Origin of the sequence: Flavobacterium yafengii (assembly GCF_030010375.1) — a bacterium.
Taxonomy (GTDB): domain Bacteria; phylum Bacteroidota; class Bacteroidia; order Flavobacteriales; family Flavobacteriaceae; genus Flavobacterium; species Flavobacterium yafengii.
Genome location: NZ_JASCRY010000002.1, coordinates 346,029 through 576,714, shown reverse-complemented (window position 1 = coordinate 576,714; position 230,686 = coordinate 346,029). Strand labels below are relative to the sequence as shown.

Below are 230,686 nucleotides of genomic sequence, written 5' to 3'. Positions count from 1 at the left end.
ACATCAAAGATTTGAGAAAACTGGATGCTGATTTTGCCGCAATAAACTGGTTTAAGGCCGCCTTATTTTTTAATATTATTTCCTCTTTTGGGACTTTTTACTTGGCTTATATGATGGCCAGTAAAAATGTCATACAGGATTTATATTTAGCATCTATTTATTATTTTCTTCATTTTCAATATAACGGTTGGTTTTTCTTTGGTTGCATCGGTTTGTTTTTTGGTTTTTTAAACCTCAAAAAATCAGAACATTCCTTTTACGACAATTCCTTTAAGCTGTTTGCTATTTCTTGTATTCCTGCCTATTTTTTATCCACACTTTGGTTGGATTTACCGATTTGGCTTTACGCTATCACCGTTTTTGCTGCAATAATTCAGGTTTTTGCCTGGTTTAAACTTCTTGTCATTTTAGTGCAAACGAAAAAAGAGTATTTGAAAAACTTTGCGCTTTTATTACGCTACATCTTACTCTTTTCCTGTTTGGCATTAAGCATAAAATTCATCTTGCAATTGGGTTCAACAATCCCATCTTTAAGCCAGCTTGCCTTTGGTTTCAGACCAATTGTAATAGCCTATTTACACTTGGTTTTATTGGCGGTAATTTCGTTGTTTCTGTTGTTTTACATTTATGCCAATCATTTAATTTTCATTACTAAAAAGATAAAAATTGGCTTAGTTCTATTTTCCATTGGCGTTCTATTAAACGAGTTGGTTCTCGCTATTCAAGGTGTTGCATCGTTCACTTATACTATTATTCCGTATGTAAATGAACTTCTTTTTGCAGTTGCAATAATTTTACTTTTAGGAATAGGATTTATTACTTATTTTTCAATCAAAAAAGTTAAAAATAACCCGCCTTTATGATTGAACTCATAGAATAAATAATTGATAATTAAGTACTTTGCCATATAAAACCAAAGTAACCTTAATTATGAAAAAATCAATTCAATTAGTAGCAGTCGTTTGTTTCTTTACCATTTTTGGTTGCAAACAAAATAGTGAAGCTTCCCCTCCAACAACAACAGAAACCACAGCAACCCAAGGTACCGGACAGTCTGCCGTGGTTGATGATACTTCCAGTCCAAATATCGTTCAGACAGCCTCAGGAAGTAAAGATCACTCTACTCTTGTAACAGCAGTAAAAGCAGCAGGATTAGTGGATGTATTGAGCAATGCTGGGCCATTTACAGTTTTTGCACCAACAAACGCTGCTTTTGATAAACTTCCAAAGGGAACTCTTGAAGGATTATTAGAACCCGGGAAAAAAGATGATTTAAAAAATATATTAGAATACCACACTTACGTTGGAAATCTAAAGACCGAATACATGCAAGACGGGCAGGAATATGAACAAGTGAATGCCGGAAAAATAAAAATCACAAAAAAAGGAGACAAAGTATTTGTAAATGGTTCCGAAATTGTCGCTTCAATACCAACATCAAACGGAATTATACATGTAATAAATGATGTATTGCTTCCAAAATAATTATTAATTCATTTTACCAGATTGAAAAAAGCGTAAACTAAAATAGTTTACGCTTTTTTATGCTTTTTCAACCTATTGTTTTATACATCATGGCCATTGCAATATTCACCGCTCTTTGTTTAATTTCTTCTGCTTTTTCTCCCGTAAATAACTCATCAACAGTTGCATTGAACAAGGCATTCCAATGTTGAAAATGAGCTTTGGTCATTGTACTTTTTTGATGTAATTCCTTGTGTTTTGCCATCGGATTTCCGACAAAATTACCTGTAGAAAACATAATATTTTCCCAGAAATCATACATTTTAGGTAAGTGATCTTCCCAATTTACCTTGGCTACATCCGTAAAAAAATAACCGATTTTAGCATCCGTTTTTATTTTATCGTAAAAAGTGTTTACCAGTTTCTCAATGTCATTTCTGTTTTTTATATCTGTTTTCATCTCTAGATTTTTTAGCCTTTAAACAATAAACACAAGCTGTCTTCCATCGCTTCTACTGAATGCAAAACTGCTACCGGAATATCTTGTTCGTCATAAAGAAAAAGTTCTTCTCGTTGGTTTTCCTCTTTGTAAATCACATTCCCTTTTATCACTAATAATTTGGCAGGAACATCCGTTTTATGCTCCTTGAGAATCATTCCTTTTTTGAAAGCAATCACCATTACTTTACTGCAAGAAGTATTTTGAACCAATTGCGCCACCGGATTAGCAGCATTTTCTAGTTTTTGAAGTATATCTTTAAACATTATAAATCTTTGTTTTTAAATTTGATTAATGAAATGAAAAATGGGATAATAATCCACAAACACAACAACGAAAAAGAAAGCAGTAATCCCAAAGAAGTCCCGAAAAAATCTTTGAAAATTGCTCCGGTGTATCCCATCATTGCCGAAACATCCAGATGCAACAGGATTTGAATTCTGGCTAAATCTATTGGGCTAAGTGCCGTAACGCCTATCATTGCTTTCTCGATTGCATAATCTGAAAATTGAAACAGCAAATACAAAATTATTCCATCAAAAAGCAGTGCAAAATATAACCAACCCATGATGGCAATACCTATTCCTTTTGCTTTATCTCTGGTCAGTATCGAACTTAAAAATGCCAAAGCCACGAAGACCAAGGTAATCAGACAACCTATGACGAGCATCATAATGCCTACACTATCCGGCGCATTGATTAAAAGTGGAATTCCGGCACCAATAAAAAAGGCTAAAACCATTGCTAACGAAAGTCCGAGAAACAAACTCAACCAAATTTTCTTGCGCTTAATCGGTTGGCTTAATAAAAGCTCAATAAACTCCGTACTGTTGTACAAATAAATCGTGGCAAAAAGAATGGAAACCAACGGAACCGTGAATAAAATTATATTCAAAATAGTAAGCAATCCTTTGGCAGAATTATCTTCCAGCCCAAATGAACTCCAGGAAAGAATAGCTAAAATAAGGGTGTACGCCAGTATAATCTTGTTCTTCAGAATGTCTAGAAAAATGATTTTAATGATTCTGTTCATTGCTTTTGTTTTTTAAGATTTTAGCAATTGCTTTGGATATTTTTTGCTCGTTTGTTGATTCCAATAAATCCGCGATACTTTGATGAAAATGCACTGTCCCGTCTTGCATGTAAATAATTTGCGTAATCAAATCATCTAATTCGCTTAAAAGATGGGAAGTAATCAAGATTAGTTTTCCCTTTTCTTTTTCTTTTATAATTTTTTCTTTCAATATTTCGGAAGCCAATGGATCTAATCCCGCTGTAGGTTCGTCTAAAATCAACACCTCAGGATTAAACAAAAAAGCCAACGTAGCACTTACTTTTTGCGTTGTTCCACCCGAAAGTGTCCGCATTTGTTTGTCGACTATTTTTTCGAGTTGAAATGCATGGACTAAATCCTCATCTAAAACCTGATCCGAATTTCGAATTTTCTTTATCATTTCGATGATTTTCCCAACTGTCATATAATCCGGATAACGTCCTATTTGCGGCATGTAGCCTATTTGTTCCCGATATTTAAATTCCTTTAAAATTGATTTTTCATTGAATAAAATATCGCCTTTTGAAGGAATGACCATTCCCAAAATACTTTTTATCAAAGTCGTTTTTCCACAGCCATTCGGACCAATTAAAGCAATACATTCTCCTTTTTTAAAAGAAAGATTGACATCATTTAAAACCTCTAATTTTCCGAATTTTTTATATATATTTTTTATTTCAATCATAATGGTAATGAATGCATTAATGGCGAATTGTCAATGAAATTATCCGGGGTTATACTGGGCAGCACTTTTTCGGATTTATCCAAAAGTGTGATCATAAAACTCCGGAACAACAACATCGCCGAGGGATTATTTTCAACTAAAACCGCAAATAAACTCAACGGATGATACGGCACATCGCCAACTCCATTTTTGTCTAAATCATATCCTTCGTATTTATCCCAATAATTGGTATCGAACTTGTTTAAAACTAAACTTCCGTTAGTTCCCATATCAAAAGTATTCCCAATAAAATTATTATTTACGATTTCATTGTCTACGCAACTGGCCTGGATTTTCATCGCCCATCCATTGGCTTCAAATACATTTTTTTCAACCCGAATCCGATTGGTTCCTTCCATGTGAATTCCAGAAGTATTTTTAGAAAATTTATTTCCAATAATATGGCTATCCGTAATTTCCTTAAGGAATAATCCATAAGCGCCATCGCCCCAATTTTCTTCAAAATAGTTATTGAACATCTTGACATTTTTGGTAAACATTACCGCAACACCGGCACCATTATTCTTGAAAATATTGGTAATATACGCGTCGTCATTAGAGAACATAAAATGCAAGCCATACCGAATATTGTTAGTTGAAATATTTCTCCAGATAACGGAATTGGTTACGAATTCAAAATAAATCCCATCCCGATGACCGGAAATAGTATTAGCAATAATTTGGAGATTCTCACTTTTCCAACAATGAATTCCGTTGCCTATTTGCTGTTCTTCTTTACCGTACGCTACAATGGTATTGTTTTTTATCAGGCAGTTTTTACCATTTTGGATATAAATTCCAAAGAAATTATCGTCTAGAATATTGTTCTGAATAACAACATGGCTTTTATTGTACACTTTAATCGCACAGGGATCTTCAAGTGAAGCATACCCTGATTTTATCACTTTAAAACCTTGCACAACCACACTATCCGCTTTAATGGAAAGTACTTCGTACTTTTTTTGCCCATCTAAAACCGGATATCCTTTACCCAGAAAAACAATTCTTTTATCAATAACAATATTGCCTTCTCGATACACGCCTTTATGAACTAAAACCGTGTCACCTATTTTAGCCAAACTAATGGCTTTTTTTATTGATTTTACAGGTTTATTAGCACCAACTTCAATCACATGAGCATGAAGGAATGAAGAAAAAAACAGAAATATGTAGAGGATTTTTTTCATTATTTTTAAAATTAAACCATCTGAATTTAATTAAGAGAACACACTGTTCTTAATTTTTTACTGATTCAAAAAACGACTGGTTTATTTTGTAATTACAGCTTCCCAAGCAACTGGTTTTGCTTTTAATTTTATTCCAAATTCCTTTGCATCATTTTCAGAAGAAAAAGCTATAATTCCGCCTCTCATAGGACTTTGAATAATTCCTCCAGAAAGTAAAAAAGCAGTTTTGGCGGGAATCAAAACATTGTCTTGCGTATAATCATTCACATAATAAGTTGCCATTTTTGTGTTGGAATTTTCTTTTCCATAATGTATCATACACATGATATCGTCAAACTTGTAGACTCTGCCTTTTTCAGTAATCACTTCTGCCGCATATTTCCCATCTGCGATAGTCATTTTACAGAAATCGCACGTATCAACGTTCAATTTAATGGGAACCACTTCCGTTTTGGCACAGGAAAAAAAAGAAAAAGATAAAAAGACAAATAAAACTGCTGTTGGATTTGATTTTTTGAATTTCTGCAACAGATTAGTCTCTTTGATAACTAATAAAAACAATAAAAATCCCGAAGCAATTAACATCCATCCTCCAATATCCGGAATAGAATATGCTCCAAAATTCAGGAGTTGTTTGTATCCTATTAATGGCGGCTGATAAGACATTCCCGGCACTCTGATTGCCGCATTTGGGTCCAGATTATGTCCGTATTCATAGTTCCATCGGTAAAAATCGACTCCTGCTAATATTCCAAAAAGAATAAATAAAATGAATAAAGCATATAGTCCTTTTTTCTTGGCAATTACCGCAACTGCTAAAGCACATAATGCAAAAAAACCAATGATATAAGGCAATACGGCAAACTCTATAAAATCTTCTTTATGCAAGGTTTTCATGCCAATGTAATGGTTTAGTCCATTAATAATCTCGACATCACCTCCTATTTTATTAGCATGCAACTGCAATACTAATCCTTCTGGATATTGTGGTGCGGACAATTCAATTCTCCACATTGGAACAAAAACAGATGACACTAATAGCACCATCACCAACAAAAGCATAACTTTTGAAAGTGTTGAAATTTTTGAATTATTCATGATTTTTTTATTAAAAAAGGGAACAAACTAGATAATTTGTTCCCTCTTGAATTTCAAGTGATTCTTATTTAGCCGGCATATTTGTTCCTAAGCTAAACGTTAGGGGAACACTACTTCCCGCTGGAGAAACTCTTAGATATCCTGACATTTCCTGATGCAGCGCACTACAAAAATCAGTACAATAGAAAGGAAATATTCCTACTTTTTTTGGTATCCATTTCAAAGTGGCTGTTTCACCCGGCATGATTAACAACTCGGCATTATCAGCCCCTTTTATAGCAAATCCATGGGGTACATCCCAATCTTGTTCTAAATTAGTGACATGGAAATACACCTCATCACCTACTTTGGCCCCTTCGATATTATCAGAGGCAAAGTGAGAACGGATGGAAGTCATGTACACATCTATTCTATTCCCTTTTCTAACTACTTTTGCTTCTTTTTCTCCTTTGGCAACATAAGGGTGTTTATTTTCTTCGATTTTATAAAATTTCAACTGACCATTGTTTCTGATTAAATCAGCTGGAGCAGATTGTGCATAATGCGGTTCTCCAATAGTTGGATAATCCAACAAAAGCTTCATTTTATCGCCACTAATATCAAACAATTGTGCACTTTGAGCTAATTCCGGGCCAGTAGGCAGGTATCTGTCTTTAGTGATTTTATTGTAAACTACCATGTATTTGCCAAATGGTTTTTTACTGTCTCCACCAGGAATAGAAAGATGTCCTGGAGAATAATAGGTAGGTGCTCTATCTAATACTTTCAATGTTTTAATGTCCCATTTCACGACTTCTGAAGAAACAAAGAAAGTAGTATACGCATTCCCTTTTCCGTCAAACTCAGTATGTAATGGTCCTAATCCCGGTTTTTTTACTTCACCGTGTAAAGCTGCCTCATATTTGATAACCGGAATACCTTCATATTCGCCATCAAATTGTTTTTTTGCAATCGCATTTTTCATTTTGTCAAAACTAAAGACTGGAATTAAAGCCGCTAATTTTCCACTACCTACAATGTATTCTCCTGTAGGATCAACATCACAGCCGTGAGGTGATTTTGGGCAAGGAATCATGTAGCAAATATCTTTTAACACTTTAGAATCCAAAACTAATACTTCAGTTCTCATTTCAGATTTTGCCGTATGCGTTTTTTCGTCCCAAGTATTGTGTACATATTTAGCTTTCACTTTTTTCCCTTTTCCGGCTTTAATGTATTCTTCAGCTTTTTTCCAGTTCACTGCCATAATATAATCTTTGTCATTCTGTGAAGCATTCACTTCCAGCAAAGTATTGGCTTGCTCTGTATTGTAACAAGAGAAGAAAAACCAACCGTGTGATTTGCCTTTACCAGCATGACTTAAGTCGAAATTTACTCCTGGTGCTTCAATTTGGAAAGCAATATCCATCTGACCTTCCTTCCCAACTTTTACAAAACTCAAATAACCTTTAAAATTTTGTTTGTAAGTATTAATAGGTACATCACCGTTAGCATTATCAGTAGGAACGCTAAATCGGGTTCCAGCTACCACATATTCTGTGTTTTCAGTAATGAATGGAGAAGAGTGATTTCCTGCACTATTTGGCAATTCAATTATTTCAACTGTTTTGAACGTTTTTAAATCCACACGGGCAATTCTGGGCGTGTTATTGGCATTGGCAAAAATCCAACGACCATCAACCTCACCATTGGTTTGAGACAATTCTAAATGGTGCTGATCGTCCCAAGGTACATATCCATGAGAGGTATTCAACATTGGTTTCGTTTCTTCGCTGTATCCGTAACCACTTTGCGGATCTTGAGAAAATATTGGGACTACTCGCAATAATCTTGCACTTGGTAAACCATATACACTCATTTGTCCGCTAAAACCTCCTGAAACGAAATTATAGAATTCGTCGTATTTTCCAGGAGCAACATAGACTTTTTGAGCTGCGTCACCACTTACGGCATCTGCTGTATCCTTAGGTCTGCAAGAACCAAAAAATATACTTATCAAGACTATGGTGAGACTTGTTTTTATAAAAATATTGTTCATCTTATTTTAAATTAAATTATTTTACTCCGTCGTTTTTACGCATGTATTCCAATAAATTTCTTGCATCGGTATCTGTCAATGATTGATTTGGCATACGAACTAAACAAAGTTCCAGTTGTGCTTGAAGTTTTGGGTCTTTATCAATCATTGGGTCCGGATTAGTAATGAAGTTCATAATCCATTCAGGTTTTTGTCTTTGAGTAACCCCTTTCCAACCTGGACCTACTAATTTTTCATCGGTCAATTTATGACAGGAAGAACATTTAACAGATTGGATTTTTTCTCCTTCGGCAGCCATTGCCTCATCCAATTTATCGCCTAAATCTACTGATGTGTGTTTTCCAATACCTCTGTTTGGGTCATACGCAACTGCATCGGTTGGGTTTGTCGCGGATTCCTCAGAAGGTGCAGCAGTATCTTTTGAAAAATCATCGTTGGTTTTGGTTTTATCACCACATGAAGTTAACATTACGAATGCAACTACAAAAAAAGTTAATTTGTACATATAAATTGTTTTAGAATTGTTTAACAAAAATGCGATTAGATCAGCGCATTAATTATGACTTGAATCATACTTAAATATCTTTTTTTTTATTTTAAAAATAAAAAGTAGCTTTTGTTAACAGTTAAACCTTAGTCAACTATCCACATCTTATAACCATGATTTAAAAACAATAAAAACGAAAAAAATATTACTAGGAACATTACTAATGTTTTGTTTAACACGTTTTAGTCAAGAATACAAAATCGAATAAAAATCGATAACAGGCGTATTTGATGTTGATGGAAAATCTAAGGCCGAATATTTTAAGCTATTAATAAATAGATTTCGATAAATTATAATTCGGCTAAAAATGTTATTCAATTAAATGGATGCAGAAGCTGGAAATATAATCATTAAAAGAATTAATGTTAAATAAAATAAATTTAGAATTATTTATAAGATCACTGATTCCGCAGGGCTTAATGATGATTTTTATAATTGTATCAAATTGAATGGAGAAAATGAAGCTAATATAATTGCTTATAATGATATGGTGGAAATTAATCTTAAAGAGGTCTAATTGGCAAAGAAAAAAGAGAATTTTATAAATTAAAAAGTATAGAAATGTTTGAAAAGATAAGAAGTAGTTTAGAAAATTCAATCAAAGCAACAATGCTATCAATTGAAAAATTAATTAAAACTACTACTTTTGAGGGTTGGTAAAAAAAATAACTATTCCAAATAATCAAAAGCAGCCTAAGCTGGAAAAACCGGTCAAATTGACCACCACTTTCCAGTGTAATAAGTGGTTCCTCTACGACGAATATCTTCAAATTCCAGTGATATTGACCACCCTATTCCACCAAACCTACCAAATATAAATGATTTTAACACGATTATTTATACGTAGATATACCTGATTATTTAAATCTACCAATCCTATTTTCCAGCAACTTTAAATACTTTTCTTTCATGGTATCTGATAAAAAAGAAATTTCTACAAGTTCAATCCATCTGGATAGACTTTTATTCATATCAGATAAAATAGTGTCGATAGTTTTATCATTAAGTCCTAAGCGGTCTTTTGCGTAATAATCAATTAATTCCGTTGACTCGAAATTATTTTTTTTCCCCTTAAGAGAAAGGGCTAACTCTTCTTGTGGATTTTTAATAGAAATGGAAGAATTTAAAAAGTCGTAAACTGGAGTCAAGGTTGTTTTTCCAGCTTTCGTAATTACTGAAAAAAATTTTAAATGCATATCTTCATTACCCGTTATAAAACAGAATAAAACTCGTTTAAAGAAATCAGCTTTCTCTATAGCAGGAAAAGTACAGTACTGGTCAATTACTTTCACTAACTTTTCCATAGTATAATCATACTTGGTATCTCTTGAACTTCCTGTTAATTGTGCAAAATCTTCTGTAGCATATTTTTTTCCTTTACTGTATCTGTCAAATCGTTTTATAAAATAAGAAAGACTGCCGTCTTTTGAATAAATCAATCCATGAAGAGGCACATCAAGCCCATATACTTTTGCCATTTTCATGGTTACATCTTCATTTTCGGGTAGCTCAGGAAAAATATCATTTTGAGGTTTTATAATATAATTGCCAAACTGATCAACAATTTTAAACTGTTGATTTGCTACTGAAATAACAGCACTTAATTTAGGTTGTACCCCTTGAATATACAATTTTTTGGCACGATTAGCCGCCTCTTGTCTTTGTTCAGCGGCTGTAAATGGTAAATCATGTAATGCAGTAAGTTTAGGAGCAATCATTCGAAGTCCTTTTTCACTGTATTTTTCAGTGCCACATAATTCGTACGTTATTGGACATCTATTCATCTTTCCATTCTTTTACCGTTACCGCTCCTACTAAATCATTTCCTGTCGCAATAAGTTGTGAGAAATAATCATTTTTGTCAATTTTACCGATTTTTAAAAGCCCTTCAAGCATGATGCCTTCTGGCAATAATCCTTCAAAAAAAGATGGGAATTTGACAAATAAATATGTTTTATTAGTCAATGGCATAGTCAATGATACCGGTTCTCCTTCATAATTGTCATCATAGGTAAATTCATACCCTCCACTAGTATTCTCACTCAATACTCCTGCTCTTTTATCGTGAACAAATATTATTGCTTTTTTCATAATTATTTATTGATTGGGCTTTTAAACTGGATTTCAATATTTAATACTTTTAGAACAGCTAAAAGATTATTCCAGCTAACCGTTTCTTTATTTTTTTCAATATCAAAAACTGTAGTCTTCCCTACACCTGCTAGATTAGCCAATTCTAATTGTGTTAATCCTGCTTGCTTACGATGCTCTTTTATGAAGAGACCCAAATCAAAATCATTCATTATTTACCGTTTTAGCAGTAAAAATAACCAAATACGCTTTACAATACAAGTGTTTTAAAATAAAAACATTGTTTTTACCGCTATAACGGTAATTAATACGCAAGTTATAGTCAATTGGTTTAAATAAGAGGAATAAAAGGTTGTTTTACTGTTATACCGGTAATTTTAAAAAATTCACTTTCTGTTGCTAGCACCTCTGAATGCTATAAAATTGAATGCTTCGAATAATCTATCGTAATTTCTACCTACACAAAGTGTTCGACCGTTAATTAGAATTCGACTGTCGAACTGTAACATTTCCTTTATGTACACCTTTTTACCTTTAAAAAACTTAGAATTATTAAAAAACGTTAAAGTACTTAGTTAAATTTTTTAACCTTAAAAAATTATCATCAAAAAACAACTATTTAAAATATTAAAAATCAATACATTAAGTCATAATTTTAAGCTATCAAAAAAAGTTAAGATCGGTATAAGGTGTTCGATTGTAGTCCCGGCGACTCCACTAATTCATTTTCAATTGAAACCAAAAGCCTGTAAATATTAGGATTTACAGGCTTTTCCGTTTTTATTAATTTCAAAAAACATCATTAAATCATAATCGTAAGGATGCTTATTCGGTTACCCAAGAAAAAGTAATTTTTAGGTACCCGAATTTCAAACAAGACCTTGTTTAACAAGTAGTTTGAATAATGAACATCTTGACAATAGAAAATTTATAATCTAATTTAATAATCTTCAAAAGTCACCACATTATGAAAAACAAAATTTCAATACTTTTTCATACAAAAAATGCAAAAGCTTCAAAAATGGTTTGCTAGTAGACATAAATAATTTCAATCAAATAAACTTTTTTTGATTCCCATTTCTAATCCTCGTAATTCAGCAAGACCACGCAAACGACCGATTGCAGAATATCCGGGATTTGTTTTTTTATTTAAATCATCCAACATCTGATGTCCATGATCAGGGCGCATTGGGATTATATTTTTCGTTTCTTTTTCTATGTTGAGTATTGCTTTTACAACAGCATACATATCTACATTACCTTCCAAATGATTTGCTTCATAAAAACTTCCATCACTTTCTCTTTGGGTACTTCTCAAATGAATAAAATTCATTTTATCACCATGACGGTCAATCATACCTGCAAGATCATTATCAGGTCTTACTCCATAAGAACCAGTGCACATCGTAAAACCATTTGAAGGAGAATCCACAACGGCTAACATTGCTGTCAAATCGGCTTCAGTACTTACTACTCTTGGTAAACCAAGGATTGGAAATGGAGGATCATCCGGATGAATTGCCATTTTTACATGAACACTTTCAGCAACCGGAATGATTTCTTTCAGGAAATAATAAAGATTCGCTTTTAGTGTAGCACCGTCAATGTTTTTATAACCGTCTAAAACCGTTAGGAATTCTTTGACACTATACGCTTCTTCGGCACCGGGTAAGCCTGCAAGAATATTTTGCTGTAGTTTCACTTTATCGGCTTCGCTGAGTGCTTTAAAACAAGCAGTTGCAGCAGCAATTCGTTCTACTGAATAATCTTTCTCTGCCTCGGGTCTTTTAAGAATAAATAAATCAAAAGCTGTAAATTGATTAATGTCAAATCGCAATGCTTTTGACCCGTCAGGCATTTCATACGCTAAATCAGTTCTAGACCAATCCAAAACGGGCATGAAATTATAACATATTGTATGTATTCCGCAAGCAGCAAGGTTTTTGATGCTTTGCTTGTAGTTTTCAATATATTGAAGGTAATTTCCTGTTTGTTTTTTAATGTCTTCGTGTACCGGAATGCTCTCCACAACAGACCATTGAAGGCCAGTTAATGTAGAGTCAACATCAGAATTTTTAAAAGTGATTGTATCTTTTCTTTTTAAAATTTCCTCGATTTCCCATACTTCCCCATTAGGAATATGATGTAATGCCGTCACTATACCAGTAGCTCCAGCTTGTGCTATATCAGATAATTTAACTGAATCATTAGGACCGAACCATCTCCATGTTTGTTCCATTTGCTTGTGTTTTATTTATATTTTTTTTACTTTTTATATACTTGAAACTCCAAATCCACCGTCAACATTTACAATAATTCCGGTAATGAATTTTGAAGCATCACTGCACAACCAAATTAGAGTTCCACCCAAATCTTCTGGATTACCAAATCTTCGCATTGGCGTTTGCTCGATGATTTTTTTTCCTCTGGCTGTCAAACCTCCGTCAGGTTCCAACAATAAAGCTCTATTTTGCTCTCCAATAAAAAATCCTGGCGCTATCGCATTTACTCGTATTCCTTCGCCAAATTTAGTAGCCATTTCAACAGCCATCCATTTGGTAAAATTATCGATTGCCGCTTTTGAAGCAGAATAACCAACTACGCGTGTCAATGGACGTTGCGCTGTTGCAGAAGAAATATTAATGATTACCCCTTGTTTCTGGTTAGCAAAAATTTCTGAAAAAACTTGTGTTGGCAATATAGTACCAATAATATTTAAGTCTAATACTTTTTCTAAATCTACAGTGGGCATATTAAAAATAGTATTATCCGGAGCAATAGTTGCCCCTGGGACATTTCCTCCGGCTGCATTGATTAAGATATCAAGGCGCCCGTATTTTTCTAATATTAAATCTTTTACTTTTTCAAGTGATGGTTTATCAAGTACATTGGCAGCTACAGCAAAAGCTTCTCCACCATTTGCCTTAATTTTATTAACTACGATATCAGCTTTGGCTAAAGTTGATCCCATTATCACTGCTGTTGCTCCCGCTTTCGCCAAAACTTCACCCATTTGACCTCCTAAAACCCCAGATCCTCCAGTGACTAAAGCTACTTTTCCTTTTAAATTGAATAAATTATCCATGTATATAGTATTATTTTTATTGATCGAGTTTATAAAAAGTGTTGGCATTGCCATACCAAATCAGTTCTTGCTCTTGAATTGGTAACTGCGAAATATATTCCTCCAGCGTTTTTACAACCTGATTATAATTTGCGGCAAGATTGCAAACAGGCCAATCAGAACCAAACATTAGGTTTTCTTTCGAAAAATTTTCAAAAATCACATCGAGATATGGTTTTAGATCATCCGCTGTCCATAAATTCCAGTCCGCCTCAGTTATCATTCCTGAAATTTTACACATCACATTTTCTGCTTTTGCTAATTCCTGGATATTCTCTTTCCATAATTGAATTGCTCCCGATTTTATATCAGGTTTTGCAATATGGTCCAGTACAAAAGCTTGACCAGGAAAACGATTGACCAGATTTATTGCTGCAGGCAACTGGCGATGAAAAACGAGAATATCATAGGTGTAATCAAACGGTTTCAATTCACTTATACCGTTGCGAAAATCATTTCTTAGCATAAAATCATCAGATTCTCCCTGTACTACGTGTCTAAATCCTTTCAGCTTTTTTTGAGTTGAAAAAGTAGCCAGTCGCTCAGCGATATTTTCATCTAATAAGTCTACCCATCCCACGACACCTTTGATGAAATCATTTTTTGCCGCTAAGTCAAGCAGAAAATTAGTTTCTTCCTCCGATTGGCTTGCCTGTACAGCAACACAGCCGGAAAATTTATTTTCGTTCAGTAACGGCAGAAGATCTTTTGGCAAAAAATCTTTTTGAATTTTCTGCATAGAGGCATCAATCCAGCTATCCCGAATAGGATCAAACTTCCAAAAATGCTGATGGGCGTCAATACGTTTATGCATAAAGCTTTTTCTAATTTACATCATTAATTAATGATCTGTCCAAATGTACATATCCTCCGTCTACAAAAACGAATTGTCCGGTAGTGTGGGAAGAACGATCAGAGATAATAAACAACGCAGTGTCTGCTATTTCTTCAGGGCTTGTCATCCTTGCTTCAAACGGGATACTTTTATTTATTTTTGCCAATACCATTTCGCCGTCCGGTAATGTTTTTAACCAATCGTCATAAGCAGGAGTAAAACTTTCTGCAATGATAATAGCATTGGAACGGATATCATATTGAATTAAGTCAACCGCCCATTCTCTGGTAAGACCCAATACGCCACCTTTTGCGGCAGCATATCCTGAAGTTCCTCCCTGTCCTGTCAAGGCAACTTTAGAACCAATATTAAGGATATTACCTTTTGATTCTTTTAGATAAGGAAGTGCATATTTGGTCAGTAAAAAGTAGCTTACCAGATTCAGTTTTAAAGAATCCATGAACTCCTCATAACTGGCATCTAAACCTGCACCATCATTTACTCCAACGTTATTGATAACAGCATCTATTCGTCCGTATTTTTCAACGATTTTTTGTACAGCAGCTTCCATTTGCTCCGGATTAGTTACATCCGTTTGCACAAATATGGAATCCAAACCTCTTTTTTGAAGTTCTTCGGCATAACCAAAACCTCTATCATTACGGTCTACAAGTACAGGAATTGCACCTTCGTCAGCCAGTCTTTTTATGATGGTCTCACCAATGCTTCCTTCTTTTCCTGCTGATCCTGAAACGACTATTATTTTACCTTTTAATCTTAAATCCATACTATTTTAGTTTTTAAGTTTAATCCAGTTCTATCAACGCTTTGATGACGTTATTTTTTGGATTAATCCACTTTTCAAATTCAGTTATCATTTCAGTAAAAGGAGCCCTGTGGGTAATGTATTTCTTTGGGTCTATTTTACCGTTTTTAAGGCATTCCATCACATAGAGAAAATCATCTTTTGTTGCATTTCTACTACTCATTAAAGTAGATTCCCGTTTGTGAAAATCAGGATGGCTAAAACTAAGTTCCCCTTTTTGAAGACCCACCAGAACAAATCGTCCACCATGGGCGATGTAATTAAAAGCACTGTTCATAACATTACGGTTACCGGTTGCATCTATGACAACTGTAGGCATGTCGCCGTTTGTGATTTCCATAAGTCTTGCCGTGACATCTTCATTTGCAGGATTTATCGTGGCATCAACATGGAGTTCTTCTTTACAAAAACGCAGCCTGTATTCGTTGATATCCATCGCGATTACTTTTGCACCAGCTATTTTAGCAAATTGTATCAGGCCAATTCCTATAGGACCAGCTCCCATAACAAGTACCGTGTCATTTGAATTTACCACAGCTCTTCTTACTCCATGTGCAGCTATGGCAAGTGGTTCAACAAGTGCCAGTTGGTCGTAATCCAGTCCGCCACCCTGCAGTAGATATTGTTCTGGGATGGTAATATATTCTGCCATTCCTCCGTCGATATGAACTCCAAAAACTTTAATCTTTGCACAGCAGTTCGTAAGTCCATTTCTGCAAGCCACACATTCACCACAATGAAAATAAGGTATAAAAGTTACCTTATCACCCGGTTTATAACCTTCAGCTTCGCCTTCAATATATTCAGCAGCGAGTTCATGTCCTAAAATACGTGGATATTCAAAATAGGGCTGTGTTCCACCAAAAGCATGGATATCTGTACCACAAACACCTATTTTTCTAATCTTTAATAATACTTCACCATCCTTGCGCACCGGCATGGGTTTATCTTTTAATTCAAACTGATGGGGTTTTTCGCATACAATGTATTTCATCTCTTAATTTTTTTATAATTATTTGCTGTACGCTACCGCCACTTGTTTGCTTGTTCCCAATCCTTCTATTCCTAATTCAACCACATCTCCCGCTCTAAGATAAATAGGTTGCGGTTTGATTCCTAAACCAACACCTGGAGGCGTTCCTGTACTGATAACATCACCCGGAAGCAATGTCATGAACTGGCTGAGATAATGAACCAAGAAAGGAATTTTGAAAACTAAATTCGATGTATTACTATTTTGGAATGTTTTTCCGTTTACTGTCAACCACATCGACAAATTATTTACATCTGCAATTTCATCTTTTGTTGCCATGATGGGTCCAAGTGGAGCGAATGTATCACATCCTTTTCCTTTTGCCCATTGTCCGCCACGTTCCAATTGAAACGCTCTTTCGCTGTAATCATTATGCAAACAATACCCTGCTACATAATCCATAGCATCTGCTTCTTCAACATAGCTGGCTTTTTTTCCTACAATAAATACCAATTCAATTTCCCAATCGGTTTTATTACTGTTCTTTGGAATTATTAAATCGTCATTCGGTCCACACAAAGCGGTAGTCGATTTAAAAAAGATAATCGGTTCTTCCGGTATTGGCGCACCAGTTTCTTTACAATGGTCTACATAGTTTAATCCGATACATATTATTTTAGATGGTCTTGCCACCGGTGAACCCAAACGTACAGAAGCGTCAACGTCAGGCAGGACAGGATTATTTTCTAAAGCTGCTTTTAATGTCTCTAGTCCATTTTCTTCAAAAAATGCTTCATTATAATCCGCAACAATTGCCGATACATCAAATCTTTTTTCTCCGATTAAAATACCTGGTTTTTCTTTACCGGCTTCTCCAAAACGTATTAGTTTCATTTTATTTATTTTTTTAGTATAATTGTTTTTATAGTATGAATAAGGTGACCTTAGTTATTTAATTTAATAAATCCTCCGTCAATAGGATAGTCACAACCGGTAATAAAACCAGCTTCATCGCTGCACAAGAATAACGCCAAAGCCGCCACTTCGTCCGGTTTCCCCATGCGACCAATAGGTTGTGATTTAGATAGTTTATCAAACATTTCAGCTTCCTTTCCCGGATAATTCTTAGAAATGAATCCATCCACAAACGGTGTATGCACTCTGGCAGGAGAAATGGAATTACAACGGATATTTTCGGCCATATAATCTTTGGCAACCGATAAAGTCATAGCCATTACAGCTCCTTTGGCCGTGGAATAAGCAAATCGATCCGGAATACCTACCCAAGCCGCAATGGAAGCCATGTTTACAATAACGCTACCTTCGGAATTGCGCAGTTGTGGGATTGCTGCATGCAAACAATTGTAAACCCCTTTTACATTCACATTCATAATGCGATCAAAGTCGGCTTCTGGCGTGGTTTCCACGTTACCCACATGTGCTATTCCTGCATTGTTGACAAGAATGTTGATGTTACCAATTTTTTCAAATGTTGCCAATACTTCTTGCTGATTGGCCACATTACAGGCATGAGAAAACACTTTTCCTCCATTTTCCTTTATTTCCTCAACCGCCGCTTTGGCACTTTCTTCGGTTAATTCTACAATATGCACTTCGGCACCTTGCTTTGCGAATAAAGCAGCAATTGCTTTCCCTATTCCGCTACCTCCACCAGTAACCACCGCTTTTTTATTTTGTAATGAAAACATAATTTTTATATTTAATTTAGATGATAATTAAAAACCGATAATTGCTCCAAATAATTTTCATTAAGCATAATACAACTTAATGGGTAAAATTATTTATTAAAACAAACCATTGAAATTCCTTTTCATATTGATTTCCTATATCAAAAACCATATTTCACTTCCTTTATTTGAATCTCGCAAGTTTAACAAACTTTCACAACCTCCATATTGAGTAATTGACCCAGCTTTTCAATTTTTGAACTAATATGACCCACACCTACCGCACAATGATGTGCAGGACCATGACTATTCTAATCGTTCACAAATTTTCGTGCACCGATTGAAAATTTATACCGACTGTTGGTATTCCCTATTTGTAAAATCGGACCAGCTACAGATTCTGACTCAGCAACCAGCAAGAGTAATTTGCCATTGTTGGATTCTACTACAGAAAGCAACGTAACCGGACCATTCCTAACCTACATTTCAACAGACAAACCACTACCGACTTTCCCATGATAAACACCTAGAGGACGAACTTTCGTTTTACCTTCGGCGGTTGTAATATGACCCGGGCCATCATGTCCCATCAATACCACATCGGCTGCAAAATCCAGAGCGTAATATTCAGTAAATGAACCTCCTGCACCAAAACTATCCAATATCTTCATTGCTTGGGCACTTTTTATTTCATTGCTGTTTTTATAATCAAATTTCATTTAAAAATTACCCTTTTTAAAAAAAAAGGACTAACAAAGGTCTTTAATTTTGATTTGCACTTAACACAAAAAAGGACAAAGCATTCGCTTTATCCTCTTGAAACTTATTTACTTTTCCTATTACAAATCCGTAATTGGAGCATATTTAGGCACTAGTGATTTCATCACAACCCAACCTGTTAAGTAACAAACCGCACAAATGGAGAAAATAATAAAGTATCCAGCTTCAATACCTTGAAAGCCCATAAAATCCATATTAGTTTCTTGGGTATAATCAAATAAAAGTCCCGAACCTTTATTGATCATGGTAGAGCCAATACCTCCAGCTAAACCACCAATACCTGTAATGGTAGCAATTGCCTTTTTCGGGAACATATCTCCAACTGTTGTAAAGATATTTGCTGACCAAGATTGGTGAGCTGCACCTGAAATACCAATTATAATTACTGGTAACCAATAGCTAATATGTCCCAAAGGCTGTGCAATTAAGGCCAATAATGGAAAGAATGCAAAAATTAACATAGCTCGCATTCTACCTTCATAAGGATTCATTCCTTTTTTTTCAACAAAATAAGTTGGTAACCAACCTCCAATAATAGAAAGCAAGGTAATCATGTATAGAACAAATAATGGTAAAGCGGCTTCAGTAGAATCCATTCCGTAAACAGAGCTTAAATAAGCTGGAGTCCAAAATAAGAAGAACCACCACACACCATCTGTCATAAACTTACCAAAAGCGAAAGCCCAAGTTTGCTTATACTTAAAACAATCCATAAGAGATACTTTGGTACTAGTTTCGGGCACGTAACCTTCTAGTTTACTATCGGCAATATCATCTTGCTGGATATATTCCAATTCAGCCGCACTAACTTTTATATGGTTATCAGGCTTATCATACATAAAAACCCAAAATCCCATCCAAACAAAACCTAAGGCTCCAATAATAATAAACGCCATTTCCCAACCAAAAGATTTTGCAATAAATGGAATAGATATTGGAGCAGCTAATGCTCCAACGGTGGCACCTGCATTAAAGATACTGGTAGAGAATGCTCTGTCTTTTTTAGGAAAATATTCAGCTGTTGTTTTAATAGCGGCAGGGAAATTTCCAGCCTCACCTACTGCCAAAACAAAACGAGCAAATATAAATAAGGTAACACTCACATTAATTACCATCCCTGTATCATTAACATTCCGAATTGCTTCTTTTGCTCCTTCAAAACCAACAAACCATTCACCAGTTATTATTCCTGCTGTTGCAATACCACAAAATGCATGTAAACAAGCCCCTATAGACCATATTCCAATAGCCCAAAGAAATCCTTTTTTAGTATCCAACCAATCCACAAATCTTCCTGCAAATAATAAAGATATTGCATAAAAAATAGAAAATAATGCCGTAATATTTCCATAATCATTATTGGTCCAGTGGAACTCAGGGGCAATAAAATCGCTCCATGTCAAAGAAAGCACTTGCCTGTCCAAGTAGTTGATGGTAGTCGCAAAAAAGAGCAAACCACAAATTGACCAGCGGTAGTTACCAATAGCTTTATTCTTTTCGTTCATAGTTTCAATTATTTATAGAAAGTTAAATATTAAATTAGTTTTGACTACACCTTGATTCACTAAAAAAATTGCAATAAAATCCAACTTCATATTAAAATAAAACACTGTCCTTAAAATTAATCTATTAGAGTGCTTTTACAAGAAATTCTAAATTGAGCTAATATGTAATGTAATCGATTGCACAAATATACTTTATAATATATATATTCCAAACTTTTCAAATATTATTTTAAATTTCCAAGATAAATAAACAGATAATATAAAAAAAGTATTATTAAATTAAACATTTTATAAAATAAATGTTAAAGATAAAATGTACAAAAAATTAGCTAATTTAAATAAAAAAGGCCTTAGTAAAAATTATACATTCCATAAAAACAGACGAGTAAAGCGGTTTATTTTTACAGTAAAAACAGTAATTTACTTTTTTTAGAAGTAAAAAACAATACATTTTCTTTTTCGGCATCCTATTCTATAGAGCCTTTCGAGGCATTGGAAGGGGTAAAAACAAAACAAAACGATCAACTCCTTCATGTTAAAGTGTATTATTTACATTTGTAAATATTGCACAATCCAATCTTATTTTTACATTTGTAATTGTCATTTTGACTTTTTTACATACAAAGTGACACCATAAATACTAATTACAAGAAATAAAATGAAGAGATTAAAAGGAATAACTTGGAATCACACCAGAGGCTTGCTACCAATGGTAGCAACATCTCAGCGTTTTACCGAACTAAATCCAGAAATTGAGATTAGCTGGGAAAAAAGAAGTTTACAAGAATTCGCCGATGCCTCCATAGAAGATTTAGCCAAGAGATTTGACCTATTGGTTATTGATCATCCATGGACGGGTTTTGGAGCACAAACTAATGCGATCCTCCCTCTATCAGATCATCTTTCTCCAGACTATATAAAAGATCAAGAAATAAATACTGTTGGCCGTTCTTACGGAAGTTATGTTTTTGGTGGCAAACTATGGGCCTTACCAATCGATGCGGCTACTCCGGTGGCAGCGGCTCGATTAGACATTTTAGAAAAAAAAGCGTTAAAAGTCCCTCAAACTTATGAGGATTTATTGGCTCTGGCCAAAAAAGGATTGGTCGGTTTTGCCGGAATTCCTGTTGATATTTTGATGAGTTTCTATATGTACTGCTGCAGTTTGGGTGAAGCTCCATTTCAATCGGAAGAAAAAGTAATCTCTTTGGAAACTGGTAAAAAAGCTTTGCAACTGTTCAGAGAATTAACACAACTAATAGATCCAGCTAATTTTAACCGAAATCCAATTCAGATTTATGAAGCAATGGTAAATTCTGATCAAATCGCCTACTGCCCTTTCGCTTACGGATATTCCAATTATTCCCGAACAGGATATAGCAAAAATTTGCTTCATTTTTATGATTTGGTGCGTTTGAACAACCAACCAATGATTAGCTCATTAGGAGGAACGGGTTTAGCAGTTTCCTCATTTAGTCAACATATTCCTGAGGCCATCAAATATGCTGAATTTACAGCTTCATCCCAAGTTCAACAAAACATTTTTGCCGATAATGGAGGACAACCGGGGCACCTGCAAGCATGGAAAAGCGATCGAATCAACCAGTTGACACATGATTATTTTAAAAATACTTTACCAACCTTAGAAAGAGCTTTCTTGCGTCCAAGATATTCCGGACACATGTATTTTCAAGACCATGCCGGTGACGTGGTGCGTGATTATTTGATGAATGGCGGTAACGAAAATTTGGTTTTGGAAGAAATGAACACACTTTACACGAAGTCTTTAAACTTAAAAACCGCATGAAACCATTAGATGGATTAGTCGTATTAGAATTTTGTCAGTTTTTGGCTGGACCTTCTGCCGGATTAAAATTAGCCGATTTAGGTGCCAGAGTCATCAAAATTGAACGTCCTATAAAAGGAGAAGCTTGCAGACAACTGAGCATCAAAGATCTTTTTGTTGATGAAAGTAGTTTATTGTTTCATACCATCAACCGAAATAAAGAATCATTTGCGGCCGACCTTAAAAACCCCGAGGATCTAATTTTAGTAAAAAAGCTCATTGCCAAAGCGGATATTATGACCCATAATTTCAGACCTGGTGTAATGGAAAAAATCGGTCTAACCTTTGCAGATGCATTAGCTATTAATTCAAGAATAATTTACGGAACCATTACAGGTTACGGCGATAAAGGACCATGGGCTAAAAAACCAGGACAGGACTTGCTATTACAATCCCTCTCTGGATTAAGCTGGTTAAGCGGCAGAAAGAGCCAAGGACCAGTTCCTTTTGGTTTGGCAGTAGCCGATCTAATGTGCGGGAATCATTTTGTTCAGGGAATTTTAGCAGCATTACTCAAAAGAGCAAAGACAGGAAAAGGAGTTTTGATAGAAGTGAGTTTGTTGGAATCTGTTTTGGATGTTCAGTTCGAAGCGATAACTTCTTATTTAAATGACGGTGGGCAACAACCTGAAAGAGGTGATGTAAAAGGAAGTGCACACGCCTTTTTGAGCGCTCCTTATGGTATTTATCAAACTCAAGATGGTTACATTTCGTTGGCCATGGGCGATTTACTTTTAATTGGAAATGTTTTAGCAATCGATTTCAAAAAATACGCTGATAAACAGCAATGGTTTTCTAAAAGAGATGAAATACGAAATATATTAAGCGACAAACTGCTTAAACAAACTGCTGATTATTGGCTGTATTTACTGCAAAAAGAAGGGATTTGGTGTGGAAAAATTCTCAATTACGAAGAACTAAACAATCAAGCTTTTGTCAATGAATTACAATTAAAACAAACCGTAAAAAATTCGGCTGGAGAAACTTTGGTTACCACCAGAAGCCCTATCCAATTGGATGGCGAAATTCTGGCAAGCACAAAAGCGGCTCCAAAAGTTGGAGAAGACAATGCAACAATACACAAACAATTTTTAAACGAATAAATGAAACCATTAGAAGACTATTTAATAGTAGATTTTAGCCAATTCCTTTCAGGTCCATCGGCCAGTTTACGATTGGCTGATTTAGGCGCTCGTGTTATAAAAATTGAAAAACCCGGCACTGGAGACATCTGTCGAACTCTTTATACTTCTGATTTGATAATGAACGGAGAATCTTCCGTTTTTCATACCATTAATAGAAACAAAGAATCATTTGCCATTGATTTTAAACAACCATCAGAACTCGAAAAATTAAAAAAATTAGTAGCGAAAGCCGATGTAGTAATGCATAATTTTAGACCTGGCGTGATGGAACGCGTGGGTTTGAGTTATGATGAAGTAAAAAAAATCAATCCTAATATCATCTATGCCGAAATCTCCGGCTACGATACTAAATCCGAGTTAAAAAATTTTCCGGGACAGGATTTATTATTACAATCACTAACCGCTTTAACGTGGCTGAGCGGCAATCAAGACGATGGTCCCGTACCAATGGGATTATCAATTGTGGACATGCTGGCTGGGGCTCATTTGGCACAAGGAATTCTAGCGGCTTTATACAGAAAAGCAACTCATACTATTGGAGCAATGGTTCAAGTAAGTATGTTGGAATCGGCCTTTGATTTTCAGTTTGAAACCATTACCACTTTTTTTAATGACGGTGGCCAATTACCCGTTCGAACAAAAAGCAACAATGCTCATGCTTATTTGGGAGCACCGTACGGTATTTACAAAACTCAAAATGGCTATTTAGCTTTGGCTATGGGATCCATTCCTGTTTTGGCTTCGCTTTTAAAATGTGATGCATTATTGCAATTTCCCGAGAATAAATTTACTCTAAGAGACGAAATAAAAAATATTCTAGCCACTCATTTACAAACAGAAAACACTCAGTTTTGGCTAGACATTCTAGAACCGGCTGATATTTGGTGCGCCAAAGTGCTGAACTATCAGGAACTTTTTGCAGAAGATGGATTTAAAGTTTTAGAGTTTACACAGCAAGTTCAAATGCTGGATGGCTATTCGTATAAAACAACCCGATGTCCGATCAAAATTGACGGTGAGTATTTTATTTCAAGCAAAGGCTCTCCAAAACTTGGCGAAGACAACGAGCGAATTATTAAAGAATTTATTGATTGCTAATGGAAAAATTAAGAATCGCTGTCAGAAAATTTGATCCTTTTGAAAGTACACTACAAAAGCTATGGGATTTTTTTTGCATAAAAAACAATATCACTATTGAAGCCGAAATGGTTCCTTTGGAATTGCATGATCTTTACGAAGAAACCATCACAAAAAAGGGTTTACAAAACGGAAATTGGGATATTGCCCATCTCAATACTGATTGGATTTTTGATGCGGCCAATCAACAAGCGGTTCTGGATTTAAATCCATTGATTGCCGAAAATGCCCCTCAAAATTATCCTGATGGTTGGCATCAATCTTTATTGCGTTTACAACAAATCAATAAAGGCACTTACGGGCTTCCTTTTCATGATGGCCCAGAATGCTTGATTTTTAGAAAAGATTTGTTTGAGAATCCTATTGAACAACAAAAATTCAAAAGTAAATTTGGCTATGAATTGCATCCTCCAAAAACATGGGAGGAATTCACCCAAATAGCTGAGTTTTTTAACAGACCCGAAAAAAATCTTTACGGATGTGTTTTTGCCAATTATCCCGACGGGCACAATATGGTTTTTATTTTTTGTTTACTGATTTGGACCAGAGGAGGTTCCTTATTGAATTCCCGAAATAAAATTGACATAAACCGTCCCGAAGCCGTTGCGGCATTGGATTATTATAGAACTATTGCCAATAATCCGAAAGCGGTTCATCCACAATCAAAAGATTTTGGTTCTGTAGAAGCAGGAATGGCTTTCGCCAAAGGAGAAGTTGCAATGTCCATCAACTGGTTTGGCTTTGCATCCATGTGTGAAGTAATCGAAGAGTCGAAAGTGAAAGGCAAGGTAGATATTACAGAACTTCCGCACGACAAAAACCACGAAACCGCTTCTTTGAATGTGTATTGGTTGTACACCATTGGCACCGGAAGCAAACATCAAAAGCTGGCGTACGATTTTCTGCGATTTGCCACCACAGCAGAAAGCGATAAATTATTGACTAATGAAGGAGGAATTGGCTGTCGAAAATCGACTTGGAATGATCCCGAAATCAATAAAACCATTCCTTTTTATCACAAATTAGAAATGTTACACGAAACTGCTTTGACACTGCCTCAAACCCCGGTTTGGCCAAAAGTTGCCGAGTTAATAGACAAAATGATATTGAAAGCATTAGAAAGCAACATTCCATCCGAAAAACTAGTAAAAGAAACACAAATTACTATTCAAAACATTATATAAAAATGAATATACCTTATAAACCCTTATTGCCTAACACAGAGCAACCCATTATCATTATTGGCGCAAGTGGCATCGTAAAAGACGCTCATTTACCCGCTTATGAAATGGCTGGTTTCAACGTTTTTGGCATTACCAACAGAACGATTTCCAAAGCACATGATTTGGCGAAGCAATTCAAGATAGCGCATGTTTTTGAAAACGTGGCCGATGCGGTGCAACATGCTCCATCAAATGCCGTTTATGACATTACTGTCCTACCCGATCAATATATCGAAATTTTGGAACAATTGCCTGATGGCGCTGCCGTGCTTATTCAAAAACCAATGGGGAATGATTTGGCGCAAGCCCGAGAAATTGTAGCGGTTTGCGAACGAAAAAAATTAGTGGCAGCCATCAATTTTCAGTTGCGCTTCGCCTCTTTTGTAAGCGCTGCACGATATATAATTAACGAAGGAATTATTGGCGATTTGTATGATTTAGAATTTAAAGTTACTGTGAATACTCCTTGGGAATTGTTCCCGCTTATTAAGGAACATCCAAGATTGGAAATCCTTTTTCACAGTGTACATTACATCGATTGCATTCGTTCCTTTTTGGGAAATCCAAAAGGCGTGATGGCCAAAACTGCCAAACATCCATTGAAGAAATTATCTTCTTGCCGATCTACCATTATTTTGGATTATGGCGAAGAGATGCATGTGATAATCAATACAAATCACGATCATCATTTTGGACCAAAACATGAAGAAAGCTATATCAAATGGGAAGGAACCAAAGGAGCTATCAAAGCCAAAATGGGCTTGCTGATGAATTATCCTGATGGAATGCCCGATGAATTTGAAATTGCGTTAGCTAATGAAAAAGACGGCACTTACGAGTGGAAAAAAATCGAACTCGAAGGCTCTTGGTTTCCAGAAGCATTTATTGGAACAATGTCAAATTTGATGCGCTTCAAAGAAGGTTCAGATCAAAAATTATTAGCAAGTGTACAAGATGTTCTCGATACCATGAAAGTAGTTGAAGCCTGTTACATCAGTAACAAAAATGGAGGTGTTGCCTTGGATCAATTATAAAAAATAAAAATATATGTATTTCAAATCCACATTTTTTGAAGATTATCACATCAACGACAAACGAGTAACCTTAGGCAGAACCATTACCGAGACTGATTTTGTGGTTCACGCAGGACACACAGGCGATTTTTTTCCACATCATATGGATGAAGAATGGTGCAAAAAACAACCTTTTGGACAACGTATTGCCCATGGCACCATGATTTTTAGTATTGGCATTGGCTTAACCGCATCCGAAATAAATCCAGAAGCTTTTTCTAAAGGATACGACCGTATGCGATTTGTAAAACCGGTACATATTGGCGACACCATTCATTCTGAAATTACAATTTCCGAAAAAGGAGATGCAAAAAGACCCGAAATGGGCACCGTAACAGAACACGTAGAGATTATTAATCAAAGAGGAGAAGTCGTATTAGTCTGTGATCATTTATTATTAGCAAAAAAGAAATAATTTTAAACATCTAAATACAACCATGCAAGTAACAAACCAAATTGGCGATCAACATGAAGTGCCAGCAGAAAAGGGAGCGGGAGCTAAATACCTTTTACCTTTTATCCTAATTACCAGCTTATTTTTCCTTTGGGGAATGGCACACAATCTGGATTCTATCTTAATTCCACACCTAAAAAAAGCATGTGAATTAAACAACCGTCAATCAACATTGATTGATACCTCAGTATTTTTTGCTTATTTCATTATGGCCATTCCTGCAGGAATGTTGATTAAAAGATTTGGCTACAAAAACAGCATCATTATAGGATTATTAGTTTTTGCAACAGGAGCCTTTCTTTTTGTACCAGCCGCAAATACCAGAACCTATGAACTTTTCTTATTTGCTTTATTTGTAATAGGATGTGGTTTAACAATTTTAGAAACAAGCGCCAATCCATATGCCGCGATTTTAGGTCCACCGGAATCTTCCTCTAAAAGATTAAATCTTGCCGCATCTTTTAATGGACTGGCAGCAATGGTTGCTCCTATTGTAGGTTCCCTATTTATACTGTCCGGAAAAACCAATACACCGGAACAAATGGCCGCAATGTCTGACACAGTAAGGGCTGCCTATTTACTAGAAGAGGCCTCTGCCGTGAAATTACCGTATATTATTTTAGGAAGCATCTTAGTTTTGGTTGCCATATTATTTTACTTCATGCATTTGCCTTCGATGAAACCGCAACATACTGAGGTAGAAATCAAACCTGGTTTTTTCTCTGTTTTAAAATTTTCACATTTAAGCTGGGCGGTAGTTGCACAATTCTTTTATGTAGGAGCTCAGGTTTGCATCACGAGTTTTTTTATAAGAATAGCACAACAAGGCGCTGGTTTAGACGAAAGAACGGCTGCATACTATCTTGGTATTTATGGCTTTCTGTTTATGGCAGGCCGATTTATCGGAACATTCTTTTTAAGATTCGTCAAAGACTCTGTTTTACTTTCTATCTATTGTGTAATAAGCGTTTTCCTTTGTTTAGTTGCAATTTACGGAACAGGAATTTATGTTATTTATGCCCTTGGTGGAATTGGATTTTTCATGTCAATCATGTTTCCCACTATTTTCTCTTTGGGTCTGGTAGGACTAAAATCGAATACAGAAACAGGTTCGTCTTGGTTGGTAATGTCAATTGTTGGTGGTGCCATACTTCCTTACGGAATGGGAACTTTAATCGACATGAAACACGATGATATTCAAGCCGGATACATCATTCCTTTAGTTTGTTTTGTAATCATCCTTTATTTTGGAATATTTGGACATAAAGTAAAACAACCCGTTTAAAATCAATTGATTGAATCACAGACGACGCTTTAAATCATAAAAGTTATTTATCAAATAGTCAAACAGAAAATAAACTAGAAATTAAAAAATAATATAATGAATTATAAAAATTTAATTGGACAGTTACCAAAAATAGGAATCAGACCCGTAATCGATGGAAGATTGGATGGCGTTAGAGAATCGCTTGAAGAATCTACCATGAATATGGCAAGAATCGCCGCTGATTTCTTGGAAAAAAATCTAAGACATGCCGATGGCAGTAAAGTGGAATGTGTTATTTCGGATTCTTGTATTGGAGGCGTTGCCGAAGCCGCTGCTTCCGCCGACAAGTTTTCAAGAGAAGGTGTTGGCTTGAGTTTAACCGTAACGCCATGTTGGTGTTATGGCAGCGAAACCATCGATATGGATCCAATGATTCCAAAAGCAATTTGGGGTTTCAACGGAACCGAACGCCCGGGAGCTGTATATTTGGCCGCAGCCTTGGCAGGTCATAACCAAAAAGGACTTCCCGCATTTGGTATTTATGGCCGAGATGTTCAAGACAGCGATGACACTAGCATTCCTGCCGATGTGCAAGAAAAATTATTACTTTTCGGGAAAGCTGGTTTGGCAGTAGCCACGATGAAAGGTAAATCATACTTATCAATGGGAGCCGTTTCTATGGGAATCGCGGGTTCTATCATTGACCCTAATTTCTTCGAAAGCTACTTGGGAATGCGTTGCGAAAACATCGACATGACCGAATTCTCTCGAAGAATCGAACATGAAATCTACGACAAGGAAGAATACAAAAAAGCTTTTGCTTGGACAAAAGCAAAATGCAAAGAAGGAAAAGATTACAATCCTGAGAACCGACAAAAATCAAGAGCCGAATTAGATAAGGATTGGGAATTTGTCGTAAAAATGGCATTAATCGGCCGTGATTTGATGATTGGAAATCCAAAACTAAAAGCCTTAGGATATGGTGAAGAAGCGTTGGGAAGAAACGCTATTTCGGGCGGTTTCCAAGGACAGAGACAATGGACAGACCACCTTCCAAATGGTGATTTCATGGAAGCCATTCTAACCTCATCATTTGACTGGAACGGCATCAGACAACCTTTTATGTTGGCTACGGAAAACGACAGCTTAAACGGAATTTCAATGCTATTCGGACATTTATTGACTGGCGCAGCTCAAATATTTAGCGATGTGAGAACCTATTGGAGTCCTGAAGCCGTGAAAAGAGTAACGGGTTACGAACTTAAAGGCGACGCTGCCAACGGTTTTATACACCTTATTAATTCTGGAGCCTCAGCATTGGACGGAACAGGTGAACAAACCATCAACGGAAAACCAGCGATGAAACCTTGGTGGAACATTACCGAAAGTGAAGCGGATAAATGTTTAGAAAACACAACTTGGGGACCAGGAATGCTGGAATATTTTAGAGGTGGTGGCTATTCTTCCACTTTTAAAACCAAAGGAGAAATGCCAGTAACCATGTGCCGAATCAATATCGTCAAAGGCATTGGACCCGTATTGCAAATTGCAGAAGGAAAAACCATTGAACTTCCCGAAGACGTGCACAACACCATCAACGAAAGAACCAATCCAACCTGGCCAACCACTTGGTTTGTTCCAAACTTAACTGGCAAAGGGCCGTTCAAGGATGTCTATAGCGTGATGTCCAATTGGGGAGCCAATCACGGCGCTTTCACTTACGGACATATTGGAGCCGATTTAATTACTTTGGCAGCCATGCTCCGAATCCCGGTAAACATGCACAATGTTCCCGAAGAAAAGATTTTCAGACCAAGTGCCTGGGCATCTTTTGGTATGGATCCAGAATCTTCCGATTATAGAGCCTGCAGCACTTACAAGGCATTGTATGAATAAAAACAGTTGATTTTTATATTTTTGGCGTTACCACAAGGGTCGGGCTGTACGTTGCAATCTCCCGAAAAAAATCGGGAGGATTTCCACTGCCATCCCTAACGCGAAACCCCAGTATAATTGACCAATAAAAGAACAAATAGGCTAGTTTAAAATACAGAACTAGCCTTTAGATTAAAAAAAACATTAAAACCAATTATAACACTAATGAAAAACAAAATCATTATAACAGCATTACTGTTTGCATCATTCCTTACTAACACCGCTTTCGGGCAGGAACAATCAGACACAAAACAAAACCAGAAAAAGGAATTGACCCAAGAAGAAAAACTAGCCAATTCTAATCTAGAGCAAGAAAAGAAAGCCACCGAATGGGTTGCTTCCTTAAATTTGAACGATACCGCAAAGGAACAGCGACTCCAGGCAGTAATAACTACACATTTGAAAACGGTTCGCGACTGGAATAACGAACATTCCGGCACTCTTGTGCCTACAGGAATTAATCCTGCCACGGGACAGAAACTCAGCGACCTCGACCGACAGATTATTGCCCAGTCATCTATGCCTATAACGGTTCATGATAATCTGATGACAGGTCTTCGTAAAGATCTCACCGAGGGACAGGTAGAAATTATCTTGGATAAATATACTATTGGAAAAGTCCAATTTACAATGGCGGGTTATAAATCTATCGTTCCGGACATGACCGCTTTGGAAGAAGAAACCATTCTCAAGTTTATGAAACAGGCACGTGAGCAAGCTGTCGATTATAAGAGCATGAAACAAATTTCGGCCATCTTCGAAATTTATAAAACCAAATCGGAGCAGTATCTAAACAACAATGGCCGTAACTGGAAGCAAATGTATAAAGCTTTCACTGATGCCATAAAAGCAAAAAAAGCTGCTGAAAAAGCAAGCAAATAAATTAATAAATAGGAATATAAATTAACAGCCTACTTCGCGGCAAAACGATTGACAATATTGATAAAACAAAATAATTAAATCTAGATTAATTGTAAAGAAAGTATGGTTGCAAAATTGAGTGAAAAGAAATCGTATCCTTGGATAGTTGTTGGGTTATTGTGGTTTGTGGCATTATTGAATTATCTGGATCGGCAAATGCTTTCTACTATGAAACCGGCAATGATGCTTGATATTCCAGAGTTGGCCAAGGCCGAAAACTTTGGCCGACTAATGGCTATTTTCCTTTGGATTTATGCATTGATGAGCCCAATTTCAGGAATCATTGCTGACAGGATGAACCGAAAAAATATGATTGTTTGCAGTCTTTTTGTTTGGTCGGGTGTTACAATGGCGATGGGTTATGCAACTACTTTCAACCAAATATATGTATTACGTGCCGTTATGGGTGTTAGCGAGGCTTTCTATATTCCTGCCGCTTTATCATTGATAGCCGACTACCACCAAGGTAACACACGTTCTTTTGCCATAGCCATTCATACTACTGGAATATACTTGGGGCAAGCGCTGGGTGGATTTGGCGCTACTGTTTCTGAACATTTTTCTTGGCATTTTACCTTTCACTCCGTCGGGCTGATTGGTGTTATTTACAGCATTGTGTTGATTTTTTTCATAAAAGAAAAGAAAGCGTATGTTTTTGATACCTCCCAAAAATTATCGATGGGAACAGAATTTAGGCAAATGTTCAAAGGACTGGGCATCTTGTTCGGAAATATATCTTTTTGGGTATTGCTCTTTTATTTCTCGGCTCCGAGTCTGCCTGGATGGGCGGCCAAAAACTGGTTGCCAACATTGTTTTCAGAAACACTACATCTGGATATGTCACTTGCAGGCCCTATGGCTACCGTTACCATCGCAATGTCATCGTTTGTGGGAGTTTTGATTGGCGGTTATATTTCTGACAAATGGGTGATGAAAAACCTTAAAGGACGTATCTATACCTCCGTAATTGGTTTAACTCTTACGATTCCGGCACTCTTTTTACTGGGTAATGGCACAAGTCTCGAAGCCATTTTGACTGGAGGAATGCTCTTTGGTCTTGGATTTGGCGTCTTTGACACTAACAATATGCCTATTCTTTGCCAGTTTGTATCACCCCGTTATCGTGCTACCGGATATGGAATCATGAACTTAGTCGGTATTTCTGCAGGAGCGGTTATTACTGAATTTTTAGGAAAAGCTGCTGACAGTGGAGGAATGGGACATATATTTGTATTGCTGACAATCGTAGTCATTATTGCCATTATTTTGCAGCTTGTTACCTTGCATCCGAAAACAGTAAATATGACAGAAGAGATTGCCAAATCTGAATAAACATTTATAAGTGCCTTTTTAAACCATTTAAGGGATAAAGTTCCTATAAGCTAAAACTTAAATGACCTTATATCCCTTAAATGGTTAATTTTTATATTCTTTTTAGGAATTCGAATTACAAAATTTTTGCAATCTCTGCTTCGATTTCCTTAATATTTGAAATTACCTTCGTCATTTCTTTTTCGTCAAAAGTGGTAAAAGGCGGCGCTATATTTCCATTAATGATTCCCAATGCTGACAAAGCACCTTTCAGTCCTTTCAAATAACTGGAGCCATAAGATCCTACGGTGTAAATTTTAGTGCTAATTTCCATCACTAGATTTTGTAATTCCTCCATTCGGGCAAAATCTTTGGCTACTGCTGCATTGTATAATGCCACATATAGCTTTGGAAAAAGATTCGCACCACCGTTAACCCCTCCATTGCCTCCCATCAATACCGTTTCGGCAGTAATTTCTTCTGGACCTACCAATAGGCTGAAATTTGTTTTTAGTAAATAACAAAGCGATTGAAAATAAACCGCATTGGCAGAACTGTCTTTTAATCCAATGATGTTCGGATGTTCAGACAAACGAACTACCGTTTTTGCATCAATATTAATCTTCGTATGAGAAGGCATATTATACAAGAAAAGCGGCAAGGTAAGCTGGTCAGCAAGACTCCAATAATACTTGTATAACTCTTCCTGCCCTAATCCATAATAATAAGGTGGCGCAGCAACAACAGCCGCAGCTCCTGCTCTCTCAGCTATTAAAGCCAAATGAATACTTTCCTCAATTGAAGTATCTGTAATACCCACAAATACCGGAACTCTTCCTTTTACAGCTTTGCAGCTTTCAATAATGAGTTGTTCTCTTGTTTTATAGCTTAAACTCGTTGATTCACCAGTTGTTCCCAGAATAAATATTCCGTGAACACCTCCAGAAATCAAATGTTCTACAAGATGCTGAACTCCTTTGACATCCAATGTAAGATTGTCTGATAATAAAGGAGTTACCATTGGCGGAATAATTCCACTAAAAGCTTGTTTATTTGTTTGTGTTGTCATTATGCTAAAATTTTATTTATAACTATTTTTTAATTTGCTTAACTTTCTAAAGTATTTTATTTTGTTTCAAACGTTGTGACGAATGAAAGGAATCTGATTTCTAATTTGCTTCAGCACTATATACCACAGCAACAGCTTCCTCCTTATCTCCTTTTTTACGCCAATAATTGGCCAGTAACGAACCTGAGACATTCATCCAGGGACTAAATACCGCAGAAGCTAATCCCAATGTTGCCAATTTTCCCATGGAACCCGCCAATCCTGATGCCATTCCACCATTTTGCAAACCCACTTCAAAAGCTATGGTCTGACTGCTCTTTTTGTCCAAACCGCTAGCTCTGCTCAGCCAATAACCAAAAAAGTAACCCGCTCCGTTGTGTAACACAGAAGCCAAGAAAAGCAAAAACCCAATCTGGATTAAATTATCTCTTCCGGCAGCAGTCGTCACCAATGTAAAATAGATGATTCCAAACATCGAAAAATAAGGCATAATGGCATCTATTTTTGGATATACTTTATATAATAAATGGTATAATGAACCCACAATGAAAGCGCCACACAAGAAATTCACGATTTCTAATATATGTGCAGCTGTACTGTCTTCGGCAAGTCCAAAAGAATTTCCAAAGAGAAAAACGGTACCCAACCAAAGCGTTGACAGGATTGTCAAAACATATATTCTTCTTTTTGCTACAGTTCCGTAAGTTTTTAAAACATCGTGAACCATCGCTGCCGCCAAAGGAACAAGGACAATTTTGATGATTTCCATCATCATATTGAAAAAATGCACTTCTACCAAAGTACCAGCAAATATTTTCATTAAAAACGGAGTCATAATAGGCGCCGCCAAAGTAGACATTGCCGTTACGGTAACGGACAAAACCAGATTTCCTTTGGCAATATAAGTCATCACGTTCGAAGCCAATCCACTACTGCAAGAGCCAATCAGGATAATTCCTGCCGCGATTTCAGGTTCAAAACCAAAAGTCTTGGCAATCAAAAAACCCATAATCGGCATAATGGTAAAATGCCCCAACAAACCAATCAACACGCCTTTTCCAGATTTTCGGATTCCCGTAAAATCCTCTATACTCATTTGGGTTCCCATTCCGAACATTACCATTTGAATAATGATTAGTATGAGCCATTTATTCCGCATATCGAAACTGCCAACGTGCAGAAAAAATTCAGGATATAGCAATCCGGCGCAAACCGCAGTGATAATCCAAAACGTGTATTGATACCCGCTTAATACTTTCAGATGTCCCACTCCAATGGCAATACTTGAAAAACCAAAGATTAACCCCAACTTCCAAATTATGTCCATTTGTTGCAACCAGCCCAAACCGGCAACAATGAAAAATATTGGGGCAGCCCAAAGAAAATATTTACGCATATAAACAATTATTAAAACATGTTATTTAAATATTTGAACATATAAGGCATCTAAGTTTCATATAAGTTTGGCTTAAATGACCTTATTTGCCTTATATGGTGAAAAAAAATCTGCTTTTTGATTTTTAGAAATAAAGCTCAGCCAATTTTTTCATTGCAATTGCCGGACTTGCCAAAATCGGCACTAATTTTTCTTCAGCACTTAGACTATCTACAACGCGAGCCATTGAAGCTTGTGCCAACACAATTACATCCACTTCTTTCATTAATCCTTTTAAAGCTTCGGCTACCATTTCATCATGCTTTGCTGTGTCTCCACTCATTAAAGCTTCAAAAGCACCTTCGCATAATTTGGAAGAAATTGTTACATTTTTGCCTGCCAATTCCGCTCTTCTCCTAACTAAATCACTGGTTGGTTCCAATGTTGTAGGCAAAGTGGCAATGACCCCAATTTTGTTGCTGATTTGCACCGCTTCATCCGCCATCGCCTGATCCACCCGAATTACGGGAACCCCGCTTAATGTAGCAGCCGTTTCTATAGCAGCCCCAATAGAGGAACAGGTTACCAAAATCACATCGGCCCCTGCAGCTTCTGCAGCCTGAATGTGACTTACTACTCTCGCAGCCGTATTGGGCATTAATTTCCCTTTTTTAATTACGTCTTTAATCAAACTGTCATCAACTATATTGAACGTTTCTACATCTTTTAAAAATTCATTGCTTAATTGTTGGAACAACGGAACCAATGTTGCCGATGTATGTACAAAACCTAATGTTTTTGCTTTCATATGTATGTATTATTTGTTATTTATTGGTCATATGTAATTCGCATATTTTAATTGGTGTTGCGACCAATTTATAATTATGCTCATTTCATAATTTTTCTCCTTTTAAAACTTTTATAAAATAATCGGCGGTACCAACCTGGCCACCTTTAAAATTCATTTCTATTCCATTTACCCATTCATTGTCCGAAATAGCCTTACAAAGCGGCGCTCCCGGAGCGATTGGAGCAATCATTTCTAATGCCAAAATATCCAATTCTGATGCGGCATAACTGGAAGTATCTCCACCTGCAAAAAGGATTCTTTTTATTTTGACGGTCTTTAATACTTCTTTGGTTATTTGCCCAAGAACACTTCCGTAAATTTTACTGCATTGTTTTTGAATATCATTTGCTTCCATTCCTTTTGCTGCTAAATACAATTCAGTTTCTGCAATACGCGGATCGTTTGATCCTGTACTCGTATGCAGAATAGTACTTTTACCAATATTAAAATTGGCAACAATTTGAGAAACTATGCTTTTAATAACTGCTGACTGATTTTGAATGTCGATGGCATTGCTTTCTAATGCAATTTCCAAAAATCCATTTTCCAAAGCATATTCAATTTGTTTCGAAGTCACCGGAGAACAACTTCCCGATAAAACGAGTATTGGCGAAACTTCTCCCCGTGGTTCAAATTCTATTTCGTTTCCTATGATTTTTTCTTGTTTCCAAGCCAATCCCAAAGCCATTTCGATTCCGGATGAACCAACAGAGAACAATGTTTTTTCTGTTGCCAATTGATTAAAAACACTTCCAATAGTTTTCAAATGTTCCAAATTAAACCCATCAAAAAACAGAACATCCGCTTTGTTATTTTCTACTGCTTCGAGAACGTCTGATGAACCTTTTTCGATTGTCGTCAGGTTGATAAGACTTATCGATTTCTCTGTTTGCTTTGCTAAATGGATTGTCAAATCTCCTTCCAAAGCAGGTGTGACAGGATGCGTGCTCATCGAAGGATGTCGGTCGATGCGGTAAATTTCGCCGTTTCCGATAGTTCCCATTCGAGCAAAGAGATTTCCGAAAACACAAAATCGTCCTAAATGTGGTGCTGATGGCGAAACCAATACCGTTTTTTGATTAAAGACTTTACTTCCAATTTCGATCGCTTTACCAATATTACCAACGTGTGGCGCGGAATCGAAAGTAGAACAGACTTTATAATGAAAATGTGATGGTTCAAAATTTTTCAGGTTTTCAAAAGCGGGAAAAAGTTCCGCTTCCATTTCTGAAGGAGACATCGACCTGCTTTTTCCGGCCAAACCTATAGCCTGAATTCCGGGAAAACGATCCAAATCCTTTTGTTCCGGTTCTCGAAGAAAGAGAACTGTTTTCACTCCGGCCAATGTCAGGAACTCAAGGGCATCCGTAGAGCCCGTGAAATCGTCGCCATAATAGACCAATAGTAATTTATCTTTCTTCTTCATTATTTAGAAAATTTCTTAACCGATGCTGCAAATTCTGGATATTGTTGTGCAATTTCTTCAACAGACAAACCTTCAACAGCTCCAGTCCAAGCTTGTTGAAGTGCGTTTACTCCTGCTTTTGGTCCCATTGGATGAGCCAAAATCCCGCCACCCGCCATATACAATAAATCGGTGGTTTGTGTTCTTCTATAGGTTTCAACCGCTTGTCCACCCCATTGTCCAGATGAAACTACGGGTAAAACTTCATATCCACCCAAAAATGGTTTTAAACAGGATTGAATAGAAGTAACTACAGAATCATCCGACTCCCAAAATTTATTCTGGATTCCGTTTACGTGCAATTGATCTACTCCTGCCAAACGCTGTATTTTTTGATAAGCCGGAAATTCAATTCCCAACAAAGGATGTCTGTTCAGCATTCCCCAGCCGTTCCTGTGACCGTGAATTACGAGGTCGCCTTGGTCACAAATTTTCTTTGTACCGCTTAAACCTACACTGTTGACACTAATCATAGCGCAACTTCCTTCTTCCTTTTTAATCAAGTCGTATTTTCGTTGCATCTCATCAATTTCATCGCTGATATTGAAGGCATACATTACTTTTTTTCCTGTTTTTTGTTCGTTGTCACGGATGACTTTCATAATGGCTTTTACCCTTTCGTCAAAAGGAGAATTGGCAGCAGATCCCATCAATTCATCATCTTTAATAAAATCAATTCCGGCATCAATCAATGATTTTACCAAAGTAGCCGTTTCATCAATGCTCATTCCAATGCTTGGTTTTATAATCGTTCCAATCATTGGTCTATCGCCCACGCCACAAGATAATTTAGAACCTTTGATACCAAATTTTGGTCCTTTGAAATGATTTTTAAAAGAATCCGGAAGTTCAAAATCCATTAGTTTTAAACCTGTAAACTGCGTTATCTCGTATAAATTCCCCTGTAAAGTACTAATCAAAACGGGCAGATTGTAACCAAAGTTTTCTATTGACCAGCTTACTTTAACCCTTGCCTTTTGGTATTTTTTACCAGGAATACTTCCCCCTGGAATAGAAGGCGTATCTGATAAATCCAATAATTGAATGTTTTCCACTCTGGCGGCAAAACGTTTTTTCAATTCTTCGGTTTCACCCGGAACGGATACAAAAGTTCCCGATGATTGTTCACCAGCCAAAACTGCCGCAGCCTGTTCTACATTATAAGGGGTTTCGATAAGATATTCAGCAAAAACTCTTTCCATTATTCCTATTTTAAAATATTAATTATCTATTCCTATTGTACTTTTATGTCAATCGTTGCCGAAGAAATTCCATTTGCTGTCGAAGCTTTTAATTGAATAGCTTCATTCTTTCCATTTGATTGAATGATGGCAATACATTTACCATTATAGACTTTACAAAAATTGGCTTTGAATGAATCTAAACCTGCCTGATAGCCATTATCCACACCAACCAATTTCCCCCCTCCGCTAACTTCAAAATTAATCAGATTATTGGCGTTAGGCACCATATTTCCATCGGCATCTGTGATTGAAACCGTTACGTAAACCAAATCGTAACTGTCGTTTTTTATGGTTTGCTTATCGCCAACTAAAGCTATTTTTGAAGCTGCTCCAGCGGTATGAATTTCCTTTTCCAAAACTACTACGCCGTTCTTTCTGGAAATGGCTTTGATGGTTCCTGGTTCGAATTTTACGCGCCAAGAGATGTGCAAATCGTCATTTTGTTTAGATTTTTTCCCTAATGATTTTCCGTTCAAGAACAATTCTACTTCATCGGCATTATTATAATACACCCAAACATCGACTTCTTGACCTGCTGTCCAATTCCAATGAGGGAAAATATGCAATACAGGTTTGGTTGTCCATTCGCTTTGGTACATATAATAGACGTCTTTTGGAAAGCCCGCCAAATCGACAATTCCGAAATAAGAACTTCTTGCGGGATACGGATACGGATCGGGTTCGCCCAGATAATCAAAGCCTGTCCAGATGAAAGTCCCAGCCATAAAATCCTGCTTCTTGATGGTTTTCCAATTATCCTCGTGCGTTGCTCCCCAATAGGATTTTACCTGATCGTAAGCCGTAACCGTCCAGTCTGCATTTCCGTCAAAAGGTGCGCCGTATTTTGGAGGCCAAGCCTTAACCCCATCCGAAGGAAAATCGTAATGCCCACGAGTTTCCAGAGCCGAAACACTTTCAGAAGCAATTATTTTTTGTCCTTTGAAACGAGTCGGAAAATCTTTGTAATCTTCGTGTTTGTAATTGAATCCCAAAAGATCCAAAGCACCCGATTGATAGATGAAATTTTTCTCGATAACATTCTCTGTCAAAGCGCTCGTAACGGGACGAGTGGTGTCCAGCGATTTTACGATTTGGGCCAGTTCTCTGGTAATGGCAATTCCGGTGCTATCAAATTGTTCCCTGATTTCGTTACCAATACTCCACATCATCACCGAAGGATGGTTGCGGTCTCTTTTGATGAAATCTTCCAGATCCTGTTTGTGCCACGCATCCCAGTCTTTATGGTAATCGTTGGTTACTTTTTTCTTTTTCCAAACATCTGTAAACTCAGCCTGAACAATAAATCCCATTTCATCGCACAATTGCATCATCTCCAACGAATGCGGATTGTGCGCCATTCGGATAGCATTAGTCCCCATTTGTTTGAGGATTGTCAATTTTCTTTTAACTGCGTGAATATTTTCTACAGCACCCAAAGCACCGTTGTCGTGATGCAGGCAAACCCCTAATATTTTGGTCGCAACGCCATTCAATGAAAATCCTTTTTCGGAATCGAAATTGAAGAATCGAAATCCCAATGGTGTTTCGTAATTATCGACTGCTTTTGAATTTTCGTAAATCGTAGTTACAATTTTGTACAAATTCGGATTTTCGGTATCCCACAATTTTGGCTGATTTACGTTTAGGTTGTGAACCTTTTTTGCGTTGGTATTGGCACCGATTTTTTCTGTTGTTTTGGCATTCGCGACTTCTTTATTATTCGCATCCAAAATAGAAGTCACCAATTGGAATTCTTTTTCGGAATTGGTTTTATTTTCGATTGTTACCTCCAAATGTACCGATGCTTTTTCTTTTGAAACTTCCGGTGTTGTTACATAAGTTCCCCATTTTGCCACGTGAAGTTTTTCGCTGGCAACCAATCTCACATTTCTGTAAATTCCGGAACCGGTGTACCATCTGGAATTCGGTTGTGCATCGTTATCAACTTTTACGGCAATGATATTTTCCTGTGTTCCGAAATGCAGATATGGAGACAATTCATAGGTAAAAGAAATGTATCCGTTCGGACGGATTCCTAACGAATGTCCATTTATAAACACTTCACTATTTTTAAAAACGCCGTCAAATTCTATCGAAACGTTTTTGTTCTTCCAATCTTCCGGAAGTGTAAATGTTTTACGGTACCAGCCTTTTCCTGCCGGCAAAAATGCTTGTGCTTGTTTGGTTGGATTGTCTTTATTGAACGCGCCTTCAATACTCCAATCGTGGGGTAATTGCAACGTTTTCCAATCGGCAGTATTGAAATTCGATTGTATCGCCGTTGGATAATCTCCTAATTTGAAATTCCAGTTTTTATTGAAATCTTCAACGATTCGGACTTGCTTTTTTGTGGTCGCACAGGCAACAAGAAGCAATAATACGATTGCTGTTCCGACTTTTTGTAAAACGTTTTTATGTCTATCCATAATTTTATTCTTTTGCCGCAAATTCGCAAATTATTAACCAAGATTGGAAGTAATAAAATTTGCGAATTTGCGGTTAATTTAATTTTATTGAAACTCAAAAGAATCCAAAAGTAAACCTTTCATATCCTCTGATTCTAAAGTGATTTTATACGTTCCGGCATTGATATATCCACCAGATGTGGTACTTAATACTTTCCATTTTTCTGAGGCAGTGGAAAATTCAATTTCATCATTTCGCATCAAAATACCATAGGCATCTTCCATTTTGAACTTCACTTTTATAAGTGTTCCGTTTTTGTTCATAAATCGGAAACGCATCAGGTAAATGCCCGCAACACCTGGTTTTACTTCAAACTGAATGCTGTTTTTTGTCTTTTTTGTAAATTCGATGTAATCGCTCTTTTTGAAATTTCCTTTTTCGATTCCGGTTCCCGAGGTTTTGGCGGTTTCTGCTTCCAAAAGTACAACAGGTCGTGAATCGTCTTTTTCGCCCATATTGTAGGTTGGAACAACTGCGATAGAACTATTTTCAAAAAGTATTTTTTCTCCTTTTTTTACTTTTTTATGAAAAACAGAAAATTCTACTCCTTTGGAATTTTTAGCTATTTCTAACATTTTTTTGTAGCCAGAAATAGAATCCTTTAATTTTTGAAATAGATAAATTTCTGAATCTTCTTTGGTTATAAATGAACCAGAAGATTTTGACTTTGATGATATTTGTAAATAATCGGCCCCATAAACTTCAGCAGGTAATTGTGTAAAAACAACTTCTGAATCTGAATATTGTTTGGAATTAATATCCAGCCAGGAACCGATTTTAGTTTCGGAATTACTTACAACATTCTGAATATTTCGTGGCGAAGCCGAAGCTCCTTTTGCCGTTTTATCTTTGGTGGCTATGGCAATTGCCGAAATGATTGCCTGACTCGCATTTACATTTGGGAACGAAATAACTATTTTTCCGTTTTTGCTTTTTACCACAAAAGTCTTCTTTAAAGCTGAATCGTGTCCGACTTCACTCCAAATATCCAAATCTTTCAGCACCACATTATCATTGATGGCTACGTCAAACAAACGCCAGCCTTTACAATCCAATCCCCCACCAGTTCCGTACCAAGGTTCGGTGAAATACAATTCTACCAGATATTCTCCGTCAGAAGCTGGAAATTCGTAACGCAGTTTGTCGATTCCGTATCTGAAACTCTGAAATAATTTCCAGTCCTTTGTTCCCGAAATGGGGTCGAAAGTGCTTCTTTGACTGGCAAAAAAATCAGGCAATTGTTTGAAATTATCTGTCCACGACAAAGAACCCCAGGTGTTTCCTCCGCTTTTATGAACATCAGCCTGCCACAAATTGCCGAGAGAATCAGTGATTTCACTACCGCCACTGTTGACTCTGTAAATGTAATTGTAGTTTCTTTGAGGTTGTAAAAGTGTTTCTTTTTTTGTTTCTAATTTTGTAAAATTAGGTGCTTCAGGCAAAATGTTTAATACTATGTAATCTTTCGCAACTGCTTTTCCGTTTATATAACCTACAGCGTACAAAATATTATATTGAATATTGACATTGTTCCATTGAAAATGCTGACCCAATCCAGGATTTTTTAGTTTTCCGAGAGATGATTTATTCACATCATTAAACAGTTCGACGGCATCACAATTGGAATAGACATCGATTCCGTTTTTGATTCCCGGAGCATCCCAGCGATTCGGCCAGGTGTGCGAAACGATATAGACCATTGGGTTTGTTTTGTTCGAAACATAATTGGCTCGGTACATGTAATACGCGTCCAAAGGTTCGCCCCAAATACTGAAAAGTCCTTTGTAATTGACTGGTCCAACTTTGTCAATATCCCTAAATCCTTCGCCGTTTTGAACGCGTCCTGGATTTTCGTGCGAAGCAAAAAGCCAGTTGAATTGTCCTGCGATTTTATCTTTTACCGATTCGGCTTCGCGGACTTTGATTTCCATTAATTGCGAGAAACGGTTTTCGCTTAAAATTCCTTTTTGGTCAAATTCGCCTTCGGTGTGCAAATCGTGTGAACGCCAAGCGCCATATTCTCCATTTAGCAATTGGGTGCTCATTTCAACATCGTAATTGAACGGATCACCTCCATAAGTTCCCGACCAGTTTTGCACGACATTCCAATCGGTTCCTTCGCCTCCGTTGCAGGTCGTCACAATGCGTTGTGAAGCGGATATCGGATCCATTTCGCGGATGATTTGGGTACATTCTTCTGCAAATGCTGCCGGAATCGTGCTTTCGTTTTGCAAACCCCACATTACAACCGACACATTATTTCGGCGTTCTTTAATCCATTCGCGTAATAAGGTTTTGAAATTCTCTTTGAATTCGGGTGTGTCGTACCAAATATGTGCCGAAAACTGACTCCAAAACAGGATTCCATTTTCGTCTAATTCTTTTTGGTATTCCAAATTATGAGGCTGGTGTGCTTCGCGAAAAGCATTGAAACCTCCTGCTTTAATTTGTTCTATTCTCGAATGGATTTGTTCATTTGAAAACGAATGGCTGTTCCCAATTAAATGTTCGTATTCGCAGGTTCCGTTGATGAACAAAGGCTCGTCATTGATGTAAAAACGATTGTCTTTTCCGTCACGACTCACTGGCCAGCTTACCCAACGGATTCCGTATGGCGTTTTTAGTTCGTCTATTTTCTTTCCGTTTTCAGATATTGTAGTGACCAATTGATACAAATACGGATTGGCTGGCGACCACAATTTGGGTTGCACAATTGCTGGTAACGTATGCGCAATTTCTTTGGTTTCGCCAAGAAGGCTATTTATCTCGGTTTTTGAAGTGCTGATTTCCTTATCTGTTGCATCAAAAAGCGTATTGACAATAGTTAATTTTCGGTTGGAATTTCCGTAGTTTTTGATTTCTGTAGTAATGTTGAGAACGGCTTTTCCCTTGGAAGTTGCTTTGTCATTCCAAATATGAACCCCAAAAGGTTCTATTCGAACTTCATCAGTAACAACTAAAGTAACCGGCCTGAAAATACCCATTGGCTGTGAGCCTTCAGAAAATCCCCATTCTCCGGAACATCCGCCACAAACCCAAGGCAAATCGGCAATGAATGACGGATGAGCCGCTTTGACGATTATATCATTTGCTTTTTCGAAAGAAACGGCTTTTGTAATGTCGACTGTAAACGTGGTTCTTCCGCCTTTGTGTTCGCCGACTTTTTTGCCGTTTACCCAAACCGTTGCGTAGGAACTCGCACCTTCAAAATAAAGAAAAAGTCTTTTTGATGTATCTTGTTTGTCTAGTTTTAAAGTTTTGTGATACCAGGCGGTTCCGTGTAAATTGCCGTGTTTTGTTCGGCGGAATCCATAATATTGATCCCAATTGTGCGGTACGTTTACTTTTTGCCATTGGGAATCTACTTTTGGATTTTGCACAAAGGTTTCCTCCTGCTCTGGAAGCTGGTCCAAAACAATGGTTTCCCAAGAAGAGTTCAGCGAAACTTCTTTACGGAATGAAGCTCCTTTTTCTTGGGTTTGAGACCAAGCAAAGCAACTAATAAATAAAAAATAAACTATGTAATTTAATTTCTTCATCTTGCTATTTATCCTCACCCCAACCCTCTCCAAAGGAGAGGGGGCCGAAACTGGATAGGTGTGTTTTTTTTAACTCAATTTAGCTGCTCTCGCTATGTGATTGCTTCGTTCCTCGCAATGACTCCCATTGTTTCCTTGTTTGCGTGAGGGATGGCAGTGGAGCTCTTTTTATAGCTGGTTTTTTCTGCCAGCTATAAAAAAGCGGGAACGTACAGCCCGACCCGCAGTCTCGTCTTTTGGGACGAGACGGAGGGTCACGCCCAAATTATCTTAATAGAACAACCAATCTACCGCGCCTTTTTCGCCTTCGTCGATATAACCGACATCGCGGGGCGTAATCGTTTGGTTGCAATCAATAAATCCTAAAATCAAGACTTTTCCTTTGCCCAAATCCAATTTATTTTCTCCAGGTTGAAAGGTATAAGTGTGAATATTTACTCGTGGCAATTCTTTCAGATTCATCGCACTTGCCAAGATTACTTCGGCTTGACCGTAAGCATTTCCGGCCGCATCAGTTTCTAAACTTGGTGGAAACAAGAATCTTTTTTGATCCGAGTTAAAATAACCGACAACCAATTTTACGGCTTTGGTATTTTTGAATTTCAGGTGTGTTCCCTTCTCATTTTGTGCCGTTTCATCGAAAGTAATTCCTTTTAGATTTTGCAATTCAGGGGCTACTTTTATCAGTTCCGAGATGGGAGTTCCATAGACTTTTGTTCCGTTTTTCACTGCGTAAGTTCCTTTATTTTCGCTTAACCAAGTTACTTCGGCTGTTTGCCAAGGTTTGCTTGCTGCCTTTTCGATTACGCCGTCTTTTGAAGATTTCAAAAGGGCAATATTTCGCTTGAAATTGGCTAACTCACGTTCGTAATGTGGCAATAATTCTGCCCAGGTTTTGTTGTTTCCGTCGTCTCCTCCAATTGGAATTCGGCGTTGTGCGGTCTGCATACTATTGGCATACAAATAATGGTCTTTTGTCAAATTGACCAAAGTTTCATAATGTACGATGCTTTTTTCCAGATGCGGAAGGGCTTTATCCAAGTCTGAAATTTCGTTGGAATAGCTGTAACGCAAGACCAAAATAGCAGCTTTTACTTTTTCTGAAAAGAAATCGGCAAAGGCTTTGTAAGCGTGCATATCGTTTTTAAGGCGCAGGAATTCTTCTTTGTCTTTGGTTACTTTTGCTTCGGCTTTGTCAATGGCTTCAATGGCTAATTTTCCGTGTTGCGTTATTTCGGCAATGATTTGTGTTGGCAATTCTCCAACGTGCGGCTCTTTGTTCCATTCTTTTTTGGCGTACTCCAACAGCAATTCGCCTACAGGTCCGCAAGATTCGTGGAATCCTGGATAAACGCGCCATTTGGCAGGATTAACCAACTGACTTTCGAACATTCCTAACAATAAAGTCTGACGATTTCCTTCGGTGATTCCGAAACGTCTTAACGTTTTGGGGGCAATTTCTCCGGCTTCTTCATAGGCTTTCAAAATATTATTTCCGGCTTCGGTATCGGTTCCGAATTTATCCGCCAATTGCTTGTCCCAATACTGGATTTCCTCATTTCGATCTCTTTTGCTTTCCCAGGCATATCTTGCCCAAGCCTTGTACCAAATCCAGTCACGATCCATTTCCAACAATCGTTTATCGGTTTTATCAGCCGTGTAAGGCCAATCCCAATAGGATGACTGCGGATACAAATGCAGCGCATTGGCACCGTGAATATTATGCATTGCCTTAACTGTTTTTTGGATAAAGTCTGGTGATCCGTAACGGAAAGGCTCCAAATTTGCCAAAATATGAACGTTTGAAATATGAACAGAATTCAAAGAACTTAACTTTTTGTGAATTTCTCCCCAAGGTCCGCGAGGCGTGTAAGTCGTCAATGACTCGCCATTGTACTTGTGCATCGTGTACAAGTTTTTATACAACGGAAGCGATTTTTCCATAACCAAAGGCGCATCGGTATCGTGCGCACGAAGAATAATTGGCGGTTCATCGGTTCTTCCCAAGGTTTTCATACCATCCTGAACTCCCGGAATGATGGTTTTTGTAAACCATTCCACATCATCTTCAATCGTATTAATGGCTTCTCCCAAACACACCAACAATCCAACATTAGGGTATTTTTCTATGAAAGCAGCAATTGATTTTCGGGTATAATCGGCAATTTCTGGAGTTATCGGACGTGAACGGTCTTGGGTTTTGATATTATAATGCTCCGCAAAAGGTTTGGAAACAATGATATTATAAAACATTTGAATCACCCAGATTCCTCTTTTGTTGGCTTCAACGGTAAGGTATTTATAGATTTCCTCGTTCTTTTTGAAATCTTCCTCGCTCACTTCAAGCGCAAACGGATAGTCTTTTAATTTTATCAAAGAGGCAAAAGGATGTCCGTTCCACAGATACAAGGAGTTTAGTCGGTTATCGACCATCATATCGAGATACTTCGTCCACAGTTGTTTATCGTAAAACCAAGGAAAAGTTTCGGGTGTGTACGGATATTCATAAACGTCTCTACCCGGAAGATAGGTCGTTTTTTGCACTCCGATACAGGAACCTCTCAAGACCATTTCTGGACTGTCTTCGATATTAATTTCTGATGGGATTTGTCCTGAACTCTTGATACGATCAACCAGTTCCATAGCGCCATACAAAGTTCCAGTGGCATCTGTCCCTTCAATATAGATTGTATTTTTTTGCGTACGAATTTGAAAACCTTCCTTTTTGGTTAGTTTGCTGTCGTCGATTTTAGCATTTCTGGAGTTTTGTTTCCAGAAATCGGTTCCTTTTTCGCCAATGACAATTACCTTGTCTTTTGATTTTTTGGGAGCTTTATCTGCAAAAACTACTTTTAATCCTTTGGATGCTGCTATTTCAGATAGTTTTTCGGCACCAAACTGTGCTCTAGCCGCTTTCGAATCACGAACAATGGTGATGTTTTGCGCTGATGAATAAGAAACAAAAAGACTTAAAAATAATAGACTTAAATACTTCATAAAAGGGGGAATTAATTTTATTTATTCTGAAAAATACGTTTTAGGTAAGCCACGTTTGCACCGTAATTTGCCTTTACATTGTGTACCTGAGTTACATCTCTGGAACGCTCTATAATCAACCAACCACTCCAGTTCATATCGTCCAGCGTTTTCTTGATTTTTGGCATATCTACCGCTTTATCATTTTCCAACCAAACTTTATCAGTAGTCGAAGCGTGAATTTGTGCCAAATGTTTTTTGCCTAAAATCTTCAATTCGGTAGCAATGTCTCTTCCGTTATCTACCGCATTGGCAAAATTGAAAGAGCTTTTGATGTATTTAGAACCTATTTCTTCCAATAATTCTTTCTCTTCGGTAGCGTTCAATGAAGTTTCAATAGCAATGACACCGCCTATTTTACCGACTTGTTTTCCTGCCCATTTTAATCTTTCGATAAGTATCGGACGCAATTCTGGCTTTTTATTCAAATCGCTTTCTGTACCCAAAGGCAAATAAGCCACTTTCACATTCATATTTTTCATTGCCTTGATGCAATCTTCAATCATCAAAGTTATCGATTCTCTTTTGGCAAAAGACTGTGCATAGAAACCAGACATCGCAATGGAACTGATACCGACATTTAATTCTTTGGATTTATCCAGAAATTTTTGTCTTTCGATCGGGTCGCCTAGCTTACTGTCGAATGTAAGTCTGTTGCCTAAACCGCCCATATCGAGTTCGATTCCGTCAGCCTTTATTTCGCTGGCCAAAGCAAAAGAACCCAGTTTTTGTCTTTTTAGAATCATCCAGTCGCAAACCGCAATTTTGTAACGCTCGTTCTTATTTGATAAATGGGAAGTAGCGCAACTATTGAACAACCCAGCAATAACGGCCGTAAAAAGTATAGCCGTAATTTTGATGAGATTCCTCTTGAAATTACTATTCTTCATATTATTTTTTCCGCTATCCATCTTATTCTTCTTCCGCTTTAACGGTGGTCACCACTTTATTTTCGTCACCAGGCCAGATTCCGTTTTTGATTGGAAGAGCCACTAATTTTCTAGGGTCAATTTTTACGTATTTCAGTTTTTCTCTTCTCCAAGTGTAAACGATATGCACCATTCCGTCTGAACTCTGAATCATCGATGGATACGAATACTGGCTTATTTTGGAATCTTCCAAAACCAATGCTGCATTCCAATGAATTCCATCATCAGAAATAGAAACATTCAACGGCGTTCTTGGACCTTTTGCCAAATCACCAGGAGGCAAAACGTGATTGTAAACCAACAGATGTTTTCCGTTTTTAAGCGTTACCGCATCCGTTCCTGAATTGTTATTTGGCAAACCAATTAACTCTATATCCGACCACGTTTTTCCGTTATCTTTAGAAAAAGTACTAAAAATAGCCCTGTTTCTGGTTCTGCCAATAGCCTGAATACTTCCATCTTTATGAAAAAGAATGCTTGGCTGAATCGCATTTATTTTATTTTTCCCTCTCGACAAGGTATCACCCATAACCCAGGTTTTACCGAAATCTGGACTGGTTTCCATACGCAAACGCCATCCGTCACCTTCAATACTTGACGGACACAAAAGTGTACCGTTACTCAATAAAACAGGTTTGTTTTTGATTGGTCCCAAGAAATTTTTATTAGGCATATTTTTAGCTTCTGACCAGGTTTTTCCACCATCAGACGAAGTTCTGATTACACCCCACCACTCCGATGGTTTTGGTCCAATTTTATAAAACAACATCAAATCGCCACCGGGAATTTGGTACAAAACAGGATTCCAGGTTGGCAATCTTGGCCCTTCTTTCATTACACCGTCAGCCACTTTCACACCTTCGCTCCATTTGTCGCTTCCTTTAGGTTTGATGCTTACATAAATACAAACATCAGGATGTCTTTCGTGCGTTCCTCCAAACCAGGACGACACTAAATCTCCGTTGGTTGCTTCCACAATTGTTACAGCGTGGCAGGAAGGATAAGGCGCTTTATCGTATATGAATTCATCTACCAAAATTCCTTCTTTCCAAGTCTTTTTTTCCAAAGCTGATTTACAACCTCCCAAAAGAAGCAGTCCAAAAAAGGCAACAGTTATTTGTTTGAGTTTCATTATTTGTTCTTTAAAATATTATGATGTTTATTTCCAATGTATTATGCAAATATCAAAATGCAAAAATTTATTAAGTGTAAAAATAACACTAAATAAATGATTTTGCAACCTGTACCATCCTGAATTAAGGAAAAAGTGTTTTTATTTTACATTCAAAACATACGAACCGGATTGTAAAGTCAGAACGATGTTGTTATTTTCTGTTTTATGAGTAGTAGAAAATTGAGTCAATTTTTGATTGTTCACCGTTACCGAAGATGCATTGGCTGTTGGCAAATACACCACTGCCGATGAATTGGCCGGAATGGTAATTTTCCACTGCAAAGTATTTTTGTTTTTCTTCCAGTCGCTTTTAATCAGTCCGTAAATTGATTCGTAAGATGCATTTACATAAGTCAATCCAGCATTGAAATCAGGTTTCATAATGATTTGTTTGAAACCCGGATTTTCGGGATTGCTCTTGATTCCCGCCATATTTTCGTAGTACCAAATCATTAAATCACCCAAAAGCATCACGTGATTTTGAGAATTCATTGTTGGATCTGCAGTATTTCCGTTCCATAATTCCCAAATCGTGGTTGCTCCGTTTTCGACCATATAACCCCAACTCGGATAGGTTTTGTTGGATGCCAGTTTGAAAGCCAAATCTCCTCTTCCAAAGTTGGTCAGGGTTCGCATCAAAAATTGTGTCCCGATTACGCCTGTGCTAATATGTCCTTTTTTAGTCACCTCAACTTCGTGAACCATATTTTGGAATACCTTGTCTATTAAATTTTCAGGAACCATCCCAAAAGCCAAAGGCAACACATTTGCTGTCACGGTATTATTGGCGTAGCTGTTAGTTGCAACATTCAAATATTTTGTATTGAATGCTTTTTTGATTCTCACAGTCAAATCATCATAATGCGCAATATCGGCATCAGCGTTTGCAATTTTGGCAAACTTTTTCATTATACCCAACAACTGATAATAAAAAGCACTCGACAGCAATTGTCCATCCGTTAAACGGGAAGGATCTTTGGAACGAATCAACTCTAATGATTCCGGTGGAACGCACCAATCGCCATATTTGTCCTTGTCCATTAAATCGTTTACCAAATAATTTTCCTCCATATACACCATCCATTTTCTCATAGACGGATATTGTTTTTTAATCACTTCCTTGTCGGCAAATTGTTGGTACAGCATATCGGCAACCGTAATATACGTTCCCGGCCAAGTCACATTATCGCCGTAATAACGCCAAAATGCGGGAGCTACATCGGGTAATCCTCCATCTTGTGTTTGAGAATATTTAATATCATCCAGCCATTTGGCATATAAAGTCTGGTTATCAAATAGGAAACTTTCGCCATAAGCTCCCGTTGTCCTGTCTCCCAACCAAGGCTGACGCTCGTTTCGTTGCGGACAATCGATAGGCATTCCTTTGTAATTTCCGCTGATTCCCCACCAGGCATTTTTGAAAATCTGGTTCATCGTCGCATCCGAAGATTCAAAAGTTCCAGTTGTTTTGATATCGTCATAAACTACTTTTCCAATAAAATTACTCAATGTTGGTTTGGTCGTATAACCCGAAATTTCTACAAATCGGAAACCGTGAAATATAAAATGCGGCTCCCAAATTTCTTCACCTTCGTCTTTCAACGTATAAACATCAGTAGTTTTTGCATCGCGCAAATTGGCAATGTACAACGAACCATCAGCCTGTAAAGACTCGGCAAATTTCATCGTGATTTTGTCGCCACTTTTTCCTTTTACTTTCAGTTGCAGCCAGCCCACCATATTTTGACCCATATCCAAAATATAAGTTCCTTTTGGAGTCGCTTTAATCGAAATTGGTTTTACCTCGCCCATTATTTTCATATTCGGCGACATTTGCGATTCATAAAAACCGCCCGGTTCCTGAACATATCTGGCATTTACCCAAGTTTTATCGTCAAAATTGGTCGTGTTCCAATTTTTCATTTCCTTGCGGGCATCGTATTCTTCGCCGTCGTATTCGTTGTTGGACAAAATGGGGCCGTCAGTGGTTAGTTTCCAGGTGTCGTCGGTTCGGATTATGTCTTTGCTTCCATCCGAATATTCCACAAACAACTGCAAAGCCATTTTCGGGAAACCAAATGATTTTATTTTGTACGGTTTGTAATCCTGACGCATCGCAAAAAAACGGCCGTTTCCTAAAATCGTTCCCAGCATATTTTTACCTTCCTTCAATTGCGAAGTCACATCAAAAACATTGTATTTCACGTTTTTGGTGTAATCCGTTGGAACGGGTGCCAAAACCTGATCGCCAATTTTATTTCCGTTGATGTACAGCTCATACAAGCCCATTCCCATAATATAAACCTTGGCCGATTTGACCTGTTTTTTCAGATTGATTTCTTTTCGCAAATAACGCGCAGACAATCTGGAATACTGGGAAACGCTGTCATCTTTCGACAATTTTTCATACCCAATCCAACGAGTCGATTTCCAGTCGGCATAGGTTAAAATCCCAATACTGAAATGTGCAGTTGTAGCCGATTTAATTTCCCCTTTATTGGTAAAAACGGTTACTTTCCAAAACGCATTTTGTCGGTCTCCCAGCTTTTTTCCGTTGTAAATAATATTAACCGATTCGTAGCTTACTACTTTTCCGGTATCCCATAAATCAGCTTTATTGGCATTCAAATTTTCCAAAGTCGAAGCGACCATAATTTGATAGGCCGTTTGTTTTACATCATTTACATCCGACTTTATCTGCCAGCTCAAACGAGGTTGCACCACATCAATTCCTTCCGGATTGTTCAGCATTTCGCATTGCAGATTTGTTACGCTGATTTTGTTTTGGGCTTGCGCCGAAATTGAAATCAGGGTTATAATGATGAATGTCGTATGTAAAAAAAACTTTTTCATTTATTTTTATTTTAAGCTGATTTGCTATAATTTTTCCTCACGCAGATTCAGCAAATTCAGCAGATTAATTTTTGATTAGCAAATTCCATCAAGTGTGTCATTTCGACGAAGGAGAAATCACATAACGGATTTACGTTCGTTGCTCTCTGGATGTGATTTCTCCTTCGTCGAAATGACAAAAAAATCCGCACACATCCATTTTAATTCGCGTCATCCGCGTCCCAATTTTATTCCGATACTAATTTCTCCAATTTTTCTGAAACCGCAATTTCTTTTCCGTTTTTAAAAATTCTGAAACCTTTTCCTTTTCCGTATTTTTCACCTGTTTTATCCCAAAGAATCGTAATGATATTGCCGTGATACAATACATTATCCAAACAAAACCAATCCCATTTTTCTTGTGGAATCAACGGATTTACCTCAATCTTTTCATCAGCTCTTGGGCGTAAACCAACCAATCCTGTTATCATTAAATCATTGAAAGTCGAATGATTGTAATAACGGCTTCGTTCTCTGTCGCCCATTAACCAATAACCCGTGGTTTCGTCCAAATATTCTCCCAAATATGGTTTTCCTCTGTAATATTGCGATTGCACATACAAATCCATTTGCTTGAAATAATCGGTTTTGGCAACAAAATTCTGATTGTAATTATTCAAAACATTGGCCAAAGCCGTTAAAGTTTGCGAACTGGCAAAAGGCCAAATTGCGCCATCCCATTCACAAGTTCCGGTTCCGTGTGTTCTAAAACGCGGACTTCTGCGTTCTGCCGTTGTCAATCCAAAAGGTGCTGAAAATCCTTTTTCATCCTTAATTTGTTCCCAAGCTTTTTCAAAACCTTTGCCTTTTTGTGGCAGATTAAAATACCACGGAATAAATCCAATCGCCTCCCGAACCTGCGCCAGCGTATCTTTCTCTGTAAACGTTTCAAAGAATTCACTTTTTGGATTCCACAATTTCGTTTCCACCAATTTTTGAAGCGTATCCGCTTTCGCAGTAAAATAACTTTCCTGTTTGGCATCGCCTTTCATCTTCGCCATTTTCGCCAAAGCCTGTGCATTTCCGTACATATAACTGTTAATCGTCGGGCGCGCATTTCTGAATTTTCTTGCCCCGCTCAACGATTCTTCCATTCCGTCTTTCACGTCAAACTGCCAGAACAATCCATCTTTACGTTTTCTGTCGCCTTCCCAAGCGGCGTATTCGGCGACCAAATCAGGATACATATCCAGTAAAAACTTATCATCTTTATTCACCAAATAACGGTTGTACAACGCATCCGCCGTCCAACTGCTAAAGGTTCGCAACTTTTTCATTGGCTTGCCTTCATTCCCTCGAAACCACAAATGAACATCCTGCTCCAAATACTGCGGATCGTGAACCCAGCGAAACTCATTGATGTGATGCCCCAGCGCACAACTGATCATATTGTATTTATCTGCATACGAACGGTCCACCAAAAACTCCGTAATCGCAAATCCCTGCGGTGTTTTCTTGATGTGTTTTCGCACACTCCACCAACGGAAATAATAAATCTCCTCAAAATTTTGCTGTGGACATTCAAACAACGGAACATTCTTTTTCATCCAGTTCCAAGCACTGTCATTTGGAATCGCAAATTTCAAATTCTCGTCTTCCATCGTGTTGAAATAATCAACATAATGCTTGAAATTATCGGCTTTCAAAATAACGGCCGTTCCTTTTTTGGAATGTGCCGCACCTGATTTACATCCGCTGTTTAAAGCAGAAATCAGTATAATGAAAGCAATTATTTTATATTTTAATTGATGTAACATATTCTATTTATTTTAATTTTTTGGGCGTGACCCTTCGTAAAAACTCCGGATCGTGCTGTACGTTCCAGCTTTTTTTTGATCGGCTAAAAAAGCCACTCAAAAAAAGAGCTCCACTGCCATCACTCACGCGGACACAATATTCGTTTTTAATACCTAATTTAATTTGCAGAGAAACTATACGTCTGTCCCGCTTTCATTTCTACATCATATTCATTGTACTTTGGTAATTGTACTTTAGGCAATTTAGCTTCTTTAGAAATAATCGGTTTCTTTACTTCAACAGCATAAAACAACGGATTCGGGTTTTTACCTTTTGCTTTTTTAAGCACAATTCCTTTATCTGCTTTCAAAGTGTTTTCCAATTTCAATCGGCAGTTTCCTCCTATTTTTGAATATACTTTCAAGGTCGAAACTTTATTATTTTTCCAGGTCATATCGATTACAAATCCGGCTCGGGTAACCAAACCTTTGATGCTACCGTCTTTCCAGACAGTTGGCAAAGCAGGCAATAAATGAATCGCATCTTCCTGACTTTGCATCAGCATTTCGGCGATTCCTGCTGTGCATCCAAAGTTACCGTCAATCTGAAACGGTTGGTGTGCATCGAGCATATTTGGGTAGGTTCCGCCACCTTTTCTTTGATCAGCGGTTACCAAATGCAATTGATCCTGAATCAATTTGTAGGCGTGATTTCCGTCCAATAATCGAGCCCATAAATTCACTTTCCAGCCCATTGACCATCCTGTCGATTCGTCTGTTCTATAAATCAAGGATTGTTTGGCCGCTTCAAATAATTCCGGTGTTTTGATTGGCGAAATCTGGCTACTTGGAAACAAGCCGTACAAATGCGAAACGTGTCGGTGATTGTCTTTCGGATTGTCCCAATCGTCCTGCCATTCCTGCAACTGATTGTGTTTTCCAACTTTCATCGGAGCCATTTTAGCCAAAGCTACACTTACTTTTTTAGCATAATCTTCATCAGGAGCAACCAATTTGGAAGCTTCGATTACGTGGGTAAACAAATCAAAAACCAACTGATTATCCATCGTAGTTCCGGAAGCAATAGTTGATTTTCCCGTTCCGCCAGCGTGTGTGTTTTCAGGAGAACTCGATGGAACAACCACCAAATAACCTGTGTTTGGGTCGGTAATCATAAAATCCAAAAAGAAATCTGCTGCACCTTTTAGTATCGGATAAATTTCTTTTAGGTAATTTTTATCTCCTGTGTACAAATAGCGTTCCCATAAATCCTGAGAAACCCAAGCGCCACCCGTAGGCCACATTCCAGACGCAGCGGAATCTACCGGGGCGGTTACACGCCAAATATCGGTATTGTGGTGTAACACCCAACCATTGGCATTGTACATCATCTTGGCAGTTGCTGCTCCCGTAACGCTCAATTCTTTTGCCATTTGAATAAAGGGCTCGTGCATCTCCGAAAGATTGGTTAGCTCGGCCGGCCAATAATTCATCTCGGCATTGATGTTTGTCGTGTATTTACTGTCCCAGGGAGGAGTTACCATATCGTTCCAAATTCCCTGTAAATTGGCCGGTTGTCCACCAGGCTGTGAACTCGAAATCAGCAAATAACGCCCAAATTGAAAATACAAACTGGCTAATTGCGGATCGAATTGTTTGGAAAAATCGCGAATTCTTTCATTCGTCGGTTTCTTGATGGCGTCAGTTGAACCCAAATCGAAGGAAACCCTGTTGAAGAATTTTTGATAATAGACCATGTGTGCTTTTTTGATTTCATCAAAACTTTTCGGTAAAGCTTTCTCCAAAAACGATTTGCTTTTCGCTACTTCATCTTCGGTAATGTCCTGATAGTTTTTGAAATTGGTCGCTATCGAAATGTAAAGCGTCACTTCATCGGCTTTATTAATGCTAAGTACTCCGTTGCTTGCCGAAACTTCTCCACCTTTATTTTTGGCTTCAATTCTTCCCTGGAATTTCACTTTTCCTTTTACACCTTCGAAATTAGTCCCAATTCCAGAAAGCAGAATTTGGTTGCCTTCCGTTGAAGGAACTGTTTTGTCAATAGGGCTGTTCATAAAAACATTCGCCGTAATCTGTCCCGGCTGACTCGCCGACAATTTTACCACAATAACCTGATCTGAAAAAGAGGTAAATATTTCTCTGGTAAATTCTACGCCATTTACGGTGTATTTTACTTTTGCAGTAGCATTTTCAATATTCAAATCACGATAATAATTGGTATATTTCTGATGTCCCGGAAACGAAATATAGGCACTTCCAAAAGTTTGATACGGCATTCCATCATTGGTTTGGGACATGATATCCTGGGTAGCCAAATCTTGTGCCTCATCAAATTTTCCGTCAAAAACCAATTGTCTCACAATAGGCAACGCTTTCAATGATTTTGTATGCGCATTGCTGTTTGGCGAACCTGCCCAAATAGTTTCTTCGTTTAATTGCAAACGTTCCACGGAAGGGTCTCCAAAAACCATCGCTCCCAAACGACCATTACCCAAAGGCAAGGCTTCGTTCCAGATGGCAGCGGGTTTGTCATACCAAAGTTTTAACTCAGTTGTCGTTTGCGCACCTAAATTCTGCACACCAACAAGGAATCCAATTCCAAAAACAATACCGGCAATTTTACTTCTTAACTTCATATACTTTATTATTTTTTTCTCCGAACATTTCATATAATTTATTGATATCCTTCAAGGCATTGGCTGGCAATTTTTCGCCTTTATCACCAAAAACGAACATCTTTTCTTTGGGTTCCATCACGCAGGTTGATTCGTCAATTTCGCCTTTGGCATTCTTCACTTTATTCAAATCCAAACCCAAATATTTGGCCATAAACGGATACAAAGCCATGCGTTTTGAAACTCCAAAATCGTGACCTTCTGCTTGAAAATGGGCATTTTCTACCAACTCTTTTTTACCGTAAAGTCCATAAGTGCGTTGGATAAAAGGGAATTCCAATTCTGGAACTGCCAATGTCCAGTCTTTTCCATCCGAAACAATCAATTGCGGTTTTGGCGCCATCATTGCCGAAATTTCGGCATTATTGGTTCCGTTGCCACACAAATGAATTCCTCGACCGCTTTCGCAAGGACAACCTCCCGAAAAATGCGAAGAAACCATTACGACCGGAGCCGAAACTTTAATTCTGTCATCTAAAGCTGCCAAAAACATCGTGTGCGAACCTCCGCCGGAACCTCCGGTAACGCCAACACGAGAAACATCAGCATTTTTTATCGTTGCCAAATAATCCAATAACCGTATTCCGCTTAAAACCTGAACTGTCGATGCGATACTGTTTCTGTGTGTCTGTTCCGGAAATTGAAGCAATGATTCACCCCAAGCAAACAAGTCATAACTCACCACTATTGCCCCCATTTTGGCCATTATGGCACAACGATATTGCTCGTCGTTTCTGTATCTTCCGTCTCCAAAATGTCCGTCGGGTGTTAAAATAATAGCCGCTTTTTTGTTTAAAGGATAGGGTTTGTAAATCGAACCCGTTACGTAAACGCCCGGAAGAATTTCCAATCCAATATTTTCTACGCTATAATCTTTATAAATTCTTTTTGGAGTTAAAATCGGTTTTGATTTTGGCATTGGTGGCGCTTTGTCCAAACCAAACGACGTGATCATACACGCTTTCAGCTCTTTCTTTCGCGCTTCCCAATCGGCTAAAGTCGGATATAAATTGGTTAGAAATTCCAACCTTTCCTTTCCTTTATCAATCGATACTTTATGGCTTTCAAATTTTCGAATTAGATAACTTCCATCAGGTTGCTTAAAATAAGTCAACTCAAAAGGAACCAAAACATTGGCCAAAGAAACTTCTAAATTGCCTTGTTCAATGCGCCAATCGGCATAATCCAATTCTTTTTCTTTCAATAAACCTCTGTCGTCAGTGATGGTTATATGAAAAATAGTTTCAATCTTTTTTATCGTTTCCGTAACCGGCTTCTTGAAATTAGTATCAGATGTACATTGCGCGTTTGCGAACGTCAATACGAAAATTGATCCTATTAAAGTAAAAACTATGTTTTTTAAATTCTTCATTTTTTATTTATTGTTAGCTTCTCATTGGACCTAACAGGTTTTAAAAACCTGTTAGGTCTCTGTCGAAAACTATATTTTGCATTCAATTGTATAAATTCCTGAACCTAATTCTAAAGTAGGTTTTTTGTCTTTTTCATCAAAACCTGAACTCATCGATTTTTTATTGACTTTAATTTCTGAATTTTTAGAAACCGGCAATTTTATGGTGGCGGATGTGTTGGCAGGAATTTCAATTTTCAGGAATAATTTTCTGTCCTTTTTCTCCCAAGCTGAAGCAATTTTACCATAAATAGATTGATAACTTGCTTTTACAAAAGTCATGTCGCCCACAATCTCTGGTTGGATAAAGAAATGCTTGAATCCTGGATTTTCATCATCCGAAACAATTCCGGCCAGACTTTGGTAAAACCATTCTTCAATTTGTCCCATCATAAAATGATTCCACGAATTTCCTTTGCGAGGATCCCATTGTTCGGTCAAGGTTGTCAATCCAAATTTTATCTGAAAACCATATCCAGGAGCATCATAGTGATTGTTCATTTTGTACATCGTTTCATTTTCGCCATTTCGAGCCAAAGCTTGAAATAAATAACGATTCCCAACGTCTCCTGTAGTTAATCGATCCCCTTTGGATTTGATGTCTTCCAGTAAATTATACATCACCGCTTGTTTGTATTGCGGTTCCACAATTTCCATAAAAACCGGAACAGCGTTGCTAAACTGGCTACTCGTCCCGTATTGCTTGGTTGCTACATTAAAAAATTCGTCGTTAAAAGCCTTTTTAATATCCGAAGCCAAGGTTTCATACTTAGCAATATCGACTCCCTTGTTCAACAATTTTGCGGCTTTTGCCAATAAATGGGCTCCATAATAATAATGTGAAGTTGCCGAAAGTGCAATGGGACTATTTTTTGAGTATCCCGCTGGATGCGTCCCATAATCGTACCAATCTCCTAAACCGTGAGACACAATATGATTTTTTGAAGTAGTCGTTAAATAATCAATGTACCTTTTCATTACGGGATAATATTTTTCCAACAAAGAAGCGTCCCCATACTGTTCATAATACATCCAAGGCAAAATAATTCCTGTTACACCCCATTCCGGAGAATCAGTAAAATCACCTCCAAAAACAACATATTCGGGAGCGATAGTCGGAATCAAACCGTTTTCTCGCTGCGCATCGGCAATGTTTTGCATTGAACTTGGAATATAATTTGCCAAATTATAATTGAACATTAATCCTGGTCCATTTAAGTGAATTTCCTCTAACCAGCCTAATTTTTCGCGTTGCGGACAATCAGTAAACACACTCTGAAAATTACTTTTTATAGCATTATTAATCAGTTCGTGTGTTTTGTTGAAAATGTCATTAGAACATTCAAAAATTCCCGCCTCGCCAGCCGAATTGTATATAAAATTAGATTTTAAATCTACAAGTGTTGGAAGATTTTTATTCTTAGTTTCCTTGTAATTTATATTCTCAATCTGGACATATTGAAAACCATAATAACTGAATTTAGGTTGCCATTCTTCTACACCATCACCTTTTAAAGTATAGTCATAATAATACGGTTTCCCTGTTTTTCCTTGTCCAACAGTTCCATCATCGTTCAAGCCTTCGCCAACCCAAACACGAACCGTTTGACCTTTCTTTCCTTTAACTTTTATGGTCGTAAATCCGGAAAGATTCTGTCCCATATTAAAAACATAAAAGTTGGGTTTAATTTCTTTTACATCCTTGACATCATATTGTTTTTGCACTGTAATTGGCGGTGCTGTCTGTGCTCTCAAAATTCCTTTTGGAGCTTCCTGAACAACTACTTTTTTCCACTTCGAGTCATCAAATCCTTTGGCATCCCAACCTTTTTGCTCTAAATTGGCATTGTAATCTTCCCCTCCAAAAATACTATTGAAGGTAATCGGGCTTTTACTGTATTTCCAGCTTGCATCCGACTTAATAATTGCTGAAGAACCGTCTTTATAAACCACTTTCATCTTGAAAAATAAAGTCGGTGGACCAAAACTCACAAAAAACTTGGCATATCTTTCGGCAACCATATTGTACATTCCGTTTCCTAAAAGAATTCCAATTACATTTTCGCCTTTTTGCAATTCATCAGCCGATAATTCATAGGTATTGTAATTAACCGATTTGTCGTAATCTGTCCACAAAGGCGCAAACTCGCTATTGCCAATTTTTTTGCCATTTATAGTCAACTCATAATGTCCCAATCCCGAAATATAAACTACGGCTTCCTTGATTTCTTTAGCAACAGCAAATGGTTTGCGAAGCATAATACTTCTGCGTGCCAAAGAATCCGAAGCATTGATTATCGCTTCTTTTTTTTCTTTTTTGAAAGTTGCCGTGTGGTAATTTCTGCCTTCCGGCAAATGACTGTTGGCTTTTGTAATCGCGCCAATCCAAGTTGGATTCAAATCGGATTCGGAAGGTGCAATTCTGAAAAAATTAGCTTTGCTCCAATTGGAAGATTTACTATTCTGGTTCCAGACTTTTACTTTCCAAAAGTATTTTGTTTCGCTATTTAAAGGATTCCCGTCGTACCTAATTTGAAGATTCTTATTTGAAACTACTTTCCCGCTATCCCAAATATCAGCTTCATTCTTCTGTAATTTTTTCTCGGAAGAAGCAACCAATATTTGATACCCTGTTTGCGATACATTCGATTCTTTAGAAACCAACTGCCAACTTAATCGTGGTTGATTTTGGCTTGCAGCCAATGGATTTTCTGCCATTTCACAAGTTAAATGGTCGGCAGCAATTTGCCCATTAGAACTGAAAGTCGCTAAAAGACAAATAAAAAACAATATGGTTTTGAAAAACTTCACGTTATAACTTTTTTGTAATCAATGATTGGATATTAAATACTGCTTCTGGAATTAATTTACCCGCATCTGGCAAATCAGTAAAATCTGGAATATCCGGAGCCGTATCAGGATTTGGCGTATAACGTTGATCGCCAGTACGGAACATAATGCGTGAAATACCATCTACCGGTGCATAGAATATTTTAAAGGTCTCTTTGCTATCATTCACTTTTACAGTATAGGAACGAGATGTAACGTCTAATTTCACGGCAATCTTATATTCTTTTCCCGCCTCGTATTTAGTAATCCCACCAGAACGGGCACCGTGTTTCACTTTTAATTCTCCATCCGAATCAAACACCAATCGAATGGCTGGAAGTCCTTGTTTATTTTGAAATTCTATTTGAAGCAACCCGTGATTATTTTGTTCTGGTTTTACCGTAAAAGTCGCTTCCATTTTTTGGGCAAAAGGAATTATACGCTCTGCACGAGAATAATCGAAAGCATCCTGATCTCTTAATGTCAGCCATTTTTTGCCGTCCGTTTTCTTTTCTACTTTGGTGGAAGCCCAAGACAAATCATAGGTATTCCATAATTTTAATTCTTCTCCATTTGGCAAGTCATTGAAAACATCGTTGGCATTTTCTTTCACTTCGCTCATCACAGGAACGGGGATTGAAGCCACCCAAATATCTTCTTTGTTCACGCTGTAACTCACCCAAAGTTTTCCGTCTGGCGGAGTTCCGTTTCCTTCCAGAATTCCACGAACGTATTGCGGACCAGCAGATTTGTAATTTCCGCCATAACGCATCGGACTTACTTCTCCGTGAACTAGCAATAAATCCGTATAATTCAAGCCGTCATTACTGGTTGAAATCGCCAACGGCCAACGGTATTCCGACGGATTATAAACTGTTGCATAGCGATTATCGGAAGTTTTTTGTCCCCATATTTTGGCATTGCTGTTTACAAATCCCGGTGCTCTCAACGGATTATACTGCCAAGTTTCACCTTCGTCTTTACTGATGGAAGTCAACGCAAATTTCCATAAACCAACCACATTTCCGTCTGGTAAATGGTAATAACTGAAGGCTTTGTATTGTTTTTTTAACGGAACCAATGCATCATCACGATCAGCTTCTTCCACCCACTGCTGCATTAACAATGGTTTAGAAAGTAATTCGTCACAGGCTTTGATGAATTTTTTGTCTTTGCTTTTGGTATAAAATGGAAATGTTGTTGGCAGTGGATTCCCGTTTTTATTGTATCGAATAAAATAAATAGGGCCCAAACTTCCGTTTCTGTGGATTTCTCTCACCACACGACCGATTCCTTTTCCGTCATTCGGGTCGTCTTTTTTGTCCATCGCCACTCCATAATAGGCCAAAGTCAGCAACCTGTTGTCGGATGAAACATAAAAGCCCATACGCTGGTGCATAATCGCATCCAGATTTTTGGCAACTCCTTCTACTCCTTCTTTTTTAAAGCCGTCAGGAATGCGATAAATTGGAAAAAGCACAGTTGGTTTATTCCATTTTTCACCATCTTTGGAAGTCATCAAAAAAGTTTGACTCGGCGGAATGTGTTCTCCAGTTGGGTCACTCAAATATTGTAAATAAAACGTATTATTCCAATACGCCATCATCGATTGGTGGTTGTATGTCCAGCCAAAACCATCTGCTTTTTCAGGATGTTCTCTGCTAGCACGCATAATTTGGGTAGCGTGAACCCCAACAGCAGGACTCAATTGCCCGTGGTGGTAATCGACATTAGAAAGTATTTTGCCTACATATCGTATGGTATCTTGTTGTGCTTGGAGCGCATTTATGCTGCCGCAAAAGGCAATTGTTAGCGCAATACTTTTTATTTTATGGAATGCAATCATTATTGTTTTATATTTATGTCGCCAGCCCTAGGGATTGGCAAACCATTATTTTTTCTCCATTAATCCTTTTAAAACTTTTTTTGAAATCGTGGTAATCGTTCCGTGTTTATGACCTTCGGGAAGTTTTATTTTTGAGGAAACATCTTCAAAATGAACAAAATCCGAAGTGCTTAAAGCTTTATAATTTTTTGATCCATAGTTATCATAATACAGCAACCAGTTTTTACCGACTTTAACGACAGTTGGTCCTTCTGATAAATACTCCGTCAAGGGCTCTGAACTTTTATTGAATGGCCCTAAAGGTGATTTTCCGAAAGCTACTTTTATGTTTCGCATTGGTCTGGTGTTGTCTTTTAGAACCAAAACATAATCCTTTTTACCTTTTTTTACGATCACACAATCAATGACGCTAAAACCTGGTTCGTAATACAATTTCGTGTCCGAAAATGTTTTGAAATCTTTGGTTGTCACGTAATACATTCGGTGGTTGTTTTTCTCTTCTTCCACTCCTTTTGCAAATCGGAACGGAATCGTTGATGCCCAAATAATAATGTATTCTTTTTTGACATCATCATAAAAAATTTCGGGCGCCCAAACGTTGACCACTTCTGGCTCATTTTTCATCACTGGAATATATTCCTGTTTCGACCAATAAATCAAATCTTTGGAACTGGCATATCCAAAACCGTTTCCGCCTTTCCAATCTGTTGTCCAAACCATATGATAGGTTCCATCAGCGCCTTTTGTGATTGATGGATCACGCATTATTTTGCTGGCACCAATTTCAGGTTTTAGAAACGATCCTTCCAAACCTTTCCAATTGTAACCGTCTTCGCTGTACGCAAGATATAAACCTTCGGTAGCCGGTTCCCTGAAAGAAGTGAAAAGATAAATTTCTTTCTTTTTCTGGGAATAGCTTACAGCGAAAAGTGAAAGCGTTAGTATGATGAATATTTTTTTCATTGTTCTGTTTTTCTCCTGCAAGGTTTTCAAAACCTTGTAGGTATGATTTGTCTATTGAAATACCTACAAGGTCAAAAAAAGACCTTGCAGGATTAGGGCGTTTACTCTTAATGGCAAAAAAGCAAAATCTCTCCTTTTAGCCCCGATAGAAGTGAAAATCCTAATAAGCCGGTGTTCGGCTTATAAGATTACTTCACTATACTTTTATTTTCATCTGAGTTCAGTGAACTTCGTTTGAAACGGATAGCGGGACGATGCTTCCAAAAATGCCCAATGTTTCTGCTCCTAAATAATAATTACATTATTCTGTAATTGCTTTTTTATCCAAGTCTTTTCCTTTTTTCACAACCGTATCTACATTATTAAATACATTGTTTTTTAGAAAGATATTTTTCGTGTCTTTTCCGTCTGCTTCTATAAAAATATCGGTGGCGTTGAATGGAAAATTGTTGTTGATCATAATGTTCGAAGCGTTATCGATTTTGATAACCGGAATTCCTTTAATTGGTGTTGAAGAACCTACGTTGTCCAAAATGAGGTTTTTAGAATCGGTGATTTTGAAAGAGGAACCCACTGTTGTATTCACTTTTACATCGTGAAATTCAACATCTGTTGCTGTAATTACCGTAAAACCTTCTTTGCCATCCATATTGATATTCGAAAAAGATATGTTTTGAATTGGCATTTCAGAAATTCCGCGAACAAATCCTGCTTTGTTTACGTTTCCACCCGTAACATTGCTGATGTGAATGTTTCTGAAAATAGGCGTGCGCTCTGTAACGGGCTCCACCGTATTATCTTTATCATAGAACAAATCCAAAATAATGGCTTCTTCCTTGATGTTTTTCATTACAATATTATCCACGCGAATATCCTCGACAACTCCACCACGACCACGAGCGGCTTTGATGCGGATTCCTCTGTCGGTTCCGTCAAAAACGCAATTTGAAATCGTGATTTTTTTGATTCCGCCCGACATTTCGCTTCCAATGACAACGCCACCGTGACCGCTCAACATTGTGCAATTGGTAATGGTCACATTTTCGGTTGCTTTTCCGTATTTACGGCCGTCTGCATCCCTGCCCGATTTGATGGTAATACAATCGTCTCCCACGCTGATGTGACAGTTTGAAATATGAACATTTGTGCAAGACGAAGGGTTGATTCCGTCTGTGTTTGGCGAATGCGGATTATTAATTGTAATTCCTGTTACGGTTACATTGTCGCAGAATTCAGGGTTTATCGTCCAGAAAGGGGAGTTTTTGAACGTAACTCCTTCGATTAAAATATTTTTGCAATTGTAGGCTTGAAAAAAAGAAGGTCTGAAAAACTTCTTGTCAATCGTTCTTTGATAATATGGAGAATACACAATACCCTTGTTTTGTTCGTCCCACATTTTTTGGTATTTCGTCAATGGTATCGGTCCTTTAGCGCCTTCAATTCGGTACACTTCATTCCACCACGCTTTTCCTTGTCCGTCAATGACACCTCTTCCTTTGATGGTAATATTCTCCGCATCTTTCGCATAAAACAATGGCGAAAAAGATTGCATCACGATTCCTTCATAACGCATTTCCACATACGGAAGGTAATCGTCGAAATTCTCTGAAAATTTCAAAAGGGCTCCTGAATCCAAATGGATTGTGATGTTGCTTTTTAATTTTAAAGCGCCTGTCAAATATTCTCCGGCAGGAAAAAAAATAGTTCCTCCTCCGTTTTTAGATGCTTTTTCGATGGCGTTTTGAATCGCTTCAGTGCATTTTACGCCCTTATTATTTCCGCCTTCGTTTAGGATATTTAGCCAGCCATCATTAGCGAAAGCAGTGTTAAGTCCAGTTATGAAGCAGAGAATTATTATGATATTTTTGATTTTCATAGTGTTGTTATTTTTTGCCACAAATACATAATTTTTGGGCACAGATTTCACAGATAAAACCGTTTTTTATTTGTTTGACGTTAAAATTAACACCCAGTCATTCCCGTCTTCCTTTTTGCCAGTAGGCTGAAATTCCTGAGTCCCTTTATTGGCTACAATTCCTATTTTGGTTTTTTGTCCGTTACTTGGATTGTACCAACTTGCCGTTACTTTATCTCCTGCGATTTTTCCCATATTCACGGCAATTTTTCTACCTGTATAAGTGTAAATCAAGGCGTAGTTTTTCCCTTTGGTAGCAACCAAATAATCGTATTTCTCTCCTTGATTCGCAACCAAAGATTGGTCTGGAACTCTTTCCAAATATGGAAAATCCAACATCAATTTCTTAAGGTAAATGATTTGTCCGGCTCCTGGCGCTTTGATGGCATCGTACCAAAGTACTTTGTTTCCATACGCTGGTTTGTCGCCTTTTCTGAACATTTGCATTACGGCATTATGTCCGTAAGTATAACCCGCAGCTCCAGCAAAAACTGACCAATATCCGTAACGTCTTACGTCACTTGCTTTCCATAATGGTTGCAATGTATCGTGCAAACCGTGTGGAATTCCTTCGTAAGATGGTTCTCCGTCAAGCGTTGGTTTTGTCGGTTTTAAAGTCAAATCTCTTTGAACGAATTTGTAATTATCTTCTTTGAAAGAACCTGGCAATGTATCCTGATCGTATCGACGATGCCCGGATTGAAACATATTGAAATCCAACCAAGTAGTATTATGATAATCATCGGAAGAATCGGTTCGACCGAAAGGGTGAAAAGTCATTAATTTATCGGGATTATTGGTTTTTAATGTGCTTCCGATGGCATTCCAGATATCTTTAAATTCGTTACCGTGAGTGTCGCCACCATTCAGCCAAATAATATTGGTTCTGTTCTTATAGCGATTGGCTAAAAACTGGGCATATTTTTGAGCCTGTTCTTTACTTACCTTATTTCCTTTTGCCACATTGGTTCCCCAAACGGGCACCATCGCTACATAGATTCCATTTTTTTGAGCCACATCCAAAATATAATCTACGTGATCCCAATAATCATATTCGGCAGGATTACTGAAATTGTTACCCGGCGTAGTCAAAGGCTGAGCTACATCTTCTTCAATCAAGGCAGCATCACCATAAACGTTAACCACATTCAAATTATGCAAAACCATCACCTGAACTACATTGAATCCTTTTTCTTTTCTGTCTTGAAAATATTTATTTATACCATCCCTGTCTAATTTTCCGAAGGTCAGCCAACCAGTGTCTCCCAACCAGAAAAATGGCTTTCCATCTTCGGTGGTAAAATAATGTTGGTTTTTTGAAACTTTAAGTTTTGGTAAATTTTTGGATTGCGAAAATCCGCTTTGTGCAGTAAACATAAAGCTTATACAAAGGGCGTATAAATATTTAATTTTCAGATTCATTTTGTTTTATTTTGAATTATTTCCTCACCCCAATCCTCTCCAAAGGAGAGGGAGTCGAGACTGGAATATTGTTAATTATTACTTTTTTTTATTACGAATAATACTTTTTCTTTCATTTCAGAAGCGGGAATTACAACTGTTTTTCCACCGTTAATGTTTGCATTTTTTGATACGCTTCCAGTTGTTGGATTAATTGCATAGACTTCAAAATCTCCTTTGCCTGCAGAAAGGTCAATTGAAATATCTTGGGAATTCTTTGCATAAAAAAGATAGGCTTTTCCTTTATTTTCGAGCTTCCAAACAGCATCTGAAAACGTGTTTCCATTTACAAATTTCATACCACTAATCTCCGAATAGAATGCCGGAAGCTGGATTTTTGGTATATTAGGCAAGGAAGCTCCCGCCATCAAAACCGCCCATCCAAATCTCGAAGAACCATCGGTAGAATACAAGACTACTTTCTCTGGATATTTTTCACGGTATTCACGAACAGCTCTATAAACTTGCTCCTCTGTTTCCTTGCCTACTTTTAATTTTCTGGCGTGTTGTCTTGGCGCTAAATTTACACCCCCTTGTGGAGCATAAGCAGAGCCATCTTCTTTGTAATACCAATAACGAATATCAATGGCATCAACTGTTTTTGCTCTGTTGGCATCGTTCAAAATGGCGTCTTGAACATCTTTGGTAGCACTCAACCCAATAATTCCTTTTTTACCCGTTTCGGTTTTCCATTTTTGGGCTTCATCCAACCAGAATTGCATAAAGTGAAGAGGACCCGTATATTCGGCACTCGTCAGTTGAATGACATTGCTGTTCTCTTGAAAATTTTCCAATGATTTTCGGATAAATTGTTGGTGCAATTTTCTTCTCGCTGGATTGGCAATATCATAAAACTGCTCCGCCATAAAAATGCGCTTGTCTCCAGCATAAGGCGGTGGTTCCGGGAATCCTGTTTGATTTATATTATTGGCTGAACGCCAAGGAGAACTAGACCAATGCGCTCCGGCTTCTATGATATTGTGCTGAAAATATTGTTGATTGACCAACAATTGTCCATTTGGCTCAGCCAAATTTGCAAATTGCGCCAAGCGAGTCCAATACCAATCATTGAATTTGGTCAAATCGTATTTGCTCAAATGATCCCAAGCCAAATCTTGTCCGCTTCGGGCAAATGGCTGTTCATAAAAAGGTGGCCAAACATCAGCATCAATGCGGCGAACGCGTTCATGATCATCCATTCTTCGGTCGTACCACAAACCATAATTATGTTCAAGGGCAATTATATTATTGGCACTTAAATAATCAACCACTTCATTGATGTTGTCCGTAAGTCCCGTTCCAATTCTTCCCGGAACAAATCGAGTAATATGCTGTGATGATTTTTGGACTTCCTTGTCTAAAAGGCTACCACGCCACCACGCCACATTCGTTTGTTTCCCTGCGATTATTTTTCCTTCAAAAGTAAGTAAGCCATTCTCGGTTTTTACTTTAGAAGTATTTTTGGCAACCTTATATGGCTCTACACTTGATTTTAAATCATTGGCATTTTTAAGACCCGAGCTATTTATTGCAATAGAGTTTAATTTGGAAACGGTAGCAATCCATTCCGGCAAACTCATTGCGGTCGTAATCGCATTTTTAGTTAATTCTAAAGCTACTTCCACCGTTGGACTCGAAGATGGTTCTGAACCTAAATCATATAAGTAAGGTTTCACGGGAAGTTTTCCCAAACGATTTTCCAACTGTGCATAAAACAAACTTCTTGGACTGATGTGACCATTTACGTCTTTCCAATGCCCGTTTCCTGCAAATTGTCCCCAAACTCCAAAAGCCCAGTTTTGAGCAGTTGGCGGACTATAACATTCTATTTTTGAAGCCGAAGATTCCCAGATAACGCTATTTGCTGCTGTCCATCCTGCACCTCTTCCGTTTTGTTCTCGGTTGTTGTAACTTAAGGCGTCGCCATCGATGTTGACAATATCAAACAATACGCCAGTCGCCCAACTTCCGATGGCTCCACTATTTTCAAAAGGCAAATGGGATTCGCATTGTAAAAACACGTTTGGTCCCGTCGTTCCAAAACCTCCCACGGCAAAATCGTGGTAACCGTATTCGGAGTAACAACGTTGAAACAAGGTTTGCTGACCTTCAGTATAAAAAGTGTGTCTTCTAAAAGAAGCGATTTCCGAAATAGGTTCTGTAGCGATACAATCTTCCACCGTGATTTGTTGCGACGTTTTTAACACTGAAACAGCTCCACCCGCAAAATGTTTGAAAGCAACTTGTCTTACCCAGGCATTTCTGGTGTTTTCGATGCTAATTCCCAACCATCGGTGTTCTTCGTCTTTTAGATTGGCGGCGTTGTAAGTAGATTTCATTAAAATATTTTCGATACCTACTTGTTCTATTCGTCCTGGCCAAGAATATATTGTTACTTTCGAAGCTCCGTAAACATCATCCAAAGCCATTGTCAAAGGAGCATTCAAGGTAACTTCATTTCCATTGATTTTGGTTACGACTCTATTCCAAGTCATGTCCCAACTGTCTTTTTTCCAGCCAATCCAAGAGGTTTCTCCCCCAAAATCCTGCATATTCAATTCCTTGATCCAATTATCGGTCAACGGTTTACTGATAATAATTTCGTCCGAGACTTTTAATTTAGACATATTTTTTAACTGGATTTTTTGTGTTCCAAGTGGCGTATAAGTTGTATTGAATTCAAAAGTATCTCCGTACTTTCTATCATCAACACCAAGAACGCGAATTAAGGCTTCTCTTTCCAGTCCAGTTCCTAAAAGCACGGTTCCGTTTTCGGTGTTTCCACTTCCACGCAACACCACACCTGATTTTTTGATGTATAAAGTCCCGCTGATTTTAAAGGTTCCTTTATCTAAAAGAACAGCGCCCCGAAAACCAGATTTATCCGGTTTTAGATTACTGACATAATCAATGGCCAATTGTATTCTTTGAGTCGCATCTTCTTCTTGTTTTGGAACAAAAATTTTATTTTCGAGGCTTGGAATTGATTTTTCGGAAGCCATATATCCTGCATAGGAAAAATCAGGAATTTGGTTTCCTTGATTATCGGCGGTAAAAGAAAGTGTTCCTTCTTTCGTTTTTACAATATCAGGAAATGTGTTTTGTGCAACGCTATTGCTAATGCAAAAAAGCAAAGCGAAACCGGACAAAATCATTTTATCTTTTTGAAGAGAAATTATATTTTTTAGTTGGATAAAATTCACTTTTAAAGTTATTTGGTAGATTTATTTTTCTGATTATACCTGACAGGTTTTGGAAACCTGTTAGGGTAAATTTAAAATATTATTGCAGTAATCCTTTTGACTTCGCCAATGTATCGGAATTATTTTCGACTTTCGACCAATCTGTTTTTTGTGTTGGATCGATGCCGTTGAAATACTTTTCGATATTGGTATAACCATCGCCATTCAAATCTTTGTTGGCATCGGACGCATCTTTTGGATTCAAACCATATTTTTTTTCCCAATTGTCTGGAATTCCATCATTATCTGAATCTTTATAGGCTTTCCCTTTGTATTCCGGGTAACCACCAACCTGATCTGGATGAGTTATAATTCCTTTTTTATAAGAATCTGCAGGCAATCTTCTTTTGATGAATTCTTTACCTATAGTGTTCTCTAATCCGTCTTTAACCTCAATTTTTCCTGTTCGAACTTGTTTGACAATTCTTTCGTCAACCGCATCTCTTTTTGGCAAAGTTGCCCCTACATTGTTCAACACAAATTCATATGCTTCTTCTGCCTTCATTATTTTAAACTGAGGCATTGCGAATGGTTTTGGTTGTTTGATTAACTCTAAATATTCTTTAGATTGTTCCAATGAAAGATCTTCCAATTGAATTCCGCCATTCCAATTATCGGCAGTAACTTCTGGAGATCCTACTATATAATTTCCCGAAACATAAGCTCTGCCAAAAGTTTTTGGTTTCATGTAACCCGATTCCGGTTTCAAGATTCTATAACTAATAGGTTGATCTGTGGGAGTTATTGGTCCTGGCTTGAAATAATTATTGATAATATTGAACAACGAACGGTAATCTCCGCCATCCAAGGAACGATTCCACCAATTGAATATCACGTTATTCACAAAATTAAAGTCGCCGTACATCCCGATAGAAGCATTTCTTGAAATATTATCTGCCCATAAATTTCTCATAAAGGTACTATTCAACCCTCCAATAGTACTTCCAAAAGAGTGATTATAGGTATCCAAGCCTTCCGAAGAAATCGTGTTTTGAATGGTGATATTACAAGCTGGCAATTTCTCCAATTTTGATTTATCATTTGCCTGAAATTGATGTCTATACAATGATATATTTTCGTCTAATCCCCAGCTTACAGAGCAGTGATCAATAATGATATTCCCCATCGGATTTCCGCCAAGTGCATCATCTCTTCGGGTAACATCGGTTGCGCCTCTTCTAAAACGCATATGTCTTATAATAACGTCGTGCGTATCTATTTCCAAGGTTTCTCCCGCGATACAAATACCATCACCAGGGGCAGTTTGTCCAGCAATTGTAACATAAGGCGCTCGCATGCTGATGCGGTTTTTCAATCGAATAATCCCCGAAACATTGAATACGATGGTTCTCGCACCCACTGCTTCGCAAGCTTCCCTGAAAGTACCTACGCCGCTGTCTTCCAAGCTGGTCACCACAAATATTTTTCCGCCTCTGCCTCCTTGGGTGAAAGCACCTCCGCCTTCGGCTCCAGGAAAAGCTGGGATTTCCGCAGGTACAAAATCTTTAGGGTAGGAAACCCATGGCAAATAAGGTTTACCGTGTTTTGCATCTTCTTTCAGAGTGTTGGAGTTATTAGTCCAGATTTCCTTTAAACGTCTTTCTTCTTTTGCCAAGATGGTGTCAGTTTTAGCCTGAAGTTCATTGGAAATTACGGGATACTGCGCAAATACTGATGAAAAAGACAGGCAAAAAGAAACTACCATAATAGCCCGCTTCATAATGTTTTTTTGAAAAATGTTAAGCATTGGAATCTTCTTAAGAATTAGAATTTTTAAAATTTAGAACTATACCATTAAGGCTTTAAATTTAAGGTAATAAATCAATATAAATTTACACGTCAGTTCGAATGGTTTATTAAAAAATGCGATAGCTTTTTTTAATAAAATGTATCGAGAACCCTAACAATCTAAACTTCTCGATACAATTTTGAACATTAAAGCTGTCCCATTACTATTCAAAATCTCTCGAAGAGACGGGTGTTTTTTTATTGCTGCAAAACCAAACGTTAAGCTATATTATTTACCCGATTTAGCTTTTTCTCGTGCTGCCGTGCGTACGTGCCAATCAGTACTTTCCTTGTTTAAATCGTATCCTTGAGCTGATAAATAATTATTGATTCTCCCCTTGTATTTACCAAACCAGGCGTGTTTTTCCTTGGAAGAACCACCATCCATTGCAAGTTCTCTGGCTTCGACCAAGTTTTTATAAATGTATTCTTTTTGTTCTTTGGTCAAATTAGGCAACATATCTTGATATCCTGCATAAGTTATCGGCAAAACACCATAGGTCATTCCGTCTTTAACTTCAGTGATTTTATCCTCGTTTAATTGAGTTCCCAGTTTTTTCAAATACGATTTATGTAATTTAGCAATTGATTGATCGGCTTTTCCTTTAAGCTTTTCAATTTCTGCGTTTTGTTGTTCTTTGGATAAAGTTCCACTTTTTACTTTGGCAATTTCAGCATCTCTTTCATCCTGGATTTTACTTAAATCACGGAATTGTTGCGCAATGATATTAGTCACTGCTGTTTCTTTGCCCTTATTTGACAAGGCCAACTTAGCAACAATTTTGGCTGCTCTTTCATTGGTTACTTTGATATATTCGGGATTTAAATATTGTTGTGCGTTTATTTTGCAGAATGCAAACAGCAAAAACAAGAGGCTTAAACTTAATTTTTTTATTGACATAATATTAAATTTTGGGGTTAAACTATTCTTCTATTTAAAAAAAACATCCTCACTCCATATTATAAATCATGAAATAAGGATGCTTTGTGAAAAATATTTATAAAATTATTTATTCTAATAAAGGTCTTGTTAAAGTCTCTTTATTGTTGGCTAAATCTTTCCAATCTACTTTTATTGCAGGATTTACACCATTGATGTAATCTTCAATATTGGTGTAGCCATCGTTGTTCAAATCACCTTTGGCATCTGCTGGATCATTCGGATTTAAACCGTTTTTTTTCTCCCATTTGTCCGGCATACCATCCTTGTCTGTATCGACATAAGGTTTTCCTTTGTATTCTGGATATCCACCAACTTGAGAAATATCGGTTATGATACCTTGTTTATAAGAATCCATAGGTAAACGACGGTGCTCAAATTGATAAAATGTTTTTGACTCCAAACCTTTGGCATATTCAGGAATTCCTGTTTTAACCGTTCTCACGATTCTTTCATCAACCTTGTCTCTTATTGGCAAAGTTGCTCCCACATTTTTAAGTACAAAATCATAAGCTTCATCCGCTTTCAATATGTTTTTAAACCATGGCATTGGAAAAGGTCTGTCGCTGTTCATTTTATCGAAATACGGTTTAGATTGTTCATAAGTCATCAATTCGCCTTTTTTATTTTCGATTTGAACACCACCATCCCAGTTATTTTGGGTTACTTTGGCGTTATTTTCCACTATGTTTCCAACAACGTGTGCTCTACCATAAACCATATAGGATAACTTACTTCTTCCTGATTCTGGTTTTAAAATTCTATAGCTAATTGGCTCTTTTAAATTCGTTACTGGTCCTGGTTTGAAATAGTTGTTGATAATGTTATAATTGGCTGTATAATCGCCACCATCTATTGAACGATTGCTCCAGTTAAACACGACATTGTTTACAAAATTGAAAATGCCATTCCACCCGATTGAAGGGTTTCTTCCGGCATTATTCGCCCACATATTTCTTATGAAAGCGCAATTTTCACCTCCTAATGTACTACCAAATGCATGGTTGTATGTATCTAAAGCTTCCCCGAACAAACTATTTTGAATGGTAATGTTTACCGTACCTTTCTTTTCGTCTGGATAACCCGCACCCGGACTATACATATGTCTGTACATTGACATATTTTCATCTAAACCCCAAGTTGCAGAAACGTGGTCAATCATGATGTTCCCTACCGGATTACCGCCGATGGCGTCATCTCTACGACCTACAAAAGTTTCTCCTCTACGAAAACGCATGTGTCTTATAACTACATCGTGAGTATTTATCCATACTGACTCTCCTGCAACACAAATACCATCACCAGGCGCTGTTTGTCCTGCAATAGTGATATAAGGAGCACGAATGATTAGAGGACTTATAATTTTAATAATTCCAGAAACATTAAAAACGACGATTCTCGCCCCGCCTTGCTCACATGCTTCACGCAAGGTTCCTGGCCCTCTATCTTCTAAACTGGTAACGACATAAACATTTCCACCACGACCTCCATAGGCATACATACCTCCACCTTCGGCTCCCGGGAAAGCAGGTATTTCTGCTTGCGGTAAATCATTTGGTCGCGATGCCCATGGGATGAATGGTTTTCCTTGCTTGGCTTCTTGTTCAATAATTACGCTGGCTTTTTCCCAAGCTTCATCGGAACGTTTCGTAGCATCATCCATAATAACCTTGGATTTTGCTTGAACTTCAGGAGAAAGAGATGGGTACTGGGCTAAACATTTGGCGTTTCCTACAAATAGAAGTGCCAAAATAAATAAGGACTTTTTCATGTTAATTTTAATTGTAATTGATATTTTTAAACTAAATCACCTGTATTAAAAGAAAATACAGGTGATTAATTTTTAATAATTTTTTATTTAAGTGGATCAAATGTACCACCCCAACCTTGTGTTTGTTCCAAATAAGGTGCTGTATCTAATAAAGTTTGTGGAATACCAAAGAAATTATATTCATTGTACCATTTAAAAGTCCAGTTAGCAGGAACAGTCGCCTCTATATTATTTCTTTCAACTATATCGAAATAATTGGTATACAGATATTCTAAATACAAAGCTTCAGAAGCAATACTTGTCCCAGGTAGTTTTCCTGTTGTAGGAATAATATAAGGGAATGAAGTAGGCTCTCTATTCACTATTGGAGCAACACCAGCATTGTTAGCCAAGAAAGGATCAACTGTTAAATGAACATACTTACTTCCATCTGTTTTTTTAGCTACAATAAAGTATCCTGTTCTTCTAGTGCCATTAATAGGAGTAACACCTAATCTTGCTGTAGTTCCTGCAGTAGCATCAAAAAGTTTCCAACGTCTTAAATCATAAAAACGTTTTCCTTCGTAGGCTAATTCTATTTTTCTTTCATTAAGAACAGCAGCAAAATGTTGATCTCTAGAAGATACACTTGCTAAACCATAATCTGAAAGACCAACAACTAAACCAGCACGAACTCTAATTGTTCTTATTAAATCCTTTCCTTCAGCTAATTTGTTTATACCAATTGCTGATTCCGCCAAATTTAATACTACTTCGGCAAAACGCATTTCCATGAAATCAGTTCCACTATAAGCAAAACTATTGGCATTACTTGCTGTTGGCGAAGTGGATTTACTCAAATAAATAGCCGTTGAATTGGCTCCCAAAGTTTCAGTAAATTTATTAGGAACTACAGTTGAATTTGCTGGCGCAGTTGTATACCAGCTATAGGTCCATTGTTTAAAAGTAGTTTTTTCAGCATAACCCCAAGTTGCACCATTGTGAATAAAGGTTTTAGCAAACCTTGGATCTCTGCCTTTATAAAATAAAACAGGATTATAGGATGGATTACCTACAATACTAGTACCATCTGCCATTGGAAACGCATCTACGATTTGTTTAGTAGGAGATATAGAACCAGCTCCTGTTACTTCTTTAGAACGACATGCTCTTTCCCAACCATTGTTTCTCTTAATTTGGTCTGCGATTGAATTATTAAAACCATAAACAATTACTGCTTCAGGATTATTAGCTTCTGTAAACCACATATCACCCCAAGCTTTACCATTAGCAGTTCCACCTACAACAAAAAGTCCAGAACCATTCGCTTCTAAAAGTATTTTTGCAGCTAAATTAGCATCATAAGCACGTTGCCAACGAGCAGTATTATCAGATGGATTAAAAAGCGGACTCGCCCAAGTTAACAACACACGACCTTTGAAGGCAGCAGCTGCACCACTGGTAATTCTACCCCAATCAGCAGAAGCCCATTTTCCTGGCAATAATGATTTAGCCATATCTAAATCAGCAACTATTTGTTCAATACATTCTGAAGTAGAACTTCTGGCAATTTTACTATCTGAAGCAGCATCTAAAATAGGGTTTTGTGCCGTTAATACTAAAGGAACACCTCCATAGAGTTTCACCATATCAAAGTATTGCCAAGCTCTCCAAAAATACAATTGTCCTTTCAGTTGATTTTTTTTAGTCTCATCTATTCCTGTATATTTATCAACTTCATTCAGGAAAATATTGATTTGTTTCAATCTAGTCCATGTATTATTAGCAATACTTGTGCCCATTCTTGCCCCTAAATAGGGAAGAGAATTGGTTGTTGCATTTAATGATGCATATGTCTTATTATAAGCAGTTTCACCCGCAAGTTCATCTGAAGTTTTACTAAAGGTATCTGCACCACCTGCGGCAAGATCCCAAGTCATGGCAGCAGCATTATCTGGAGGAAGAATAGATTTATAGATATAATCTACATAAGCCGTAGCCAATGATGGATCCTGAAAAACCTGCTCGTTAACTCCTCCAAAATCTTCTTTCTCAGCAAGGAAATCATCATTACAACTTACTAAAGAAAACGTTGTTAAGATCGTAAACAACCCTATCGTTTTTATATTTTTTATTTTCATAATTTTAATTTTTTGAATGATCACTAATTAGAATCCAAGATTAAGTCCTAATGATATTGTACGTAAAGTAGGATAAACATCATAAGCCCCGCTAGCATTTTTATAACTGTAAGGGTTATAAAGAGTAATCGGATTCAGTCCTACTAAGTTCACTTTACAACTACTCAAATTCATAGCTTTTAACGCTTTTTCAGGCAATGTATATGCAATTGTAATGTTTCTACATGTTAAACTAAAAGAATCAACTCTCCAAAAAGCAGATGTTGGATCCATATTAATAGCCGTAAAATAAGGGTTTGGCATTGTACCCGTTGGATTAAGAGCTGGATCATAAATGTTATCCCAAATCGCAGGTTTATTAACCGTATTAGAACTTATAGTAGCTTTCAAAGGTTTTCTAGCGTTACTATCAATCTCAGACCATCCTCCACCAAAAGAAGCGCCTACAACAGCATTTATACTAAGTCCTTTGTAACCAAGTTTTAAAGTAGTACTCGCACCGTATTTAGTTGATCTTCTTTTAGACAATTGAATTTGGTCATTTACATCAATGATTCCGTCTGGATCAGCAAACTGTCCGTTCCCTAAATAAGCACCTCTAACATCTCTATAATAAAGAGTTCCTGGTCTAAGTGCTGAAGCTAGTGTTCCAAAAACAGATTTAATATTATATTTAGTAACGTAATCTGTTACATCTTGTTGTGATTTGAACATACCCAAATAATCGTAACCCCACTGACCATTATCACTAGACTGACCCGGTTTAGCGTTCCAAGGAAGCAAGATATCAGCAGCATTAAAATTACTCTGAATTATTTTGTTATCTGACCATCCAAAACGAAGATCTATACCGTAACTTACTTTTTTTGCTATTTTATCATTCCAACCTAATTCAAATTCATATCCAAAGAAATCTGCTTTTCCAAAATTTTCAGAAGCTACGGTTCCACCAACTGTGAAAGATACGTTTCCAGTACGCTCCATAAGAATATCAGTACCTATATTGTAAAATGAATCTACTCCAAAAGATAATCTACTGTTTAAAAATCTAGTTTCTAAACCAAAATTAGTTTTTATTTCATCACTCCATGTTCCATTAGGATTAGGAGACGCCTCCATTTTCATACCTGTAGATGCTCCAGTATTTGCTGTTCCTCCAAAAACACCACCTTGACCATTTTGAAACGTATATCTTTGTCTCCACAACCAAGCTTTAGTATCGTCTTTTCCAACCTTTCCAATAGAATATCTAACCTTTAGGAAATCTATAGCTTTAGATTTGAAAAAATCTTCTTTAGATATAATCCATCCCACAGACAGATTAAAGAAGTTACCCCAATAATTTCCAGGAGCAAATTTGGTTGAAGCATCCGATCTGAAAAGAACTTCAGCCAAATATTTATCTCCATACACATAATTTAATCTTCCTATATATCCTAATGACCCTGATTCGTTTCTCTCCGTGCTACCATCTACTGCACCAAAAGCAGACCCAAATTGACCATTTGTAGCAGGTATTGGACCCGCTTTAAAAACAACTTCCTTAGTACCCTCTGACTCTGATCTTTCGATAGCTACTAAACCACTAATACTATGCTTCCCAAAATCACGAGCATAAGAAGCGTTTAAACTATATTGTACTGACAAAGAATTAGAGTTAGCAAAATACAAACGATCTCCATTTGTGTAGTATTTACTACTTTTCAAGGTAGCATTGTCATCAAAAATATGGCCATTCGTTCCTGTTCCCGTATATTGATACAAAGTATAACCAGTACCTACTTGTGTTCCTCTACCATTACCCATATTACGAGCATATGCCCCTTTAACACTCATCCCTTTAATAAAAGGAACAGCATATTCAGCATACATATTAAGTGTCATCGTACTCGCCTTGGTAGTAGCTAAGTTATTCAAACGTTGAATTTCCTGATAGTGATATCTAGTTGTAGCATCATTATTTCCTAAAGGCTCCACTGGATTTCCATTGATGTATTGAGGAATATAAGGTAAATCAGTTAACAAAGTGATATAATCATTTTCTTCGTTTTCTGCTCCTATCTTATTAAACGTTTTTGTCTGATCTGAATTGAAACCAGAAATCTGGATACCTGCCTTCAAATTACTAGATAAATTGACATCAACACCCGCTCTATAAGTCCATTTATTATAATCTAAAGTCCCTAAATTACCATTTTGTTTATAATAAGAGGCTCCCGCAAAATAAGTAGCCTTATCTGTACCTCCACTAGCATTAACATTATGACGCATTACATATGATGGAGACCATTCTTGATCTAAAGCATTATAATTTACCGTTTTAAAGTACGCAAGTTCATCATCAGAAAAGAATTTAGTCGCATCCGTATTAACCAAAAGTCCAGCTCCATTAGGTCCATTCATTGTATTAATGTATCGTCCAAAATCATTGGCATTCATCATTTTTGTACGATAAGTAGAGTCGTTTTCACCATAAGTACCACTATAAGTAAATTTAGTAGGTCCTTTTTTACCTCTTTTAGTAGTTATCAAAACCACACCTTGACTAGCTCTAGATCCATAAACAGCAGCCGAACCATCTTTAAGGAACGAAATACTTTCTACTTCAGAAGCATCTAAGTTATCAAACAAAGTACTATCACTTTTCCCTTGAGGATCAAGTTGCAAAACTCCATCTATAACATATAAAGGTTGGTCATTTCCACCATCTTTTGAAAATGTCATCGGATTACGTATTCTCAAAGTCGATTTATTCCCTGGTCTTGCAGAGCCACCTGAAACACCAACACCAATAACTCGTCCTGCCAAAGCCGTTCCCAAATCTCCAGTTGGCAGATCCTCAATTTCGCTCATTTTTAAGGTCGCAACAGCTCCTGTTAAATGCGCCTTTTTCTGTTTTCCGTAACCAACCACCACTACTTGTTCCAATTCAGATGTATCTTCTTTCATTGTAACATTAATAACAGCTTCGTTACCAACAGTTTTTTCTGCCCTGTCCATTCCTATATAAGCAAATGTAAGAATCTCTCCTTTTTTTACAGTTACAACATAGTGCCCTTTAGAGTCCGTAACCGCTCCCTTTTTTGTCCCTTTTACATTTACATTTACACCTGGAATTGCTTCACCCGCGTAATCGATTACGTAACCAGTTACAATTTTGTCTTCGTTTGTTTTTTGCGCAAAGCTCGAAAAACTCATTAGTGCAAACAAAAATAAACCACATCTCTTTGCGATTGTTTGTTTCATAAGTGTTTTTTTTTTTCTTTAGTTTATAATTAGTTAGTTGGTTATTGATAAATAATTGTATTTTTTACACATGCTAAAATTACATTAAATTTTGTAAAAAAAAATTTATTGAAAAAATATATGCTTAAAATAATTAAACACACAAAAAAAGTACAATATTTTTATCGATTTCAAATATAATATCTTACTCGAATGAAACTATCCTGCACTATCCTGCACATAGCCCTATTTAATACTTTTATCAAAATAAAAAAGCAATAAATAAATCATTTTAATAAAAAATATATTAATAAATTTAATTTAATTTAATAAAACAATTAGTATACAGGTATTATTAACTATCAGATTTCGGAATATTAATCTTGTTCTTTCGAACCATTAAGAATAGGCTTCGTACCCACAACGAAAACTTTGCAGAGTAGCACTTCCTCAAGGCCAATGAAATTGCGGGTTTATATGTAAGGTAGGTGAGTCTATGTAAGGAATCATTCTTCTAAAATCATCTTTTGACATAGAAAAAATTAAATGCCCTAAGAACCTAAAATTACTCAAGTGAAACCATATTGTAATGGTAATAATTTCACTTTTAGCCATTGTTGAAAGAAACTTTACAGTAGTTACAAGTTATTATTTTCCAATAACTTGATTATTTTTTATTTCGAAATTATTCTATAAGACAGAAAATTTTAATACTTTAAAATCTACCTACTTTAATAAATAGCAATCAGACTTAGGTTAATGCGACAACCATACAGACATTTCGCCTTTGCCATTATTTCCCCACGCAAAATAAGGAATTAATTTTATAGAATAGATTTTACCTTCATTTTTAGGAATAGGTTTGTATAACTTCTTATCCCAAGAATTCTCTTGAGTAACTGATGAACTGGCATTAATACTAAGTAAATTTCGATTGTCAATTTTAATAAAATCAGTGGTGAATTTTGAATTTACATTCAAAAGAACATCATTTACCCTGGTATTAGCAGGAAGTTGATCCGATTCCAAGCAATAAACAATCGGCCCTCTTTTTACCGCAACTTGATTCTTGATCTCTTCTACTAACGGATTGGCTTGCATCAATTCAACAGGCATTGGGATATTCATTTCGATGACATCTCCTTTTTTCCATTTTTGTGCTATTTTTTGGTACGAACCTGAAACAATAGCATCATTGATATTTTTACCATTAATTGAAATTGTAGTTCCTTGGCTCCACCCGGGAATTCTCAAGAAAAAAGCTTGTGCGTCTTTTGGCGCTTTTATGATTTTCAAGACAATTTTTCCATCCCAAGGATAGTTGGTTTGTTGTTCCACTTCTAATTTTTCGCTGTTTAACAGAACGGTATTCAAATGATTGCTGCCATATAAATTCACATACACGCCTTCTTTCGAAAGATTATAGGCGTAATTGCTGATCTCGGCAATAGTTCTTGTCACGTTTGGCGCACAGCAATTCGACAAAGCAATATAACCTTCGCGTTCTTTGCTCCATCTTTGTTTGAATGGTAAATCCTTGGAAACATTCAACGGATTGTTATAGAAAAATTCTTTTCCTTCCAAACTGATTCCCGACAACACGCTATTATACAATGCTAATTCTACAATATCGGCATATTTGGCATCGGCCGTGATTTGAAGCATTCTCCAATTCCACAAAACATTTCCAATATTGGCACAAGTTTCGGTATGAGCCGTGGCATTTGGCAATTGAAAAGGTCTTCCGTAAGCTTGATGAATTTTTTGTACCACCGTTGGATCATAAGAAGTACCGTCTGGAGAAACTCCGTCATACAAAGAACCACAAGCACCAGTAATGTACATTTTTCGATACGTCACGTCATCCCAAATGGATTCCAGATTATCCAATAATTTTTTCTCTCCGGTTTCGGCATACAAATCGGCCACACCGGCATACAAATAATTGGCTCTTACCGCGTGACCCATTGCAGTGGTCTGTTGCCTAAACGGAATTCTGTCCTGATTATCATCGGTTCCATCATTGGTCGTTCCTCTAATATCAATTAGATTGTTGGCCAATTCCAGATATTTTGGTTTTTTGGTTGTGCGATACATTTCGACAATTCCCATATAATGCGAAGGACAAATGGCATTACGAGCCAGATCTGGTGAGGCTTTTTTATAGAAATCATATAAATAGTCGGCGACGCCTTTGGCAACATTCAAGAAATTGGTTTTCCCAGTGGCACGATAATGTACGCAAGCGGCAGTCATCAAATGTCCCATATTGTATTTCTCGAAACCCAATTGTTTTTTTACTTCTTCAGGACCTAAAGTCCCCCAACGTTCATCGATTAAAACAGGAGTATGCAAATATCCGTCTTTGCGTTGTGCTTTCGCGAAAAGCGTAATGGCTTTGTCCATTTTGGCATCCAATTTCTTGTCTTTGGTTACGGCATAAGTGGCCGCCATTCCTTCAAAAATCTTGTAAAAATCACCGTCGTGAAAGGAAGGCCCTTTGAAGGTTCCTTTACTTTCACCAGCTGCAATTTCAAAATTTTTGTAAGCGTGTGAAATCGTGTCGTTATGATACAAATCCCACATATAAGGCAAAGTATTTTTGGTTTCCACATCAAATTGTTCTTTCCAAAAACCATTTGTCCATTGTACATCCTGTAAATTCACGCTTTGCAATTTGGAATAAGGGCTGTTGGAGTTAGCTACTAAACCCTTGTCTTGTGCAGAAACAAAAGCAGTGGAAAAGAGTATGGTGGATAATAGAATTATGTGCTTTTTCATTTTTATAATTTTATTTTAAATATTTTGCCAAAGATTAAAAAAGTGAAATTCAACCGCAAATTCGCAAATTATCAAACGGGTTCAATGTATGTAATTTGCGAATTTGCAGTAAAGTTTTATTTCACAAACACGTTTATAATGCGACTCATAGAATCTCCGTCCTTGTCCGTTACTGTAATTTTAAAAGAGGCCAATCCTTTTTGGGCAGGCGTAAATTCAATCTTTGAACCTTTTGCAGCAACTTTTCCATTGACAACATCAGAGAAAGTATATACTGGTTTTTTCTCATATCCTTTGAAATAATCTTTGGCATCCAACGCCAATTTTTCTCCTGAATTGATGAAAAAGTGCGGTTTTGCCATCCAATCTAAATAGTCGTCCAACTGGGTAAAACCGTCTTTGTCTTTATCCGCATTAGCTTCCGAAAAATTATTTGCAGCCGAATTTACATTCGAACCTTTTGCTTCTTCCCACCAGTTTGGCAATCCGTCGTGGTCTGTATCCCAATCTGTTAGACGTTTTTCATTTGCAAAATTTGGCCATCCACCAGCATCTGCTTCATTGTCAATCATTCCTCCCAAACCACTTTTACTCCCTTTATAAGTAAAAGTTCCCTTTAAAGTTTCATCAATAATTCGAACATCGTGTTTGTCGAAAAAAGGCTGATTTGCACCAACATCTGAAAGCACATCTTTGTAAGCTGCTTCTGCACTTTGAGTGTTTACAAACGATTCGAAAAATGGTTTTGGCAAAAACACCGGATAATCCACAATCGCTTTATTGGATAGTGTAAACTTTCTTCCTTTATCTTGATTCTTTTCATTAAAATAACCCGGCATCACGTTTCCATCAAAATAATATTGCTGTTTTCCTTTTCCAACACCTTCAATTTGAGCATTCAAAGCAACAAATATTTTAGTTGAAACTCCCGGTTTATAAAAATTATTTACAAAATTCACTTCGTTCGCACCACCATCAGTAGTTCGGTGTCCCCAATTGTACACCACATTATTTCGTATATCTAATCTTCCAGTATAATATCCGTCTCCATTCAATCCTCCACCGATACTCCAGTTCCTGCCTTCATTGTGTGCCAATAAATTATGGTGAAAACTACCCACATCACCACCAATAGTAGCGGCATATCCGTGCATTTTTCCTACCGGATATTTATCGTGACCCGCAATATTCAAGGCTTCTGAAATCAAAGTGCGTTGAAGAGTAATATTGTGCGATCCTCTAGAACTAAAAGATTCATCAATCGTCCAACTGATAGAACAGTGGTCAATAATACTATGATTGGCACCCGTAAGTCCCATTCCATCGTAAGTGGTTCCGCCGCCAATTCGAACTTTCAAAAATCGGATTACTCCATCATTTCCTGTCAGTCCAACAGGTGCTCTGCTGATAGTGATTCCTTCGCCCGGAGCGGTTTGCCCAGCAATTGTTATATAAGGTTGATTCACCACTAATCTTGAAGCCAATTTTATGTTTCCCGATACATTGAAAACGATAGTTCTTGGACCTATAGGCTGATCTACCGCATCTCTCAAACTGCCTGGTCCGTTGTCATTCAAATTGGTCACTTCGACCACTTTTCCGCCTCTTCCACCAACGGCAAAACGACCGTAACCTTCAGCTCCCGGAAAAGCTAATTGCGCTGGCCTGAAAGACCAAACTGTTCCCAATGTTGCATTTCCTTTGGCATCCAATTCATCCACACGCCAGTAATAGGTTGTTCCGCTATACAATTTTCCAAGTTCAAATTTGTTCGAGGTTAATTTTCCTTTAAATTCAGGAGATTTTTCGGTGGCATTTGAAACCGCATTTTTATCGGTTCCATAATAAATTTGATGCGCTACCGCATCTTTGGCAGATTCCCAATTCAATATCAAATTTTCATCAATCACCACGTGTTCATCGGCATTTCCAGGTTTTGGCGTATGCGACTGTTTTTTCAAATTTGGAGTGTCAATTTCAAATCCGTTGATTACCATTTGTTGGATCAAATCAGTTGATTTTGCATCCAATTCAAAACGAATCACCACGTCCTTGTTTGCTTCAGCGTTAAACAAAATATAGGCCGTCGCGGTTTCTATTTTGGAATTGGAACGATTACTTGGTGTAACAGTTTCCGCCAATTTATCATTCACGTAAATTTTTACCGGCGAGAATGTTTTGCCTTCGATTTTATCAAAAGTGTTGTGAAAAGTCAACAACGAGTGTTGTCCTGCTTTTAGTCCACTAATAACCAATTCCAAATTTTCGGCGGTAGCCAAACCATCACTCGCCAACTTGCTGTAAAACGGCGCATTCATCCCAACTTTGTACCATTTTGCATTGAAATTTCCTTTCAATTTGAAGGTTAGGTTATTGAAAGATTTCTCTGCCTGTTTTTGTTCGCTTATCGTCCAAGAATTATAATTGGTGTCGTTTACTTCTTCCACTCTTCTTTGCGAAAAATCGAAATCAACTTTTACAATTTGTTTTTCCGTTCCATTTTTTAATGATTGAGCCTGTCCATTTACAGCCAAAATAGCCGACAAAGCCAAGCAAATTACTAATCCCTTGATCATGTTAATTTAATTTAAATTTGTTTTTTCTGCTGCTGGCACTTCCAGCAGGTTTACAATGTTTTTTCTTCTTTCTTCCGGCATTACTTTTATAATCTTCACAATCCCATTTTGAAGTTCGGCTTCAATCGTCGTGTTTTGGGAAGCGTGCAATTTGAAATGCACATTCCAGTCTTTTGGCCAAGCGGCAAAAAGATATAGTTGACCATCGGCTTCTTGCAACAACATTTCTTGCATACCAATCATCCCCGAACCTCCCCAATTATGGTCAGGAACCCAATCGAATCCTGGCCCCCAAAAGGCAGGAAATCTTCGGTCTGAATTGGCCATTTTCAACAAATTGTATTTCGCCGCTTCATTGGTCAACCCCAAACGGGCCGCAAAAATATTGTCCTGTTTCCAACCAACGTGACTTCTGAATTTGATTGCATCGGTATCGTATTTCCAGGTATTTAAGGCCGTTTCCAAATCGGGTTTTCCAATTCCATAAATTCCCCAAGGAAAAACGGAATACAATTGTGGCACCTCAGAATTATTTACTCTTTCCCAAGTTTTGGCTACAGCCAATGTTTTATGCCCATCAAAAGTTCCGAAATTTAAAGGAGGAATTCTAGTTTGAAAACCTTTCAAATAATCTTGCTCTTCCTTGGACAATTCTTTCTCAGAAAGGTTTAAAAGTTGTTTTGTAATTACTTGCAAAGCGGAAATGGTACTGTTCGCGTTATTCGCCATTTTGTAAGTTTCGGCTCCCGAACCAGGAAAAAGAATCAAATGTCCATTGGCATCCAAAGCTTTTCGGCCTCTTTGCTTGGCCAAATATTGGTAATGTTCGTCAAAAAAACGAAGACAACTAATGATGAACGGATTGTATTTTCGAATGTCTTCATTGGCGTATTCCTTTTGCTGCAACATCATTTGGCAAAACTCGAAAACCGTATCCCATTCGTATTCCAACCAGGCGTTGTATTCCATTCCCGGGTCATAATCGGCTGGGCGTTTCCACTCGTATTCGGCAGGATTGGGCAAACCAAAATTTTCCAATTGCTCGGTAAAAGATGCGCCACCGTGTTTCCAATAGACTTGTGAACGCAATTCTGCCGTTTTTTGCAAACTCAAATAATAATCCAATTGCGATTTCATCATATCAAAATCACCACTTTTTACCATCGGAAAATATACCAACCGCTGGTTTTGGGCCGTCATTGTTCCGCCTCCCCAATTTCTAAAATCAGGCGTGAAATTTAAATCCGGATTGGTAAAAACAGGATCGACTGTGAATAGTCCACCGTTAAATTTAGTCGGATATTTTCCATACGCATTACACCCTAACATATAGCGAAACAACTGATAATTTTGCCCGATTTGATATACCGAATCTTTGGCTGTGGAATTGCTTTTTTGGGTATAAATAAAACTGCGATTCCAGAAATTATTCCACCATTTTATAGTGTTTTTACCTGCTTGTTCCCCTTTGATTTTATAATTTGAAATCTGGTTTTTCAAATCGGTATTCCACGAATTACTATCGTTTTGATTAGTGTATAAATGAATTTGTAAAGATTGCTTTTTGGAAGCTTTCACGCTCGACAAACTGAATCCCTTAAAATCTGTATTTTGATAGCTGCCCAAATACGTTCCATCTGGTTTCAAATTGTCACCTGTCATAAATCCGCCAAAAGTGAGATTCGCCAACGGATTCAACATTTGGTCTTTCACCGATTCCATTTTTTGCTGTTTTACTGCAACATCAAAAACCGTCTGTTCTCGATTTTTATGATAAAATTGAACTCCGTTGTTTTCAAATGCAATCGAATCTTTATAAGTTATAATTTCACCTTGTGGAGCCCATTTATAGGAATTGGCATTATTCGCTTTTCCTCTGGAATCACGGTTTTTATGACGCCAGCTTTCATAGGAAGCCGTCATTTTTAATGGGTTTTTGCTCTCCAAATCCAGATGGATTACGGGTTTGAAAACATCGACCCAAAGTTTGATTTTTGTATTATTCTGGGCAATCAAAATGTAGCCATCCTTCAAGACCAATTCCTGATAAAAACTTTCGTTATCTTTGAAAGGATTGGGCATTAAACTCACTTTTACACGACCCAATTTCAGCAAAGTATTATGTTCGTCAAAAGTTCCGCTACGGGAAAAATAAAAATACAAATCCCCTTTTTCTACCCAGACATTCAACCCAACATCGCCACCACCCAAAGGCATCGATTCTGATGCATTGTTGCTCTGAGTTTTCCAAATTGGATTGTAATTTTCGAGCACGGGAATTTGCGCCTTAACTAAAAGCGATAAAAAGAGAAAAAATAAGATTATTGTATTTTTCAAAATTACTTTATTTATAAAATATTTCTTTTACCATATAAGGCATATAAGGTCATATAAGTGAGATTGAAATTAAATATTAATCCCATATAAAACCAAAAAAGGCTAAAACTTAAATGACCTTATATGCCTTATATGGTTTAAATCTCTACCATTCATCCGTCCTGAAAGACGAAACCGGCAATCCTCCCGTGCTAAACAATTCCGCTTTTATATAATCTTTGAACAAATATCGAACCGCCACTGGTTTTGTCACTTTATCAGATGTCAACACTACCGATTTTCTGCGAACTTCGGCTTTGGCAGGATAAAAAACTTTGTCGGCTCCGGCGATTTCAAAGCCGGTCACTTCTTTTCCGTAAGATGTAATTCCATTAGGCGCATCGTCGAAAGAGACCGTCACTGAATTGTCTTTTATTTCCATAGCTTTATATTTTGGACTCTCAAATTCGAAGCCTTCAATTCCGTAGGTTTTTGCCAAAGCCTGGAAAGCCAATCGGTTTCCACCTTTTTCTTTGTCCATTGGATGGATATTATTTTCTTCGCCAACGTCCATCAAAACTACCATTCCGGAATTCGAAATTTCCTTTAAAGCTTTCAATTGTGCTTCTCTCAAATAAGCCGAATTGTATTTCTCCAAATTATCTTTTGGATGAAATTGTCCATAATTAAACGGAGCGATTTGGGCATAGTAAAAAGGGAAATCACCTTGTTTCCACATTCCTCTCCAACTGCTGACCATCTTTTTCATCAAAGCGGTATATTCAGGAGCTCTTTCGTAATTCGATTCGCCTTGGTACCAAATACAGCCTTTGATTCCGTAACCAATAACTGGCGAAAGCATTCCGTTAAACAAAGTCGTAGCAACGCGGTTTGGGTCTTTTGCCAAATCTTCTTTTGTTTTTGGAATTTTGGCACTCTCAAAATCTTTCAACATTTCTTGATTCATCCAGGCTTCCATACTTGAACCTCCGTAAGAAACGTGAATCAGCCCAACCGGAACTTGTAGAACTTCCTGCAAAAGCGAACCAAAATACCAGGCCGTCGCACTAAAATTAGCCGTTGATTTTGGTGAAGCTGTTTCCCATTTTCCTTCAAAATCATCCAAAGGTTCAAGCACTGTAGCTCGCGGAATCGTAATTAAACGAATATTAGAGTTCGTCGATCTGACGATGATTTCGTTGCCGTTTCTAACTGGTTGACCTGAAAAACCTTTTAACGGCATTTCCATATTAGACTGACCCGAACACAACCAAACTTCGCCAATTAACACATTTTTTACCACAATCTTTTCCGTTCCTTCGGTTACTTCAATCGTAAATGGTCCGCCCGCCGTTGGCGTATTCAAGCTTACTTTCCATTTTCCTTGATTATCGGCTTTGGTTTTATAGGTTTTGGAATCCCAAGAGGTTTTTATGGTAACATTTTCATTTTTATCAGCCCAGCCCCACATTGGCGCATTTGATTTTTGTTGTAGCATCATATTGTCCGAAAACAAAACCGGTAGTTTGATTTTTGCATCCATTTGAAAGCTTCCTACCAAACATAAAATCGCAACAATAATGTGTTTTATATTTTTCATCTTTTTATTTTTTTTCTTTTACAATCGTTACCGGTCCCAACAATCCCGCCTTCAGTAATGGTTCTCCTTCCAATCTAAAAGGGGCCGTTGTCCAAGTTAATTTTTCCTCTTTTGGTAATTTTTGGTCTCCAATTAATCGATTCGCCCAAGTATTGGTAATCTTTATGACGATGGTGTTTTTTCCTTTTTGAAGTGCATCCGAAACATCTACTTTATAAGGAAAAGTCCAAAGTGTCCCGCAGTTTTTGCCATTGATGCTTACTTCAGCGATATTGGCAATCGTACCTAAATCCAACCAAATTTTATCTTTGGTTTTTCCTTTCCAAATCAATTCCTTTTGATACGTTGCCGTTCCCGAATAATATTTAATCCTTTCATTTGCCGAAGTACTCCAATCAAAAAGCGTGTTGATTTTAACTGGCTTTTCTGGCCCGTGAAATTCAGGGTCAAATTGTAATTGCCAACTTTCATCCAAGGTTTGAACCGTTTCGAATTCAGGACTATTTTGTTTTCCTTTAGCAATTATGTCTTCGGTTTTATTTTTAAAAACAACAAAACCAGATTCATTTGCATCTAATGTTAACGGAATTATCGTACGTCCATTTTCGGTTTTCCAATTCGCTAATGCTGTGGTTTTATCTGTAACCGGATTATACCATTCCGGTCTTTTTCCAGCAACACGAAATGAAGCATCAAATTGTCTTTTTTCCTCTTTTTGATTCGAAATGAAATAGCTTTCTTCCGTTTCTGATTTTCGGTGTGTCCACGCTAAAGTTTCTGAATCAGCTCGGTTTAATTTCGGGAAATACACATCCTGCTCGATTCCGATTGATGCAAAATCATTTCCTAAATAAGGCAATTTAACGATAGTTCCTTTTCCTATTTTCCAAGAAGACGAATTCGATTTATTGTTCCAAATTTCATCGACAACATTTTGCCAGTTTTTATACTCTGCATCCGAATGCATTCCGGGTTGTAAATTCGGTTTTTCATCAATAAAAATGGTAGCTCCTTCTTTTACCAATTCCAATATTTTTTTGACCGTGGCCAAAGAAATCATTTTGTTCGGAGCCATTTTATGACTTCCGGGAAACAATAAAGCGCCATACCAAATGCCCCCGCCAAAAGTGATTTTTCCGTTTTCGACTTTGGCATTATTGATCAAAACGTCTGCATTAAAAGAATCGTATTGATAACCATTCATCGCATTGATCCATTGCGACAAATCGGTTGAATTTTTAGAAGACGTTACTTCTTTCGGCATTTTTACACTCGGCTGGCCTTCATTTTTTAAACGAATGGCTTCGCTAGCTATTCTTTCCTGACCAAAAATATTAGGAATAAATGGCACCAATCGATCCGGAAGGACCGAACGCGATGGTAAATCTTCGCCGATAAAAACAGCCAAATCAATTACAGGTTTTCCTTTTTGCAACTGAAATTGTACTCTTTGGCAATAATCTACCCAAGCTTTTCCTGGTTTCCACCAAGTTTGATCTCTTTGAAAATAAGAACCAACGCCGTCCAATGTCATTCCGGGTTTTCTGTCTGTCCACGGATTATGAACAAAAACGTGATAGAAAAAACGGTTGATTCCGAGCGCATAATTTCTGTCTGCCAACGTTTTTAGATTTCCAGGATGTTCGTCCCAATCCATTTTTAGTTCTGTAAAAGCTTCCGCTTGGATAATATCTTTTCCATAAATATGCCCTCCCGAAATGGCGTCCAGCATATCATTTGGCTTGTCGTGGGTTGGGCTTTTCAGCCAAAATTCCCCACTCGGATAATCGATGTGTTTAAAATGTAAAAGTCCGTCGCTCATCATTGTTGGCGCTACATTTTCTGAACTGAATTTCACTCCTGCTTTTTTGGCTTCATTCGCCAACGTTCCGAAAAAATTATCGACAATTAATTCTGAAATCGTTTTTCGAACGTCATACAATACTTTCTCCGAAGTTTGAATATCATTTAAAGGAATACCCGCCATAACCGGCAAATAATCTACAATATCATAGCCTCTGCGTTTTTTAAATTCGGCTTGAAAAACGGGCGACCAGTTTTGGCTGCCACATTCCCAACTGTCCATATGCAGTATTTTTACAACTTTTGAAGCCAAATCTGGTCCCGCAGTTCGTAGCATTTCGCCGAACCAATGATCCAGTTGAAAACGAACCGCTTCAGCATTAAACTTATCAACTTCCAATCCTCTTCCCGCACCAGCGGTAGCATTTTCGTGACCTGTTGATGTATGTCCAAAACGGATAATACGATACATTCCTTTGGAAGGAGCTTTCCAGTTAAGAACTCCTTTTTCGTCAACAAGCTTGGAGATATTGATCATTTTTGATTGATCGACACAATCACTTTTACCAATTTGTTCTACAGTCGTTTGCGGACTCAAACGCCAAATCGCTCCTGATTTTCCTTGGTAATTATCAATCAAGGATTCATTGGACAAAAGTATTTTTGCCACTTTCAATCCCTGATTCCATTTCGCCGGATCTAAATCTTCTGCGCCTGGTTCTGTGCCTTCAGGATCGTAAACAAACCTGAAATATTTAGCTTTTGTTGGAACGATGCTGTGTGTATAAAATGCATCTGTATCTTGCCAACCTTGACGTGGCGTTGTTAATCGACCAAGGCTTTTGAAATTGACGCCATCGTCGCTCACTTCAATTAGTAAACGATGCGCCTGATAGTTATTTCCTTTGGTTTCTATTTGAATGGATTTGCATAGAAATGGTTTGTCAAATTCATATTTAACCCATCCTTTTTCCTTTAATCTAAATTGATCGTCCTTGTTTGAATCGCTTAAAAAGGAAGCATCAAAATCGGATACAGTAGAAGTGATTTTTGGACGATTTTGATTTGACGTGATGTAACTTTCCTTTACCGGAATGGCAAACACGGCAATATCTTTATAATAATCTTTGTAATGATTCGGAACTGGTAATTTAATTTGAATTTTAGCTCCCCCATTCACGAAAGTGTCTACCCAAACGACTTTTTGCATCGACATTTCGGGAGTTATCCAAGGACCTCCGGCAACGGCAAAACCATCAGCGGGATGAAACGCAATTTTTACGCCCAATCGATCTGCTTCCGTTAAGGCCCAATGCACCAATTTCCAAAATTCTGGACTTAACTGCAAAACTGGCGGATCCATTAACGGCGGATTTGCTGGCCCTTTAATGGTCATCAAATAAGCGCCTCCAATTCCTGCTTCTTTCATCGCTTCTAAATCGGCCGTGATACCTGGTTTAGAATAGGCGCTTTGCATCCAATACCAATACACCCAAGGTCTGGAGGACTCGATTGTAGGCTGAAACAATGTATTTTCTTTTTTAGGATTTTCCTGCGCAGAAGCCAAACCTGAAACAAGCAAAATAAAAAAGAGGGATTTTTTGTTTAACATTGGAACTAATATTTGAATTTTTCCAGGTTACTTTCCAAACTGTTTTTTGAGCCAGTAAAAGGAACTAAATAAAAACTATATTGATAATCTCCCGAAGGAATCTGGTATTTCTCCATCGGTTGAGCCACTAGAGACCAACTGTCATTTCCACCAACACCCATCTGAATCAAGTCAATATTGACGGTCAAAAACCCTGGATCTTTTAGCTCATAAGTGTGTGTGGCAGCGCTCAAATTTTCCTGCGTATAAGGCCACGCACTCATACTTAAAACTTTGGCATCATTGACTACCAATAATCCCTTGTTTTTTTGAGGTGTTGTAAGCGCCATCCATCTTACTTCGGTTCTGTTTGCATTTTCTTGTGGCTTTACGTAATGCTCAATGAAATCATTTATTGGCAACGAATATTTTCCAATAAAAGAACCAAAACTTCTGTCATTATAATTCTCCAATTCTCCTTTTCCATACCAGGAAATTTGGTCAAACTTTCTTTGAACGCCCATTTGCATTCCAATTTTCGGAATGTTAGGTAATTTATTGGATGCCTTTAAACTGAAGTCAACCTTTATAGTTCCGTCTTGCTTGATGTTGTACACCACACTTACATTGGCACTATCTTTTATAATTTCGTAGTCGCTGATAATTTTAATGGCCGCATTTGATTTGTCAATTTTGATGCTCGTCAATTTTGGTTTTGCTTTGTACCATTGTTTCAAAATCTTTTGTGATTTCCAACCTCTTTTGTCATTATCCGTAAGGGGTCTAACAAAATTAGGTAGTAAAGGCGAAAAAATTTGCTCTTCTCCCTTGAAAATATAAGAACTCAACGCTCCATTGACTTTGCTGATATTGATGTCGAAAGATTTTCCTTTAATTTTAAATTCCGAATCAGATTCGGAAACATTCGCCGCACTTTCTTTTGTAGCAACAAAAACAGCCTTCTTTTGCAACAAAAACTGGTCGGTTGCCACAGCATATCCTTTTTTCTCCCAATCTTTATCTGATGAAAGCTGAAATTCGATATTCAAAAAATATTCTGCATCCTTTTTCATTTTTGGCAAATAAGGATTCAAATTCAAAGCCATCGATTGTCCAGCTTCTAATTTAAAAGGTTGGAGTTTTTGAGTTTTGATGACATTTCCATTTTCCAAAATTTGCAAAACTGGAATGTATTCTGCCAAAGATTTTGTGGCTTGGCGGTTTTTAATCTCCAATTGAAATCCTTCTTTCAAAGTCGAAGTTGCTGGTTGATAAATCCATTTATTTTCATACATCGACCCTTTTGGTTTTCCGTTGGAATCGACTAAACCTTTGGTATTGAAATTTCCATCGTGGTATTTTTCGCCAAAATCTCCACCGTGGGCAAAATATTCCTGACCGGATCTTGAATCGAATTTTACCAATCCCTGATCTTTAAATTCCCAAATACAACCACCAATAATTCTTGGAAGCGAACGAAATTCATCCCATAATTCTTTTAAATTCCCCACTGAATTTCCCATCGCGTGCGAGTATTCCACGAAAATAATTGGTCGGGTATCTTTCTTTTGATCCACTAAATATTTAGGCGTAAAAACCCCGGGATAAAATCGGCTCACCATATCCACATAAGGTTCGTCCTGCGGATTTTCAAATCGATAGGCGTGGTCAATCGTTTTAGGATATCTTTTGTCAAGGGGATCAATATAACCGTCCAATCTCGGATTTCCCTGCGCTGGTTCGTAATGTACGGGACGCGTAATATCAAAATCGTGCACCCAGCCCGCCATCGCAGCGTGATTTGGTCCTTTACCACCTTCGTTACCCAAACTCCACATCACAATAGATGGATAATTTTTGTCTCGTTCGACCATTCGGGTCATACGCTCTAAATAAGCGTTTGTCCACTTGGGGTCGTTGCTCAATTTTCCGCCAATACCGTGTGTTTCCTGATTGGCTTCATCCATCACCATTATCCCGTATTGATCACATAATTCATAAAAATAAGGATCATTTGGATAGTGGCTGGTGCGAATAAAGTTGAAGTTAAACTTCTTGATTGTGGCAATATCTTCCTTAATATCTTCTCTTGTCACGGCTTTTCCCCGAATAGGATTATGGTCGTGACGATTGATTCCATACACATAAGTTTCTTTTCCGTTGATGAGCATTTTGCCATTTTCTTTCGAAAATTCTATCGAACGGAATCCCACTTTACAGGATTTTGATTCTGTTATATTTCCATTTGCATCTTTTAAAGTCATCACCAAAGTATAGAGATTTGGCTCTTCAGAACTCCATTTTAAAGGATTTTTGATAGTTTCTTTAAACATTCCAAAACGCACATTATCCAAACGCGGATAACTTTCGTTTATCATCTCAATTACCGGTTTTTGAAGTGGTTCCTTAAACAAAGGTTTGTTATTGGCATCGTATAATTGCGCTTGAAACGTATAATCCTTGATTTTTACACCCGTCAGGTTTTCGACTTTTGGTCGCAATTGAAAAACGGCATCTTTGTACTCTTTGTCTAATTTGGTTTGGTAAAAGAAATCCTGAATGCGCAGTTTTGGCTCAGCCATAATAAAAACTTCACGCTGGATTCCGCTCACACGCCAATGGTCTTGATCTTCCAGATACGAACCATCTGCCCAGCGAATCACCTGAACCGAAACCACATTCTCCCCTTCTTTTAAATAAGGTGTAATATCAAATTCGGACGGCAAACAACTGTCTTCTCCATAACCAAGAAATTCCCCGTTTAACCATACTTGAAAGCCAGAACTTACACCTCCAAAATGCAAAGTCACCGTCATATCTTTCCAATTTTCCGGAACAGTAAAACTGCGTTGATAGGAACCAATTCCATTGTAATCTTTAGGAATGTAAGGCGGATTTATCGGTCGGAAAGGATATACCGCACTTTTGTAAATAGGATTGTCATAGCCTTTCATTTCCCAGTTCGAAGGGACTTCAATTTTATCCCAGCCCGATACGGTACTTTTATAAAAATCTTTCGAAGCTTCTTTCAGATTCACTGCATATTTGAAATTCCAGTCGCCGTTCAGCATTTTTAGTCTGCTTTTCGTCCTGTCTCCTTTTAACGCATCTTCAACATTGGTATAGGAATACCCTGTCGCTCTAGAAGGCTGTCTGTTAATACTCGTCACTGTCGGGTCTTCCCAAGGGGCAAACTCATATTTTTTATGTAATTCCGGAATTCCTGCCGGCTCGCCAGTTACGGATTGCGCTTGCATGGTGCAAAATGGAAGTATTAAGAAAAGAGTATTAAGTATTAAGACAAAAGCAGGAATAGGAATTAGATTTGAAAACACTACAAATTTCAAACATTTTTTTACTGAAAACCATTGAACTAAATTGATCATAACACTATTTATTTAACTTATAAAATCCCCACCCCGAAGGGAGGGAGACGAAACTGGAAAAACCCAATAAAGTTGTACTTCTAACAACTTGATACTTGATACTTCCTACTTAATACTCTACTTCTTCTTTTCTAAAACAACAAAATTCATTTCACTTTTACCTAAATCTTTCGAAGTTGCTACTGCAATTCCTCTTTGTTCTCCTTTATTTACCGCACAATAGAAATGATATACAACTCCGTCGTGTTTTACAACAAAAGATTTATGGGCAAATAAATCATCATAAGGTTCAGATGATTTTATCAGGTCTTCCCCTTTCCAGTCGTTCCAGTGAACTAAATCATTCGAAACAGCAAAACGATTGAAAGCTCCCGGTTTCCAGAAAGCACCAAAATAAAACATTACCCAAGTGTCATTAATTCGTTGAATGTATGGATCGCCAGTAATTCCTTTGTGATTATTCAACAATGGATTTTTGCCGTAGCGTTTCCAGTTTTTCATATCATCAGAAACTGCCATTCCAATTCTTTCTGCGCCTTTTGCCGGTTTCAAACTATCGCCGCGAGCGTTGTAGTACATGATAAAATTATGTCCCGTAACTTTTTCTTTGTCCCGAATCACCGTGTTTTTATACATCGTACTATTGTCCCACCAACTCACATCAGCATCTTTTGGAGTCAAAACCGGTTTGTCTAAACGTTGAAATTCGTGTGCTTTTGTCGGTGATTCTTTGGTATACGCCATCCCGATAGACAATACTCCGGCTTCATAACCTTTGCTTTCGCCACCAAAATAACTCATCCAATATTTGTCATCGTACTTTTTCCATTCGTAGCTTCCGCCCCAAGTTGGGTCTTGTAATGAAATGTATCCCGCTTTTTGATTCGCATCCCAATGTTTTTCATTTTTTTCCGAAGCTTTATTTAAATTTTGGTTGTCAAGAACCCCCTTTTTCATTTCATCGGTAGAAAAATCTTCTTTGATGGGGGTTTCAGAAAAAGACATTACTTTCCCTAAATGTTTCCAATGCAATAAATCATCACTTTCAGCCAACCAGGTCTCGTAGCCTCTTCCTCCATAAATCAAGTAGGTCATGAACCATTTTCCGTCTTTCCTGAATACGCTCGGGCAATCCATTTTATAGGAATTATCCGTTGGCACCATTACCAAACCGTATTTATAAGGCGTTTTGATTTCGTTATAAATCTCCTGCATTACGCCATCGGTGATTTCTCTTTTCTTGAATTTTGTGGCGCAACTCGCTATTAACAAAGCTGCTATTCCAATTACGAGATATTTCGGTGTATTTTTCATTTTCTAATTTTAATTACAATTGCTTCAATGGGACACGGATGAAACAGATTTTCGCGGATTTTCGCGGATTTCTTATTTTTTCATTCTTAACATCTTTGCCAAAGTTTTGAACTTTGACAAAGATTACACTTGAAAAATTCGTTTTAATCCGTGTTTTTACGAAGTAAATCCGTGTCATCCGCGTTCCATTTTTTTATTCCAATTCCTTCAGTCTCGATTCCATAACTTCTCTGTTCAGTTTTATTTTTACCATTCCTGTAGGGTGAAATCTTTTTTTCAAATCAATGGCATTATAAACAATCGTGTACACATCATTTCCTTCAGGAATTAAACAAAGTGGCGTACGCATAATGTCCCACCATTTATCTACTTTAGTTTCTATTGGCAGATAGCGTGCTTCACCCCAATTAATTCCATCTTTTGAAAGTGTATATCCAATCATATTCGGTAGATGATGCCCCCAGCCTTCAGGGCCTCCATCAAAAATAGCGATGTACAAACCGTTTGGCAACTGACTTACTATTGGATTTTCAACAAATGACGGATGTATCGTTTTTATAGGTTCTAATCCTTTATTCAAACGATGCCAAGGCCCTTCTAAACTATTCGATTCGGCCAATGCCACAAACCAGCCTTTTCCTGATTTCTTCGGATAATCCGCCCAAGATTCAAATGGATAGGCTCCACTATAAAATCCGAACCATTTATCACCCACTTGATACGGAAAAAAAGAGGCCACACCCTGACGCCCTTCCCAAGGCTGTGAATCCAAACCGGGTTCCATAATGATTCCCATATCTTTGTAGGGACCGCCAATTCCGTTGATTCCATCAACAGTTGATTCACACCTCCAAATTCTTCCAAAAGAGTGATTTGGTTGAATCTCTTTATGAACAGTATAAGCTAAATAATAGCCGTACCATTTGTTTGCCTTTTCGTTGAAAACAGGCATATATGACCAAATTGCAGCACGACGATCGTTCATTGGATTATCATCTTCGGTGATGGCATACGTTCCGCTGGCTTGTAAAATAGTCGATTGTCTTTTCCAATGAATTGCATCCTTGCTTGTCCAATGTCCGATTTTAGTTTTTACACGGTCGTAATACATTTCCACCCCTTTTTCACCAGCTCTTTCCGTTGGAAACATATGGTAGGTATCGCCAACTTTTACAACACGACCGCCTTCAAAACCACCTTGAATTCCTTCGGCATCAGGAAATCCTTCATCAATTACTGGTTTATTTTCTCCACCAATAATTTCAAAAAGTGGCTTCTCGTCTGAAAATCCTTCCACGATAAATGTTGGGTTCCAAAGTTTTCCATCAGGAAATTCCGTATTACGGGAAACTATTTGTTGATTGTTTTTGATTACACCCAAAACTGTAAACAAACCTTTTCTTTCGGGATTAATGATATGGGTTCCTTTTGGAAAAGAAATCGCATACACATTAATCGGTGGCAAACCCGTTATTGTGGCTCCGTTTTCAAGAACTAATTTGGCATTAGTTTGATTATTTAATTGTAGGTATTCGGCGTTATTTTTTTCCTGAAAAATCCCGATAAGCACTTGTACCGGCTCCTTAAATTTTAGTTTTAATGGAGTATTCGTTCCGTTTTTATATTTATCCAAAGGAAGTTCCACGCCTTTTAAACCTTGCAATTCTGGTGCAATTCGGACAACATTGTGTTTACTCCCCGAGAATACGTGTGCATATTGAGTCATTTTGAATGTCTTGTAATTCGAATTTACAACTTCAAAAGGAGCTGATTGCCAACTGGAATTTTTAATCCTATCGTTTTTTTGGCCTTGAGCCAAAACGGAAAAGCTCAAAAAAATCAAGAATAGGTAATAAATATATTTACTTTTTTGAATCATTTTTTAAAGTGCTTTATAACTAATTTGGTACCCCACATTCGGTTTAACCGTTAATTGGTATTTATTTTTAGACAATTCCGTAATTGTTCCAGAATTAGTTTTTGGTTTTGATTGACTTTCGAAAATCAATTTTCCTTCTCCTTCGGCGGCTTTTATTTTGATTACTGCCTTGCTGCAATATACGTTTACTTCTCCTTTTGGCGTTGGCACTTTTCCTTCCATCCATTCCAATCCACCTAGATTTGGTTTGATTTCGTATTCAGCATAACCCGGAGTAGTGGGTTTTACGCCTAAATAATATTTTCCTAGCAAATAAATTGGACTAGAACCCCAAGCATGACAAAGGCTTTTTCCATAAGGGCGTCCATACATCGCTAAATGTTCTGTTCCTTTTTTGTTCGGATTGTATTCTTCCCAAAATGTTGTCGCGCCTTCTTTTAACATTCCTCCCCAATAGTCTTTCATTTCTTTCAACACATAATCTTGTTCGCCCATAGCACACAATGCTTCCAACTCGTAAAAACGCATATATGGTGTTGTGATTTGAAGAATTTTATCATTGAGTAACACCTTCTTTTTTATACTTTGTTTTTGTTCTTCATTGAAATAATTGAAAAAAATACCAAACATATTAGCGTATCTAGTTACAATATCTTGCATTTTACCATCAATACGCTGGTGCTTCATGACGTTTTCTTTTTTATCCCAAAACACATCAAATAATTTTGTTTTTAAATCAGCAGCTAATTTTTGATATTCTTTTTGATCATCCTTTTCACCTGCAATTTCAGCACTAACTGCCATTGCTTCTAAACTTCTCGCTAAAAGCATTTGCTCAAAACTAACCTCGCCGGTTTTTGGTAATCCGTTCGCCCAATCAATAAAAACCCAATCGCCTTCTAGTGGTTCCAGGAATCCGTTTTTGTTTCTTCTTTCTAAACAGAATTCCATAAGTGATTTCATTCGTGGATAAAAAGTTTTGATAAATTTCGTATCGCCCGTGTGTAAATAGTAATCGTAAACACCCACAAACCAATACAGCGAATAATCCATTATGATATTTACATGAGCCGTCACAGGTTCTTTACCACGAAGAGCCAACAGCGTTCGTTCTACGGAAGCCGAATCAAAGAATAAATAATAATTCATTAAATAACTTTGATAAGCGTCGCCAGACCAAACCCAACGGTCGCGTTTAATCCCGTCTATAAAAAATTCGCGAGACGTTAAATGCATCGTGTAAGCCGACACATCCCAAATTTGATTCAATTGTTTGTCCGAAGATTTGAAAGCCCCACGATAGTCTAATGGCAAATATTCATAAAGCATCGAAATTGAATCATATTTTACCGTTGGATCCGCTTGTACTTGAACATAGCGGAAGGCTTTCGATCCATCGTGTGTGTAGGTTTCAGACTGATTTCCATCAAAAGATAAACGGTCTAGTGTTTCGCATCTGGCAGAATCCAGCGCTTCCTCACGGGATTCACCATAATAAAGTGCTACTTTACCTTTTCCTTTTAAACCGTGAATTTTAATATAACCAAAAGTTTCTTTACCAAAATCTACCAACTCACCAGCTCCTATTTTTTCTGTTTTTTTTGCGTTCCAAGGTGTGGTTGTTAGCTTAAACCCGGAAGGCTTATTCTCAGGTGAATCAAAATTCCAAGAACCAACAGGCACCCATGGTGTGCCTGATTGTTGTGCTTTTCCAGTTTCATCAATCCAAAGTTTATCTTCATTGGTCACATTCCAGGATGCATCAGACTTAACATACTTACCATCAATATAAATAGCTGGCAACACTTCTTGATTATATACTTTAAAGGAAATTTTGTGTTTCCCAGCAGGAATTTTTATTGATTTTGGTTGCCCGTAAACTTGAACACCATCTAAAAGTAATTGAAAAGATCCTTCCGAGTAGATTTTTACCTCGTCTGGTTCTGGAATATCTACTTCTGTTTGAAAAGTTACCAAGGCATAAGGACTGTAATATTGCCAAAGCGGTGGAAATACAGCTTCGCGTTCTGTACGTCTTACTTGCATTTTATTGCTTAACCAAACTTCAAAATCACCCGGATACCAAATCCAAGTAGCTTTTTGTTGTGCATAAGTACCCTCTGTTAAAAACAATAAAGCGCAAATACCAACTACAATTTTAAAATTGTTACGCAAAGAATGAAATAAAGACAAAGATGTATTCATATTAATTAAAATTAAAAATGAGGTATAAACTCAAAATGGTTAGTCCCAATAAAGCAAATAATATCTTTACACGTTTGCTGGTTTTAGGAACATCTGTTTCGCTGACAAAATTAGTTTCCGGGTTTTTATCGGTTAATGAAATGATAATAGCCGCAACCAACAGCGTAACAAAAATGTAAAATGAAATCAACAAGAAGTGAGGCCAAGCTGAATAAACATCCGCAGGGAAAATCCATAAATACAATACGCCAACGAATAAACTGAAGGCAGAACCCCATGATAAAGTAGCGTTCACGGCTTTCTTAGTAGTGCGTTTCCAAAAGATGCTCAACAAAAACACAACAGACAAAGATGGAGCAAGAAACCCTAAAACCGCCTGAAAAATGTTGAATAAATTTTGACCCTTTATATTGTCAATCGCAATCGCGATAAGAATAGCAAACACGCATCCGGCAGCAATCGTGATGCGACCAATTTTTATTTGTTCCTTAATAGTTGCCAAAGGATTGATTTTCTTTACGTAAATATCATTTGTAAAAACCGTACTCAAAGCATTAAGTGACGAACCAATAGTACCTACCAAAACGGCAATTAAAACACAAATCACCAGACCATTCATTCCACTCGGAAATAAATTGGTAACCATCGTCATATAGGCCAAATCGGAATTTTTACCTAATTCCGGATACAAAACAGAACACAGAATCCCCGGCAAAATAAATAAAGGCAATGCCATTACTTTAAGCCAACCAATAAAGTTAACCCCCAATTGTCCCTGCTCTAAATTCTTTGCTCCCAATACACTTTGCACCATTGATTGGTCGGTGCAAAAGAAAGCTACTGCGGCCACAGGATAACCTAACAATATAGCAGGCCAAGGATAATGTGCATCGTTTGCCGGTTGCACCAAATTCCAAAAATTCGCAGGTGTTTTAGCAATCAAAGCTTCAATACCTCCTACTTTTTGCAGACCTAAATACGAAAGCGTTAGCGAAACGACAATTAATAAAATCATTTGAAATACATTCACTTTTGCAATGGCTTTCAAGCCTCCGGCAAAAGTAAAAATCCCTGAAAAAATAACTAAAACGGTCACACTTTGCCACATTGGTATTCCTAAAATCTGGCGCACTAAAATACCTCCGCTAAATAATCCCAATGACAACCAACTCACCAAAATTTTAACCATGGCATACCAAGCCAAAATAGTTTGCGTACTGTCGCCATAGCGTTTTCCCATATATTCAGGCATCGTGCTGACCTTACTGGCAATATAACGCGGTGCAAAAACCATTGCTAACAGCAATAAAAATACAAAAGCATACCATTCGAAATTTCCCGCGACAATTCCTGTGGCATAACCAATACTGGCAAAAGCCAATAAGGAAGAAGGACCAACATTAGTTCCCCACATATTAAATCCGATGTTATACCAATTAAGGGAATTCCCAGCCAGAAAAAGCGTTTCGTTTTTCTTACTTTGTTTCACACTTACCACATAACCAATGACCAATAAGGTCACTAAATAAATAGCGACAATTATAAAATCTAAAGTAGTTAACTTATCATAGATGCTGTTCATAGTCCGTATTCGTTAAGAACATCAGTAATTTTCACTGGCATTCCGGTTTGTAAAGATTTATCCATAGCCTGTAATAATGCCACAGTTCCAATGCCTTCTTCCATATTAGGATAAGCCACGAAATCCTGTTCGATACTATCTACAAAATATTCCAAGTAATTTTGATATTCTCCTGCGTGATGGCTTTGTCCTTCAAAACGGAAATAATGTTTTAAGGTAGCATCGCCCCAAGTTACGACTTTCTCTTCGCCATCTTTGGTAGTAACCGCATATCGCAATTCGTGATAATCGGCTTGACTGGCGCCTTCACTAGCTCTTAAAATTACGCTCATGCCGCTATCTCTTTGTGCGGGTTGGGTTGGTGAAGTATAAACACCGCTTACTCGGGCAATTCTTCCATCGGTTGCTTTGAAAATAAAGTGCATCGTATCTTCATTTTTCAAACCTGCTACACTTCCATTACTGCTAATCATTCCGTAGCCCATTACTTCTTCAATATTAGGCAAATACCATCTGATAAAATCCACAGGATGACTCAATCCGCCATACAACCATTTGAAGGATTGTAGTAACGACCATTCTTTTTCTAAAAACCATCTATGATCAGCGTGGTAATGCGACTCAATTGTAATTAAATCACCTATTAAACCCGCTTCAAAATCGGCTCTTTGTCTTTTTGCAGGTTCAAAAAATCGGGAACTTTGACCTATAAAAACCTTTTTTCCTGTTTTCTTGCTCAGTTCCAATAATGCTGCGGCATCCGAAAGATCGTCAATGAAAGGTTTGGTGCAAACCACGTGTTTTCCATGCAATAAAGCTTGTTTTACGTGCTGGGCATGCAAATGATCCGGCGTATAAATAGCGATGATATCGATTGCGCTATCATTCAATAAATCATCATAATTTGTTGTGTAAGAATGAAAATCAAATTCCTGTGCTCTTTTCTTGCACAATTCCTCATTTCTATCACACACTTTTACCAACTCTAATTTGGTGCTTTTCAAAGCTGCCGACATCGTGCTGCGTCCCTCTCCGAGACCAAGAATAGCTATTTTTAACATTTATTCAAGTTTTCCTCTCCCCAGCCCTCTCCGAAGGAGAGGAAGCCGAAACTGGATTGAAATATATTAAGTATTGGCATTATACTTTCTTTTTTATCTTTTCTTTTCTACAACTTCTTCAAAAACATCCAAGTTTCTCCGGGTTTTGTTCCTTCGATTCCAGTTTGATATTTTTTCATTAATGCGTTCCAATCGTCTACACGGGCATTATTCTCGGTTGTTTTAGGATTCAATTTATCCAGAATTTCTCCTTTTGGAATACTGATAACTAGCATCAATTGTCTTCCATTTTTGAAAACCTGTAGTTGCTGAAAATCGGCATTGCAGAAACCTTTCGCAATTTCTGGCCACTTTTCGAATTGGGTTGCGTGATAATCCACGTATTCTTTTTGCATTTTTACATCTTCGACTAAATTCGCTGTCAATACAATATTCTCCCATTCGGATGCCGGTTTAGAATCCTTGCATCTTTCGAAATTTTGAAAATCATAAACTGGGTTTTCGTAGATTTTAATTTCCAAAGCTGGAAAAGCCAAAGCCAATTTTCTTTTCGTTCTTTCGGGTTGGTTCATCAAACCATAAATCACCAAATGATTTTCCCATTGGTACAATTGTTCTCCCACAATACGGAAACCTTTTAAAGTTGATTTGATTTTTTCAATATCAAAATCCTTCCCAATTAATTCGATGGCAACTGCTTTTGGCAATTCTTGCAAACCCCAAGCTTCGTCAACGACAACTTCTTTGGCAAGATTACTGTATGGCGGTCGAATACCCGCATTTTCCTTGATTTTAGGATCTACAAAAGCGTAATTATCCTGCCAAATATTCCCTGCAGGACCGTTATGGTTTTTGAGTGTTTTTTGAATTGGAATCCAGTTATTTTTAATGGTAAAACCCTCAGTTCCTTCATCGGTATACAAATACAACCACAAAAACGGATCGTGCGCATACGGACTGTTGTACACTTTATCAATATAATTCTCTTCTATCCTGCTGTCAGGTTGCGATGAAAGCGTGTAAATACCCGCCACATCATGCAAATGTTTGGCATAATGATGAATTTTGTTAGCTAGAATTTTATTGTTTCGCATCACGTTTTCTGTGTGTGTCCAGCCCCAACCCATTGAAATTCCACTATACGCTACATCCGAAATTTCGTTATGCTCAATCGTAAGATTTTTAATAAAACCAGCTGCGATTCCTAAACATCCCCAATCTTCATTGGCCACATTGGTAATCAGATTATCTGCAATTAATTCATCAGAACAAACTATCCTGTCATCCTTTACCGTATAAGGCAAATGCGCCTCGAAAGGTTCTTCGGAGAAAACGCCCAAATTAATTCCGTTTCCGCCAATATCTTTAAATAAATTTCCTTTGATGGTGTTGTGATTCGTTCCTTTATGCAAATCCAATCCTGTGGATGATAAATGCTCAAAACTACAGGCTTCGAATTGGGTATTGTTGGCATAATTTACTTCCACGGCGGCTCTTGGTCTTCCTACCCAAGCCTGGTTTTCTAAACTCGTCTGATTGGGTGTTCCAGGCGTTTTTAATTTATAAGCATCCAACAAATACATTCCCGCCTGCAATGGAACGTGACCTTGCTGTGAAGGACGAAGCCAATTGCTGTATTGAAACGAAATTCCCTTAAAATTAAAATGATGCACGGGTGAATCCAAAGTACCTTTAACTTCGACTAAGTTTTCCAAAACAGGAACCGTTACATTTGCGGAAGCCATATCCTCGCCTGCTCTCGGAATATAATAGATTTTAGCCTTTTTTCTGTCCAAAAACCATTCCCCAGGTTCGTTCAACATCGAAATCCCGTTGTTTAAATAGAATGCCGAATTCCCGTTATTTTTTGAGATCCAAGGTGCTGGCCAAGGGTGTTCGCTTTGAATACGACTTTCAGGCTGTTCAAACGAAAGTCTGGCGCTATCTTTTTTTATTTCGATATTTTTAATACGCAAATTGGCAATAGACCACCATTGCACAATAAACATTTCCATTCCAGGTTGGAATTTTATGGATTTGTCTTTAAAAGGAATCCAACAGGTTTGCGAAGCTGCATCCCAAGATAAAATGCGATCCATTTCATTTCCGGCAGTACTTTTGGCTCTCACCGCTTTTTTTCCATTGACCCACAACTGTCGGTAATTGATGATTTCACCTGCTTTTTCAGGCGCATCAGCCACCCAAACAATACCTTTTTTTAAACCATTTATAGCAATTGAATATTTTTTCCAGTTTTTTATTTCCAATCCGCCACTTAGTATGGGCTTTGCATTTACATCAGCTTCAATAGTAGTGGGACTTTCAGCGGTTCCTGAATCTTCGGGTCTTACAAACAAAGCTTCCTCTAAATAATAAGTGCCATTCATTACTATAATATGAATTCCATCTTTTATTGAAGGATCTTTCAGGCGACGTAATTCTCTGGCTTTTCTTAATGCCATTTGTACGGTAGCCAAAGGACTAGATTTTGTTCCTATATTGGTGTCATTTCCTTGAGCAGAAACCCAAATTTCAGCAGCATTAACTGAAGACATAGTATATATCATTAAAAAAAACACAACTATTTTGCGCAAGCAGTTTAAATCCATTTTGTGGTATTTTATTTTTTTATCGAACAATTTTATCAAAATACATATCCTCTCTTCAAATTTAATTTCTAGTAAAATCAAACCCGTCAAGCGACTAATTAAAGTATTGTCTCTAGTTTTTATTTCAACTAATTCAACCTTTTCTTTACAAGAAAAAAACATCCAAATAACATTGACTACTAAAATTAATTTTAAACTTATATAAATATTTTTGAATGCATTTGGGTTTACAATTTAGTGTTGGTTAAACAGAAAAGTATCCTGCACCTACCTGCTAAGTAGGGTTACCTATTAGAATAAATTGTTTTTTTTTGAGCCGATCAACTGAACAAGTAACCTATAATTCATCTTTCTGCTATTTACGATCAAATTTTTCATACCATTTATCAGTCACTCCCTTTGAATTTATACCAAGTATTGAATCATTTGTATATTCTTTAGCTTCTGATTTCGTTAATTGATGAGACCATATTGTTCTTTTCTCGGGTTGAAATCCATATCCGCTACAATTATATTCTGCATAAAATGTTTTTTTTTCAGCTTCGGGTTTAAACCAATTATACCACCCTTCGGGTTTTATTTGTTTTCCCATTTCACAATTAATAAAAACCGTTTTTGCATGAATACGCCAAGGGCGCCCCAGATAAACTTCAGTTACTTTTTCATCAGCTGTTAGTTTACAATTTTTAAATACAAAACCGTATTTAGTCCCTTCAGGTGTAGCGGCGGCGGTGATATAAGAATTTTTCAAACTGTGAAGGGTACAGTTTTCCAATAAAACTGTTGCGGTACCAAATACAAAATCAGTAGTCCCTTCTATATAACAACCTTTCAAATACTGTTTATTTCCCTCTCCCGTAGCATACAAAGTATCCTGATTCCCTAGAATATTACAATTTGTAATCCCTACTTTATTAGCATTTATTGATAATGCAATGGCCTGTCCCACTTCTCCCGAACTATTTTGTATGGTTAGATTAGTAGCAAAAAAATTATCCCCTTCAACTAAAATCGTGTAGGTATAAAAAGTACTATTCCTTCCTAAATTTATCTTACTAAAATAATCATCATAGGTAATAATAGTTTTTTCTTTACTTTCACCAATTAATGAAAGATTGGTGTTCCATTCGTGTATCTTTATTTTCTCATAATAGATTCCATTTTTCACAACAATTGTAACGCGTTTATAAGGAAATGAGGGTGTGTTATTTATCGCGTCTTGAATACTTGTATAATCTCCGCTCCCGTCTTGGGCAACCGTAATATAAAAATCGTCTTTGGGTACTTTATTCTGTTTTATATCAACCTTAGTCTTTCCAATAAAGTATCTTTCTTTCCACACCTCATATTTTTTCAACACCTCTTTTGGCTCATTTGTATACCAAGAATATCCATTTCTACGTTCTGCTCCGATCTCCGCTAATGACCCTTTTTTTACACCATCCCGATCACAGAAAAAAGGGATATTGTTATCCAGTTCCATAAAACGAGGCCATATATCAGGAGCATTTGTATCTAAAACTATTTTCTTGTCAACTATTTTACCACTTTCATCATAAAAACGATCTTCTCTTATCCCTTTTATTTTTGCTTTATCAAACCAGGCTACAGCAAAATGTACTGCATTTATTACTTCGTTGGATGGGTTTTCAATTGACATTAGCAACAACACAATTTGTGCTGATTCTTTTCCGCTTAAAGAAGCTAATTCATAAGCACGTGCTTTTGCCGGAGTAAAGGTATTTTCATCGTGTTGTGCACACCAGCCTGTTAACACTCCATTTTGTTTGTATTGCGTTTTTACAATACAATCTATTCCTTTATCAAATGCTATTTTGACTCTTTTAACCGTTTCTTGGGATGGTTTAATTGAAAAAAAATCTGTTTTATCAACAATTTCCTTTAACACATTCAGAATATTCACCATTGAATCATCATTGTATGTGATGTGTGTATAATATCCTTTTTTTAACGGGTAAAACTGGGGCCATCCACCATTATCATATTGTGCTTCCAATAAATATTCAAGTCCTAAAAGAAATCCTTTTTTATATCGCTCATCTGGTACCTGTCTATAGATTTTAGAAAGAAAAATCATCTGTTGAAACGTTGCACCATTGTCTGTGGTAGTTTCGTTAGGATCATTTTTAAGCGCAATTAAATTTTGCTTTTCATCCTTCGAAAGCGTTTTTTGCATTTGGATATTTTTTGGCCATCCACCAATATTGCGCTGATATAACAATACATTTTCGGCTATATCTTTTGCCTCAGCGGAAACAAACCAAGTTCCTTCTTTAATATTAACAACTTCTTTCCATGATTTGTTAAGAATTTGTGGCTGGGCACTCGAATTTATACTGAAAATAAATACTAATGCAATTACTATGTTCTGAAAATAATTCACTTTTATTTTGTGATATTAATATATTAGAAAAATATTATTTTGCAAAAATCTAAAGCCTAAGGTTCATAAGAATCTGTAAAAAAAGGCTCTAAAAATGTTTACCTATCCAATTCTAATGCAGCCAATATAAATGGTCCTGTAGCTTTAGGATCGTTATCCTTTTTTCTTTCATTTATATAATATCCATACGACCCATCTCTGTAAGGATTTCCGCCTAGTCCTGCAACCGCACAGGCTTGAGTGATATTGATTTCGCCATTTGGTTCAACTTGAATCAATTGGGTTGTTAAGCCATCAAAAGCTTTAATGGCAATTGTTTTAAATTTTTTTGGCAAATATCCTTTGTTTGCCCCTTTTGCTAAAGCATACGTAAACATTGAACTCCCTGATGATTCTAAATAATTTCCTGCTTTACCTCCCTTATCAGTCACCTGATACCACAAACCTGATTTATCTTGGAATTTTACTAAAGCATTCGCAACATTATTCAAATAACCAACCAATTCTTTTTGTTTTGGATGATCCTTTGGGAAGTAATCCAAAGCATCTACTAAAGCCATTGCGTACCACCCGATCGATCTTGACCAAAAATTAGGAGAAGTACCAGTTTGTTTATTTGCCCAAGGCATTTGTTTACTTTCGTCCCAAGCATGGTATAACAATCCTGTTTTTTTATCAGTCGCGTGTAATTGAATAAGTTCAAATTGTTTTGCAATGTCATCTAGTTTTTTTCCATTTTCAAAAGTAGCAGTATATTGAGCATAGAATGGTTCACCCATAAACAAACCATCTAACCACATTTGGTTTGGGTATATTTTTTTATGCCAAAATCCGCCACTTGGCGTACGAGGTTGCTCTTCAATCTGTTTTCTTAAAGTTTGCATAGCAACCAAATATCTCTTGTCTTGGGTCGTTTCATATAAATCAAAAAGAATACTTCCCGGTGTAATCAAATCAATATTATAGGTCTCAACAGTATATGTTTTACTAATATCCCCATTTTCGTCTATCAAGATATCTGCATAACTTTTGACATAATTGTAATATTTTTTATCTTTTGTTTTTTTATACAACTCTTCAATAGAATTCAATACCACTGCATGAACATAATCCCATTTTGCAACTGTTCTATCGTCGATCATATAGGATTCCGGATGGCGTTTCATAATGGATAGTGCCATACGTTCAGACCATTTTAAATTATCCGAAATAAGTAGATTTTTTTTATTTTCTAATGACTTAAAACTTGTTTGAGAATTAGTTTTACAACTGACAAATAGCAATGTAAGGATTATGCTGATAGTTGTAAAACAATTTATTTTTAGGGAATTTTTCATCTTAATAGGTATTATGTTTCGTATCACTTTTCATTGAAAATTATATTTTATTAGTATCATTCAATTCTTTCAATTTTTGATCTAAATAAGATAAAAAGGCTTCTTTGGTTTTAATTCCATTGGGTTCTTGTTCCCAAGCTCCTAAAAAATAAAACGAAGTTGGTTTTGTTCTGGGCTTAAAAACCAAAAGATAATCAAACTCTGCATCGACTAAATTTTCAACAGTACCGGTTTCATAAAAAATAGCCATTCCTAAATTATCGGGAACCAAAGATTGGGTACCATAAGTTGCCAGGTATGCCCATTTTTTGTTTTGACTTATTTTTTTTAGCAATTCCGTATTTTTTTGTTTTACGATTCCCGTACAAATTCCGGCTATTTCTTTTGATGGATGAATGGTATGTTTGGTATAACGTTTGTTCGGATTAATGGTTAATTCGGATGTGAAATTAATTTTATCCGAAGCTGTTTTCCATCCATAATACTGCACCTTCACACTAGAACTATTTGGTCTGTTTTCTACTTTGGCAATGGTAGAATCAACTTCATAAAAGTGCAATCTTTCCTTGTTAAGATAACGATCAATAGATCCGATTCCGATTCCTTTCCCTGCTTTTAAAATATCAGCGCCCCAATCACTCATTTCATGATAGGAATCAAAATTATCTTGTCCTACTTGTGGCAAAACAATTGCTTCTGTTTTTTTTCCGAATATATCAATAGCATTTCTCCAATCTAAATACAATCGATACCCCACTTTATTACTTTCCCAACCAGGTCCCTCATAGCGAATATCAAAAGAATGATCCGTATGTTCTTTGGCTAATTTTACTTTTCCAACATTTTTAAAAGTACCGCCAACATATTTACGACCTTCCCATTTACCCCCCTCTTTTACAGAAATTTCAGCGTAGGTCTTAGATGTTGTTGTTAAATGTTTTTGTTGTGCTTTACAGGAAAATTGGGTTATAAAAAATAATCCTGCAACAATTTTTACTATTCTCATTTGAATTCTATTAATTAAATTATTCTTCTATTGTAGTTGAAAAACATCCGAATTAACAGGATGAATCAGGTATTCCATTTAATCTCACTAACCTCATATTTCACTCCTGAATTTAAAAAAGGAGCTTGCCCCCTACAACTACAAGCTCCTAATCAAACAAACCTAAAACCTAAAAAAACTTATTTTTTACTTAATTTCAAGAATACATACTTGATTCAAAACAAATTCACTTTCTATAGCTGTCCTGATTTAGTTGCTAGGGCTTTCCATAAGTGATCCATTAACATAAGTATCGATTAGTTTAAGCCCCACCAGATTTTCAATAGAATAGGCATTATCAACCTTATCAATCGTTACGTTTCTAAATCTTACATTTTTTATGGGAAATTCTTTATAGCCTTTGGCCAAAATCCCGTACATCCCACCATCCTTGACTTTTATATTTTCAAGATAGATATTTCGTACTTGAGGGATAAAAGTTCCCACTTGCCCTCCATATACATTATAAAACATATCTATTATTAAAACCGACTCTTTTACTTGTCCAATATCTAAATTCCTCACATAAATATTCTCAACCAGCCCTCCTCTTTTAGAATTTGATTTTATCCTAATTGCCCTATCCAGATTAGGACTGTCCATGGCACAATTCTCCACAAAGACATTTCTTACCCCTGCGGAAATCTCACTTCCCATAACCACACCTCCATGACCATCAACCATTTTACAATTTTGTACTATAATATTTTCACTAGGAATTCCCACACGTCTGCCATCTGCATCTCTACCGGATTTAATAGCAATACAATCATCTCCTGTATTGAATGTGCAATTTCTTATGATTACATTTCTTGAATATTCCGGATCACAGCCGTCATTATTAGGACCATGACTTTCAACTGTAACACCATCAACTATGACATTGGACGATTTGATAGGATGAATAACCCAAAACGGCGCATTAACAATTTTCACATCCTTTAGCATCATGTTTTTACAATCAAAAAACTCTATGAAATTTGGTCTCAAATAATGTCCTTCCCCAAAAACTCGCTCCGAAACAGGAACTCCTTCTTCAGCCATAGCTACCAGACGCAAACGATTGAGTGGGTCCCCCTGATTAGGAGTTCCTTTTTTCCAACCATAAATATCTTTTCCGCACCACCACCACCAATTTTCATTATTAGCCTGTCCATTTAAAATACCTTTTCCGGTTACAGCCACATTAGTTTTCTTGTAGGCATATATTAATGGCGAATAATTCATTAATTCAGTCCCTTCGAATGAAGTGTGAACAATTGGATAATCAGCGGTATTAGTACTAAATAAAATTTCGGCACCATCTTCTAAATGAAGGTTTACATTATTTTCTAAATGTATAGGACCCGTTAAATATTTTCCAGACGGAACCAAAACTTTCCCTCCTCCATTTTCAGTACAAGCTTGGATTGCTTTTTTAAATGCTTGGGTATTATTGAAAACACCGCCCGCTTGAGCACCATATTCAGTAATGACATAGGTTTTATTGCTAAAAGAAGGCTCCTTTACACTATCTAGAATACGCTGCATGGTTTCCCATGGATCATTATTCACAACAGTTTTTGGTTGCTTCATCGCGCAAGAAAAAAGCGTTGCAAACAGAATACAATAAAGCATATTCCTCATTAAAAAATAGTTCCTTGCCATTTGATTTTATTTAAAATTCTTTAATTAAATTGATTCGTTTTGCTTTTATTCTGTTCGAAAAAATTAAATTGCGCAATCGATTACACAAACGTAGATATTAATTCCTAAATAACCAAAACAAAATCAAATAAAATATTATTATTGCAAAAAAAAACAATATATTTATACACTTAACATAAAAAAAAAGCATTATGAGTACATAATTACCATTATTTTTTATTGAAAAAACATGCAGTCAGGACTAATTTCAATATTTTAGACAATCGATAACACTGAACAATTACTGATTAGAAAAAAAAACTTATTTTTACACCTTTATAACAACAATTAATTCATAATGAGTAAAAAAACAACTATTTATGACATTGCAAAAAAACTCAATACAACTGCTGCCACAGTCTCTCGCGCTTTAAATAATAATCCAAAAATAAGTGAAAGCACTTGCAAACTTGTCAGGGAAACAGCGGCTGAAATGAATTACAAGCCTAATAAGCTTGCTTTAGCACTTCAAAGTGGTAAAAGCGGCAACATAGGTGTCATTGTACCACGTATTGACAGTAACTTTTTCGCTTCTGTTATACGAGGAATTGAAGATGAATTGTATCCCGACTATCATGTTATTATTTGCCAAACGCACGAAGATGAAAAGAGAGAAATTGAGAATATAAATACGCTGTTAAATGCACAAGTAGATGGCATTTTAATGTCGGTTTCCAATGTTACTTCAGAAAATGATCGAATGATTAAAAGAGTAGTCGAAAAAAATGTCCCTTTAATATTTTTTGACCGAAAGAAAAACATGGATGGTGTCAGTTCTGTTACAATAAACGATTATGATGGAGCCTATTTAGCTACAAAACATCTTATCAATGAGGGCTGTACCCGCATTGCTCATTTTTCAGGTGATCGATCTTTAGAGATTTTTGAAAATCGATTTAAAGGTTACAAACAAGCTTTACTTGACAATGAAATTGAATTCAATGAAAATTATGTATTTCAAACAAAAAGTAGTGTTGAAGCCGGAAGAGCAGCAGTAGAAAAATTATTAAAATTAGAAAATCCGCCAGATGCTATATTTTCTTCCAGTGATTTTGCAGCTTTGGGAGCCATTCAAGAACTAAAAGAACATGGAATAAAAATCCCCGAAGATTTTTGTGTTTTTGGATTTGGTAACGAACCTTTTACAAAATTCATGGAACTTTCAATATCCTCTGTTGACCAATCCCCTATGGAAATGGGGGAAATGGCCGCCAAAGTATTCTTGGAACAACTAAACAATCCTAAAAACCTTAAAATGGAGAAAAAGGTAGTGTTGAATCCTGAATTACATATTAGAAAATCATCCTCAAGGCATAGCCTTTAATAGCAATAAAAAAAGTGTGAAGTAAATTTCACACTTTTTTTATTGTTTAAATATTTATTTTCTTTTTACAAAGAAACCCCTCTTTTCCAAGGAATAAAATCGTTCTGATTCAAAATAGCCGCTTTGGTTTTAATAGTTCCACTGGCAACATTTATAATAAATTCCAGCATTTCGTCCGCCATTTCATCTATAGATTTTTCACCGGTAATAATTCCACCGGTATCGATGTCAATAATATCAGACATTTTTTTAGCTAATTCAGTATTTGATGAAACTTTAATAACGGGTGCAATCGGATTTCCGGTCGGAGTTCCTAAACCAGTTGTAAACAAAACCATATTTGCTCCTGAACCTACCATTGCAGTGGTACATTCCACATCATTACCCGGAGTGCATAATAAATTCAATCCTGGTTTTGAAATGTACTCTCCATAATCTGAAACTCCTACAATAGGTGAAGTTCCCCCTTTTTTGGCAGCACCTGCAGATTTCATGGCATCAGTAATTAATCCGTCTTTAATATTTCCCGGTGAAGGATTCATGTCAAATCCAGAACCAGCGTCAACTACAGTTTTCTCATACCATTGCATTAATTCTAAGAAACGTTTACCGCCTTCATCTTCAACACAACGGTTTACCAATTCTTGCTCAACACCACATAATTCTGGGAACTCAGAAAGAATGGTAGTTCCTCCTAGTGCCGTAAGCATATCTGAAGTTACTCCCAATGTTGGGTTTGCCGAGATTCCTGAGAATCCATCTGAACCACCACATTCTAAACCAATCTTTAATTTAGACAATGGCGCAGGAGTTCTTTCTATTTGGTTTGCTTTTTTGATAGCTTCAAATGAATCTTTTACAACGCTACTCAACATAGCCTCAATAGTTCCTATTTGTTGCTGATCATAAATCAAAACGGGTTTTGTACTCGTTGGATTAATTTCGTCAAGCGCATCTTTAAATATTTGAATTTGCAAGTTTTGACAACCCAAACTCAAAACGGTAGCTCCGGCCACATTTGGATTGTTTACGTATCCTGCCAAAAGTTTTGCCAAACTGTGTGAATCTTGACGAATTCCTCCACAACCCCCTTGATGCGTTATAAACTTTACCTCTATATTTTTAAATAAGTCGCTATTATTTGATTTTAAATCATCTCCAGCAACTCCACTTTCAGTACTAACTAATGAACGCAGTAAAAGTTGGTAATCATTTACTTTTTGCTTCAACAATTCTTTTTCAAAAATATCTTTTAAGATTTCGATATTCCTATTTTCACAAAATACTAACGGGAAAAACAACCATACATTTTCAGTTCCTACTTGTCCATCTTCTCTATGATACCCTTGAAAAGTTCTGTTTTTCCATTTATCAACGTTAGGAACTGTCCAACCGATAGTCTCTGTTTTTCCAGTAACTTTATCACTTTCATGTTTCACATTCAATGTAGAAAGCAATCCTCCTTTTTCAATTCTGGCACTTGCTTTACCCACTAAAACGCCATACATAATAATTCTGTCTCCTATATCAAAAGGATTCATGGCTATTTTATGTTTTGCCTTTACGTCAGTCTCGACAGCAATTGTTTCCCCTTCAAAGGGAATTAACTCTCCAGCCTTAAGATTTACTAAAGCTACAGCGACATTATCTGAAGAATTTACTTTTATTAATTTTTTTTGCATGATTAATAATTATATAGTGATTGACTTGTTTTCATATTGTCTGTTAAAATTAACAAACCCTTGTTCAATTCCGTTGGTTTCAATTTCGCTTAAAGCCAAAACTAAAGCTTCCGATAATCCATTTATTTTAGTTAAATCTTCACCCCAAAACTCTGCGTTTTCAAGTGTTTGTTGAACTACTTTATCATTATTTTCTGATGATTTCCAAATTTCTTGAAAAAACGTTATAATATCACTACTGTCCTCTACTGGCAAAATTTGTCCTTTCCAAGATCCTTTGTAGAAACGAATCAAACAAGCAAAAGCAAAAGTTAAATGTGCAGGCACTTTATCATATTTTGATATATATCCTAACACACTTGGCAATACTCTAACCTTAAATTTTGAAATAGAATTCAAAGCAATACTAGAAAGATTATGTTTGATAAATGGATTTCTAAAACGATCAAGAACATCATCAGCAAAAATATCTAATTCCTTTTTGTCCATATCAATAGTCTCATTGATCTCTTCGAAAATGACTTTATTTATAAAAGTTCCTGTAAAAGCATTGTCTATAGTTTCTTTAACCGTTTCGTTTCCATACATTAATGAAAATGGAACCATGGCGGTATGTGCACCATTCAGGATTCTTACCTTTCGGGTTCTGTAAGGTTGCATGTCCTCGACAATTTTTACATCTAAATCCGTTTTGTGAAATGGCAATTTATTTTTCAAAATGTCACCTCCTTCAATCACCCAAAGGAAAAAAGTTTCAGCGGTAACAATAAGATTATCAGTATAATTCAGTTGCTTGTTGTACTCGTCAATTTCAGCTCTTGGATATCCCGGTACAATTCTATCAACTAATGTGTTATGGAATGTATTACTTTCTTCAATCCACGTTTTAAAACCGTCTTCCAGCTTCCAATCGACGCAGTATTTTAGGATAATTTCCTTTAATGTATCCGCATTGTTGTTAATCAATTCACACGGAATCACAGCAAGTCCCTTTGAAGCATCTCCATTAAAATGTTTAAATCTTTCATACAAAAGAACAGTCAATTTTGCAGGATAAGAACTTGGTGGTTGCATGGTAGGCGTATCACTGCTTACATAAGCAATTCCAGATTCTGTCGTGTTTGAAATAATAAATGCTAATGCTTCTTCTTTGGCTAAAGCCAAATAATCATTGAAGTTTGTATAGGGATTAATTCCGCTTACAAGGTTAGTAATTAGCTTTTTTTCTTGAACTTCTTTACCTTTTGTCAGGCCTTTCATGAACAAAGTGTACAAACCGTCTTGGTCGTTTAACATGTTTACCATTCCGTTCTCAATAGGCTGTACAACTGCAATACCAGCATTAAAATCTACTGTGTCGTTCAGCTCTTGAAAAGCATAATCTATAAAAGCTCTTAAGAAATTACCTTCTCCAAATTGAACAATTTTAATGGGAAGTTTATTTTCTAATCCTATATTCTTTCTATTTAATTTTTCCATTTTATATCTTTAATAAGTGTAATCCTGTTTTTTAAACAATTTTTCAATGTGACTTTTTAAATTCATTCTTTTGCATTATTTTGATTATAATAAACGACTCAATTTGCTGCGCTTTTAAATCACTTTCCTTTAATGAGGACTAGGGAAAGGTCCTTTGAAACGCATTAATTAAAGTCGCTTATTACAAATGCTATATCTTATAATCTTCTATAAAAACAGTATGATTCTAGCCTCGAACTTCTCTAATTGTTGCTAAAGTTGCTCTGACAGTTGTTTCTAAAGCAGCAAAATCCTGGCTTTTCAAAATATCAGTTGAAATAAGCTGTGAACCAATGCCGACACAAGTCACACCGGCGTCAAACCAACTTTTCAGATTGTCTCTATCGGTTGAAACTCCTCCAGTGGGCATAATACTCGTCCATGGACAAGGGCCTTTGATTCCTTTGACAAATTGTGGTCCGTAAACATCGCCCGGGAATAATTTTACTATTTCACAACCCAATTCTTCGGCGCGTGCAATTTCAGTAAGTGAAGCACAACCTGGTGACCACAATACTTTTCGGCGGTTACAAACGATTGCAATGTCTTCTCTCAAAACTGGAGTCACAATAAAATTAGCGCCTAATTGCATATACAATGAAGCAGCCGCAGCATCTGTTATCGAACCAACTCCCAAGATCATTCCCGGTAATTCGGCTAAGGCATATTTATTCAATGCACCAAAAACCTCAAAAGCAAAATCACCTCTACTGGTAAATTCCATAAGACGTGCTCCACCATCATAACAGGCTTTAATCACTTTTTTTCCCAGTTCAACATCGGTATGAAAAAACAAAGGAACCATCCCTGTAGAAGCCATTACACTTGCTACTTCTATTCTTGAATATTTTGCCATATTTTTTAATTTATCTTGAAACTAATCCGGCACCATCACCATCTAGCATGTTTTCAACTTCTTTTAAGGTCACTAAATTATAATCGCCTGCAATGGTATGTTTTAAACAACAGGCCGCTACTGCAAAATCTAACGCTCTTTGATCGTTATTTGGATATTCTAACAAACCATAAATCAATCCGCCCATAAAAGCATCTCCACTACCCACACGATCTACCACAGGAGTCACTTCTTTTACAGCGGCATTATAAATGGTTTTTCCGTCAAATAAAATTCCTCCAATTCGTTGGTGTGATGCACTAACCGAATAGCGTAATGTTGTGGCAACTGTTTTTAAGTTAGGACACAATTCAAACAACTTTGAATATAAAACAGGTAAAGATTTCGTGTCTTGATAATTTGGATTTACTTTATCAATTCCTAACATAAAATAAGCCGTATCAATATCGCCTAAAACCACATTACTGTAACTCAATAATTCAGGCATAACTTCGCTGGGCGTTTTGCCATATTGCCATAATTTAGACCTATAATTTAAATCGCATGAAATGGTTAAACCTAATTTATGAGCTACTCTTACGGCTTCTAAACAGGCTTCGGCAGCACTCGCAGATATGGCAGCAGTAATCCCACTCCAATGAAACCAAGTAGCTCCTTCTAATACTTTTTCCCAATCAATGGTTCCTTTTTTAATGGTTGCCATCGAACTATGAGCACGGTCATAAACTACATTACTGCCTCTAGTTCCCGCACCTGTTTCAAGATAATAGGTACCTAAACGTTCTCCTCCAAAAATTACATTTTTGGATTCAACATTCATTTTTCGCATTTCTTTTAATGCACAAATACCAATTTCATTATTAGGAATACGCGTTACAAATTCTGCCTTTCCACCATAATTAGCAATCGACACACACACATTAAATTCGCCACCACCATAGGAGGCAGTAAATGCCTTGGCTTGCTCAAAACGCAAATGTCTCTCTGTTGAAAGGCGTAACATTATTTCACCAAAAGCAACTACTTTACTCATATAATTTATAATTAATGTTCTATTTCATATAAGGAATCTCTTTTCAATCCTTAAAATTTAAAATATTCTTTGGCATTATTATAACTAATGTCCGAAACCATTTTACCTATCCATTCCATGTCATTTGGAAGTTCGCCTCTTTTAATTTCATCTCCTAAAAGATTACAAAGAATCCTTCTGAAATATTCATGTCTTGGAAACGATAAAAAGCTTCTGGAATCGGTCAACATTCCTATAAAACAACTAATCAATCCCATGTTTGAAAGTGCATTCAGTTGTTTGGTCATTCCGTCTTTTTGGTCTAAAAACCACCATCCGGAACCAAATTGTACTTTCCCTTTTACGCTTCCGTCATTGAAATTTCCAATCATGGTTGCCATGACTTCATTATCGGCAGGATTTAGATTGTAAATAATGGTTTTTGTCAATTTATTTTTACGGTCTAAAGCATTTAAAAAGCCCGATAATTTTTGAGCCTGCGGATAATCTCCAATGGAATCCCATCCAGTATCAGGGCCTAAAATGCGGTGCATGCGTTCATTATTATTTCTTAGCGCGCCCAAGTGAAACTGCTGTATCCAACCGTATTGGTGATAGGTTTCAGATAAAAACAATAAGATGGCGGTTTGGAATTTTAACGCTTCTTCATTACTGATTTCCTTGTTTTCTCTCTTCTTTTTGAAAATTGCATTTACTTCACTTTCCGTAAAATTTTCAAAATAAATTTGGTCTAAACCATGATCGCAAAGTTTGCAACCATTTTTATCAAAAAAGTCAATTCTGTTGGTAAGCGCAGAACACAAATCGGTATACGTATGAATTGAAATTCCTGCAACTTCTCCTAAAGTATCGATATAGGCATTGTACCCATCATTCGAAATCAAGATGGCTTTGTCTGGTCTAAAAGCGGTACTAACTTTTGTTTCAAAACTGCTTTTTGCTAATTGTTGGTGAAATTCTAAAGTATCAATTGGATCTTCGGTAGTGCAAACAAATTCGGCATTTACTTTGCGAAGTAAATTTCGAGTGCTGTATTCTGGTGAATTTATTTTGGCGGAAGCCTCAAGATATATTTTCTCAGCCGATTTTTCGTTTAACAAATCATAGATATCAAAATAACGGGCCAATTCCAGATGCGTCCAATGATACAAGGGATTTCGCATCGTGTAAGGAACTGTTTTTGCCCAATTCATGAATTTATCTTTATCGGAACCATTACCCGTAATAAATTGTTCGTTGATTCCCAAAGTACGCATCGCACGCCATTTATAATGATCGCCGTTGATCCAAACTTGGGTGATATTTTCAAAAATTTTATCTTCAGCAATAAACTGTGGCGACAAGTGATTGTGATAATCGATTATAGGCTGATTTTTAGAATAATTATGATATAATTCTTCGGCGTATTTATTCTCTAATAAAAAATTGTCGTTTATAAATTTTGTGCTCATTATAAATTTCTTAAATATTAATTTTCATTTGAAGGTTTTCCGATAGTGGCTAATATTCCTCCATCTACATATACAATTTGCCCATTTACAAAATCACTTGCTTTAGAAGCCAAAAAGACAGCGGTACCCGCTAAATCTTCTGGGTTACCCCAACGTGCAGCCGGCGTTCTATTAATTATAAATTCATTAAACGGATGTCCATCAACTCGAATAGATTCCGTTTGTGTTGTTGCAAAATAGCCCGGACCAATTCCGTTTACCTGAACATTATATTTCGCCCATTCAGTAGCTAGATTTCGGGTCAACATTTTCAAACCTCCTTTTGCAGCTGCATAAGCCGAAACACTATTTCGTCCCAATTCGCTCATCATCGAGCAAATGTTTATTATTTTACCTTCTTGTCTTTCAATCATTTGCTTAGCAACTAATTGTGACATAATAAAAGGCCCTACTAAATCCACATCGATCACTTTTCTGAAATCACTGACAGGCATTGTTATTGCCAACTCTCTTTTAATAATTCCAGCGTTATTAACCAGTATATGGATATCTCCTAACTCTTTTGTAATTAATGCAATGTTTTCTGCCGCTGCTTTTTCATCAGTTACATCAAACAAATATCCAGATACAGTGTATCCTTTGCTTTTATAATACGCCAGGGCTTCTTCCATTTTTAATGGCGTTGTCCCTGTAATTACAAGCGCTGCCCCTGCCATTGCCAATCCTTCAGCCATTGCTAAACCTAAACCATGAGTTCCTCCGGTTATAAGTGCTCTTTTTCCTTTTAAATCAAATAAATTCATAGTTACTTATCTTAATTCATTTGGTGCAACAATATCCATGTCGCCATAATCTAAATTCTCTCCCGCCATTCCCCATATAAAAGAATAGTTTGAAGTTCCTGCGCCGGAATGAATAGACCATTCCGGAGATAAAACGGCTTGGTGGTTTTGCATAAAAATATGTCTCGTATTTTGAGGTTCTCCCATAAAATGGCAAACCGTTTGTGGCGCTTCTAAATCAAAATAGAAGTACGCTTCCATGCGTCGGTTGTGCGTGTGAGCCGGCATGGTGTTCCAAACATTTCCTGCTAACAATTCAGTAAGTCCCATTTGCAACTGACAAGTCTCCACTATACTATTTACTATTAGTTTGTTTAAAACTCTTCTATTAGCAGTTTTTTCCTCTCCCAATTGGATTACTTCAGCATCCTCTTTTCCTACTTTTTTGTTTGGGAATTTTTTATGTGCTGGTGCAGAATTAATATAAAATAAAGGTTGTTCTCCATTTGCTCCAGCAAAAACAACTTCCTTACAACCTTGACCTACATATAAAGCTTCTTTTTTTTGTAAATCATATTGCACTCCATCAACAGTAACTGTACCGCTTCCTCCTACATTTATAATTCCTAATTCTCTTCTATCAAGAAAGTTTTCAGATTTCAAATAAGGAATCGTTTCTAATTTCAAACTCCCATTAACAGGCATTATACCACCAACAATGTACCTATCATACATAGAATAAGTCAATTGGATTTCATTTTCAACGAATAGCTTTTCTATTAAAAATTGATCTCTCAATTCGTCTGTTCCATATTTCTTAACGTCCGTTGGATTTGTGGCGTATCTGAATGAAAAATTTGTCATAATTAAATAGTTTAATGTAATCGATTACGCAAATATACTTTATATTATATTAATTACAATTTATTTTAATAAAAAAGCACTTATGATAAAAATAATGAGTCTGAAAATAGTTTAATCCATAAAAAAAACCGTCAATCCTCTGGCACCATGAGCACCTAAAACTAACGATTGTTCAATATCGGCAGTTTTTGAAGGTCCGGCTATGAAAGTCCCAAAACCATATTCCTGATTTCCGATACGGTCATAGGCCTGATGCATCGTTGCAACAATATCTTTTTTATTTACTACAATTGCCAAATATTGAGGAATAAATGTAGACACGCGTTGTCCTAACAAATCATCCGTTACCCAAAGTGCCGAATTTTCAGCAACACCAAAATGAGCCTTAACCAAAGTCAATTCGACATTTTCCAAACTATGCGGATCATCGTTAAACCAATCAGTCGCTGCAATTTCAGCAAGTTCTGGAATAGTGGTAATCATTCTTTTTTCGGTAGCATAATTTTTTTTGACAAACGAAATTATAGCATCATAATTAAGAACTTCCACAAAGTCGCCGCCAATACCTTTTAATACCGCTTTATATTTATCGAGTATCTCAAAAGATTCCAATCCTAAAGTACCTAAATTAGGTAATTCACTGATTGCTGTCGGTTGGTTTTGTTTTATTTTTTCTAAAATAGTGGTTCTACTACTCATCTTTTTTGTCTTTAGATTCCTTTGCATTTTTCTTGTACCATTCTCTAAATGATTCTTCGGGTGGCGCAGGCATTTCTCTTTGTTTGTACCAAGGATTAAGGCTATTATTAACTAAAACTGGCATGTTTTTCATCACAAATCGTCCTGCTTTTCCAGCAAAATCAAAAACCATAGGATTGGCCAAAACGGTTGCCATTCCTTTCATTGCGACCGTTTTTCCTAGTGGAGTATGTCCTTCTTTTACCAATACCTGACGCCACTTATACAATTGATTGTGAATATCAATTTTTACGGGACAAACATTCGTGCAAGAACCGCAAAGGGTACTGGCAAAAGGCAAATCAGCATTTTTACTCATATCAAGATTTGGTGCTAATATGGAACCAATAGGTCCCGCCACCGCATTATGATAACTGTGTCCTCCACTTCGTCTGTAAACCGGACAGGTATTCATACAAGCTCCACAACGGATGCACTTCAATGAACTCCTGAAATCTTCTCTTCCTAGTTGGGTCGTTCTGCCATTATCGACAATAACAATGTGCATTTCTTTCCCATCTCTAGGCGTTTTAAAATGACTGGAAAAAGTGGTAATGGGTTGTCCCGTTGCGCTTCTTGCCAATAATCGAAGAAAAACACTCAAATGTTTACGCTGTGGAATTATTTTTTCAAAACCCATACAGGCAATATGTACATCAGCAAGATGTACACCCATATCAGCATTCCCTTCATTAGTACAAACTACAATTTCACCGGTTTCAGCAATAGCAAAATTGACTCCCGTCAAAGCCACTTTTCTCGTAAGGAAAGTATCTCTAAGATGCAATCGTGCTGCTTCGGTTAAATATTGTGGGTCATTATTTCCTTTTTCTGTTCCAAGGTGTTCGTGGAACGTTTCGCTTACATCTTCTTTTTTGAGGTGAATCGCTGGCAAAACAATATGACTTGGCGGTTCTTTTCTAAGTTGAACGATACGTTCCCCTAAATCAGAATCGATTACATCAATACCTTTTTCGGATAAATATTCATTCAAATGGCATTCTTCGGTAAGCATGGATTTAGATTTAACCATCTGCTTCACGCCATGTTTTTCCATTATGGAATGGACTATTTTATTGTGTTCATCAGCATCCGCAGCCCAATGAATGGTAATCCCATTTTTCTGGGCATTCGATTCAAATTCAAGTAAATAATCATGCATATTCGAAAGCACATTATTCTTGATTTCTGAAGCCGTTTCTCTTAGCAATTCCCATTCCGGAATTTGATGTGCTGCTTTATCTCGTTTTTCACGAACAAACCAAAGCGTTTCATCATGCCAATCAACTCGTTTTACATCTTTATTAAAAATCGCTGCAGCCTCGCTATGTTCTAAATTACTTTTCATATGGTAGCGTTTAATATTTCCGCAATGTGAATAATTTTTATCGGGCTTTTTTGTCTTTTCAAAATACCTTCTAAGTGCATTAAACAGGACATATCACCGCCGGTAATGTATTCTACCTGATGGGCTTCATGGTCTTTTATACGATCTTGTCCCATTTTTACAGAAATCGCTTCTTCGGTTACACAAAAAGTACCTCCAAATCCACAACATTCATCTTTCCTGCTTAATGAAACCAGATTTATTCCGTCTATTCTACTTAATAATTGTTCCGGTTTAGAGAAAAATGGCGCATTCAATTCCGTCATTTGCGAAAGCTTCAATCCCCGTTGTCCATGGCAACTTTGATGCATCCCTACTTTGTAAGGAAAATTTCCGGGAATCATTTCGATTTTCAAAATATCGGTGATAAACTCGGTTAATTCGAAAACTCGCTTTCTCATTTGAGAAGCCAATGCTTCATTGTTTTCATCATGCAAATGTTCTTTTACATGTAGTACACAACTTCCCGAAGGACAAACTATAAAATCAAACTCAGCAAAATTGGCAATAAAATTAGTATCACAACCTTTTGTCAAATGTTCGTATCCGCTATTGGCCATGGGTTGACCACAACAGGTTTGCTTCATTGGAAAACGAACATCACAGCCTAATTTCTGTAATAATTCATAGGTTGCAATAGCCACTTTTGGGTAAAATTGGTCCACATAACACGGTATAAAAAGTCCAATTTTCATATTAATGTTTGTAAAATTTTAAATCAATCAAATCATTTTGAATCGGTTTCGGATTCCAATTTTTATGAATCGCCAAGGCAGCACCTAGAGCACTTGCTTGCGCCATAGAAGCGGCATACACTTCCATTTCCGGGAAAGCTTCTGCCAATAAATTCATAAAAATAGAGTTTTTACTAAAACCACCATCTACAAATACCTTTTTAGCGGGACTGTTATGAATCACTAAGTTAGTTGAAAGTATTTGCTGCGCAACGATATCCAACATCAATTGGTGATAGGCAATTTCGTAATTTTTGAAATCACTAAGATTTCTCTTTTCGAAAGGAGATTCTTGAAGAATTTTATATTTATCATCACTGGAAGAGTATCTTTTTAGATTGATTTCCCTCAATTTAGAGATGATATTTTTGTCAAAAAGAATCTCTTTATACGAATCTAATGGCACTCCAAAATGACTCGCTAGCTTTTTGGTTTGCACTTCATGTTCATTACCGGCAAACAAACGAGCAGCTTTTACAGGCTTTTCTTTGTATTGCAAATAGCACAAACAGTCGTATTGCATTTCATCAAAAGTCAATGGGGTGTCATTGAATGGATTCATGGAAATACTCCAAGTCCCGGTAGACAATAAAACGAAAGGCTCCGTAAAATTTATCATATAAGGAATAATTGCCGAAGAACTATCATGTAATCCTACTCCAACGGATATATCTCCTATTATATTTATAGTATGTCCTGCATCGTGAATACGCGGAATTTTATCTGCAATATCTTCTTTCTTAAGCCATTTGTGATACTTCATCTTCTTGAAATTCCAAAGATTGGTATGACAACCGATACTGGTGATATCCGCAAAATATTTACCCGTTAAAAGAGAACTTAAATATTGTGGCAAGTGCAAACAATAAGCTACTTTCGCAAACAACTCCGGGTTTTCCTCTTTCAAACGGTAAATCTGCATTCCGGAATTTAAACTTCCTAAAATAGGAGAAGCTGTTTTTAGAGCAAACTTTTCTTCTCCTTTATATTTGTCATAAAACTTCTTTTTTAGTGCTTCTGGATATGGTTTTAGATAATTATATAATGGTGTTAAAGAATTACCTTCTTCATCCACATAAATAAAACTGGCTCCATAGGTACTAAAATTTACTGCTTTTAAGATATATTCTTTTAATTCCTGCATTTCTGACAACCTAAAAACGATCCAGTTTCTGAGTTCTGCAATGTCTTCACAAGGGAAACCATCCTCATCCACTGTTTCTGGAAGATTCACTGATTTTTCCCAAACAATTTGATAATTTTCATTAAACAGAAAGACTTTTTTGTTTGTTTTACCAATATCAAAAATCGCTACTACATTCATTTTTGATTGGTTTTATAGGCCCGTTGCTACAGTTTTGAGTCCTCTTTCAGTGATAAGACCTTTTCTTATTGCAAGATCACGGTATAATCCAACCGGATTCAAAGCAGCACCTGAACGCAAACGTGCTTCGGCTACTAAGGCACGAACATCCGTGCGGAAAGCATTTTGTAAAATCTCTTGCGCCCTCACGACATCATTTTCGTTCTGGGCAATTTCTAATGCTTTTCTGTCCACCAAAAGTGCTTGTGTATATGCAATCATAATTGCTTCTACCGATTGTAATAAATCTTCCATAGGATCTTTGACATTATGAGAAGCATCAATCATCCAACCTAAATCAGTAGCATGATTCATTCCTTTGGCATCCATTCCTTCTACCAATTCATTGAAAATCAAGAATAATTGGTATGGTTTTAATGCACCAGCAGTCAAATCATCATCTCCATATTTTGAATCATTGAAATGGAAACCACCTAATTTTCCTTCCATTAATAATAAAGCAACAATTTGCTCAATATTGGCATTTGGAAGATGGTGTCCTAAATCAACCAAAGTGAAGGCTTTGTTACCTAATTTTTTCACATAAGAATAGGATTGACCCCAATCCGCTACTGTAGTAGAATAAAAATTAGGTTCAGCACATTTATATTCTAAAAACATTTTCCAATTTGATGGCAACGCGGCATAAATTTCTTCTAAACTTTCCAGTGTATTTTGGTAGGCCTTACGGAAATTTAATTGTCCCGGAAAACAAGAACCGTCAGCAAGCCAAACCGTTAATGATTCAGAACCTAAAGCAATTCCTTGTTGAATCACTTCAATATTGTGTTCGATGGCTTGTTTACGAACCGCTTTATTCACGTTTTGCAACGAGCCAAATTTATATGAATGAGTCTGATTTACCTGATTTTGAAAGGTATTTGAATTAACTGCATCGAATTTTAAGTTGTGTTGTGCAGCTAATACTTTAATCGCTTGATAATCCGTCGGTATATCCCAAGGAATGTGTAAAGAGATCGCTCCAGAAGCATTGTTTAAAGCGTGTAACAAACCTACATCTTCAATTTTTTCTTCTAATGAACGTGGTTCTCCACCACCTGGAAAACGACCAAAACGCGTTCCTCCTGTTCCTAAAGCCCAAGATGGAATGGCTATTTGGAAATCAATTAATTTTTGGATAATATTTTCGGTTTCACCAATTTCTGATGCAGTGAAAACTAATTTATTTTTATGAGCCTTAAACAGCTCATCATTATGGGAAGTTATTTTGTTTGATTCAATTAACATAGTATTTTTTTATAAAGTTAAATAAAAACTTATTTTAAAATGGTTACTTAGATGAAATTGTATTTTGAGAACTATTATCAGTTTGTTTTATTTTAAATTAAAAAATCTAATACCCAATGGCATTGGGTATTAGAAAAAACAACCCTAATAACTAAAAAAACTATCTGTAAAAGCCCATTGCTACTCCGCCATCAACATTCAAGGCGTTTCCTGTAGACTTACTCAACAAGCCACCTACAAATGCAAAACAGGCATTGGCAATATCATCAGGCAATATAATTTCATTCAATAAAGTACGTTTCGCATAATAAGCAGGTAATTCAGCTACCGTAATACCATACGCTTTTGCACGACCTTCCGCCCAACCCCCTGACCAAATATTGGAATCCGAGATTACAGCATCTGGGTTTACCGTATTAACACGGATTTTATCTGCACCTAATTCGGCAGCCATCAAACGTGTTAAATGCGCTTGAGCTGCTTTTGCTGAACCATAACCAGGATTATTTGGTCCTGCAACTACTGCATTTTTAGATACGATATTTACAATATCTCCACCAAATCCTTGCTTACGCATTACTTCAGTTCCGGCTTTAGAAACAATAAATTGTCCTTTTACCAAAATATCATACAATCTATCCCATTCTTCTAAAGTATGTTCTGCAATAGATTTTGAGATACTAATTCCAGCATTATTAACGATAATATCTGCTCCACCAAAAGCTAAACAGGCAGCATCCAATGCTTTTTCAGTACTATTTTCATCGGTTACATTCAATAAAGTGCTAGAAATTGCATCCTTTCCAAAAGTCTTGATGAAATCAGCAGTAGCACCTTGTAAACGCTCTTCGTTAATGTCATTGATAACAACACAAGCACCTTCTTGTGCAAATCTTTTTGCGATAGCTTTTCCAATTCCTCCTGCAGAACCTGTAATCAAAGCGATTCTTCCTGACAAGGCTTTTGGTTTAGCCATACGCTGTAATTTAGCTTCTTCCAATAACCAATATTCAATATCAAAAGCTTCCTGACGGGGCAACGAAGTGTATTCTGAAACGGCCTCAGCACCTTTCATCACATTTACTGCATTAATATAATATTCTGATGCCAAACGCGCCATTGTTTTATCTTTTGCGAAAGTAAACATTCCTACTCCCGGATATAAAATCACCACAGGATTTGGATCACGCATCGCTGGTGAATTTGATTTCTTACATGTATTGTAATAGTCTGAATACATCGCACTATACGCTTCAAAAGCAGGAGTTAATTTTGCTTTAATCGCTTCCACATCTGATAAATCTTCATTTGGGTCTAATTCCAGTACTAAAGGACTGATTTTAGTACGTAAGAAATGGTCTGGACAAGAAGTCCCAAGAGGAGCCAATTTCTCCAAATCATTCGAATTAATAAATTCCAATACTCTGGCATCATCTGTATAATGACCTATCATTTTGCGCTCTGATGAACAGAAACCACGTAATATAGGAGCTACTTTAGCCGCTTTCAACTGACGTGCTTCTATAGCAAGACTTTCTATCTTTTGACCTCCAAAAACTGGACGATTTTTACCGTAGTTGCTTTCAAGATATTCAGCACATTTTTCAGTTACTTCAAGCGTGTTTACATAACTTTCGTAAGAAGTGTCTCCCCAAGTAAACAAACCGTGAGAACCCAACATTACTCCTTTTAGTTTTTTCCCTTTTGCTTCAGCTTCTTCAAGACAAGCACGCATTTGTAATCCCAAGTCGAAACCTGGACGTTGCCATCCCACCCAACCAATTTCTCCGTTGAATAATTCTTCGGTAATTTTTGCTCCATCTTTAGCCGCTGCAATAGCAATAGCCGCATCAGGATGCAAGTGATCAATGTGTTTGAAAGGTAAAAAACCATGCAATGGTGTATCAATAGAAGGTGCCTTTGAAGCTAAATCAAAAACACAGTGATTGAATAATTCAACCATTTCATCTTCAAATTCGATTCCTCTGTATACGTTTTCAAGATTGAGAAGTCTTTCTAAATAAAGTGCCGCACAACCTGATTTTGTTAATGTTCCAATGTCTCCACCAGAACCTTTTATCCACATTACTTCAGAATTAGCTCCAGTCAGTGGGTCTTTATCCGTAACTTTAACGGAAGTGTTTCCACCGCCATAGTTCGTTAGTCTCAAATCGGCACCTAATAAATTAGAACGATATATAAAAAGGGCTACTTCATCTCCTGCTAATGCTGCAGCTTTAGAATCATCCCAAAGATAGCTTACGTGCTGAAAAGTCATGTTGTTTGTGTTAATATTTGACATGTTGTTATATTAAAAATTGTTATAAAAGAGTTTGAAAACTATAGCGTTAAAGAGAATTTCCAATTCCCACCAGAACGATTGAAGACAAGATGAGTCCAATACCCCAAAGGAATGTTCTAAAAGTCCTTTGGGAAACGCCAGACCATTCTTTTAAATAAAATCCCCAAAAATTAGCCGTTAAAATAATGGTTGACATGTGTAAAATCCAAGAGCTAGCTCCGTTCCCTAATTTGCTTTCGCCCATTCCATAAAAAAAGAATTGTAAAAACCACATCGTACCTGCAATTGCTGAAAATAAGGTGTTTTTAGCGATTGGAGTTTGACTGTTAGTGTAATCTCCAAAAGTTTTGTTTTTAAAATTTAGGTACATACACCAAATAAAATTGGTAGTAAGTCCTCCCCAAAGCAACACAATATAAGTCACATTATTTTGAAATAAAGGATTAGATCCTAGCCTTACCGCTTCATCTGCCATTGGTTTTCCTGCTTCTATTCCAAAATTAAAAAACGAGCTAAGTATTCCAGAAATGACAGCAATTATAAGTCCTTTGACCAGACTAAATTCTTTATCACTATTTTCAGGTCTATCTTTAGAAAAATCAGCTTCTTTAAGCATTCCTGCTTTTCCGGACATGGCAATCCCGATAAGACAAACCAAAACACCTAATAAAACGAGTTGTCCACCTGTATTGGAAAGCATATCGGTAAAAGAGACTTTACCTTCAACAGGATAAAAATTATAATAAATAGAAGGCACTAATGCCCCAAAAGCCGAACAAAACCCTAATACAATTGAATTCCCCAAAGACATTCCCAAATAGCGAACACCAAGACCATAAGTAAGCCCTCCTATTCCCCAAATCAATCCCATAGAATACGTAACCGTTTTAACCGTTGGAACTGCGGCACTAATAATTTCAGTAAACCCAGGAATAGTTAAATAAGCCGCAATTGGCGGAACAATTAACCAAGAGAAAAATCCTCCTACAATCCAGTAGCTCTCCCAAGCCCAACCTTTTACTTTTTTAAAAGGCATGTAAAAACTTCCTGAGGAGAAACCTCCTATGGAGTGAAAAAGAATTCCGAATAATGCACCCATTTAAGATTATAATTTAAGATTAATGATTCTGGTCTTGTAAAATAAGAGAATTTACAAAACAAAACAGTCCTATACAGTCCTTATAAAAATATGCTTTTTCCTGTTTTTTAATGATTTATTTAAATAGGAAACTATTTGAAAAGCACAAAAAAATATTGACTTACAACACTTTGTAAAAACAATATAATCTTAAAGCGGATTCAATTTGGATTAAAAAAATGCTGCAATTCTATTTCAAAATGATATTTTTCTGAATCGACAGTTTTGCTTTTTGCATTTATAACAGCCCTGTTTTTTTTAATTTCGTCAATTTTATTAGTTGAAAATATAATAATGATAATCTATATCATATAAATTTAATCCCCTTAATTAGTTGAAGATTATTAATTAAGTTTGGTATTGAGACAAAATGGAAAGATTGTTAAAGATGTGCCTATTTATAGATACGAGTAAACTCTATTCACTTTTTAACTACTGAATTTAAGCAGGTTATAATTAGCTGGATTATATTCAAATTATCAGTAGCATACCAAAGTGTAACTCGTTTTTATGATAATTTTTCGTCAATTCAAGTGATCCGCCGAGGTCATCGTATCCAAAACAGATAAATTATTATTGTATTATAAAGAGCCTCTGAGAACCAGTTCGAACGGATTTTCGATATGTTCTTTTGAAGCGTTCAAAACCAGTTCTGCAGCTGTTTTTCCCATAGCCGCAAAATCAGTTGAGATTGTGGTGAGCCCATTCATAATAAATTTTTTGAGAGGTGTTTCATTATAGGAGATAACCCCAACTTGTTCCCCCACTGTTAAATTTAAGCTAATAATTTTATCTAGGATTTTAACTAAATCTTCCTCCATCAAATTAATATAAACTTCTCCTCCATTTACTTCTTCAAGATCCAAGTCGTGCACAATTTTATAGTTAAAAGCATAACTATAACAAAAATTTTTAAACCCTTTTACGATCTCCTCAGGAAAATAACTGTTTTCAGGAAATATTAGTTTTAAGGTGTGGTATTTACTCAAAGGTTCTAAAGCTTTACTAAGTGCATTGTAAATATCTTCTTCAAAGTTTTCGTAAACGGCGCCATAACTCCCCGTAACTCCTTCAATTTTTTTTCCTACTATGATTAATTTTTCTTTAGGTATCCCTTCGATCAACATCTGATATCCTTCTGTTTTTTCGGTAAAATGGGGAATAATTACATAATTTGTATAAACACTTTTTTGTTGGTTTAACATTTTTTTAAACAAACCATAATCATTATTATAAATATAAAAATCAATAGCTGCTTTTTCACCTAAAGTCTCCACAAAAGCATCATAGATGATTTTCTTATGAGCGCTCAATTTATTGAACATTAAAAATATTTTTAAATCCTGCGAAACATCGGTACTGGCAATAAAGTAGCCTTTTCCTTGAAAAGCTTCCAAAATACCTATTTTTTTTAATTTATTATATCCTTTTTCAATCGTAACCCTTGATATTTCATATTGAAAACTCAATTCATTGATAGACGGCATAGCATCTCCTTTTTTAAGGATACCTTGATTTATGGCATTCACCACTGCATTGACTAACTGTTGATACTTTGGAGTAGCTGAAAGTTCATCAATTCTGAGGCAATCAATTTTTGGGTTATTTTTCATAAAATTTCATTATTTAGATATTATTCAAATAGTGTAAATTTGTAATAAATATTACAAATTTATACTATTTTTTTACTAAAGACATTTATCAAGCCCACTACTAGCTTTCTTTTGTAAAAACATTCCAAATAAGGAATATTTCATAATTAAAAATGCTATAGAAAACACTACTTATTAATATACTGACTGGGAACAAAATTCAAAAAAGTTTTAAAACCTGCACTGTATTTTTTTAAATTTACCGTGTAATAAAAGGCTCCTTTTTTTGAATTGAGTTTGTCTTTATCTTCCAGCTTATCTAGCAATTTAGTTGATAGCAATTTTCGATTGAAATTTCCTTTATCAAATTCCATGTTATAAACGGCCTCATAAAGACTTTGCAATTGCGGCATGGTAAATTTATCCGGTAATAATTCAAACAATAATGGGTGTAGCGCGGCCTTGTACCGTAGTTTTTCTTTGGCCATTTCTACAATTGCTGTATGGTCAAAAATTAATTCGGGCAACTGATTGATGGAAAACCATGCCGGATGATAATCCTCATCAATTTGTTGGTTGTATTTTTGAATATCGATTAAAGCAAAATAAGCAATAGAGATCGTTCTTTCAACGGAATCCCTGTTTGGATCTGTAAAGCAATGTAATTGCTCCATATACAACCCATCAAGGCCAGTAAGATCGTTAAGCACCCGTCCTGCTGCACTTTCAGCACTTTCATTATCGTTGATAAATCCTCCTACCAAACTCCACTTCCCTTTAAAAGGTTCGAAACTTCTTTTTATAACCAACAATTTTAACTCCTGGCCATCGTAACCAAAAATGATACAATCGACTGCAAATAAAAATCGCTTTTGTTGAGAATAATGCTGCATACTTTTAAATGGTATATATTTTAAAATCAAATGCCCTTTAGTAAATTTTTTTAGTTAACAAATGACTGACTGTTCTTAACTAAACGGCATTGATTTGGTTTCTTTTAGTGTTCCAAAAACAAGTTATCTAAAAAATTATTTTACCAAAACTTAGCATACAAAGCAAAAATAATCAGCAATGTTATTACAATTAATACTGTGGTTTGTGGTTTTATTTTAAACATTTCGCTATCTAATTCAAATGCTTTCGGATTCACTTTTGGCCCTGCAAAACTGACAGTAATCATAAGAAGCATAGTAAACATAAATGATAATCCCATACAAATGTGGAATGGAATTTCAAATCCACCTTTTCCATTGGCGTAAGCTGTGTACAACAATGTTTCATTACCAAATAAAGCAGGTGCAAATTCATTAAATAAAACTGATAATAAGAAACCGGAGATTACCCCTATTATTGCAGCAGTTCCTGTAGTTCTTTTCCAGAACATCCCAAGGAAAAACATGGCAAATACACCGGGACTAATAAAGCCCGTATACTTTTGAATGTATGTAAAACCACCCACACCACCAATTCCAAGTACATCATTCCAAGTAAATAAAACAGCAAGCAGCATGGCTGCAAAAACAGCGTATCTTCCTATGTTCACCTGTCCTCTATCGGTAGCATCCTTTTGAATGTATTTTTTATGTATATCCAGGGTGTAAATAGTAGAAATACTATTTACCTTACCTGCTAACGACGCAACAATAGCGGCAGTCAAAGCCGCAACAGACAATCCTTTAAAACCCGTTGGAAGAAAAGTTAATACCGCAGAATAAGCCCCATCCTTACCTCCTACTAATTGTGGCAAATGTCCATTCTCATACAAAACATAGGCGGCAATACCGGGCAGCATAACAATTAGCGGCATTAATAATTTTAAAATTCCTGCAAACAAAATTCCTGTTCGGGCAGTTTGTAGATCCGCTCCCAATGCTCTTTGAGTGATGTATTGGTTACAACCCCAATAATTCAAATTAATAATCCAAATACCAGCCACGTATGACATTATTCCTGGAAAAGTAAGATACTTATTAATGTCATTTTGAGAAGAAGTCGCTGTTGGTTCCGGAATAATCATCTTAAAATGTTCCGGAGCTTCTCTCATCAATACTTTAAACCCTGCTATAGCATCTGATCCTACACCAAAATACTCCCCAACTGTAGTCAAAGCAATGTAAGAAGTAACTAATCCACCGATGATTAGAACAGCTACCTGAATTACGTCAGTGTAAGCAACCACTTTCATACCCCCTAAAGAGATTAATAAGGCAAAAACGGCAAGGCCTATCATAATAGCATGCAAATATTCTCCACCAGCCAATCCATTTATCGCTACAGCCCCTAAATATAAAATAGAAGTCAGGTTTACAAATACATATAAGAATAACCAAAAAACAGCCATGATTAAGGCAGTTGATTCATTGTATCTTGTTTTTAAAAATTGAGGCATGGTGTATATCTTATTTTTTAAATAAACAGGAATAAACCAAACGGCTACGATAATCAGAGCAATAGCAGCTACCCACTCATAAGCAGCAACTGCAATTCCTAAAAAGAATCCTTCCCCACTCATTCCAATAAATTGTTCAGCAGATATATTAGAAGCTATCAATGAGGCTCCAATAGCCCACCATGTCAGTGTTCCTTCTGCCAGAAAATAGGCTTTGGCATCGTGTTCGTTTTTTTCGCGTTTGCGATAAACGGTATAGCCATAAGTTGTTACTGCTATAAAATAGATAATAAATACTGCGTAATCAGCGAAGGCAAGGTTCTGGTTCATGTGTAATTTGGTTTGTTAATAGTATTAAAATGAGATCGTATTGATCTGTTATTTACGAAATAAACTGGTTCTAATTGTATCAATCATTATAAAGATTAATCTACTTGGTTAGTCTTTATTTTTTTTCAAATATATTATTATTTGTTAAATTGACAATTAATTTATTATATTATTTTTTTTTACAACTATATAAATGAATGATATATAAAAAAAGAGTTTCAATTGCCAAATTAATTATGAAAATCTATAAAACAAAAAACAGTAGCAAACTTAAGCCTACTACTGTTTAAAATTGTACTTTTATTTTTATTAATCCTGTATTACTTTTTCAGGACTAGACAAGGTTTACAATTAAATTTCTAAATCTTCTATAAGTTTAATACAAAATCATTCAATAATTTTGCATCATATTTTTCTTTGTCAAAAGTATACAAATAAGACCCTTTTCTGGAGGACATCATGTCTTTTTCATCTAGTTTTATCAGAATATCAAATGAATTTATCTTACTTATAAAATTCCTTTTATCCAGCTCTTTACTTAGAATGGCTTCATATAATTCCAGCAGTTGGCGCATCGTGAATTTTTCCGGTAAAAGCTCAAATCCAACAGGTTTTATAGAGGTTCGATAACGCAATCTTTTAATTGCATGGTCTAACATAGTGTCATGGTCAAAAATTAATTTAGGCGCTTGGGTAACACTAAACCATTGCGCATGATAATTTTGAATTAGTTCTTTATTATGGCTTTCTATATTTATCAAAGCATAATAAGCAACAGATATGGTTCTTTCTACAGGATCACGATCTATTTCACTGTAGACATGTAGCTGTTCCATATAAATATTCTGAAGCCCTGTATAGCTATTTAATATTCTAATAGCTGCACTATCTAGTACTTCCTCTTTTTTCAGAAATCCCCCTATTAAAGACCACTTCCCTTTTTCGGGTTCGAAATCTCTCTTAATTAAAAGTATTTTCAACCCTTCATTGTCAAATCCGAAGATGATACAATCAACTGCTAATAAAACCTTATCAGCAGAACTATAACTATTTAACATACTACTTTTTTTAGGGTAAATATATAAACTTCTTTATAGGTTTCATAATTTTATTAACGTGTATTCTACACTTAATTATTCGAAAAATAAAATAGGAAAATCAACAGAACAGAAAGTGAATATAAATTGAAAGGAGAGAGCGAAAATGAGACTTCAGACTTATTCTGTAACTGTTTTAAAATTAAAAAAAAGTTTTAGCCAGCTTTATATATTCTCATAAAAACCCGATGATGTACGAAAAAATATGTCTTAAAAACTAAAGATTCTAATTCTAATTACTATTTATTAGTGTTAATTAAGGGATATACTCAATTTTGGATTGTGCATGTCCCTCTTGATTTTGATTCTATTCACAAAAAATTTTCTCAAAAATTGAACCCGACAAAGGAACTTAACTGGGAAAACAAACCTATCCTACTGTTATGCAACTATTTCAATCATAAAAATGAAATAATCGCAATATAATAAATGTATATCGTACGTTTATTTTTTATTTTACTCGTAAAACGCTGTTTTTATGCGTTTTTGATAAAAATTATAATACCAAATTAAATTAAGTGTTTTTTACACACTTATAAAATAAATATATTATATTTGTAATTCTTTAAAAAGATTTTGGGATGAAAAATTATGTTATAGGATTAGATTACGGAACAGATTCTGTTCGAGCGATGTTAATAGACACTGAAAATGGGCAAGAGTTAGCATCAAATGTTTGTCAATACAAGCGATGGGCAACCAAAGAATATTGTAATGCATCCATAAATCAGTTTCGTCAGCATCCTTTAGATCATATCGAAGGATTAGAAACGACCATAAAATATGTTGTTCAAAATAGTAATGTAGACCCTTCTCTAATACGAAGCATTTGCATTGACACCACCGGTTCATCACCAGTACCCGTTACTAAAGATGGAATTCCTTTGGCTCTAACTGAAGGTTTTGAACACAATCCGAATGCGATGATGGTGTTGTGGAAAGATCATACTTCAATCCATGAAGCAAACGAAATCAATGAACTTGCCGAAAATTGGGGTGGAGAAAATTTCACCAAATATGTAGGCGGAATTTATTCATCAGAATGGTTTTGGGCAAAAATTTTACACATTGCAAGAGTAGATGCAGCAGTAAAAGACGCAGCCTATACTTGGATGGAACATTGCGATTTGATGACGTATTTATTGATTGACAATAAAGATTTAAAATCCTTCAAAAGGAGTCGTTGTGCAGCAGGTCATAAAGCCATGTGGCATGAAGACTGGAACGGTTTACCGCCTGAAGAATTCTTAGGTCAATTGCATCCATATCTTGCAACACTTCGCGGAAGATTATATGATGAAACCTATACTTCTGATTTGGTAGCCGGAAACTTAAGCCAAGAATGGGCAACACGATTAGGTCTTACAACGGATACTTTAATTGCTGTTGGAACTTTCGACGCACATTCTGGAGCAGTAGGAGCAAAAATTGAAGAGAATACTTTGGTTCGCGTGATGGGAACCTCAACCTGTGATATTATTGTAGATTCGAAAGAGTCAATCGGGACAAAAACCGTTCGTGGCATCTGCGGACAAGTTGATGGTTCCGTAATACCAGGATTTATAGGTCTTGAAGCGGGACAATCTGCTTTTGGAGATTTATTGGCTTGGTACAAAGAATTATTACTTTGGCCAACAGAACATTTATTGGCTACTTCTACCCTTTTGACCGATGTTCAAAAAGAGCAATTAAGAGCTGAAATGAGTGACAATTTAATAGTTCAATTGACCACCGAAGCAGAAAAGATTCCTTTATCCGAAAGTGTACCAATCGCTTTAGATTGGATTAATGGAAGAAGAACTCCAGATGCCAATCAGGAAATCAAAAGCGCTATTTCTAATTTATCTTTAGGGACAAAAGCACCACATTTATTCAAATCTTTAGTAAACGCCATCTGTTTTGGTTCTAAAAAAATAGTTGACCGTTTTGAAGAAGAAGGGGTAAAAATAAACAGCGTTATCGGAATTGGCGGTGTAGCGAGAAAATCGCCTTACATCATGCAAACCTTGGCAAATGTGTTGAATAAACCAATTAAAATTGCGGCATCAGACCAAACACCAGCTTTAGGCGCAGCGATTTATGCAGCAGTTGCAGCAGGAATTTATCCGAATGTAATTGAAGCAAGCCAAAAAATGGGAAGTGATTTTGACGGTGAATATTTCCCACAATTAGACAAAGTTGCCGCCTATAACAAATTGCTTTTAGCGTACGACCAACTAAGTTCTTTTGCAGATCCATCTATTAAAAAACTACACCATGAGCAGTATGTATAGTGATTTAAAACAAGAATGTTACGACGCAAACATGCAATTGAATGCATTGAATTTAGTAGTGTATACTTTTGGGAATGTAAGTGCCGTAGATAGAAAAAATGGCGTTTTTGCCATAAAACCCAGCGGTGTTCCTTACGAAGATTTGAAACCAGAAGACATTGTTATTGTAGATTTTGACAATAACATCATTGAAGGGAGCATGCGTCCCTCATCGGATACAAAAACACATGCTTATTTATATAAAAATTGGCCAAACATTGGCGGTGTAGCACACACTCACGCCACGTATTCTGTAGCTTGGGCACAATCACAAAGAGATATTCCAATTTTTGGAACGACTCACGCCGACCATTTAACCACTGATATTCCTTGTGCAGCGCCAATGGCGGACGCACTTATCGAAGGCAATTACGAACACAATACCGGAATTCAGATTTTGGATTGTTTCAAAGAAAAAAACCTTTCGTACGAGGAAGTAGAGATGATTCTCATTGGAAATCACGGTCCTTTTGCTTGGGGAAAAAATGCTGCAAAAGCAGTTTACAATAGTAAAGTTTTAGAGGTTATAGCCGAAATGGCACACTTGACTTTGCAAATAAACCCAAATGCACCAAGATTAAAAGATTCCTTAATAAAGAAACATTACGAACGCAAACACGGAAAAGATTCGTATTACGGACAGTAAAAAAACTTGTTTCAGGTTTAAAGTTTCAGGTTGTTGTTGCAACCTCAAACCATAAGCTAAAAGTCAAAAAAAAGAAAATATTAAACAAAATATAATGATAGATATATCTCAAAAAGAAGTTTGGTTTGTAGTAGGCAGCCAAGAATTATATGGCGAAGAAACGCTAAGAAAAGTAGCAGAGCATTCGCAACACATTGCAAAAGGGTTACACGCTTCGTCTCATATACCAGTGAAAATTGTATATAAAGATGTGGTAAAATCACCCGCACAAATTACTAATGTATGTTTAGAAGCCAATTCGAACAAAAACTGTATTGGTATTATTGCTTGGATGCATACTTTTTCGCCTGCTAAAATGTGGATTGGCGGATTAAACATTCTTAAAAAACCATTGTGCCATTTACATACCCAGTTCAACGCTGAAATTCCATGGGCTTCTATGGATATGGATTTTATGAATTTAAACCAATCGGCTCACGGAGACAGAGAGTTTGGTTTTATCATGTCCAGAATGCGTAAAAAACGTAAAGTGGTTGTAGGACATTGGGAAGACGAACGCGTTCAAAAGAAATTAGGCATTTGGTCCAGAGTCGTTTTAGGTTGGGATGAATTCCAAAACTTAAAAGTGGCAAGATTTGGAGACAACATGCGTGAAGTTGCAGTAACTGAAGGAGATAAAGTCGAAGCCCAAATCCGTTTTGGTTTTTCGGTAAATGGTTTCGACTCTTCAGATATTACCAAACACATTGACAAAGTTTCTGATGCTGATACGAATGCATTAGTCGAAGTGTATGAAGCGTCTTATACTTTGGCTCCAGCCCTTCAAAAAGGAGGAGAAAAAAGAGATTCATTGCTAGAAGCTGCCCGAATAGAAATAGGATTAAGAGCATTTCTTGTAGAAGGAGGTTTTGGTGCTTTCACCGATACTTTCGAAAATCTGGGTTCATTAAAACAACTTCCGGGAATTGCTGTGCAACGTCTTATGGCTGATGGATACGGTTTTGGTGGAGAAGGCGACTGGAAAACTGCCGCTTTACTCCGTGCGATGAAAGTAATGAATGTAGGTCTTGAAGGAGGAACTTCTTTCATGGAAGATTATACGTATCATTTCACGCCTCAAAAATCGTATGTTTTAGGGTCTCATATGCTAGAAATTTGTTCTTCTATTGCCGATGCAAAGCCTTCTTGTGAAGTTCACCCATTAGGCATTGGAGGAAAAGAAGATCCGGTTCGTTTGGTATTTAATGTAGCTGCTGGAAATGCTATCAATGCTTCATTGATTGATATGGGTAACCGTTTCCGTTTGATTGTAAACGAAGTAGAAGCAGTTGCACCTATGGCCGATTTGCCTAAACTTCCTGTTGCTCGCGTCTTGTGGGACTGTAAACCAGACCTTGATATTGCTGCAACAACATGGATTTTAGCAGGTGGAGCACATCATACGGTATACAGCCAGGTTTTGACAACTGAATATATGGAAGATTTTGCCGATATTGCGGGTATAGAATTGCTTGTTATCGATGAGAAAACAACCGTTAGGGACTTTAAGGATAAAATTAATGCTAATGAAGCGTATTACCATTTGTTTCAGCACGGTCTATAATTTAAGTCTAATGTCATAAAGTCTTAATGTCCTAATGTATAGGATTGAAGTTTTAGTTAATTTTTAAACTTTCGACTTTGAGACTTTTAAAAAACTAAAAAACGAATCATTATGAATGTATTAAAACGTTGCATTTATGGAATTTCCATAGTAAGTTTGGCCAGTATGAATATTCAATGCAAAAGCGATAAAAAAGTGGAAGAAACTGTTACAGAAGCAAAAGCTACTGATGTGGTGACTATCGAAAAATCAGCTTATGGAACGACTCCAAAAGGCGAAAAAATAGACAGTTACAAACTGAAGAACCAAAAAGGAATGGAAGTGGATATTATCACTTATGGTGGAATTATCTCTTCTTTGAAAGTGCCTAACAAAGCCGGAAAATCAGAAGAAGTAGTGCTTGGTTTTAATTCATTGGAACAATACATGAAACCAAATCCGTATTTTGGAGCCCTTATCGGAAGATACGGAAACCGAATTGCAAAGGGAAAATTTACTTTGGACGGAAAAGAATATGCTTTGGCCATCAACAACGATCCTAATGCTTTACACGGAGGACCGGAAGGTTTTCACAGAGTGGTTTGGACTGCCGAAGAAGCAAAATCCGGAGACAATGCTTCGCTAAAATTGAAGTATGTGAGTAAAGACATGGAAGAAGGATATCCTGGAAACCTAACTGTTTTTGTAACCTACACGTTGAACAATGACAACTCATTGGACGTGGTTTATGAAGCAACAACCGATAAGAAAACGGTGGTGAACTTAACACAACATTCGTATTTCAACTTGTCTTCTGATTTTTCTAAACCAATTTTAGATCATGAAATCACAATCGATGCAGATAAATTAGTTCCAGTTGCAGCAACACTTATTCCAACAGGAAAATTGACAGATGTAACCAATACACCTTTCGATTTCAGAAAAGCGAAAAAAGTGGGTGCACAAATCGAAGCCAAAGACGAACAATTGAAAAACGGATTGGGTTACGACCATTGCTGGGTTCTTAACAATCAAGACAAAGGAGAGCGCTTTGCGGCCTCGGCTTATGATGCAGGAAGCGGAAGATTATTGGAAGTGTACACGGACCAACCGGGAATACAGTTTTATTCCGGAAACTTCTTAGACGGTACTTTACCCATGAGAAATGGCGGAACGTATACTCGCAGAACTGGTTTTTGTTTAGAAACACAACACTATCCAGATTCTCCAAATCAAAAAGATTTTCCAACTACGGTTTTGAATCCAGGTGAGAATTATAAAACAAAAACAAGCTTTAAATTCTCTGTTAAATAACAATACACTAACTAATTTAATAGATTAGTTTCTATTCCCATAAATAAGTTGAATGGTTTGGTTTAAATATGGAACTAGTTAGTAACCCCGAAAGTAAAACTTTCGGGTTTTTTTTATGGCATCAGGCAATTTAATACTGCTGTTTTAGTGTTGTGTTAGATAACTTTCTTAATTGCGAGCGCAGTCTAATAGAATTTATAGTTATTTACTTTTGAGAGTGTTCACGAGCGATACACTATCGGTAGCTAGAGGATTTGACAATTCATCTCAAATACAAAACCATCTTTCCATTAAGCCCAATGCCCAAATCAGTTGTAGTAGCTGTTAACAGAGGTTGCTATTTTAGCTTCACCATTTCAAAATCTAGCACGACTCCAGGCATACCTTCAAAAGTAGAACTACAAATAGCTTTTAGTCCTTCTATTTTGATTATTTCAACGCTAACTTTTTTTCCATTCATTTCTGGTGAAGCTTTTAAATATATTAATTCATAATTGCATTCCGATTTCCATTCGACTGTTCCTTCCAACTCGTTTAAACCATCAGTAGATTCTTTTTGATTTTTTTCCGTTCTAGTCAGAGTTGTAATTGGAAGTTTATAGTTAATACATTCTATCTTAAATGTACCAATTTTAAAATCGACACAAGTTAAAGTTTGTGATTTGGCAAAACTCGAAATCATTATTAATATAAAAATATATAGTGTTCTCATATTTTTCTGTTTAGGTTTTAGTCAATATTTGCTAACGTTCGGTACTACAGCGGGTTTGGGATTAAATTAAGTCCATTATTCGGATTTGCCAAATCTGCCAAATACAAAACCAACTTCCCATTAAGCCAATTGCCCAAATCCGTTGTAGTAGCTGTTATGCGTTCGGCTTTTTTTAAAGCAATCATTTTCTATTCAACTTTTTGAGCTTGTTCTTTATACTTTTCGACAAACTCTTTTGCTTCTTTTATGTTTTCAGGATATTGTACATAATTTTCATAAACTATGATTCCACTTTTTTTAACTTCAACATTTTCATAAATATGTTGATAGTAAAAACCCTGTTCAATTAGAAATTTGACGGTTTCCCATTTCTTGTTTTCGGTTTTTTTAGGCGGTTTAAATCTGTGAGATATTAAAGTCATAGGTTTTCCACATTTTCAGCAACGCTTTTCATCTCAACAATCAATTTGTTAGCATAATCTAAAAATCCAATTTGCGAAAAATCCATTGCGAACATATCCTGATATGTTTTTTCAACATAAGTTACACCACTCAAAATCAATTTGCGCGCACGAATTTTCAACTCCATAATAATAGGATCTAAAACATCATAATCCGGATGCTTACTTGAAATCATTTTTTCTCCCCGGATAAAATGATTAGCCGCACAAAAAGCAATCGTTTTGGATTTACGTTTATTTTGGTGCGCAATTTCCACCACCATAAGAAAACCCTTCAGGAGATTCTTTACGGGAAGTGATAAGCTCAATTTTCATGTTTGTGATTTGTTCGTGAAAATGTATTAAAATGTTGCGTTTTGTTGTTGTAAATGTAGGAAATTAAGAAATACAAAAATCATTGAACGCAAAAAAACCACTGAATACAGTGGGTTTTGTTGTGAAGGCAGAAGGATTCGAACCTTCGACCGCCTGCTTAGAAGGCAGGTGCTCTATCCAGCTGAGCTATGCCTCCATTTATCATTATTTTGAGTCTGCTTAGAAAGCAGGTGCTCTGTAGTAATAAACAGAGTAAAAATTAGTCGGGGTGGCAGGATTCGAACCTGCGGCCTCCTGCTCCCAAAGCAGGCGCGATAACCGAGCTACGCTACACCCCGAAAAGCAAAATTATAAAGCGGAGGGACAGGGACTCGAACCCTGGCACCGATTACTCGATGACAGTTTAGCAAACTGCTCCATTACCACTCTGGCACCCCTCCAAGCTCAAAGAAACGTGTCCTGTTTTGCGGTTGCAAATTTAAGACATCTTTACGTTTCTCACAACTATTTAGGACCTTTTTTTTAATATTTTTTATCATTTTTACAAAAACACTTCACAATCAAATATATAGAATAGAAATAAATTTAAAAAAAGATAATGCCAAAATCAAAATTTGAAATTGTTTAAAAAAGATTAAATTTGCTACATAAACCAACATTATAAAAAGTCATGAACAAAAGAGTTGTTATCGTTTCTGCCGTTAGGACACCTATCGGAAGTTTTATGGGGGGATTATCTACAGTTACTGCTCCGAAATTAGGAGCAATCGCTATTAAAGGTGCTTTAGATAAAATAAAGTTAGATCCAAATTTAATTGATGAAGTATTCATGGGCAATGTAGTTCAAGCCGGTGTAGGACAAGCTCCTGCCAGACAAGCTGCACTATTTGCCGGTTTACCAAATTCAGTTGCCTGCACCACAATAAATAAAGTATGCGCTTCAGGAATGAAAGCGGTTATGTTAGGCGCGCAAGCTATTCAGTGCGGTGATGCCGAAATTGTAGTTGCCGGAGGAATGGAAAACATGAGTTTGATTCCACACTACATGAATTTAAGAAATGGAACTAAATTTGGCCCTGCAACCATGATTGACGGAATGCAGAAAGACGGGCTTACTGATGCTTACGATAACAGCGCTATGGGAGTGTGTGCTGACTTATGTGCTACAGAATATAATTTCTCCCGTGAAGATCAAGATAACTTCGCAATTCAATCGTATGAGCGCAGTGCAAAAGCATGGGATTCTGGAAAATTTGACAATGAAGTTGTTCCTGTTCCTGTTCCGCAAAGAAAAGGAGATCCTATCATTGTTTCTAGAGATGAAGAATTCACGAATGTGAAATTAGATAAAATACCATCATTAAATGCTGTTTTTACAAAAGATGGAACTGTAACTGCAGCCAATGCGTCAACAATAAACGACGGTGCAGCGGCAGTAATATTAATGAGTGAGGAAAAAGCAATCGCTTTAGGACTAAAACCTTTAGCTTACATCAACGGATATGCCGATGCAGCCCAAGAACCTAAATGGTTTACTACTAGTCCAGCAAAAGCAATCCCTAAAGCATTGAAAAAAGCTGGAATAACAATCAATGATGTAGATTATTTTGAATTCAATGAAGCATTTGCCGTAGTCGGTTTAGCCAATTCGAAAATTCTTGGATTAAAAGATAACAAAGTAAATGTAAATGGTGGTGCTGTATCTTTAGGACATCCTCTTGGTTGTTCAGGGGTTAGAATCATTGTTACATTATTAAATGTTTTAGAACAAAACAATGCTAAAATTGGTGCTGCTGCAATTTGCAATGGCGGTGGCGGTGCTTCAGCAATTGTAATTGAAAGAGCTTAAATAATTATATGTTAAGAGTTATAGGCTTGAAAAACCTGTAACTCTTAATTCTTAACTCATAAAAGAACCTAAATGTTCGGAATTTGTAATCTAGCCATAATCCCACTTCGCTTTGAACCCAGTGACAGAAGTGAAATCGTTTCTCAAGTTTTATTTGGTGAACATTTTGAAATTTTAGAACAATTGAAACAATGGTCCAAAATCAGAATGCAATATGATGATTACGAAGGTTGGATAGATTCTAAACAATTACAACTTATTTCCGAAGCCAGTTTTAAGCAACTATCTTCTGAAGCTATCATTTTAAATGCTGACTTAATAGAATATATTACTGCACCAAATAATGTATTAATACCTATCCCACTTGGCTCTTCGGTATCTTTTATACATCATAATGAGATAAATATTTCGAATTTTGATTTTGAAGGAACAAAAACCAGTGGAGAGAAAAGCAAAGAAAGCTTAATAAATACTGCCTTTATGTATTTGAACGCTCCTTATCTTTGGGGAGGAAAAACTCCTTTTGGTATTGATTGTTCCGGATTTACTCAAATGGTATACAAACTCAATGGCTACAAATTATTACGGGACGCCTCTCAACAATCAACACAAGGAGAAGCTTTAAGTTTTATTGAAGAAAGCGAACCTGGAGACTTAGCCTTTTTTGACAATGACGAAGGTAACATCATTCATGTAGGAATTATAATGGCTGATAATTACATCATTCATGCCAGTGGAAAAGTACGAATTGACCGCATTGATCATTTAGGAATATTTAATGCTGAGACAAACAAGCATACTCACAAATTAAGAGTTATCAAAAAAATAGTATAAAAAAAAACCCTGTCTAAAACTTAGACAGGGTTTTTTATTTAAGTAATTCGCATTACATCTTTGCTTTCAATGCTTTGTATTCAGCAGTCATTTCTAATGCGCTGTAAACTCCTAAAAGAGTCTTAGAAACATCCACATTTTTAGGGTCTAGTTCAACCGCTTTTTCAAGATAAGGAATTGTTGCTTTAAAAAGCTCTTCTCTTTTCTTTTTCAATTCATCATAACGCTTCATATCCTTAGTAGATGTTCCAAGCTTGTTCATTTCATCAATGATTGCTTTCTCATTTTCTAATTTCAATGCAGCTAAATTAATATACCCATTAATATATTTTGGGTTAATTTCTATAACTCTTTTGTAATATTTTTCAGCATCTGCAACATTCTTAGCATTTGCACTTAACACTCCCAAGTTAAAAATCAAATCAGCGTCATTTGGATTTTTTTCCAATACTTCAGCTATTAATTTTTTATACATATCGAAATCTTTTGTTTCCAAATAAAGATTAGCTTCCGTTAAAGTCAACGAAGTATCTTCCGGGTTTGCTATTCTTGCTTCTGAAATTGCTTTTTTAGCTTCTTCAGTTTTACCTTTTTCAACTAAAATCAAAGCCATATTTTTATAAATCTCACCTCTTTTAGAAGGAATAACTTCAGTTCTTGGCTTTTCATGTGTTCCTAACTTCACCATTCTGTCTCTTTCTTGAAGTGTCGTAAAAAAGTCTTCTTGACTAGTTAATTTATTAACTGCAAAATAGCTAGTTCCTTTTCCAGAATAGTTTAAGTTTTTCAAATCATCATACAACTTAAGCGCCGCATCATAATCTTTAGCATTTACATAAGTAGAAGCTGCGTAGTATAAATTGATAGTGTCTTTTCTATCTAACAAATAAGCATCATATAATTTTTTAGCACTATCAGCATGCTTATCTACTTTTGAATCAGCAATTGCACCGTTAATCAATTTGAATTTAATGTCAGTAATTGAAGTTGCAGCTTGAGTTGAAAATTTTACTTTCCCAGAAGCTTTCTCAGCAGCAATCAAATCTTGATATGCTTTTGCAGCAAGCGAAAGATTTGTATTAGTATCAACATTCTTGTTAGCTAAATCCAATAAAGAATTTCCTTTTACAAAGAAAAACTGTGCTTTTTCAGCATCTGGAGCATTCGCTATTAAAGATTCCGCTTCCATCAAAATGGTTACGGCTTCTTGAGACTTACCAGCTTTTAGCGCTTTTTCAGCGGCTTTAATTTGATCTTTTTGAGCAAAAGTAGCTACTGATATCAATAATGCTGATGCTAGTAATACATATTTACTTTTCATAATATTCTATTTTTGTTTAATAATTATTCTTGGTTTTTCTATTTTCTAATTATGCTTCATCATCTTCATCGTCACCCTCAGCCTCGTCATCAGCTTCCTCTTCTTCAGAATCGTCTTCATCGTCATCCTCTTCCGAACCTTCGTCCTCAAGAACTTCTAAAACTGGTTTAACTCTTTCGATAGCTTCCGTTTCGACAACATTACCTTCTTCATCTACAACTACTTCAGCAACATCATCTTTCATTACTTTTGTAACTGCTGCAATCGAATCGTTTCCTTTGATGTTAATCAACTTCACACCTTGAGTGGCACGTCCCATAACTCTCAAATCTTCAACAGCCATTCTGATTGTTAATCCTGATTTGTTAATAATCATTAAATCATCAGCATCTGTAACGGCATTTATCGAAATCAGTTTTCCTGTTTTCTCAGTAATATTTAAGGTTTTAACTCCTTTACCGCCACGATTTGTAATTCTGTATTCATCTAGGCTGGAGCGTTTTCCATAACCATTTTCAGCAACAACGAGAATTTCGCTGTTCATGTCATTTACAGTAACCATGCCAATTACTTCGTCAGTATCATCTTTAAGAGTAATTCCACGTACACCAGAAGCTGTTCTTCCCATCGGACGGGTTTTAGTTTCTTCAAAACGAACTAATTTACCGGATTTTACAGCTAAAATAATTTGACTTTCTCCATTAGTTAATTTTGCTTCTAATAATTCATCGCCTTCTTTGATAGTAATTGCAGCAACTCCATTAACTCTAGGTTTAGAATATTTCTCTAAAGATGTTTTCTTAACCTGACCTTTTTTAGTCACCATAATCAAATTATGACTTTTGATGTATTCTTGGTCTTTTAAATCTTGGGTACAAATAAATGCTTTTACTTTATCGTCACTTTCAATATTTACCAAATTCTGAATCGCTCTACCTTTAGCTGTTTTGCTTCCTTCCGGTATTTCATAAACACGCATCCAGAAACATTTTCCTTTTTGGGTAAAGAACATCATATATTGGTGATTTGTCGCTACAAACATGTGTTCTAAGAAATCTTGATCTCTTGTTCCTGCACTTTTTTGACCAACTCCTCCTCGATTCTGTGTTTTATATTCCGTAAGATTGGTACGTTTAATATAACCCGCATGAGAAATAGTAATTACTACATTCTCATCAGCAATTAAATCCTCAATACTTACATCGCCTCCTGAATATTCAATTTGAGAACGACGAGCGTCTCCATATTTATCTCTAATTTCCGTAAGTTCCTCTTTAATTAAAGCTATTCTCAAGTTTACATCTGCTAATAAAGCTTTCAAATGCTCGATTAACTTCATGATTTCATCGTACTCTGTTCTTAACTTATCTTGTTCCAGACCCGTTAATTGTCGCAAACGCATTTCTACAATGGCACGAGATTGAATATCTGACAACTTAAATCTTTCGATTAATTTTTCTCTTGCTTCTTCGGTACTTTTTGAAGCTTTGATTAAAGCAATCACTTCATCAATATTATCCGATGCGATAATCAAACCTTCTAATATATGCGCTCTTGCTTCCGCTTTTTTTAATTCAAATTGCGTTCTGCGAGTAACCACATCATGGCGGTGTTCAATAAAATAATGAATCAAATCTTTCAGATTCAACATTTGCGGACGCCCTTTTACAATGGCAATATTGTTTACACTAAACGAAGACTGTAATTGCGTAAACTTATAAAGTGTGTTTAAAACTACGTTTGGTGTTGCATCACGTTTTAAAATATAAACGATACGCATCCCGTTTCTATCCGATTCATCTCGAATATTTGCAATTCCATCAATTTTTTTATCATTAACCAAATCAGCAGTACGCTTAATCATATCTGCTTTATTGACTTGATAAGGAATTTCGGTAACAATTATACACTCTCGTCCATCCACTTCTTCAAAACCAACTTTGGCACGCATTACAACTCTACCTCTACCAGTTTTGAAAGCTTCACGAACCCCTTCATATCCATATATAATACCACCAGTAGGAAAATCTGGGGCTTTAATATGTGTCATCAGCTCATCAATCTCAATATCATTATTGTCCATAAAAGCTAACGTACCGTTGATCACCTCAGTTAAGTTGTGAGGTGGCATATTGGTAGCCATACCTACTGCAATTCCTGTTGCCCCATTTATCAATAAGGTAGGAACACGAGTTGGCATAACTGTTGGCTCTTCTAGAGTATCATCAAAATTCAATTTAAAATCGACCGTTTCTTTATCGATATCTGCCAAAATTTCTTCCGAAATCTTACGCATTCTAGCCTCTGTATAACGCATCGCTGCAGGACTATCGCCATCTACAGAACCAAAGTTACCCTGACCGTCAATCAATAAATAACGCATGCTCCATTCTTGAGCCATACGAACCATAGCATCATAAACAGAGGTGTCACCGTGTGGGTGATATTTACCAAGAACTTCCCCAACAATTCTTGCGGACTTTTTGTGAGCCGATCTGGAGTTAACACCTAAATCATGCATTCCAAATAGTACTCTTCGATGTACTGGTTTCAAGCCATCTCTAACATCTGGAAGTGCTCTTGATACAATTACCGACATCGAGTAATCGATGTAAGCTGTTTTCATTTCATCTTCAATGTTAATAGGAATTAACTTTTCTCCTTCAGACATAAGTTGTTATATTAAATAATTATATTAGTTTCAAAACGTGCCAATATACGCTTTTTTGAAATTTTTAGACTAATTTTAAAATACTTATTTCAATGATTTATCAACAAATTTTACGGCTATTTTAGTTAATAAATTAAGTCAATTTTAACTTTAATATTATTTTTATTTTTGTCAATTAGCTGACAGCACTTCATAGAGGAATGGTTTTTGTTTTTCTATCACTAATTCACTAAATTTACGATATCAAATATATATTATGGATGATAATTTTTCACCAAGAGTAAAAGACGTTATTACTTACAGCAAAGAAGAAGCTTTGCGGCTAGGTCATGACTTCATAGGAACAGAGCACTTAATGCTGGGTATCTTAAGAGACGGTAACGGGAAAGCAATTCAAATATTGAATAACTTATCTGTTGATTTAGACCATTTACGCAGAAAAGTAGAGATCTTAAGTCCTGCAAGTCCGAGCCTGGAAGTAAATGTTGAAAAGAAAAACTTACATTTGACACGCCAAGCAGAACGGGCATTGAAAACTACTTTCCTTGAAGCAAAAGTTTTTCAAAGTTCGTCTATCAGCACAGCACATTTATTGTTGTGTATTTTAAGAAATGAAAACGATCCAACAACCAAGCTATTGAATAAATTAAAAATTGATTACGATATAGCTAAAGAACAATATCTAAACATGACTCCAAACGAAGAAGATTTTATAGAAAATTTGCCACGAAACGAATCATACAATGACGATTCAGGACAAGATGACAGTCTGAAAGAAGGAACTTTCAACAATCCAGCTAATAAATCCAATAAAAAATCTAAAACACCAGTTTTAGATAATTTTGGAAGGGATTTAACCGAAATGGCTGAAGAAGGAAAACTAGATCCTGTTGTAGGACGTGAGAAAGAAATTGAACGCGTTTCTCAAATTTTGAGCCGTCGCAAAAAGAACAACCCATTACTTATTGGAGAACCCGGAGTAGGAAAATCAGCAATTGCCGAAGGTTTAGCCTTGCGAATTATTCAGAAAAAAGTTTCTCGTACTTTATTTAATAAACGTGTGGTAACTTTAGATTTAGCCAGTCTTGTTGCCGGTACAAAATACCGAGGACAGTTTGAAGAACGCATGAAAGCAGTGATGAATGAATTAGAAAAAAATGACGATATCATTCTTTTCATAGATGAAATTCACACTATTGTGGGAGCTGGTGGCGCAACAGGCTCACTGGACGCTTCTAATATGTTTAAACCAGCACTAGCTCGTGGAGAGATTCAATGTATTGGCGCAACAACATTAGACGAATACAGACAATACATAGAAAAAGACGGAGCATTAGAAAGACGTTTTCAAAAGATAATCGTGGAACCTACATCAGTTTCTGAAACGATTACTATTCTAAATAACATCAAAAACAAATACGAAGACCATCACAATGTTACCTACACACAAGAAGCAATTGAAGCGTGTGTGAAATTAACAGACAGATACATGTCGGAACGTTTTTTACCGGATAAAGCAATTGATGCATTAGACGAAGCTGGTTCTAGAGTTCACATTACCAATATTGAAGTTCCTAAACAAATTTTAGATCTCGAACGTCAATTAGAAGACGTACGTGAATTGAAGAATGTTGTGGTGAAAAAGCAAAAATACGAAGAGGCTGCTAAACTTCGTGACGATGAAAAACGTATTGAAAAAGACTTAGCTATCGCTCAAGAACAATGGGAAGAAGATGCTAAAAATAACCGAATTGAAGTTACTGAAGACAATGTAGCTGATGTTGTTTCCATGATGAGTGGAATACCTGTTAATCGTATTGCACAGACCGAAAGTAACAAACTAGCTAAACTACCAGAACTTATTGAAGGAAAGGTAATTGGACAAAGAGAAGCCGTAATGAAAATTGCTCGTTCTATCCAAAGAAATCGTGCAGGATTAAAAGATCCGAATCGACCAATTGGTTCTTTCATTTTCTTGGGACAAACCGGTGTTGGTAAAACTCAATTAGCTAAAGTATTGGCTAAAGAATTATTCGATTCTGAAGATGCATTAATTCGTATTGACATGAGTGAATACATGGAGAAATTTGCAATCTCTCGTTTAGTTGGGGCACCTCCGGGATATGTAGGATACGAAGAGGGTGGTCAATTAACAGAGAAAGTCAGAAGAAAACCATATTGTGTCGTATTATTGGATGAGATAGAAAAAGCGCATCCTGATGTTTTCAATATGTTATTACAAGTTTTAGATGATGGGTATTTGACAGACAGTTTAGGCCGAAAAATTGATTTCAAAAACACTATAATTATCATGACTTCCAATGTTGGAGCCAGACAATTAAAAGATTTTGGACAAGGCGTTGGTTTTGGAACTGCCGCCAAAGTAGCTCAGGCTGATGATAATTCGAAAAGTATCATTGAAAATGCATTGAAAAAAACTTTTGCTCCAGAATTCCTTAATAGAATTGACGATGTAATTGTTTTCAATGCTTTAGAAAAACATGATATTGATTTGATTATCGAAATCGAATTGAAAAAATTATTTGCTCGTGTTGCTGAATTAGGCTACCAATTGAATCTTTCTGACAAAGCAAAAGCATTTATTGCAGAGAAAGGTTTCGATAGACAATTTGGCGCCAGACCATTAAAAAGAGCTATTCAAAAGTATGTTGAAGATGCCCTTGCAGAAGAAATCATCACTTCGAAAATTACATCTGGAGATGAGATTTTCATGGATATTGAAGATGGCTCACAAGAATTAACAGTGCAGATTCATAAAGCTGGAGAACCTACAAATCCTTAAATTCATTAACAATTATAGTAAAATAAACCCGTTACGTTTTTATAACATAACGGGTTTATTCTTTACAGTAAACACACTTTTTTTGAAAACAAATATTTACATTTGGTCTTTATAAAAAAGGTTAAACAAAATTAATTTATGTCAGATAACAAAGTTATTCTAGGTAGTGAAGAATGGTGTTCTTTTCCAGAATTAGGAATTCCTACTATTAAAGCCCGAGTAGATTCCGGTGCAAAAACATCCGCTTTACATGCTATAAACATTGCTCCATTTATTAAAAATGAAAGCAACTGGGTAAAATTTGACATCAACCCGATACAAAACAATCTAAAAACGGTAATTCATTGTGAAGCACCTTTAATTGATAAACGCATCGTTAAAAGTTCGAGTGGTTTTAGAGAACAACGCTATGTTATTCAAACAAATCTTCAAATAGGAAGTTCAAAATGGCCTATTGAAATGACGTTGACCAATCGAGATTCAATGGGTTTCAGAATGCTTTTAGGCCGTGAAGCCATGAGTGGAAGAGTTCTGGTTGATCCAGAACAAAAATATCTTTTGGGCCAACCTACTTCTGATAGTTTAAAAGAATTATATAAAAATTCTGAAAAAGCAAGTTCTGGTTTGCGAATCGGACTTTTAGCCAGCAATCCTGAATTGTACAGCAACAAGCGTATTATGGAAGCGGGAGAAATGCGTGGTCACGAAATGCACTTCCTAAATATCAAGGAATGCTACATGAAACTAGATGCAAAAACACCTGAAATTCATTATCGTGGCGGTAAAATATTAAATCAATTTGATGCCATTATACCAAGAATAAGACCAAGTATTACTTTTTACGGTTGTGCTTTGACCAGACAATTTGAAGCCTTAAAAGTATATTGCTTAAATTCATCTAACGCCATTACGCAATCACGCGATAAATTATACTCTTTGCAATTACTGTTGAATCATGGCGTAGAAATTCCTACTACAGGTTTTGCAAATTCACCATTGGATACCGATGACTTGATAAAAATGGTTGGAGGTTCTCCTTTAATTGTAAAATTACTCGAAGGAACTCAAGGGAAAGGTGTCGTCTTAGCCGAAACAAAAAAAGCCGCAGAAAGCGTAATCAATGCTTTCAAAAGTTTAAATGCGAATATATTAGTTCAAGAATTCATCAAAGAAGCAAACGGAAAAGATATCCGTTGTTTTGTAATTGATGGAAAAGTAGTCGCCGCCATTCAGCGTGAAGCGATGCCAGGCGAATTTAGAGCCAACATTCATCTTGGAGGAACTGCATCGGTTATAAAAGTAACTGCAGAAGAAAAGCGTATTGCCATAAAAGCAACGAAAGCAATGGACTTAAAAGTCGCTGGCGTTGATATTATTCGCTCTTCAAAAGGGCCATTATTATTGGAAGTAAATTCATCTCCAGGATTGGAAGGAATTGAAGGAGCTACCAATAAAGATATAGCCGGTGAAATGATAAAAGCAATTGAAAAAAATTTTAAACTAAAATAGCAATCACTAGCCGTTTACAGGCTATTGAAAACTTTTAAATTTACTTTAAACATAAAAAAATGAACGAATATCTTGATATAATTCTTCGAAGTACTGCCGTCTATTTTTTTATGGTTATTGCTTTGCGCCTATTTGGTAAGAAAGAATTATCTCAACTGAACACTGCCGACGTGATATTGATATTGCTGATAAGCAATTCCGTTCAGAATGCAATGGTAGGAAACGATACAAGTTTATTGGGAGGTTTAGCCGCGGCAACTGTATTGTTTACCATCAATTTTATTTTAAAGAAATTGATGTTTAAGTACCCAAGATTCAGTGATTTCATGCAAGAAAAACCAGAAATCCTAATTCACAACGGAAACCTGGATTTTAAAGCATTGAGCAAATTAAACATCACTTCCGATGAATTAAAAGAAGCCATGCGCGAACATGGTATTGAATACTTTAAAGATGTAAAATTGGCAATGCTAGAAATAGACGGAAATATTAGTATTATATCCGGCGAAAATAGTCTTCGTCAAACCCATTATAAACGAAGACGCATTCATAAAAATTTGAGTGGAATAAATTAGATCTAAAGACTCCGAAGACATTTGAAGAAATTTAAAACAAACGAATTTCACCCTATAGTTCTCAAATAATTATGCTCGATTCTTTCAAAATATACTTTCAATCCAAAACAAATCTAACGGACGAACAGTTTCTTTCGATTACAGATACGTTGCAATCTAAAAAAGTAGAAAAAGGAACTGTCCTACTCCATCAAGGCGATATTTGTCATCACTCTTTTTTTGTATCCAAAGGATTATTGCGTTCCTATACCATTGACGAAACCGGAAAAGAACATATCATTCAGTTTGCGGCTGAGAACTGGATTATTTCAGATAGAAGCAGTTCTTATTTCAATGAACCTTCTGAATTGTTTATTGATGCCATTGAGGATACTGAAATTGTGTTTATCGATAAAAAATTCATTAATGCCGCCGCAGAAATCAGTATTTCTTTTCGAGAGCAGGACAATATTGCGCTACACAATCACATTCGACAGCTTCAAAAACGAGTGAACCTCTTACTGGGAGCAACAGCTGAACAACGCTATTTGGATTTCATAACCATTTATCCAAGCCTTACTTTACGTATTCCACAATGGATGATTGCTTCCTATCTGGGCATTACACCCGAAACCTTAAGCAGAGTTCGCAAGGAATTAGCCAAAAGAAATTTTAAGCCCTATTAATTCTTTTCAAATTCATTTCTTATCCTACATCAATGCATCTGGTTTTAATCCATAGTAAATTTGTACTATAATTAAAATAAGACAACGCAATGAAAACAAAAAATATTGAATTAGTATTGGCTCCACCTCCACCACACATGGTAGGTGACGGATTTAGAGTACACAATTTTATCCCAAGTGGATATCATTTAGACATGAAAAGAATGAGTCCATTTATCATGATGGATTATAATTCTAAATTTTATTTTCCGCCAACGGACCAACCCAGAGGCGTAAGTGTTCATCCACACAGAGGTTTTGAAACCGTTACGATTGCTTATAAGGGAAAAGTAGCGCATCATGACAGTTCTGGAAACAGTGGCATTATTGGAGAAGGAGATGTACAATGGATGACTGCAGCTTCGGGAATTTTACACAAAGAATACCATGAAGAAGAATTTAGCAAAAATGGTGGTGATTTTCAAATGGTACAGCTTTGGGTCAACCTTCCGGCAAAAGACAAAATGTCAACACCAAAATACCAAGGGATTACAAACGACCAAATCAATAAATTTGAGCTTCCTGGAAAAGGTGGCGTGATTGAAGTTATAGCTGGTGAATATGAAAATTTGAAAGGTTCAGCTTCTACTTTTACACCTGTACATTTACAGAATGCCAAATTAAATAAAGGAGCAAAAGCATCTTTTCATTTTCCGGCAAATTACAACACCGCTTTACTAGTAATTGAAGGAAGCATAAAAGTGAATGATGCTGAAAATGTTCCTGCAGATCATTTTGCATTGTTCGAAAATGAAGGCGAAGAATTTACCATTGAAGCTACTGAAAATGCAATCATTTTAATTTTAAGCGGAGAACCTATCAATGAACCTATTGTAGCACACGGACCTTTTGTAATGAATACCCAAGCCGAAATCATGCAAGCATTCGATGATGTGAATATGGGGAAATTCGGTTATTTAGAAGAATAATTCCTTATTTTTATATTTTTAAAATACATCAAAATGTCAAATATCAAACTGATAATAGAAGAACGCCCGAGCAATATTGGCAACTTTATGGTTGGGCGATTGCTTCCCTTTCGAGAAAAAAGAATGGTTGGACCATTTGCATTCATTGATCATATGGGACCAACCTGTATGAGCGACTACGAAAATTTAGATGTTCCGCCACATCCACATATTGGACTTTCCACTTTAACCTATTTGTTCGAAGGAAGCATTATGCACAAAGACAGTTTGGGAACTGAAATGGAAATCAAACCCGGGCAAATCAATTGGATGACATCAGGAAAAGGAATCGTTCACTCGGAACGAACGCCTGAGTATTTGCGTAGTTCTAATAAAATGCTGCACGGACTTCAAATTTGGGTGGCATTACCGAAAGAATTGGAAGAAATGGAGCCTTCTTTTTTTCACGTTCCTGAAAATCAAATACCAGAATGGAAAACGGATGATATTGCCTATAAACTTATAGCTGGCGAAGTACTTGGCAAAAAATCACCTGTCCCGGTTTACAGTCCGCTGTATCTTTTAGAACTAAAAAGCACTACGCGTCAAACAGTCACTATTGGCGAGCATCTATTTGGCGAAAGCGCTTTGTACATTTTAGAAGGCAGTATTGAAAGTGAGGGAAATGTTTTTGGTCCAAAGCAAATTTTGATTGCCAAAGACAGCAAACTCTGCACCTTTGATATGACAGAAAACACCACTATTTATATTTTTGGAGGAGTGCCTTTTCCAGAAGAACGAATTATCTATTGGAATTTTGTCGCATCGACCAAAGAGCTGATTGAAAATGCAAAAGAAAAATGGTTGGCACAATCGTTTGATAAAGTTCCCGGAGAAACTGAATTTGTTCCACTTCCTGATCAAAATAAAAGACAATAATATGGGCAAAATAACAGCAAGTATTAGCACTGAACTTTATAAAACAGAAATACAATCCGAAACAAATTTTATTATTTCTGATGAACCTGAAAGTAGCGGAGGAAAGGATTTAGGCTTTGCGCCAAAAGAATTACTGGCGTCCTCTTTGGCGGCTTGCACCTGTATTACATTGCGCATGTATGCAAACCGAAAAGGTTGGGATTTAACTGATGTAAAAGTTGAAGTCACTTTTGAAACTGATTCAGTAGAAAATAAATTTAAAATAATTCGCAACATTCAATTATTCGGGGATTTAGACACTGATCAAAAAGCCCGATTAGTAAACATTGCCGATAAATGTCCGATACACAAAATTTTAACCAACCCAATCGAAATAACAACAGCATTAAATTAGAAACACATGAAATTAGAACAAATAAACGATAGCAAAAATGGATATTTTAGAGCGTTTGACAACGAAATAGAAGCTGGAAGAATGACGTATACTTGGGCTGGAACCGATAAATTTATTATTGACCACACCGAAGTAAATCCTGATTTTGCAGGACAAAGTGTAGGTAAAAAAATGGTGATGGAAGCCGTACAATATGCACGGGAAAATAATCTCAAAATTTTACCATTATGTCCTTTTGCGAAAAGCGTATTTGACAAAACGAAAGAAATACAAGACCTACTGTTTTAAAAAAATTAATTTTAGAGCATAAAAAAACCATTCGTCAACGAATGGTTTTTTTTATGATTGTTATTTTAGCATTAAATAAAAATACTAAAGATATAGTAAATGATTGCTGCTAATATTGCTGAAATTGGAATGGTTAAAACCCAAGCCCATAACAAGCTTACAGTCATTCCCCATCGTACGGCTGAAACTCTTTTAGTAAGTCCAACTCCAATGATAGATCCAGTAATAGTATGCGTTGTACTTACAGGCACTTTAAAATGCTCTGTAAAATATAATGTCAATGCTCCTGCAGTTTCTGCGGCAACACCTTCAAAAGAAGTCACTTTTGTAATTTTTGACCCCATTGTTTTGACGATTTTCCATCCTCCGCTTAAGGTTCCTGCCGCAATAGCAGAATAACAAGCTAAAGGAATCCATCCTGGCATTTTAAAGGCACCTTCATCATTTGGCAACACTACATCTAACCAAGCTGGTAACGTTTCTTGTGCTACTCCACTAGTGTGAATATAAACAGCAACAGCTGCAGCAATAATACCCATCACTTTTTGTGAATCATTCCCACCATGTCCTAAACTAAAGGCTGCAGAAGATAATAATTGCATTTTTTTCAACCATGCCGTAGCTTGATGTAAATTTAAACTACTGAATATTAAACAGAATGTGCTTATTGACAGGACTATAAAAGCGACCAAAAACCATTTGATATTATGTGCTTCAAAAGCGACACTCCAAAAATGAGAATCAAAACGAGGTTTTTCAATCTGATCGTAATAAACCATTTGGCTTTCTACAAACCAAATTGTCAAGACCATTAAAGAAGTTGTAAAAATCTTTGGGTAAATACTCTTTTTAGAGGCATTAAGAAGCCATATCGATATCAAGTAAGAGATTAAAGCTCCTAACAATGGTGCCAGTATAATAAAAGCAACAATGATTAAAACTCCTGAAGGCATACCGCCATCTTTTCCTTCTTTGTACCAAGAAACTACACCAAAACCTGCATGAGCAATTGCTGCTCCGGCAAAACCACCAATTAAGGTATGTGATGAACTGGATGGAATTCCTTGCCACCAAGTAAATAAATTCCAGATGATTGCCGCTATTACACCGGCAAGGATTACAACCAAGTTGATATCCATGGTATTGGCCGTTTTTGCAACAGTATCTGCTACACCAAAACCAAAAACCCAATACGCCAAAAAGTTAAAGAATGCCGCCCAAACTACTGCTTGGAAGGGAGTTAATACTTTTGTGGCAACAACAGTTGCTATAGCATTGGCAGCATCATGAAAACCGTTGATGTAATCAAATATTAAAGCTAGGACTATAATAACTATAAGTAGAGTAAATTCCATAATTATAATTTCAGAATAAAACCGATTGAATTAAGAATGTTTTACAGAAATTGATTCTAAAACACTAGCTACACTTTTACATTTATCAGCAGCAGTTTCTAAAACTGACAATACTTCTTTGTACTTGATAATGTTTTTCGCATCCGTTTCGTTTTCGAATAAATCAAGAACTGCTTTATCATAAACATTATCTGATTTATTTTCTAACTTATTAATTCTAACGCAAGCATCTGTAATATTCTTGATTTTTTTCAAATCTCTTAATTCTCTTACTGCAACATCAATATTTTGACATGCTTCAAGATTGATTTCAGTCAGTTTTCTGATAGATTTTGTGATTTTATCTACTTGATATAACTTCATTCTACTTGCTGCACCGTGAAGGTTATCAGCAACATTGTCAATTGAAGTAATCAATGAGTGTATGTCTTCTCTATCGAATGGAGTAATGAAGTTTCTACTCAACTCTAAATTTGTTTGACGAGTAATGTCTTCTCCTTTTTGCTCTAAAGCATCAATTTTTTGAAAAAGAACCTCACGTTCCTTCAAAGGAAGATTTACAGCTTCGTGTAAGTTAGTAGCAATTTCAATTAAATTACTAGAAGCTTCCTCAAAAAGAGGGAAGAACTTTTTATCTTTAGGAACCAAAAATTGGAAAAAATTATTTATGTTCATTTCATTAAAATTTAGTTGGCAAAATTAGTTCATTATTTTACGTTAATGTTAAGCAATTGTTAACAAATCGTTTTCTATTTGAAAAGTATTTAAAAAAGAAACGGTATTCTCAATATCATAGTGTAAAATTCGGTCTTCTTTTATCAATGGAACTTCCTCCCGATACGCACTTAAAAACATCTCAATAAAATCACTTGACAGCAACGGTCTTCTGTATTCAATGGCTTGCGAAGCATTCATTAGTTCAATCGCTAAAATTCGTTCCAGATTATCCAAAACACGCAACGCTTTTGTAGCAGCATTTGCACCCATACTTACATGATCTTCTTGTCCATTACTGGAAACAATACTATCAATACTGGCTGGTGTTGCCAATTGTTTATTTTGGCTGGCGATACTGGCCGCGGTGTATTGCGGAATCATTAGTCCGGAATTCAATCCTGGATTATCCACTAAAAAAGCAGGAAGATTACGCAACCCAGAAATTAATTGATACGTCCTACGTTCTGAGATACTTCCTAATTCCGCCAAAGCGATTGCCATGAAATCTAAGGCTAATGCCAATGGCTGTCCATGAAAATTACCTCCAGAAATGATTTGGTCACTCTCAATGAATATATTAGGATTATCCGTCACCGAATTGATTTCTGTTTTGAAAACTTTCTTTACATAATCAAACGCATCTTTTGATGCACCGTGAACTTGCGGCATACATCGAAAAGAATACGGATCTTGTACATGTATTTTTACTTGTTCAATAATCTCACTTCCTTCTAAAAATCCTTTTATACGATTTGCCGTTACAATTTGTCCTTTATGAGGTCTGATAAAATGAATCAATTCATGGAAAGGTTCTATTCTTCCATCAAAAGCTTCTAATGAAATTGTACCAATTAAATCTGCCAAATAAGAGAACTTACTGACTTTCATCAAAATATGCGCTCCATAAGCACTCATAAATTGGGTTCCGTTCAATAAAGCCAATCCTTCTTTAGACTGTAATACAATTGGTTTCCAGTCAAAATGCTTCAAAACTTCACTGGAATGCACTTTATTACCTTCAAAATACACATCGCCTTCACCTAATAATGGCAATGATAAATGCGCCAAAGGTGCCAAATCTCCCGAAGCTCCAAGAGAACCTTGCGTATAAATTACCGGAAGAATATCATTATTATAAAATGCAATCAATCGCTCAACCGTTTGCAATTGGATTCCGGAATGTCCATAACTCAAGGATTGAATTTTAAGCAGCAACATCAATTTTACAATTTCGGTTGGCACTTCTTCTCCTGTTCCACAAGAATGCGATTTCACTAAATTTTCTTGTAGTTTTGACAAGTTCTCGTTTGAAATTTTCACATTACAAAGTGAGCCAAATCCTGTATTGATACCATAAATCGGTTCTGAATGCGAAGCCATTTTTTTATCTAAATAATCCCTGCATTTTTGAATATTAACTTTGGCTTCTTCAGACAATGCTAATAATTTACCATGAGAAATAATTTCTTCTAACGTTTCAAAACTGAGTAATTGCGTACTTATATAATGTGTATTGTCCATTTTTATTTTCTAATTAAAGGGTAAAATTCAATAAATCTATATTAATAAACAACATTTATTGATGATAATTTAAAATTCAAACCTAAAAACAAACCAACGTTAAGTTTTATGCATAAAAAGTTACAAATTAAGTGACTTGAAATCTGAGACATAAAGCGCTCCGATTAGTACGAGTTGTAACAATCCATTTCAGAAATAGTTAATAAAACTGCTAAAAACGGCTTTATTACAGGAATTAATTATTCCTATAAAGTTATAAAACGAATTGCAAATCGTTTGATTTTTTTAATAAAAATACGAATAGCTCCAACATAAGCCTTCAAAACTAAACAATATTCAATATTCCTCTGAATGGAATTGAAAAATTAAAATATTCGCAAAAACGAAATTAAAGGCTTCCGTTTTTATAAAAAACTGTACTTTTGAAAAATCAAATGACAAACAACAGAACAACATATCACTCTTCGATTTCGACTCAACTTTGGGTTGCTTCTTCTGTTACATTTACTACAACAACTACTACCCCTTAGGGGTATACATTTTACATATAATCCTATTATTATATTTTTTTTCTAAAGAAAGGAAGTTCTTGGGTATATAATAAACATTTGCATTTTTTACATAAAATAAACAAAAATGAAAGTATTAAAATTTGGTGGAACTTCGGTTGCCAATGCACAAAATATAAAACTGGTTTTAGATATCGTTATCAATAAAGCAAAAGAGGAAAAATTAATTGTTGTCGTTTCTGCTTTTAGTAAAATTACAGATTTGCTTCAACTTGCTTCTCAAAAAGCAGCTGCCGGTGACGAAAGCTTTAAAGAAATTCTTGCCGAGTTAGAGAAAAAACATTTAGACGCTTTAAAAGAACTTATTCCTGTAAGCGAACAAAGCAGTCTCTTAAGTCATATAAAAAGAATCATTAATCATCTTGAAACTTTATTGGATGGTTGTTATCTTTTGGGGGAATTATCTCCTAGAACTTCAGATACTATTTTAAGTTTTGGTGAATTATTGTCTTCTTATATTATTGCTGAAGCATTAAAACAAAATCTAAAAAACAGCAGTTATAAGGACAGCCGAGAATTAATCAAAACCGACAATCATTTTGGAAAAGCCACAGTAAACTTTGAAGTTTCAAATCAATTAATTGCTGATTTTTTTGCTTCGAATGAAAATCAAGTCGTTGTAATGCCCGGATTTATTGCCGCATCAATGGACGGAATCAATACTACTTTAGGTCGTGGTGGTTCTGATTATACCGCCGCCATTCTCGCCGGAGCATTGAATGCAACTGATTTAGAAATTTGGACTGACGTCAACGGAATGTACACTGCCAATCCAAAAATCGTAAAACAAGCCCAACCTATAGCCTTCATTTCCTACCAAGAAGCGATGGAATTGTCTCATTTTGGTGCCAAAGTTTTATATCCTCCAACTATTCAGCCCGTGTTGAGAAAGAACATTCCAATTCTTATCAAAAACACTTTCGAACCGGAAGCCGAAGGAACTTATATTTCAAATCAGGAAATGGATCACACTAATCCTGTAAAAGGAATTAGCCATATCGATAATATCACTTTGATTACGCTTGAAGGACCTGGAATGATTGGTGTTACCGGTTCTTCCAAAAGGCTTTTTGAGGTATTGTCACATGAAAATATCAACGTGATTTTTATTACGCAAGCTTCATCGGAACATTCTATTTGTATCGGAATTCTAAACTCAGATGCTGATGTGGCAGAAGATGCTATCAACCGCGCTTTTGAAGTGGAAATTTTACAAAACAAAATCGATCCTTGTATCGTTGAAAAAAACCTTTGCATCATTGCTTTGGTTGGTGAAAACATGAAAAATCATCAAGGTTTAAGCGGTCGCATGTTTAGTACTTTGGGTAAAAACAACGTAAACATAAGAGCGATTGCGCAAGGTGCTTCCGAAAGAAATATTTCGGCAGTAATCAACGAAAGAGATGTGAAAAAAGCATTGAATTCGCTGCATGAAAACTTTTTCGAAGAAAACACTAAACAATTAAACCTATTTGTAATGGGTGTTGGAAATGTGGGAGAGAAATTCATCGAGCAGATTTACCAACAAAATAAATTCCTAAAAGACAATCTGAAAATAAATGTACGCGTTATTGCTTTATCTAATTCCAGAAAAATGCATTTTGACGAGGACGGAATCTCCTTAAAAAATTGGCAATCTGCTTTAGAAAATGGCGAAGAAGCCAATAAAGAAAAGTTTCTTTATACTGTAAAAGAGCTCAATTTACGCAATAGTATTTTTGTTGATATTACTGCAAACGAAAGCGTGTCTAAAACGTATGAGCAGTATTTAAAACGCAATATTGCCGTAGTGACTTGTAACAAAATCGCCTGTGCATCAGAATACGATAATTATAAAAAACTAAAAAAACTATCCCGACAGTTCAATGCTCCGTTTCTATTTGAAACCAATGTTGGAGCTGGATTACCAATTATTGATACCGTAAAAAATCTGATTGCTTCAGGGGACAAAGTGAATAAAATTCAAGCCGTTTTATCGGGAAGTTTGAACTTTATTTTTAATAATTTCAATGAAAATAATACTTTTCATGACGTTGTTAAAGAAGCTGGTGTGCAAGGATTTACAGAACCGGACCCGAAGATTGATTTGAGCGGAATTGACGTTGCCAGAAAGATATTAATTTTGATACGAGAAAGCGGTTATAAAATGGAAATTGACGAGATTGTCAATGAATCTTTTATGCCTGCAGAATGTTTGGACACTACAAATAACGAAGCCTTTTTCAAATCTTTAATAGAACACGCAGCTCATTTTGAAACTATTTATAAAGAAGCGTTGAGCAAAGACTCCCGATTAAAATACGTAGCGCAATTTGAAAACGGGAAAGCAAATGTTGGATTGCGTTTTATCCCGAAAGACCATCCTTTTTACAATCTGGAAGGAAAAGACAATATCGTATTGTTTTTCACGGACCGTTATGTAGACCAACCTTTATTGATAAAAGGAGCCGGTGCCGGAGCTGCAGTTACCGCTTCAGGAATATTTGCTGATGTGATTAGAATTGGAAACGTATAAATAAGTCGTAAAGTCAAATGTCATAAAGTCTAAAAGTTAATCACTTGATTTTATATTCATTCCTAAGACTTTACCACTTTATGACTTTAGACTTTAAGACTACTATTATGAATGAAATAAAAATATTTTGCCCCGCTACAATCGCCAATCTTTCCTGCGGATTTGATGTCCTTGGACTGTGTTTAGAAACTGCGGGGGACGAAATGATTATTCGAAAATCCGATATAAAAGGGATTCGCATCACTAAAATTGTGGGGGACGATTTGCCTTTGGAAACTGAAAAAAATGTTGCTGGAGTATCTGCTTTGGCGATGTTGGAAGCCATTGAAACCGAATTCGGATTCGAAATCGAAATCTACAAACACATCAAAGCCGGAAGCGGAATTGGAAGCAGTGCTGCAAGTTCAGCAGGAGCTGTTTTTGGAATCAATGAATTATTAGGCCGTCCATTTACACGCAAAGAATTAGTTTTATTTGCCATGCAAGGCGAAAAACTAGCCAGTGGAAACGCTCATGCCGATAACGTTGCTCCTGCCCTTTTAGGCGGATTTACGTTGGTGAGAAGTTCAAATCCGTTGGATATTATCAAAATAGAAAGTCCATCAGAATTATACGCAACCGTAGTTCATCCTCAAATTGAGTTGAAAACTTCGGATGCGCGATCGGTATTAAAACAAACCGTTTCCTTAAAAAGTGCTATTACGCAATGGGGAAATGTGGGCGGATTAATCGCTGGATTGTACACCAAAGATTACGATTTAATCGGTCGGTCGTTGCATGATGAAATTGTAGAACCGTTACGCAGTGTGTTGATTCCGGGATTTGATTTAATCAAGCAAACGGCTTTAGAAAATGGAGCCTTAGGTTCTGGAATATCAGGTTCAGGTCCTTCTATTTTTGCTTTAAGCAAAGGAGAAGCAACCGCTAATAAAATAGCCAAAGCTATGAGCGCTGTGTACGATACAATGAATTTACCGTATGAAATTCACGTTTCCAAAGTGAATGATGAAGGAATGAAAATACTGACTCCCTAACCCCCGAAGGGGGAATAAAGGAATAAAATTATTGATTTTAAAATTACAATAAACACATTCTAAATCCAGTTTCGTCTCCCTTCCCTTTGGGGAGGGTTGGGGTGGAGATTCTAAAATAATACACATAATGAAATATTACAGTTTAAACCATAACGCACCCAAAGTTTCTTTTCAAGAAGCCGTAATACAAGGATTAGCAACAGATAAAGGATTGTATTTTCCGGAAACCATTACCCCGTTAGCACCTGCTTTTTTTGATACTATCGAAAATTTAAGCAATGAAGAAATTGCTTTTGAAGCGATTCAACAATTTGTGGGTGACGAAATTCCGGCAGAAACTTTAAAACAAATCATTACCGAAACCTTATGTTTTGATTTTCCTGTGGTCGAAGTCGAAAAAGGCATTTATTCCCTTGAATTGTTTCATGGCCCTACGATGGCTTTCAAGGATGTAGGCGCGAGATTCATGTCGCGTTGTTTGGGCTACTTCAATAAAGACAACAAAGACAGTAAAAACACCGTTCTTGTAGCAACTTCCGGTGATACTGGTGGCGCTGTGGCCAGTGGTTTCCTTGGCGTAAAAGGTGTTGAAGTGATTATCCTGTATCCATCCGGAAAAGTGAGTGATATCCAGGAAAGACAATTGACCACTTTAGGTCAGAATATTAAAGCGCTTGAAGTAGACGGTGTTTTTGATGATTGTCAGGATATGGTGAAAAAAGCTTTTCTGGACGAAAGTTTAAAACATAAAAACCTAACTTCGGCAAATTCGATAAATATTGCGCGCTGGTTGCCACAAATGTTTTATTTCTTCTTTGCGTATAAAGCATTAAAGAAACAAAAAAAACCATTAGTTTTCTCTTGCCCAAGTGGGAATTTCGGTAATATTTGCGCGGGTATCATTGCCAAAAAAATGGGATTACCTGTTGAACATTTTGTAGCGGCTACGAATGTGAATGATACGGTTCCAAGATTTTTAGAAAACGGAATTTACGATCCAAAACCTTCCAAAGCGACAATTTCGAATGCGATGGATGTTGGAAATCCAAGTAATTTCATCCGTATTCAGGAAATGTACCAAAATGATTTGGAGCAGTTCAAAAAAGATTTTTCTTCGTTTACGTTCTCAGATGCCAAAACTATTGAAGCGATGAAAACCATTTACAATACAGATGGTTACATTGCAGAACCTCACGGAGCAGTTGGATATCTTGGTTTGAAAAAAGAATTACAAAACCACCCAAATGCGATTGGTATTTTCTTAGAAACGGCTCACCCGATTAAGTTTTTGGATACGGTAGAACCAACATTAAACGTAAAACTGCCTATTCCTACCCAAATTGAAAGCGTTTTAGGAAAGGAAAAAGTAAGTACTAAAATTAAAACCTATGAGGAATTGAAAGTGTTTTTGGTATAAAATTTCATCTAAACAATTAAACCGCAATGGATTTAAAGTCCATAGATTTGGTTTGGCAGACTAAAGTCTGCAAGGTTAAAATGGGAACAAAAAAATTAAACCGCAGATTCGCAAATTAAACACATCAAAGCTGAATAAATAATTCGCAAATTAGCTCTAAAGTTTTTAGAAGCGAAAGCGAAATACACTAAAGTGCATAGTTTTAACTATATTCTGTGAGCAATAAAAAAAACGACTAAGAATTCAATTTTAGTCGTTTTTTTGTACCCAAATAAATCTGGTCATAAAGTAGTTCTAAACTTATGTTTTAGAACACAAAAAAACAATTCTACCAGTTTTACACATCAATTTTAAATATATAATTATGAGTAATTTACAGGAAAATAAAGCGATAAATTCCGTCACAAAAAAATAAAATTCCAGATCTGAAAATATAGCTTGAATATGATTTAAATTATACCTACTTTTGCAAAAAAATTGAGTTGTCTCATTCAGGTCTTGTCTGAGTATAAAAACAACCTCAACCTCATTAAAAAAATGAAGTATTTAATAAACTGTTTAAATGTAACTACAAAAGCAACAGATTAAAAATACTTCAAAAAAACTACCTGATAAAGTAGCTTCCCATATCAACATAATTTATTAAAAGAAGGAGAAAAAAGTTTATGACGGATCATAGCATGAATGCTGTTAGTTTTGAAATTGAATTATTGGATAAGCACAAAGATTATAGGAATCAATATAGATCAAATGATTTGTATTGGGGAGTAGGAATCGAAAATGAATGTTATTTAGAGTTTGAAAATCATCGTGTGGTGGACAAACATTTTTTGCTGACTAAAGGACTTCATGAAAAGTATAGTGTCAATCATTTCAAGAATTACAAAGAAAATATATACACGAATTCATTGCAAAAAATATTATCCGATAAAGAATATTATTTGCCGGTACTAATGAACTCCCATTCGTTTACAAAAACGGACATCAACAACCAGCACAAGACTTTTGATCCCATAGATAATGAACCGAATCCTGACTATTCAGGGGAAAGTATCTTTGAAATACTACAAAAAAACAATCCTTATTTTATAGATGAGCTTCAAAAAGAATTTATTTTTGACGGCGATACAGTTGAATTTGTTACGCAAAAATTTTACAAAACAGATGTTGACTCGGTAATTGCTGAACTAGCAACAATAAAACAAGGTTTCATAAACAATTTGCAAAATGCCTTTGATAAAGACAAAATCTTTACGGAATACGGCGCCATAAAAATATGTTCTAAAAATCATCCCTTTGCCATATTTATTTCAAACAACACAAATTATTCTGTTTTTAATAATATGACCTATCACTTCAATTTAACTATTCCAACTGAGTTAAATATGGATGGAGAAATTAAGGACAAATTAAGTTTTATAAAAAAACACCAGAAGGCTATTCGATTATTCCAATGGTTGAGTCCCTTATTTATGATAAAATTTGGTTCTTCTGATTATTTATCGCATAATGACAGCAGCGTCAATTTGACAAAAGCATCACAACGATGTGCCATGTCAAGATACATTGGAGTGGGCACCTATGACACCGATGTGATGAAAACCGGGAAGATTGTCCAGATGAATTTTGACGAACACCCGATGCATGAGAATCCAATGTGGTGGGTGAACCGTTATTCTGAAATATCAGATTATGAAAAAATTGATAAAATTGGGCTTGACATCAATTTTCACAAACATAAAAATCATGGCATTGAGTTTAGAATATTTGATTATTTCGACGAAAAATACTTACAGGAAGTTTTGAATTTTCTTGTTTTTATTATGGATCATGCCCTATTAAACGAAATCGAAAATCCTATTTGCGATTTGGAATGGAACAACTTTGTCTATGAGTCTATTATACACGGCAAAGAAACCTGTGTACCATCAAACCTTATCGTTCTTTTAGAAAACATATTGTCTATTAAAATAGAATCGAATGAACCTTTACTAATTTACGATCAAATATACAGTAGTTTACATGCTACTTATTATGAAAATGGCTTTTGCAGTTCTTTACTAATTAAAAAACAAGCATGCACTGCAAATGCAATAGTATCTTTTTAAAATAACCCGTAAATAAATACACTTCTTGTTGACTGTAAACCTACAAGAAGTGTAATTACTCACAAGAAGTTTTTTTAACTAATCGTGATAATAAAAGATAGCGGAGGTATATCCTTTTTCCGGATCTTTATTATCCCACCAATCTTCTCTAATTTCTGAAAAATAATTATAATTATCAGCACCTGCTTGGGACTGCAACGGATAAATAACTTTGCCGTCTTTTCTATAGGCTTTATCAGAATCCGTTTCTGGAACCACCACTACTATATGCCCTGATTTATTCAAGATGAATCTTTTGGCACAGATGATTCCTACTCCACCATTGGCATTTACTTTCTTTTGAAGTTCATTAACATCATCGATTCTTTCCCATCCAAACTCATTCCCCGATTGTAAAAACCAATCATAAATATAGTTTGAATAAAAAGGTTTTACCGTATCATCAAAAACCAATGCTACTTCGTTCCCTTTCTCCAGTTGCTCGATTGCGGTATCAGTCCATCTCAGTCTGGGAATATAGACCTTGGCAAAAAAACAATAATCAAAAGTATAAATATTACAGTAGGTATCCGATGCATCTTTCTGATACCGGAAACTTTTGGAAACATCCAGCGCATTGATTATGTTGCGAATTGATGTCAGTTTAGACTCAAGACTCGTTAAATCCCTAAAAGGAATCGAAGGATCGCCAATAGGTTTGTACGTTTCCTCTTTACTGTCTAGACTTGCTTTTGCACCCGGTTCAAAATTAGGCACTTCAATATCCGTACTTTTTTCATTAGTTTCATCAACGAGCTCTATGTCTTTTGAAAACACAAAACCCTCTTTTTCAGTGTTTAAAAGTTTTACTTTCCACCAATCTGATGCTGTTTTCTCAATTAATTTAACGGTATGTCTAAAAGGTATTTGTATTAAAATTTTGGAATTATCATTCGTTGCCGGAAAATCTCTGAGATTTAATGACGGAGTAGCGACTCTATATTTCATACTAATCAGTTAATTATAAATGATTCTACAGCCAAAATACTAAAAAACAACCAAGAAAGCACCACAGGAAACCTTAATTTTAAGATTTTTTTTGAACTATTTCTAAAAACTAATAGTGACAAACAGCAATAATGAGTCCTATTTAGCCCGAAGAAAAAGGGAGTGTATACATTAAAATTTAGACGGAATTGAAAGTGTTTTTAGACATGGGATTCAAAGATCTATTCTAAAACACAAACAGACTGAGAAGTAATTTTCAGTTAGTTTTTTATGAAAAAATTATATTCAATGTCAAATCGAGCGCAGTCTGATTAAATTAGTTTTATGTAAGTAAAATCATTAAGTTTGATATGATGTAGAAAAGCATTTTTTACGGTATAAAGTCTACCCTATTGGTTTAGATTTAAATTATTTATAATATAATAAACTTATTAATAATTAAAACTATTACATTATAAATAAAATAAAAGATGAGTATATTTAATAATTTGGGGTTCAAAGAAAATCCGATCGCTCGGATGTATACAATTTCTCTCGCTTGGATAGCGCGGAAATTCTCTCCGTGCCCACAATACTGAGAAACTGCAACTACATAAAAAACAAAATAAGCTACTGATTTAAAAGGATGTAGCTTTTTTCATACCTTGGCTCTACAATAAAAACCAAACAGAAAAACTATGAACACAACAGAACAAACACCACTACAGCAGAAGCCATCAAAGTTCAGTATCAAAAATATTTTTCTTCCTGATTACGAAAATTACGAAGGGGTTCGCAGAATAAATATCTATGTGATGCGGCTGTTTTTCGCATTAATGTTTATTTTTGTTGCCACAGATTCCTGGACAGTTATTCTTACCCATGAAGGTGATTGGGATCCAACAAGGGCAGTTGCTTGGTGCACTTGGGCTGCCTACTCAACACTGGCGCTTTTGGGTGTATTCCATACGTTGCGCATGTTACCCATTATGCTTTTTATGATTTTCTACAAAGGACTTTGGCTTATAGTTGTCGCTTATCCTTTATGGTCAGCCGGCACGCTCAAAGGTTCACCAGCCGAAGGAATGGCGTATATGTTTTCCGGAATTATCATACCAATACTCTTCATGCCTTGGAAATATGTGTTCAAAAAATACATTTTAATAGAGACAAAAAAGAAATGATTTTTAATTGAAATTACTTCTTGTGGAAAATAAAATTTATTCATTAAAAAACAAAACGGCTGAAAAAAAATTTCAGCCGTTTTGTTTTTGGAAATAATGCTATACTATTTCAAATCGAGTGGAGTTAAAAACCAGATTTCTTGGTTTTTACCAGTAAAAAGAGTGCTACAATTTATTAAACTTAAACTTCTGTCCGCCAACCGACGCCTCGTACATGAGTCCGCCTTTCTGCATAGTGAACACCATAACGCCATCCGTATATTTTACATTTGCCGAAGCGCCTTCAGTTACGGCTACCGCTGAAGCTTGTGCGGAAAACTCGAATCGGCTCTCTTTAAACCGGTTCATTTCGTTTTTTGTTTCAAAAAATATCACCTCCCGATAGGCTTGTCCGCCAGCCTGAAATCCTATGCTCAATTGCGTCAACTTGGCCATTCCTATTCGCTTGTTCTGCTCATAGACCACACCGTTACCAGCTGCTCCTCCAACACCGATTCCTCCCTTTCCAACATTAGGAAAAATAACATAACCATAGGCTTTATCAAAAAGTGCTTTCATCAACGGGTCGCTTTTAATGAACTCAGCTTTTGCTGTTTTGCTGTCAGCAATAATTTTATTCTTTTTAGCAGTCGATTGCCCAAATATTGGATTTATGTTTATTACACATGCCATCACTATTACCCAAATAATATTTAAATTTTTCATAATTATAGCTATTAAATTGTTGTAAATTTTCTTTATTCAAAGATAAAAAAAAATTTCTGTTTAATAATTAAATATATTGATTATCAACACTATATACACAATTATATACATTTAAAGAATAATTATTTCATTAAAAAAGGAAGTGATTACCGCCTTTTTTCTACCTTTGAAAAACATAAAGTAATAACCATAGAATAGAAGTATAATCCATGATTACAAAAGCAACTGTAGAAGACGTTTCCCTTTTAAATACATTAATCAATTCAGCGTATCGCGGCGAATCTTCTAAAAAAGGATGGACTACTGAAGCCAACATTTTAGAAGGACTCCGAACTACTGAACAAGAACTGACAGAAACGATTCAAAATCCTAAAAATACGTTTCTGAAATTTACAGAGAATAACCAGATTATAGGTTGCGTATTGTTGATTGAAAAGGAGCAACAATTGTATTTAGGAATGCTGACGGTTTCACCGGAATTGCAAAATAGTGGTCTTGGAAAAAAGTTATTGCAACAGGCTGAAATTCATGCTTCGGCAATGGGATTACCAAAAATTGTAATGACTGTAATAGCTGTTCGGGAAGAATTAATTGCTTGGTACAAACGCAACGGCTATGAAGATACCGGAGCAAGAGAACCATTTCCGGCAAGCGATGTTCATATTCCAATTACGGAACAGCCTTTGGAATTTATTGTTTTGGAGAAAAAAGTTTAGAATTAGTAATAATCAATCTTAAATCGAAATAAATGGCAACTAATAGCAAAACACTTGTTGTAAAAGATTCAGAAGAAAAAACAATTTTGGTTTCCAGAACATTTTCTGCGCCACTTGAAAAAGTCTGGCGTGCGTATACTGAAAGTGAATTATTGGAACAATGGTGGGCACCAAAACCTTGGAAAGCCGAAACCAAATCGATGCACTTTTCTGTTGGCGGTTATTGGTTGTACGCGATGGTGGGTCCCGAAAATGAAAAGCATTGGGGACGAATGGACTATACAGCCATAACACCCCATTTAAGTTTTGAAATTAAGGATAGTTTTTGTGACGAAGAGGGAACTGTAAATACTTCCTTGCCAGTTTCTTCAGGAACTATTGTTTTTACGACAACAGAATCGGGTACTTTGGTTGAATTCAAGATGTTTTATTCCAGTGAAAAAGAGATTGAAACCATGATTGAAATGGGCTTTGAACAAGGCATTACTGCTTGTCTCGAGCAATTGGAAGCGTTATTTCAAGAAAATAAAATCTAGCGATTACCAAAATTTCTATCCAATTTAGGGCAGCTCGCGTAAGGGATTGCGGCGGTATCCTTTATTTTTTTTCTTTAAAAAAATAAAGATAGAGCCAAAAGCCCGACCCCAAAGCTGCAGATACGTAAATAGAAAAGGGAGTTTTGTGCTTTGGGGTTACGCCCAAATAAGGTTTCATGGTTTGGAAATTACAATTCTGCTTTCTGTTTTTGTCACTCTATTAAAAAGCAATATATTAGTGCTTTCAAAATTGTTTCAAAAAAACAGTATTGAAATACCTCAAACCTATCTTTTTATGAAAAAAACAGTACTATCCTTGCTCTTAGTTGGATTTTTTACGGCTTTGCATGCCCAGCCACAAAAAACACCCACAACACCTGCCGCTCCAAAAGAAGAAAATTCAGCCGCAAATCTCACTTTCAATCCGGATTCGCATGTGGTAACGGAACATTCTACGACTATCAAAGGTCAAAAAGTGTCCTATAAGGCCACAACTGGTACGATGCCAGTTTGGGACGAAGACGGAAAAGCAATTGCCGGTTTATTTTATACGTATTACGAACGCTCCGATGTAAAAGATCGTGCCGCCCGTCCTTTGGTTATTTCCTTTAATGGCGGTCCAGGTTCGGCTTCGGTTTGGATGCAGATTGCCTATACCGGTCCAAGTTTAATCAATATTGATGATGAAGGCTATCCGTTACAGCCTTATGGAATCAAGGAAAATCCATATTCAATTTTGGATGTTGCCGATATTGTTTTTGTAAATCCGGTCAATACCGCGTATTCAAGAGCTACTAGCAAAGAAATACCAACCACTAAATTCTTCGGTGTAAATGCCGACATTAAATACCTCGCCGACTGGATCAATGGATTTGTATCCCGAACCAATCGTTGGGCTTCACCAAAATATTTGATTGGTGAAAGTTATGGTACTACACGCGTTTCCGGACTTGCGCTTGAATTGCAAAACAGCGAATGGATGTATCTGAACGGTGTTATTCTGGTATCGCCAACTGAATTGGGAATCACTCGCGGAGTGGCTTCTGAAGCGGCACTGAAACTGCCTTATTTTGCCGCTACCGCTTGGTATCACAAAATGCTGCCTTCTGATTTACAAAACAAAGATTTGACCGCAATGTTACCGGAAGTGGAAGACTTTACGATAAATGAGCTGCTTCCTGCATTGAGCAAAGGAGGCGCATTAGACGACCAAAAAAGAAAAGAAATGGCTGCTAAAATTGCCCGCTATTCCGGACTTTCGGAAAAAGTGGTTTTGCAAAATAATTTAGATGTTCCCTATGATTATTTCTGGAAAGAATTGTTGCGCGATCAAGGGTTTACGATAGGAAGATTAGATTCCCGCTATAAAGGAATTGACCGTAAAGCGGCTGGTGACGGACCTGATTTTAATGCGGAACTTACTTCATGGCTCCACTCCTTTACTCCTGCCATCAATATGTACTTGCGCAATAATTTGAATTACAAAACCGATTTCAAATACAATATGTTTGGTTCTGTGAGACCTTGGGACGATTCCAATGATAAAACCGGGGAAAACCTGCGTCAAGCCATGGCGCAAAATCCGTATTTGCATGTAATGGTTCAGTCCGGATATTATGACGGCGCCTGTGATTATTTTAACTCGAAATATAACATGTGGCAAATGGATCCAAGCGGAAGGCTAAAAGACAGAATGTCCTGGAAAGGCTATAGAAGCGGTCACATGATGTACTTAAGAAAAGTAGATTTGGAAACTGCTAACGAAGATATCAGACAATTTATAAAACAATCCTTGCCTAAAGCCGGAGAATCGGCGAAATATTAGGTTTGGTATTATTTTTATAAAAAGGCTGTTCAAAATGATTTTGAACAGCCTTTTTTTTGTGCTTTACAAATACAATAACTAATATAAAAATCCATATCAGCCTTAATGGGTAAAACAAACCGTATTTTTGCAGCGTGAAGAAATCAGTTTCAATTATTGGAGGAGGACCCGCAGCACTTATACTCGCTGCGTTACTGGATTGCAAGAAATTTAAGGTTACCATCTACGAAAAAAACAAAACACTGGGAAGAAAATTTCTGGTGGCCGGAAAAGGAGGATTTAACCTTACCCATTCGGAACCTATTGCTGAACTTATAGCACGGTATACACCACCGCATTTTCTGGAAAAAGCACTACTTGATTTTGACAACGACGATTTTCGGAATTGGATTGATTCCATTGGTATTCCAACCTTTATCGGCAGTAGTAAACGCGTGTATCCTGAAAGCGGTATTAAACCCATAACGGTACTCAACGCTATTCTCAATGTTTTGGCTAAACAAGGTGTCGATATTCAATACCAACATACTTGGACGGGTTGGACGAGCAATGATGATATCGTTTTCAATGCTGATACAGAAATAAAATCAGACTATACCATTTTTGCCTTGGGCGGTGGCAGCTGGAAGGTAACCGGTTCTGATGGCATCTGGCTTGATTTATTCGAAAAGCAAGATATCGGTATCATTCCTTTTCAATCTTCTAATTGTGCTTACCAAGTCAACTGGCCGGAAGATTTTATTTTGGAACATGAAGGCAGTCCGCTTAAAAACATAGCGATTAGCTGTATGAATAAAAGACAAAAAGGCGAAGCAGTTATCACACGTTTCGGTTTAGAAGGAAATGCGATTTATGCCCTTAGTCCACAAATCAGGGAGGAATTGGAGAGCCAACAAAAGGCAACTATTTTTCTGGATATGAAACCAACATTGCGTTATGACGATTTGCTTGAAAAGATTAGAAAATCAACCTTTAAAAAGACGAGCGAAACACTACAAAAAGAAGTTAAATTGAGTTCCGCACAGGTTGGACTTTTGAAAAAATACCTTTCAAAAGAAACCTACCTGAATCCGGACTTATTGGCACAAAATATTAAAAAATTGAGCATCGAAATCACCGGTTCTGCCCTATTGAACGATGCAATATCTACAACAGGCGGTGTTCAATTGCATGCTGTGGATGAAAATTTCCAATTGAAAAATAAGAAACATCACTATTGTATCGGTGAAATGCTGGACTGGGACGCACCCACCGGCGGCTATCTTCTTCAGGCTTGCTCTAGTATGGGCATGCATCTTGCACGTCACCTGAATAGCATTTCTTAATTCTTAATATTCTAATGTTGACTGCAAAAAGTATTGTATTTGTGAGAAATGACTTCAAAACAGTTTTAAATTTTATTTACAGTACCATTTCCTCAAATAAACGTTGGGTTGTTTGTTCCAAATCATCACTCAGTCCAGAATGTGGTCTTGAGGTTTGAATGGCAGAGCTGCGAAGCGCTGTCAACCAACGGAAACGCGATGGAATATCAAATTGTCCTATTGGTCCACCTGATTTTTCGCCATGCGCCACTTTCTCAAATGCCTGTAAGTTTAAATGCAATTGTTCCAAATCTAAATCGGCTGAGAATAGTTGCAATTTAGCTTCATTCATCGAGCAAAGTACTTTTATAAACTTCGCTTTTTTACAAAAGAGAATAATACCCACATTGAGGAATTCTTCGCGTTCTACCCTTGGCACAACCCGGATTACGGCATACTCATATAAGTGCTTCTCTTGCATTTTGTGCTTCGTTTATAAAAATTTCGGAATGGTTTAAACGTATGGATAAAAACTGGAAATAGACATTTCGAATGGCTTCGGGAGTTTCATCGGTCTCTTCCCAATTGAGCCATACTTCTGGAATCAGATTTACGATATTCTGTAATACATCATCTGTCAATATTTTTTTGAATATAGCATCCGTTTCTGTCAACATGGAAGCCTGAGGCAATAATACATGGTCTTTTATCAGTGCAAAAGGACTTTGCGCATGCTTTTCCCAATTAGTCCACGAATGATGAAAATAAAGACTTGCACCATGATCGATCAGCCATAATTCTTTATGCCAAATCAACATATTGGTATTTCTAAACGTTCTGTCGACATTTGTAATAAAAGCATCTAACCAAACAATTTGGGACGCTAATTTTGGGTCAACCAAAGTGACAACAGGATCAAAATTTATGGCTCCCGATAAATAATGCAATGCCAAATTAAGTCCTTGACTGCCTTGAAGCAAGTCCTGAATTTCTTCATCGCCTTCTGAACGGCCAAAAGCTTCATCGAGATTTGCAAAAACGAGTTCCGGCATTTTTAGGTTTAAAACACGAGCAATTTCTCCGCCAATTAATTCGGCAATCAAGGCTTTCACGCCATGTCCGGCACCTTTGAATTTCAATACGTATTTAAAATCATCATCGGCTTCAGCGAGCGCAGGCAAAGAACCGCCTTCCCGCAACGGAGTGATGTATCGCGTAACATTTACGGTTCTAAGATGGGGTGTTTTTTCCATAATCGAATTGGATAAAGCAATTTTGCTTGAATACAAACTTACAAATAAGTAGGATAAAATTCATTTATGAGTACTATTTACTCCAATTTTTCTAAACTCAAAAAGGCTTTCCCAATATTTGCGTCAAAATTTATAATAGCAAACAATATCTTTTATTTTATAACCTGAAAATTAAGCAATAATTTTTATAAGAAATAGTTTATATTTGAATTACTTTATAAATAACCAAATATGAAAAAAACTATTTATCTATTGCTAATTATAGTTTTAGCCTCATTCACAACTTCAAAAGAGCTAATAACAATTTCGGGGAAAATTACAAATACCGAGAATGGGACAATCAGTATTAAAGGAGAATCATTTGAGAAAGAAATCAAATTAAATGCTGATGGTAGTTTTTTGGAAAACATAAGCATAGCTTATGATGGAATTTATACACTTGAAACTAGCAAAAACAGCCTGCCAATCTATTTGTCAAAAGAGACTAAACTAATGCTGATAGCTGATGATAAAGTCTTTAATGCAAGTATAAAATATAAAGGCATAGGAAGTGTTGAGAATCAATATATAGCTAAAAAATCAAATATAATCTCTCAAATTTCAGATGAAGAATTGTATAAATTAGATGAAATGGAGTTCCTGAATAAAGTAAATGAAATTAAAACTTCTATTTCAGCCTTGTACAATAAAACTAAATTTACTAATGACTATTTCAAAGAAAAAGAGGTTGCTAACATCTATTATTTTGAACAAAAACACGTCTTGTTTTATAAAAATTATCATAATCTTTATGCCCATTTAAAAGGGTTTAAAGTTTCAGATAAATTTCCAAAATTTGATAAAAAAATAGATTTAGATAATGATGCTGATTTTTTATTTTCCCGTGAGTATCAAAAATTAGCTGTGTTGAAATTCTTTAATAATATAAAATTTGACGGAACTGACATTGATTTTATTATTGCTAAAATCACTGGTATTAAAGCTATTAAAAGTCAAAACCTTAAAAATTTAATAATTCAGAATTCCATTTATGACGTAAATGTTGATTATGCCAATTATGAAAAAATATACCAAGAATATCTTTCAAACACAAATAATCAAAAATTAAAAGAAAGTCTTACTTCAATTTATAATAATATAATAGCGACACAATCGCATAAAGCATCTCCACAATTTGATTACGAAAACCAAAAAGGCGGAAAAACTTCTTTAGAGAGTCTAAAAGGAAAATATGTTTACATTGATGTTTGGGCAACTTGGTGTGGGCCTTGTCTTAAGGAAGTACCATCCTTGAAAAAAGTGGAAGAACAATACCAAGGTAAAAATATTCAGTTTGTTAGCATTTCTGTTGACAATATTAAAGACCGACAAAAATGGAGCAATATTGTAAACACAAAACAATTGGGAGGAATTCAATTATTAGCAGATATGGACATTAATTCCGAATTTATTAAAGCTTATGAAATAAAGGAAATTCCCAGATTCATTCTTATTGATCCAGATGGCAACATTGTAAATTCAAATGCTCCAAAACCATCTGAAACCAAACTGATTGATTTGTTTAACGAATTGAAAATATAATTTTTTTTGAAAGCTTTTTAAGAAATTTTATTCTGTAATACTCAAAAAAGCTTTCCCAATAGTAGCAATCACATCTGAAGCGATAAAGGATTGATAACCCATTTCGGGGAATGCAATATCTGCGGTTAGTCCATGGAGGTAAACGCCAAGAATTGCTGCGTTAATTGGTTCATAGGATTGTGCAACTAAACTGGTAATCATTCCCGTCAAAACATCGCCACTTCCCGCAGTTGCGAGAGCGGCATTTCCAGTAGTATTTTCATAAACAGTTTCTCCATCTATGATTTGGGTTGGTGCGCCTTTCATTACGATTATTACTTGGTGTTGTTTTGAAAAAGAGATTGTGTTATTGATTTTTTCTTCTTCGGAATGCCATTTTCCTATTAATCGCTCCAGTTCTTTGGGATGCGGCGTTAGGATTGTTTTAGGCGGTACCAAAGAAACCCATTCTTTATTTTTGGATAAAATATTCAACGCATCGGCATCGATTACTAAAGGCGTTTTATTCGTTTTTAAAAACTGATGCAATGCCTTTTGAGTTTCTATTTCCTGACCTAAACCTGGACCAATTCCGATGGCTTGCGGCGTTATATCGAAAGTGATATTAGAGATTAATTTTTCCTGATTGTCCGTAAGAACCATAACTTCGGGAATGGCAGTTTGAAGAATAGTGTACCCACATTTTGGAATAAAAACGGTGACTAATCCGCAACCGGTTTTCAAGCACGCTTTGGCAGACAAACTCACTGCTCCTATTTTTCCATAACTTCCGCCAATGATTAAAGCGTGTCCCTGAATTCCCTTGTGAGTGTGTTTATCCGGTTGTTTGTAGCGTTTCAGGATTTCTTTTTGGTCGATGTAAATGGAATTCGTCATGGAAATTTGTTTGTTTAAAATTACGAATTTAATAGGAAACAAATTCGTTAATTGAACCGAAATTCCCTAGCCCTGATAGAAGCGACATCCTTTATTTAAAGCTTCCAGCCTTTTGAAGGCTGGAAGCTTTAAATAAAGATAGAGCGAATAGCAGGAAATAGCTCCTAAAAAATGGCTATAAATCCTACAGCACGAATTATTCCGAAAACGTTTGAAACTTTAAACTTTGCTTCGCTCTGCCTTTGTCACCCGAAATAAAATCAATAAATTAGCGACTTCAAATTTTATATAAAAACACAATGAAAAATACTGCGCTTACGCACATACACGAGAGTTTGGGAGCAAAAATGCTTCCGTTTGCCGGATACAATATGCCAATTTTATATGAAGGAGTGAATGCGGAACATGAAACGGTGCGCAATGCCGTGGGTGTTTTTGACGTTTCTCACATGGGTGAATTCTTGCTTACGGGGCCAAATGCATTGGCTTTGATTCAGAAAGTGACTTCGAATGATGCTTCGACTTTGACTATTGGAAGAGCACAATATTCTTGTTTGCCAAACAATGACGGTGGAATTGTAGACGATTTGATTGTTTATAAAATGAAGGACGAGCAATATTTATTAGTGGTAAATGCTTCGAATATTGATAAGGATTGGGATTGGATTTCGGCTCATAATGATTTGGGTGTGGATATGAAAAACCTTTCAGATGATTATTCATTATTGGCTATTCAAGGACCGAAAGCGGTTGAAGCGATGCAATCTTTAACTTCAAAAGATTTATCTGCGATTCCATATTACCATTTTGAAGTGGGTGATTTTGCCGGTATCGAAAACGTGATTATTTCGGCTACTGGATATACGGGTTCCGGAGGTTTTGAGATTTATTGCAAAAACTCAGAAGTAGAACAAATTTGGAATAAAGTTTTTGAAGCGGGTGCAGCTTTTGGTATCAAACCAATTGGACTTGCAGCTCGTGATACATTGCGATTGGAAATGGGTTTCTGTTTGTACGGAAATGATATCAACGACACGACTTCTCCACTAGAAGCTGGTTTGGGATGGATTACAAAGTTCACTAAAGAATTCACCAATTCAGAAAACTTAAAAAAACAAAAAGAAGCAGGAGTTACTAAAAAATTAGTCGCTTTTGAAATGCTGGAACGTGCTGTGCCAAGACACGATTACGAAATTGTGAATGCAGCTGGAGATGTTATTGGAATTGTAACTTCGGGAACGATGTCACCATCCATGAATAAAGGAATTGGTTTAGGTTACGTAACTGTTGAAAACAGTGCTTTGGAAAGTGACATTTTTATCCGAATTCGTAAAAATGACGTTCCTGCCAAAGTGATAAAATTACCTTTTTACAAGAAATAAAAATAAATGAAGAAACTTTCACTTGTATTATTGCTGACAACATTTTCACTTTTAGGTCAAAATGAGGTAAAAACTTGTGAAACACTTTCTAAAATAAATGCGTTAATTCAACGTGATCATTACCATCCAAAACCGGTAAACGACAGTTTATCGGTTTTTGTTTTTGATAGCTTTTTGGATGTTTTGGATGCTAACCGAAACTTATTCACAAAGATTGAATATCAAAAACTACGTGAACATAGGCTTCAGCTGGACAATTATATTTTACAGAACAATTGTTCCTTTATGAATGATTTTGTTGCTGTTTATAAATTGGCTCTGACCAGAAAAAAGAAAGTTTTAGAGAAAATACAAAAAGAAAATTTTGATTATACCACGAATGACTCGGTAAAATTTTCGAAGAAAAACTTCCCTTTTGATTTGGTTTCAACCGATATCGAAAGAGTTTGGAGAAAGAGAATCAAATATGATATTCTGGAAGATATTTCGAAATTAAGTTCTAATTTAGATTCACTCACACAGAATTTTCCAAAGCTGGAGAAAACTGCAAAAGTAAAAATATTTGACACCAACTTGTGCAAAGTAAACAGTATCCTTGAAGGCAATAACAGATTGGAAAATGACCTTCAAAATAATTTCTTGAATATTTTTTGCACTTATTTTGATCCTCATTCCAATTATTTTTCAATGGATGCCAAATCCAGTTTTATGTCGGGTTTATCAATGAGTAATCTTTCGTTAGGATTAAATATTGGATTTAATGAAAAAGAGGAAATTATCATCGAAGAAATTGTCCCGGGTGGTCCCGCCGCCAAAACGGATAAGTTTGACAAAGACGATGTAATTCTAAAAGTATCTAATACCAAAGGAGATGAATATTCTGTTTCCTGTGCTTCAATAGAAAAAATTGGAGAATTGATTTTTTCTGATTCGAATGTAGAAATAGAATTGACCATTCAGAAAAAAAATGGAACAATACAATCTGTACTACTCAGAAAACAAGTAATGAAAACCACTGAGAATGCTGTTTTCAGTTATATTGCCGAAGCGGAAACAAAAATTGGGTACATCAATATTCCAAGTTTTTATTCTAATTTCAATGGATATTCTATTCAAGGCTGTGCCGATGATGTTGCCAAAGAAATTGTGAAACTTCAACAAGACAATGTTGAAGGCTTAGTAATCGATCTTCAAAACAATGGTGGCGGATCTATGGAAGAAGCTATTAAATTAGCCGGAATGTTTTTAGATATTGGCCCAGTATCCGTTTTGGTTAATAATAAAAACAAGCAAACCATTTTAAAAGACGGCAATCGTGGCAGTGTTTACAATGGACCAATCGTGCTGTTAATCAACGGAAATTCAGCATCCGCAAGTGAATTTTTTGCAGCTTCAATGCAGGATTACAACAGGGCAATCATTATTGGAAGTAAATCATTGGGCAAAGCTTCTATGCAAACTATTTTACCATTGGACGAAAACAATCAACAGGATTTTGTAAAACTAACCATTGAAAAATTCTACAGAATTACTGGTGACAGTCATCAAATAAAAGGAATTGTTCCAGATATTGCGTTACCAGTTTTATTTGACAGCATAACTCAGCGCGAAATCAGTTTTAAAACAGCTTTGAAATATGATGTGATTGCTACAAAAGCAAGATTTAATCCGTTTTCAAAAACTTATTTTCCCAAAATAATCGAATTAAGTAATTCAAGAGTAAAAAATGCCGCTCATTTCAATGAAATCAGTTTGGCTAACGAACAGATAAATGCACTTTACAACAATCCAAAAAAACCAACACGTTTGATTTTTAAAGATGTATTCAACGATATTCATGAAATTGATTCACTTTGGAAAAAAGTCAAAAAAATTGTGGAAAGCGAAAGTAAAAATACCATTTCGAATAATTCCTATGATTTGGAAAAATTGAAATTTGATGTTTTTCAACAAGATATTAATCGCTTTAAAATAAAAGAGGTGAAAAACAATCCTTATTTAGAAGAAGCAATTGCTATAATAAACGATTATAAGAATTTGAATAAATAACCAACCAAAAAAAATGAAATTAACCTTTACTTTGCTCCTATTTTTAATTACGATTACCTTTTCTAATGCTCAAGAATTCAAAACTCCTGTTGACTATTTGAATTACATTGGTAAAGAAACTGATGCTATTTCTCGAACAACTTGGAAATATACTTCGGCAGTTGCGCATAGTAAAAATGCCCGAAGAATTGATGTAACTCGTAAAACATTGGTAAAAAGCATTCAAAATGCCACTAAAAAAATTGAAGCTTTAAAGGATGGATATAAAGGCGATGTTGAATATAAAGAGCAACTGCTAGCCTATTTATCAATTTCTGAAAAACAAATCAATCAGGAATATGAAAAAATCATAAATATGCAGGAAGTGGCTGAACAATCGTATGATTTTATGGAAGCTTTTATTTTGGCAAGAGATTTAGTCAATACTAAAATCAATGAGGAAGTGAATAAATTGAATGCTAACCAAAAAATATTTGCTAATAAATATGGTATCCAAATTGGAGAAGACAAAAGTGAATTGGGAAAAAAAATGAAAATATCCAACGAAGTTTTTGAAAATCACACCCAATTATTTTTGATATTTTTCAAAGTAAATTTCACAGAATCTCTTTTGATGAATGCCATTGCTCAAAACAATTTGAATGCCATTCAACAAAACAGTAATGCATTAGAGCAATATTCGAACGAAGGTTTAGATAAATTAAAAACATTTAAAGCTTACAATAATGATTTAATACTAGTAAATGCCACCAAAAAAGTATTAGAATTCAGTAAAAAAGAAGCACTGGAATTTAGTCCTAAAGTAGTTGCCTTTATGATGCTCAATCAAAAATTTCAAGAGAGTAAAAAAACAATGGATAACAAATCAGCAGCTTCGAGATCAAAGGAGGAAGTGGATAATTTCAATAAATTGGTAAACGAGTTGAATAAGGAAGTAGGGAATTATAATGCTATCAATAACAAGTTCAATTCAGAGCGAGCCAATGCTATCAATTTTTGGAATGTAACAGGCGATACTTTTATTTCAAAGCATGTGCCAATTGACTAATAAAAATTTTTGAAAAAATAACTAATAACTGTATTTTTGCAGTTCAAAATAAAAGATAGAAATGGGAAGAGCGTTTGAGTTTAGAAAAGGTAGAAAAATGAAACGTTGGTCGGCAATGGCCAAAGCATTTACCAGAATTGGTAAAGATATTGTAATGGCTGTAAAAGAAGGCGGTCCTAATCCTGATGCCAACTCCAGATTAAGAGCCGTTATTCAGAACTCGAAGGCAGTAAATATGCCAAAAGAAAATGTAGAACGTGCCATTAAAAAAGCTACCGATAAAGACACAGCCAACTATAAAGAAGTTTTATTTGAAGGATATGCGCCTCATGGAATTGCAATTCTAGTTGAAACTGCAACTGATAACAACAATAGAACCGTAGCTAACATTCGTAGTTATTTTAACAAATGCAATGGAACTATGGGAACCCAGGGTTCGGTTGAATTTATGTTTGATCATACCTGTAATTTTAGAATTCCAACAAACGGAATCGACCCTGAAGAATTAGAATTAGAGTTAATCGATTTTGGTGCTGAAGAGGTTTTTGAAGACGAAGACGGTATTTTAATATATGCTCCTTTTGGGAGTTTTGGAACCATTCAAAAAGAATTAGAAAACAGAGGATTAGAAATTCTTTCTTCCGGATTCGAAAGAATTCCTCAAATCACTAAGAAACTTACTGAAGCTCAAGTAGCGGATGTAGAGAAACTTATTGAAAAAATCGAGGAAGATGATGACGTGATGAACGTATATCACACTATGGAAGAAGAATAGATTTCTTTATAATTATACTTAAAACTCTAGCTTTGGCTGGAGTTTTTTTGTTTCACAATTTATGAATCAAGAATGAAGCCTCTGTCATTTCTTGTTTAAAGTATTTTCTGAGTTATTTAGTAAAATCGGCTGAAAATATATTTACAACACAAACTAGATAGTTTCTTGGAATTATTTGTTTTCCTATTGCTTTTCACTTTTTCTGAAGTTTTCAAGAACTAAACCAATAGTGTTTCAATACAATTTTTAATAAGTGTGTACCTTCAAATTATTTTATAAATACCGTTTAAATAACTGACTTTAACTAAAAAAAGATGATTTAGCAAACGAGTATTTTTTAATATCTTTTTTACTGCAACCAAGTTTATTATATTTGCTAACTTTTGCGAAATTCAACACCTTAAAAACAAGCGAAACATAAAACCATTGGAAACACAATTATTTTTTGTGAAGATTTTCTACAAAAGATGGTTCTTGATTGAATTTAGTTAGAAAGCAAATTTTCCCAATACAGAATATCGTTCTAAGGAACGCTTAAAATTATAACATATATGACAAACAATATTCTAATTGAAAATCAATATAAAAGAACTAGTTTATTTGAAAAAGAAAATGTAAATTATTTAGTTCGCATTTTAAAAAGATTCAATACCGTACCAAAGATAAATAACATCAATATTATCACTTCAACCAGTGAGCCTACTATTTTCAAAATTGTTCCTAACAAATCAATTATAATTGGTTCCTCCTTTTTGAATAAACCCATTTTAGCTTTAGTCTATTTAAGATATGGAATCGAATGGCAGCTATGGTACAAAGCTTTGAACGCCGAGAAAAAAGACACTATTTTATGTGATATTGCAGCTCTTGAAGTAATTCGAATATTTTATAATTTACTACCTAAAGATGATAAAGAAAAATTAGAAAATCTTGATTATCTTCTAATTAATCTAATTAAAAATGATACCTATTTAAATACCGAATCTTCATTAATAAACGAAGAGCTCCAGTCTTTTCATGGTTTAAAAAATTCTAATACTGAACTCAAAGAATCTTGGAAACCTATTGTCGAAAATCTTGCAAAACCCACAGAATACATGTTGATGTCTGGAGGAGATCTTAGATTGAATATCGACGAGATTCATTTGCTAAATAAATACGGATGTCGCCCATTCCCAAGACCTGATGCATTTACTTTTGCTTCTTCTACGGCGTCGAGCGTTTCTAATTTTGCTTTTGATAAAACAGATAAAGTGAGAAGTATATTGATTAGAAATAGCCTGAAAAAAGGTTTTCAAAATACTACGATCGAGTTTTCTGAACTGCTGAAAAATAACCTGAGACATATATTTAAATTAAATGAGGAATGTGAAATAATTTTTTCACCATCAGGTACTGATTCTTCTCTTCAAATAGCAGCCATAACACAAATTATTTCCGATAAAGAAATTACACATATTCTGGTTGCCTCTGATGAAACTGGCAGCGGTGTGGCGGCGGCCTTAAAAGGGTGTCATTTTGAAAACACTACTGCTTTAAATTATCCAATTAAAAAAGACACTAAAATTGAAGGTTTTAGAGATGTTGATTTAATACAAATCCCTTTTAGAGATCAAAATGGTGCATTAAAATCTTCTAATCAATTAGATCAGGAAGTATTTGACGCCGTTATTACGACCAAAAATCAAGGCAGGCATATAGTATTACATACTATGGACCAATCAAAATTAGGGTATCAATCTCCTAGTGACGAATTTATTAAAAAACTAAATACACTTGAAGATTTATCAATTCAAATAATTGTAGATGGATCACAGCTAAGATTAGATCCAAAAGACATACAAAATTATTTAAATAAAGGATATATTGTCACCATAACGGGGAGTAAATTCTTCACTGGTCCTCCATACTGCGGTGCATTAATTTTACCTAAAAGTGTCAATAAATTAATTCAATCTGTAAAAAATACATTACCCAAAGGATTAACCCAATATTATAATCGTTCTGATTGGCCTACTTCTTGGTTTTGTTCCAATGAATTATCTGACGGCTATAACTATGGTTCCTATATGCGCTGGAATGCTGCTGTGGTTGAAATGGACAGGTATTACAAAACACCTATTTTATATCGAAATATGGGTATTGAGATGTTTTGCAATTTTGTGGATGACTCCATAAAAGAGGCCACTTTTTTACAACCTATTTATGGGGATGAAACAAAAACTAAGAGTTACAGCAGTAAAGAATTTGGAATAAGAAATATCCGTACCATTTTTCCTTTCTTTATTTTTAAAAACAATGAAGTCTTATCTGTTGATAAAGTAAAAAAATTATATACTTTATTAAATTCTGATTTATCTGATCAGTTTGAAGGTTCTTCTTTAGAAATCATTCGGCTTGCGGCCCAAAAATGTCATATTGGTCAAGCAGTTAATGTAAAATATACTACAGAAATTGAAAGTGCTATTTTAAGAATTAGTTTGGGTGCCAGAGTTATTTCTGAAAGTTGGGTCAATAGAGATATTAGTCTCTTTTTTAGAAATATAGAATTACAAATGAGTCAGATCACAATCACTATTAAAAAAATTGAATTGATCCTTAATAATCCTGAATTATTGGATTAAATAAAAAAGTGTTCTTATTTAGAGTGCAATAAAAAAGTCCCATTTGCAAAAGCAGATGGGACTTTTTTATTTATAATTTTCAACTTATTTTATCATTTCAATTTTTTGAACTTCTTCTTCGTTGATGCTGTCAAAGAAACCTTGTTCGTTCATCCAATCATCGCTAAATACTTTACTCATATAACGAGAACCGTGATCCGGAAAAATTGCAATTACATTACTGTCGGCGTCAAATTCACCTTCTTCTGCATATTGTCTTATCGCTTGCATCACTGCTCCTGAAGTATATCCAACAAATAAACCTTCTTTTCTGGTGATTTCTCGTGCAGCATGAGCGCTTTCCTCATCCGTCACTTTCATGAACTTATCAATAATATCAAAATCCGTTGCAGATGGAATTAAATTTTTCCCCAAACCTTCTATTCTGTATGGATAAATTTCATCATTATCGAATTCTCTGGTTTCATGATATTTTTTCAATACAGAACCAAAAGCATCCACTCCAAGAATTCTAATATTAGGATTTTGCTCTTTTAGATATTTTGCAGTACCTGAAATAGTGCCACCTGTTCCACTACAAGCAATTAAGTGTGTAATTGCTCCGTTAGTTTGTTTCCAAATTTCCGGACCGGTAGACTTATAATGCGCATCAACATTCAATTCATTGAAATACTGATTGATATAAACCGAGCCTTTTGTTTCTTCGTGCAAACGTTTGGCTACGTTATAATAAGAACGCTCATCATCAGCAGAAACATGCGCCGGACAAACATATACTTTAGCACCTAAGCTGCGAAGCATATCTATTTTATCTTTAGATGATTTAGAACTAACAGCAAGAATGCAGTTGTAGCCTTTTATTATACTGACCATTGCTAAACTAAAACCCGTATTACCGGAAGTTGTTTCAATTATGGTATCACCCGGAGATAAAATACCTTTCTTTTCAGCTTCTTCAATTATGTATAATGCTATTCTATCTTTTGAGGAATGTCCTGGATTAAAAGCTTCTACTTTAGCGTAAAAATTCCCTTCTAAATTTTCAGTAACTTTATTTAGCTTAATAAGTGGAGTATTACCTATTAATTCTAAAACATTATTATAAGCAGTTATTTCTTTTTTCATAAAAAAATAGTTAGTCGTGGCAATTTTTCATTAAACACGAATGTTGCAAATTTAACAAAAAAAATCTAATTAGTTTTTAATTCCTTCTAAATCTAATAAAAAACTATATTCCTTTGCTAATTCCTTTAGAGCTTCAAATCGTCCTGAAGCGCCACCGTGACCGGCATCCATATTCGTATTAAGATATAAAACGGTATCATTTGTTTTTAAGGTACGTAGCTTTGCAACCCACTTTGCAGGCTCCCAATATTGCACTTGAGAATCATGAAGTCCCGTAGAAACAAACATATTAGGGTATTTTTGAGCCTTTACATTATCATAAGGCGAATACGATAACATATAATCATACGATTTTTTCTCATTTGGATTTCCCCACTCGTCATATTCTCCAGTTGTAAGCGGAATCGTATCATCAAGCATCGTGGTAATTACATCTACAAAAGGCACTTGAGCAATCACTCCGTTATACAATTCTGGAGCCATATTGACTACTGCTCCCATTAATAATCCGCCTGCTGAACCGCCTTCGGCATATAAATGGTTTGGTGAAGTATATTTTTCCTGAATCAAAAACTTGGAACAATCAATAAAATCAGTGAATGTGTTTTTCTTTTTCAATAATTTTCCGTCCTCATACCATTCTCTTCCTAAATCTTCGCCACCGCGAATGTGTGCTATTGCAAATACAAATCCTCTGTCCAGAATAGACAAACGTGTCGATGAAAAGTAAGTATCCATTGTAACTCCATAAGAGCCATATGCATAAAGTAACAAAGGATTTTTGCCGTCTTTTTTTAATCCTTTTCGGTATACCAAGGAAATAGGCACCTTAGTTCCATCAGTAGCCGTGGCCCAAACGCGTTCTTCTATATAATTATTTTTATCAAATTTGCCTCCAAGAACTTCTTGCTCTTTCTTGATTTCTTTCTCTTTGGTTTTCATGTTAAAATCAATAACCGAAGACGGCGTTGCTAATGATTGATAGCTGTAACGTAAGATATCAGTGTCAAAATTAACATTTGTGGTCGTGTAGGCATTGTACGTTTCACTTCCAAAAGGCAAGTAATACTCTCCTTCTCCACTCCAAGGCATTATTCGAATATGATTCAATCCATTTGAACGTTCTTCGACAACCAAATAGTTTCTAAAAATCTCGATATCTTCCAGCAAAACGTCTTTTCTATGTGCAATTACATCTTTCCAATTTTCTTTTGCAGTAGCGTTCTCAGGCGTTTTCATCAACTTGAAATTAGTTGCCTTGTCTTTATTGGTAAGAATATAAAAAGAATCGCCAAAATGAGAAATACTGTATTCTAAACCACGAACTCTTGGTTGAAAAACCACAAACTCACCATTTGGAGTATCAGAATTAAGTATTCTATATTCAGTCGTTAATGTACTTCCTGAACCAATAACAATGTATTTTCTTGATTTTTCTTTACTCACCGAAACGTTGAAGGTATCGTCCTTTTCGTTAAAAACCAAAACATCATCTACAGCATCAGTAGCTAATTTGTGTTTGAAAACTTTATCAGATCGCAAGGTAACTTTGTCCTGTCTGGTATAAAAAATAGTTTTATTATCGTTTGCCCAAACTGAGTTTCCTGTGGCATTTTCAATTTTATCCGAAAGGATTTCTCCCGTTTCAAGATTTTTTATCTGTATCGTGTAGATTCTTCTTCCAACAATGTCTATTCCAAAACTTGCAAATTTATTATCAGGACTCACACTCAAACCTCCTAATTGAAAATAGGAATGTCCTTTAGCCAAATCATTACAGTTGAATAAAATTTCTTCATTGGCAGAAAGACTTCCTTTTTTTCTGGAATAAATGGGATAATCCTGCCCTTTCTCAAAACGTGTGATGTAGTAATAACCATTATATAAATAAGGAACTGATTGATCATCTTCCTTAATTCTTCCTTTCATTTCCTCAAACAATTCTTTTTGAAAATCTTTAGTATGCGCAGTCATTGCATCATAGTAGGTGTTTTCCTTATTCAGGTAATCAATAACTTCGGGATTTTCTCTGTCATTTAGCCAGAAGTAATTATCAATTCTTGTCTCATTATGTTTTTCTAATGATTTAGGAATTATTTTAGCTACTGGAATTGGACTATTTTTTAACATTTGTTGTGCTTTTGTATTAGTAAATGAAGTTGCAAAAATAACACAAAGAGAAGTTATGATGAGTCTATTTTTCATGAATATTTTGTTGAATATGACTATGCAATATACTAATTTTGTGATTCAATTAATTTAAAAAAATTAAAACATGGATTTAATGGGAATGATGGGTAAACTTAAAGAAACCCAACAAAAGATAGAAGACACTAAAAAACGTTTAGACACAGTCCTTATAGATGAGCAAAGTACCGATGGTTTATTGAAAGTGACACTGACTGCCAATCGCTCAATTAAATCAATTACTATTGACGATTCTTTGCTGGAAGACAAAGAACAATTAGAAGATTATATGATTTTGGTACTAAACAAAGCTATCGAAAAAGCTACTAAAGTAAATGAAGCTGAACTTGATGCTGTTGCAAAAATGGATATGCCAATGATTCCAGGAATGGATAATCTTTTTAAATAAAAAAGTTTAAAGTTTAAGGCTTACTGTTTTTTCATCGCGATAAAAACGTTAAACCTTAAACTTTAAACAAATTTTCCAAACAGAATTATACTAATTTTTGGAGTGTTTCCAAAACATAAGTATGCATCACTTCTCTATAATCAAGATGCGTTACAATTCTCAATTTTCCATGTCCCATCGAGCTGATTGAAATGTTTTTTTGTTTTAAAACTTCAATTAAATTCTTCTCGTTACAATTTGGCACCAATGAAAAAATCAAAATATTAGTCTCAACTGGCTCTACAGAAGCTACCCAGCTTAACTTTTTCAATACATCGGCAATTTCTTTAGCTCTACGATGATCTTCAGCAAGGCGTTCTATGTTGTTATCCAAAGCATAAATTCCGGCTGCTGCCAAATATCCTACTTGACGCATTCCGCCACCTAATATTTTTCGAACACGCAACGCTCTGTGAATAGTCGCTTTATCAGCCAATAAAACAGAACCAATTGGTGCTCCCAATCCTTTGGATAAACAAACCGAAATAGTATCGAATAATTTTCCAAATGCTTTTGGATCTTGCTTTTTGGCTACCAATGCATTCCAAATTCGGGCGCCATCCATGTGAAATTTCAAATTATTGGCATCGCAAACCTGTTTAATTCTTTGCAAGTCTTCTAGTTCGTAACAAGCGCCTCCGCCCTTATTGGTTGTGTTTTCCACACAAACTAAACTCGTTAAAGGACTGTGATAAAATTCAGGGTCATTAATTGCTCCCGCCACTTGTTCGGCAGTTATCATTCCGCGGTTTCCGTCTAATAAACAACAAGAAACTCCGCTATTAAAAGAAACTCCACCACCTTCATAATGATAAACGTGTGCGTATTTGTCCGCTATTAATTGTTCGCCGGGCTGTGTATGCAATTTTATGGCTGCTTGATTGGCCATTGTTCCAGAAGGGAAGAAAAGTCCTGCCTCCATACCAAACATCGCTGCAACTTTTGCTTCTAATTCAATAACAGTAGGATCTTGTTTGTAAACATCATCCCCTACAACTGCTTTAAACATGTATTGCAACATTTCATTAGAAGGCTTTGTGATTGTATCGCTAATTAAATTTATTTCCATATTTTTTTTATTATCAGTACGGACAATTCCCGAATTGTCCCTTCGTAAAATTTTTCTATTTTTGTGCCACAAATTTACATAATACCGTTTGTTAATTCAAACTAGTTCAGTTAAAACTAAACTAAATATATTACACAACGGAATTTTTTATAAATATTGAAAACAGACTTATCAAATTAATATAATTTTATGACAACTACCGAACAAATTAAAGGTATTGTGGAGCGCCTTGGTGCGTTGAGGAGGTATCTTTGACGTTGATGCCAAGCTAATTGAGATTTCTAATGAAGAAGAGAAAACTTTTGCTCCTGACTTTTGGAACAATGCAAAAGAAGCGGAACTCATTGTAAAAAATCTTAGAAACAAGAAAAAATGGATAGAAGATTACAATAAAGCGGTCGAAATGACGGACGAATTGCAACTCGCCTATGATTTTTATAAAGAAGGAGAACTTACCGGAGAAGAATTAGACGAACATTACAACGCCACTCAAGCTCATATTGAAGCAATCGAATTCAAAAATATGCTTTCGGACGAAGGCGATACGTTGAGTGCTGTTGTACAAATAACAGCTGGTGCCGGTGGAACTGAAAGTTGTGATTGGGCCGAAATGCTCATGCGCATGTACATGATGTGGGGCGAAAAATACGGCTATAAAATCAAAGAACTGAATTTCCAGAAAGGAGAAGCTGCGGGTATAAAAACCGTAACACTAGAATTTGAAGGCGATTATTCTTTTGGTTACTTGAAAGGTGAAAACGGCGTACATCGATTAGTTAGAATATCTCCTTTTGACAGTAATGCCAAGCGTCATACGTCGTTTGCATCCGTTTACGTGTATCCGCTTGTAGATGATAGTATCGAAATTGATATTAATCCTGCCGATATCGAAATTACCACTTCTCGATCCAGTGGTGCCGGAGGACAAAATGTAAATAAAGTAGAAACTAAAGTACAATTGTTTCACAAACCAACCGGAATTCAGATACAATGTTCTGAAACACGATCACAACAAGATAACAGACAACGAGCGATGCAAATGTTACGCTCTCAATTGTACGAAATTGAGTTAAAAAAGAAACAGGCACAACGCGCTGATATTGAAGCCGGGAAAATGAAAATAGAATGGGGTTCACAAATCAGAAATTACGTGATGCAACCCTATAAATTAGTCAAAGATGTTCGAACCGGTCATGAAACCAGCAATGTTGAAGGCGTAATGAATGGAGAAATCGATGAATTCCTTAAAGCATATCTCATGATGATGGGACAAAAAGAAGAGTAAAAATATTCTACTATTAAATTTAATCCTACAGTAAGCTAAAGCTATATTGTAGGATTTTTTGTTAATTTTGTTCCAAAATCATCACGTTACCATGAAAAAATTACTTGTATTATTCGTTTTATTATCGTCCATAACTTTTTATGCACAGAAAAAAGTATATTTTACAGAAGATTTCAAAGAATTACCATCTGCAGATAATGCCACTTATTATACTATTTATGAAGAGAGTCCAGAAGGAACATTGCGAACAACTTACTACCTCGATAATTCTCTTTTTACCAAAGATGATTTTTCTAATTACAAAAGACGAATTTTAAACGGCACATCTGAAAAGTGGTATAAAAATGGCACTAAACAAATGCTGGCAATATATATTAAAGGCAAACAAGAAGGCGTTCAAACTCGATATTTTGAAAATGGTCAAGTAAAACGTACCGAAAATTTTAAAAACGGAAAATTTGTTGACGGGAAATGTTTTAATGAAAACGGAACTGAAATAGAATTTTTTCCTTACTACGTAAAACCTGAATTCCCTGGAGGAATGAAAGCTTTTTATGATTATGTGGCAAATAATTTTAAATCTCCAAACAGTGGTAGAGGTGAAATAAGAATTGGATTTTATGTTGAATTAGACGGAACTTTAAACCACTTCGAAGTTGTAAAAAGCATCAATAAAGAGATGGATTTGTCAGCTATACGATTATTAGTTAACGGTCCAAGATGGACTCCAGGTAAAATAGATGGTAAAGAAACACGTGTGAAATTTGGCATACCAATTACCGTTCTATAAATTTTTCACGATATTTTTAAGAATTGCTCCTTTAAAATTTAAAGCCATTCTATCAAGGAAACCCCTACTCCAATAGTAGTTTGTAGATTATTATAATCAATCAGCGTTTCACCATATCCGCGAGAGAATAACAATTATAGAATTGCGTGAAAAATGTATATAACTACTCCTTTTATTCATGTTAAAGAAATTGGTAAGATTAGGAATTTCAACCCTAAATTCTTTTATTTGGAAAATATTAAACAACCAAATCCAATATATACTTAATGAAATCCTACACCATTCAAGAAATAAATGAGATTCTAAAAGGAGAAATAGTCGGGAATACTTTTCAAAGTATTACTGCGCCTGAACAACTTGAAGCCGCTAATGAATCTGAAATTTCATTTATTGGAAACAAAAAATATGAAAAATTTTGGTCTGCATCTAAAGCTTGTGTAGCAGTTGTCAACGAAGATATATCTATTGAACCCGGTGAAGACAGGGCTTTCATCAAGGTTAAAAATGCTGATTTGGCAATGTCTCAAGTGTTGGAACTTTTTGCACCTCCAACTCCATTATTTACAATTGATATTCATCCAACCGCCGTAATTGACCCAAGTGCAACTATTTGTAATGGCGCCAGAATTGGTGCAGGTTGTTATATAGGACCTAAAGTTATAATTGGAGACAACACGACCATTTATCCAAATGTAACTATACTTGATGAATGTACGATAGGAAAAAATACCGTGATTTGGTCAGGAACGGTCATTAGAGAACGATGTCATATTGGTAATGAATGCATTTTGCATCCCAATGCTACAATTGGTGCCGATGGTTTTGGTTTTCGTCCTGATCCACAAAGAGGCCTGGTAAAAATTCCGCAAATTGGGAATGTAATTATAGGTAATGGAGTCGAAATTGGTGCGAATACTTGCGTCGATAGAGGAAAATTTAGCTCAACCGTTTTAGGAGATGGTTGCAAAATTGATAATTTAGTTCAAATAGGTCACAATAGTAAATTAGGCAAATTCTGTATTATGGCTGGAAACAGTGGACTGGCAGGATCAGTAACTTTAGGGAACGGCGTAATTATTGGCGGAAGCGCTTCTATAAAAGACCATACCACTATAGGTGATGGTGCTATTGTAGGTGCTGGTTCAGGCGTTACGGGAGATATTCCAGCAGGAAAAACTATGTTAGGATATCCTGCAGTAGAAGCTCGAGATGCATTAAAACAATGGGCAATTTTGAAAAGACTTGTAAATGAGTCTAAAAAATAAATACTTACTTTTTTATTAAATTCATAAAAAAACAGAGGTAAACTTCTGTTTTTTTGTTTTAATAGTAAACATACATTCGATTTTCTTCACAAACCAATTAAAATAATAAAATTTATTTAGTTGGATTTTGTATTTTAGCACAAAATTTTTTAACACTATTTCATCATGGATTTGAACTTCAACAAAAACGAAGACCACAATAAACTTCTACTTTCTGCATTACGACAAAAATTAAGCGTAGTCAAATTAGGAGGTGGTGAAAAACGCATTCAGAAATTACATGGTGAAGGCAAAATGACGGCACGTGAACGTATCGATTATTTATTGGATCCAAAAGCAAAATGTATCGAAATTGGGGCTTTTGTTGGTGAAGGAATGTATGCAGAACATGGTGGTTGTCCATCTGGTGGAGTTGTTGTAAAAATAGGATATATCAGAGGAAAACAATGTATTGTTGTGGCCAATGATGCGACTGTAAAGGCGGGCGCCTGGTTTCCCATAACTGCAAAGAAAAATCTGCGTGCGCAAGAAATTGCAATGGAAAATCGTCTCCCAATCATCTATTTAGTGGATAGCGCAGGCGTTTATTTGCCTTTACAAGATGAGATTTTCCCGGATAAAGAACATTTTGGTCGCATTTTTAGAAATAATGCTCAAATGAGCAGCATGGGAATCACTCAAATTGCAGCCGTAATGGGAAGTTGTGTTGCTGGTGGTGCTTATTTACCAATTATGAGCGATGAAGCGATGATTGTGGATAAAACAGGAAGTATTTTCTTAGCCGGAAGTTATTTAGTAAAAGCTGCCATTGGCGAAAGCATCGATAACGAAACATTAGGTGGAGCAACTACACATTGTGAAATTTCGGGCGTTACAGATTACAAAGCAAAGGATGACAAAGACGCATTAGATAAAATAAAAAATATTGTTGACAAAATAGGTGATTTTGACAAAGCTGGTTATAGCCGAATTAAAGCAGAAAAACCAGCATTAGACGAAAAAGAAATCTACGGTGTTTTACCAAAAGCCCGAAATGAACAATACGATATGATGGAAATCATCAATCGTCTGGTTGATAATTCCGAGTTTGAAGCCTATAAAGACGGTTACGGTCAAACCATTATAACCGGTTATGCCAGAATTGACGGATGGGCAGTGGGAATCGTTGCCAATCAACGAAAAGTGGTGAAAACCAAAAATGGCGAAATGCAATTTGGAGGCGTAATCTACTCCGATAGTGCAGACAAAGCCACTCGTTTTATTGCCAATTGCAACCAAAAGAAAATCCCTTTAGTTTTTGTACAAGATGTTACCGGTTTTATGGTTGGATCAAAATCTGAACATGGCGGAATTATAAAAGACGGTGCCAAGATGGTAAATGCTGTATCTAATTCAGTTGTACCAAAATTCACGATTATCGTAGGAAATTCATATGGTGCAGGAAATTATGCGATGTGTGGAAAAGCGTATGACCCAAGATTAATTTTTGCTTGGCCAAGTGCGGAACTAGCCGTTATGGGAGGAACACAAGCAGCGAAAGTATTGGCACAAATTGAAGCTTCTTCGCTTAAAGCAAAAGGAGAAATAGTTGATGAAGCCAAAGAGAAAGCTCTTTTTGATAAAATAAAAGCAAGATATGACGAGCAGGTTTCTCCTTATTATGCGGCTTCACGATTATGGACTGATGCAATCATCGATCCTTTAGACACCAGAACCTGGATTTCTATGGGTATTGAAGCGGCTAACCACTCTCCTATTGAGAAGAAATTTAACTTGGGTGTGATTCAAGTTTAACTACTCATTTACAACTACTTAACTATACATTTTGTATATTTATAATGCTTTTAGGAACCATTAATATAGTTCCTAAAAGCATTTATAGTGCCCTAAAAAGTCTTAACCTAATTCGTTTTAATTATTTAAAATTAAAAGAAAATGAAAAAGATTTTGGTTTTACTAACAACACTATTTTTGTTAGTGGGGCAGTTTATATATGCACAAAATAAAACCGAAAATGCTATTTTGTCAATGGATAAGAAACCCTTTTATCTAGAATCAGGGATAAACGTATCACTGCCTGTACATATAGAGATGTATCGAAGTCACAGACTTGCTGTAGGCGTAAATGTAAGAGCCGGGAAAATAATTTCCAGAAAATTAGAACTCGGAATTCGATTCGATTATGATTACAGATTCATTAAAAAAAACAGTCGAATACTTACTCCCGAAAGTACATTGGAAGAAAGAGCTTTACACAGTAACTTTAGCTTGTTCAGCATTAAACCAAATGTTCAATTTAATTTAAAATCAAATTGGTATTGGGGAGCCGAAACCGGTATAGGGTATGCACTTTCAGATGAAGACAGTAAAATTGGATTGGGTTTTGTAACTGAGTATGCCAGTGACCAACAATTTGGATTATGCTCTGGTCTATATTTTGGGAAGTCATTTATCATTAACGCTAAAAAAAACAAAGTAAACTTATCTATGGATTTGACTCAGTTTTTGGCTCATGGACATGCTGAAAACAGCCTTGGTTTGAGAATAAATTATCGATTCCTAAATTAAATAAGATAACTTTAATTATTAAAAACACGAAATCATTTTTTAAAATTTAACTTCTTTACTTACGCTGCAATTATAAATTAAGATGGTATTATTAGTAGTTTATTCACAAACGTTAGATAACTATTCATTTCAATACGGAAAATATTCAAAATTTAGTTTTCTTTAACAATTTTAAATTATTTAATTAAAAATCAGTAACTTAGTACTACATATTTTAAACTATAGTATTATGAACAGCGTAAAAAATTTAAACAAATGGGCGAATGCGCACACTTATTTAACCGTAGATTTGGTACGAATAGCACTTGGTGTTTTTTTGTTTATGAAAGGAGTCTCTTTTATAACGAACATCCAATATTTAAATGATTTAATATCCCCAATTGACAGAATTGGTGGTGGAATGTTCCTCATTCATTACATTGCTCCAGCGCATATGGTAGGTGGTATAATGATTGCATTTGGTTTATTGACAAGATGGGCAATAATGGCGCAACTACCCATACTGATAGGTGCTATTATAGTAAATTTCATGGGAGAAATGCATTCCCAAAATTTACTTTTGGCATTACTGATATTAGGAGTATGCGTGTTTTTCTTATTCTACGGAAGTGGGAAAAATTCAGCCGATTATTATTTTAAAATGCAACAATAATTAAATAAAAAAGCTTCCGAAATTAACGGAAGCTTTTTTATTTAGTATTTAAATACTGTCTAGAATTTCTTTGCGTTTTATCTTCCCGTTTTCAGTTTCACTAAATTTAGAAACATAAAATACTTCTTTAGGTTTCTCATATTTGTCTAAACCATCAAAAATACTATCATCCAGTATTTGTTGTTCGCCTTCAATAACAATAACTAATTTTTCACCCAAAACAGCATCTTGTTTTCCGGTTACAAAAAATCTTGAATTAATTTTATCAGATAGCTTGTCTTCAATTTTCTCCGGAATTAATTTGATCCCACCACTATTTATTACGTTATCCATACGTCCTAAAAAAACAAACTGATTTTCGCCTACCAATTCCACTAAATCATTTGTAACGATCGAATCATTTGAAATTTTAAAAGCATCAATGACCAGACAATTTCTGTCATCTTGGCTAATTTTAATATTTGGTAAAACTGAAAAAGCCTCCTCTCCTATTTTCTTAGCTGCAATATGCGTAATGGTTTCCGTCATACCATAGGTTTCATACACTTTCGTTTTCAATTTAGAGAGTCCTTTTTCAAGAGTATTGTTCATTTTAGCACCACCAACAATCATCTTTTTTACATTTTTTAATGCCGATAAAGAGTTTTGAGCTTGTAAAGGAACCATGGCTACAAAATCATATTTGGTATCGTTTTGCAACAACGGATGAGAACTTGGAGCAACAAAATCAACATCAAGCCCCAAAATAAAACTCCTCACAAACATCATTTTTCCAGCGATATATTTAGTAGGCAAACAATGTAGTGCTTTATCACCAGGTTTTAAATCGAAAAAATCACCAGTAGCAATTGCCGAATTGACCATAGCTTGTTTATCGACACGAATCAATTTAGAGGTTCCAGTAGTACCGGAAGTATTCATTTCAATAAACGATTTGTTATCAAACCAATCGAGTATAAAATCTCCAACAGATTTTTCGAATTCCTCTCCTTCTTTTATAAAACTGTACGCTACTCTGCATAAATCATTTCGATTCAGATGAAACCCATTTAGTTTAAAGAGATTATGGACATTATGATATGTTATTCTATTGGTCATGATAGGTTTATTTTTAAATTATTGAACAGTTTTAATGTTTAAATATTTCCAGTTAATTTTTCTTTCCAATTGGTCCAATTGTATTTTTTACTAAAGATAAATAAAAGTATTGGGTAAATAAGAACCACCGGCACTATAACATCTAATCCAGCTGAAGGATCTGAAATATCTTTAAAAATAGAATTGGTTTGAAATGCGGACCAATCTGACGTAACTAGTAAAGCACCAACTAAATTATTGGCTGCGTGAAAGCCTAAAGCCAACTCCATTCCTTCATCCATCAACGTCATAATTCCCAGTAAAAGCCCAGTCCCTATGTAATAAACAAGTACTATATACCCTATTTTAGCCACTTCAGGATTAAAAACATGCATTCCTCCAAAGATAACCGAAGTCATCAATAGAGGGAACCATTTATTCTTGGCAAGATTAGCGAAACCCTGCATTAAGTATCCTCTAAAAATATATTCTTCGGAACTGGTTTGAATAGGAATCAGAAGCACACCTATTACCACTAAAATTGCAAAAGGAACTGGTTTAAAATTGATTATAAAATCTATAGGATTAGAAAAATAGAAAAGCAAAGTGGATACAATTGTAAAAACAGACCAAATCATAAAAGAAAATCCAACTCTTTTCCAATCTATTTTTTCTCTTGCTGTGGTTACTGAAAGCATCGTCTGTCCGTGTAAATTACGAACTACCAACACAATGCCAAGCATAATAAAAACAAAGGAAATCAGTATTAAAAACAAAGTCAAATTAGAGTCAAAAAAACGCATTACCGCTTCATTACTTGTTGGATATGGCTTTCCATTATAAATTGTTTCATATAACATTCCCATCAAAAGTGGCAACTGACCCACTAATGAAGCGCAAATGATCACTAAAGAACCTAAAATATATTTCCAAAAATGATTATCTGATTTTATTCCTTGTTCTATAAACATCTATTTTTCGTTTAATTTTTATACATAATTAGTTAAGCAAATACTATTTTTGTTACATCAATACTAATCCTTAGTATGACAATTTAAAGCAACCCAATAATAATAACTATGATACAAATATACCATAATTCGCGCTGCGGAAAATCTAGAAACTGCCTCGCATTTATTGAGAACTCAAAAAAAGAGTTTGAAGTCATCAATTATCTGATAAACCCACCTACATATGAAGAGCTGTCTGCTATTATTGAAAAGTTAAACAGGAAACCTATTGAATTAGTTCGTCAAAAAGAAAAAATTTGGATAGAAAACTTTAAAGACCAAAAAATGAATGACAAACAAATTATTCAAGCCCTGATTTCTAATCCAATTTTAATTGAAAGACCAATCGTAATCAATGGGAACTCGGCAATTATAGGGCGTGATTTAGAAAAAGTAGCCTCTTTTATTTTATAAAAACTTGGTTGTTTTAATTAACATTTTTTTGTGATTTGTAGTATTAAACCAAATCCTACTTTTGCAATCTAAAGTCTGTAACCAAAGTTTTAAAAAATGAAAAAAATGAAATCCGTTTTAATTCTTGTTCTCTTTTTTACGAACCTGTTCAGTTTTGCTCAAGCTCAACAAGGTTCTGCAGTGCCAAAAATTAAAATAACAGGTAAGGTAATTGAGAAAATAAGCAAACAACCACTTGAATACGCAACAATTACTTTTTTAATTCCAAACAATCCAAAACCAGTTGCTGGTGGAATTACAAATCCAAATGGGGAATTTGATATTGAGATTAAACCGGGTGTTTATGATATAAAAATTGAATTTATATCTTTCAAAATAAACGAAATAAAACAAAAAAACCTTCAAAAAAATACTAGTTTAGGTTTAATCAGTTTAGATGAGGATGCAAATCAATTGAATGAAGTTGTCATTCGTTCTGAAAAAACTACTGTTGAAATAAAATTAGACAAAAAAGTATATAACGTAGGGAATGACCTTATGGTAAAAGGAGGAACTGTTAGTGATGTTTTAGACAATATCCCTTCTGTTTCTGTTGATGTCGAAGGAAATGTAAGCCTTCGTGGAAATGAAAATGTACGTGTTCTTATTGACGGAAAACCTTCAAATGCTATTAATATTGCTGAAGCTTTACGCTTAATTCCAGCCGATGCTATCGAAAAAGTAGAAGTTATTACCAATCCATCTGCACGATATGATGCCGAAGGTGGTGGTGGTTTATTAAACATCATCTTGAAAAAAGGAAAAAATCAAGGTTTAAACGGAACTTTTATAGCTTCAACCGGATATCCTGAAACATACGGTTTGAGCGGTACCTTAAACTATAAATCAAAAAACTTTAATCTTTTCACGACTCAAGCATACAATGATCGTAGTAATCCAGGAAATGCATTTACAGATTCAAGATATTTAAATGCGGATAATTCAACTCGAAATTATGTAAATGAAACTAGAGACAACGAAAGAGACAATAAAGGATATAATGGAAACTTTGGAATGGAATGGTATCTAAGTGAAAGCCTTTCTTGGACCAATACCTTCAACTACAGAAAAAGTAATGGAATCAACGTTGATAACGTTTTCCAAAATAATTATGATGCAGGTTTTAATTATGACTATACACGTAATCGTATCAATTTAGAAAATAGCGACAGTGAGAATGTAGAATTTGCAACTAACTTCACTAAGAAATTTAAAAAAGACGGTCATAAATTAACAATTGACGGTTCCTTCTCTACAAATGATGACATCAACGATGCATTAATTACGGATACAGCCACAAATACTACTGTGGTAAAATTTGATAATACTATTAACAATCAAACCCAAAGCAGAAATTTACTTCAAATGGATTATGTTTTACCTTTTGGAAAAGGAAGCCAGTTTGAAGCAGGATACCGCGGTGATTTCTCAGAATTACTTACCGATTATAGCGTTGAAAATGATGGAGTAATCAATAATAACTTCACAAATACATTAGAATACAAGGAGAAAGTTAATGCGATTTACACGCAATATGGTGTAAAAATCAATAAATTCTCCGCCCTTTTCGGATTGCGTTTTGAGGATTCCAATATTGAAATCAATCAATTAGCAACCAATGATTTCAATACTAAAAAATACAATAATTTCTTTCCAAGTGCTTTCTTCACTTATGAAATCTCCGATAAAAGCAGCGCTTCTGTAAGCTATAGCCGAAGAATTCAAAGACCTAGAGGAAGAATGTTGAATCCGTTCAGCAACTTGTCAAGTAACATCAATATTTTTGTTGGAAATCCAGATTTAGATCCTGCATTTTCAGATGCAATTGATTTTGGTTACATCAAAAGATGGGAAAAATTAACCTTCAATACTTCCCTATATGTAAATAAAACAACAGATGTTTTTCAATTTGCAAGAAGAGAATCAGGTGATTTTGTTAACGGAACTCCTATAATTATTAGTTCTCCAATCAACTTGGCAACTGAATATAGAACAGGATTTGAATTTACATTAAACTATTCTCCATACAAATGGTGGAAATTAAACAGTAATTTTAATTTCTTCAGAAACGAAACTCAAGGAGATTTTACCTATACTGATTTTAACAATAATGAAATTGTACAAAATTTTGATAACATAGCGACGTCATGGTCTACTAGACTAACTTCTAAAATCACATTGCCATACAAAATTGACTGGCAGACTAACGCATCCTATAATGGTCCACAAAATAATGCCCAAGGAAGAAGCTTAGGGATTTTTGCAGCAAACATAGCATTCAGTAAAGACATCTTAAAAGACAAAGGAACACTTTCATTCAACGTTAGTGATGTATTCAATTCCAGAAAAAGAATGATGGAAAGTAATCTTCCAGGAATTGTAAGTTCTTACAGCGAAATGCAATGGAGAGAAAGACAATTTAGCTTATCATTCACCTATCGTTTTAATAAACCGAAAAGCGAAAGAGAACAGCCTAAAAGAAATCAAAATGAAAATGAAGGTGATTTTCAAGGATAAAACAAAAGGACTCGTGAAAATGAGTCCTTTTTGTTTTTATACAAAAAGTAAAATATTAAGCATAAAAAAAGGACTCATTTTCACGAGTCCTTTTTTTATTTAACAAACAGATTAAACTGATTGCTCTTTCTTTGCTTTTCTTTCTTTATACATTTCCCATAAAGCACCGCCAATCCAATATTGAACGAAACCTACAAGAAAAAACATTAACCAAAATCCTATAGTAAGAATGGTTAAGAAAAGTAAAAAGCCTAAATACTGTGAAAATTCAAACATGTTTTCCGGAATTTTTGAATGTAGCCACAAATGTATGTTTAATTCCTTTTCTTACCAATAAAAAACCATAAAAACTATCAATCAATTTTTATAAAAAAGGAATTATCCGTATTTTTGAGCTCAGAATTTGGAGCTGTTTCCCGCTGTTCACTCTAATCTTTTCTTTTTGGCAGCAAAAAGAAAAGGATTTCCGTTGCCATCGGGGCTAAAAACCCATTAAACGACATAATTACTTATAAATAACAACAAAATGAAATTCAGAATAGAAAAAGACACCATGGGTGAAGTGCAAGTTCCAGCTGACAAATATTGGGGCGCACAAACAGAACGTTCAAGAAATAACTTCAAAATAGGTCCATCGGCTTCTATGCCAAAAGAAATTATTGAAGGTTTTGCATATCTTAAAAAAGCAGCGGCTTATGCCAATTGTGATTTAGGTGTTTTACCCGCAGAAAAACGCGATGCCATTGGTGCTGTTTGTGATGAAATTCTAGCTGGAAAATTAGATAACGAATTCCCATTAGTAATTTGGCAGACTGGTTCGGGTACGCAAAGTAACATGAACGTAAATGAAGTAGTTGCAAATCGCGCGCAAGTATTAAAAGGATTCAACATTGGCGAAGGCGAACAATTCATCAAAGCCAATGATGATGTGAATAAATCACAATCTTCAAATGACACCTTCCCAACAGGAATGCACATTGCAGCGTATAAAGCAGTTGTAGAAATCACGATTCCAGGTGTTGAAAAACTAAGAGACACGCTTCATGCCAAAGCAGTTGAATTCAACAATGTGGTTAAAATAGGTCGTACGCATTTAATGGATGCTACACCGCTAACATTAGGACAGGAAATTTCAGGATATGTAGCGCAATTGAACTACGGTTTAAAAGCAGTTAAAAATACTTTGGCACACTTATCAGAAGTAGCTTTAGGAGGAACAGCGGTAGGAACAGGATTGAATACTCCTGATGGATACGATGTAAAAGTTGCCGAATATATCGCTGAATTTACAGGACATCCATTTGTAACTGCTGAAAACAAATTTGAAGCATTAGCAGCACACGATGCCATCGTAGAATCACACGGAGCATTAAAACAACTGGCTGTTTCATTGAATAAAATTGCCAATGACGTCCGTATGCTGGCTTCTGGACCACGTTCAGGAATTGGAGAAATCCTTATTCCAGAAAATGAGCCGGGATCTTCAATCATGCCAGGAAAAGTAAACCCTACACAATGTGAAGCATTAACAATGGTTTGCGCACAAGTTATGGGGAATGATGTTGCCATTTCTGTTGGTGGAATGCAAGGTCATTATGAATTGAATGTTTTCAAACCATTGATGGCTGCCAACTTCTTGCAATCGGCTAGATTACTTGGTGACGCTTGTATGTCTTTTGATGAACATTGCGCACAAGGTATTGCACCTAACTACAAACGTATCAAGGAATTGGTTGACAATTCATTGATGTTGGTTACGGCTTTGAATACTAAAATTGGATATTACAAGTCAGCTGAAATTGCTCAAACTGCACATAAAAATGGAACAACATTAAAAGAAGAAGCAGTACGTTTAGGATACGTAACTCCAGAAGATTTTGATGCTTGGGTTAAACCCGAAGATATGGTTGGAAGCCTTAAATAATTAATTATCAATGGTAAATTGTTAATTATTAATAATGAGCTATAAATTAAAAACCCTGCAATGTAACGTTGCAGGGTTTCTTGTTTAAAATTTATATTCTAATAGCGAAATGTAATAATTGAGTTTAGCTTATATGGTGAAAATTTTTTAACATACAAGTCATGTAAGTTTCTTTAGGTTTTAAAAAATCTTGCAAATTCTATGTTCAATTAATTATGTCAATTACTTCTTTCATGATTCGAATGCTTTTCAATTTATCTTCATGATTAAAAATTGGGCTGGTAATCATCAATTCATCAATTTGTGTATATTCGATAAATTGTTTCAATTCGGTAACTAATTTTTCTTTGCTTCCTACAAATGAACAAGCAGTCATTTGGTTTACATGGAAATGTTCTTCTTCACTCATAATTCCATCGAGCGAATCAACTGGCGGTTGTAACGGCTTTCTATCATTCCGAATCAAATTCAGAAACATTTGAGTTAAACTGGTCGACAATTTTTCGGCTTCTTCATCAGTATCAGCAGCTATTGCGTTTACACAAGCCATTGTTTTGGGTTGGTCTAAATATTCCGAAGGCTCAAAATTATCGCGGTAAAATTGAAATGCCTGATACATTTGTTTTGGTGCAAAATGTCCTGCAAAGGCATACGGCAATCCATTGGCAGCAGCCAAAGCAGCACTATCCATACTGGAACCCAAAATCCAAATGGGAACTTTAGTCCCTTCGGCAGGAAAAGCCCGTACTTTTGCAGTAGCATTATCCTCCGAGAAAAATTCCTGTAACGCAGCCACATTTTGAGGAAATCGCTGCGATTGCTCGAAGAAATCTTTCCGAATCGCTTGTGCGGTTAATCCATCTGTTCCTGGCGCTCTTCCCAATCCTAAATCAATGCGGTTTGGATACAATATTTCTAAGGTTCCAAATTGTTCCGCAATAATTAGTGGGGCATGATTCGGTAACATAATCCCACCAGAACCTACACGGATATTTTGCGTTTGACTGGCAATAAAACCAATCAAAACAACCGTGGCAGAACTCGCTACGTGCGCCATATTATGATGCTCGGCCAACCAAAATCGTTTGTAACTCAAACTGTCCGCAAGTTGTGCTAGTGCTTTTGTTTTTTGTAATGTTTCGCTTGCATTACTATCTTCGGTAATTATCGCTAATTCTAATAGGGAAATCGGAATATTTTTAGTCATTATAAATTTTCAATTTTGAACAAAATTAGGTAATTACACAAACTCATTAAATTCTGATGTGTTAATTGATTTATAATATTTCAAAACTAAACCATTTCTTAGCCTATAAATTTCCATAAAAAAACCTGTAACTTACATTACAGGTCTTATATTTATTCAAAAAAATAACTTATTTACCGTCGACGTAATCTTGCAAATAACTAAATCTTGGAGTCAGTTTTCCTTTTTCAGTTATTTTGGCTCTTTGTAAAATTCCATCTTTATCTCCATTAAAAAATGCAGGAATTACATGTTCCATAAACATTTCTCCAAATCCTTCACTGGCGTCTTTTGGCAATTCACAAGGCAAATTATCAACTGCCATCACCACAATTGCGGCAGGATGAAAAACATCAACTTCTTTATCTTCATTTGGTAAATACCCGTATAACGGTTCTGCAATTGTTGATGATCTTAGTGAACAGGCTATTGGACCATTCACATCACAGGAAACATCAGCAACAACTTTAATTTTACAATCTTTGGACTGAAGCATTTCTCGCGTAAGAATTACTGGAGCTTCATTCGCATGAAAATGTCCTGTAATATAAATATCCGAAACTTTAGTAAAACGTTCAAAATCAGAAATGTACTCCTGTGGATTATCATAAAAATCCGTGAAATCCAATACTTGACCGTCTTTACGTTTATTATATTCTAAAACATCAATTTGGGTATAAACGGGTTGTGTATAGTTCTTTGTCAAATAATTTTCAACCGAAACTTCTTTTATTTTTATGGCATCCAAAATCTCTTTTGCCCCATTCCCAACTTTTCCTGTTCCTGTAATCACAAATTTCAAAGGAGGCAAAACCAATCGTTTTAAATGTGCGATTAAGGCTTCTTTACCAGAAAGTGTTTCTGCTTTTGGCAATTTAAATAATTCGAATTTTATTCCAAAAGCTCTTATGCTATTATACGCACCCACTATTCCAGCATAACGTCCAAAACCAATTAACCTGTGATTATGAGAATCTACAATGGTTTCATGATCGTATAAATCAATATTTTTTTCTAAAATGGCTTGCAATAACTTTCTATTGTAAGGCTGTTTTTTTATGGTATGCGAGAAAAAGAAATACGCTTTATTAGAAATTAAATTTTCTACAGGAACTTCTTTTACTCCAAATAAAACATCACAATCACTAATATCATTGGTTACTTCAATTCCTATGTTTTTATATTGTTCATCCGTGAACACCCGAATATCGGAACTTTCTACTTTTATAGAAGCACCTTGATATAGCTGTTTTAATCTGGCCAATTCATCTGGTGAGAAAATAACTCTTCTGTCAGGCGGGTTTTTTCTCTCTTTTAAAATTCCGAATTTCATATTTTTTTATGCTTTTGATTTATTTTATTATAACTTTATTTGGTTTATTTGTTACAAATATAACAATTTAAACGAATTTGATTTTATTTTTTTTAGAAAATATACAAGAGAGAAACTACTAAAAGCTGATGTACAAAATAATAGCGAAATTGGTCTTCTTGAGTACTGATAAAATAGTGTTAAGGTTTCAAAAAAACAACGCATCAAAAGACATTGATTCTATATATTTGCCTTTCTAGCACCACAGAAATGAATTTTATAAAAAAAACAAATATACTACATATATCCCTCCTCTTTTTGGTTTTGAGTTCTTGCAATAAAGAGAAAAAGAAAATAGAATTAAGTGATACTCAACTACCAAAGAGTACATTACCTAAGATGAAGCCTTTAGCCAAACCTGAGACAAAATTAACAGCTGAATACATTAATTCAAAAAAGGCATCAATTGACTCTTTTTATAAAAAAAACTGGCCTAACAATAGTGCAAACGGAAGCTTTCTGGTTGCTAAAAATGGTCAGATTATTTATGAAAAATATGAAGGATATTCTAATTTTAGAGATAAAACATTAATTACCAAATCTACTCCGCTACACATTGCCTCTGTGAGTAAAGTGATTACGGCGACTGCAATTTTAAAATTAATAAATGCCAAAAGAATCGACTTAGACCAAAAGGTGAATACCATCTTGAAAGAGTTTCCGTATCCTGACGTTACGATAAAAACATTGTTGAACCACAGAAGCGGCATGCGTAATTATGCCTATTTTACAGATCGTGATAAAACGATTTGGGATAGACACAACATACTTACCAATCAAGATATTCTAACTATCATGGCAACAAAGGACATTGGTTTAGAATTTAAAACCGATACTCGTTTTAGTTATTGTAATACTAATTATGCCATGTTGGCATTAATAATTGAAAAAATTACAAAACTCCCTTACAAAGATGCCATGAAACAAATCATTTTTGAACCATTAGGGATGAAAAGCACCTATGTTTTTGATTATAAAAGAGATAAAGACACCGCTGTAACTTCTTATAAAGGAAATAAAGTTGAAATTGGAAAGGATTACTTAGATGCAATTTATGGCGATAAAAATATATATTCCACACCACGTGATTTATTAAAATTTGACAGAGCCAGAAACAGTTCAACTTTCCTAACACCAAAGTTGCTAAGTCTAGTATATAAAGGATATAGCAATGAACGCAAAGGCACCAAAAATTACGGTTTAGGCATCAGAATGGTCAATTGGGATACTGGTCAAAATTTTTATTTTCACAATGGTTGGTGGCATGGTAACACATCGGCTTATATTACTTTGAGAAAAGAAAGCGTTACCATTATTGCGTTATCCAATAAGTTTACCCGAAAAACATATGATGTTAGGAAGTTAGCGGTTTTATTTGGGGACTATCCGTTCAAATTAAAAGACGAATAAAAAAAGGAATGATTTTTGAAATAGAGTTGGAAGTTTAGCACTATTAATTCAAGTTTAAAAGTGTACATTTGCAAACTCAAAATTTAGATTTTGATATAAAAAAAGGGGTCGACTGGTTTTGACAGCAAGTCGAATTGAGAAGTAAGCACGTCGAGAACTGGGACAATTCTCGTTAATAAAAGGTTTCAAAACACATACACGGCGAAGGAAACTACGCTCTTGCTGCATAATCTGAATCATAGTAAGATTAGCCTCGTCCCTATCAGATAGGGAAGCAGGATTTACCTCGAAAGCTTTGGTTTATAGCGGTCGATAAAGGTGAATCGTAAATTTAAACCTAGATTTCCATAAGCTTCGGGTGGATTTCGAAATTAAGAAGATAAGTTTTGTGCGACTGTTTCTGGTCAAACACAAGATCGAAAATCTAATCAGGAAATAAACGCGTAGAAAGCTTTTTAGTTGCTTGTTTGGACCCGGGTTCGATTCCCGGCGACTCCACTAATTCATTTTCAATTGAAACCAAAAGCCTGTAAATCTTAGGATTTAAAGGCTTTTTCGTTTTTATTAATTTCAAAAATCATCATTAAATCATAATCGGAAGGGTGCAAATTGGGTTACCTGGATACTATTACAAAAGAATTGTGATAGTAGCAACTTGTCTATAATCCCAAATATATAAATCCATTTAAAGCTAGATAAGAATTTTGAATACTTAAAGACTGTTGTGTCACATTGCCGTTTAGATATGCTGTATGGTTATGAGTCCCTGCACTTGATGTATCTTCATCATCGCCTGTTGCTGATGGCGATAAATTTTGAGAGAATCCAATACCCAGAAGATAATTTGTTGCTTTACCTGCTTTGTGTATATGTGCCCCATCACTGCTTGTCGTTAAGGTAACATTAGGCAATTGATTTTGTGCTATTGTTACAGGAGAAGAACTGCCTCCTACTGTATTCAATGCTTTTGTAGCACTTACACCAATAATACTTTTGTCTTGTATATCAGGTAAATTTGTACCAATGCCTAAAGATGTAGCAGCAGTTTGCTGACTAGCTGTTAAAGTACTTTTTAATCTCCCATTTAACAAAACCCAACCAAAATGATCTGTAGCTGCATATCCGTATTTCACATCACCAAAGGTGTAAATTTGATTTTGTAATGAATACCAAGAACTACCATTATAATAATAATATAAATTAGTTACTGTCAAATAAATCAGTTGACCTGCTCTATTTCCAGATGTAGGCAAAGTATTCACTTGTGGGATTGCAATACCAGCCGCAACTGTGGGAGAAGAGGGGTTTGGTTCCCGAATATCTAAGGTTGCTTGTGGATCAGTTGTCCCTATTCCTACTTGTGCTTGCGTTAGAAGAGAGCTAAAAATCAGAATAGAGTAAAAAAAATATTTCATTTTAAAATGGTTTTAGTGATTAAAAGTATTCAGAAAATTTTTTGCCCTTTTTTATATTTAAAACTGTAAAATAAAATTTGTCTACTTTACTATAATAAACTCACTCCTTCTGTTCACTTGATGTTCAGTTTCAGTACATTTTACACTATCAGCACATTTATTTAGCAACTGCAATTCCCCATATCCTTTTGCAGTTACACGTGTTTTATTAATTCCCTGTTTTACCAACCAAGCCATAGTTGATTTTGCTCTTCGATCAGACAGTTTTTTATTATAGTCAGTACTGTTTCTACTATCGGTATGAGATCGAACATCAATTTTCATGTTTGGATTTTGTTGCATCACATCCAAAATTTTAGATAATTCTACTACAGCATCAGGTCTAATATTGGATTTATTCAAATCAAACAAGATGGTTTTTAATTTTAATACTACTGCTAAATCATCGCCAAGTTTCATTTCTTTAACTATTTTGTCTAATAACATTGGGATGAATGTTTTCCCAGACTCATCACCAATAATTAGTGGTATTTCAATAGTATTGTAATCCCCTTTTTCTGTTTTGATATGGTATTTGGCATTACATTCAATGGGACCAAAATCAAATTTTCCTCCATTATCTGAATCAACAACTTTTAGCATTTTATAACCATCGTCATACAAGATTACTTTTGATCCGGAAAGTGCTACTCCTGATTGTCTATCTGTTACTTTTCCTGCCAAAAATTGATCGCATGGATATTGAATTTCCTTAAGCTCTTTGAATCTGTAAATATCATCCCCTCCTTGACCTCCCTCTCTATTGGAAGTAAAATAGCCCAACTTTGTCGTTGAATCAATCAAAAATCCGAAGTCATCTTTTGAACTATTTAATGATTCTCCCATATTCAATACTCCTTTATGCCATCTATTATCTCCTATTCTATAAACAAATACATCTAATCCTCCTAAACCTGGATGCCCATCTGAAGAAAAGTAAAGTTCATTCTCTGCCGAAATGAATGGAAAGGTTTCTCTGCCTTCAGTATTAACAATAGCTCCCAAATTTTCAGGCGCTCCAAAAGTACCATCAAAATTAATGCTTGCTCTGAAGATATCTGATTGTCCAAGTGTTCCCGGCATATTCGATGAAAAATACAGATACTTTTCATCTGGACTTAAAGCAGGATGTGCAACGCTGTAATCATCGCTATTAAACGGTAATTCTGTTACATTTTCCCAGTTTCCTTCTTTGAATGTGGCTTTATATATTTTTAGTAGAATGGTTCCTGATTTATCTTTTCCTTTTTTCTCCAAATAATTATTTCTGGTAAAATAAACTGTTCCTTCATCTTTAGTAAAAACAGGTGTGGCTTCGTTATATTTAGAATTAATAATGGTAGAAATTCGTTGTGCATCCGAAAGTGCTCCATTAGTATCTTTGTCTGCAAAATAGAGATTTGTGTATCCTTCGCCAGTCCAAGAACTCTTTTTTTCGTAAACTTTATTATTGGTTCTAGCCGAAGTAAAAGCTAATTTGTCACCAAAAAAAGAACTTCCATAATCAGAGTATTCCGTATTTATTCCAGCATTTTCTATACTATATCTTCCTGAATTCTTTTTAATCAAAGTCAGATAATTTTTTTGTTCAGCGGCTAATTTTGCTCGGTGGTCATTCCCGTTTATTTTAATAAATTTCGCCATCATTTCATCCGCTTTGTCATATTGTTTTATTGCTTTTAATGACTGTGCGTAGCGATAATAATATTCTGGTTCTAGCTCATTCGCTAAAGAAAATAATTCTCCATACCATTTAGCAGCATTATCTAAATCGGCTTTGAAATAATAGGCATTACCCAATTTTTCTAACATATCAACGGATTTGTATCCTTTTGCAAATACCTTCTCATACGTCTTTATAGCATCAACGTAGGCAAATTGCCCATATTCTTTAGCCGCTTTAGCAAGATTTGACTTTTGAGAATAAATATTCATCACACTAATGATAAACACTATATAAAATGTAGTTATTTTTTTCATGATGCTTCTTCTTTATTTAGAAAAATCTAGGGGTTTCCATTCTTTCTCTGTTTTTAGACAATTCAAATCGCAAAAATATTTCATGTGATCCCGAATTATAATTGGCTAATTTGGTGGTCTCTAAATCATAGCCATATCCAATATACATTCCATTACTGATTTGAAAACCCGCCATTAAACTCATAGCCGCATCCCATCTCCATGCTGCTCCTAATACAAATTTCTCGTTGAATAAGAAATTAACAGATAAATCAACTTGCAATGGAGCTCCTTCAACTATCTTAGACATGAATGCAGGTTTGAATTGTAAACTTGGATTTAAATCAAAAACATAGCCTCCTATTAAATAATAATGCATACTCTTTAAGACAGTAATCGAAAGATTATCATTAAAAACACGAGACTCTAAAAAATCAGGAACTGACAATCCTAAATAAAGTTTATCCGAGTAAAAATAAATTCCTGCTCCAACACCAGGAGAAAATTCATTTTCAACATTATTTTGAAATTTGGGATCATTCAAATCATATCGATTTAATTTGGTATAATCTACATTAAACAAATTAGCAGTTCCTTTTACTCCAAATGCTACTTTATAATTATTTGAGACTTGAATAGCATAAGATAAATCAACTGAAATAGCAGACTCATCTGACGCGCCAATTTTGTCATTTATAAAAGACAGTCCGACACCTAGATTTGAATTTTCAATTGGAGTATTAATAGAAGCTGTACTAGTTACAGGAGCACCATCAAGTCCTACCCATTGCGATCTATATGATCCAAAAATACTCACAACACCCCTACTACCAGCGTATGCAGGATTGATGTTGATTGTATTATACATATGATTTGTATACTGTGCGTCTTGTTGTGCAAATACTGATACATTCACTAACAATAAAATAATTACTATATTTTTCATATCCTTTATTTTTTTATTTCGAAGAAATGATAGTGATAACTCTAAAAATTAAATTAATCTCTGTTTAAATCCAAATAACCCGATTTGTCAATTACATTACCACTGAAGTCTTGATATTTAATAATATAAAAATAGGTACCTGTTGGCAATCCATTTGATTGATTAACTGTTCCTCTACCTTCAGAAAAACCTCTAAAAGAAACACTATTGTTATTATATCCTTCTGCATCGTATACTTTAATTCCCCACCGATTATAGATTTCAACTGTGTTTTTTGGATAACATTCTATACCTCGAATACGGAAGAAATCATGAAAACCATCATTGCCCGGGGATAGTGCATTAAATACTTCTATAGCACAACCATTAATACTTAAAACTGTAGCATCATCTTGCGTAGGACTATCATCATCTGATAAATCCATAACTTCTATATTTGCTGCATTTGTCCCTTTTACCATAGCCTGATTGCTTACATATCCATTTATAATATCCTGTTGTGTTAAAGTATACTCTCCTCTAAATGAGGTGCTATTAGTCTCTCCTAATGCTAAACTTATAGGGCCACCAGTAATTAAAATTCCAGGCAAAGCATCCGTTAATACAACATTTATAAGGGGTAAATTTCCAGTATTCATCACCGTGAAAGTATAACTTACTGTTTCTCCTATTTGAGCAAAACCATCTCCATTATTATCGTTAAAAACTGCATTTTTCATAATGGCAATACTCGGATTTAGATTCAAAGTAGTTTCTGTTGGAGTATCATTAGTGATTGTTGTTCCAGAAGTATCCGTCACTGTTCCGTTTGTTGGTGTTGTTCCTGTTACTGTAGCACTATTGGTCACTTTTCCGGAATCTACATCCGATTGCTTGATTACATAAGTTGCGGTGGCAGTTCCAGTAGCGTTGGGTATCAATGTGCTTGGGCTTACCGCCAAGTTAATGCTGCCTGTCAAAACATCATTGATCATGATATTGCTCAAGGATGTATTTCCGGTGTTGGTCACCACAAAAGTGTAAGTGATTACATTTCCTATTACTCCATTTCCTCCCACTGCTCCTACTTTTACCAAAGCAATACTTGGACTTGGAGTAAGGGTAGTTTCTGTTGGAGTATCATTAGTGATTGTTGTTCCAGAAGTATCCGTCACTGTTCCGTTTGTTGGAGTAGTTCCTGTTACTGTAGCACTATTAGTTACTTTTCCGGCATCCACATCTGATTGCTTGATTACATAAGTTGCAGTCGCAGTTCCTGTGGTGTTGGGTGTCAATGTACTTGGGCTTACCGCCAAGTTAACGCTGCCTGTTAAAGCATCATTCACAACAATATTACTTAATGTGGTATTTCCTGCGTTGGTCACTGTAAAAGTGTAAGTGATTACATTTTCTACTCCGGTTCCACCCACTGCGCCCACTTTTACCAAAGCAATACTTGGACTTGGTGTCAGCGTAGTTTCTGTTGGGGTGTCGTTAGTGATTGTTGTTCCGGAAGTATCCGTCACTGTGCCGTTTGTTGGAGTTGTTCCCGTTACTGTAGCACTATTGGTTACTTTTCCGGCATCTACATCTGATTGTTGAATCGTATACGTTGCAGTAGCAGTTCCCGTAGCGTTGGGTGTCAATGTGCTTGGGCTTACCGCCAAGTTAACGCTGCCTGTCAAAACATCATTGATCATGATATTGCTCAAGGATGTATTTCCGGTGTTGGTCACCGTAAAAGTGTAAGTGATTACATTTCCTATTACTCCATTTCCTCCCACTGCTCCTACTTTTACCAAAGCAATACTTGGACTTGGAGTAAGGGTAGTTTCTGTTGGAATATCATTAGTGATTGTTGTTCCAGAAGTATCCGTCACTGTGCCGTTTGTTGGAGTTGTTCCCGTTACTGTAGCACTATTGGTTACTTTTCCGGCATCTACATCTGATTGTTGAATCGTATACGTTGCAGTAGCAGTTCCCGTAGCGTTGGGTATCAATGTGCTTGGGCTTACCGCCAAGTTAACGCTGCCTGTCAAAACATCATTGATCATGATGTTGCTCAAGGATGTATTTCCGGTGTTGGTCACCATAAAAGTGTAAGTGATTACATTTCCTATTGCTCCATTTCCTCCCACTGCTCCTACTTTTACCAAAGCAATACTTGGACTTGGAGTCAAAGTAGTTTCTGTTGGAGTATCATTAGTGATTGTTGTTCCAGAAGTATCCGTCACTGTTCCGTTTGTTGGAGTAGTTCCTGTTACTGTAGCACTATTAGTTACTTTTCCGGAATCTACATCTATTTGTTGAATCGTATACGTTGCGGTCGCAGTTCCAGTAGCGTTGGGTATCAATGTGCTTGGGCTTACCGCCAAGTTAACGCTGCCTGTCAAAACATCATTGATCATGATATTGCTCAAGGATGTATTTCCGGTGTTGGTCACCACAAAAGTGTAAGTGATTACATTTCCTATTGCTCCATTTCCTCCCACTGCTCCTACTTTTACCAAAGCAATACTTGGACTTGGAGTAAGGGTAGTTTCTGTTGGAGTATCATTAGTGATTGTTGTTCCAGAAGTATCCGTCACTGTTCCGTTTGTTGGAGTAGTTCCTGTTACTGTAGCACTATTAGTTACTTTTCCGGCATCCACATCTGATTGCTTGATTACATAAGTTGCAGTCGCAGTTCCTGTGGTGTTGGGTGTCAATGTACTTGGGCTTACCGCCAAGTTAACGCTGCCTGTTAAAGCATCATTCACAACAATATTACTTAATGTGGTATTTCCTGCGTTGGTCACTGTAAAAGTGTAAGTGATTACATTTCCTACTCCGGTTCCACCCACTGCGCCCACTTTTACCAAAGCAATACTTGGACTTGGAGTAAGGGTAGTTTCTGTTGGAATATCATTAGTGATTGTTGTTCCAGAAGTATCCGTCACTGTTCCGTTTGTTGGAGTAGTTCCTGTTACTGTAGCACTATTAGTTACTTTTCCGGAATCTACATCTATTTGTTGAATCGTATACGTTGCGGTCGCAGTTCCAGTAGCGTTGGGTATCAATGTGCTTGGGCTTACCGCCAAGTTAACGCTGCCTGTCAAAACATCATTGATCATGATATTGCTCAAGGATGTATTTCCGGTGTTGGTCACCGTAAAAGTGTAAGTGATTACATTTCCTATTACTCCATTTCCTCCCACTGCGCCTACTTTGACTAAAGCAATACTTGGACTTGGAGTAAGGGTAGTTTCTGTTGGAGTATCATTAGTGATTGTTGTTCCAGAAGTATCCGTCACTGTTCCGTTTGTTGGAGTAGTTCCTGTTACTGTAGCACTATTGGTTACTTTTCCGGAATCTACATCTATTTGTTGAATCGTATACGTTGCGGTCGCAGTTCCAGTAGCATTGGGTATCAATGTGCTTGGGCTTACCGCCAAGTTAACGCTGCCTGTCAAAACATCATTGATCATGATATTGCTCAAGGATGTATTTCCGGTGTTGGTCACCACAAAAGTGTAAGTGATTACATTTCCTATTGCTCCATTTCCTCCCACTGCGCCTACTTTGACTAAAGCAATACTTGGAGTAGATACAAAAACAGTAACTGTAGCTATATTACAATTTGTAGGATTTAGTCTTTCACAAATAGTATAATCCACGGTATAAGTTCCTCCTGGAGTATTTGATGCTACTATTACACTTCCGTCTGTATTTACCGTTAGTGGTCCGTTTGGAGTAGAAGTCAAAACAACATCCGATACATCTACTGGGTTTCCGTTAAAAGTATCGTTAGCATAAACATTAATACCTGTATTACCGCCAGTTACTCCATAAACTATAATTGTATTCGCATCATTCACTGCGTCGATTGCTGCAACTATTACAGGCACAGTTACCGTTGCTGAGTCGCAAGTCAATGAATTTAATTTGTAGCAAATTTGATACGTAATACTATAACTACCTGCTGGAGTTCCCGATGGAATACTTACAACGCCTGTCGAAGGATCTATAGAAGGTACTGAGGCACCTAAAGTTGTTGGTGTAGCAGCACTAGTTACCGTTAAGTCAATATCACTTATTGTGACTGGAGTTCCATTTATAGTATCATTTGTTAATACATTACCTGCATTGATCGTACCAGTAGCTCCAATTATTGAAGGTAAAAGATCATTTACTGCATCAATAACAGCGCATTGTAAAGTTCCGCCACTAGTACTTGCTGTGTTGATAAATGCTCCATATACATTAATATCATTTATTATACTCGCAAGTGACCCTACACTAATTCTGATTTCGTCAAAAGATTGAGTACTCTGAAAACCCACATTATAGATTCCAGAACCAGAGTCATACGGAGGTATCGTCAAAGATAGATTTAACAATAGTGATGCACTTTTAGACTCTCTAAATACACCATCTAAATAAGTAGAAATAGTTAACGAATTGAACAAATCTAACTGAATCAAACTATTCAAATCTTTTATTGTAAATCCTGCATAAGTACCCGCAGGATAAGTAGACAACTGATCTAAAACAGCTATAGAAGCTGGAGCAATTACTCCTGCGGTAACTAAAACCGAAGCAAAATCAGTAGTGTTTGCTGTTAATACATTATTTGTATTGTTAACTGCGCAGGCCACACAAGCCAATCCATCAACACCGGTTTTTCCACTATCAATGATTACAGGAAAAATTGGATTCGTCAATGCGTATGTTTTATTGCATTCTAAGATTACCGGACACAATTTTTGGAAAATAGCACTGTAAACATTCACAACTCCCAGACTCACTGTTGCTGTATTAGTAATTGTAATACGAGCTTCATCAAAAAATTTAGCCGTAACAAAACCAATTGTCTGTAAACTACTTCCCACCAAAAGATTGGTTCCTACCGTAACTAAAGCAGCATTTCCAACTTTAGTTTCCTGAAGAACTCCATTAAGATACGTTCTTATAGTGACTGCGTCGAGTGCATTTACATTCAACAATGAAGGATTCTCTATTGTAAAACCTACAAAAGAACCTATAGGATAATCTACTACCTGATCTTTTACAGAAATACTACCGCTGTTTCCAACACTTATCGTTAAATTTATTTGAGCAAAATTTGAAGTATTCTGATCTATCAAATTGTCTGCATTGTTTATTGAACAAAGCGCACAAACTAAACCATCAATACCTGTATTTACACCATTAATATAAACTGGATAAGTAGGAGCTAACATTGCTGTTTGTGTGTTACAAACCAAATCAGGCCCAGCACAGAAATTTTCAAAAACAGCACTATAAACTCTTGTTGAACCTAAATTCAGTGACAATGTCTGGTTAATGGAAAGCTGAACTTCATCAAATGAATCCGTTGACACAAAGCCTACTTTATATCGACCAGGATTGTTTAATAAAGAGCCATTAACGACTAAATTATTTCCAAGGAATTGTTGTTGCTGAATTCCATTAAGATAAGTAGTTATTGCTATGCTTCCTAAAGCTGAAACATTCAGTAAATTAGAATTTTCAATTTCAAACCCTGCATAAGTACCCGCGGGATAATCCGTTAGTTGATCTTTTACTGCAATACTTCCCGAAGCAGCGACACCAGCTGTTAAAGTTATTGTAGCATAATCATTTGTATTAGTACTAATAACATTCGAAGCATCATAAATAGTCCCTAAACTTATGCCTGAAATACCAGTATGTGACGGTTCTAAACTTACTGGATAAGCTGGAAGATTCATTGCCGATGCGGTATTACAACTTAAAGCCGGACCTGCACAATAGTTTCTGATTACCGGATAATAAACATCAATAGTATTTAACAAACTTGCCAAACCTCCTACAGAAATTTCAATCGCATCAAATTGTTGAGTTGTATTAAAACCTACTACATAATTATTTCCTGAACCGTTAAGCAATCCTACACCCAAAAGAGAAGAACCCGAAGCTGTATCCTTTAATGTACCGTTCAGATATGTTCTAATTGTAATTGAGCCCAGCAAATTTAAGCTCAATAAACTACCAGTATCAATCCTGTACCCTACATAAGTACCAGCAGGATAATCCGTATCTGCGTCTGTCACTCTATAATTTACTGAACCTGCTGCACCAATAGCTACAAATGCTGTTGCAAAATTATTCAAGTCTGCATCTATTAACCTGGAAGCATTAGGAACTGCACAAAGTACACACACACCATTAATACTTGCTGTTGCTGATAAGTTACCATAAGTACTATCAATAAAAGGAAGTGGAGTATCTGTATTACATTGAGCTGAGATAACATTTGTTGCGCACAGATAAAAAATCAAAAAAAGCAATGCTTTCCTAAATACTCCTTGATTTGATGTTTCTAATACAATGGATCGATCTAATTGATCAATCGAAAGCTTTTGGTATTTTTTTTTCATAAAATAAAAGATTAAGCTTTTTAAACAAGACAAAATTCATAACTCTTTTTTCGTATAAATAATAATTTTACCTACGACATAAAAAAATTAATGTGTTTTAATAAATAATTAATTTTATGTATTAATCTGGAAAGTGATCAAAGAACTTATTGCATATACAAATTTATTATTTCACAAAAATATAATAGAAAAATTCGCACAAATAAAAATCGATATCCTTGTAGAATTATTACTAGGGAAAAATTTATTTAATACTAGCAGCAGGAAAAAAAGCATCAAAATTAAACACAGCTTTTTCTTATTTTTTTTCGAAAAACACACAAAAAATTAACAAATTTTATTACTTTACAATACCATAAAATATAAAAGCTTATGTCTGAAATTAAGAACTATGTAAATTCAAAAAAGAATATAATAATCCTTTATATCATCATGTTTTCTTCCTGTATCACATTAATTATCATAAACTATACTACGATTAGAATTTTATCGGCATCAAGGGCGTATGTAAACGGAGAATCGAGTTATTCAAAAGGACAAAACAAAGCCTCCCGTCATTTGATTAGTTATCTCTATACAGAAAATGATAAACATTGGAAATTATTTGAAGAAGAGTTAAAAATTCCTTTGGGAGATCAAGTAGCAAGAGTTGCTTTAAGTAAAAATCTTGATGAGGATATAGCCAAAAGAGGATTTAGAGCAGGAAAAAATAAAGAAGAGGATTTAGATGATATGATATGGATTTTTAAAAATTTCAATTCTGTTCCATTTCTTAAAAAAGCAATTCATAAATGGGAAAATGCCGATGAATTAGTAAATCGACTTCTTAAAAAGGGTATTGAAATTCATAAAAAAATTCAAACTACGAAATTAGACGAACAAACAAAAAATAAAATCACATCTGAAATCAATATTCTATGCGATAATCTAGACAATTCAGCCGATAATTTTTCTAATATTGTTGGTGATGGTAGCAGAGAAATTAAAAACCATTTAATTGTCCTAAATATATTTTTCATATCATTAATAATCAGCAGCGTAAGCTTTTATTATGTAATAACACTAAAAAAAATAATTGCCTCAGAAAAGGATGTTAATAAAACAAAAGAACAATTACAAGATATTATAGAGGACTTAGAAAAAACTAAAATGGAATTATCTACAGAAATAATTCAGCATAAAAAGTTAATTGGAACTATAAGTCATGATATAAAAAGTCCAATGAAATATTTAGCGATGACTAGTAAATATATCTATGAAGAATCTATAAATTATGACGATCAAAAATTCAAAAAAAATGCAAAATCGGTTTATTCATCTACATTACAGTTATTCAATTTTATAGATAGTTTACTGACTTATTCTAAAATATTCATTGAAGGAAAATCTTCTGAAAATTCGGCTTACTATCTAAGAAAACTGGTACAAACAAAATGTAATTTATTCAACGAAATTGCCAAGGCTTCCAATAACATTTTAATAAATGAAATTGATAAAAATGTTGTGACAAAAATAAATCAAGATATATTATCTGTAATTCTTCACAACATCATTGACAATGCTATAAAAAATACAGAAAATGGAGTCATTAAAATTTATAGCCTTATTAAAAACAAAAAATTATATCTGGTTGTAGAAGACACAGGAAAAGGATTTACAAAAGAGGATTTAATATATTATAAACAATTAAGTAATGAACAATCTACTGAGAAATTAATCCTAAGAAACAGCGGAATGGGACTACCTATGATTATAGAATTAATACATATACTTCACGGTAACTTAAAAATTTCCAGTGAAATAAGCAAAGGTTCTAAATTTGAAATAATTACGGATTTAAATTAATTTGTGAATTTTTTAAACAATTCAGATAATTCTATAATATTGGTTATATGTGTTTTTTTAAAAACATTTAATTTGTGGGTGCTTACCGTCGACATTTTTATATCCAATTCATTAGCGATTTCAAGATTCCCAAATCCTTTTACAAGAAGTTCAGCAATTTCTAATTCTCGGTGGGTAAGTTCTTCTAGTGGATTACTGCTTTCTCTCTTACCTTGAGAAAACCTTATGAATTTTTCAAGAATATCAATTGAAATATATTTTCCTGCTTCCAAAACTGCTTTTACAGCCTTAACAATTGTATCGCTATCGCTCAACTTGTTCAAATATCCGTTAGCCCCGGCTTGGACATAACGAAAAGCATAAATATCCTCCTCGTGAGCAGAAAAAATTAATATTTTTACATCTTTTTGCAGCTCCCGCAAAACATCTATCATATTGCATTTTTTTCCGCCGGGCAAATTGATATCCAATATTACTAAGTCAAAACAAATATTATCAAATTCAAGAAGTGCTTCTGGAAAATCACTAGCCTCAAAAACCTGAACCTCATCCAGTTCATTTTCTAATAATAAGGATATCCCTGACCTTACTATAAAATGATCGTCTACAATTAATATGTTTTTTTCCATAAACAAAAACTAAATTTGAAGCTATTAAATCACTTTCTAAACCAATACTAACAGTCAATTACCTATTTAAAAAAGGGAAAATAGCAATCAAAAAACAGACATTATTTCAGAACGAAGCCTTTTAAGCTACATTATATAAAAAAATGTTTTTTAATTTTTTATATAATTCATTCTGTTGTTTTTTACTAAAAATGCAAAAGCAGCATAGAAACTCAAGACACAATTTTTAACATCCGGAGAAATAACGTTATTTGCTAAATTTTCATCTTTTCTAATTTTAATTAATCCAAAATTTAAAACGTCTTCTTGTGCCTTAAAGCTATTAAAAGTCATACTTGAGAAACTCAAATTAGTGATTTACTTTTTTACTAAATTAAATTTACTACAGCTTATATACCTTACAAAGGTCAAAATGATACAGAAAAAAGTGTTATATTATTTTTTATAAAACTTACATTATTCACACTTTTTAATCATAAAAAACACTTAAAATCAATACATTGTTTTTTTACAAATTCAAGTATTTATAAATTTCTTGTAGGTCAAAAAAAGTCTTCCTATAGATTACGATTGATGAATAAGTACGATATATAAGAATTTAGTAATTCTAAATTAAAACTATTCCAGAAAATTTTTTAAATCTAAAGTCTAGAAAAAAATAGTACAATAAAATAAACACATAACATTCCCTTAAATGAATTGTATTCTTTTTTTTCTATCCTTGTACCGTTTGAAAAACATTAAATACAACTAATTTAAAATCTTCAATGAGTCGAATAATTGTTTATTTCTCCCTTTTTCTATTTCTTTTTACTGCAGTTTCAAAAGGGCAGTCTCCAACTGAGGAATTAAAAATTGCTTTTCTGGCAGATGTTCATTTTCAGGATATATATGGAACCTTACAAGACAGCGACTACAAAGGAATCACCAATCCTAAGAACGGAAAGCATACTTTATTAAGAACGATGGAATCGCAGTTACATTCGACTCGGATTTTTAATGAAAACTATTTTGCTTTTCTCGCAGCCCTTGATGATATTGTACAACGAGGTATAAAAATCGTGGCGCTTCCGGGTGATTATAGTGATGACGGACAACCGCTTCACATTCGGGGACTAAAGCAAATCCTTACTGATTATACTAAAAAATACGGTATCCAATTCTTTATCACCACAGGCAATCACGATCCTGCCGGACCTTTCGCTCAGGAATCCGGGAAAAATGATTTTTTGGGCAGTGGAGGAAAAAGCCAACCTATTTTCAGTAAAAAAGGATTCTATCAAGCCAACAGCAATAGTGAAAATACGGTAGTAATAAGCCAGGATATTGCCAAAATGGGATATCTTGGTATTACCCCCGAACTAAAAGATTTTGGTTTTTTTCCAAAAGAAAATGATGTATTCTGGGCCACTCCTTTCAGCACTTATTCATTAGATACTTACAATTTTGCAAAAGCATCAGAAGCGGCTTCATTAACAAACAGAACGTATTCCGTAGCACCTGGATATTCCGTACCCGATGTAAGTTATGTGGTAGAACCCGTTCCCGGGCTTTGGTTGCTGGCCATTGATGGGAATGTTTATATTCCTAAAAAAGAGACTGCTAAAAACTCAAAGGACTCCAAAGAGTATTCTGATGCAGGCCAAGGTTACAACAAGGTACTTTCTCATAAAAAACACCTGATAAAATGGATTGAGGATATAAGTGCTGAGGCTAAAAAAAGAGGAAAAACCCTGATCGCATTCAGCCACTTTCCAATGGTAGAATTTAATGACGATGCTTCCCCTGAAATTGAAGAATTAATGGGTAAAGGAAAATGGCAATTAGACCGTGTTCCGAAGGAAGAAGTCGCACAAACCTTTGCTGATGCAGGATTGAAAATCCATTTTGGCGGACACATGCACATCAACGATACAGGTGTTCGAAAAACAAAAAAAGGAAATACGCTGGTAAACATTCAAACCCCTTCTTTGGCAGCCTACATTCCTGCCTACAAACTACTCACTATCAAAAAAAATGAGGTAATGGAAATAGAAACCATAGCAATAAATGAAGTGCCCCGATTCAATGAACTGTTTGATCTTTATAAAATGGAATATGATTTTTTGAAAAGTCAGAACACAGCAGACATTTGGAATAATGCAATTTTAGAAACAAAAAACTACCATGATTTTACTGATTTCCATCTAAAAGAATTAGTTCGATTGCGTTTTTTACCAGACGATTGGCCTGAATTATTTAAGAATTTTATGTTAAATATTTCAGGTGAAGAATTACTGATACTCGCTAATTTTGAATCTAAGGAAGATTATGACACCATCATAAATCACAAAAACGATTTTGAAAAAGAGTGGAAAAAAGCAGAAAAGAAAGTAAAGCAACAATTAAAAAAGAATCGGTTCAATCAAAGTGATTTTAATTGGTCTGGTTTGGAGCTTATCACCGACTTTTATCGCATTCGAAGCGCCGATGAACTGGCTATTGCTGACATTGGAAAAGAAAGAATAAATCAATATCAATTTATTATCACTTCCTATCTTGACCATCAAAAGGAAAGAAAATTAAATCCAGAAAATCCAACAGAAAAAAATACAATTCTTCTTCTGACCATTCTGAACAAATTTTTAAACGGAGCTCCGGCAGATCATTTTTTTATTGATTTAAAATCTGGTACGATTCAGAAATAAAAACCAATATTTCCCATAAAAAAAGAGATTTTCCCAACAGGAAAACCTCTTTTTCTTTTAATTTAATTTTTATAGCGATCTAACTATTAATTATTTAAGTTTCAAAACTTGCTTGATTTTATGAAAGACTTCATTGTTTTCATACACTCCCGAAAAAATATCCGATTGAGGTCCATAAGTAAATATCGGCACCATAATTCCAGTATGATCATAAGTTGTAAAATCGCCTTCAATCATTTTATCTTTTAAATTCCCCTGCGGTAACGTAAACCCGGAAGTCTCATGATCTGCGGTAACAATGACTAAAGTGTTGCCTGTTTTATCTGCAAATTTAATCGCTTCGGTTATGGCTCTGTCAAAATCAATTCCTTCTGAAACAATTCCGGGTACATTATTCGCATGACCATAGGAATCTATTTGAGCGCCTTCAACCATAAGAAAGAACGGTTTATTCTTAGCATTCAAAAATTCGAGTCCGTTTTTTGTGGCTTCTGCCAATAGGTTTCCACGTCCTTTTAAAACACTGGGAACCGTATTTTCAGAGAAAAAAAGACCAACTTGATTCTTGTTACTTTTGGCAACATCTGCAATGGAATTTAAAATTGAGAAATCAGTTTTAGAAAAACCATCTGCAAAATTACTGCTTCCACCACCCATAAAAAGAGATAATTTACTATTCATAAGGTCATTAGCGATTGCTGCTGTCAAATCTCGCTCTTTTTGATGCGCATAAAAAGAAGCGGGTGTCGCTCCTGTAATATGATCCGTTGTAATCAAACCCGTACTAAATCCCTTTTTAGTAAGAACTTCCATAATACTTTCGATAGTTTTCCCTAAAGAATCCACTCCAATAGCTCTGTTATATGTTTTTTGACCAGTAGCAAGAGCCGTTCCTCCCGCAGCTGAATCGGTAGTAAAATCATCCGAGGATTGTGTTTTTAGAAACCCAATAGATTTTAATTGCGTCAGTGTCAATTGGCCACCATTAGCCAAAACAGCACTAGAAATCTGAGCAAGTCCGTTCCCATCTCCTATAAGCAGGATAACATTTTGTATGGGACTGTTTTTCTTGTCAGACAAATAAGTAGGCGTGTATACCGGCGAATCAATCGTATTGTAAAAAACTCTGCTGTCTAATGTATTCAGATAACGGGAACTCTCGTAAGGCATATCGGTGTTTATAAAATCGACTCCGAGATCCTTGAACGTTTTCCATGCGGTTTTAGAATCTGGACAACCCCAAAAACGAAATGGTTTTCCATAACTATGGGCCTTTTTAATCGCTTCAGATACCTTTTTGTAATCTTCGGCAGTGAGCCTTCCTTTTCCGTTCCATGACGAAAATTCACTAAAACTTTTGCTGATTAGCGCTACTTTATCCCATTGTTCTTTTTCAGGAATACTAACTAAACTTTGATAATCAAATTGAATATAATTCGGATATTGTGTATATGTTTTTGCTTCTGGTCGGTTTCCCGATATCACAATAGAGAATTTTTTATTGTTTATGACATTGGGATAGGTTTTTAAAATAGCTATTAGTTTTTTCAGCGTAGCAACAGGCTCGGTTTTAATATCAATCAGTAATTGTATCGGTTGCTGATTTCTAAGTTGAAGATCGATTACTTGTTGTAAAGGATCTAAATAAAGCTTTTCCAGAGTACGTTCTGTTTTGATATTGGTCTCGGTGTGGCTTACATACAAGTTATTATCCTTCAAAAAAATATCCGCTTCAATAGAATTTAAACCATTGGCGTAAGCACTCCAAAACGGAACATTTTGCTCATAATCATTATGAGAATGTATTTTATATTTTTGAACTTCTTGTGCCTGAATGAACTGCAAGGAAAATAACAAGGCAAGAACTGAAATTTTAATAGATTGGGTCATAGTATAAATTGTGAAGAAAGAGTAGTGTTAACTCGTTGGGTGTAATTATTCAAAACGTCAGTTCGAGTATTTTTTGTGGAGTAAAACGGAACAAAAAATGTATCGAGAACCGTATTTAATTATGTAGACCTTTCGGGTATCATAACAATACACCGAAAGGTCTTTAATAAAATTATATTTTAGGAAGTGAATTCATGTGATACTATTTGGTTTTTTATTTTAAAACAGTACCAATAATCCTCTTTTTAATCCAATTAATATCCTGCGTTTTGAACCAAATATCCAGGTTTGTCTGAAGCTCCGTCAATAGCAGATTGTGGAATTGGAAAAAGACGTTTCTGAACATTACTATCCGTTTTTTCAGTCCACGTTCCTTCATATTTTCCAAAACGAATCATATCCGTACGTCTAAGCGTTTCCCAGTAAAATTCAAATCCACGTTCTCTGTACAAAAGATCAAGTGTCATAGAAGTTAATGCTGGAGCAGCAATTCTTGCCGTTCTTGAAGCTCTTACCACATTCACATCTGCAAGTGCACCACCCATATCATTTGATTTACGCAATTTTGCCT

The 230,686-nt window shown here is 35.8% G+C and carries 164 protein-coding genes, 3 tRNA genes, 1 other RNA gene and 1 pseudogene (2 of these 169 only partly in view); 56 read left to right on the top strand and 113 right to left on the bottom strand.

Features of this window, described 5'->3' with window-relative positions; translation table 11 throughout:
• Both QLS97_RS09890 and QLS97_RS09885 read left to right on the top strand, forming a co-directional pair.
• Positions 1-863, top strand: partial view of a hypothetical protein gene (locus tag QLS97_RS09890; RefSeq protein ID WP_282716350.1) — the 3' portion only. The gene continues 370 nt to the left of window position 1, outside the view; 863 of the gene's 1,233 nt are visible here — the last part of the coding sequence; the start codon falls outside the window, past its left edge; its stop codon occupies positions 861-863.
• A 67-nt stretch (positions 864-930) separates the two neighbouring features.
• Positions 931-1,485 carry a fasciclin domain-containing protein gene (locus QLS97_RS09885; RefSeq protein WP_282716348.1) on the top strand — a complete coding sequence of 185 codons (555 nt, stop codon included), beginning with the start codon at positions 931-933 and terminating at the stop codon, positions 1,483-1,485.
• 67 nt (positions 1,486-1,552) lie between these two features.
• On the opposite strand, the gene QLS97_RS09880 is transcribed toward QLS97_RS09885, so the two are convergent.
• From QLS97_RS09880 to QLS97_RS09785, 20 genes are all read right to left on the bottom strand, one after another.
• Complete coding sequence (locus tag QLS97_RS09880) at positions 1,553-1,924, bottom strand: group III truncated hemoglobin (RefSeq protein WP_282716346.1); 372 nt, start codon at positions 1,922-1,924, stop codon at positions 1,553-1,555.
• An 11-nt stretch (positions 1,925-1,935) separates the two neighbouring features.
• The gene (locus tag QLS97_RS09875) at positions 1,936-2,229 is read right to left on the bottom strand and encodes a cupin domain-containing protein (protein WP_282716344.1); all 294 of its coding nucleotides are present in this window, start codon (positions 2,227-2,229) and stop codon (positions 1,936-1,938) included.
• The gene (locus tag QLS97_RS09870; protein WP_282716343.1) at positions 2,229-2,996 is read right to left on the bottom strand and encodes an ABC transporter permease subunit; all 768 of its coding nucleotides are present in this window, start codon (positions 2,994-2,996) and stop codon (positions 2,229-2,231) included. Before QLS97_RS09870 ends, QLS97_RS09875 begins: the two co-directional genes overlap by 1 nt.
• Positions 2,980-3,702, bottom strand: coding sequence for an ABC transporter ATP-binding protein (locus QLS97_RS09865; RefSeq protein WP_282716342.1), 723 nt, complete (start codon positions 3,700-3,702; stop codon positions 2,980-2,982). Before QLS97_RS09865 ends, QLS97_RS09870 begins: the two co-directional genes overlap by 17 nt.
• On the bottom strand, positions 3,699-4,928 hold the full coding sequence (locus QLS97_RS09860; RefSeq protein WP_282716340.1) for a nitrous oxide reductase family maturation protein NosD: 1,230 nt from the start codon (positions 4,926-4,928) through the stop codon (positions 3,699-3,701). The genes QLS97_RS09865 and QLS97_RS09860 overlap by 4 nt, the downstream gene beginning before the upstream one ends.
• Before the next feature lie 81 nt (positions 4,929-5,009).
• Positions 5,010-6,026: a nitrous oxide reductase accessory protein NosL gene (locus tag QLS97_RS09855; RefSeq protein ID WP_282716338.1), complete on the bottom strand. Its 1,017-nt coding sequence runs from the start codon at positions 6,024-6,026 to the stop codon at positions 5,010-5,012.
• 64 nt (positions 6,027-6,090) lie between these two features.
• Positions 6,091-8,064: a Sec-dependent nitrous-oxide reductase gene (nosZ, locus tag QLS97_RS09850; RefSeq protein ID WP_282716337.1), complete on the bottom strand. Its 1,974-nt coding sequence runs from the start codon at positions 8,062-8,064 to the stop codon at positions 6,091-6,093.
• Between the two features lie 16 nt (positions 8,065-8,080).
• Positions 8,081-8,569 (bottom strand): c-type cytochrome, encoded by a 489-nt coding sequence (locus tag QLS97_RS09845; RefSeq protein WP_282716336.1) that lies wholly within the window; start codon positions 8,567-8,569, stop codon positions 8,081-8,083.
• A gap of 899 nt (positions 8,570-9,468) precedes the next feature.
• A complete protein-coding gene (locus QLS97_RS09840) occupies positions 9,469-10,395 on the bottom strand; it encodes a HipA domain-containing protein (protein WP_282716335.1) in 927 nt (308 codons plus the stop codon).
• Positions 10,388-10,702 (bottom strand): HipA N-terminal domain-containing protein, encoded by a 315-nt coding sequence (locus tag QLS97_RS09835; protein WP_282716334.1) that lies wholly within the window; start codon positions 10,700-10,702, stop codon positions 10,388-10,390. The genes QLS97_RS09840 and QLS97_RS09835 overlap by 8 nt, the downstream gene beginning before the upstream one ends.
• A gap of 2 nt (positions 10,703-10,704) precedes the next feature.
• Entirely contained in the window at positions 10,705-10,914 is a 210-nt protein-coding gene (locus tag QLS97_RS09830) for a helix-turn-helix domain-containing protein (RefSeq protein WP_282716333.1), read from the bottom strand.
• Positions 10,915-11,750: 836 nt separating this feature from the next.
• Positions 11,751-12,941 carry a mannonate dehydratase gene (gene uxuA / locus QLS97_RS09825; protein WP_282716331.1) on the bottom strand — a complete coding sequence of 397 codons (1,191 nt, stop codon included), beginning with the start codon at positions 12,939-12,941 and terminating at the stop codon, positions 11,751-11,753.
• Between the two features lie 33 nt (positions 12,942-12,974).
• Positions 12,975-13,787 (bottom strand): SDR family oxidoreductase, encoded by an 813-nt coding sequence (locus tag QLS97_RS09820; protein WP_282716330.1) that lies wholly within the window; start codon positions 13,785-13,787, stop codon positions 12,975-12,977.
• A 16-nt stretch (positions 13,788-13,803) separates the two neighbouring features.
• Positions 13,804-14,640 (bottom strand): amidohydrolase family protein, encoded by an 837-nt coding sequence (locus tag QLS97_RS09815; protein ID WP_282716329.1) that lies wholly within the window; start codon positions 14,638-14,640, stop codon positions 13,804-13,806.
• A 10-nt stretch (positions 14,641-14,650) separates the two neighbouring features.
• Complete coding sequence (locus QLS97_RS09810; protein WP_282716328.1) at positions 14,651-15,448, bottom strand: SDR family oxidoreductase; 798 nt, start codon at positions 15,446-15,448, stop codon at positions 14,651-14,653.
• A gap of 19 nt (positions 15,449-15,467) precedes the next feature.
• Positions 15,468-16,481 carry a zinc-binding alcohol dehydrogenase family protein gene (locus QLS97_RS09805; RefSeq protein WP_282716326.1) on the bottom strand — a complete coding sequence of 338 codons (1,014 nt, stop codon included), beginning with the start codon at positions 16,479-16,481 and terminating at the stop codon, positions 15,468-15,470.
• Between the two features lie 18 nt (positions 16,482-16,499).
• The gene (locus QLS97_RS09800; RefSeq protein ID WP_282716324.1) at positions 16,500-17,354 is read right to left on the bottom strand and encodes a fumarylacetoacetate hydrolase family protein; all 855 of its coding nucleotides are present in this window, start codon (positions 17,352-17,354) and stop codon (positions 16,500-16,502) included.
• A 50-nt stretch (positions 17,355-17,404) separates the two neighbouring features.
• Positions 17,405-18,169, bottom strand: coding sequence for an SDR family NAD(P)-dependent oxidoreductase (locus QLS97_RS09795; RefSeq protein WP_282716322.1), 765 nt, complete (start codon positions 18,167-18,169; stop codon positions 17,405-17,407).
• Positions 18,170-18,627: 458 nt separating this feature from the next.
• Entirely contained in the window at positions 18,628-18,867 is a 240-nt protein-coding gene (locus QLS97_RS09790; RefSeq protein ID WP_282716320.1) for a hypothetical protein, read from the bottom strand.
• 120 nt (positions 18,868-18,987) lie between these two features.
• Positions 18,988-20,433 carry an MFS transporter gene (locus QLS97_RS09785; RefSeq protein WP_282716318.1) on the bottom strand — a complete coding sequence of 482 codons (1,446 nt, stop codon included), beginning with the start codon at positions 20,431-20,433 and terminating at the stop codon, positions 18,988-18,990.
• A gap of 658 nt (positions 20,434-21,091) precedes the next feature.
• Here QLS97_RS09785 and QLS97_RS09780 point away from each other — a divergent pair.
• From QLS97_RS09780 to QLS97_RS09735, 10 genes are all read left to right on the top strand, one after another.
• Entirely contained in the window at positions 21,092-22,240 is a 1,149-nt protein-coding gene (locus QLS97_RS09780; RefSeq protein WP_282716316.1) for an ABC transporter substrate-binding protein, read from the top strand.
• Positions 22,237-23,382, top strand: a complete 1,146-nt coding sequence (locus QLS97_RS09775) for a CaiB/BaiF CoA transferase family protein (protein ID WP_282716314.1) — start codon at positions 22,237-22,239, stop codon at positions 23,380-23,382. The genes QLS97_RS09780 and QLS97_RS09775 overlap by 4 nt, the downstream gene beginning before the upstream one ends.
• A complete protein-coding gene (locus QLS97_RS09770) occupies positions 23,383-24,522 on the top strand; it encodes a CaiB/BaiF CoA transferase family protein (RefSeq protein WP_282716312.1) in 1,140 nt (379 codons plus the stop codon). It begins immediately after the preceding gene.
• A complete protein-coding gene (locus tag QLS97_RS09765) occupies positions 24,522-25,745 on the top strand; it encodes an ABC transporter substrate-binding protein (RefSeq protein ID WP_282716310.1) in 1,224 nt (407 codons plus the stop codon). The genes QLS97_RS09770 and QLS97_RS09765 overlap by 1 nt, the downstream gene beginning before the upstream one ends.
• Before the next feature lie 2 nt (positions 25,746-25,747).
• Positions 25,748-26,818, top strand: a complete 1,071-nt coding sequence (locus QLS97_RS09760) for a Gfo/Idh/MocA family protein (protein WP_282716308.1) — start codon at positions 25,748-25,750, stop codon at positions 26,816-26,818.
• Between the two features lie 13 nt (positions 26,819-26,831).
• Positions 26,832-27,272: a MaoC/PaaZ C-terminal domain-containing protein gene (locus QLS97_RS09755; protein WP_282716306.1), complete on the top strand. Its 441-nt coding sequence runs from the start codon at positions 26,832-26,834 to the stop codon at positions 27,270-27,272.
• A gap of 22 nt (positions 27,273-27,294) precedes the next feature.
• On the top strand, positions 27,295-28,596 hold the full coding sequence (gene fucP / locus QLS97_RS09750; RefSeq protein WP_282716305.1) for an L-fucose:H+ symporter permease: 1,302 nt from the start codon (positions 27,295-27,297) through the stop codon (positions 28,594-28,596).
• A gap of 96 nt (positions 28,597-28,692) precedes the next feature.
• Positions 28,693-30,474 (top strand): L-fucose isomerase, encoded by a 1,782-nt coding sequence (locus QLS97_RS09745; protein WP_282716303.1) that lies wholly within the window; start codon positions 28,693-28,695, stop codon positions 30,472-30,474.
• A gap of 204 nt (positions 30,475-30,678) precedes the next feature.
• Entirely contained in the window at positions 30,679-31,395 is a 717-nt protein-coding gene (locus QLS97_RS09740; protein ID WP_282716301.1) for a DUF3826 domain-containing protein, read from the top strand.
• Between the two features lie 102 nt (positions 31,396-31,497).
• The gene (locus QLS97_RS09735) at positions 31,498-32,766 is read left to right on the top strand and encodes an MFS transporter (protein ID WP_282716299.1); all 1,269 of its coding nucleotides are present in this window, start codon (positions 31,498-31,500) and stop codon (positions 32,764-32,766) included.
• A 115-nt stretch (positions 32,767-32,881) separates the two neighbouring features.
• Here the strand turns inward: QLS97_RS09735 and QLS97_RS09730 are convergent, their stop codons facing one another.
• The 41 genes from QLS97_RS09730 to QLS97_RS09530 form a co-directional block, all read right to left on the bottom strand.
• The gene (locus QLS97_RS09730) at positions 32,882-33,814 is read right to left on the bottom strand and encodes a dihydrodipicolinate synthase family protein (RefSeq protein ID WP_282716298.1); all 933 of its coding nucleotides are present in this window, start codon (positions 33,812-33,814) and stop codon (positions 32,882-32,884) included.
• 100 nt (positions 33,815-33,914) lie between these two features.
• Positions 33,915-35,210, bottom strand: a complete 1,296-nt coding sequence (locus QLS97_RS09725) for a bile acid:sodium symporter family protein (RefSeq protein WP_282716297.1) — start codon at positions 35,208-35,210, stop codon at positions 33,915-33,917.
• Positions 35,211-35,334: 124 nt separating this feature from the next.
• Complete coding sequence (locus tag QLS97_RS09720) at positions 35,335-35,997, bottom strand: aspartate/glutamate racemase family protein (protein ID WP_282716296.1); 663 nt, start codon at positions 35,995-35,997, stop codon at positions 35,335-35,337.
• 85 nt (positions 35,998-36,082) lie between these two features.
• Positions 36,083-37,465 (bottom strand): four-carbon acid sugar kinase family protein, encoded by a 1,383-nt coding sequence (locus tag QLS97_RS09715; RefSeq protein ID WP_282716295.1) that lies wholly within the window; start codon positions 37,463-37,465, stop codon positions 36,083-36,085.
• Positions 37,465-38,706 (bottom strand): ribulose-bisphosphate carboxylase large subunit family protein, encoded by a 1,242-nt coding sequence (locus QLS97_RS09710; protein ID WP_282716293.1) that lies wholly within the window; start codon positions 38,704-38,706, stop codon positions 37,465-37,467. Before QLS97_RS09710 ends, QLS97_RS09715 begins: the two co-directional genes overlap by 1 nt.
• Positions 38,707-38,738: 32 nt before the next feature.
• Entirely contained in the window at positions 38,739-41,174 is a 2,436-nt protein-coding gene (locus QLS97_RS09705; RefSeq protein WP_282716292.1) for a glycoside hydrolase family 2 TIM barrel-domain containing protein, read from the bottom strand.
• An 84-nt stretch (positions 41,175-41,258) separates the two neighbouring features.
• Positions 41,259-44,753: a malectin domain-containing carbohydrate-binding protein gene (locus tag QLS97_RS09700; RefSeq protein ID WP_282716291.1), complete on the bottom strand. Its 3,495-nt coding sequence runs from the start codon at positions 44,751-44,753 to the stop codon at positions 41,259-41,261.
• Positions 44,754-45,023: 270 nt separating this feature from the next.
• Positions 45,024-47,750 carry an alpha-d-galacturonidase gene (locus QLS97_RS09695; RefSeq protein ID WP_282716289.1) on the bottom strand — a complete coding sequence of 909 codons (2,727 nt, stop codon included), beginning with the start codon at positions 47,748-47,750 and terminating at the stop codon, positions 45,024-45,026.
• A gap of 17 nt (positions 47,751-47,767) precedes the next feature.
• Entirely contained in the window at positions 47,768-48,679 is a 912-nt protein-coding gene (locus QLS97_RS09690) for a sugar phosphate isomerase/epimerase family protein (RefSeq protein ID WP_282716288.1), read from the bottom strand.
• A gap of 22 nt (positions 48,680-48,701) precedes the next feature.
• A complete protein-coding gene (locus tag QLS97_RS09685; RefSeq protein WP_282716286.1) occupies positions 48,702-49,850 on the bottom strand; it encodes a sialidase family protein in 1,149 nt (382 codons plus the stop codon).
• A 141-nt stretch (positions 49,851-49,991) separates the two neighbouring features.
• Complete coding sequence (locus tag QLS97_RS09680; protein WP_282716284.1) at positions 49,992-52,745, bottom strand: glycoside hydrolase family 78 protein; 2,754 nt, start codon at positions 52,743-52,745, stop codon at positions 49,992-49,994.
• A 227-nt stretch (positions 52,746-52,972) separates the two neighbouring features.
• Positions 52,973-54,541: an MGH1-like glycoside hydrolase domain-containing protein gene (locus QLS97_RS09675; protein WP_282716282.1), complete on the bottom strand. Its 1,569-nt coding sequence runs from the start codon at positions 54,539-54,541 to the stop codon at positions 52,973-52,975.
• A 158-nt stretch (positions 54,542-54,699) separates the two neighbouring features.
• Positions 54,700-57,177: a glycosyl hydrolase family 95 catalytic domain-containing protein gene (locus tag QLS97_RS09670; RefSeq protein ID WP_282716280.1), complete on the bottom strand. Its 2,478-nt coding sequence runs from the start codon at positions 57,175-57,177 to the stop codon at positions 54,700-54,702.
• The gene (locus QLS97_RS09665) at positions 57,161-58,588 is read right to left on the bottom strand and encodes an acetylxylan esterase (RefSeq protein WP_282716278.1); all 1,428 of its coding nucleotides are present in this window, start codon (positions 58,586-58,588) and stop codon (positions 57,161-57,163) included. The genes QLS97_RS09670 and QLS97_RS09665 overlap by 17 nt, the downstream gene beginning before the upstream one ends.
• A gap of 69 nt (positions 58,589-58,657) precedes the next feature.
• The gene (locus tag QLS97_RS09660) at positions 58,658-61,438 is read right to left on the bottom strand and encodes a glycoside hydrolase family 78 protein (RefSeq protein WP_282716276.1); all 2,781 of its coding nucleotides are present in this window, start codon (positions 61,436-61,438) and stop codon (positions 58,658-58,660) included.
• A 1-nt stretch (position 61,439) separates the two neighbouring features.
• Positions 61,440-63,302: a sialidase/neuraminidase family protein gene (locus QLS97_RS09655; RefSeq protein ID WP_282716274.1), complete on the bottom strand. Its 1,863-nt coding sequence runs from the start codon at positions 63,300-63,302 to the stop codon at positions 61,440-61,442.
• Between the two features lie 45 nt (positions 63,303-63,347).
• Positions 63,348-64,265, bottom strand: a complete 918-nt coding sequence (locus QLS97_RS09650) for a glycoside hydrolase family 43 protein (protein ID WP_282716272.1) — start codon at positions 64,263-64,265, stop codon at positions 63,348-63,350.
• A 301-nt stretch (positions 64,266-64,566) separates the two neighbouring features.
• Positions 64,567-66,141 (bottom strand): glycoside hydrolase family 28 protein, encoded by a 1,575-nt coding sequence (locus QLS97_RS09645; RefSeq protein ID WP_282716270.1) that lies wholly within the window; start codon positions 66,139-66,141, stop codon positions 64,567-64,569.
• Between the two features lie 66 nt (positions 66,142-66,207).
• On the bottom strand, positions 66,208-67,602 hold the full coding sequence (locus QLS97_RS09640; protein WP_282716268.1) for a glycoside hydrolase family 140 protein: 1,395 nt from the start codon (positions 67,600-67,602) through the stop codon (positions 66,208-66,210).
• Positions 67,603-67,673: 71 nt separating this feature from the next.
• Positions 67,674-70,844 carry a DUF6298 domain-containing protein gene (locus QLS97_RS09635; RefSeq protein WP_282716267.1) on the bottom strand — a complete coding sequence of 1,057 codons (3,171 nt, stop codon included), beginning with the start codon at positions 70,842-70,844 and terminating at the stop codon, positions 67,674-67,676.
• Between the two features lie 79 nt (positions 70,845-70,923).
• Positions 70,924-72,603, bottom strand: a complete 1,680-nt coding sequence (locus QLS97_RS09630) for a polysaccharide lyase (protein WP_282716266.1) — start codon at positions 72,601-72,603, stop codon at positions 70,924-70,926.
• A 297-nt stretch (positions 72,604-72,900) separates the two neighbouring features.
• Positions 72,901-73,572: a DUF3826 domain-containing protein gene (locus QLS97_RS09625; protein ID WP_282716265.1), complete on the bottom strand. Its 672-nt coding sequence runs from the start codon at positions 73,570-73,572 to the stop codon at positions 72,901-72,903.
• Positions 73,573-73,681: 109 nt separating this feature from the next.
• A complete protein-coding gene (locus QLS97_RS09620) occupies positions 73,682-75,382 on the bottom strand; it encodes a polysaccharide lyase (RefSeq protein WP_282716264.1) in 1,701 nt (566 codons plus the stop codon).
• Positions 75,383-75,465: 83 nt separating this feature from the next.
• Entirely contained in the window at positions 75,466-77,502 is a 2,037-nt protein-coding gene (locus QLS97_RS09615; RefSeq protein ID WP_282716263.1) for a RagB/SusD family nutrient uptake outer membrane protein, read from the bottom strand.
• 27 nt (positions 77,503-77,529) lie between these two features.
• On the bottom strand, positions 77,530-80,748 hold the full coding sequence (locus QLS97_RS09610; protein ID WP_282716262.1) for a SusC/RagA family TonB-linked outer membrane protein: 3,219 nt from the start codon (positions 80,746-80,748) through the stop codon (positions 77,530-77,532).
• Between the two features lie 735 nt (positions 80,749-81,483).
• On the bottom strand, positions 81,484-83,508 hold the full coding sequence (locus QLS97_RS09605; RefSeq protein WP_282716260.1) for an aceric acid hydrolase: 2,025 nt from the start codon (positions 83,506-83,508) through the stop codon (positions 81,484-81,486).
• Positions 83,509-83,624: 116 nt separating this feature from the next.
• The gene (locus tag QLS97_RS09600; protein ID WP_282716259.1) at positions 83,625-86,084 is read right to left on the bottom strand and encodes a pectate lyase family protein; all 2,460 of its coding nucleotides are present in this window, start codon (positions 86,082-86,084) and stop codon (positions 83,625-83,627) included.
• Positions 86,085-86,090: 6 nt separating this feature from the next.
• Positions 86,091-88,421, bottom strand: a complete 2,331-nt coding sequence (locus QLS97_RS09595; protein WP_282716258.1) for a DUF5703 domain-containing protein — start codon at positions 88,419-88,421, stop codon at positions 86,091-86,093.
• 145 nt (positions 88,422-88,566) lie between these two features.
• Positions 88,567-90,000, bottom strand: a complete 1,434-nt coding sequence (locus QLS97_RS09590) for a sialate O-acetylesterase (protein WP_282716256.1) — start codon at positions 89,998-90,000, stop codon at positions 88,567-88,569.
• A gap of 4 nt (positions 90,001-90,004) precedes the next feature.
• Positions 90,005-93,415, bottom strand: coding sequence for a glycosyl hydrolase (locus QLS97_RS09585; RefSeq protein WP_282716255.1), 3,411 nt, complete (start codon positions 93,413-93,415; stop codon positions 90,005-90,007).
• Positions 93,416-93,420: 5 nt separating this feature from the next.
• The gene (locus tag QLS97_RS09580) at positions 93,421-96,780 is read right to left on the bottom strand and encodes a glycoside hydrolase family 2 TIM barrel-domain containing protein (protein ID WP_282716254.1); all 3,360 of its coding nucleotides are present in this window, start codon (positions 96,778-96,780) and stop codon (positions 93,421-93,423) included.
• 117 nt (positions 96,781-96,897) lie between these two features.
• Positions 96,898-98,094 (bottom strand): glycoside hydrolase family protein, encoded by a 1,197-nt coding sequence (locus QLS97_RS09575; RefSeq protein ID WP_282716252.1) that lies wholly within the window; start codon positions 98,092-98,094, stop codon positions 96,898-96,900.
• Positions 98,095-98,287: 193 nt separating this feature from the next.
• Positions 98,288-99,973 (bottom strand): glycoside hydrolase family protein, encoded by a 1,686-nt coding sequence (locus QLS97_RS09570; protein ID WP_282716251.1) that lies wholly within the window; start codon positions 99,971-99,973, stop codon positions 98,288-98,290.
• Between the two features lie 3 nt (positions 99,974-99,976).
• Positions 99,977-102,178, bottom strand: coding sequence for an alpha-L-rhamnosidase-related protein (locus tag QLS97_RS09565; protein ID WP_282716250.1), 2,202 nt, complete (start codon positions 102,176-102,178; stop codon positions 99,977-99,979).
• Between the two features lies 1 nt (position 102,179).
• The gene (locus QLS97_RS09560; RefSeq protein WP_282716248.1) at positions 102,180-103,760 is read right to left on the bottom strand and encodes a sodium:solute symporter; all 1,581 of its coding nucleotides are present in this window, start codon (positions 103,758-103,760) and stop codon (positions 102,180-102,182) included.
• On the bottom strand, positions 103,757-104,821 hold the full coding sequence (locus tag QLS97_RS09555) for a Gfo/Idh/MocA family protein (protein ID WP_282716246.1): 1,065 nt from the start codon (positions 104,819-104,821) through the stop codon (positions 103,757-103,759). The genes QLS97_RS09560 and QLS97_RS09555 overlap by 4 nt, the downstream gene beginning before the upstream one ends.
• A gap of 107 nt (positions 104,822-104,928) precedes the next feature.
• The gene (locus tag QLS97_RS09550) at positions 104,929-107,376 is read right to left on the bottom strand and encodes an L-rhamnose mutarotase (protein ID WP_282716244.1); all 2,448 of its coding nucleotides are present in this window, start codon (positions 107,374-107,376) and stop codon (positions 104,929-104,931) included.
• A 409-nt stretch (positions 107,377-107,785) separates the two neighbouring features.
• On the bottom strand, positions 107,786-109,834 hold the full coding sequence (pelA, locus tag QLS97_RS09545; protein WP_282716242.1) for a pectate lyase: 2,049 nt from the start codon (positions 109,832-109,834) through the stop codon (positions 107,786-107,788).
• Between the two features lie 98 nt (positions 109,835-109,932).
• Positions 109,933-111,171: a glycoside hydrolase family 88/105 protein gene (locus tag QLS97_RS09540; protein WP_282716240.1), complete on the bottom strand. Its 1,239-nt coding sequence runs from the start codon at positions 111,169-111,171 to the stop codon at positions 109,933-109,935.
• A 40-nt stretch (positions 111,172-111,211) separates the two neighbouring features.
• Entirely contained in the window at positions 111,212-112,177 is a 966-nt protein-coding gene (locus QLS97_RS09535) for a DUF4861 family protein (RefSeq protein WP_282716238.1), read from the bottom strand.
• 249 nt (positions 112,178-112,426) lie between these two features.
• On the bottom strand, positions 112,427-113,863 hold the full coding sequence (locus QLS97_RS09530; protein WP_282716236.1) for a glycoside hydrolase family 28 protein: 1,437 nt from the start codon (positions 113,861-113,863) through the stop codon (positions 112,427-112,429).
• A gap of 337 nt (positions 113,864-114,200) precedes the next feature.
• Between QLS97_RS09530 and QLS97_RS09525 the strand changes: the two genes are divergently transcribed.
• Positions 114,201-115,226 (top strand): LacI family DNA-binding transcriptional regulator, encoded by a 1,026-nt coding sequence (locus QLS97_RS09525; protein ID WP_282716233.1) that lies wholly within the window; start codon positions 114,201-114,203, stop codon positions 115,224-115,226.
• Positions 115,227-115,291: 65 nt separating this feature from the next.
• Here the strand turns inward: QLS97_RS09525 and QLS97_RS09520 are convergent, their stop codons facing one another.
• The 18 genes from QLS97_RS09520 to QLS97_RS09435 form a co-directional block, all read right to left on the bottom strand.
• Complete coding sequence (locus QLS97_RS09520) at positions 115,292-116,908, bottom strand: UxaA family hydrolase (protein WP_282716232.1); 1,617 nt, start codon at positions 116,906-116,908, stop codon at positions 115,292-115,294.
• A gap of 9 nt (positions 116,909-116,917) precedes the next feature.
• Complete coding sequence (locus tag QLS97_RS09515; RefSeq protein ID WP_282716230.1) at positions 116,918-118,387, bottom strand: tagaturonate reductase; 1,470 nt, start codon at positions 118,385-118,387, stop codon at positions 116,918-116,920.
• A gap of 226 nt (positions 118,388-118,613) precedes the next feature.
• Positions 118,614-119,282: a bifunctional 4-hydroxy-2-oxoglutarate aldolase/2-dehydro-3-deoxy-phosphogluconate aldolase gene (locus QLS97_RS09510; RefSeq protein ID WP_282716229.1), complete on the bottom strand. Its 669-nt coding sequence runs from the start codon at positions 119,280-119,282 to the stop codon at positions 118,614-118,616.
• Positions 119,283-119,292: 10 nt separating this feature from the next.
• Positions 119,293-120,315: a sugar kinase gene (locus QLS97_RS09505; RefSeq protein ID WP_282716228.1), complete on the bottom strand. Its 1,023-nt coding sequence runs from the start codon at positions 120,313-120,315 to the stop codon at positions 119,293-119,295.
• Positions 120,316-120,365: 50 nt separating this feature from the next.
• A complete protein-coding gene (uxaC, locus tag QLS97_RS09500) occupies positions 120,366-121,766 on the bottom strand; it encodes a glucuronate isomerase (protein ID WP_282716227.1) in 1,401 nt (466 codons plus the stop codon).
• 17 nt (positions 121,767-121,783) lie between these two features.
• Positions 121,784-122,569, bottom strand: a complete 786-nt coding sequence (locus QLS97_RS09495; protein WP_282716226.1) for a gluconate 5-dehydrogenase — start codon at positions 122,567-122,569, stop codon at positions 121,784-121,786.
• A 6-nt stretch (positions 122,570-122,575) separates the two neighbouring features.
• Complete coding sequence (kduI, locus tag QLS97_RS09490; RefSeq protein WP_282716225.1) at positions 122,576-123,412, bottom strand: 5-dehydro-4-deoxy-D-glucuronate isomerase; 837 nt, start codon at positions 123,410-123,412, stop codon at positions 122,576-122,578.
• Between the two features lie 111 nt (positions 123,413-123,523).
• The gene (locus QLS97_RS09485) at positions 123,524-124,111 is read right to left on the bottom strand and encodes a LutC/YkgG family protein (protein ID WP_282716224.1); all 588 of its coding nucleotides are present in this window, start codon (positions 124,109-124,111) and stop codon (positions 123,524-123,526) included.
• Positions 124,104-125,498, bottom strand: coding sequence for a lactate utilization protein B (locus QLS97_RS09480; RefSeq protein ID WP_282716223.1), 1,395 nt, complete (start codon positions 125,496-125,498; stop codon positions 124,104-124,106). Before QLS97_RS09480 ends, QLS97_RS09485 begins: the two co-directional genes overlap by 8 nt.
• Positions 125,495-126,232, bottom strand: coding sequence for a (Fe-S)-binding protein (locus QLS97_RS09475; protein WP_282716222.1), 738 nt, complete (start codon positions 126,230-126,232; stop codon positions 125,495-125,497). The genes QLS97_RS09480 and QLS97_RS09475 overlap by 4 nt, the downstream gene beginning before the upstream one ends.
• Position 126,233: 1 nt before the next feature.
• Positions 126,234-127,595, bottom strand: coding sequence for an FGGY-family carbohydrate kinase (locus QLS97_RS09470; protein ID WP_282716221.1), 1,362 nt, complete (start codon positions 127,593-127,595; stop codon positions 126,234-126,236).
• A 12-nt stretch (positions 127,596-127,607) separates the two neighbouring features.
• Complete coding sequence (locus QLS97_RS09465) at positions 127,608-128,882, bottom strand: sugar isomerase (protein ID WP_282716219.1); 1,275 nt, start codon at positions 128,880-128,882, stop codon at positions 127,608-127,610.
• Positions 128,883-129,042: 160 nt separating this feature from the next.
• Entirely contained in the window at positions 129,043-131,184 is a 2,142-nt protein-coding gene (locus QLS97_RS09460; protein ID WP_282716218.1) for a bifunctional aldolase/short-chain dehydrogenase, read from the bottom strand.
• 46 nt (positions 131,185-131,230) lie between these two features.
• Positions 131,231-132,283: an L-rhamnose/proton symporter RhaT gene (gene rhaT / locus QLS97_RS09455; RefSeq protein ID WP_282716216.1), complete on the bottom strand. Its 1,053-nt coding sequence runs from the start codon at positions 132,281-132,283 to the stop codon at positions 131,231-131,233.
• A 620-nt stretch (positions 132,284-132,903) separates the two neighbouring features.
• A complete protein-coding gene (locus QLS97_RS09450) occupies positions 132,904-133,935 on the bottom strand; it encodes a GntR family transcriptional regulator (RefSeq protein ID WP_282716215.1) in 1,032 nt (343 codons plus the stop codon).
• Between the two features lie 167 nt (positions 133,936-134,102).
• Complete coding sequence (locus QLS97_RS09445; protein WP_282716213.1) at positions 134,103-134,807, bottom strand: NUDIX hydrolase; 705 nt, start codon at positions 134,805-134,807, stop codon at positions 134,103-134,105.
• A 140-nt stretch (positions 134,808-134,947) separates the two neighbouring features.
• Complete coding sequence (locus tag QLS97_RS09440; RefSeq protein ID WP_282716211.1) at positions 134,948-136,633, bottom strand: sodium/sugar symporter; 1,686 nt, start codon at positions 136,631-136,633, stop codon at positions 134,948-134,950.
• A 368-nt stretch (positions 136,634-137,001) separates the two neighbouring features.
• Positions 137,002-137,691 (bottom strand): NUDIX hydrolase, encoded by a 690-nt coding sequence (locus QLS97_RS09435; RefSeq protein ID WP_282716209.1) that lies wholly within the window; start codon positions 137,689-137,691, stop codon positions 137,002-137,004.
• Between the two features lie 620 nt (positions 137,692-138,311).
• Between QLS97_RS09435 and QLS97_RS09430 the strand changes: the two genes are divergently transcribed.
• The 4 genes from QLS97_RS09430 (at position 138,312) to QLS97_RS09415 (ending at position 143,584) form a co-directional block, all read left to right on the top strand.
• Positions 138,312-140,003 carry a ribulokinase gene (locus tag QLS97_RS09430; protein ID WP_282716206.1) on the top strand — a complete coding sequence of 564 codons (1,692 nt, stop codon included), beginning with the start codon at positions 138,312-138,314 and terminating at the stop codon, positions 140,001-140,003.
• Entirely contained in the window at positions 139,987-140,688 is a 702-nt protein-coding gene (locus QLS97_RS09425) for an L-ribulose-5-phosphate 4-epimerase (RefSeq protein ID WP_282716203.1), read from the top strand. Before QLS97_RS09430 ends, QLS97_RS09425 begins: the two co-directional genes overlap by 17 nt.
• A gap of 94 nt (positions 140,689-140,782) precedes the next feature.
• Positions 140,783-142,291: an L-arabinose isomerase gene (araA, locus tag QLS97_RS09420; protein ID WP_282716201.1), complete on the top strand. Its 1,509-nt coding sequence runs from the start codon at positions 140,783-140,785 to the stop codon at positions 142,289-142,291.
• A 111-nt stretch (positions 142,292-142,402) separates the two neighbouring features.
• Entirely contained in the window at positions 142,403-143,584 is a 1,182-nt protein-coding gene (locus QLS97_RS09415; protein WP_282716200.1) for an aldose epimerase family protein, read from the top strand.
• A gap of 337 nt (positions 143,585-143,921) precedes the next feature.
• Here the strand turns inward: QLS97_RS09415 and QLS97_RS09410 are convergent, their stop codons facing one another.
• The 7 genes from QLS97_RS09410 to QLS97_RS09380 all read right to left on the bottom strand — a co-directional run bounded on the left by QLS97_RS09410 (position 143,922) and on the right by QLS97_RS09380 (position 145,512).
• Positions 143,922-144,296: a hypothetical protein gene (locus tag QLS97_RS09410; protein ID WP_282716199.1), complete on the bottom strand. Its 375-nt coding sequence runs from the start codon at positions 144,294-144,296 to the stop codon at positions 143,922-143,924.
• Positions 144,297-144,340: 44 nt separating this feature from the next.
• Positions 144,341-144,481, bottom strand: coding sequence for a hypothetical protein (locus tag QLS97_RS09405; protein ID WP_282716198.1), 141 nt, complete (start codon positions 144,479-144,481; stop codon positions 144,341-144,343).
• A 3-nt stretch (positions 144,482-144,484) separates the two neighbouring features.
• Positions 144,485-144,718: a hypothetical protein gene (locus QLS97_RS09400; RefSeq protein WP_282716196.1), complete on the bottom strand. Its 234-nt coding sequence runs from the start codon at positions 144,716-144,718 to the stop codon at positions 144,485-144,487.
• A complete protein-coding gene (locus QLS97_RS09395) occupies positions 144,715-145,065 on the bottom strand; it encodes a hypothetical protein (protein WP_282716194.1) in 351 nt (116 codons plus the stop codon). The genes QLS97_RS09400 and QLS97_RS09395 overlap by 4 nt, the downstream gene beginning before the upstream one ends.
• A gap of 129 nt (positions 145,066-145,194) precedes the next feature.
• Positions 145,195-145,268: transfer RNA gene (locus tag QLS97_RS09390), tRNA-Arg, on the bottom strand.
• A gap of 67 nt (positions 145,269-145,335) precedes the next feature.
• A tRNA-Pro gene (locus tag QLS97_RS09385) sits at positions 145,336-145,410 on the bottom strand.
• An 18-nt stretch (positions 145,411-145,428) separates the two neighbouring features.
• Positions 145,429-145,512 (bottom strand) — tRNA-Ser (locus QLS97_RS09380).
• A gap of 230 nt (positions 145,513-145,742) precedes the next feature.
• Here QLS97_RS09380 and QLS97_RS09375 point away from each other — a divergent pair.
• Positions 145,743-146,921 carry an acetyl-CoA C-acyltransferase gene (locus tag QLS97_RS09375; RefSeq protein WP_282716192.1) on the top strand — a complete coding sequence of 393 codons (1,179 nt, stop codon included), beginning with the start codon at positions 145,743-145,745 and terminating at the stop codon, positions 146,919-146,921.
• Between the two features lie 72 nt (positions 146,922-146,993).
• Complete coding sequence (locus QLS97_RS09370) at positions 146,994-147,755, top strand: C40 family peptidase (protein ID WP_282716190.1); 762 nt, start codon at positions 146,994-146,996, stop codon at positions 147,753-147,755.
• Between the two features lie 52 nt (positions 147,756-147,807).
• On the opposite strand, the gene QLS97_RS09365 is transcribed toward QLS97_RS09370, so the two are convergent.
• Complete coding sequence (locus tag QLS97_RS09365; protein ID WP_282716188.1) at positions 147,808-149,076, bottom strand: tetratricopeptide repeat protein; 1,269 nt, start codon at positions 149,074-149,076, stop codon at positions 147,808-147,810.
• Between the two features lie 49 nt (positions 149,077-149,125).
• On the bottom strand, positions 149,126-151,747 hold the full coding sequence (gene gyrA, locus QLS97_RS09360; RefSeq protein ID WP_282716185.1) for a DNA gyrase subunit A: 2,622 nt from the start codon (positions 151,745-151,747) through the stop codon (positions 149,126-149,128).
• A 256-nt stretch (positions 151,748-152,003) separates the two neighbouring features.
• Here gyrA and QLS97_RS09355 point away from each other — a divergent pair, with 256 nt between their 5' ends.
• From QLS97_RS09355 to QLS97_RS09320, 8 genes are all read left to right on the top strand, one after another.
• Entirely contained in the window at positions 152,004-154,550 is a 2,547-nt protein-coding gene (locus QLS97_RS09355) for an ATP-dependent Clp protease ATP-binding subunit (protein WP_282716183.1), read from the top strand.
• 138 nt (positions 154,551-154,688) lie between these two features.
• The gene (rimK, locus tag QLS97_RS09350) at positions 154,689-156,059 is read left to right on the top strand and encodes a 30S ribosomal protein S6--L-glutamate ligase (RefSeq protein WP_282716181.1); all 1,371 of its coding nucleotides are present in this window, start codon (positions 154,689-154,691) and stop codon (positions 156,057-156,059) included.
• Positions 156,060-156,118: 59 nt separating this feature from the next.
• Positions 156,119-156,634 carry a DUF421 domain-containing protein gene (locus QLS97_RS09345; RefSeq protein ID WP_282716179.1) on the top strand — a complete coding sequence of 172 codons (516 nt, stop codon included), beginning with the start codon at positions 156,119-156,121 and terminating at the stop codon, positions 156,632-156,634.
• A 68-nt stretch (positions 156,635-156,702) separates the two neighbouring features.
• A complete protein-coding gene (locus tag QLS97_RS09340; RefSeq protein WP_428831784.1) occupies positions 156,703-157,299 on the top strand; it encodes a Crp/Fnr family transcriptional regulator in 597 nt (198 codons plus the stop codon).
• Between the two features lie 89 nt (positions 157,300-157,388).
• Positions 157,389-158,267: a pirin family protein gene (locus QLS97_RS09335; RefSeq protein ID WP_282716176.1), complete on the top strand. Its 879-nt coding sequence runs from the start codon at positions 157,389-157,391 to the stop codon at positions 158,265-158,267.
• A gap of 33 nt (positions 158,268-158,300) precedes the next feature.
• Positions 158,301-159,185 carry a pirin family protein gene (locus QLS97_RS09330; protein ID WP_282716175.1) on the top strand — a complete coding sequence of 295 codons (885 nt, stop codon included), beginning with the start codon at positions 158,301-158,303 and terminating at the stop codon, positions 159,183-159,185.
• Position 159,186: 1 nt separating this feature from the next.
• Complete coding sequence (locus QLS97_RS09325; RefSeq protein ID WP_282716173.1) at positions 159,187-159,579, top strand: OsmC family protein; 393 nt, start codon at positions 159,187-159,189, stop codon at positions 159,577-159,579.
• A 6-nt stretch (positions 159,580-159,585) separates the two neighbouring features.
• Positions 159,586-159,867, top strand: a complete 282-nt coding sequence (locus tag QLS97_RS09320; protein ID WP_282716171.1) for a GNAT family N-acetyltransferase — start codon at positions 159,586-159,588, stop codon at positions 159,865-159,867.
• Between the two features lie 71 nt (positions 159,868-159,938).
• On the opposite strand, the gene QLS97_RS09315 is transcribed toward QLS97_RS09320, so the two are convergent.
• From QLS97_RS09315 to hutH, 3 genes are read right to left on the bottom strand one after another with little or no spacing between them, the layout of a single operon-like run.
• Positions 159,939-161,222: an inorganic phosphate transporter gene (locus QLS97_RS09315; protein WP_282716169.1), complete on the bottom strand. Its 1,284-nt coding sequence runs from the start codon at positions 161,220-161,222 to the stop codon at positions 159,939-159,941.
• Positions 161,223-161,252: 30 nt separating this feature from the next.
• Entirely contained in the window at positions 161,253-161,897 is a 645-nt protein-coding gene (locus tag QLS97_RS09310) for a DUF47 domain-containing protein (protein WP_099715695.1), read from the bottom strand.
• 48 nt (positions 161,898-161,945) lie between these two features.
• Positions 161,946-163,460 carry a histidine ammonia-lyase gene (hutH, locus tag QLS97_RS09305; RefSeq protein WP_282716166.1) on the bottom strand — a complete coding sequence of 505 codons (1,515 nt, stop codon included), beginning with the start codon at positions 163,458-163,460 and terminating at the stop codon, positions 161,946-161,948.
• 636 nt (positions 163,461-164,096) lie between these two features.
• On the opposite strand from hutH, the gene thrA reads away from it, so the two are divergent.
• The 4 genes from thrA to QLS97_RS09285 all read left to right on the top strand — a co-directional run bounded on the left by thrA (position 164,097) and on the right by QLS97_RS09285 (position 171,103).
• Positions 164,097-166,544: a bifunctional aspartate kinase/homoserine dehydrogenase I gene (thrA, locus tag QLS97_RS09300; protein ID WP_282716164.1), complete on the top strand. Its 2,448-nt coding sequence runs from the start codon at positions 164,097-164,099 to the stop codon at positions 166,542-166,544.
• Positions 166,545-166,651: 107 nt separating this feature from the next.
• Positions 166,652-167,578 carry a homoserine kinase gene (locus QLS97_RS09295; RefSeq protein WP_282716478.1) on the top strand — a complete coding sequence of 309 codons (927 nt, stop codon included), beginning with the start codon at positions 166,652-166,654 and terminating at the stop codon, positions 167,576-167,578.
• 127 nt (positions 167,579-167,705) lie between these two features.
• A complete protein-coding gene (gene thrC / locus QLS97_RS09290; protein WP_282716162.1) occupies positions 167,706-168,995 on the top strand; it encodes a threonine synthase in 1,290 nt (429 codons plus the stop codon).
• Between the two features lie 665 nt (positions 168,996-169,660).
• A complete protein-coding gene (locus tag QLS97_RS09285; RefSeq protein ID WP_282716161.1) occupies positions 169,661-171,103 on the top strand; it encodes a hypothetical protein in 1,443 nt (480 codons plus the stop codon).
• 78 nt (positions 171,104-171,181) lie between these two features.
• On the opposite strand, the gene QLS97_RS09280 is transcribed toward QLS97_RS09285, so the two are convergent.
• Positions 171,182-172,090 carry an SH3 domain-containing protein gene (locus QLS97_RS09280; RefSeq protein WP_282716158.1) on the bottom strand — a complete coding sequence of 303 codons (909 nt, stop codon included), beginning with the start codon at positions 172,088-172,090 and terminating at the stop codon, positions 171,182-171,184.
• 677 nt (positions 172,091-172,767) lie between these two features.
• Between QLS97_RS09280 and QLS97_RS09275 the strand changes: the two genes are divergently transcribed.
• The gene (locus tag QLS97_RS09275; RefSeq protein ID WP_282716156.1) at positions 172,768-173,253 is read left to right on the top strand and encodes a hypothetical protein; all 486 of its coding nucleotides are present in this window, start codon (positions 172,768-172,770) and stop codon (positions 173,251-173,253) included.
• A gap of 165 nt (positions 173,254-173,418) precedes the next feature.
• Here QLS97_RS09275 and QLS97_RS09270 read toward each other — a convergent pair whose 3' ends face one another.
• Positions 173,419-173,925: a lipid-binding SYLF domain-containing protein gene (locus tag QLS97_RS09270; RefSeq protein ID WP_282716154.1), complete on the bottom strand. Its 507-nt coding sequence runs from the start codon at positions 173,923-173,925 to the stop codon at positions 173,419-173,421.
• A 242-nt stretch (positions 173,926-174,167) separates the two neighbouring features.
• Here QLS97_RS09270 and QLS97_RS09265 point away from each other — a divergent pair, with 242 nt between their 5' ends.
• From QLS97_RS09265 to QLS97_RS09250, 4 genes are all read left to right on the top strand, one after another.
• The gene (locus tag QLS97_RS09265; protein WP_282716152.1) at positions 174,168-174,674 is read left to right on the top strand and encodes a GNAT family N-acetyltransferase; all 507 of its coding nucleotides are present in this window, start codon (positions 174,168-174,170) and stop codon (positions 174,672-174,674) included.
• A gap of 32 nt (positions 174,675-174,706) precedes the next feature.
• Positions 174,707-175,210 carry an SRPBCC family protein gene (locus QLS97_RS09260; RefSeq protein WP_282716151.1) on the top strand — a complete coding sequence of 168 codons (504 nt, stop codon included), beginning with the start codon at positions 174,707-174,709 and terminating at the stop codon, positions 175,208-175,210.
• 295 nt (positions 175,211-175,505) lie between these two features.
• On the top strand, positions 175,506-177,035 hold the full coding sequence (locus QLS97_RS09255) for a S10 family peptidase (RefSeq protein ID WP_282716149.1): 1,530 nt from the start codon (positions 175,506-175,508) through the stop codon (positions 177,033-177,035).
• Between the two features lie 134 nt (positions 177,036-177,169).
• Entirely contained in the window at positions 177,170-178,360 is a 1,191-nt protein-coding gene (locus tag QLS97_RS09250) for a BaiN/RdsA family NAD(P)/FAD-dependent oxidoreductase (protein WP_282716146.1), read from the top strand.
• Between the two features lie 76 nt (positions 178,361-178,436).
• Here the strand turns inward: QLS97_RS09250 and QLS97_RS09245 are convergent, their stop codons facing one another.
• Positions 178,437-178,820, bottom strand: a complete 384-nt coding sequence (locus QLS97_RS09245; RefSeq protein ID WP_131915829.1) for a DUF3037 domain-containing protein — start codon at positions 178,818-178,820, stop codon at positions 178,437-178,439.
• Complete coding sequence (locus QLS97_RS09240; RefSeq protein ID WP_282716144.1) at positions 178,798-179,592, bottom strand: HipA family kinase; 795 nt, start codon at positions 179,590-179,592, stop codon at positions 178,798-178,800. Before QLS97_RS09240 ends, QLS97_RS09245 begins: the two co-directional genes overlap by 23 nt.
• Positions 179,593-179,823: 231 nt before the next feature.
• Here QLS97_RS09240 and QLS97_RS09235 point away from each other — a divergent pair, with 231 nt between their 5' ends.
• Positions 179,824-181,173, top strand: coding sequence for a TlpA family protein disulfide reductase (locus QLS97_RS09235; protein WP_282716142.1), 1,350 nt, complete (start codon positions 179,824-179,826; stop codon positions 181,171-181,173).
• Between the two features lie 27 nt (positions 181,174-181,200).
• Here the strand turns inward: QLS97_RS09235 and QLS97_RS09230 are convergent, their stop codons facing one another.
• Complete coding sequence (locus QLS97_RS09230; RefSeq protein WP_282716140.1) at positions 181,201-182,049, bottom strand: NAD(P)H-hydrate dehydratase; 849 nt, start codon at positions 182,047-182,049, stop codon at positions 181,201-181,203.
• Between the two features lie 299 nt (positions 182,050-182,348).
• Here QLS97_RS09230 and gcvT point away from each other — a divergent pair, with 299 nt between their 5' ends.
• From gcvT to QLS97_RS09205, 5 genes are all read left to right on the top strand, one after another.
• Entirely contained in the window at positions 182,349-183,431 is a 1,083-nt protein-coding gene (gene gcvT / locus QLS97_RS09225) for a glycine cleavage system aminomethyltransferase GcvT (RefSeq protein ID WP_282716138.1), read from the top strand.
• 6 nt (positions 183,432-183,437) lie between these two features.
• Positions 183,438-185,480 carry a S41 family peptidase gene (locus QLS97_RS09220; RefSeq protein WP_282716136.1) on the top strand — a complete coding sequence of 681 codons (2,043 nt, stop codon included), beginning with the start codon at positions 183,438-183,440 and terminating at the stop codon, positions 185,478-185,480.
• A 13-nt stretch (positions 185,481-185,493) separates the two neighbouring features.
• Positions 185,494-186,528 (top strand): LIC11966 family surface protein, encoded by a 1,035-nt coding sequence (locus tag QLS97_RS09215; protein WP_282716134.1) that lies wholly within the window; start codon positions 185,494-185,496, stop codon positions 186,526-186,528.
• Between the two features lie 61 nt (positions 186,529-186,589).
• Entirely contained in the window at positions 186,590-187,303 is a 714-nt protein-coding gene (locus QLS97_RS09210) for a YebC/PmpR family DNA-binding transcriptional regulator (protein ID WP_282716132.1), read from the top strand.
• A gap of 551 nt (positions 187,304-187,854) precedes the next feature.
• Positions 187,855-189,927, top strand: coding sequence for a hypothetical protein (locus tag QLS97_RS09205; protein WP_282716131.1), 2,073 nt, complete (start codon positions 187,855-187,857; stop codon positions 189,925-189,927).
• An 84-nt stretch (positions 189,928-190,011) separates the two neighbouring features.
• Here QLS97_RS09205 and capA read toward each other — a convergent pair whose 3' ends face one another.
• Together capA and QLS97_RS09195 are read right to left on the bottom strand one after the other, a co-directional pair.
• On the bottom strand, positions 190,012-191,052 hold the full coding sequence (gene capA / locus QLS97_RS09200) for a cysteate synthase (RefSeq protein ID WP_282716129.1): 1,041 nt from the start codon (positions 191,050-191,052) through the stop codon (positions 190,012-190,014).
• 69 nt (positions 191,053-191,121) lie between these two features.
• Positions 191,122-193,257: a S9 family peptidase gene (locus QLS97_RS09195; RefSeq protein ID WP_282716128.1), complete on the bottom strand. Its 2,136-nt coding sequence runs from the start codon at positions 193,255-193,257 to the stop codon at positions 191,122-191,124.
• Positions 193,258-193,327: 70 nt separating this feature from the next.
• Between QLS97_RS09195 and QLS97_RS09190 the strand changes: the two genes are divergently transcribed.
• The gene (locus QLS97_RS09190) at positions 193,328-193,648 is read left to right on the top strand and encodes a YbaB/EbfC family nucleoid-associated protein (RefSeq protein WP_099715715.1); all 321 of its coding nucleotides are present in this window, start codon (positions 193,328-193,330) and stop codon (positions 193,646-193,648) included.
• An 85-nt stretch (positions 193,649-193,733) separates the two neighbouring features.
• Here QLS97_RS09190 and QLS97_RS09185 read toward each other — a convergent pair whose 3' ends face one another.
• Positions 193,734-194,756, bottom strand: a complete 1,023-nt coding sequence (locus QLS97_RS09185; RefSeq protein ID WP_282716126.1) for a threonine aldolase family protein — start codon at positions 194,754-194,756, stop codon at positions 193,734-193,736.
• Positions 194,757-194,945: 189 nt separating this feature from the next.
• Between QLS97_RS09185 and prfB the strand changes: the two genes are divergently transcribed.
• Both prfB and QLS97_RS09175 read left to right on the top strand, forming a co-directional pair.
• Positions 194,946-196,041, top strand: a protein-coding gene (gene prfB, locus QLS97_RS09180; RefSeq protein ID WP_282716125.1) for a peptide chain release factor 2 whose coding sequence is annotated in 2 segments (ribosomal slippage) — positions 194,946-195,008 and positions 195,010-196,041 — 1,095 coding nt in all. Because the reading frame shifts where the segments join, the coding sequence is not laid out codon by codon here.
• A 91-nt stretch (positions 196,042-196,132) separates the two neighbouring features.
• A complete protein-coding gene (locus QLS97_RS09175) occupies positions 196,133-196,831 on the top strand; it encodes an energy transducer TonB (protein ID WP_282716123.1) in 699 nt (232 codons plus the stop codon).
• 38 nt (positions 196,832-196,869) lie between these two features.
• On the opposite strand, the pseudogene QLS97_RS09170 reads toward QLS97_RS09175, so the two are convergent.
• Positions 196,870-196,965: pseudogene (locus QLS97_RS09170) on the bottom strand (phospholipase A); the annotation flags it as partial.
• Positions 196,966-197,097: 132 nt separating this feature from the next.
• Between QLS97_RS09170 and lpxD the strand changes: the two are divergent.
• The 4 genes from lpxD (at position 197,098) to QLS97_RS09150 (ending at position 201,316) form a co-directional block, all read left to right on the top strand.
• Positions 197,098-198,096, top strand: a complete 999-nt coding sequence (lpxD, locus tag QLS97_RS09165) for a UDP-3-O-(3-hydroxymyristoyl)glucosamine N-acyltransferase (protein WP_282716119.1) — start codon at positions 197,098-197,100, stop codon at positions 198,094-198,096.
• A gap of 165 nt (positions 198,097-198,261) precedes the next feature.
• Positions 198,262-199,890 carry an acyl-CoA carboxylase subunit beta gene (locus QLS97_RS09160; protein ID WP_282716117.1) on the top strand — a complete coding sequence of 543 codons (1,629 nt, stop codon included), beginning with the start codon at positions 198,262-198,264 and terminating at the stop codon, positions 199,888-199,890.
• A 141-nt stretch (positions 199,891-200,031) separates the two neighbouring features.
• On the top strand, positions 200,032-200,664 hold the full coding sequence (locus QLS97_RS09155) for a hypothetical protein (protein ID WP_282716115.1): 633 nt from the start codon (positions 200,032-200,034) through the stop codon (positions 200,662-200,664).
• Between the two features lie 229 nt (positions 200,665-200,893).
• On the top strand, positions 200,894-201,316 hold the full coding sequence (locus QLS97_RS09150; RefSeq protein WP_282716113.1) for a DoxX family protein: 423 nt from the start codon (positions 200,894-200,896) through the stop codon (positions 201,314-201,316).
• 48 nt (positions 201,317-201,364) lie between these two features.
• Here QLS97_RS09150 and QLS97_RS09145 read toward each other — a convergent pair whose 3' ends face one another.
• Positions 201,365-202,414 carry an AMP-binding protein gene (locus tag QLS97_RS09145; protein WP_282716111.1) on the bottom strand — a complete coding sequence of 350 codons (1,050 nt, stop codon included), beginning with the start codon at positions 202,412-202,414 and terminating at the stop codon, positions 201,365-201,367.
• A 38-nt stretch (positions 202,415-202,452) separates the two neighbouring features.
• Complete coding sequence (locus QLS97_RS09140; RefSeq protein WP_282716109.1) at positions 202,453-203,364, bottom strand: CPBP family intramembrane glutamic endopeptidase; 912 nt, start codon at positions 203,362-203,364, stop codon at positions 202,453-202,455.
• A gap of 108 nt (positions 203,365-203,472) precedes the next feature.
• Here QLS97_RS09140 and QLS97_RS09135 point away from each other — a divergent pair, with 108 nt between their 5' ends.
• On the top strand, positions 203,473-203,817 hold the full coding sequence (locus QLS97_RS09135; RefSeq protein WP_282716107.1) for an arsenate reductase family protein: 345 nt from the start codon (positions 203,473-203,475) through the stop codon (positions 203,815-203,817).
• 105 nt (positions 203,818-203,922) lie between these two features.
• Entirely contained in the window at positions 203,923-206,373 is a 2,451-nt protein-coding gene (locus QLS97_RS09130) for a TonB-dependent receptor (protein WP_345956942.1), read from the top strand.
• A 111-nt stretch (positions 206,374-206,484) separates the two neighbouring features.
• Here QLS97_RS09130 and QLS97_RS09125 read toward each other — a convergent pair whose 3' ends face one another.
• Positions 206,485-206,649, bottom strand: a complete 165-nt coding sequence (locus tag QLS97_RS09125; RefSeq protein ID WP_091170588.1) for a hypothetical protein — start codon at positions 206,647-206,649, stop codon at positions 206,485-206,487.
• Positions 206,650-206,899: 250 nt separating this feature from the next.
• On the opposite strand from QLS97_RS09125, the gene fumC reads away from it, so the two are divergent.
• Complete coding sequence (gene fumC / locus QLS97_RS09120; RefSeq protein ID WP_282716102.1) at positions 206,900-208,297, top strand: class II fumarate hydratase; 1,398 nt, start codon at positions 206,900-206,902, stop codon at positions 208,295-208,297.
• A gap of 205 nt (positions 208,298-208,502) precedes the next feature.
• On the opposite strand, the gene QLS97_RS09115 is transcribed toward fumC, so the two are convergent.
• A complete protein-coding gene (locus QLS97_RS09115; RefSeq protein ID WP_282716100.1) occupies positions 208,503-209,504 on the bottom strand; it encodes an LLM class flavin-dependent oxidoreductase in 1,002 nt (333 codons plus the stop codon).
• 169 nt (positions 209,505-209,673) lie between these two features.
• Positions 209,674-210,876, bottom strand: a complete 1,203-nt coding sequence (locus QLS97_RS09110) for an NAD(P)-dependent oxidoreductase (RefSeq protein WP_282716098.1) — start codon at positions 210,874-210,876, stop codon at positions 209,674-209,676.
• A gap of 249 nt (positions 210,877-211,125) precedes the next feature.
• Here QLS97_RS09110 and QLS97_RS09105 point away from each other — a divergent pair, with 249 nt between their 5' ends.
• Positions 211,126-212,325: a serine hydrolase domain-containing protein gene (locus QLS97_RS09105; RefSeq protein ID WP_282716096.1), complete on the top strand. Its 1,200-nt coding sequence runs from the start codon at positions 211,126-211,128 to the stop codon at positions 212,323-212,325.
• A gap of 104 nt (positions 212,326-212,429) precedes the next feature.
• Positions 212,430-212,826: a transfer-messenger RNA gene (gene ssrA / locus QLS97_RS09100) on the top strand.
• Between the two features lie 158 nt (positions 212,827-212,984).
• Here ssrA and QLS97_RS09095 read toward each other — a convergent pair.
• The 4 genes from QLS97_RS09095 to QLS97_RS09080 all read right to left on the bottom strand — a co-directional run bounded on the left by QLS97_RS09095 (position 212,985) and on the right by QLS97_RS09080 (position 223,064).
• Positions 212,985-213,740: a hypothetical protein gene (locus tag QLS97_RS09095; RefSeq protein WP_282716094.1), complete on the bottom strand. Its 756-nt coding sequence runs from the start codon at positions 213,738-213,740 to the stop codon at positions 212,985-212,987.
• An 81-nt stretch (positions 213,741-213,821) separates the two neighbouring features.
• Positions 213,822-215,759 (bottom strand): OmpA family protein, encoded by a 1,938-nt coding sequence (locus QLS97_RS09090; RefSeq protein ID WP_282716092.1) that lies wholly within the window; start codon positions 215,757-215,759, stop codon positions 213,822-213,824.
• Positions 215,760-215,775: 16 nt separating this feature from the next.
• Complete coding sequence (locus QLS97_RS09085) at positions 215,776-216,684, bottom strand: PorP/SprF family type IX secretion system membrane protein (RefSeq protein ID WP_282716090.1); 909 nt, start codon at positions 216,682-216,684, stop codon at positions 215,776-215,778.
• A 53-nt stretch (positions 216,685-216,737) separates the two neighbouring features.
• Entirely contained in the window at positions 216,738-223,064 is a 6,327-nt protein-coding gene (locus QLS97_RS09080) for a DUF7507 domain-containing protein (protein ID WP_282716088.1), read from the bottom strand.
• Between the two features lie 372 nt (positions 223,065-223,436).
• Here QLS97_RS09080 and QLS97_RS09075 point away from each other — a divergent pair, with 372 nt between their 5' ends.
• Entirely contained in the window at positions 223,437-224,909 is a 1,473-nt protein-coding gene (locus tag QLS97_RS09075; protein ID WP_282716086.1) for a sensor histidine kinase, read from the top strand.
• On the opposite strand, the gene QLS97_RS09070 is transcribed toward QLS97_RS09075, so the two are convergent.
• Together QLS97_RS09070 and QLS97_RS09065 are read right to left on the bottom strand one after the other, a co-directional pair.
• Complete coding sequence (locus QLS97_RS09070; protein ID WP_282716084.1) at positions 224,906-225,538, bottom strand: response regulator transcription factor; 633 nt, start codon at positions 225,536-225,538, stop codon at positions 224,906-224,908. The genes QLS97_RS09075 and QLS97_RS09070 overlap by 4 nt on opposite strands.
• 150 nt (positions 225,539-225,688) lie before the next feature.
• Entirely contained in the window at positions 225,689-225,871 is a 183-nt protein-coding gene (locus QLS97_RS09065) for a hypothetical protein (protein WP_282716083.1), read from the bottom strand.
• A 434-nt stretch (positions 225,872-226,305) separates the two neighbouring features.
• Here QLS97_RS09065 and QLS97_RS09060 point away from each other — a divergent pair, with 434 nt between their 5' ends.
• Positions 226,306-228,225: a metallophosphoesterase family protein gene (locus QLS97_RS09060; protein ID WP_282716082.1), complete on the top strand. Its 1,920-nt coding sequence runs from the start codon at positions 226,306-226,308 to the stop codon at positions 228,223-228,225.
• Between the two features lie 90 nt (positions 228,226-228,315).
• Here the strand turns inward: QLS97_RS09060 and QLS97_RS09055 are convergent, their stop codons facing one another.
• Both QLS97_RS09055 and QLS97_RS09050 read right to left on the bottom strand, forming a co-directional pair.
• Positions 228,316-230,115 carry an alkaline phosphatase gene (locus QLS97_RS09055; protein WP_282716080.1) on the bottom strand — a complete coding sequence of 600 codons (1,800 nt, stop codon included), beginning with the start codon at positions 230,113-230,115 and terminating at the stop codon, positions 228,316-228,318.
• A 254-nt stretch (positions 230,116-230,369) separates the two neighbouring features.
• On the bottom strand, positions 230,370-230,686 hold the end of the coding sequence (locus QLS97_RS09050; protein ID WP_282716078.1) for a RagB/SusD family nutrient uptake outer membrane protein. Its footprint extends 1,378 nt past the window's final position; only the last 317 of its 1,695 coding nucleotides appear in the window; the start codon falls outside the window, past its right edge — the gene reads right to left on this strand; its stop codon occupies positions 230,370-230,372.

Bases quoted from the DNA above. Each gene is read 5' to 3' on its own strand.
- QLS97_RS09885 (WP_282716348.1), top strand. From the start codon at position 931: ATGAAAAAATCAATTCAATTAGTAGCAGTCGTTTGTTTCTTTACCATT.
- QLS97_RS09880 (WP_282716346.1), bottom strand. From the start codon at position 1,924: ATGAAAACAGATATAAAAAACAGAAATGACATTGAGAAACTGGTAAAC.
- QLS97_RS09875 (WP_282716344.1), bottom strand. From the start codon at position 2,229: ATGTTTAAAGATATACTTCAAAAACTAGAAAATGCTGCTAATCCGGTG.
- QLS97_RS09870 (WP_282716343.1), bottom strand. From the start codon at position 2,996: ATGAACAGAATCATTAAAATCATTTTTCTAGACATTCTGAAGAACAAG.
- QLS97_RS09865 (WP_282716342.1), bottom strand. From the start codon at position 3,702: ATGATTGAAATAAAAAATATATATAAAAAATTCGGAAAATTAGAGGTT.
- QLS97_RS09860 (WP_282716340.1), bottom strand. From the start codon at position 4,928: ATGAAAAAAATCCTCTACATATTTCTGTTTTTTTCTTCATTCCTTCAT.
- QLS97_RS09855 (WP_282716338.1), bottom strand. From the start codon at position 6,026: ATGAATAATTCAAAAATTTCAACACTTTCAAAAGTTATGCTTTTGTTG.
- nosZ (WP_282716337.1), bottom strand. From the start codon at position 8,064: ATGAACAATATTTTTATAAAAACAAGTCTCACCATAGTCTTGATAAGT.
- QLS97_RS09845 (WP_282716336.1), bottom strand. From the start codon at position 8,569: ATGTACAAATTAACTTTTTTTGTAGTTGCATTCGTAATGTTAACTTCA.
- QLS97_RS09840 (WP_282716335.1), bottom strand. From the start codon at position 10,395: ATGAATAGATGTCCAATAACGTACGAATTATGTGGCACTGAAAAATAC.
- QLS97_RS09835 (WP_282716334.1), bottom strand. From the start codon at position 10,702: ATGAAAAAAGCAATAATATTTGTTCACGATAAAAGAGCAGGAGTATTG.
- QLS97_RS09830 (WP_282716333.1), bottom strand. From the start codon at position 10,914: ATGAATGATTTTGATTTGGGTCTCTTCATAAAAGAGCATCGTAAGCAA.
- uxuA (WP_282716331.1), bottom strand. From the start codon at position 12,941: ATGGAACAAACATGGAGATGGTTCGGTCCTAATGATTCAGTTAAATTA.
- QLS97_RS09820 (WP_282716330.1), bottom strand. From the start codon at position 13,787: ATGGATAATTTATTCAATTTAAAAGGAAAAGTAGCTTTAGTCACTGGA.
- QLS97_RS09815 (WP_282716329.1), bottom strand. From the start codon at position 14,640: ATGCATAAACGTATTGACGCCCATCAGCATTTTTGGAAGTTTGATCCT.
- QLS97_RS09810 (WP_282716328.1), bottom strand. From the start codon at position 15,448: ATGGATTTAAGATTAAAAGGTAAAATAATAGTCGTTTCAGGATCAGCA.
- QLS97_RS09805 (WP_282716326.1), bottom strand. From the start codon at position 16,481: ATGAAATACATTGTATGCGAAAAACCCCATCAGTTTGAATTAAAAGAT.
- QLS97_RS09800 (WP_282716324.1), bottom strand. From the start codon at position 17,354: ATGAAACTAATACGTTTTGGAGAAGCCGGTAAAGAAAAACCAGGTATT.
- QLS97_RS09795 (WP_282716322.1), bottom strand. From the start codon at position 18,169: ATGTTTTCATTACAAAATAAAAAAGCGGTGGTTACTGGTGGAGGTAGC.
- QLS97_RS09790 (WP_282716320.1), bottom strand. From the start codon at position 18,867: ATGAAATTTGATTATAAAAACAGCAATGAAATAAAAAGTGCCCAAGCA.
- QLS97_RS09785 (WP_282716318.1), bottom strand. From the start codon at position 20,433: ATGAACGAAAAGAATAAAGCTATTGGTAACTACCGCTGGTCAATTTGT.
- QLS97_RS09780 (WP_282716316.1), top strand. From the start codon at position 21,092: ATGAAGAGATTAAAAGGAATAACTTGGAATCACACCAGAGGCTTGCTA.
- QLS97_RS09775 (WP_282716314.1), top strand. From the start codon at position 22,237: ATGAAACCATTAGATGGATTAGTCGTATTAGAATTTTGTCAGTTTTTG.
- QLS97_RS09770 (WP_282716312.1), top strand. From the start codon at position 23,383: ATGAAACCATTAGAAGACTATTTAATAGTAGATTTTAGCCAATTCCTT.
- QLS97_RS09765 (WP_282716310.1), top strand. From the start codon at position 24,522: ATGGAAAAATTAAGAATCGCTGTCAGAAAATTTGATCCTTTTGAAAGT.
- QLS97_RS09760 (WP_282716308.1), top strand. From the start codon at position 25,748: ATGAATATACCTTATAAACCCTTATTGCCTAACACAGAGCAACCCATT.
- QLS97_RS09755 (WP_282716306.1), top strand. From the start codon at position 26,832: ATGTATTTCAAATCCACATTTTTTGAAGATTATCACATCAACGACAAA.
- fucP (WP_282716305.1), top strand. From the start codon at position 27,295: ATGCAAGTAACAAACCAAATTGGCGATCAACATGAAGTGCCAGCAGAA.
- QLS97_RS09745 (WP_282716303.1), top strand. From the start codon at position 28,693: ATGAATTATAAAAATTTAATTGGACAGTTACCAAAAATAGGAATCAGA.
- QLS97_RS09740 (WP_282716301.1), top strand. From the start codon at position 30,679: ATGAAAAACAAAATCATTATAACAGCATTACTGTTTGCATCATTCCTT.
- QLS97_RS09735 (WP_282716299.1), top strand. From the start codon at position 31,498: ATGGTTGCAAAATTGAGTGAAAAGAAATCGTATCCTTGGATAGTTGTT.
- QLS97_RS09730 (WP_282716298.1), bottom strand. From the start codon at position 33,814: ATGACAACACAAACAAATAAACAAGCTTTTAGTGGAATTATTCCGCCA.
- QLS97_RS09725 (WP_282716297.1), bottom strand. From the start codon at position 35,210: ATGCGTAAATATTTTCTTTGGGCTGCCCCAATATTTTTCATTGTTGCC.
- QLS97_RS09720 (WP_282716296.1), bottom strand. From the start codon at position 35,997: ATGAAAGCAAAAACATTAGGTTTTGTACATACATCGGCAACATTGGTT.
- QLS97_RS09715 (WP_282716295.1), bottom strand. From the start codon at position 37,465: ATGAAGAAGAAAGATAAATTACTATTGGTCTATTATGGCGACGATTTC.
- QLS97_RS09710 (WP_282716293.1), bottom strand. From the start codon at position 38,706: ATGGAAAGAGTTTTTGCTGAATATCTTATCGAAACCCCTTATAATGTA.
- QLS97_RS09705 (WP_282716292.1), bottom strand. From the start codon at position 41,174: ATGGATAGACATAAAAACGTTTTACAAAAAGTCGGAACAGCAATCGTA.
- QLS97_RS09700 (WP_282716291.1), bottom strand. From the start codon at position 44,753: ATGAAGAAATTAAATTACATAGTTTATTTTTTATTTATTAGTTGCTTT.
- QLS97_RS09695 (WP_282716289.1), bottom strand. From the start codon at position 47,750: ATGAAGTATTTAAGTCTATTATTTTTAAGTCTTTTTGTTTCTTATTCA.
- QLS97_RS09690 (WP_282716288.1), bottom strand. From the start codon at position 48,679: ATGAAGAATAGTAATTTCAAGAGGAATCTCATCAAAATTACGGCTATA.
- QLS97_RS09685 (WP_282716286.1), bottom strand. From the start codon at position 49,850: ATGAAACTCAAACAAATAACTGTTGCCTTTTTTGGACTGCTTCTTTTG.
- QLS97_RS09680 (WP_282716284.1), bottom strand. From the start codon at position 52,745: ATGAAAAAGTTTTTTTTACATACGACATTCATCATTATAACCCTGATT.
- QLS97_RS09675 (WP_282716282.1), bottom strand. From the start codon at position 54,541: ATGTTACATCAATTAAAATATAAAATAATTGCTTTCATTATACTGATT.
- QLS97_RS09670 (WP_282716280.1), bottom strand. From the start codon at position 57,177: ATGAAGTTAAGAAGTAAAATTGCCGGTATTGTTTTTGGAATTGGATTC.
- QLS97_RS09665 (WP_282716278.1), bottom strand. From the start codon at position 58,588: ATGAAGAATTTAAAAAACATAGTTTTTACTTTAATAGGATCAATTTTC.
- QLS97_RS09655 (WP_282716274.1), bottom strand. From the start codon at position 63,302: ATGATTGCATTCCATAAAATAAAAAGTATTGCGCTAACAATTGCCTTT.
- QLS97_RS09650 (WP_282716272.1), bottom strand. From the start codon at position 64,265: ATGAAAAAAATATTCATCATACTAACGCTTTCACTTTTCGCTGTAAGC.
- QLS97_RS09645 (WP_282716270.1), bottom strand. From the start codon at position 66,141: ATGAAAATCAAAAATATCATAATAATTCTCTGCTTCATAACTGGACTT.
- QLS97_RS09640 (WP_282716268.1), bottom strand. From the start codon at position 67,602: ATGAATCTGAAAATTAAATATTTATACGCCCTTTGTATAAGCTTTATG.
- QLS97_RS09630 (WP_282716266.1), bottom strand. From the start codon at position 72,603: ATGAAGCGGGCTATTATGGTAGTTTCTTTTTGCCTGTCTTTTTCATCA.
- QLS97_RS09625 (WP_282716265.1), bottom strand. From the start codon at position 73,572: ATGTCAATAAAAAAATTAAGTTTAAGCCTCTTGTTTTTGCTGTTTGCA.
- QLS97_RS09620 (WP_282716264.1), bottom strand. From the start codon at position 75,382: ATGAAAAAGTCCTTATTTATTTTGGCACTTCTATTTGTAGGAAACGCC.
- QLS97_RS09615 (WP_282716263.1), bottom strand. From the start codon at position 77,502: ATGAAAATAAAAAATATAAAAACGATAGGGTTGTTTACGATCTTAACA.
- QLS97_RS09610 (WP_282716262.1), bottom strand. From the start codon at position 80,748: ATGAAACAAACAATCGCAAAGAGATGTGGTTTATTTTTGTTTGCACTA.
- QLS97_RS09605 (WP_282716260.1), bottom strand. From the start codon at position 83,508: ATGAAAAAGCACATAATTCTATTATCCACCATACTCTTTTCCACTGCT.
- QLS97_RS09600 (WP_282716259.1), bottom strand. From the start codon at position 86,084: ATGATCAAGGGATTAGTAATTTGCTTGGCTTTGTCGGCTATTTTGGCT.
- QLS97_RS09590 (WP_282716256.1), bottom strand. From the start codon at position 90,000: ATGAAAAATATAAAACACATTATTGTTGCGATTTTATGTTTGGTAGGA.
- QLS97_RS09585 (WP_282716255.1), bottom strand. From the start codon at position 93,415: ATGTTAAACAAAAAATCCCTCTTTTTTATTTTGCTTGTTTCAGGTTTG.
- QLS97_RS09580 (WP_282716254.1), bottom strand. From the start codon at position 96,780: ATGATCAATTTAGTTCAATGGTTTTCAGTAAAAAAATGTTTGAAATTT.
- QLS97_RS09575 (WP_282716252.1), bottom strand. From the start codon at position 98,094: ATGAAAAATACACCGAAATATCTCGTAATTGGAATAGCAGCTTTGTTA.
- QLS97_RS09570 (WP_282716251.1), bottom strand. From the start codon at position 99,973: ATGATTCAAAAAAGTAAATATATTTATTACCTATTCTTGATTTTTTTG.
- QLS97_RS09565 (WP_282716250.1), bottom strand. From the start codon at position 102,178: ATGAATACATCTTTGTCTTTATTTCATTCTTTGCGTAACAATTTTAAA.
- QLS97_RS09560 (WP_282716248.1), bottom strand. From the start codon at position 103,760: ATGAACAGCATCTATGATAAGTTAACTACTTTAGATTTTATAATTGTC.
- QLS97_RS09555 (WP_282716246.1), bottom strand. From the start codon at position 104,821: ATGTTAAAAATAGCTATTCTTGGTCTCGGAGAGGGACGCAGCACGATG.
- QLS97_RS09550 (WP_282716244.1), bottom strand. From the start codon at position 107,376: ATGTCTTCAGTTAATGCTGCTGAAATTTGGGTTTCTGCTCAAGGAAAT.
- QLS97_RS09540 (WP_282716240.1), bottom strand. From the start codon at position 111,171: ATGAAAAATTCCCTAAAAATAAATTGTTTTACAACTATCAGCATAATC.
- QLS97_RS09535 (WP_282716238.1), bottom strand. From the start codon at position 112,177: ATGAGAATAGTAAAAATTGTTGCAGGATTATTTTTTATAACCCAATTT.
- QLS97_RS09530 (WP_282716236.1), bottom strand. From the start codon at position 113,863: ATGGCAAGGAACTATTTTTTAATGAGGAATATGCTTTATTGTATTCTG.
- QLS97_RS09525 (WP_282716233.1), top strand. From the start codon at position 114,201: ATGAGTAAAAAAACAACTATTTATGACATTGCAAAAAAACTCAATACA.
- QLS97_RS09520 (WP_282716232.1), bottom strand. From the start codon at position 116,908: ATGCAAAAAAAATTAATAAAAGTAAATTCTTCAGATAATGTCGCTGTA.
- QLS97_RS09515 (WP_282716230.1), bottom strand. From the start codon at position 118,387: ATGGAAAAATTAAATAGAAAGAATATAGGATTAGAAAATAAACTTCCC.
- QLS97_RS09510 (WP_282716229.1), bottom strand. From the start codon at position 119,282: ATGGCAAAATATTCAAGAATAGAAGTAGCAAGTGTAATGGCTTCTACA.
- QLS97_RS09505 (WP_282716228.1), bottom strand. From the start codon at position 120,315: ATGAGTAAAGTAGTTGCTTTTGGTGAAATAATGTTACGCCTTTCAACA.
- uxaC (WP_282716227.1), bottom strand. From the start codon at position 121,766: ATGAGCACAAAATTTATAAACGACAATTTTTTATTAGAGAATAAATAC.
- QLS97_RS09495 (WP_282716226.1), bottom strand. From the start codon at position 122,569: ATGAATTTATTTGATTTAAAAGGAAAAAGAGCACTTATAACCGGAGGA.
- kduI (WP_282716225.1), bottom strand. From the start codon at position 123,412: ATGACAAATTTTTCATTCAGATACGCCACAAATCCAACGGACGTTAAG.
- QLS97_RS09485 (WP_282716224.1), bottom strand. From the start codon at position 124,111: ATGAGTAGTAGAACCACTATTTTAGAAAAAATAAAACAAAACCAACCG.
- QLS97_RS09480 (WP_282716223.1), bottom strand. From the start codon at position 125,498: ATGAAAAGTAATTTAGAACATAGCGAGGCTGCAGCGATTTTTAATAAA.
- QLS97_RS09475 (WP_282716222.1), bottom strand. From the start codon at position 126,232: ATGAAAATTGGACTTTTTATACCGTGTTATGTGGACCAATTTTACCCA.
- QLS97_RS09470 (WP_282716221.1), bottom strand. From the start codon at position 127,595: ATGAATGTAGTAGCGATTTTTGATATTGGTAAAACAAACAAAAAAGTC.
- QLS97_RS09465 (WP_282716219.1), bottom strand. From the start codon at position 128,882: ATGTTAATTGAATCAAACAAAATAACTTCCCATAATGATGAGCTGTTT.
- QLS97_RS09460 (WP_282716218.1), bottom strand. From the start codon at position 131,184: ATGTCAAATATTAACACAAACAACATGACTTTTCAGCACGTAAGCTAT.
- rhaT (WP_282716216.1), bottom strand. From the start codon at position 132,283: ATGGGTGCATTATTCGGAATTCTTTTTCACTCCATAGGAGGTTTCTCC.
- QLS97_RS09450 (WP_282716215.1), bottom strand. From the start codon at position 133,935: ATGAAAAATAACCCAAAAATTGATTGCCTCAGAATTGATGAACTTTCA.
- QLS97_RS09445 (WP_282716213.1), bottom strand. From the start codon at position 134,807: ATGCAGCATTATTCTCAACAAAAGCGATTTTTATTTGCAGTCGATTGT.
- QLS97_RS09440 (WP_282716211.1), bottom strand. From the start codon at position 136,633: ATGAACCAGAACCTTGCCTTCGCTGATTACGCAGTATTTATTATCTAT.
- QLS97_RS09435 (WP_282716209.1), bottom strand. From the start codon at position 137,691: ATGTTAAATAGTTATAGTTCTGCTGATAAGGTTTTATTAGCAGTTGAT.
- QLS97_RS09430 (WP_282716206.1), top strand. From the start codon at position 138,312: ATGAAAAATTATGTTATAGGATTAGATTACGGAACAGATTCTGTTCGA.
- QLS97_RS09425 (WP_282716203.1), top strand. From the start codon at position 139,987: ATGAGCAGTATGTATAGTGATTTAAAACAAGAATGTTACGACGCAAAC.
- araA (WP_282716201.1), top strand. From the start codon at position 140,783: ATGATAGATATATCTCAAAAAGAAGTTTGGTTTGTAGTAGGCAGCCAA.
- QLS97_RS09415 (WP_282716200.1), top strand. From the start codon at position 142,403: ATGAATGTATTAAAACGTTGCATTTATGGAATTTCCATAGTAAGTTTG.
- QLS97_RS09410 (WP_282716199.1), bottom strand. From the start codon at position 144,296: ATGAGAACACTATATATTTTTATATTAATAATGATTTCGAGTTTTGCC.
- QLS97_RS09405 (WP_282716198.1), bottom strand. From the start codon at position 144,481: ATGATTGCTTTAAAAAAAGCCGAACGCATAACAGCTACTACAACGGAT.
- QLS97_RS09400 (WP_282716196.1), bottom strand. From the start codon at position 144,718: ATGACTTTAATATCTCACAGATTTAAACCGCCTAAAAAAACCGAAAAC.
- QLS97_RS09375 (WP_282716192.1), top strand. From the start codon at position 145,743: ATGAACAAAAGAGTTGTTATCGTTTCTGCCGTTAGGACACCTATCGGA.
- QLS97_RS09370 (WP_282716190.1), top strand. From the start codon at position 146,994: ATGTTCGGAATTTGTAATCTAGCCATAATCCCACTTCGCTTTGAACCC.
- QLS97_RS09365 (WP_282716188.1), bottom strand. From the start codon at position 149,076: ATGAAAAGTAAATATGTATTACTAGCATCAGCATTATTGATATCAGTA.
- gyrA (WP_282716185.1), bottom strand. From the start codon at position 151,747: ATGTCTGAAGGAGAAAAGTTAATTCCTATTAACATTGAAGATGAAATG.
- QLS97_RS09355 (WP_282716183.1), top strand. From the start codon at position 152,004: ATGGATGATAATTTTTCACCAAGAGTAAAAGACGTTATTACTTACAGC.
- rimK (WP_282716181.1), top strand. From the start codon at position 154,689: ATGTCAGATAACAAAGTTATTCTAGGTAGTGAAGAATGGTGTTCTTTT.
- QLS97_RS09345 (WP_282716179.1), top strand. From the start codon at position 156,119: ATGAACGAATATCTTGATATAATTCTTCGAAGTACTGCCGTCTATTTT.
- QLS97_RS09335 (WP_282716176.1), top strand. From the start codon at position 157,389: ATGAAAACAAAAAATATTGAATTAGTATTGGCTCCACCTCCACCACAC.
- QLS97_RS09330 (WP_282716175.1), top strand. From the start codon at position 158,301: ATGTCAAATATCAAACTGATAATAGAAGAACGCCCGAGCAATATTGGC.
- QLS97_RS09325 (WP_282716173.1), top strand. From the start codon at position 159,187: ATGGGCAAAATAACAGCAAGTATTAGCACTGAACTTTATAAAACAGAA.
- QLS97_RS09320 (WP_282716171.1), top strand. From the start codon at position 159,586: ATGAAATTAGAACAAATAAACGATAGCAAAAATGGATATTTTAGAGCG.
- QLS97_RS09315 (WP_282716169.1), bottom strand. From the start codon at position 161,222: ATGGAATTTACTCTACTTATAGTTATTATAGTCCTAGCTTTAATATTT.
- QLS97_RS09310 (WP_099715695.1), bottom strand. From the start codon at position 161,897: ATGAACATAAATAATTTTTTCCAATTTTTGGTTCCTAAAGATAAAAAG.
- hutH (WP_282716166.1), bottom strand. From the start codon at position 163,460: ATGGACAATACACATTATATAAGTACGCAATTACTCAGTTTTGAAACG.
- thrA (WP_282716164.1), top strand. From the start codon at position 164,097: ATGAAAGTATTAAAATTTGGTGGAACTTCGGTTGCCAATGCACAAAAT.
- QLS97_RS09295 (WP_282716478.1), top strand. From the start codon at position 166,652: ATGAATGAAATAAAAATATTTTGCCCCGCTACAATCGCCAATCTTTCC.
- thrC (WP_282716162.1), top strand. From the start codon at position 167,706: ATGAAATATTACAGTTTAAACCATAACGCACCCAAAGTTTCTTTTCAA.
- QLS97_RS09285 (WP_282716161.1), top strand. From the start codon at position 169,661: ATGACGGATCATAGCATGAATGCTGTTAGTTTTGAAATTGAATTATTG.
- QLS97_RS09280 (WP_282716158.1), bottom strand. From the start codon at position 172,090: ATGAAATATAGAGTCGCTACTCCGTCATTAAATCTCAGAGATTTTCCG.
- QLS97_RS09275 (WP_282716156.1), top strand. From the start codon at position 172,768: ATGAACACAACAGAACAAACACCACTACAGCAGAAGCCATCAAAGTTC.
- QLS97_RS09270 (WP_282716154.1), bottom strand. From the start codon at position 173,925: ATGGCATGTGTAATAAACATAAATCCAATATTTGGGCAATCGACTGCT.
- QLS97_RS09265 (WP_282716152.1), top strand. From the start codon at position 174,168: ATGATTACAAAAGCAACTGTAGAAGACGTTTCCCTTTTAAATACATTA.
- QLS97_RS09260 (WP_282716151.1), top strand. From the start codon at position 174,707: ATGGCAACTAATAGCAAAACACTTGTTGTAAAAGATTCAGAAGAAAAA.
- QLS97_RS09255 (WP_282716149.1), top strand. From the start codon at position 175,506: ATGAAAAAAACAGTACTATCCTTGCTCTTAGTTGGATTTTTTACGGCT.
- QLS97_RS09245 (WP_131915829.1), bottom strand. From the start codon at position 178,820: ATGCAAGAGAAGCACTTATATGAGTATGCCGTAATCCGGGTTGTGCCA.
- QLS97_RS09240 (WP_282716144.1), bottom strand. From the start codon at position 179,592: ATGGAAAAAACACCCCATCTTAGAACCGTAAATGTTACGCGATACATC.
- QLS97_RS09235 (WP_282716142.1), top strand. From the start codon at position 179,824: ATGAAAAAAACTATTTATCTATTGCTAATTATAGTTTTAGCCTCATTC.
- QLS97_RS09230 (WP_282716140.1), bottom strand. From the start codon at position 182,049: ATGACGAATTCCATTTACATCGACCAAAAAGAAATCCTGAAACGCTAC.
- gcvT (WP_282716138.1), top strand. From the start codon at position 182,349: ATGAAAAATACTGCGCTTACGCACATACACGAGAGTTTGGGAGCAAAA.
- QLS97_RS09220 (WP_282716136.1), top strand. From the start codon at position 183,438: ATGAAGAAACTTTCACTTGTATTATTGCTGACAACATTTTCACTTTTA.
- QLS97_RS09215 (WP_282716134.1), top strand. From the start codon at position 185,494: ATGAAATTAACCTTTACTTTGCTCCTATTTTTAATTACGATTACCTTT.
- QLS97_RS09210 (WP_282716132.1), top strand. From the start codon at position 186,590: ATGGGAAGAGCGTTTGAGTTTAGAAAAGGTAGAAAAATGAAACGTTGG.
- QLS97_RS09205 (WP_282716131.1), top strand. From the start codon at position 187,855: ATGACAAACAATATTCTAATTGAAAATCAATATAAAAGAACTAGTTTA.
- capA (WP_282716129.1), bottom strand. From the start codon at position 191,052: ATGAAAAAAGAAATAACTGCTTATAATAATGTTTTAGAATTAATAGGT.
- QLS97_RS09195 (WP_282716128.1), bottom strand. From the start codon at position 193,257: ATGAAAAATAGACTCATCATAACTTCTCTTTGTGTTATTTTTGCAACT.
- QLS97_RS09190 (WP_099715715.1), top strand. From the start codon at position 193,328: ATGGATTTAATGGGAATGATGGGTAAACTTAAAGAAACCCAACAAAAG.
- QLS97_RS09185 (WP_282716126.1), bottom strand. From the start codon at position 194,756: ATGGAAATAAATTTAATTAGCGATACAATCACAAAGCCTTCTAATGAA.
- QLS97_RS09175 (WP_282716123.1), top strand. From the start codon at position 196,133: ATGAAAAAATTACTTGTATTATTCGTTTTATTATCGTCCATAACTTTT.
- lpxD (WP_282716119.1), top strand. From the start codon at position 197,098: ATGAAATCCTACACCATTCAAGAAATAAATGAGATTCTAAAAGGAGAA.
- QLS97_RS09160 (WP_282716117.1), top strand. From the start codon at position 198,262: ATGGATTTGAACTTCAACAAAAACGAAGACCACAATAAACTTCTACTT.
- QLS97_RS09155 (WP_282716115.1), top strand. From the start codon at position 200,032: ATGAAAAAGATTTTGGTTTTACTAACAACACTATTTTTGTTAGTGGGG.
- QLS97_RS09150 (WP_282716113.1), top strand. From the start codon at position 200,894: ATGAACAGCGTAAAAAATTTAAACAAATGGGCGAATGCGCACACTTAT.
- QLS97_RS09145 (WP_282716111.1), bottom strand. From the start codon at position 202,414: ATGACCAATAGAATAACATATCATAATGTCCATAATCTCTTTAAACTA.
- QLS97_RS09140 (WP_282716109.1), bottom strand. From the start codon at position 203,364: ATGTTTATAGAACAAGGAATAAAATCAGATAATCATTTTTGGAAATAT.
- QLS97_RS09135 (WP_282716107.1), top strand. From the start codon at position 203,473: ATGATACAAATATACCATAATTCGCGCTGCGGAAAATCTAGAAACTGC.
- QLS97_RS09130 (WP_345956942.1), top strand. From the start codon at position 203,923: ATGAAATCCGTTTTAATTCTTGTTCTCTTTTTTACGAACCTGTTCAGT.
- QLS97_RS09125 (WP_091170588.1), bottom strand. From the start codon at position 206,649: ATGTTTGAATTTTCACAGTATTTAGGCTTTTTACTTTTCTTAACCATT.
- fumC (WP_282716102.1), top strand. From the start codon at position 206,900: ATGAAATTCAGAATAGAAAAAGACACCATGGGTGAAGTGCAAGTTCCA.
- QLS97_RS09115 (WP_282716100.1), bottom strand. From the start codon at position 209,504: ATGACTAAAAATATTCCGATTTCCCTATTAGAATTAGCGATAATTACC.
- QLS97_RS09110 (WP_282716098.1), bottom strand. From the start codon at position 210,876: ATGAAATTCGGAATTTTAAAAGAGAGAAAAAACCCGCCTGACAGAAGA.
- QLS97_RS09105 (WP_282716096.1), top strand. From the start codon at position 211,126: ATGAATTTTATAAAAAAAACAAATATACTACATATATCCCTCCTCTTT.
- QLS97_RS09095 (WP_282716094.1), bottom strand. From the start codon at position 213,740: ATGAAATATTTTTTTTACTCTATTCTGATTTTTAGCTCTCTTCTAACG.
- QLS97_RS09090 (WP_282716092.1), bottom strand. From the start codon at position 215,759: ATGAAAAAAATAACTACATTTTATATAGTGTTTATCATTAGTGTGATG.
- QLS97_RS09085 (WP_282716090.1), bottom strand. From the start codon at position 216,684: ATGAAAAATATAGTAATTATTTTATTGTTAGTGAATGTATCAGTATTT.
- QLS97_RS09080 (WP_282716088.1), bottom strand. From the start codon at position 223,064: ATGAAAAAAAAATACCAAAAGCTTTCGATTGATCAATTAGATCGATCC.
- QLS97_RS09075 (WP_282716086.1), top strand. From the start codon at position 223,437: ATGTCTGAAATTAAGAACTATGTAAATTCAAAAAAGAATATAATAATC.
- QLS97_RS09070 (WP_282716084.1), bottom strand. From the start codon at position 225,538: ATGGAAAAAAACATATTAATTGTAGACGATCATTTTATAGTAAGGTCA.
- QLS97_RS09065 (WP_282716083.1), bottom strand. From the start codon at position 225,871: ATGACTTTTAATAGCTTTAAGGCACAAGAAGACGTTTTAAATTTTGGA.
- QLS97_RS09060 (WP_282716082.1), top strand. From the start codon at position 226,306: ATGAGTCGAATAATTGTTTATTTCTCCCTTTTTCTATTTCTTTTTACT.
- QLS97_RS09055 (WP_282716080.1), bottom strand. From the start codon at position 230,115: ATGACCCAATCTATTAAAATTTCAGTTCTTGCCTTGTTATTTTCCTTG.